The sequence below is a fragment of the Cuniculiplasma divulgatum genome, assembly GCA_031200235.1.
GTDB lineage: Archaea > Thermoplasmatota > Thermoplasmata > Thermoplasmatales > Thermoplasmataceae > UBA509.
In genome coordinates this window covers 1,376,632-1,607,317 of sequence record CP133595.1, presented here as the reverse complement: position 1 = coordinate 1,607,317, position 230,686 = coordinate 1,376,632, and the positions used below count along the sequence as shown (strand labels likewise).

Below are 230,686 nucleotides of genomic sequence, written 5' to 3'. Positions count from 1 at the left end.
TTGCCCATGGAATATATACCCAAGAACAATCGGTTTCTTCTGGAACCTGGGCTGTCATGCCTGATCTCTCCAATTCTCCATGGCAATGTGGAAGTATTTATCCGGAATTGATATGCACAGGAAATTGCTAATAACGGAGATATTTCACAGCATACAGGGAGAGGGGCTTCTCATGGGCATCCCCATGATATTCATAAGAACAAACAGGTGCAACCTGAGGTGCAAATGGTGTGATTCCACTTACACATTCGCTGGCGGAAAGGAGATACCACTTCAGGAACTGGTTGATACTGCATCTGCTGCTGGCGAGGAGTGGGTATGCCTCACTGGAGGAGAGCCACTTCTGCAGAGGGAATCACCTGAATTTGTAAGAACAATCACAGCAAAAGGAAAGAAAGTGCTCATAGAAACAAGCGGATCTCTTCCTGTTGATGAATATACAAAAATGGAAAATGTTGCCATAGACATGGATGTGAAGACTCCATCATCGGGAGAGGAAAAAAGCCTCAGGCTGGATAATCTTGGACTTCTGAGAAAATCAGATTACGTAAAGTTCGTAATATCAGATGAAAATGATTATGCATTTGCAACAGATTTTCTTTCGCAACACAGTTTGAGATGTGAGGCTGTTTTCCAGCCGGCATGGGGGACGGATATCAAATGGCTGGCGGAATCTGTGCTGAAGCAGGGCATCAATGTCAGGGTACTTCCACAGCTTCACAAGCTCATATGGGGAGAAAGAAGAGGTGTATGAATGTCGTATGATACAATATATGCTGGCAGATTCTACTTCCAGGATGAGTTCAGGGAACTTGAGGTTGCCGTCACTGACGGAGTTATATCCCACATAGGAAAAGCCATCACGGGAGCACCGGTCACAAAGCTGGAAGGGGCAGTGATTCCAGCAGGAACTGACATACATGTGCATTTCAGAGACCCAGGCGAAACAGACAAGGAGGATTTCAGCACCGGCAGCCTTTCAGCTATCTATGGTGGGACCACCACAGTTTATGATATGCCCAATAACCTTGTTCCTGTTTCTGACTATTCTGTCTTCCAGGACAAACTCTCCTCAGTATCGTCCAGATCATACTGCGATTTTGGTCTGTATTCACTTTACAACGGCAAGAACGCCGATCTTATAAGCCCCAAAAGCAGTGGCATAAAGATATTCCTTGGTGGAAGCACAAACTCCACTGCAGTGGATCAGATTTCTGAAAGTGACCTTAAGCTCCTGGATTCAATGAATGTGCCTGTGGTGTTCCACGGGGAGGATTCGGCCTGTCTGAGAGCCAATTTCATCCCTGAGGAACATTCACTGATGGATCATGACAGGGCCAGACCTGAGCAGTGTGAGTTGACATCTGCGGAGGTAATTTCCAGACTGCCGCTGAAGAAGAAGATAATGGCGCACATAAGCACTCCTGAAAGCCTTCCAAAGCTGAACGGAAGAGCCACGGCAGAAGTCACTCCCCATCACATTCTTCTCAACAATGAGATGGAACTGGGAAGCTGGGGCAAGGTTAATCCACCGCTGAGATCAAGAGATACGCAGCGTAAGCTTATGGATAGCTATTTCAGGGGAAGTTTTGACATTCTTTCCTCGGATCACGCCCCTCACACAGAGCATGAGAAGGAGGAATTCTTCCAGGCTTCTGCAGGCATCATAGGGGTTGAGACCAGAATTCCACTCATGCTTGCCCTTGTTGCGAACAAGACGATCCCGTTCAACCTGGTTTACAGAACTGCAATTGCCAATCCTGCTGCCGCGATGGGCATCAGGAAGGGCATGATTCAGCTGGGTTATTTTGCGGACTTCATGGCAGTGAAATTCAGCGAAGCCAGGAGGATAAACCAGGATCGCCTCCACTCCAAGACCCCGATTTCACCCTTCAACGGTTTCCAGGCAGTATTCCCGCACAGCGTTGTGATGCGCGGCGAAGTAATCCTTGAGGGAAATGAATTTATGGGGGAGAGAAATGGAAAGTTTGTGGCAAACCTAAAATGATTCCAGCGAGGAGAGAATCTCTGCGGATCCCGCTCCATGCCCTGATCTGGCTATATAATCCGCCCTCTTCTTCAGTTCCTCTTCCGCATTGGCCGGGACAGCTTTCCTGACGCCTTCAATGAACATTGGAATATCGTTCAGGTTATCTCCAATCACAAGAACTTCCTCTGGCCTGAGGGCATACCTTTCCATAAGGTAATGCAGTGCGAACCCTTTATTCTGCCCAACATTGAGGATGTGCCATGAAAATCCGCTGTTTGTAATCTCCACATTATACTGTGCAGACAGCTGCATTATTTCACGTTCAACAGGTCCCACCGGCTCAAAACCCATGGAGCATAGGCGCCACTGGTTGGTCATTATGCCCTTCACGAGCCCTTTTTTCTCAAGGTCCCTGAAGAATGCCATGGGCCTGTCCATGTTGAAGAACTGGGTGATGTTATCCTCAATCATTGCCCCTCCATTCTCAGCGAATAATGGTGCTTTTATTCCAAGGTAGGTTCTGAATGTGTACATGACAGGGATAACGTTACCGCTGACAAGACTCACGATAACACCGCTGTCCTGAACCTTCCTCATCTGTTCAGATGCGGATGAAGACAGTACACGCCTGCTGTCCGTTATGGTTCCATCGATATCGCTAAGGACAAGCTTTATCATATAATTCTGTATCAATCATCCATTAATAATGGTGCACAGAAAACCTGAGATCAACCTTCATGCCATTGCGATGAAAAGGATAGACAACATGCGCGGGCTGGCGCTGGCAACCGTGGGGACAGACACCGACCTTTCCAGGGAATACATAACAATAATGGAAAGAATTTCGTTCAGGTTTGATATAACACTGCCTGCAACTATCAAACGTTCATACTGCAAGGCGTGCAAGAAACCCTACACGTCCCATGATACAGTGCGGCTGAAGAGAGGACTGCTTGAAATTAGATGCAGTAGCTGCGGAAATGTTAGGCGAATTCCCTATAGAATCAGTCGCTGAGGGTTTCTATCTGGAAAAGCACCTTGAATCCCTCAAGGGTCGCCTGAATCTTGTCAGCGAACCATATTGAGTCCTCGGTCGTTGCGTTATCTCCCCACTCATAAATCATGTCCTGTTCGCCTATGACTGGCTTGAAACCAAGAGACCTCAACCTATTTATAACTTCACTGGGTTTTGCACCTTCGCTGGAAAATGTAACTTTCAGATAGGTTTTCATCGGTTTCGCGCCTTAATTATACATAAATATAAATTCTTTTGCTGTGGGATACCTAGAATGCTGAATATTAATCATAAAGGTGCCAGATACATTCCTCTCCGAATGTATTCCATTAGATTTCGCTGTTGAAACATTAACGAAGGAAAACAAAAATGTGTGTGATATACTCTGTCACACTTAACCGGTATACATATTCCGTCTCAACTCCCTTACTCCTGTTCCTGGGCAATGGTAACTGATATAGAGTAATCCGGGGTTTCGCTGGGTTCAATATGTGTATTTATGCCGACGAAATAAAACACCACTGCTATCCCGGCCATCAGGAAGACGTCAAACGGGAACTGGATTATGTCCAGGTTCATGCTGCCAAAATATGATATGATGGGTACAGATACCAGTGTCAGGATAAACCATATTGAATTTTTCAGGTCCACCATTGCTACTGACTTTTTCCACAGCAGGTATCCGAAGATTGCAAGACCTGCCAGAGCCACTACAGTCATGTACAGGGTCGTTGGGTACCCTGACCAGTAAATTAGCAGTATGGCAGCAATATATGCAATTGGCGAAATTATGCCTGCCATGGGAAGTGTGAAATAGCCCTCCCTTGATGCTGTCCCGATCTTGCGAAGCACTATGAGTGCCACAGGACCGGAAGCATACGCAATTATGCTCAGATCAGAGTTAAGTGATACCAGGCTCTGCCATGACGGGGCGGGGATCAGAAATATTGCCATCAAAACAAGGTCAAAGACCAGCGCGATTGCGGGAACAGAATATTTGTTCAGTTTTGAAAGAAACTTTGGAAAATAGCCCATATCGCCAAGTGCATAGACAACCCTTGAAGTTGTGGTCTCATATATGGCTGCAGTTCCCAGTGGAGATACCACACCGTCACCAAGGAGTATTATTGCAAGCCAGCCGATGCCAAGTGAAGTTGCAAGCACTACCATGGGACCTGAGGAAAATCCCGATGTGGCCAAGGCAGACCAGTCCCCCACACGGATTCCAGTCCATGTCATGGATCCGATGAATGCCACCTGTACAAGTATGTAAATGGCAGCTGATATGGCCAGACCCAGTATTATTGCAATGGGTACGGTCCTTCCGGGATTTTTGGCCTCTCCCGACAGCTCTATGGCCTGCCTGAAACCAAGAAAAGAGAAAACTATGCCAGCATTTGGTATGGCCACAAATATTGATTCAGTGCCTTCGGCGAAGAATCCCCCCGCTGTGAAGTTTTTAATGGAGAAGAATGTCAAAGCAAGTACGATTGCTGTCATGGCAGGAATGAATATCTTGGCCAGCGCAATGTAGCTGTTGGCGCTGGAGATGGCCTTCACACCAAAGCGGTTTATCACAAAGAAAACCACCAGAAATCCGAAGGCGAGACCAATTCCTAGCATTGTCAGGTTCCCTGACCTTGAAATTAGGCCGCCCACCATGAAATTCATATAGGTTACGGCAGCAACGGCCTCAAGCGGGGGAGTGGAAACGTAACCCAGGAAAAGAGCCCACCCGTTGATGGCCGAAACCGACTTGCCGTGACTCATTTCCGGATAACGGGCTGCAGCACCCCCCAGTGGTATCTTTCCTCCAAGTTCAGCATAAACAAGCGCCAGTGACAGGATCATCATTGATCCTATTATCCACGAGAAAATGGAGGCAGGACCTGCTATGGAAGAGGCATAAAACTCTCCGAAAAGCCATCCTGAGCCAACCATTCCGGTTACCGATGCAAGTGTCAGATGAAATATTCCAAGCTTCCTGCGCAAAGCCATAAGTCATCCCATCGATTCATTCATTTAAAATATTCGTTTGGATTTGGACATTTTTTATGAATAGGTTTAAATCTGGACATTACTACTCTGTTTTGGCTATCTGTATGCGAAATAATAACAGTGTGGCATCAAGGGTGAGAGAGTACCTGGATCATAACCCTGACCTTTGGAAAGCAGTGGACATGGGCATCATAAACTACAGCGCCATGGCAAGAGCCATCTCCTCTGACGCAGATATTCAGGGGGAAGATGCTATTGTGGCAGCTCTCAAGCGAATTCCCAGGTCTGGTTACTCCGGTCGCAGGTTCAGGGAACTTATCAAGTCTTCCACCATTGAGACCAGATCAGGCATCACTGTGCTCATTCTTCGCCCGTCAACTGAAAATCTGAGAATGCTCATAAATGTAACAAGGAACATTGTGGAAAGTTACTCTGAATACAGGATTATCCAGGCATCCCAGGGGTGCGGCCTGGTCATAGGTGATGACCTCTTCAGCAAGATAGGTCAGTTGATCCCGAAAAGGGAAATAATAGATGTGGAACAGGGTCTTGGAGAACTTATAATAATAAGTCCTCCAGTCATTAAGGAGATGAAAGGATATGTTTCATACGCCTCTTCCATGCTTTCCAACAGGGGCATCAACATAGTCCAGATCGTTTCGTTCTATACGGATATAACATTCATCCTGAGGCCGGATGATGTTCTTAATGCACTGAGGATATTCATGATTGAGAAGAGCCTCGGTTAATAACCTCAGTCCTTCTCGCCCGGAAGTTCATCCACTTCCTCCCTCTTCAATTTTGAAGGCCACCAGTTATATTTCTTCAGGTAAAGCATGATTGCAGGAACAAAGAATGGCCAGCTGACAAACGTATCTATCAGTACCCCCAGTGCCAGACCTATTCCTATTTCCTGGATTATGCCAATTCCGCTGAATGCCAGAGATCCAAATGTCGCAAACAGGAGAACACCCAGCGTGATTATAACACCACCATTCTCTTCCAGGCTCACCCTGACGCCTTCCTCATCACTCTTCCCCTTGTATGCTTCCTCGCGAACCCTTGTCACCATGAAAATATCGTAATCCAGGCCAACCGCAAGGAGGGTTATTACGGTGAACATGGGCAGGAAGATCAATATTGGAAGCCCTGCATAGTAGTGCACTGCCAGATACGTGATTGCCAGCGAGATTATCACAGATGCAAGCACCATGAGGATCAGCCTTAACGGAGTAAATAGGCTGCTCAGCTGAATGAGAAGGACTGCAAAAATTGCAATGGCGAGGATTGGCACCATCTTGATGAAACTTGATAGAGTGTATGAATAGGCGTTGTTCAGGCCTTCAGTTATGCCTCCCACATAAACCCTGTAATCAGATCCTGTGCCGGAAATCAATGAAGGTATGTCATTCACAAATTTTGTGGAGGGATTCAGCCAGGCAAGTTCACTGAGCTGGTAATCTATTATGACATAGCGTGAGTCGCTGCCAATGTAGCTCTTCATCTCGGAAAGATATTGAGAACTGTAAGAAGATCGTATGCCGGAAAGATTTGCAGGAACGTAATCACCATACGGGTAGGTTGGACCAAAGACCTCCGAAACATGGCCACTTGCTAACAATTTCTGTTCAATGGCAGTTACTGAATTTATCTCGGTAGTATTGAAGGCGGTACCATTGTAAACTGGAGACTGGAACTGCAGGATTACGTATCCCCTGTCAAATAAATCTCCGTTGAAGCTGGAGTTTACTACCTTTATTGCCTGGATTCCGCTGCTTGAAGGTACAAGATCAAAAACATCAAAATTTGACGGGGTCTCAAAATAGACATAGCTGGCAAGGAGTGATGCCACCACAAAAATTATAACAATTTTTCCCTTGTTCGCTATTACGGTACCGGCTATCTTCTTCATTGTCTTCTCAGCTGGAAGGTGCTTCCCAGCTGAAATTTTCGAAGGCCAGAACATCTTTCTTTTTCCACGGTTGAGGATTGCAAGAAGAAGTGTGTTGGCAGCCAGAATTGTTACAACGACGCCCACTGCATTTGTAATGCCAGCATCACTGAATATTGGCACATGAGAAAGATACAGGACTATGTAGGAAATAGCAACGGTAATACCAGATGTGAATACCGCGTGTCCCGACCACTTTGCTGAAACTACAGAAGGGTGCTCATTTCCCGCCCTTATTTCCCTGCGGTACCTGGACATTATGTATACGACATAGTCGCTAGCCAATCCCAGCAGGAGTATAAGCAGAAGCGTGGGCGTAATGAATGACACTGAACCATGGAGGATGTACTTGTACAGAAGACCATTAAGGGCCATGGATACCTCTGCTGATACCCCGAATATCATCAGGGGAAGAAAAGCGGCAACAGGTGAAAGGAAGAATACGCCCACGATAATCACTGAAAGAACTATACCTATAAACAGAGCCCTTTCCATTCCGCTTATGGATTCAGACCCCAACTGAGAACTCAGTGCTGACGAACCAGCAAGATATGCACCAACGCCATCCACGCCATTGAAGGCGTTTGTGTAGATGCTTGTGACCTTGTTTGTCTGGGCTAGAGAAAGATTTGAGCTGACAAGTATAATTGTTATCACCGTGGAATTATCATATCCAACGAACTGGTGCAGTACATAGCTCTGTGGTACTGCAGGATAGCTCGAAAAGTTATAATCCAGCATTAGTTGAGATATTGTTAGATTTATGTTGTTTGTGCTGTTGACAGACGATACGAATGCGTGAATACTTTCAGGGTTTATGGCAATTAGTGGACTTCCTCTGAAATAGTTTATTATTCCATTTGAAACAACTCTGTCACTTTCTGACTGAAGAGCTATGGAATCTGCCGGTTGGGACAGATTAAAGGCATCTCCTGCCAGCTCGATCGGAGTTACGTTAAGGTCGTTCTGAAGGGCAGATACGATAGTGCTGTTGGAAGATATGCCTTGCGCAAGTATTGGTACTGTGAAATTGTAAGCGAATCTTGAATACAGCTGTCCGTCTGTATTAACAGGATATCCTGTTACATTGAATGTTACGGCAATGGGCACTTTTGCCTGATAGAATAGAGAGGCAAAACTTCCGATAGAGCCACCTTGTAAGATCATTCCCTTCAGAGTGGCGTTTAAACTCTGGTTCAAAGAGGCGCCAATAATTGAGGAATTAATATCATTCAAAACTTTTGAACTTTGTGCGAATGATTCATTGAAAAATGCCGCAAACGTGTTGAAATATGGAATTCCGATCTGCTTGAAAATAAGATTGGACGCTCCAATTTCACCTATGAAATAGATTGTCGCATTATAGGCGGTAGATGAACTTTTAGATTTTGATAAGTTATCAAAGTAATATGCAGGGATTCCAATTATTATTGAAAGTGAAGCGTTTAGTGACTGATTGATTGAATTAGAGCTCTGTGCAAGATGATCCAGAAGTGGATATGCTAATGCCAGAAAACCTGATGCTGCCGCTGCAACACCGTGCAGAGTTTCATTCTCTGTTCCTACTATTGATTGAAAACTAACATTGATTCCCTGGCTTATAAGATATTGTTTTACGCTATTCTGGGCACTGATCATATCGCCCATTTGTGGTGTTGAATTTATTGAGGTGTTGGTGGTAACCATAACCATAGACTGGGTTCCATTGCCGCTTCCACTGGTAGAATTATTCTGGAAATACTGTGACTCAAGGTTTGCAGACTTAGTTGCCATTGCGTTGGGCGGAACTATACTGCTGGTAAGATCATACGATGTTTCATGAAAAAGGAGTGAAGCAAATGGCGCAAGAACCAATATAAGAATAATCCAGAAAATTATGATTTTTCCACTGTTTCTCTCTGAGAAGCGCCCCACGGCTTCAAACCGTTTTTCAAACATGCAGACAGGTAATTGAAAATTAGTTAATTAAGGATTATTAGCTGACGTCAGGAAATAAACTGGATAATTTGCCCCGCTGCTGCCCTGTGAATAGATTGCGGGAATAATATTTAACTGGGTCTCTGTTATATCACAGTCAAAAATGAAAATCACTTATAATGACGAAAGCCATGCTACTGACATGATAGAAACTGGGGGTACTCTCGATGTGGACCTCTATTCATATTTTTACGGGCTCGTGAGGCAGATTCCCCGTGGTATGGTTTCAACATATGGCGACCTTGCTAGGGCACTTGGAGACATTGCTGCTTCAAGGGCATGCGGATATATGCTCTCGATTAACCCAGATCCAGAGGGCACACCTTGCTACAAGGTCGTACGGTCTGACGGCACGGTTGGTAAGTACACTCACATACTTGGAGAAATTGAAAAGATCAGGCGACTGGAAAGGGATGGTGTAACAGTTGAGGGCGATTCGGTGAATAACTTTGAACAGATCAGATTCAAAGATTTTGAGACAGATTTTCCCCTCAATGCTCTTAGAAATGAGCAGGAGAGAGTTAGGAGCATGGTTGATCTGACTGACGATTTTGATGCCTCCAGGGTTGCTGCTGTGGATGTTTCCTATGATGACGAATACGGTTATGGGGCAATGGCCATTGATGATGGTGGGAATATTGAGATAAGGGAGAGCGTGCAGGAAGTACGATTCCCATATATTCCCGGATATCTAGCCTTCAGGGAGTTTAAATTCATAAAGGATCTTGCTGGGAACTTTGACGGCGTTCTTCTGATAGATGGAAATGGACTGCTTCACCCAAGAAAAATAGGGCTTGCCAGCTATGCCGGGGTTATGCTGAATATACCAACAATTGGAGTGGCAAAATCACTTCTACTGGGAACAGTAAGCGACAACTGGGTCCATATGGGTGAGGAAAAGGTTGCATATGTGATAAACAAAAATACCATTGTAAGCCCAGGCCATAAGGTGTCACTTGGCAGTTCCGTGGATCTTGTTAAAAAACTTAGTCATGGCAAGTATCCAGATATCCTGAAAGTAGCTCATAACAATACAGTGAGACTGAGACACGAAAAGCAGAAGTTAATGAGCTGAATCGATACCAACCAGTTCATTCTTTCCAATCTGTTGCAAGCAATTTTTTATGAATGATCCAATGATTCTAAAGCAAAAATCAGGTGGCTCGAGTATATTACCTGGGTTGGTTAACTATTTCTAGCTCTCTCAGAGGGGCTCGTTGCTGGTTCCCCTCGCGCCCACAGGCATTGATTCACCGAACAGCAACCATTGGCTGGTTGACATTCCCGTGCCAGGGGAAGGAGGCTATTCACTATCCCTTTCTGGTATGGCTCCACAGCCTGATCGCAGCAGAGGGCTTGAGATGTGCATCCCTTCCCTTTACAGAGAGCTTGTCACCGAAGTCAATATTTCATTGCAAAAATTCCATCTTAACCGTCTTAATTTTGGAAAGAGCACCTTTCCATTTCACCTGTGGAGAGTATAGACTGCATTGCTGTATTTTTGTCTATCCGCCCTCGCTTTCAAGCCCTTGCAAATGTCAGGAAATCTTCCGGCTCACGACAGATAAATTGGCTTTCTGAACATCGGGACACATTCCGCCCATACATTGAGAACTAAATTGTGTAAGATGTAAACATCTTAAAGTATAAAATTGACGGATGAGGCGAATGTATATATATTGAGGAAGCGTAATTTTAACTGGTTACGGATGCGAGAAATAAGGAGGACAAGAATCGCGATAGCCGTTCTTATTCTAGCATTTTTGATACTGCCAGGTTAGTCATTATATTTACCCTTGAATATGATACTTCAATTAAGACCGTAATTATGAACTCCCCATCATCTTCTGCCGCATTTGACCCGTCAAATGAGATAATATATGTTTCTTCTTTGTACAAAGATGAGGTTTATGCATATAATTCCAGCACTCTTAAGATTCAATCCACAATCTCAACTAATGGGATGGTTGGGTACCAGTTTGGTACAGGCGAGTTGTATGATCCCGTAAACAGTCTGCTCTATGTCGCCTGTCTTGGCGTGAACGTAAGTGGAATCACCGTGATCAACACCAGAAACAATTCAATTGCTGGGGTTATCGATTTCGGTGAAAATAATTTCACGGAAAGCATGGTACTTGCAAATGCAGGTAGATTGTTTGTTTCCGAAGGTAACCACATAACGGAGATTAATGGTACTCACATAGTGGCTAATTATTCTATCGGAACAATGTACAATGTGCCATCCAGTATGCATTCAATGGTGCATCAAATACAAGTTATCTGGACTACGATTTTCATAATGAATTGATATCTGCCAATGATCTGCAGCACCTAAATGGATCTGATGTAAGATACGGTCAAAGGTTTGGTTATCCTACATATTTGAAATTTGATCAAAGAGGTAAAGAATTATTGTTGGCTACTTCCAGTGAACTATACGCAATCAATCCGTATAACATTACCGAGATACTATTCAAAATAAATCTTGGAAACACTGCGGATGGTGTCTCTGCCACAATGTATTCAAATTCTACGGGAATTCTCTATGTCGCAACATATGGCTCACAGGCAATATTTCTCTATAACGGGACAACGGGCAGATATATAGGTTCCATGAGGCAGACAGACAACTACAAAACGGTTACAGCAATAATTCAGCTGAATAATCAAAGAATGATGGCAAGCGTTGGAAACCGGCTGATTCTTGAAAATATACAACCTTCTAACCTAACACCAAACTTTGCAGCACTGGAAGCTGCTCTTGCTGTGTTTGCAGGTGTGGTAGGACCAGCTTCAGTTATTGTCTTTTTATGGTTAAGGCGGAGTGCATGATCGCTGCCCTGAGCCACTGTGTGACATCCAAACGATCAAGTGAAGTAAAGATTAGCTCCACAATTTGAAATGAAATTATTACGTATCAAGGGAGAAAGCAAACTGCTGAATTAATCAAGACCTCTCCATTATACAAATTGGATAAAGATTCTTTTCCCACAATCCAACAGTCTTTAGTATGTTTCATATATTACAGATTAATCCCACATTGCTTTGCGGAGGTTGTCGAGCTAGGTTAAAGGCGATGGATTCAGGGTCCATTCCCGTAGGGGTCCGCCGGTTCAAATCCGGCCCTCCGCATATCTTCTTATGGTGAATGCTACCTGGGAAAAGTTCTTGGTGAATTGAGTTAACTCTACAACATACTAATTCTAAAAAATAAAAAGCTCAAATTCCTAGGGCTGTAAAAAAGTAATAATATGGTTTATATAGAATGTAATTTTTAAAGCCTTTCGGAAAACCTCTTTAGTTTGAATTGTAATGTGCAATCATGACGAATGAAGATAATCTGAGATCGGTTATTGGAAATTGTAGAAGAGTATCGGACGATGGCTCACTGGTTATTTATGACCTGACCTCTGGTGTCGACTTCTCAAATCCAAAACTCATTGCCAAAGCACTGTCTGAAGTGTTCTTTGAGAAAGATGCAAAGAGCTGGTTCAAGGTGAATGATGATAACATTGACTTTGCGCCAACATACAAAGTCCGCGTAGTGCTGGCAGAGGAACACAACAAGAAACTTGAAGCTACTGTTGATGACCTTCTTAAGGATCTGCAGAAAGATGATCTATCAGGAACATACTCGAAACAGATAAAGGACGATTCCATAGAAGCTTCGCATCTCCAGTCTGCCATGGCAGCAGGCGCAATAAGATCTGCAATTTTCCGTCATTCTGAGGAAAAAGTGTATTCTGATTCAATCAGGGACGACCTGTTCATAGATCTTCTGGAAAAACTTGAGATCAGATCTCTGAATGACAAAGACCTCATGGACTGGAAGAAACTCCCACTGTGAGTGTAGTAAACCACAATTGGGATGGTATTTCCTTCGAACTTTAAGGACCATGTGGGGTAAATGATTCACTATTTGTTTGCTTCGGGCCCTTCCGCTCAAAGGATGGATGCAAACACATACCTTTGAGCTCCTATGTGGAATTTAAAGCGTACTCGTTCGGGTTTAAGTCACAAACTGCTTTTAAATGGTATCTTCATAGTATCATGCTAAGTTCCGAATACCCATTTCTAGCGCAGAAATCTTTTTGCATTAAATTTTCCTGTTGCTGTTCCATGAAGCACGCAACTTCAGATGACCTGAAAAGCGTTGATCAGCTGCTGGAGAAAGTCAGGAAAATTCAGGGAATTGTTGAAAAACAACCAGGTCATTTTTACCATAAGGGAAAGAACGTCCTTCACTTTCATGAAGAGCATGGCTCTCTTTTCGCAGATATTGGTGATGAGAGAATGAAGGTGTCTGAATTTTTATACAGAGAAATTGTGAAAAAAGTCGAGATTTATATCTCTGAAATAAAGCTAGCCAGAGATTCTGAAAAGATACATCGATCTTAAGCCTACTGGGCACACAGGTTTTTCATACCTGTGGCTCCTTAGCATCGTCCCATGAAGATCTCGGATAAGAGCCAAGTATCCTGATACTGCTGCACTGACCTGAGAGCTCTCCTAAAGCAGCTTTCATTGAAACATCTTCAGAATGCCCGAGTACATCCAGAACGAATCTGTATGTGCCGGGATTATACTTTTCGGGCCTTGACATCACCATGCTGAGGTTAATGTTTCTTGTTGAGAATGGGAGCAGTGCATTCACCAGTGAACCTGCGATATTCTCTTTCAGTACGAATGTGATTGTTGTCTTGTCATTTCCTGTTGAAGCGTTATCTCCCCGCGAAAGCATTAAGAACCGCGTAAGATTGAGGGAATAATCACAGATATCCGATGCTTTTACCGTCAGGCCATAAAGCTCCGCTATCCGGGAAGAACCTATGATGGCTGAATCGGCTTCGTCCTTGACTTTCCGTGCCATTTCTGACGTGGAACTGGCTTCATATATCCTTGCATGCGGGTATAGTTTTGTTATTGTGTTACGGCACTGAGCTATGGCCTGTGGATGCGAGTATATTCTCTCAATTTTTTCTGAATTGGAAAGGAGCATATGCCTGACGGAAACCATGATCTCTCCTGTAATGCTGATCTTTGATCCAACTATGAGATCAATGACGGAAGATACCGGGCCTTCAACAGAATTCTCCACTGGAAGAACACAAGAATCAGTTCTACCGTTCTCAGCCATCTCCAGAACTTCCGCGAAACTTGAACCTGGTACCTTGATTGCTCCGGGTGCGAGACATTCTGATGCTATTTCGCTCCAGGTCCCTCTGGGCCCGAGATACGCAACCTTGGTGTGGGATGAAATTTTTTCCTGTATATTTCCACTCTCCAACTGCTGAACCTGCAGCACTGCATGTCATGGCGTTATGAAATTTAACCCATGGGTGCAGTAGCTATGGTACCATTCAGTAAAATTAATGCGCGAAACTGTGTTGTGCATATCATGATTAGAATTGAGGAAATGAATGAATTACGGCGTCGCAAGGATTTCAACTGGGTAACCGAAATTCTCATGAAACACGACGAGGATAAAACGGCTTTAATGCTCATGGACCAGGACGAGAACATTCAGAATATCACTTATGGAGAACTTACCCGGAAGTCCATGCAGTACGCAAACCTGCTGTGGGATGAGGGAATCCATACCGGTGATTCCATACTAATAATGACAAAAATGATTCCGGACCTTTGGTACATCGCCATAGCTTCCGCACTTGTGGGTGTGGTATACTCACCTGCGCCTCTTCTTCTCACTTCCGGGGATATAAAGTACAGGGTTGAACAGATCAACGCCAGGGCTGTTTTTACTGACTCTGATTCTAGAAAATCCATTGAGAATGCGACAAGAGGTTACTTCATCAAGATATTTGATGTGACCAGCGAAGAGTTCCAGAACAGGGTTGATGTGAAACCTTCAGAATATTCGCCAATTCATCGTGATCCTGAAACGCCTCATGCCATTTTCTTCACTTCCGGTACTGAGGGCAAGCCGAAAGCAATTGTACATAATGGATACTATCCGCTTGGGCACCTTTCAACAGCCATGTGGCTTGGAATAGGACCTAAGGATATTCACTGGAACATTAGCAGCCCAGGATGGGCAAAATGGGCATGGTCCAATCTTTATGCACCTCTGGTGGCTGGTTCCACCTCTTTCGCCTATGAACAGGGAAGGTTCAGTGCCGAGAGGTCACTGGCTGTGCTTGAAAACTATCCCATTACAAGCCTCTGCACGGCCCCTACAGTTTGGAGAATGTTTCTGGTACAGAAGCTTGATAACTTCAGGCCGCTTGCCCTTAAGAAATGTTCATCAGCAGGTGAACCGCTGAATCCGGAGATTATATCGAGATGGGAGAAGATCACAGGGGTAACGATCAGGGATGGCTATGGGCAGTCCGAGAGTACCGCAATGATCGGAAACATTGATCCAAACAAGATAAAGCCGGGATCTGCGGGCAAGCCTCTTCTCCAGTATGATCTGAGAATTGTGGATGAGGACGGGAATGAACTTGGACCTGGCGAAGAGGGGAATATCGCTGTTAGAATTGATAACAGGGTTCCGGGACTCTTTGACAGATACGGCAACGACTCTGCACTGAATGCCGACAGATTCAAGCATGGATTCTACTACACCGGCGACCTTGGCAAAATGGACACTGACGGATACATATGGTTTGTTTCAAGGGCGGATGATGTCATCAAGGCATCCGATTACCGCATCGGGCCGTTCGAGGTGGAATCAGCACTCCTGAGCCACCCGGCTGTTGCTGAATCCGCTGTTGTCCCGACACCTGATGAAATAAGAGGAAACCTCGTGAAGGCCTTTGTGATTCTCAGGCCTGGATTCAAGCCCAGTTCCGATCTTGCAAGGGAACTGAGCCTTCACGTGAAGTCAGTAACCGCACCGTACATGAGGCCAAAGAAGATCGAGTTTGTATCTGAACTGCCAAAGACCATAAGCGGGAAAATTATCAGAAAACAGCTCCGGAATCTTGAAATGGAAAAGTACGCGGCCAAGAAGAATATTGATCAGGGAACTCTGGGTGGAAGAGAGTACAGGATTCCATGATTATTTCAATGTCATGATCCATTGCCCAAACCATTCCCGAATCTTATGCCGGAATTTTGGTGCGTGGTTCATCAATAATTTCTGACAATCAATTCAGGGATCTTTCCACGCCCATCGGGCTTTGAATTTATGTTTCTCCTGGCCAAGATTTTTTCTACTCTGTATGAGGAGTAAAGTTCCTCAATTTCATCATTGGCCGCATTGCTCAGCATAAACTTAACACCCTTCCTGTCAAGTCCTTCAACAACCTTTGCAAGATCCTTCTGATCTTTCCAGGTGAAACCCAGACTGCTGTAGCTTGTGAATCTGGCCGTTGCAGACACCGGCATATATGGAGGATCAAGATATGCAAAATCGCCCACTCCAGCATCCGAGAGGGTGGTTCTGAAATCCCCCTGCCTGATGGAAGATCGAGAAAGGCATTGGGAAGCCCGGGATATTTCCAGATCGGAAGGTAGGGAGGGATTTGTGTACCTGCCGAAGGGCACGTTGTAACGCCCTGATGAATTCAGCCTGTAGAGGCCGTTGAATCCGTGGCGGTTAAGATATATGAGCAAGGCAGATTTCATCAATGGATTCTCAGTTGCTGAGTTGTAAATCTCCCTTGCTTTGTAATAGTCATTCCTGTTATTTCCAAGCCCCATTTCATGGAGATAGGTGACCAACTCATCCTTCTGATCCCTTATGATCTGGTACAGCATAATCAGGTCGGGATTGATGTCTGAAATAACTGCCCTCACGGCTCCCCTGAGTTCACACAGTTTGAAAAACAGTGCGCCGCCCCCCAGGAACGGCTCATGATATGTATGGAAATCAGGAGGTATCCTTTCAATGAGCTCCCCAATGATTTGCCGTTTCCCTCCCGCCCATTTCAGTATCGGTATGGCCATAAGTTCGAAAACTTGATCTCATTCCCCTATTATAATATCACAGAAGCATGATGATCCCCTTGCTGTGCTAGGTTAGTTGCAGAGATTGGGCACGACCATGACAACAACTGCTGCCTGCTCCTCATAATGGGAAAGCGGTACCGTCCGGATCAGTGAATGTGACGAGGGTGCCATCACTGCTGTCGCCGTACTTCATTATTCTTATTGGTATTCCGTGCTGCCTGGCAGTTATTATGGCCATTGGATGAATTATTCTTGCCCCGGAATTGCAGATTTCCAGTGCCTTATCATATGATATGTGAGAAAAATGCTGTCCTCCTGCTTTCAGCAGCTTTGGATCATGGCTGTATATACCCGGCACATCCTTGAGAAGGAGGACTTCTCCCGTTTTCAGGACAGCCCCCAGTGCAATTGCGCTGTAATCGCTTGAATTTCTCCCTAGAATCCTTATCCTGCCGTCATCATCTATGCCGAAGAAGCCTGTGGTTATTGGTACATATCCTGACTCAAGAAGTTTTTCAATAACTGGAAAAGCTTTAGTATGGCTCCTCCGGATATCAATGAGAGCGTTACCGGAATTATCGTGAACCGTAATGCCAAGCCGATCTGGGGTCACGCTGCGGCATTTGATTCCAACACTCACCAGGAACAATGATACAACTGCTGCGGCCAGTTTCTCGCCCATTGCCAGGTAAGAATCGTAGTCTGCGTTCCTGGCAAATTCTGTGAACCTGCCGTAGCCATAATATTCCGGACCCAGCTCTCGGAGGATCTCCAGTGCCCATGTTTTCTGAGAAGTACTGGGTATAGCGTTCTGAATCAGATTTGAATGGTAAGTGAGAACCTCCCTGAGAATAGCTTCTCTTCCCTCAGCATCAAACCCATAACCGGAAACAAGCCTGTCGGTTATGCCTCTGAAAGCGCTCAGAACAAACACTGCCCCTCTTTTCTCCCGAGCAAGCTTTGCGATGTCAAACATTGCCTGATGTGATGTGAGAAAAGATCCTCCTATCTTTATTACGGTGAGGCTTCCCCCATTCATGTTACCAACCCCGATTCATGAAGAACCTCTGCATTAAGCACAGCAGAACCTGCTGCTCCCCTTAACAGGTTGTTCACCAGTGCAACGAAGGATACCCGTGAACCCGAAACACGCAGTCTCCCCACGGTCACTGCCATGCCTCTTGCTCTTTCAGGCGATCCAGCCATGACGTCCAGCAGAGGCTGTGGGCGATCCTCACCATTCATGAGTATGACGCTTTTCTCCGGCAAAGTTGGAAGCCTTGCCTTCAGGTTTCCATTTCCAAAATTTCTGAACCTTTCACGCAGCATGTTGATATCGGGATCCTCAGACAGGACTGCAGTGATGGATTCAAGATGTCCTTCTCTCACTGGAACACGAATGCACGTGGGGTGTATTTTCATCTTTGATCCTGTTCTGTCCGAAGAGGTGAAATTCCCGAATATTTTCCTTGTCTCATTGACCATTTTTTCTTCTTCGGATTTTATGAAGGGAAGGATATTAGAAAGCATATCCATTGAGGGAACACCGGGATATCCGGCACCGCTTACAGCCTGCATTGTGGTGACGTAAACCTCTTCAATCCCCATATCTGCAATTGGCGCCAGTCCCAGTACCATTCCAATGGTGCTGCAGTTGCCATTTGCAACAATCAAGCCATGTGACGAATTCAACGATTCAAGATGGTGGGGATTCACCTCGGGAATCACCAGAGGGACGTCGCTTTCCAGCCTGTTTGCAGAAGCGTTTGTCAGAATTGTTGATCCTTTGCGAGCCAGATGCTTCTCAATTTTCCCGGCATTTGCGTCGCTCACCGCACTGAAAATAATGTCATTTCTGTCACCCAGTACTGTGTCTGGGTTTGATTCCTTCACTGTCAGTCCTTCGTAACGCTGCGCAAGATCCTCGTCAAAACTCAGAAAATCACTGTAAGAACGTCCGGATGATCTATCTGAGGCATATACCGACGCAACCTCCATGAATGGGTGGTCTGAAAGGAGCTGCGCAAACTTCTGCCCCACAAGTCCAGTTGCACCGATCACTCCTACTTTCAACTTATCCACAGATGAACACCGTCCCACTCCGGAGCAGAAATATATTACTATGAATCATTTTCACGTACTGTTGCGCATAAGAAACCACATTTAATTTTGTAGTTGTGAATCTGCCTATTTTTAGGGCTTCTACAGATGAAGTTCCGGACCATGATACTCTTGGCATTGCAGCAAATATATTGTATGGTTATTTTCATATTTCCTAATATAGAATTACTTCGAGTAATTTCAGTCGGAGATGCCGTACCTTCCATGTTCATTCTTCGGCCCGAGATAATGTCATACAAAGATCATATTTGTGCTGCTGCGCTACTCATGCAAAAATATTATTCCATGACCATGATGATCGTATTGGATGAAGCATTATAAACTCCAGGGAAGGACAGTGACACTGTCAAACGATCTCAAAGCCAGCTATGCAGAAGCAATAGCTGAGCTTGCAAACGATCCAGTCATATCGCGGAACATAGGGGGCCACGGTTTTCATTATCCCTACACCGTAGAAGATGCAATAAATTTCTTTACCATGAACAGGGAAGACGGCAAGAAATTCTTCGCAATTGACTTCATAATTTTTTTTGACGGGACCCCGGCAGGAATAATCGGCTTGAAGGACATAGACTATGTGGACAGAAAATGCCATGTTGGATACTGGATTGGAAGGAAATTCTGGTCAAGAGGTATTGCCAGCGAGTCCCTGGGGCTTGTTACCCGTTTTGCTGCGGATGAAATTTCAATGCATAGGCTTTATACCGGTGTCCTGGATTTTAACGCAGCTTCCATGAAGGTGCTGCTGAAGAACGGCTATTATATTGAAGGTGTAGAAAGGGATACCTATTTTATGGAAGGCAGGTACTTTTCCATGATACGATTTGCCCGGATCATTTAATGAAATTCCCCCGAAATGCAAAATTATCACGTGAAACTTTGCCCTTCATTCTTCATTGAGTCGGACTGAGGGTTTTCACTTTTGCCATATATTTTTTTCACTCCGATCGGCCAATAATTATTAGCATGTAACAGTTTTCCATAGAATGAGAATAAAATTCATTGTGGTCGCAATTGTGGCAATCATAGCTTTATCTTATTTGTCAACCGATTTCAACACTCTGAATCCTGTAAACGGGCTGTGGTCGGCAGCTGGAAATGCCAATTACACGTCCGGAAATTATCATATTCCCGATCTCCAGTATCATGTAAATGTCACCATAGATTCATCCGGAGTTGCCCATATACAGGCCAGAAATCTGCACGATCTCTTCATGGCACAGGGATACTACGAAGCCAGTAACAGGCTGTTCCAGATGGAACTTGAGGCGCTTCTAGCTTCAGGCAACCTGAGCTCATATGTGGGAACTTCCGCACTGAATTCCGACATTGCAATGCACATGATAGGTATACCCCAAAATGCAGCCCTGCTGAATTCATATGTCAGGACTGATTATCCACAGTATTATGGATACATCCAGGACTACTCCCAGGGTGTGAATGCATACATAAACGCGTCCGCTGGCAATCTTCCGCTCGGTTTCAAGCTTATTGGAAAGAAGCCTTTCCAGTGGACGCCCCTTGATTCCTTTGCCTGGCAGGAATACATGACGTGGGACCTTACAACAGGAGGCACAAGCCAGCTTCAGACTGATCTGCTCTATTCTGCCCTTGGCTATGCAAACCTGAGCCAGATATGGCCCTATTACCCATATTATACGACAAACATTACCATGGTTCCCGGCAATGGGACAGTCAACGGCTTTAATCTCTCTGACATGGGAATATCGTCAGAATACCTCTGGTCCCTCAACTGGTACAGCCAGTTTGCCACTGGATTGAATACTTCCCTATTCGGCTCCCTGAAAAGCCTCATGGAGAATGCACTTTCCAACATTTCTGATCCATATGGATTTTCAACGAGGAACACATTAAGGCCTGAGGTAGGCAGCAATTCCTGGATAGTAACTTCAAATTATTCTTCACTGCATTCGCCCATTCTTGCAAACGACCCGCATCTTACCCTGCTTGCTCCGTCCCTCTGGATTCCTGTGCAGCTGGAAGCACCGGGAATTAATGCAACTGGATGGGGTCTTGCCGGGCTACCAGGAATTCTCATAGGCCATACAGCCACAACATCGTGGGGATTGACAACTCCGGAAGGTGCAACAGCCAATGATTATCTGGAAATGCTCAATGGGAACAATTACACCTACAATGGAAAGGAGTTTGCCATGTCGGAATACAATTATTCATTGCTAGGATCAAAATACTCCATATTTTACACAAATAATGGCCCCATTATTGCCAGATCCGGAGACCTAGGCATTAGCATGAACTGGACGGCATCGATTCCATCCCCTGACCTTGTTGCCGAAATCAAGCTGGACATGAGCACTAACTACAGCCAGATGATCAATGCTTTACGCCTGTGGGAATCACCTCCACAGAATTTCGTACTTGCTGGAGCACATAATACGGGATACATCACCGCCGGATTGTACCCCACAATAAATGAAACACTGCCAAATGGGCAGAAAGTGCCTGTCATTGGTTCAAGATCTCTGTTGAACGGTAGCAACCCGGCTTACCGCATAACTGGGCAGGTACCCTTCAAATATCTGCCACAGATCGAGAATCCTGCAAGGGGATTTGCCTTCGCCCCCAATCAACCAACTGTTGGTGTGAATTATCCGTATCCCTTCATAGGAGGGTACTGGACATCAGGGGGGAGGGCACAGACCATCTATCATTATCTTAAGTCACATAGAAATACCACTGTTCATGACATGATGAATCTTCAGAGTAACGTTTCGGACTACTGGGCATCGCAGTTCGTGCCTGTAATACTGAAGTCGCTCTCTTCCATGAGCATGAATACATCTCAGGCTGCGGCCTACAGCATACTTTCGCAGTGGAATTATACCTCATATGTGAATTCCACGGGTGAAACAGTATACTGGTATTACCTCAGCGAACTCTACAACATCACATTTGACCAGGTGTATGCTGAGCACGGACTTTCCTCGCTTACAAAGCCATTCGACACATCGGCGCTTTATCTAGCCATCAACGATCCATCGTCGGCCACCTGGTTCAATGGTAGTTTCAATCACACATCGCGGACGGCCTTCACCAGAGAAGTGTCCTTCCTGCTGCGGAAACTTGGGCCAGTCAGCACATGGACATGGGGACGAGTCCATATCCTTGAGATTGCCAGCTTGACTGGACTCTCAGCACTTGGACTTGGACCCTACCCGATGTATGGTGATTCCCATACCGTCAGCGCAGCATATGTGTCAAGGCAGCTTCAGGTACCGGAGCCATACGTGACAGTGGGACCTTCCTTGAGAGAGGTGTCCGATCCTGCAAAGTCCATATTCTACGGAGTATTTCCCGGTGGACCAAGCGAAAATCCGGTCAGCTACTACTTCTCCAATCAGCTGACTGCATGGTTTGATCACCAGTATTACAATATGTCTACCCAGACAACGGAGGTGAGGTTTGTATATGACTAAGATGGGAGCTGGTATTTCAATAATTGCATCTGCAGCTGTTTCCTACGCGACTCTGTTCTTTCTCCCAATTGCGTATCTTGGCGTGGTTGCCGCAATTCCTCTGATGTACCTGAAGGGATGGAGAACATTTGCAGCTGGCCTGATCATAGGGATTGCCTCTGCATTTTCTTTGTACCTTATCTATCCGCTGCAGAAAGTTGCTGAGCTGTCGGCCATAATAGGAGGCATAGTATCCCTTTCCCCCGTTCTGGTTCTTGTCGTTTTCCCCCTGGTTTATGGCCTCATTCTGGCATTTAGCGCACTCCTGTGGTCTGAGATACGTGAAAATATTGTGCATAGAAAAGCGAAAAGCGGTATGGGGAGCCGAAATTAAGCCGGTTCTGCCATACTTTCAAGCCATCTTGCGGAAAGGGCTTTAGCAGCTTTTTTCTCAGTTTCAAGCATCCCTTCAAGATGTTCCGCGGATATTCCTTCTGATACGGAGTATTTTCCGTTGGTTTCTGCAATGATTCCTTTCCTCTTCATGCTTTCAATTATATGAGGAGGGGGCAGGGGTCTCCTGAGTTCACCGGAACTGTACCTCTGGATGTTGAACAGTATGGTCTTCATGTATCGTGAAAGCTCAAAATGCTCATAATCAGGATCTCGTGGAAGCGATCTGAAAGAATCACCTATTATTTTTTCTATTTCCTTATTGTCATTTACCATTCCCGTTTCTGGAGATGCGGCAAAAAGATATGCAAGACTGCCTGATCCCTTATGAGATGGTTCAAAATAGCAGTAAACATCGGTTCTGTCGGAAAATGGCTGCAAATTTTCCATGACATGATCTGAAGGAGGGATATCCTCTCCCTCCAGATTCCCCATCAAATAATCCGGCATGAAGTCGTCCGGAAGCATAACACTGTTCTTGAGATCAAATAATGCGTCCTCCAGTTTCACGGGACTGCTTACTGTGCCTGTGCGTCCCACCAGATAATTGTAGATATGCAGATTTATGAAGTCGCGTATCTTCCTGCCAGGTCGCGGCAACGATGATACTGCTTGATATGAAAATGGTTCAGATCCAAGCCACCTTACAACTGAGATTTTATTGGCACCGCGATCTTGAGTTGCAATTTCCACTTGAGGAACTGACTCAAGTATACGGGTAACCTCTTTAACCGGCAATCTGCAATTCATGGAAATGCTTTCAAGAGACCACGGAGCAAGAATCCAGGTAGTAAGTTCACTGGAGGGGGCCCTAACAGGAACCTCCTCCATTATATTTCTTATGTTGAATGTGTCTTGAAGATATTTTTTGATCCTGCTATTGGTGTCTGCAACCATACCATCCTTAATGCTTTTTTACACATAAATGCTGGTGCACAGAGTTGATTACAATACATTGAGTTGCTTGACCAACGAACGCAAATGAAGACGAAAAAGAAAGCGTGACCAGCTAACTATATATACAGAAGTTGTTTATGAACATCAAAGGAGACCATGAAAAACATGAGCGGAGATAGGTTTAATTATTATCTTAAGGTTATAATGAATTCCAGAATCGAGGATCTGCCTGAGATTTCAGAGCAATTTGAAAATGATATAACCATATCTTCCGCAGAGGCCCAGGAGCTGGAGAGAGTAATAGACAAGCATCTTAACCTGTTCAACAGATTTGGAGCAAAGGTTGTTAACGCTGCCACTGGCGCCGAGGAAACTCCGCCGAGATCTGATATTGACAACTTCGGGAACACGTCAGTACAGCTGGATTCCCAGGAGGCATATGGGCTTGAATGGAAAGTTTATGCCCCGAATCCCGGATTTGCGAATTCGCCAGTGAAGAAATGGTACTACAACAGGAAGGTTGCATCAATTCTGAATGAACTTCTAACCGATGTTGTACCTGGCAGACTAAAGGATTATTTCGACTATCCGCCGTGGCTGCTAGGTACGGTGCATGCGCCAAGTACCATATTCATGCCCATCAATGAAATAATCAATCTGGCAATCGGAAGAGGAGTGATACCTGACTGGGACTATCTGGTGGCCAGGGGCCTTCCCAAGGCACTTGTAGATGTTCTCAGAACCGAGAATATAGGATATAATCTGTAGTCTCACCGTTCTGTTGCTGAATCAATTCTTATTCTTTTTATTCCTTGATCACATTACTAACTTATGAAAATGAGTGGGATAATAACCCCAATGGTCACGCCATTCAGGCAGAACGGGGAAATAGATTATGAAGCCACAGCAAAGCTCCTTGACTACCTTAAGGAAATCGGGATATACGGTGTGTTCCCAAACGGGAGCACGGGGCTCTTTCCTTTCCTATCCGCCGATGAGAGGATGAAATTCCTGGAGTTTGTGGTTGAACACAGCCATGGAATGAAGGTACTTGCAGGGATCGGATCATCTTCCACTCAGGAATCGGTTAAACTTGGCAAGCATGCAAAGGATGCCGGAGCAGATGCGCTGGTACTGATGCCCACATATTATATCACTGCCGGACAGGAAGAGATTCTGAAGCATTTCAGGGAAGTTATCGGTACTGTCAGGAAGGAGACATTCATCTATAGTATACCCCAGCTAAGCGGCGCAAAGATTGAACCGGAAACGGTTAAAACGCTTAAGCAAGAGTTTTCAGAAATAATAGGGCTGAAGGAGAGCTCTGCAGATATGCGCTACTTCTCCGACATAATGCAATTCTCTGGACCCGATTTCGCTATTTTCCAGGGTCAGGATGATCTCCTCATTCCATCCTTATCCATAGGGGCCGATGGTGGGGTTTGTGGACTTACCAATTTCAGCAAGCCGGTTGTTACTGCATATAAGGAATTCACCTCCGGTAAGCTTGATGCAGCCAGAAAAACCCAGATGCAGAAAATTAACCCCTTTATCAGATCGCTGCTTACATCCAGATTTCCGTCGGCATACTATTACGCATTTTACAGGAAGTTTGGTCTTAATGGCGGTTACAGATCTCCAATGGTGGAACCGTCAGAATCAGCCAAGAACCTAGTGGACAGGGCAATGGAGACGCTGGATTAAGTTTCCTTCCTTAATGGACTGCGTTTCCATCATTCTATCTTTTATTTTATAATTTAAGAGAGTTTTCAATGCAATCCCACTGCTTCAGTTCCCACTCTGAACCGTCAGGCAGCTGAAAATGCACCCAGCATGATCCGTCGTTTCCATACTGGATTGGCGATGTGGTATTCAAGCCGGCATCCCTGATTCTGGAAACGCCTGCTGCGATATTGTCTACGACCAATCCCGGCACTGCGCCTAATGGCCCAGAACCAGAAACCTGCTCGTCTCCGGATATTTTCATTATTTCAAGTTCCTCTCCACCTGAAAATCTGAAGATCTGGTAATCCTTACCAGCTTCTACTGGATCCATTTTCAGAAGCTCCTGAAAAATTTTCACAACCAATTCATAATTCCTGGATCTGTAACCAACCCAACCTATTCCTTTGAATTCCATGACAACATATCTAAATGGGGTTAAACCAATTTGCCCTTTACATACTTTGTAAAGTTTGCAAAAACACCTGAATTCCTGTCCTTTGCGCAATATCGTTCATGCGGCGTCCAGTGTAACCGGGACTATGTTTCGCCAGTAACCCGTTCATGATCCGGCATCTGGTCACGCACACGGTATTTTTCCAAACAATTGCCCGTGCCGCTTACCATATCCTGGCGATAATCGCAGAAGAGCCATCTACCTGAGAAAGTTAATATAGGCTCTACGGCTTACGTTTTGCCTTAGTGAAGGAGGTTCCAAAATGGATAAAAACAGCTATGTGAAATTTGAAACTCCCGAGTCCGTGGAAAAAAAACTACTGGATCTTGTTGAGAATTCATTCAGAAGCGGGAAAATAAAGAAAGGTACGAACGAGGTTATTAAGTCTATTGAAAGAGGAGAAAGCAAGGTAGTCGTAATAGCAGAAGACGTATCTCCACCTGAAGTAGTATACTATCTTCCAATGCTCTGTGAAGAGAGGAAGGTACCCTACGGATTCGTGAAAAAGAAGAGCGATCTTGGTGCCAAAGTTGGCATAGCCTCAGCAGCATCCATATCTGTTGTTGATGTGGGCAGCAAAGGAGAAGAAAACCTCAAGCAGGTTATCTCCGAACTTGCTGAAATCAAGAAATAAGGTGATCTGCAATGGCAGATGAAGGAACACCGGCAGAAGTCGTAGAACTCATGGGGAGAACTGGTATGAGCGGAGAAGCCACAACAGTGAAAGTCAGGGTTCTTGCCGGAAGAGATCAGGGCAGGATAATTGCAAGGAATGTTATGGGCCCGGTACGCGTTGGTGACATTCTCATGCTGAGGGAAACTGCCAGGGAAGCGAGAAAACTTTCAATTAGGTGATTATGGTGGCATCAAAAACCTGCAGCTTTTGTGGAGCACAGATCGAACCAGGAACCGGTTTCCTGTATGTAAGGAAGGACGGAAACGTCCTCAACTTCTGCAGCAGGAAATGCCAGGTGAACATGATAGACCTTAAAAGAGTACCAAGGAAAACCAAATGGACCAAGGAATACCACACAATAAAGGAAATGAAGAAGCAAAGCTCTAAGAGCTGAGGGTGGTATAGTTGGAAAGAACACTAATTCTGATAAAGCCCGATGGCGTGAAAAGAAGACTGTCGGGCGAGATAATTTCACGTTTTGAGAAAAAGGGACTCAAGATAGTTGCCCTCAAGATGCTGGTACTGTCAAAGGAAAGGGCAGAGAAGCATTATGATGTTCACAAGGGAAAACCATTCTTCAAAGACCTGGTATCATACATAACATCCGGCCCAATTGTGGCTGCCGTGCTTGAAGGACCTGGAGCAATATCTATCGCGAGACTTATGTCAGGAACCACAGATGGTTCAAAAGCACAGCCGGGCACAATCAGGGGGGACTATTCAACGGGCATTGAGAAGAACATAATACATGCCTCGGATTCTCCAGAGTCTTTCCAGCACGAATTTCCCATATTCTTCCAGGATGTAGAAATCAGCCAGTATCAGTGTGGAGATGAAAGCAACCTCTACTGAGGTGGTTATGGATAACAGACAATACCGTCAGCCGATTGTTTGCGTTCTTGGCCATGTGGATCATGGCAAGACCTCAATTTTAGATGCCATAAGAGGAACCTCAGTCGCAAAAAAGGAAGCAGGGGGCATTACCCAGAGAATCGGCGCCACAAACATAGATGTTGCAGAGATAGAGGAAAAGGCCAGAGGTCTTCTGGGACGTGGCAAACTCAAAATCCCCGGGTTGTTGTTCATAGATACGCCGGGCCACGTAGCGTTTGCCAATATGCGTGCCCGTGGCGGTGCTCTGTCGGATATTGCCATACTTGTGGTTGACATAAATGAAGGATTCAAGCCTCAGACCATAGAATCAATCAATATACTTAAGAAGTTCAAGACCCCGTTCGTTGTGGCGGCCAACAAGATAGACCTTGTTCCGCTTTACACTCCAGTGAAGAATGTCACATTCCAGCAGGCCATGAAGGCGCAGAGACAGGAATATGTTGACGAACTTGAGAAGCGTCTCTATGATCTTGTGAACAGGTTCTACGAATTTGGCATAACCAGTGACAGGTATGATCGCATTTCAGATTTTTCAAGGACAGTTGCCATTGTGCCAATGAGCGCAAAGGCAGGCATAGGAATATCAGAAATACTCATGGTCATAGCGGGGCTTGCGCAGAGGTACCTTGAAGAAAACATAAAGTTCCAGCAGACAAAGGGAAGAGGCACAATAATAGAGCTCATGAGGGAGGAATCCATTGGAACCATACTTGACACCGTCCTCTACCAGGGCATTCTCCATAAGGGCGATACTGTGGCCCTGAACACAAGGACAGGACCCGCGGTGACAAAGATAAAGGCCATGCTGGTTAATTCCAAGGGCAAATCAAAAAAACTAGTGGAGAAGAATACTGTTGAATCAGCCTCTGGTGTCCGACTTTTAATGGCGGACAGGCTTGACGTTGTGTCAGGATCGCCAGTCATAGCCGTTGACGGTGATCCCGGTGATGCGTTCGGGGAAATTCTGGAGGAATCTCAGGTCAATATCACACTGTCAGAACACGGTGTTACAGTGAAGGCGGATGCTCTTGGGTCCCTGGAGGCAATCGCTTATGAGCTCAAGGAAAAGGGCATTTCCATAAGGTCAGCACAGGTGGGTGACATCAACAAGAGAGATATCACAGACGCTGCAACGCTCAATGACCCCATGGACCGTATAATTATAGGGTTCAATGTCCAGTTCCTTTCTGAGGCCCAGGACGCGGCAGCAAGCTCCGATGTGGGCGTGAAGGTAGGGGACGTCATCTATTCTTTGATACAGGATACTGAAGACTGGCTGTCCAGGAGAAGGATGCAGCTGGATGAAGGTAGAAAGCAGAGAATGCCCATGCCTGCCAAGATCTCGATTCTCCCCCAGTACATATTCAGAGCTGCCAAGCCTGTCATAGTGGGCGTGAAGGTACAGTCGGGAAGGATCAAGGTGGGAGATTCACTGATCAAGGCGGATGGCAGATTCGCTGGAACTGTCCGCAGCATCAGGGAAGGGGAGAACTCAAAGCAGTTCGCTGATGCCCCTGCTGAGGTTGCGGTATCCATAGATGGAGTAACGCTCAACCGGCAGATATTCCCGGAAGAGCCACTATATGTTGACATTCCGGAGGGCGTAGTTAAGGAACTGAGGAATGATCCGCTGGACAAGGATACCATGAATACCCTTGACGAGATAATACAGATAAAGAGGAAGGAGAATATCTTCTGGGGTACCAGGACCTAGATCATCAGGTTCACGAGATATGTGGCCGCTATGGCAAACAGCGGCAATACAGCATAAATTTTCCTGATTCTGACGAATGAAAGGAAAATGAATATGAGGGCAAGGGCTGACATCAATATTATTGACCACCGGCCAACAGACAGATCCACTGTCCCGAAGAGCATTGAAATGCCCAGAATGAGGCTCCCCTTGTATATTGTGGTTCCAGTGGTGATTCCAAGCGTCGCCTCTCTATCCTTCCTGACGATGATCAGCCCAAACATTATGATCTCCGGCAGGCTTCCAGCCACACCGGTGATAATGAAACCTGAGTAGAATGAGGCAATTCCTGCAATACGTGATACGGCAACTGTATAATCCACCAGGGCTTCGGCTGCGAGCCCCAGAAGTACCAGTGCAGCAACCATTGCCGTATAATCCACGCCAATTTCAGTTTTTTGCGGCAGGTCTCCAGGTGGTCTCCTGTTGACCAGAGCATATATTGCATAAATGGCAATCATTGGTATACCCAGATACCATGGGTCCCTGATCCACTGAACCGACATGGCCAGGGCAACAAGGCTAACTGCAAGGAGCACGTAGCCATCTTTCCTGAATCCGGAGAAATTCTTCCTGGCCACCAGGGCAAGAATAGGAAGGAATATGATCAGCGTTATGACATTGGAACCCTGTATTGTCCCGAAACTCAACGATCCGTAACCCCGTATGGAAGAGGAAAAGACCACAGCAAACTCATCTATAACCGCCCCGAATGATATTATGTATGTTCCCACGGATTTGCTGGAAATTCCGTATTTGATCCCGACATGAAGCGCCTCTTCCAGAAAAACATCACCGGAGATGTAGAGGGCAATTATGCCCAGGATTATGCCAGTGATGTAGAGCCACAGGGGAAAAGAATCATAGACCAGAGAAAAAAATGCGAAAAAAATTGAAAGAATTATGGAAACTGCAAAAAAACGCCGGTTCAAACTATCACAGAATCACAAGCTGCTGGGGTTTCTCCACCGTAAGTTCTTCAGTGACTGACACGCCTCTCCGTAACCTCTTGCAATCCATGGTATCCGGTTTAAGCTGATCCACGATATAATCAAAAGCAGTTTCGGCTCCCTTTGGATCGCCACATGTATATATATCCAGTGTTACAAGACCATGTTCAGGCCACGTGTGAAAGGAAAGGTGCGACTCAGCCAGGAGCACCACGCCACTTGCCCCCTGTGGCTGAAACTGGTAATAATCCGAGGATATCTTTGTAAGACTTCCTGCTCTTACTGCATTTTCGATAACTGGATATAAGCTATCGACCTTTGATATTACATCTGGATCCACACCGTACAAGTCCGCTAAAATCTGAAAGCCTACTGCCACTACCATCTTCCTCCATATTTTTCACCTACTGGTTGACGATCCCTCGTATTAAAGTGTTATATTTAAATATTTATCCGATCCTGAATTTTTAATAAAATTCCACATTGAAGATATAATAGGACAATTCAAATGCCCGTTATAAATATTGCTACTAAAATTTATCTACTATTATATTTGTAATATCACAAATATTTTATCCTGACGTTTACATCCCTGTACCTGTTCTGCAGGTCCTTTATGTCGGAAATTAAGTAATGGAAGCGCCTGTTTGACACAAGTACAGTGGAACTTACCCCTCTGATACCTGCCTCAAACGCTGAATGTATGGATGCGTATTCCAGGTCAGGTATTATGCCGGATTTCCTGCAGATCACGTATGCCTCCTCCCCTATGCTGCCCAACAGTGTTTTGCCGTTTTCATGCAATTCACCGGTGATGGAATTAAGATCAAGATTTTTACTTAAATTTTCAGCATCCGGAAGCACGATAACTGAAACTGTGCCAATTTTGACATTTATTATGCCGTTAATTGATGTGACTGCAACAATATCGCCGTCTTCTGCATCGTTTCTCGACCTGCCGGTAGCACCTTTGCCCGGTGACGCAGAAGCATAAAGGTATCCATCCCTCATTTCAAGTCTCACCTCGTCTCCGGATGCGATTCTGCCGGAGGCAATGGCTTCCCACGTCACCACATCGTCAAGACGCGCAATGCTCTGTGAGACAAAGTCCCTCATGCTGGAAAGGCCCGTATCAAGGAAATTGAAGCCTTCCTTGGTTATGTTGCCGCCGGAATCTATAAGGCCTTTCCCGGCCATAATCTTCATGTGGTACTGCACACCCTGCACGGTTATTCCAATGTTCTTGGCTATGGCGGAAGGCTTTTTTTCACCATCAAATATGTGAAGCAATATCATGATCTGCGTCAGGGTTCCCTGATCCGGAAGCATTTATGGATATGGAAACATCAACATATTAGATTGATCTTCCATCAGTAAGCGGTGCATGCATGATAGCCAATGATCTTATTATTGCCGATATAGGGTATGGAGAATACAAGGAAGTGCTGGAACTCCAGAGGTCGCTGAACAGAGCAAGGAACCAGGATGCCATACCGGATGTTCTGATTGCCGTTAGCCATCCGCACGTATACACCATGGGCATTCACAGAAACCCTGATGAGATACTTGACCCGAATCTGGAGGTATTCCAGGTGGAGAGGGGCGGATCAGCAACGTATCATGGACCAGGGCAGATTGTCATTTACTTCATAATTAATCTCAGGGATCGCCAGATGAACATAAGAGACCTGATAATCACCATCGAAGGGGCCATATCCCATACACTGAAACACTATGGCATCTCTTCGGAAGGCAGGCTCCATGGGGAGACTGGAGTCTGGGTAGGGAACAGGAAAATTTGTTCTGTTGGCCTCGCCATAAACGGGTTTTCAACCCTGCATGGAATTGCACTGAACGTTAACACTGACATGGCAAGATTTGATGTAATAATGCCATGCGGGATGACATCAGAAATTATGACCAGCCTCCAGCGTGAAACTGGCAGCATTCAGGATGAAAAGGAGGTGAAAATGATCCTCCTGAAGAGCCTCTCAGAATCCCTCAAAGTTCAGGAACCACTGACCTTGAATAAAATTGAAGAGTTAAGAGAAATATTAATGGGCAATGGTCTGTGACTGCTCCCTTAAGAACTGTGGAAGGTAATAATAGGAGCCGGTTCCCTTGCCACTGCTCCCACTGAGCTTCCAGCCAACGAAAGGCTGAGATCCAACCATTGCACCCGTGCTTGCGCCCCTGGCCCTGTTGGCATATATTACTCCCACATCCACGTTGTTGAAATAATACTGGATTTCCTCATAGTCTTCCGTGAATATGCCTCCTGTCAACCCATAGTCTGATTTGTTTATTTCATCAACTGCATCCTTGAGGTCCTTCACCTTGATGATGCCAAGTACGGGCAGGAAGAGCTCATTTTTTGCAAGATATGAGTCGCGCATCACATCCTTGAGTATTGTGGCTTCCACGTAGTAACCGGGCCTATCAAGGGCCTTGCCTCCCACAATTACGTCCCCATATTCCTTGAGCTTTGGCTCAATGGCCTTGAATTTTTCATAGGCTTCGCGGTTCACAACTGGAGTCACAAAGGCTTCCTTTTTCCTGGGGTCTTCCGGAAGCACATTTCTGGCTCTTTCCTTCAGTTTCTCTACAAACTTGTCGTACACAGCCTCATGGACATATGCAAGTGATGTAGCACTGCATTTCTGCCCTGAAAATCCAAAAGCCCCACGGAATATTCCTTCAACCGCCTTATCAAGATCAGCCCTGGATGTAACTATGACCGCATCTTTCCCACCCATTTCAGTGATTACAGGCTTGGGTCTCTTTTCCTGGGCGCGGTGGTATATATCCATGCCTACTTCCCGTGATCCTGTGAAAACTATGCCCGAAACGAGATCGCTTTCAACCACATATTTCCCCACAACTCTTCCGGATCCGGTGATGACAGCCAGTGCTTCCTTGGGAACACCGGATTCATGGAGTATTTTCACGGTAAGGTAAGTGGATATTGGAATATCGCTTGAAGACTTCAGCAGCACTGCGTTTCCAACTGTAAGAGGACCGGCCGTCATGCCAACCGTTATGGCATAGAAGTTGAAGGGCGGAATTACGGCAAACACGCCATATGGTTTCATGACGCTGAAACTTTCCTCGTTGTCGTATCCCTTTCCGCTCAGCTTGTGAAATCCCTGGTTCTCTATCATGTTAATGGCGTAATATCTCAGGAAATCAATACCTTCATCCACGTCAGCCATGGCCTCTGTTCTGTTCTTCCCGTTTTCGTACGCAAGAAGAGCTGATATGAGGTACTTCTGCCTGGAAATCTCATCCGCAGCCTTGAGCATAATCCTGGCTCTCTCAACATAGCCTAGCTCGTACCATTTTTTCCATGAGGAATGAAGCATTTCCAGAGCCCTGTTTATGTTTTCTGGCGATGCCATCTGAAAAGTCGCAATCTCTTTTCCATCTATTGGGCTTATGTCTTTTATCTTCTCTTTTTCAATTATTTCCTTGCCTATGATATTGGGGTACTCCTTGTGAAGATATTTTTCAGCTTCCTTGAGTGCCTCTTCATAGAGTCTGTGGAATTCAGCCTCTTTGCCTGCCTTCTGCATCCTTACATAGGTTATCTCATTCTGGAACATGATACAGAATACTTTCTACGTACTTTAAAAATTCTTAACACCTGCCACCCATAGGCATTACCAAAACGGAGAGAAGGTTAGTTGGAATTTTCACCGGTGAGCTAGAGGCTCTGCCCGAAAAGGGGACCCGAACTTCATGGATAGATAACCAGTGAGAAGAATTTTAAGAAACTGTATGGGATGCGGTGTCATGGTGGTGGAGGATGACCGGAAGCGCATTGTTGTTGAACAGTTTGGAAAAAAGGCCAGGGAGTATGTGGAAAGCCGTGGTCATGCGCAGGGGTTGGATCTCCAGAGAATAATTGAATGGATACATCCCGAGAAGGACTGGAAGGCACTTGACATTGCAACTGGAGGGGGCCATGTGGCCAGAACTCTTCATCCTCATGTTGGTCTTGTAATTGCCACCGATCTGACATGGAATATGCTCACGGCTGCTAGAGAGGCCAATGTGAAAGCTGGAGCAGACGATGTAATTTATCTGATGGCTGATGCCGAAAATTTACCCTTCCTTGATGAAACCTTTGACATTGTAACGTGCCGCATCGCTCCCCATCATTTCACTGATAAGGGTGCCTTTGTCAGGGAAGTCTCCCGGGTCCTGAAAAACAAGGGCATCTTCATCATGATAGATAACGTGGTTCCAGGCGATACAGAGCTTGGAATGCTAATGAACACCTTCGAGAAGATGAGGGATAGAAGCCACGTTGAATGTGCCTCAGTGGAAGAATGGAAATCCATGCTGGCAGGGAGCAATCTTGAGATCTTGAAAGAAGAAGTTGAAAAAAAGATGTACTCATTCAAGGAGTGGGTTGCAAGAACGGCAGAAAGCAAAGAGCAGATTGCGCAAACTGAGAATTTTATAAAAGGCATGACTGAACGTGCACTTGACTATTTCCAGGTGAGAACTGACCATAACGAAATTATCAGCCTGAAGGTGGATCAGTGGATGGTGATGGCCAGAAGAAAATGAATCCAGCCAGTAATAAAAATCAGAATGAGTTCAGTCCACGGTCAACGTTGATGCACTGGCCGTCTATTCCAAGGGACATTTCACTGGCCAAAAATGCTGAAACCATTGCAACCTCGATTGGCTCCAATTCCTTTCGTTCTGAGAGCTTTGTGAAATTGAAGGGAAAAACTTTGTAGTAGGTGTCCTCCTTCCCAACTGAACCTGGCATTACGGCATTGACCCTGATATTGTACTGGCGCAGAGTCTCGGCGGATTTCCTCACAAGCTCTTCAATAGCGGACTTGGAAACGTTGTAAGCCAGATCGTTACCTTGGAATATGTATCTTGAAGCCCCCACCAGGACAATCGAGCCACCGGCAGGCTTCATCGGCTGTGAAAACGTTCTGATCACTGACAGGTGCGATGACAGGTTAATGTGCAGTATCCTTTCGAAATCATTTACCTCCGGAAATTCTCCCTTCAGTTTTTCCCAGACACCAACATTGGAAACAACAAAATCTATTCCGCCATAGTCTGCAATTATCCTGTCCCGGACCGCCACCAGTTGCTTCTCGTCAGTTGCATCTGCTTTGTATGCCTTTATTGTGGAGGATGGCACCAGTCCGTAGGTATTTCCGCTTCTTGAAACCATTGCCACCTTGGCACCAAAGTTTATGAACATTCTTACGGTTGATATGCCCTGGCCCGGTCCCACGCCAATTATCACAGCAACCTTGCCTGCCATGGAATCCCTGATTAAATCTACCATGAATGGCTATTCATAAATCATATTTAATACACATTCTCGTGTACTTTATTTTAAATGGCGATTAAATTGAAAATAATGGAAGAAACAAGTTCCATTTGCAGCTTTACGGCAGTCAGACAGATACCTTTCCGGGTACCTTTGGAAACGGGTGAACATCCTCAATTCTCTCAAATCCGCAGATATACCTTACCAGCCTTTCTATGCCAATTCCAAAGCCTGTTGACAGCTCCAGCCCCTCCCTGGCAAATTCCAGGAACCACTTGAATTGCTCATAGGTCTGCCCTTTCCTGCGAATCCTTTCCATTATTCTGTCCAGATCAAATTCTCTCTCTCCTCCTGAAAGCGCCTCGCAGTATCCTTCCGGATAGATGAGGTCCATGTCATTCAGAATACCAGGGAAAACATCGCTTTCCCGATCATAGAATTCCCTTTCCTTAAGCGGTATGTCCACTATCCAGAACGGCTCTTTTGCATCCTTTGAAAGGATCGTTTCGAATTCAGATCCGTATTTTTCTGCGGCTTCCTCAAATTTATATCTTTTGAAGGGCGCACGGGGAACACTGAGGCTTCTCCCAAGATCATGCAGGTCCTGAGCATGTTTCTCAATGACTTTCTCCAGGGTGTGAATGAAAAGCTCTTCGCCAAGTTTAATGAGGTCTTCCCTTGTGGCTCCCTTCACCTCCAGATCCAGCTGGGTAAACTCAAGAAGATGCCTACCGGTCCTGGCCTTTTCAGGCATTTCCAGCCGGATGTTGGGTGAGAATGCGAAAATCTTTGGAAACTTCTGCACAATTATCTGCTTGTGGAATATCATGCTCTTGGTGAGAGCATATCTCGTTCCTTCATATTCGAATGACGGATCATACACGGGATGGTTGAGCGGATCAGTTACGGTGGAGAAGATCACAGGAGGAATCTCTATAAATCCTCTATCTCTGAGAAATTCACCCATTGCTGCCCTGACGGTTGTGTTGACCTTCAGTGCTGCTTCCAGTTTTTTATCGCTGAGATGCTCCATAAGTTCTGAAACTATTTCCGTTTCCATATAATGTTAATTTAATCTCATATAAGAACACTTGTCCACATACTTGGACATTACGTTATCTCACGTCGTATTAAATTAAATTACATGGACATAATGTCTACTTTTAAATACTACCATGAAATTAACTGGCATGGACGCAAAGGATCAGAGGATCTTTCAGTACCTGGTGGATCACGGAAGAGACAAGATATCGGATATCTCAAAAGAACTTGACATACCTCGTGTCACCGTCTACGAGAGAATCCAGGGGATGGTGAAAGAGGGAGTAATAAAAAAATTCACTATAGTTCCGGACTACAAGGCCATCGGCCTGCCAGTTGTTTCATTCATATTTGTGTCATTCAGCCCTGCCGCCGGAGTAACGCAGAGACAGCTGGCTGAGAAAATTTCCAGGTTCAGGGAAGTTGAAGAGGTCTACATAATAGCCGGAGCCTGGGACATGATGGTGAAGATAAGATCATCCACAGTGGAAGATGTTGGAAACTTTGTGCTGGATAAGCTGAGGGCTACCGAAGGCGTAGAGAAGACGGAGACCGTTTCAGTTTTTTCAGTAGTAAAGTAATTCTGAGGCCTCCTCCGGTATATGTATGTCCTTCTTCGTAACCAGAGGGGGCAGGCACGTTGATATGATCAATGTTGCAAATACAGCCACGGAAAACAAACCTCTCGTGATTATTCCTGAACTCAGGGCCACTGTTGCAATGACAATGCCCACAGCCCCACGACCTCCCAGGATACCGACGCCTGTCTTTGCACTTATGTGCTCAAACACGGTTCTACCGTAAATGTAGTCAAGAGGTACGGAAATGGCAATTCCAACTGCCACAAGAGCGAACATCAGATAGACTGAATCCCGGGGAGGAAAAATACTGTTCAGGCCTGCAATGGCAAAGAAGATGGGAATGAAGAAGCTGTCGTTTATCCTTGATAGAGTCCTTGTAAGAATTCCCTGAAGTTCTCGACCCACGACAACTTCACTTATGATTATTCCTGCAAAAAATGCCCCAAGAACATAAGTTATGCCTATAATCTCGAAAATACTGGCTATTATGAGCCCGGAAAGGATTATAGATCCAAATATGATCTTCTCACCACGCTCAGTGGCATGGAGCCTGGTAAACAATTCAACAACCAGTTTTGAGTGTTTCCTCACTTCCATGTCCAGCGTGAAGAAAAGAATCATGAAGATCACTATTCCGGGGACTTCATAATAGACTGCCTTGGGATTTAAAAATATTGACGCCACTGCAAAGGCAATTATATCAGTGATTACAACACTTGCAAGTATGATGTGCCCTGCCCTTACCCGGAGCATGTCATAATCCCTCAATATAACAGACACTATGGAGATTGATGGGACTCCAACTGCAACTGATAGGACGATGGCACTGATATAGCCCAGGTGAAAAACCATCGTTGAAACTATTACCATTGCCACGACTGGAATGATGAAGCTGGTTGCTGTGAAAACCATTGCTGGTTTGTAGTTCTTTATAAGCGAATCTGTGGTTGCCTCTATACCGATAAGAAGAACAATGAAGAACAGCGCGACCTCAGATATGCCGCTAAATACCTGATTTGGACTCACTATTCCAAGGACTGCCGGACCCAGGATTAGACCTGTTAGGAGTTCACCCACTACCGAAGGAATTCCCACTCTATTCAGCAGCTCACCGGCCACAAGTGCCACGAATAGCAGGACAAAAATTGAGGATATAAGAGTCATCAGCCTTCTCTTGAACTCCTATCTGCTTATATAAATTTCCGGAAGGCTATTCACAATACTACCAGAAGAAATATGGCTATTGCAGTAACAATAACTGCTGCGCCGATGATGTAGTAAAGCCGGGTGCTGTACCTTCTCTTTGGAATACCGAACTCATCGTATTCATACCCACTGCTGTAGTTCCTATTATCTGAAGGTTTCTCTGATGTATACGTATCAGCATCTGGCTGGGGATTTCCATAATTCCTGTTTCCAGTTGACCTTGATCTTCTTCCGCCTATCCAGAAGAACGGGATGAAGAAGAAAAATGGTATAAAGTCAGTGTCGCCTGCGTACTTTGGAAGAAAGTATGGAATAAGGAAATCCAGCGTTATGAATATGGCTATGTACACTGCCAAAATTATCCACCTAAGGTTCCTTCTTGCCATACAATAACTGTCGGTTAATTCAAAAGTCACTAATAATCATGACGCCGGATCGCCATTATCTCTAAAAAAGTGCTCAAATCAAGGGTTCTAATAATAGCCCCATATTTTTGGCTGAGCTACTTACCTTCATCCTTATAGTATGATAGCTGCCAACATGGATCATAAAGCTACAGGAACGGGCGACACATATATCTCATAAATTATCTCCGGCAATTATGAAAGACGTTAGCCAATATGGGCAGTTTCTTCCTTATTTCTATTTCTTTATTGCCCCTGACTTTCTTGTATGGTGCAGCAAACCCGAATTTAAACTCTTCTTGGATTTATTCATTCAAGCCAAATTCTCTCTACCTTCCATATCTCTTCCACGTTTATTATGAGGCAGAGTCCATTTTCTGCTCTGACCCGCAAAGCAACGTCGTTATAGGCCTCCATGCGAGCCTCAAATGGCTCAGTCACTTCGTAGATTTCGCCTGAGCCTGTTTTGCAGGGGTAAGCCCTAGTTCTTACGCCCTGACTGTTATCTGGTTGCATAGGGTATATCCTGATCATATCGCCTCTTTGCACCCGCCTCATCAGATCAAGAAAAATACCCTCATTCATTGCGTTAGTCTTCAAGTGTCCTAAATCATTTAAATTTTCTAGTTCAAGAATGCGAAATATCATCCTAACTTAAACTAGTATAGCGTTTCCATAGTAATGTTATTATTAATACTCTATCTTAATATGTTACTATTGTGTTTAAGAAATCAAAAGGTGCACTGAAACTATCTAGCGATGAGGGGGGCGATGCTGAAGAGAATTTCAGCATCAATGATCGATGAAGCAAGGACTGTTGAGAGGTCAGAGGCCCTCTTCCTGTATGCATAATGCGAGAAGTGAGATAATATAGCCGAATCACTTTCCATCAACAAGCAGAAGGTATGCCAGATAATGAACAGAGCTCTTGCACTGGGCATCGATTCTCTCATGCATGATACCAGGAGACTAGGAAAATCCAGAAGCCTCAGTGATCTCACAACGTCATACCTTATAGGGATTGCATGCATAAAACCTTCCGATCTAAGCCAAAGATCTAAAATGTGGACGAACAGATCACTCACGGAATATATAAGGGAAAATGCACTTGAAGAGTATGATCTTGTATAACATTTTAGCCAGTTCTGATTCCATGAACTGGCCAGGGATACGTGTTTTTGATCTTGAGTATAACTCCTCGTGGCTCAGCATGCGTCTCCCTTCCTTCATTCCGTACCCGGATGGGATGTTGCGCCATCACTGAAAGTTATGGGATAAAACCGTATTTCCTCCTAAAGACGAAATCAATATTCCGTGCTAAGGGAATAAAATCATGGAAGAAGATGCTTTACAGTTTCACGGATGACACTTAGAAATGGCTGGATGAATATCACATGCGATCAATACTAGAATCTGTGAACCCGATGATGAAGAAGGTGCCCGTAAATGTAAGGAAGAAGCAGCCTTTTAGAAAGAATACAGAAGAAATACTGGAGATCGACACGCACAACCTGGGGCATACGGGCTCGAGGATGGTAAAAGATTACAGGGAACTGTACCTTAAATAATAGTATCCATCGGCATGAAATATTACGATGTCGCAAAATTCATATATCATTAGCTTATATTTTTCGCATGGAAAACCAGATAGCAGTATTGAAGTCCTCGAGAACTAGTAGATATTTAAGAATTGCACCTATACTTTTTTTTCTATACGTTGTAAATTTTCTTGATCGAGTGAACCTTTCATACGGTATCGATGCCGGAATGTTTAAAGATATAGGAGCACCTGCAAGCAGTGCGTCTTTAATTGCAGGCATTGCATCTGCTCTCTTCTTTGTAGCATATGCAATCCCGCAAGTATTTACAACTTTGCAGATTAACAACGTTGGTATCCGAAAGATATTTGCTGGAGCTTTCACGGCCTGGGGCATAATTACTATATTAACTGGCTTTGTACAAAATGTCCCAGAGATGTATGCACTCAGGTTCATACTCGGACTTGCTGAGGCTCCTTTCTATTCGGGTGTTATGTTCTTTATGGGTATCTGGTTTGCAAAAAGCGAGAGGGGCCTTGCTAATGGATATTTCAATGCTGCTATCCCTGTTGCTGGCATATTTGGCGGTCTAATTGCCGGTGGAATATTCACAGCATACGGGAATGATCCCGGCTGGAGATATCTTTTCATTTTCGAGGGTATTCTCGCATTGGTATCAGTTGTAATCCTGTGGTTTACGATTAATGATTTTCCGGAAGATGCTAAATGGCTTAAGGATGACCAGAAAAAAGCTCTTGAATCTGAATTGGCTAAGGAAGAAGCAGATAAGCCCATTAAGTCATCATGGAAGGAGGCATTGATTGAAAGGGATGTTCTTCTCCTAGTGCTTGTTTACTTCCTTGGTGTAACTGGGCTTTATGGATACACGATCTGGTTACCATCAATAATAAGTTCTTTTGCGCACGTGAGCGCTGCCACATCCAGTTTTCTTTCAGATATACCTTATGTTGTCGCTGCTATTGCGTTAATATTTATATTAAGATATTCAGATAAAAAAGGTAATAGAAAACGTCTTACAGCTGCAGTATTCTTTGTTGCTGCCGGTGGGCTTGCACTAAGCGCATTTCTCATATCAAACGTAGTTGTTTCCTTTATCTTTTTCACAATCTCTGCGATTGGCATTTTCAGCTTCCTTCCAGTGTTCTGGAACATTCCACAGGAATCCTTGAAAAGAGAAAGTTCTGCCGCCTCCATAGGTCTTATCAACGGAATTGGAAATCTGGGAGGTGTGGTTGGGCCTATTCTCGTTGGCGGACTTGAAAGCTATACACATTCATTTGTCAGTGGTGTATATGCTATGGCATTTTTTGTGCTTGTAGCTGGTATAGCTGTACTGATAGTGAGAAATTCTCGCTAGGGAGCAATAAAAGTATTTACCATTTTATTTTCTAATATATTTATTTTACTCAAAATAATACAAATAGCGCTTTTAAATCACAAAGAATAGACGTTCATATACCTTGTATAGTCTGTCTTTCCAGTTCCAATTCCACGAAGTGGCTAGAGATTTTTCGCTTGGATCCTGATTGCAATTCTGCGTGAATAACCAAGCTAGCATTTTTAAAAACAAAAGTCTATATTAAGAGAGCAGTTGATAGATTCATAATGAGGTACATGCATCTCGGCAAAACAGATCTAAAAGTTTCCTAGGTCTGCCTTGGAGGAATGTCATTTGGGTCTTCAGGATGGATGGTTAATTCTGAGGACGCGAAGACCATACTTAAGAAAGCCTCTGACTTGGGGATAAATTATATCGATACTGCAAATATTTACTCCGCGGGTGAATCCGAGAAGATAATCGGTGAGTTCATAAAAGATGAGCGTGAGGAATTTATCATTTCAACGAAAGTAGGTGGGAAAATAAGTGAAAAACACCATGGGTTTGCAAGAAGAGAAGTAGAATTTGAGCTGAATTTATCCTTGAAGAGATTAAGGACAGATTACATTGATATATATTTGTCACACACCTGGTTTGACGGGTTGGATACTGTGGATATCCTGAAAACTTTCAGCAGATACGTGGAAATTAATAAGATTGGTTACTTCGGTCTGAGCAATATAAAAGGATATCAACTCGCTGAAATAGACCGTTTTGCGGAAGACAAGGATTTGGCAAGGCCGCAAATCGTGCAAAACCATTATAACGCAATCTATAGGGAAGATGAACGTGAAGTGATTCCTTACTGTATTAATAAAGGGATATCTTTCTCCGCTTTCAGTCCACTGGCAGCGGGTTTTCTCTCTGGAAAATATGAGCGCGGGATCGCGCCAAAATCGATTCGATCAAAGGAATACTCCGTAATGCTCGACAGATACTTTAAGGAAAACGATTTTGATGTCCTAGATGATATAAGAGCTATAGCAAAGGAACAGTCTGCCACAGAATATGCCATCTCGCTTGCGTATGTATTACAAAAAAAGTTTATTCCTGTTGTTGGGGTTTCCAAGAAAAAACATTTGGATGATGTTGCTACGGCCCTAGAGATATCACTAACAGATGACCAAGTAAAGAGAATTGAAAAGCATTACTTGCCTCACAGATTAGAAATGGGTACAGCGGGTTATTGAATCCATATTTTCAGACACTTTCTGGATTAGACTTTTTATTGGGTATTTAAGAAAATACTTATTTTGCCACATTTTAGGCAAAAGTTAACTAACCTTTATGTTAATATATATTCATGGATTTCGTAGATTATTATAGTGGACCTGAAAAGGCCCCAAATAGGGCCTTCATGAAAGCTATGGGTCTTTCGGACACTGATCTGGAAAAACCCCTTGTCGGTGTAGGCGTTGCTTGGAGTGAGACAGGACCCTGCAACATACATGCAATGGGACTTGGATACCGCGCAAAAGAAGGCGTAAACTCATCAGGTTCCACACCACGGATGTTTGTAACTCCGCTTGTGATAGATGGGATTGCAATGGGAAACGAGGGCATGAAATTTTCGCTTCCAAGCCGTGAAGTAGTGGCAAATACAGTAGAACTGACCATACGGGGTCATGGGTACCATGGTTTCGTTGGGATATCTGGTTGCGATAAGACAACTCCCGGTATGATCATGGCTGCTGCAAGGATGAATATTCCATCAATAGTAATGTATGGCGGCTCAACTCTCCCTGGAATATACAACAATGAGAAGATAGCCATAGGAGAGGTGTTCGAAGCGGTGGGCAAATACGAAGCGGGCAATATGTCAAAGGAAGAACTGAGTTATATGGAAAGTGTTGCTATCCCAACTGCTGGCGCATGTGGTGGCTTGTATACTGCCAACACCATGGCGTTTCTGACAGAAGCACTGGGTATTGCTTTACCTGGAAGTGCAGCGCCTCCTGCTATAGAAGGTGGCAAGGCAAAGTTTGCGTTTGAAACAGGAAAGCAGATTTCATCCCTGCTTGAACTTGGCATTAAGGCAAGAGACATCCTTCAGTATGATGCTTTTGAAAACGCCATCACAGTGCTAATGGCCTCAGGTGGTTCGACTAACGGCGTGCTTCATCTTTTAGCAATAGCGCATGAAGCGAATATAAAGCTGTCAGTGGATGATTTTGAACGAATTGGTAACAGAACACCAGAAATTGTTAACATGAAGCCAGGTGGAAAATATACAATGGCAGAGCTTTATGATGTTGGTGGAGTTCCACTTGTGATCAAAAAACTGCTGAAGGCGGGGCTCCTTCATGAAGGTTCTCTGACAGTCACAGGGAAGACACTCGGAGAAAATATGCAAACTTTTCAGGTGCATACCATCGCGCAGGATGTGGTAATGGAAATAGATAAGCCATTGAGTTCTACGGGCGGACTCAAAATATTACGGGGCAATCTTGCACCAGATGGCTCAGTATTTAAGGTCTCTGCAACAAAAGTTCGTGTACATGAGGGTCCGGCTAAGGTCTATAACTCAGAAGAAGAAGCATTCTCTGCAGTTAAAAATGATGAAATTCGGAAAGGAGATGTTATAATCATTAGATATGAAGGCCCAAGGGGAGGTCCGGGGATGCGAGAAATGCTTGCGGTAACGTCAGCAGTTGTCGGAAGAGGAATGGATAAAGATGTTGCCCTAGTTACCGATGGCAGATTTTCTGGAGCAACAAGAGGCATAATGATCGGACACGTTTCTCCTGAAGCGCAGGCTGGTGGACCTATAGCTATAGTAAAAGATGGTGATCTAATTGCTATAGATGGAAACATTGGAAAACTTGAAATTAAGCTGTCCGATGAAGAAATTGCACGCAGACTTGCACAGTGGAAACCAAAGAAAGAAAAATACACATCTGGATACCTCCATCAGTACTCAAAGTTGGTTGGAAGCGCATCATACGGGGCTATAATGGAATAACCCGATTCTTAACCGATAGGTATTTTAAGAGTGTTTCTCAATCATTTCCGGACAATTGCAAATCAAAGATTTGTTCTCTGAAATACAGGTGACCAGGCAGGTGAAAAGACCCTAGAATAAAACTTAGCTAGAAGCAGTGGTGACAGATATAAATCCGGGAAAAACTCTGTTATGGAAATTCGAATATATTTTTGTGTTCTGCTTATGAAAGACAGGAAACTGACTGCCGTATTTATAGACTTTGAGAGTTTTTTCTTCTTCCTCGTCGTGCTTTATGAGATGACACCTCAGGATGCCAGTAAAGTTGTTGTGGCCATTCTTGCATCCCAGCTTGAGAAGGATAGTATACTGAATTTTGTGTAAGTCCCATATTAATGGAAACATGTCTTGAGATTTCATGAAAAAGAAGGGGACTGCACTGTATCTAGATCGGTGGACTTTTCCATAAGTATTGAACAACTCACCGTTTAACTAATGTTCACTGAATATTGTATCTCACAATCATGATTTTATATGAATAAATAAAGTAAGAAAAATGGTTATGGTGTGCAAACATACTGAATTTCTGTAAATGTGGACCGGAGGGGATTTGAACCCCTGGCCTCTTCCATGCCAAGGAAGCGATCTACCTCTGATCTACCGGCCCGGATGTCTGTTGAAAAGACAGACCAGCCCTGATTGAGAAAATGCCTATAAATATTATCCTAAAGGTTTCCATGAAATGCAGGAGATTGAGTGATCATTTACGAATGGTCCACAGGGTTGTACGGCCCCCGGACCCTCTCAATGGAATTTTCTAGCATCTCTATCTCTTCTGGAGTCATTTTCCAGCTCATGGCACCTGCGTTTTCCTTAACATGATCTGGATTAGATGCACGCGGAATCGGAAATACAAAATCATATTTGCTCATGAACCAGTTCAATACTATCTGGGTTGCTGTCTTATTCCCATGCTGATTTTCAATTGCCCTCATTATATCCTGATTTATTGCAGAAGTGCCAGTCAGTTTTCCATGCCCAAGAGGGAAATATGCCAGTATTGCAATACCGTTCTCCCTGCAGTATGGAAGAATATCCTTCTCTATGTTCCTGTGTGCCAGACTGAAATTCATCTGGGTGGAACTCAGAGGGTATTTTTTAAGCCATGATACGACTTCTTCAGTCTGTGCAAGAGTGAAGTTGCTAATCCCGATGTACCTTATCTTCCCCTGATCCACAAGGTGCTCCATTGCCCTGAGTCCTTCCTTTATCCTGTTCTTGTTTGAAGACGGAAAATGCATCTGATAAAGATCAATGTAATCCGTTCCAAGATTTCTCAGGCTTCTCTCGCATGATTTAATTAACGAGTCGTATGAAAAATGAAGCGGCATCACCTTTGTAGCAAGAAATATCTCTTCACGTGGCATCCCCTTTATGGCCTCCGCCACAAGTGGTTCACTCTGATATAGTTCTGCAGAATCAATGAGATTTATTCCCGATGCGATTGCAGACTTTATTGCCTCAACACGTCTCTGTCTGCCGGCTTTTATTCGCAGAATCTTGGCTGGTGCTATCCATCTGAAGTCATAGTATGTACCGACTCCCATTGGGCTGATCTGGGCATCTGTCTTTGCAAATCTTATTCTTTCCATCTGGTGATCATGCATTTGCGCATATTAACGTTATAATCCGCACGGTTGCCATGTTACCAGTGAAACAATGGCGAAACACACAACACTGATAATTTTTATACAGACGAAACACTTAGTTCTCTAGCTTGGTAATGGATTCTAAGAGAGATTCCCCAGAGGAAGCGGCAAAATGGGATGGGCCGGGCGAAGTGCTCGATTCGTACGATCTGCAGGGAGGCAGAGCAAGGATCAACATTTTCAGATCACCGGAGAACTCCGAGATTCTCTGCAACGTAGAAGAACCGAAGCTCACGGGAAAAGAGATGAGCGAGGTTTGGCGGCTTGAGGAGATGATCTGGACATTCATACCAGACATGGCCGGAGCTTCTCAGGATCTTTCGCTGAATATGAGCGCCCTCATTGAATCATTCATCCACGAGAGAATGCCGTGGATAAAGGGAGAATTAAGGGAGAGGTACATGTATTACCTGAACAGGGATTTCAACGGCTACGGGATCATAGATCCCCTTGTCAGGGATGGAAAAATAGAGGATATATCCTGTGACGGCCCCGGAATTCCTGTATTCATATTCCATAGTGTTTTTGGCTCCATATCAACAAATATCACCTTCAGGGATTCAGTGCAGCTTTCCTCCTTTATAGTCAGGCTTTCCCAGATGTGTGGAAAGTCAATCTCCATCAATTCGCCCCTTCTGGATGGAATAACCCGTGACGGTCACAGGGTTGAGGCCATATATTCCGGCGAAATTTCGGGAAGAGGGCCGGCCTTTACCATACGCCTGTTCAGGGAAAGCCCGTTCACTCCCGCTGAACTCATACACCTGGGAACTGCTAGCCCTGAAATGATGGCATATCTCTGGATGATGGTGGAGAACCTGAATTCTGCACTTATTGTGGGGGCGCCGGGATCAGGCAAGACTTCCGCACTGAATTCTATTCTCATGTTCGCACCTGTAAATACAAAGATTTTCAGCATCGAGGACACCAGGGAACTCAACCTGTCACACCAGAACTGGGTCGCCGCCGAAACCAGGGAGATTGAGCGAGAAAGCCTCACGGGGGTATCATCCTTCGGCCTGTTTGACCTTGTCAAGGTAGCTATGCGGCAGAGGCCAACTTACATAGTTGTTGGTGAGGTCCGAGGAAGGGAAATGTACGCACTTTTCCAGGCCATGGCTACTGGGCACACCACGTATTCCACTGTTCATGCAGATTCAATGGAATCACTGATGAACAGGCTGGAGAATGAACCCATGAACGTGCCGAAACTCATGATTTCATACCTCAACATAGTGATATTCATCAATTTTGTAAGGAAAGGTGAGAAGAAAGTAAGGAGGATAACCGAGATAGACGAAATTGCAGGAATTGATTCAAGGACTGGGGACATAACCTACAACCGTGTATTCACCCACGATCCGGCAGGTGATACTTTCTGGTTCTCTGGAAACAGCATGCTTTTGAAAAAAATTGCTGAACAGAGATCCATTCCAGTAGAAGAAGTCTCGAGAATATTGCAGACCAGAGCAAGTATCCTCAAGGAGTCAGCAGATTCTAAAATGAAACATTCCGATCTTGCTGAAACAATACAAAGATCATATATGGGAGGCAGCTGATGTTTCCAGGCGCACTGCGTGCAGGGAATAAGAATGACAGCGAATTCCGTGTTCCAGCCATGAGGCGCTATGCCGTCAGGTTTTTCGGGAAGTTCCTTTCCAACCACATTAACCAGGAATCCATGGAAAGAAACCTGAGAAGAGCCAAAATGGGAATGAGTGGAGTTGAATTTTATTCTGAGGCCACTCTTTATTCAATAATATTTGGAGTGATTCTGGTGGCAATGGACGCGATTTTTCTTCATCTATTTCCGGATCTCAGTATAATTATTGCCTCGGTGAGCTTTCTGGCCATTGTTGTATTTGTTGCGCTCTTCCTTGAACTGCCCGTAAATGTGTTAAGAGTAAGAAGAAGAAAGATAGATTCCATCCTGACAGTTACCATCGGCTATTTTGCCACGATGGCATCAGCAGACATACCTGTTGACATAATATTCAGAGATCTGGGCGAGAGCAGACAGTACGGCGAGGTCAGCAGGGAGGCAAGAAGCATCTGGCTCAGGACGTCGGTCTTCGGGCAGGATATAATGAGTTCCATAAGGGAAGCTGCCAAGAATTCACCGAGCCAGAGGTTTGCAGATTTTCTTCAGGGAATAATCACAAGCGTCAATTCCGGTGGTGATCTCAAGTCCTACTTCACGTCAAAGGCGCAGCAGTTCCAGGAGGAGTTAAGGTCAAGAATAAGGCAGAATTCCGATTCCATGGGGATACTTGCGGAGAGTTTTGTAACTGTAGGGGTTGCATTTCCCCTCATACTCATGATTATAGTGGGTGTCGTGGCTTTTCTTTCTCCAGTTCCTCCTGCCGGTTACATAGTGATTCTCATATTCACCGTGGCAGTGATCATACCGGCACTGCTGGGCATATTCGCATACTTCTTTGGAAGCACGGAGGGTGAGATAGAACTATGAGAAGAGAAACTGCCATATCAGTGGTGTCAATATCAGTTGCGTTCCTGATAGCTGCATTGGTCACTGTGATCTCCCTACGCATGGGAAGAAATGACAGCATCCTGATCTTCTCCATACCATTTGCAGCATCGATTGTGCTCATCCCTGCAGGAGTTCTGAGGAAAATGAGGCTCTCGCAGATAGATAGCGCCAGGAAGAACCTGCCTGAATTCCTCAGGGACCTGTCTGACTACACCATGTACGGGGTTCCCCTTTCGGACGCAGTTGTCAGGGTTTCAGCAAACGATTATGGATCCCTCAGTCCCGAGATTAAGGATCTGGCAAGAAAGGTGAAAGGAGGAGAACCTGTGGAAGAAGCCATGGAGAACTTCGGCCAGTCAATAGGAATCATGGACCTGCAGAGGATTGGTGTGATACTGCGTAAGGCCGGCGAATCCGGAAGCAACACTGCGGACGTCATAAGCCTCATTTCAAATTTCACATCCCAGCTTCAGCTTCTGAGGGAGGAGCGCGTTGCTGAGATGAGGAACTATAACCTGATCCTCATGGTCTCCTTCGCTGTGTTCTTCATAGTCATTCTTATCATTGATCTTCAGTTTTTCCATGCCATAAAGCTCAGCAGCACCGGAGCATTTGCTTTTCATTCTACCGGGGCAACGGTTCTGGAAAGAATATTTGATATAGGCATTTATGTGGAAGCCGCCGGCATCGGAGCAATCATCGGAATGGTGAAGAACAGGAACCCGTCATCCGGATTTCTTGAAATGGGATCAATGCTGCTCATTTCATCACTTGTGCTTGCAGTAGCCGGAGTGATCTGAAATGGATCATGAAGTGCTGGAAAAATACGACATTGAAGGGGGAGTTGCTGAGGTCCGTATAGCCAGAGATAATGATGGAAAGGTGAGCTACAGGATCATTGAAAGAACTCCCAGTGATGATATAATGAAGGAGGTCGACAGGATCCGATCAGCGTACCTGGACAATCCCGGTACAGAGACTGTTGAACAGTATATTGAGGCACATAACCATGGAAACCGGCCCCTGCGCGCACTGCTTTACTATGTGAGCAGATATGCCATAGGTTTACAGATAGTTGAACCGCTGATGCATGACCCGAGAATTGAGGATATTTCATGCGATGGTCCTGGCATTCCGGTATATGTTTTCATCAGGGAGTACGGTTACATCCCCACCAGCATAGTGTTCAGCAACGAGGAGGAGCTGAACTCCTATGTGAGAAGACTCTCCCAGTTCGGGGGCAAGCAGATTTCCGCATCTTCGCCAATAATGGAGGCTACACTGCCCGACGGATCAAGACTTCAGGCTTCCATTGGAAGGTATATCACATCCAGGGGCCCAACATTTTCCATAAGGAGATTCAGGGAAACACCCATGAGCCCTGTTGATCTCATGGATACCGGCACTGCTGACAACGCCGTAATGGCATACCTGTGGACAATCATCGAAAGTGGTGCAAACATAATGATAGTGGGAGGCACAGCAAGCGGCAAAACCACTTTCCTCAACGCGGTTCTCTCCTTCATACCTCCGGACAGAAAGATAGTGACCATTGAGGATACCAGGGAGATCAACCTTGCGCATCAGAACTGGATAGCTGCCGTGACCCGTGTTACTCCCGGAACAGATGAAAACCAGAGCGGGAAATCCAGTGAGATAAGCATGTTCGACCTGCTTGAATCATCTCTCAGGCACAGGCCCAATTATATAATTCTGGGTGAGGTGAGGGGACATGAAACCTTCACGGTTTTCCAGGCAATGTCTGCAGGGCGCTTCGGAATGGGAACATTCCATGCTGATGATGTTTCCACATTCATCCACAGGCTGGAATCAAAACCAATAAGCATTCCACGAAACCTCACCGCGTCACTGGATACCATCATAGTTCTGAAGACCGGAATTGAAAATGGCAGGCTCAAGAGATACGTGGGGGAGGTCGCAGAGATTGTCGGGATAGATTCCGGAAGCGGCGATATAGTGACCAACTCAATATTCAGGTTCGAGAAGGGCAGATACACATACTCGGGTTACAGCTACGTGTTCAGGCGTATTTCCGCCAGGGAAGGCACTGAAGAGAAGTCTCTTATGCAGAATATGATGCTTAGAAAGGCTGTTCTGCAGAAGATGTCGGAGATGGGCATTTCAGGATTCCATCAGGTTTTCGAGTTCTTCTCCCTGTATTCCAGGGATCCGACAAGGGCACTGAAGATACTCGGGCTTTAGGAGCCATTCTGAGGTGGCTTGAGAAGCTTTTTTGCCACAATGGGAATATAAACTGTCTGTATTATTATGGAGAAGAGCACCACAAACGACACAACCACCGCTATTATTGTACCATAGTGAAGGAGGAGTGGGTTGCCTGTTGTAACCCCAATTGTATAGGGGACAGTTGACATTACCACTGATACCACTCCCCTTGGGCCCACAAGGGAGTAGAAACCCATGGTTCTTCTGTCCACAGCGGATCGGCTGCGCTTCTTTGGAAAGAATGAGAGGGACCCGAACACAGCGAGGGGCCGTGCCACAAATATAACCAGAAGTGACATGGCAATTCCGATCAGGGCATACTGTTCTATCTCCAGCCGTGTGAGCATGCTCCCGAGGCTCAGGAATATCACTGCCTGTGCCAGGAATGACAGGTTTTCCTGGAAACTCTCTTCCCTGCTCCAGAATATGCTCTTGTCAGAAAAGTTGCCCACTATTGCTCCGGTTGCGATAATTGCAGGGAAGGGCGTGATTCCCACAGCCTCCATTATTGTGAATTCCAGGATCACTATGCCCAGCAGGAGTCCAACTATGAGGTTTTCAAAATTCAGGAACCGATTCAGGATGATGACTGTGAAACCTACGAATATGCCTATAAGCGACGGTATTGCGATCTGTATGATGAAATATACCACGGAACCAAAGGCAAAGCCAAGTCTTGTCACTATGCCGGAGAAGGAAGATATGTAGGTTGAGTTTGGAGCAATGAGAAGTATTGCGACAGAAACCAGGATTATACCGATGGGATCATTGAAAAGGCTCTCGCCGACAAGAGTCCCGGAGACATCGTCCTTGATGTTTATTCTCTTGAACAGTGGAATCAGCGTTGCAGGATCTGTAGGAGATATTATTGCTCCGAACAGGAAACCTATTGAAAACGGTGCCCTGAAGATAAGGGAGAAGATTGACCCGGCCACCAGAGCGGTGATGATGACCCCAATGGTATCCAGCGATGCTATCTTGAAAAAGTGCCTCCGTATGACCCTGAAATTCATGTGATGGCTTTCGTAATACAGGATGATCATTATGCCGAGAAGACCAATTCCTATCTCCCCGAACTGGGTGAGGAAGTTTGAGGCAAAGGTGTGGTTTATGATCTCAAGAACAGGCCCGAATATTATCCCAAGAATTATGAGTATTGGTATATCAGCAATTGCTGCTTTCCTTGATATTGGTATGGCGAAGGCTGCAAGTATAAGGATAAGACTTATCTGATAATACTGTGCCTCGAACGCCGATATCATTGGTGCCTCTCAGCTCAGCAACGATGCTGGCATCCTCCTCTTGTGCTGGCTCCTGCCGTACATATCCATTATCTTCCTGTCATTTTCTCCGGACGGAGGTTCCTTCCTGTCAAATAGGCGAATTATGGCTTCATCCATTTCGTCATAACTCATTCCCATCTCATCCTCGTCAGTCTGGTTCTCCCATAGTCCAGCACTTGGTTTTTTCATTATTATGCTTTCTGGTACACACAGGAATTTTGCCATCTCCCTGACCTGGAATTTCAGCAGGTGCATGATTGGTTCGACATCACAGGCACCGTCTCCGTATTTTGTGTAGTACCCCGTTATGTACTCGGTCCTGTTTGTTGTTCCTATGACCAGGCCGTCATTGATGTTTGCAAGGTAATAGAGTATGACCATGCGAATCCGGGACTTGATATTCCCTGCAGCCCTGGTGTCTGTGACACTCAGACTTTTAAAGAATGATTCTGCAATTCCGGATATTGGTTTCATCTCCACAGGGACACCTGTTGCCCTTGATAGCTCCATGACATCATTGTAATCAGCACTCTGCTTTCCTGTTTCCGGGAGATGAACTGCCACAATCCTCTCTGCAGGTATGGCTCTTGAAAGGAGTGCGAGCACAAGCGCACTGTCCACGCCCCCGCTCACGCCAATGATAGCCTTATGGCCTGAAAGCTGATCCCGGAGAAAACCAGTGATTAACGCTGACTGTTCCTGAGGCTTAAAACTGTACATTCTGATCTTTATCAGCGGTGCATAAATAAATATTTACAGTGTCTGGCGAAATCGAAGAGTTCGCCTTCATTTCCCGGGTTTCAATTTTCTGGCAGCCATGAGATTGGAGAATACCATGGTGGAAGTAACCGCACCCACACCTCCTGGAACGGGCGTTATGGCTCTTACAATTGGCGAAAGCTTTTCGAAATCCGCATCTCCGGAGATCTGCCCGCCCTTGGAGTTTATTCCAACGTCTATGACTGATGTGCTTTCCGTGACGTATTCTGGAGTCAGAAATCCGGGATGTCCTGCAGCCACAACTATAACGTTGCACGATCGTGTGATTTCATGGATTTTCAGGGATCGGCTGTGCAGGATGAATGGAGTGTAATTTGATGATAGCATGAGCATTGAAAGCGGTTTTCCCACGGTTATTGTCCTGTTTATTATGGCTACGGATGAACCCTGCGGAACCTGCATGGCCCTCATGAATTCCATCACAGCAAGTGGAGTTGCCGGTGCCAGGCACGGTGCTCCGGACATAAGCCTGCCAAGGCTTGCATATGTGGCTCCGTCAACATCCTTCCAGAAGGGTATCCTGTTGGCCAGTTCCACGTAACTGAGATGTTCCGGAACCTCATTTTCAAGTATGATTCCATCCACCTCAGGATCAGCCGCAAGGGAATCCATGAGATCTGCAGCTTCCTTTGCCGATGTCTCCGGAGGAAGAGAGTGCGCATCAACCTCTATTCCCAGATCATGCCCCTTCCTTATCTTTGCCCTGAAATATGAAGCAGATGCAGCATCTTTTCCAATTCGTATCACCGACAGTTTAGGAGGATTGCCCTGATTTCCTATCTCATTCCTGATCCTTTCGGCTATGCTGTCTGAGATGGTTCTGCCCTCGTATACAATTGCAGCCACATTATCACTCCCATGAAATTACAGTCTTGATCTCGTCAGCCGGTTTCTTCAAGAATATTCCCGTGTCATCGGGGCTGACTCTTGCAGTTATCATGGTTTCCATGGCTTTGCCATAGTGTGCCTTCCACTGGTATATGTCCTGAAGAGCCCTCTCATAGTGAATCCTCGCCCCGTCCACTGAACCTACGATATTGAGGTTCTTTTCAACGATGCTTCCAAGAATTTCTCCATCCACCGGTGCTGGTCCTGCTTTCCCATTGGTGCCAAACAGCACCACGATGCCATTGTTGTTCATCTTTCTCAGAAAACGAAAAACTGTTCCGGGATCACCACTTGTGTCAATTAGCAGATCAATGCCATTCTCCTCCCTGATACCTGTTCGGGCGTAATCGTAGAAACTCATTCCTGTGTCTTCAACAAGCTTTGCTTTTGTATTGTCAAGCGAATGCCTGTTTGTTATGCCTGTGCTGAAACCATAGTCCATTGACTTAAGCGCGAAGAGGAAACCCTCACTGCCTGTCCCTATTACAACTGCCCTCTTTCCATCGTATGCTCCTGATGAATCTGTGAATATGGATCTGCGGGATATGATGTCAAGTACTTCGAAAACCTTCTCAACGTTCTTTACCGGTTCAGTCAGGACTGCAAGATCATCCTTCCTGTTGCCTGGAACCCTGACGAGATATTCCGGAAAATCCCCGAACTCATCGCGCATGAAACCGTGAAGCCCCGTGACGCCAGCCTCATGTTTCTGGCCATCAGAGCAGTTGTCGGATCTTCCAACAAGGCAGTTCAGACATTTCCCTGGCCTTCTTACCATTGGTACAACGATGTCGCCGGCCTTTATATTGTACTGATTTGGTTCTGCGGATATCACCATGCTCAGGCTTTCATGACCAAGTATGAGCCTGTTTTCGCCATGCGGGTTATATGCGAATGGCAGTGCCCCGTTCACAATGCCCCTGTCTGTGCCACATATCCCTGTCAATATGGGCTTGAGAATTACTGGAAAGTCGCTGTAATCCACATCCCGGGATTCTATCTGCACTCCGCCCTGCGGAGCGTCGGTAACGATGGATCTGATTATCATGATAAAGTTATCCCTGAAATGTATTTAAACAAGACCGGGAGCCATTCCAGTGATGATGTTCATGAAGCAGTTGATTCCACCTGCTGACATCCTCTCCTCTCTGAAGAACGGAGGAGCTTTCTTGCTTAAAAGATTGTGAATCAAAAGTTTTACCTGTAGAGGACAAACCCCCATAATAGAGACGGATCCTTACTGCAAGAAGTGCCAGAATCTGGATTTCAGAGCTGGTGACCCATCCTGACCTTCTTGGTGGTAAGATAGAATTCATCATAGGGCGTCGGCTCGCTCTTTATGGGGATCCTCTCAGATATTGTTATTCCGTTGTGTGTCAGGAAATCCATCTTGGCAGGATTGTTGGTCATGAGTTTTATTGTGTTGATATGGAAATATTTCAGTACGTCCACTGCAAAAGAGTAATCTCTCTTGTCCACCGGGAGCCCAAGCATAAGATTAGCCTCCACAGTGTCATAACCCTCATCCTGAAGGCTATAGGCCTTGATTTTGTTCAGGAGACCGATGCCGCGCCCTTCCTGTCTGAGATATATGAGCATGCCAGCCTCAACTCTTCCAAGGTAGACAAGGGAACGGATAAGCTGATCCCTGCAGTCACACCTTTTGGAACCCAGAACATCGCCAGTGAGGCATTCCGAATGTATTCTCACCGGTATGTCCTGGCGGTTCATCACGTCACCTCTCACCAGGACCGCGTGATCCTTCCTGTCATCTGAGCTGAATGTGTAGATGTCAAACATACCTGCCATGGTTGGCAGTTTAGCCTTTGCATTTAGTTCTATCATCGAATTCACTCTTAAGAGCCCCATAACTTATAAAAATATTGATAAAAATTTTGAGAATATTTTGTCTGCCTCAGCCTCAGGGTTCCCCAAGGTATTCCCGGTCTTAAGAAACATCTCTTACAGCTATTTTTACGGCTCCAACGGTTTTTTCTCCGATCCTGAAGAGATATATGTCCCTGCCGCCACTAAGCCCGGCCGATAATGAGTCTCTTGCCTCATAATAACTTCCATCCTGTACGCCATATCTCAGAAAAACCCTGCCTGCATCCACTGCACGTAAATCTGACCCTATGTCCTGAGAGTTTGAAGTGAAGAGAACCTCGTATATCTCTCCCGGAAACCTGTCAATTATTCTTGAAGCGCATGCCAGATATCTCCTCTTATCGGATGCCACCGGGCTTATTCCGGTCTCTGCAATAACCTTTCGCACCAGTTTTGCTCTTATGACGGCAGGATCAAATGAGTACAGATAATCATCCTCGCATGACCCGGACACTGGGGGATTGTCCTCGGGAGTTCCGCTGATCCTTATACCCCGGGGAAGAACCACGGCAGAAACCTGGGAGTTTGAAATCTCCCCCGTATACAGGGTCAGGCGGTTCAGAGATCCTTCCACAGAAATGTATTCCTTTTCACCCGGTATTGTAATGTTGTTCCATTTCATCTGTGGAGGAAGATCAAAAATAAAATTTGCTGTCCTCCCTCTAACCGCTGAAATGACGGCATCTGGAGGTGGAGTGAGATCGCCCAGCCTGCGCTCTGACGCACCTGATGGTCTGGCCGGATCGCTGAAAACCACAGTATCATCAGTGATTTTACCAGCTTCAAGTGCCCTGATACCGTCTCCATGAATGAATCTTAAATTTCTGCCACTGTAGACATCACCATTCAGCAGGGACATCATATAGCGGTCAGCGTCAGACTCAATGCCCACTGTGGACAGGTTGGACCGCGACATTATGGCAGTCTGTATGCCGCTGCCCGACCCTATGTCCATGAGGTTCATGCCGGATATTCTGCCTGCCCTGTAATTGCAGACCACCTCCGGAGTTGAGAAACTTGACAGGTACTGGTCCAGCCACACCTTTTCATAGAGCGAAAATTTGTGAGAAACCTTGATCCTTGCCTTTGCAATCTCAAAGATGATTTCAAGATCGCCCTGCGGTATCTTCAGTATCCTTCCAATGGATGTCCTGTCTCTCCCTTCCCTGATGAGATCCATAACAATGGATATCCTCTGATTCATTTTTTCCCTGAATGCAGCGTCGTGCCTGACATGGTCAAGGAAAACTGTCATCCTGCTTCTCATTGTTTCTTACCATGATTTACAGCGCGTATATTTAGCAGACTGTTGGCAGAAGCATAATATTTCATCTCGGGAATGCTCCTGGAATTTGCAACGTGCCTGCCCAATAAATAATGAAAAAAGCATTAATATTATTGTAAGCTAACGACACTCATGCAGTTGATACGGACCGGTAAGGTCAAGGAAGTGTATGATGAGGGAGAAACCCTGCTCTTCAGATTCACGGATAAGATATCCGTTTTTGACAAGATGATTCCAAGCCTGATTCCCCATAAGGGAGAATCACTGTGCAGGACCTCTGCTTACTGGTTCAAGATGGCAAAGGAATCTGCAAGAGTTGAGACGCACTTCATTGATACTCCGGCACCGAACGAGATGAGAGTCAAGAAATTCTTTGTTCCCGAAGGTAAAGGAAGCCCGTACGAAATTGAGTATGTCATTCCTCTTGAATTCATAATGCGCTATTATGTGGCCGGTTCCCTGTTCGATCGCCTTAATGAGGGCACGCTGAAACCTGACGATGTGGGCCTTAACCACATGCCAAAATACGGCGAGGAGCTGGATGACCCATTCTTTGAGGTTACCACAAAATATGAGAAATTTGATCGCGTCCTGACAAGGGGTGAGGCCATAGAAATTGGAGGCATGACCGGAACAGAGATCAACAACATCAGGGAGACCATCCTTAAGATAGACAGGCGCCTCAACAAACAGGTTCTCAGCAGGGGTCTCATACACGCCGACGGAAAGAAGGAGTTTGCCTTCGGCCCTGGAAGGCAGCCGGTCATAATCGACACCTTTGGAACTGCAGATGAGGACAGATTCTGGGACCTCGAAAAGTACAATTCCGGAGAGGTCATTGAATTGAGCAAGGAATCCGTGAGACAGTACTACAGAAGCATAGGTTATCATAAACAGCTTTACGACGCCAGAAAGAAGGGTGAAAAGGAGCCGGAAATCCCTCCGCTGCCACCGGAAATGATCCAGAAAACCTCGCAGCTTTATGTGGACATGTTCCAGCGGATTACAGGTCAGACCTGGTAATCACTGGATCCCAAGATCAACCTGCGTCTCTATGTAATGCCACATCTGGTGTTCCAGTTCATAGGACCATAATGCTTCCGGAACCTCCAGATAGGCCATCATTGGATTTGTAAAGAATGGTTCTGTAACTTCATTTTTGAGGTCCTTCAGCCAGTCTGCAACCCCAATCCTGATCTTGAAGTTTGATGGAGTACCGTCAATCATTATTGTGTATGCCCTGTTGGCTGCCAAAATGGTCCTGAAAATTCCGCCCTTTTTCGCCTGGACTATGTAGCCCTGTGGATGCTTTGATGACTGTGTCCTGAAGCCTTCTTCTCTAAAGAAATTTTCAATCAGATCCTGTAACTGGTCAAGGTTGACCCTTTTTCCTAAATAGTCTCTCTGTGCAAATTTCATATGTTCCGTAAGTCTGGAATATTATTAAACGCTTATTGCAATATTCCATTTATGACGAGATCCCCCTATGAAACCATAATACCTGCAATAATCAAATCAGACGGAAAGAACTGCGTTTTATCAATTGATCTCGAAACACTCATACTGAAGAAGGAGCAGTTCCTCACCTATGAGAAAATCATAGCTGTCTCCCTGTCCTATATGGATGGTGACATGAAAACCCAGCTCTATGTGGCAGAAGATGACAGCGCTGATTCTGAATTTGAGATACTGTCAAAACTGGATACTTTCATAAGGGACTTCTCTCCATCAGTGATAATAGGATACAACCAGACAGGCTATGATATTCCGCTGCTCAGGATGAAGATGGCAAAGCTTCCATATGGAAAGCAACTCTGGAACCTCAAGCATTTCCTGTCCGTTTCATACACACTGGACATGATGCAGGTAATTGCGGAATTCCTTGGAAAATACGATGGTGATTACCGCTTCAGAAAACTGTCCGAGGTGGTAAGCCATGAGGCGTTTGCTGATCTTCCTCTTGACAGGAAAAAACACCTGGTGGTCAGGAAAGACATGAACATAGGGGAAGCCATACACGAAATGTGGAAATCAAAGTCTTCTGAATTTCTTGAATACTGCAGGGGCGACACCCGTGACGTCCTTTCGATTTTCAATTATATTTTCCGGGTTGACTGACTGGAATGAAAAACCTGCACTACAGCGCCCAGATAGGTGATATCGTCTCAACCCTGAAGGGTATGGGATTTCTCGCTCATAAATGTCAAAAAAAAGAAATTATTGTGATCAGAAGCTTCCGAATCTGGCAATGACGTCAGAGAGGTTATCCATGTAGTCCTTGAAAATCCTGAGCACATCACGGCTCGTTATGACGCCAATGAGCTTGCCGTTTTCAATAACGGGTAGCCTCCTGACACCTTTCTTGCTCATGAGCACTGTGACCTGATCCGTAGGCGTCTTTGGATCAACAGACATGAGTGGCGTATTCATGATATCCTTCAGCAGAACCTCCTTGGGATTCAGATCCTTTGAGACTATTTTGTTCACGAAGTCCCATTCCGTGACCATTCCAATGGGTTTGCCATCACGTTCGATAATTGCGAATCCCACATGATCATTGCTCATTATCTTTGCCGCCTGACTGGCTGTTGTTTCTTCTTTCATCATGGACGTGTATTCCTTCATTATGTCTCTGGCGTAAAGAACCATGCTTGAGTATAACATGAGTATATTTAAGCAAAGCCCACCTGCTTTCCGAAGGCTTAAATTTCAAAAAGACATTGGAAAAAACCTGTTATTGCAAATGTTGAACAATCGCTGATTCTCCGTATTTCATTAGGACATGTTACTGAAGATGTTTTCTATTGGTTTCAGCATGTCCTGAAGGCTGCCGGCTAGTTGCTGTCTCATGCAGGAAAATATTTAATATGACATTAAACTACAGCAATTACAGGTTTTTAGGACGTGAATTCATGGAACAGACGTTACATACCGGAACAACCACTGTTGCAATTACAGTGAAGGATGCGGTTGTCATGGCCACTGAAAGGAGAGTGACCATGGATCACTTCATCATGCACAAGAATGGAAAGAAGCTTCACCAGATTGATACTCATGCAGCAATGACAATTGCAGGGCTTGTGGGAGACGCCCAGGTACTTGTAAGATACATGTCTGCCGAGCTTGAGATATACAGGCTTCAGAGACGTGTGAACATGCCCATCGAGGCAGCAGCCACCCTCCTGTCTAACATACTTAACCAGAGTAAATTCTACCCTTATATGGTGCAGATACTCATTGGAGGTTATGACAGGGCGCCACACATATTCTCTGTTGACGCAGCTGGTGGATCAGTTGAAGACATCTATGCCAGCACAGGATCAGGATCCCCCATGGTCTATGGAGTCCTGGAAAACGGCTTCAGGAAGGATATGTCTGTGGATGAAGGCGTGGAGCTTGTCATACGTGCAATATCGGCGGCAAAGCAGAGAGATTCAGCTTCAGGCGGAATGATAGATGTGGCCGTTATTGACAAGAACGGTTTCCGTCAGATTCCTGAAGAAGAAGTGGCAGACAGAATAAAAAAATTCAAGTTACTGCTTTAAATTTCCATTAAACATTTATCAAGTTAAATTGGGGCGTACCCAGAAATGTCTTTTAGAGATTATCTATCGGAAGCAAGAAGTATATTCGACAAGCTCTATCCCGACAACCAGATCACGGAGGTGGACTATGAGGGACCAACCATTGTAGTCTACACCAAGAACCTTGATCTGTTCTCACACAGGGATGATCTGGCAAAGCAGATCGCACAGGAACTCAGAAGGAGGATTGCCATAAGGCCGGACCCAAGTATTTTACTGCCTGAGGAGGAGGCAACACTGATCATACATGAGATAATTCCTGATGAGGCCGGATTCAGGGACGTCTATTTTGAATCCGACACCGGAGAGGCAGTAATAGAAGTGGAAGAACCATCCATTATAACTGCCAGGGATGCCGAATATGTATCCACCATAAAGGAGAAAACCAAATGGTCTCCCAGGTTCGTCAGGGCCCCACCCATGCATTCCAGAACGGTCAAGGAAATGAGGGAGTTCATGAGGGAAGTCAAGCAGGAACGCAAGGTTTTCCTGCACAATCTCGGGGAAAAACTGAACATCCCGCCCATGCCCGGAGAAACCTGGATTCGCATAACGGCAGTGGGCGGGCACAGGGAAGTTGGGCGCAGTGCCACCCTTGTTTCGACCAACAACTCACGCATCCTTGTTGACTGCGGCATGATGAACGTCAGCGGAGATGAGGATTCCCCATGGGCCAGCGCACCATACCTGTATATTCCAGAAATGCAGCCATTCAGTGCAATAGATGCTGTTGTGCTGACCCATGCTCACCTTGACCATTCCGGACTCCTGCCTATTCTGTATAAATACGGCTATGAAGGACCGGTTTACATGACACCACCCACCAGGGACCTTGCAGCACTGCTCCAGAATGATTACATAAAGGTTGCTCATGCTGAGGGCCATAAGGGGCCATACGAATCAAAGCATATCAGAGAAGCCCTCAAAAGATCAATAGTCCTCAGGTACAATGAAACAACGGACATAACAAGGGATGTTAGGCTGACATTCTACAACGCCGGGCACATTCTTGGATCGGCATCCGTTCATCTCCACATTGGAGAGGGCCTCTACAACGTGGTGCTCAGCGGTGATGTGAAATTCGAGAAGACATGGCTCTTCAACCCTGCAAACAACAAATTCCCACGGGCAGAGACGTTCATGACTGAATCAACATACGCCGGAAGGAATGACTATCACCACCCGCGTGCGGAGGCCTCAAACAATCTTGTTGATATAATCAACAGAACTTTCGAAAGATCCGGATCAGTTCTCATACCTGTTTTTGCAGTGGGAAGAAGCCAGGAGGTCATGCTTGTTCTGGAAGAGGCCGTCAGAACAGGGAAACTGCGCGATGTGCCTGTTTACCTTGATGGCATGATAATGGAGGCAACAGCCATTCATGCAGCTTATCCTGAGTATCTGAACAAGAATCTCAGGGAAGCCATAATGGTCAAGAGAGAGAACCCGTTCCTCAGCCCCATATTCAGGAGAGTTGAATCAAAGAAGCAGCGTGAAGATATATGCGATTCAACTGAGAACCAGATCGTACTTGCAACGTCAGGAATGATGAACGGCGGCCCTGTGATGGAGTACTTCAAAAGCTGGGCCCCTTCGCCAAAGAATTCCCTTGTGTTTGTGGGTTACCAGGCGGATGGAACACTGGGACGCCGCATCCAGCGCGGATCTCCGGATGTAACCCTGTCGGAGAACGGCAGACAGGCGAAATATGAGATCAAGATGGCAGTCGAGAATGCTGAAGGATTTTCAGGACATTCTGACAAGAGACAGCTACTTGCGTATATAGCCACAATGCAGCCTAAGCCCCACAGGATACTTGTCAACCATGGGGATGGCGAAAACGCAGTTGAATTTGCGCGGCTCATACGCTCCAGGTTCGGGATCGAGGCAGTCTCTCTGAAGAATCTTGAGACATTGAGGCTGTATTGAACCCTCATCTTTTCCGGCAATTATAGAACTGGCTCAGATTACGTGCCATGGCAGATCACCATTATCCTGACCGGTATGCCTGGATGTCCGGCATTGCTTTTCTTTTATTTTCGTCCCTTTGTATTCTAATTTGCCTGAGAATTTATCTTTTTTAAATTTTATAAACTGATGGCTTTAATAATTTGCTGGGGTTTTGGACAACAATGATTTCAATGGCAGATGACAATGACGTAGCGGAATTTGGAATAGGGAGAAGCATTTCCGTCATGGAGCAGTGCTTCATTGAGCGTTGTCACGGAACACTGGAAAGCCCGCCCAGACTGCACGCTGGATTGACCGATGGACAGATTGTATTCACCGTTGGAGGCAGCATTATGCAGCATGTTGCAGGCTTCAGGGTCTACACAACATTTCCCCATGACCAGCAGATGACTGCTGTATACGATTCTGCTTCTGGACATCTCGATGGAGTTGTTGAAGGATCTCTTCTTGGCGCTTACAGAACAGCCTCTATTGGAGCGCTATCAATTAAATACATGTCCAACAGCAATGCAGAATCCCTTGGAATAATTGGATCAGGTGTGCAGGCTTTTCATCAGGTTATGGCTGCCCTCAATGTCAGAAACTTCTCAGCTATATATTCTCATTCAAGAAATCAAAATCACCTGCATACCTTCGCAGATAAATTAAGAAGTTACGCCCATGTGCCAGTATATGAAATGGAAAGCGCAGAAGAAGTTGCAGCAATATCTGATGTAATAATCACAGCCACAAGGAGCGGTTCTCCCCTATTCTCTCCTGAGAAAATCAGAAAAGGCACCCACTTAGTTGCAGTTGGACGGAAGTCTGTAGGAAACAGTGAAATAGATCCTGCTGTGGCAGAACTCTGTACAGTACTTGCCACAGACTCTCCTGCACAGCTTGAGGATTACGATCCGCCGCACATAATGGCTGGGAAAAAGATTACGGATCTCAGTGAAATAATATGCGGGAAACGCCCTGGCCGCATTTCCCCAGAAGACGTAACAATGTTCCTTTCTGTTGGGCTATCTGGCACTGAAGTTATGCTGGCAAAGGCAATACTGGACAGAAAAGTGAAGTTATGATGGGGATCCTAGAGCGGGAAACTTCCATCAGGGGAGACTTTCTTCCAGTCGTCCAGAAATCTTGCCAGCCCCTCGTCTGTCTTAGGATGGGATGGCAGCTTCTTCAGGACGTCGAATGGGAGAGTTATTACATCAGCCCCAATGATTGCCGATCTGAGGAAATGTATGGGGTTTCTGACTGAGGCCACAAGGATCTTGGTGGAAATGCCGTAGTTCACAAATATGGTCTTGATTTCATCAATGATCTGCATTCCATCCTCACCTATGTCGTCAAGCCTTCCCACGAAAGGTGACACATATTCTGCACCGCTCTTTGCGGCCAGCAGAGCCTGGATTGGATTGAATATCAGCGTGCAGTTCACCGGTATCCTCTTTTCCTTGAGGCTCTTTATGGCCTTCAGGCCGTCAAGGGTCATGGGAATCTTTATGACGGCATTTGCACCCAGCTGGGAGATCTTCAGTGCCTGTTTCATCATGTTGTCATAATCTGTTGCAACAACCTCCACGCTCACCGGGCCAGGAGTTATATTGAGTATTTCCTTGATTATATCCTGGAAGCTCTTTCCCTTGCCCGCCTCCCTTGCAGCGAGACTGGGATTTGTTGTTACGCCATCAACCAGCCCAAGATCTACACCCTGTTTAATCTCTTCAACATTTGAAGTATCAAGAAATATTTTCATATCTAGGTTCCTCCCTGAAGCAAGCTTCAGCAAACTTTACCATATCATTAACTCCCATATGAAAATAATCGAAGAGTTCCCATGATTTTCCGGACTTTCCGAATGTGTCCTTCATTCCCATCCTCCACACCGGTACAGGATACTCTTCCGAGGCAATCTCGGCAACCCTGCTTCCAAGGCCATTGTAGATGGAGTGTTCTTCTACAGTGACAATCTTGCCGGTGTCCCGTGCTGCGTCAATCACTGCTTTCCTGTCCATCGGCTTGATAGAGGACATGTTTACAACCCTTGCATCTATGCCCTTGGATTTCAGCGCATCGGCTGCCTGAAGGGCAAATGAGACCATTACGCCTATTCCCATAATGGTGATGTCGTCCCCATCCTTCAGGACAGTTGACTTTCCAGGCCTGAACTCATAGGACGGATCATTCAGTACCGGAAACTTCTCCCTTGTCAACCGGACATAGTAAGGTCCCCTTCCCTGATTTGCAAGATAGTCAATGACGCTCCTTGTTTCCACGGAATCTACCGGAACAGCCACCTTCATGTTCGGAAGGCCACTCATTATGCCCAGGTCCTCCACTATCTGATGTGTTGCCCCATCTTCACCCACCGTTATTCCAGCATGGGTCACAACAAAATTAACGTCAAGATTGTTGTAGCAAACAGACTGTCTCAACTGTTCATAGGTTCTTGTCAGGAAAACCGCAAATGTGGATGCAAAAACTTTTTTCCCTGAAAGTGCCAGACCAGCGGCAGTTTCCACCATGGACTGCTCGGCTATGCCCATGTTGAAGAACCTGTCAGGAAACTCCTTGCCGAATACAGCAGTTTTTGTTGAACTGGAAAGATCAGCATCCAGAACAACAATGTTGCCGTGTGTGCGACCCAGATTCCGGAGCTCTTCGCCATAAGTTTCCCGAAGGCTTTCAGCTTTCATTTCACTCGCCTCCAATCTCTTCCAGCGCCTGCCTGTATTCCTCATCGTTTGCAGGAGGGGAGCCATGATATTTCGGGTTGTTTTCCATGTAGCTTACGCCCTTGCCCTTTACTGTATGCGCAAGAATTAATACGGGCCTGTCTGTAGCTTTCTTAGCCTTTTCAACCGCAGATATGATCTGGTTGAAATCATGGCCGTCTATCTCCAGCACTTCCCACCCGAAGCTTTCCACCATCCTGCCGATATCGCCAAGCGGCATTATATCACTGGTATAACCATCAAGCTGGACGCCATTCCGATCCAGGATGGCAATAAGATTGTTGAGACGGTATTTTGATCCAGCCATTAATGATTCCCACACGCTGCCCTCCTCTATCTCGCCATCCCCGAGAATGACATACGTACGGTAATCCCTGTGATCAAGTTTTGCGGCAAGTGCGATCCCCACGCCGATTCCCAGTCCCTGCCCAAGGGAGCCTGTAGAGGCCTCCACTCCTGGTACGCCCCTGTGGACATGTCCTTCGAGCTTAGAATTCAGCTTCCTGAAGCCGCCCAGAAGAGATTCAGGAAAGTAACCCCTAAGAGCCAGAGTTGCATAGAGGCCGGGCGATGCGTGCCCCTTGCTCATGATGAGCCTGTCCCTGTCGGGGTCATCCGGCTCAAGCGGATCAATGTTCATCTCCTTGAAATAGAGTACGGCAAGAATATCAGCAATACTTAGAGATCCTCCAGGATGCCCGCTCTTTGCCTCGTAAACCATCTCTATGATTTTTCGTCTAATGTTTCTGGCAATGATTTTCAGATCCATCACATTATATTGTTCCATGAATTTTTCACCGCAATCCCGGCTTCGGTAGTGTCATACTGCCATCTGCCGGCAAGTAACCATGCCGTATTTTCACCAATATTAAAAATGTTCTTTAACCCATGCTGCAACAAGGATGCTAATCCGGATTTCCACGGGCAGTACAAGCTTGCAGCGTTTCTGCTGACTCATGACACCATGTCGATGTCGCTTCCGGAGTCCTTCTTTTCAGTGCCCTGGATCTCAGCGGCGCTGACTCCAGTTGCCACTATTAAGACTTCCACTCTGTTGTCATAAGCCTGATCAACGGTGGCGCCCCAGATGATTCTGGTGCTCCGGCTCACCTTCTTCCTGATGAATTCTGCAGCATTGCTGGCCTCCTCAAGTTGCATGTCCCGGCCTCCGGTCACGTTTATGATCACGCCACTTGCGCTGGAAAGATCAAACTGGAGAAATGGCGAATTCATTGCCTTCTGAACTGCCTCATCAACCCTGGGCCCTGGTTCGCCTTCTGACATACCCATCCCAATCATGGCAAGGCCAGAATCCTTCATGACCGTCTTGAGATCGTTGAAATCCAGGTTTATGAGGCCGGGTTTCGTCACAAGATCTGATATTCCTGTTATGGCTCTCACTATTATTTCATCAGCAACCCTGAATGCCTTTTCAAGTGGAAGATCAGGAACAAGTTCCTTCAGCTTATCGTTGGGTATGATTATTACAGTATCCGAAGATTTGAGGAGCTTCCTGAGTCCCCACATTGCGTTCTCCATCCTGATTTTCCCCTCTGACGTGAATGGGAGAGTGACCACCGATATTGTGAGAGCGCCACTGTCCTTCGCCCTCCCTGCTATGTAATGGGCAGATCCTGTGCCTGTTCCTCCACCCAGGCCTGCAGTAATAAATGCGATGTCCGTTCCGGTGACATATTTCATTATGTCCTGGTCAGATTCCCTTGCCGCCTGTTCACCTATGCGGGGATCTGCACCGGAACCCAGGCCCCTGGTCAGGTTCTTCCCCATGAGTATCTTGTGATTTGCCCTGGTCTTCAGCAGATGTGGCGCATCTGTGTTGCATGCTATGAGAGTGGCACCTTTAATACCTTCCCTCATCAGCCTGTTAATGGTATTGGAACCGCCGCCTCCGGCTCCAAATATCTTGATTTTTACCCTCAGTTTTTCAAGGTACTCCTGAAGTTCAGCGTCTGATGTTGTAAAATCCTCATCGTTGTCTTCCAAACCATAACCACCTGAAGGCATCATTTATGCCAAATAAATACTATTAATCCTATTAAGATTTGCAAAGCCCCCCTGATTGGAAATAAAGAATATCGGGGATATACTTGCTCTTTTCAGCCGAACCATTCGGGTAGTAGGGTTATCTGGTGAGCCAGTGATTTCCGCTCTTCCAGAAAGTAAATATGCCGTAAATGTTTGTTACAAACAGCACCAGGAGCCCCAGTGCGCCGAATGCAATTGTTTTGAGCTTTTCCCCTTTCATGCGGGTTATTACTGCACCCAGAAATATCATTGAACCTGAAATGTTAGCAAAAGTTATTGTGAGCTTGGTGTAGATGAGATATCCGACATCTGACGGCCTTATGAGCAGTATGTCGTCAACTATATTCATGAAATGGAGTGCACCCGGATTGGCCTGGAAAAAGGCAAAGAACCTGAAAATCCCAAATCCCAGAACAATTACTGGAAGCAGATAAGTGTATATGAGTTCGAATGTGTAGAATTTCCCGGCCCTTGTGGCGGTTCCATCCATGAGTTCGCGACCAAAACGTATCCATCCTGATCTTGCCCATCTTACATTCTGCTTAAGGAACTTTCTGGCATCTTTCTGCGGATAGCTTTCCACTCTCGTGCTGTAATCCTTGACAGCCCGATATCCTTTATTGATTATATATCCGGTGATGAGCCAGTCTTCTCCAAGTACGCTTGGTCTGCCAAATAACTTGAATTCCAGGAACTCATCGGATTTAATGAAAGGCCTGACAAGTTCAGTTCTTAACATCACACACGCACCATCCAGATTCATCACATTACCGTGTGCAGACATGGCTCTGAACACCACCTCCCTTGATCTTTCTATGAATTCAGATGCATATGCCACTGCTGATCCGGTCTTCTTTATGCCTATGTTGGCGCCAACACCGCCAACTGTGCTGTCGAAATAGCTCTGCATGCTGGCCACCGCATTGGGTGGAAGAATAGTGTCGCTGTCCACAAGAAGGACAAATTCTGTATGAACAAAATCAAATGCCCTGGAAATTGCTTTTTTCTGGCCTACCCTAATTTCCTGAAGGATGAATTTCCCTCCAGCCTTTTCCACAATTGAACGGTAAGGTTCATCACTTGAGTCCCCAACCACAACAAACTTACATCCCTGCATTGCCACTGACTCTATTGATTCCCTGAAAACATCCACATCCTCGTTGTACACAGGCATTGCGATGGTAACCTTGCTCAGATCCACATTCTCCGGATGTGTTACGCCAGAATACTTCAATGAACTGTACGAGTTCAGAACGTAATATATGACAGAAATGCCCGTTAGGGCGGAAATTACAATGAGGATAAGACTATATAACACGACAATCGATTGATGGGCAATATTAAACCTTATAGGTACAGTCCTGCATCATTTAGGGAGAAAACACACAAAAAAATAACAGCAACATTGATATTTATGACCATGAAGATACTTGTTACAGGCCACAGAGGATTCATTGGAAGCCAGGTATTCAGTACATTACAGGCTCAGGGTTATGATGTCAGCGGTATTGATATTGGTGACCAGTTTGTTGACAGGAAATATGATTATATAGTGCACATGGGAGCCAGGACTCTTATCAGGATGTCCAAAGAGAAACCATTTGAGTATTTTGATGACAACATGGTATTCTCACTCAGGATGCTTGAATACTGCAGGAAAAATGGGGCAACATTCATATTCCCCACATCAGGATCAGTCATGGAGGCCACAAATCCGTATTCTCTTTCAAAGAAGCAGACAGTTGAGTGGATAGAGCTTTATCACACCATGTATGGAACAAAGAGGCATGTAATGAAATTCTTTAACATCTATGGCCCAACCAGCAGGAAAGGTGCTGTATTTCTGTTCGCAAAGGCTGCACTGAAGGGCGAAGAGGCGGTTATCTACGGTGATGGCAACAATGTAAGGGATTTCATCCATGTCAGAGATGTTGTCAGGGCAATCAAAATGATAATAGACGGTGAAGTGCAGGAGGGGTATCATGAGATTGGAAGTGGCATTGGAACTTCCGTGAACAGTCTCCTGAAGCTTGTGGAAGATGTGACCGGAAGAAAAATAAAGACCCACCATGAAGACTACGTGCTTCCGGAGGCGTCCGAGCTTGTTGCAGCCAATCCCCTCATAAAGGACCCGACGCCCCTCAGGAAGGGCATCGAAGAGGTAGTTGAGGCCCTCAGGAAGGAGTTTACGGCGAAAAACGCGCCCTGAGGGGCTTTTTATCAATTTTGCCGGTGCTTGTCTTCTGGAATGAATCAACCGGAATGAACTCATCTGGAATCCAGAATTTTGCTATCCTCCCTGATTCCACATATTTCATCATGTGGTCTACAATCTTCTGTGGTTCCACTTTTTTCAGCCCCGATACGAATGCCACCGGCCTTTCACCCCATTTCTTGTCTGGCTTGGCCACAACTGCAGCCTCAGCTATGCCCGGATAGGTGCTGATCACATCTTCAAGTATTATAGTGGGAATGAATTCCCCTCCTGACTTGACCGCATCCTTTTCCCTGTCAACAATGGAGAGATATCCAAGATCGTCCACAACCGCCAGATCACCTGTATGCATCCAGTCATCTTTCCACAGCTTTCTGGTATTATCCTCGTCCTTAACATACTCCCTCGTGAGCCAGGGAGAACGGACTATTATCTCGCCTATGGACTTCGAATCATGCTTTACTTCTTTCCCATCTGAGTCCACAACTCTGATTTCCACAAGCGGTATGGGTATGCCTGTCTTGGTGCGGTATTCTATCTTCTTTTTTTCGTCCATGGAATCGAGTTTCTGGTTGTAAGTTGCAAGGGTGAGAACAGGCGCTGTTTCAGACATGCCATATCCTGAAATCACCTTGATCCCGAATGAATCTGCCATCTGTGCAAGCCCGGACGAGAGGGCCCCTCCCCCAACAACCACTCTCAGATCAAGATTCTTCAGTTTCTGGCTGTTCTTGCTGGACATGAGCATGTATAGGATGGATGGCACCATGAGGCTCACCTTGACACCTTCCTTCTCCATTATCTCAGGCATCCTGTCAAAGTCGTACCTGCCTGCAAGCACATACTTCTGTCCCTTCATTATTGCCATGTATGGAACGCCCCATGAGTGAACGTGAAACATTGGAACAATTGGCATTATTGGGCTTGTACTCTTGAGGTTTATGGGTTCGTCAGAGAGCCCTGAGATCATTGCCATTGTATGAAGCACGATCTGCCTGTGCGTGAAAAGAACACCCTTTGGCAGACCGGTTGTGCCCGATGTGTAGAATGTTGTGGCCACATCGTCCTCGCTGACCTCAGGCAGTGCAACGCCTTCAACTCCGCTGAGGAGATCCTGGTATACAAGTGCTTCGGGAAGCATCATTGCAGGCTTTGGACCGTCAGATGAAACTATCCATTTATTTACAAAGTCAAAGAGCTGAACGCTCTTTTCTATGAGCGGTATGAACTCATCCCTTATTATGACAAACCGGTCCTCAGCATGCTGCATGGTATAGAAAATCAGTTCAGGAGGGTACCTTATGTTGACCGTATGAAGGACACCGCCTGCCATTGGAACTGCGTAATATGCTTCCAGATACCTGATGGTGTCCCAGTCCAGCACTGCAACCCTGTCACCCTTCTTCAGGCCAAGCTTTACCAGCCCGCGGGCAATCTTCTCAACCCGTTCCATGAATTCCCTGTAGGTTACCCTTTCCTCTCCCTTGTAGGAAATTATCTGTTCAGGGTTGTTCCTGACTGCGGCCGCAAATATCTTTCCTATTGTAAGTTCATACTTTTCCTGATACATTCAATCCAATTGGTAGCTTTCTGCTATTTTTAAGGTTTTTTATCAGGTAATATTTTAGACAGATGACAATTTATCAGGTATAACAATCATATTGTCTGTATAAGCCCAATTTCCCTGATATTCAATGACTGTAGATGCACAGACTTGACCAGATAAATATGGACAGCCCCGCTGGCAACGCCCGCAGCCATATTCACTCCGGTAAAATTCCATGAAGAGAGACTGCTGGTGAAGGCATAACTGGCAAGTGAATTGTTGAACTGCACGTACAGAGCATGGTTCCATGCTTCATAGAAAGTACTGTTTATACTGTAAGACATGGAATGCAGCGTTATGTTTGACACTGCGACAATCTGCCCGGAATAAACTGAAAGGCTATTGTTGGAAAGTGAAATCTGCGGCCCATTGGAGATCATGAAGGAGAGAGTTGCCGGACTGGTGCCGGAAAATGTTTCGTTGTGCCCGGATATGCCGAAAATATCCATTCCAAGGGTCGATGGTGTCACAGTAATTGGCAGCGGTCCAAGGAACGAGGCTGGTTGTGATGATCCATAGGATTCCAGGAGTGCTCCATCTTCTATTATATAATTTATCGCAGTTATGTACTGCATCTGGCTTCCGGATTGAACCTCCCCTGCTGTTGTGATATTTTGCTGCACATATACAGTCCTGGAAGCCGATGAATTCGTGACCGTATATGAGAAATTCACTGAAAGCTGAGAATAGTATGATGCCCCGGATGAATATATGGACAAGGAAGTGTCTGTTGCAGGCTCAAATGGAGGAGCTCCGCCTATTCCCATTGGAATTGTCTCTGTTATGGTTGATCCGTTTCCTGACTGCGGAGAGTGCATCTGGGAAACCAGGTCAGAAAACGCGGTTCTTTCACTGATCTGGAAACTGCTTTCATTGGATGCTGTTGTGGTTGGGATATACCATGCAAGAAATCCAGTAAATGCAACTATAACAACTGCTATGAGAAGGATCGTCCCTATGATCTCAGCAACTGCATTATCCTGACCATCAGGCTTTATTCTGGCAAATCTGGGAACTTTCAACACCATGTGATTGTACTTGTGCCTTAATTAATTATCTGCAGAGTCAATCTGTACGGAAAAGTTTCATGCCAATACGTTTGGATTTATCAGCCACCAGATCACTCCTCTGGAAAGTTTTTAGGACATCATGCCAATAAACCCATGTGTCGATATCACCCATAGAATACAGATATGGCAGAGATGCCGTAAAATCCATATTTTCTGAGGAGTCAAAGCTTCGCCATATGCTGAAAGTTGAAAAATTCCTGGCCCAGGCAGAATCAGAGCATAACCTGATTCCCAGAGAAGCTTACATTGACATAGTGAATGTTGTGGATTCCAACGCTGTTAAAGTGCAGAGAGTCAGGGAAATAGAGGCTGAAATAAAGCATGATATTATGGCAATGGTGAAGGCACTCACCGAGAAATGCCATGAAGGTGCAAGCTATGTCCATTTTGGAGTCACTTCCAACGATATAATAGATACAGCAACAGCCCTGCAGATACAGGAGTTCTATGCTTACCTCCAGGATGATCTTTCAAGGATTCAGAATGCTATGTCCTCACTTGTAAGGAAGCACAAGGATTCAGTAATGCTTGGAAGAACCCACGGGCAACACGCCAGTCCAATCACATTCGGACTGAAGATGGCTGTTTATCTCTCAGAGATGAACCGGCACGTTATAAGAGTGAAAGAAACAAGAAAGAGGATACTTGCCGGTAAGATAATGGGACCAGTTGGAACAGGCGCAGCCCTTGGAGACGCAGCACTTGAAATTCAGGACCGGGTTATGGAGTTGCTTGGGCTTGCTCCGGAAAGCGCATCATCTCAGGTTGTCAATAGAGACAGGTACATCGAGTTCTTGTCTGTCATCAATGGCATAGTGACTTCGCTTGAGAAGGTTGCCACAGAGATCAGGAACCTGCAGAGACCAGAGATTGGTGAGGTTTCTGAATTTTTTGATATGGAAAAGCAGGTTGGATCGAGCTCAATGCCCAGCAAGGTCAACCCAATCAATTCCGAGAACGTTTGCAGTATCTCGCGTCTTGTCCGGAGTTTCATAATACCTGAATACGAGGGGGCTGTCACCTGGCATGAACGTGACCTTACAAACAGTGCTGCAGAAAGGTTCATAATTCCATACGTATGCATCCTTTCGGACCATGCAATGGTTAAGATGGCCGAGATTCTTGAAACTCTGCTTGTCTTTCCTGAGAGGATGCTGCAGAATCTCATGGATGATGATTTTGTCCTTTCCGAAAGGCTGGTTTCGGAAATGACCAGGGCAGGGGTTCCACGCCAGGAGGCGCATGAACTGGTGAGGGAGGCTGCCATGAGGGCACACGCAACACATTCGTCGCTATTGAAGACACTCAAGGATGGGGGCTACCTTAAAAGGCTTCCCCGGGGTGTTGAGAAGGGACTTGCCGACCCCAGAACATTCACTGGAAGTGCCTCCAGGATATGCGAAAGGGTACTCGAGGAAACCCTCATTATCAGTGCTGGAAAGGATGGTGGAAACACATGAACTCTCTTCATACTGAAAGGCTGCTGAAGGACGATATTATCTCCGACCTCACCACCGAGGAAAAGTCAATATCAGGGCTCCAGAAATCTCTTGAGGAAAAGGGGAGATCTCTACATCGCCTGGTCCTTACGGGGTATCTCAAGGCAATGGTGGATTCCGGTTTCCTGCGTGAGAAGGAGATAAAACCTTCAAGGATTTATTCAATCAACCAGAACGGAAGCCGCGATATCTATGATCTTGTTGGCCTGGCAGTAACAAGAACAGGGAGTGAAGATTCGGGGGGTGACGCACTCCTCGTGCTTAACTACCTGTTCAACAGACCCATATTTGCCAGGGAGCTGGAGCGTTGCAACGTGGATCCAGCAAGGGATTACAGGAAGGTAATGTCTCCAAAAAAAATGGAAATGATCGAGAAACTGGGCGACCAGGGAATAAAGATACCGCAGTCCAACACAATGATGGAGCCAGAGACCAGGGACCTGTCCAGATTAATGAGAATACTCAGGGAGATCATCTATATCTCAATGGATCTGAAACGTTTCTCGCCTGCTGATCAGGACAGGATTCAGACCACCCTTGACTGAACAAGCTCAGTGTCGTCTATGATAAGGTATCCATGGGAACCTTCCCATATCTTGTGGGACCGGCTGATGCTTATGCTGCATCCATATGCAGAATGCACAAAGCTTTCATATTCCCCACCTTCCCCGGCTATGTTAATCCCATAGCGCTTGTTCCTGCTCTCCAGATCCCTGAGGAAATCATCATCTATGGATCTTCCTATATCTTTTTCAGTGAAGCCCTCTGCTGACACGGAAACAATAATTGCGCCTATTCCCCTCAGTATAAGCTCCCTGATTATGTCTGACTGATCTTTGTGCCAGAGCGGCGTGAATGATACCATTCCTATTTCAGTGCATAATTTTTCCAGACGTGTCTTCTGGTACTCCGAGGCAATGGCCCCAGAGATCAGTTCATCATAACCTTGCTTCCTGAGATCGGTTAGAGTGGAAGCTAACCTGTCTTCGGAAACACTCATCCATGGAGTTCCACGCATTCCGGCCACAAGTTCAGCTTTTGATGCGTTCGGGTAATGATACATCAATGAGAATTCCTCTGGTATTACAGTTAAGGCTAAGCCTATCTCATGTCCCTGATCCCGTGCAGTCTCGGCAGCAAGAAAAGAGTCCTTTCCTCCGGAAAGAAGCCATACTGATTTCAACACGGGTGAATCGTAAAATGGTATTTATGCTATTGCGACACACTCCCTCTCCAGGTGGTCAATTCACCACTGGCTCCATTTATCATACAGATGAACTGAGATTCCCGGGAATAAGACACAATTTTGCGTTGTGACATTATCCGGGGATCACAGGGATCGTTCCGTATCATGAATCAGCAAATGATTGGAAATGGCATTTCTTAAGGTGCATAATCAGGGGGTTGCACAAAGTCCTTTGTCCTGCTCAAAATTTAGAAGTCTTTATATGTCTTGGTGCAATGATTTGAACACCATGTGTGCCCTGAAAGGGCGTATGAATTGCATTATCAAAAGTGATGCAATGTGCATGGTATGTATTGAGAGGTAGAAGTTATATGTCAGTAAATGTCGGAGAAAAGGCACCGGAATTCAAACTGCTTGATGCGTCGCTGAAGGAAAAGAAGCTGTCAGATTACAAAGGGCAGAACGTGGTGCTTGCGTTCTTCCCTGGAGCATTCACTTCTGTCTGCACCCAGGAAATGTGCACCTTCCGTGATTCCATGGCAAGCTTCAACAACCTCAAGGCAAAGGTCATAGGAGTCAGCACAGACACCCCATTTGCCCAATCGGAATTTGCAAAGGCCAATAAACTGAACTTTGAGCTTCTCAGTGACATCACAACGGAAGTTAGCAAGAAGTACGGCGTACTTTACGACAGTTTCCTTAACATACCGGGATTTCACGCGTCAAAGAGGGCGGTATTTCTCATAGGCAAGGATGGAGTCGTGAAATATAAATGGGTAACTGAAAATGCCGGCAACCTTCCGGACTTCGAAGCAATAAAGAAGGAAGTTGAAAAGCTGAACTGATTACTGAAGATTCATTATATTTTTTGCCATTTTCAGCTTCTGGTTTATTACAATTTTAGTATCATTCCCTATGAGCATGTGGCCGTATGAGGAATCTGCAGACGCCATGGCCATCAACCTGTCTGTGAGTCGATTCCACGTCCATGTCCAGAACAGATGAAAACAAGCTGGTTTCCAGATTGCAGGCAATTCCAAAATATCTGGAGATCTGATATATGGGGCAGTTGAATTCCTGCAGATCAAATGAGTCGTGGCCCATATCCCTGAGGACAGGAAAATAACTCTCGTCTTCCCTCATCCTTACCAGTTCCTGGATTTTCTGGTCTTTACCAAGATGACTCAGCCTCTTCTCATAATCAATTCTTATCTGTTCATACCTGTCCCTGAGAAACTGCTCCATAAGGTCTGAATGCCCGGTTTCTTTCAGGTAGCTGACCAGATTCTGCAGCATCCAGGCGTTTGAATTTGCCAGATTCTCTTTGGAATCCTCCGTAACAGCGAATAGATAGTACGGCCTTCCCACGCGTCCTTTCTTCTGGATTCTTCTCACAAGCCCCCTGGATTCAAGGTGTTTTATGTGATTCAGCACTCCCATTTTTGAGATTCCAAGGTCGTGGGATAGATCCTGGAGGCTTCTCTGCCCTTTTTCCTTCAGAACAAGGATCAACCTCGTTTCGGTGGGATATTCCTGCATAATCTGCCAGTGCATTCAGGCAATTAAATTTTATCATATTTAATTTATAAACTTTACAAATTGTTTTCTTTATTATTGCCTCCAGACTGATCCGACGTTCACAATGAATGATGGCAGTCAATTTCGAAACCTATCCATGGCAAGGTTTGCAAGCATCATCGCACCTGTGCCTGCGGATATCGATGTAATTTTCAGGCTCGCCGACAACAGATCGTTCCTGGCGGCTTTCGGTTCTGCAATGATCCTGTCGCTTGTTGCCGAACTCTTAATACAGCCGTACCTGTCCAGGGCCATTGACCGGTTTAACCGAAAAAAAATACAGACGATCAATCAGGCGGTATTCTCCATCTCCACTCTGGCAGCCGGATTTGAGATTTTCCTGATGGGGCACTATGAAGTAATACTTCTAGTGATGCTCCTCATCATTGAAATTTATTATACAGTTTCATACCAGGTCTATGCTTCAATGGCGCAGTCCATGATAAGGAGCAGGGATGCCGGAAATTACAATGGGCTTTCAGAGGTACTGGGGCAGACGCCCGTCATCATGGGAGCGTTACTTTCCACAATACTCTGGAACGTTGTGCCATTTCCATACATTCTTCTGGCCAGCGGTGCAGCCGGGGTGCTGTTATTGCTTCCGCTTGCATATGTCCGTAATGTGTGCTTACAGTTTCCTGCCCGAAGTTCACCCAGTGCCGGTATTTCAACAAGCCGGAAAATGAGATGGAGCGCGGCCCTGTTCATATTCCTTTTTAACATGCCCTATGTTGCTGTAGTCTCAGGCAATTATCTTAAACCAATCTTCATAGCTCAACTACTCAATGGTACGCCAGGGACTCTTGCTGAATCCGAAATAATTTATGCTCTGTCCGCAGTTACAGCAGGCATTTTGGCTCCTTTGTCAATTAAGAAAATGGGAGAATTCAGGTCCGCCATGATGTTTTCGCTGATCTATGTAGCAGGAAGCCTCCTTATGCCCATGTTTCCAATTATTGCAATATTCTTCCTCTTTCAGGCCAGCCATGGCACAGGAAATGCTGGCAATAGGATATCAAGAAATACACTTGTAATGAGGAATGTTCCTGCGGAGGAGATCGGGCGCTTCAATGGAAATGTGTACATTCTGACGGTCGCAGCCAGAATATCTTTACTGGTTCTCTACATATTGACCATTGAACTGATTGGCGTCCGGATGCTCATGATAATTACGGGATCAATAGTTCTGATTGCAGTCCTTGCAGGAACGGCACTTCGGAGATCTGTCACCATTCAGATGGAAAACCTGCGGTTGCCAGAAAAGGAATCGTCAGTCCAGTAAACCGGCAAGGCGCATGTCAAGGTCACGCTGGGGCTTCCTGGAAAGAAGTAACTGAATGAACATTTCCGGATCTTCCCGGAACTGCAACACCTTCAGTATTCCTTCCGTCACTGTCCTGGACTGCCTGTTCAGATCACTGAATTCCCTAATGATAAGTTCGGATTCAGGCGTCCCGGAATTAACCGGTCCCCTGAGATTCACATAGGCTATGGCTCCCTGGATGCTGGCAGGATCTGTGCCCGTTGAAGCTGAAAAAAGCCTGCAGTATGACCATATCTGCTGCCAGTATTCGCTCTTTATATCCCTACTCGTCTTGTAATCCAGGATAAGGTGGGAACTCCCGTCCTGAGCAGAAAAAATCGCATCGATAGTTCCCTTCATGATCATGTCAGGCGGTATATGATCCATGACAAGAAACTCCCTGAGCGGAATTGAAAATCTTGTCTCTGTTTTCCACGGCTTTCTGGCATATTTACCCGGCATACTGGCGATGATCTGATCAATTGCTCCTATCATTCCGGATAATGCATCCGGAATTTCGCTGGCATTGACCCTGCCAGTTGTGTATTGTTCAGCAAGGCGATGAAATTCGATGCCGGTGGCAGCACTCTGCCTCTGCTCCCTTATTCCCAGAATGTTTTCATGCAGGAAGTCCCACGGCGATGCTGCCAGCTTTACCAGTGAGGGTGAAAGTTCAGTAAGATTTGAAAAATACTGTGAGATTCTCCTCCTGATCCAGTCCCTGTCTTCTCTTATTATTTTAGCTGCGTCCTCTGTCCTTCCATTGACGAACATGGAATATGCCGCATCATATTTTCTAACAAGACTAAAATCTGATTGCGTATGATTCTCCACAATCTGGCATATTTTATCATCCAGGTAAAATTCCTTCCATGTTCTGCGATCTGTAACAACAATGAGCCTCTCCCTTGCCCGCGTCATTGCGACGTAGTCAATCCTGTAGGGTTCGTCACGAAGGTCAGATTCCACATCTATCCCGGTAATGCTTGATACAATGGCATATGACAGCAGATCCAGGAACTTCAACCTCCCGTTTGTGTGTGAAGGAATGTAAATTACATTATGGAACTCCTGTCCTTTGGCCTTGTGCACAGTCAGTATATTGATTTGAGATTTCTTCAGGTCTTCCTCCTGATCGAGAACAGACATGTCCAGGAAATCCAGATAATCCTCCGGCTGGAATTCGGTGACGTTGTTCAGATAGTCAGCGGAAGCAGAATAAATGGAAGAGGCAGCAGAGAAGTACTCCTGTCCCAGTGAAACCGATATGGGGATTATGACCTGATCCAGTGCTGTACGCACAACCTCTATGCCAGTATTCATTCCACGCAGGTCTGAGATGCGGGACGGAATGATGGCTTCGTCCTGACTGTTATGAAGTTTCTCTGAGATTTCCACAGCCTCGTGAAATGAAAGTCCTGAAAATGGTGTGAAAAGGGCCCTCTTAAGATAATCTCTGCCGGGCAGGAGAATACCCCTTAAGAAGGACATTACCTCATTCAATTGGTCCGATGGCCGACCCTTGGTTAGTGTTGAGGAGAACTGCAGTCCAGTGCTGGAAAGAAGTTTGTGGATCCTTGCAAGCTGTGTGTTTGTCCTGACAATAATTGCGTAATCTCCTGTAATTCCTCTGTTAAGCATATCGGTAAGTGCATTAACTGCAGCGCTTTCTGGCTCATCGGCAGTAATTACCGTAACCTTCTCGCCGTCTCCCTTCTCTGGATTATGGAAACCCTGAAGTTCGCTGGAAATTGAGCCATCTGAAATCCTTGATTCCAGTAGCCTTGATGAATAGTTCAGAATATTGTTGGTGCTTCTCCTGTTGATTTTCTTCGTCACTTTGCTGTAGCCCTGCCGGGAAATGAATTCGTTGAACTGGGACAAACTTCCCCCCTGGAATCCGAATATGGACTGCTTCCTGTCCCCCACAAAGAATCTCCTTGTTGCGATTCTCTCTGCAAGCGAAACCTGTTCCCTGCTTAAGTCCTGAAACTCGTCCACAAGAACATAATCCTTCACCGGAGCATCTATCTGGATCAGGTAATTGTGCAGGATGTCATTGTAATCAACCATTCTGTGTCCTTTCTTGTAATCTTCATAGAATGCGTAAATTTCGGTGAAATCATGCAGAAGGCGTTCATAGCCATCCACCCCGATCTGATCATCTTCCTGGTCCACCAGCTTGTCCCTTATAATTTCAAGAACCTTCTCCGAGTTTATGTCCTGTGGATAAATCCCGAAGCTCTTGATGTACCTGATCATGTTTTCGAACCGTGGCACAATATCTGATTTCACATAATCATCTGAATAGTTGAATGTCTTCAGCTCCCTGAGTTTCCTGAAAATTAAGAAACGGAGAAGTGAATTTGAAACAAGATCGTCAGGAGTGCTCTCCTCATCCATTCTGAATGCCAGGCTGTGCATGGTGCCTATATCCATTGAATAGATGGATTGTAGAAGTGAGGTATCACCAGCAGCCATCTGCATTATCCTATCAAACATCTCTCTGGCTGCCCTGTTTGTGAATGTAAGGCAGGCGATCCTCTGGCCCGGCACACCGTTCTTCAGCAGGCCAATAACAGTGTCTGCAATTTCCCATGTCTTTCCTGTTCCGGGGTTTGCAACGACCAGTACATCAGTGTCCGGTGGAAGAAGCATTGAAATACATAATGCCGGACCTTAAATAATTAACCTGCGGCATATGGCAATGCTGCTAAGAATCCTGTGGCTTTTCCGCTTCCACTGATTGCCTCCCAGATCCGTCAGTAATCTATGCCCTTTCTGGCAGGAACGCCTGCAGCATAGGGATGTTTTACTTCCCTCATATCTGTTATGAGGTCCGCTCTTTCAATTATCTGATCAGGCATTTTCCTTCCAGTCAGGACTATTTCAGTGTGGATTGGTCTGTTATCTATAAAGTCAAGGACCTCCTGCAGAGGTAGCAGATTATAATAAACTGCAACATTGATCTCGTCCATTATTACAACATCCCAGTTTCCGCCATAGACCTGATCCTTCATTGTTCTGAAAGCTTTCATGGTTTTTTCCACATATTCCTCGGGAGGGTTGCCCCGTGGCCTGATGACTACATTCCTGATCCTCTTCCTGTCCTCAGCAGGAATATCTTCCTCCCATGCTATGAAATACGGCATTCCCACATATTCCACCACAAGGTTGTCATCAATTTTGGTTGCCAGTCTGTTCTCGCCATATGTGCCAAGCTTCATGAACTGGATTACGTAAACTCTCAAGCCCCATCCAAGTGCCCTGAAGGCAAGTCCAAATGCAGCAGTTGTTTTCCCCTTTCCATTTCCTGTATATACCTCCACGAGCCCTTTATTCAGCTTGACTGCCACTTTCTTCACCTTTCGACTTGATGCAGCAAGCACATATTAATCATGTTCAGATTATGGTCAATGCTTTCACTGGTGGTCATAGATGCTGAACTGGAAACCGTACCGGATATTATGAAGGATGACTATTCAATTAGAATCCAGGCCAAGAAGAGAGGAAAACTTGCTTCCAAAATGCTTCTGGATAGCAATTTCATGCATTCAGCTATTGAACGTTATTTTCCTGGTGAATCAAACCGAAGAGGCAGGCCAGACATAATCTTTCACCTGCTGATGACCTCGCTCGAATCAATACTGAACAAGAAGTCAGGGCTCAGGGTCATAATACACACCAGGAACAACCAGATTATAGAAATTAACCCTTCCATCAGGCTTCCCAAATCATATAACAGATTTGTGGGCCTTATGGAAGATCTGTTTGACAAACGGGCAATCGGACCTCAGTCTGAAACTCTTATGAAGGTTACAGACGGGAACTGGAAAGATGCCCTCAATATGACAGAAGGAAATCAGATCCTGCTTTCTCCGAGAGGAATTCCTGGGAAAATTGCTGACGTTTTTCATGGCGCCGGAGACCAGTCTGTAATTATTGGAGGTTTTTCTCAGGGGGACTTCATTTCTGACGTCTATTCCCTTGGATCAGGGATTTCCATATATCCTGGTGAGCTCAGCATCTGGTCTGTGGCCATGGAATGCATATGCCAGTACGAGAGAAACTATGGTTTCGTCTGAACAATAAAGCTTACCACTTTATTGCTTCAAAGTTTTTTTAAAGGAGCAGAACAACAAAAAAATAAATTAATACGGTAAAGATAAAGGAAGACTCAAAGGTTAGGATCAAAATGGCACGAATGCATACCAGAAAAAGAGGAAAATCAAAGTCCAGAAAGATATACAGCAACCAGAAACCCAACTGGATTCAGTTTTCGAACGATGAAATAACGAAAATGATAGTAGACATGAAAAAGTCAGGCACTTCTCCCTCGATGATAGGAATAAGGCTAAGAGACGAATATGGTATTCCTGGGGCAAAGGCCGTCCTTGGCAGGAAGCTTGGCCAGGTGCTCGGTGAGGCAGGTCTAACTGATCCTGTTCCCGAAGACCTGATGAATCTCATAAGGAGATATCAGAATGTCTCAAAGCATATGGAGCTCAATTCCAAGGATTTCAGTAACAAGAGAGGCCAGATGCTCATAATGTCCAAGATACTCAGGATGGTAAAGTACTACAAGAGAGAGGGCAAACTGGCACCGGAATGGAACCTGGCAAAGGTACTATGAATAAATGCTTAAGGATATAGTGGATGAAAAATTCTACAGCATCCTTCAGGAGGGTGCTGGCAGGATACTCAAAAACGATTATGTACGACTTCTTGCCCATTACGATGGGGATGGAGGCAGTGCTGCCATAATTCTTGCTAAAGCACTGCGCCGAAAGAACATAAAATTCCATATTGGGTTTATAAAAAGCCTTGATGGGACCAAATTCAGGGAAAGGTTTGAGGAAGCTAAGGATATCTTTACTGTGATCACCGATGCCGGTTCTGATCAGGCAGGATCAATTAGTGAATATGAGAACGTGGTTATTCTTGACCACCATTTCTTCCGGGAAAGCCAGTTTAAGGGCCTCAATATCAACGCACGAAATTATGGCGTAGATGGGACCAGAGAGGCGTGTGGTGCCACAATGGCTTTCCTGATGGCACTTGCCATTGAAGAGGCAAATGCTGATCTCCTGCCTTTCATGGTATCAGGAGCCATAGCGGACAAACAGGATATCGGCGGTTTTCGCGGGCTGAACAGAACAATAATGGAACATTACGGCAAAGGCCTGAAACCTGAACACACATTGAATCTTGAAGGGCAGACCCTGCAGGAGGGTATTACTTATTCCACAGATCCATTCTTCTTTGATCTTTCAGGAAAGCCTGAAAATGTGAAATCCGAACTGCAGAAACTTTCCATAGACGGCAGCAGGAATATATTTGATCTTACTGACGATGAGAAAAGATTACTGGCAGAGTACCTGTCGTGGAAACTGCTTTCCCAGAACGCCGGCCCGGAAGCAATTAAGTATGTTGAAAGCGACATCCTGAAATTTCCCGGCAGCGATTTCAGCTCCAAGGAAATCAGTTCAATTGTGGACGGTAACGCCAAGGTTGGAATGAATTCTGTCCCGGTTGTGTATTTTCTTGGTGACGATAGCTTCCGCAACGATATGATAGATAACTGGAAGATTTTCAAGACAAAACTCATAGAGTACGCCTACAGGGCATACAAGGAAATATTCGAAGATACAAACGTTCGATACTTCTATGCTCCTGAGTCTGAGATGGCCGGGGCCATAAGTGGGATTCTCATGCTTTACATGCTGAAGCAGGACAAACCCCTCATAGGATTCAACGTTGGGACGGGCGATACCAAGGTTTCATCAAGAGGATCAAGAAGACAGGTGGAACGGGGGCTTAATCTTTCACTTGTGATGAAGGAGAGTGCTGAAGCAGTTGGTGGGTCCGGAGGTGGGCATGACATTGCTGCTGGTGCCGTGATCCCCAGAGGGAAAGAAAAGCAGTTTGTGGAAGTAGCCAACAGGATAGTTGGAGATCAGCTCAATCATCTCTTCAAAGATCAAAATTAGAACGACGAATTCCGGTCAATAACAATAGGTTTTTTATTCAGGTTAAACTGAAGCAACAGGAAGAATTCAATGGGTGAAGAAAGAAATGAAGGTAACCTGTATTTGCCAGGGGAAGAGAAGTTTGGTCTCTTCTCGTCTGCCTTTTACGGGATCGTAAACACGGTACCGACCCTCCGTAGATTCTACAATTTCGTGGAGTCACAGGTTGCATCAATGAAATTTGATTCCATACTGGATATAGGGTCCGGACAGGGGACCGTTCTCCTTAGAATCATGAAGGATAACATGACCGCCAAAGGAATGGGCATAGACCCATCACCAGGAATGGTGAGGATATCAATGAAGAAGTGTATGCGCATGGGCATGTGCGATCGTGTTTCATTTCTCCCTGGCAGCAGCCGTAATATACCTGGAAACCGGAATTTTGACATTATCTACACCAGCATTTCCTTCCATCACTGGAAACACAGGGCCGAAAGCGTTGAACAAATTCTGCAACGTGTAAACAAGGGCGGGAAGTTTCTGATCTTTGAGATTACGGATGATGGCAGTTTCAACAGAAGATTTGTCAGGTCGCACCTCATGGAGAGAAGTGATTTTACTGAGATTGGAAAGACCTTGAACATGAAGCCTGAATTGGTAGAATCCGGAGGCTACATAATGGCAGCTTTCAGCAGAGACTAGTCATTACTTTTCAGTGGCCTTGCCAGAACCATGCCACGCCCTCATGCCTCCCTTAAGGTGGCCAACGTTCGAAATTCCATTCCTGAGAAGAGCAGCCGCTGCAGCACGGCTCCTGTGCCCGGTGGCACAGACCAGGAGATAGGAAGAATCCCTGTCCAAACTGGCCAGATTTTGCTTCAGGGTGCCAAGAGGTTTCAATTCAGACCCCTGAATATGCCCCCTGCTAAATTCAGGTGGTGTTCTCACATCGATAACTCTGTGATTTCCCTCTCTCATCATTTTTTCAAATTCTTCGGGATCGTATTCTTTCAAGCCGTCTGGTGTTCTGAAATAATCCATTATACCCATAATGATCCCATACTGGTAGAATATATATCCATATTGCCGGTCTCAGCCGGACATTCGAAAGTTACCGAAAGTCATGTGCTCTGAAAGATGGACAGCTGCCAGAAGCTTCAACTTCAAAAATCGCCCGCCTTATCATCTGCAACTTCCATATTAATGGCATCCATGCATTCTGAATGCAAAAGATTTAAATGAATGAGGAATTATGAAGTGAATGGCTCGAATAGGAGTCCTTACATCAGATTTCAAGTTCTACCACGATGTAATTGAGTTGCTTAAGATCTGGCAGCTTCCTTTTGTAAGCCTGAATGCGCATGATGAAGTACCGTCAGATGTTGGCGTGCTGTTAAGTTCATCCAGGGATGAATTTTCCATGCCAAACCAGTTCAAGGGGGATAGCCCGCTTCAGGCCCTTAGAGCCTCCCTTGCTAAACTTCTAATGAAGGAAAGATTTGACAATCTTGTAATAGGCATCGATCCTGGCCCGTATCCGGGCCTTGCGGTATTTGCTGATGGAGTCATGATGGAGGCCTATGAATGCCCAGTTCGTGAAAATTTGTCTGATGAAGTCCGGTCCATTGTAAGCACATACTGTTTTAGTCAACTTCAGATTAAAGTTGGAAATGGGGATGCTCCGAATCGTGATTACATCATAGACCGCCTGAAAAGCCTGAACCTCAGAATTACAATAGTTGACGAGAAGAATACCAGTTTTCCACATAAGGTTCATGATAATGCGCTTTCTGCTGCCAGAATTGCAAATGTGGACATCAGGTACGAGCTATCTCACCAGTGGACCAATGTTAGCAGAAAAAATATGTTTGAAAAGGAGTTCAAAACCCTGAGAAACCAGATCAGAACCTCACTTTAAGATTATTGATGAAAACATATCTGTGAACTCACTTTTTCCATTTTGGCCTGTTCGGTACCGATGATCTCCTTCCTGCTGTCATTGCCAGAAATATCATGAATGCAATAACAATGGCGGCCACGTAATAGATCCAGTTATAGTTTGGTGGTTTTCCATAGTAGAAATGTGTTGTGTAAACGGCAGCAGAGCCATCCACGCTTATTGCTTTGTTGTTCACAGACACTGTCAACGTATGTTCTCCATTTGTCAGGTACGGATTCACGTAGGTGAAATTAACTGTCACTGAAGCTCCGGCCGGAACGAATGTGGCCACTGTACTTCCCACGAACTGGTTGTCTACGGAGAAATCAACGGTCAGATTATGTATGCCGGATAAGCCCGTATTTCTCACCACTGCATAGAAGTGAATGGGTTCAATGACGTGAACGTTGAAACTCTGCTGGCTGGTGACATATTTGGACCCAAAGTTTGCTCCGGATATTATGTTGATATACAGTATCTGTGTCACACTAGGGGCTTTGAGTGAAACCCTGAAATCCGGATTTGATGCCTGGAAATTGTGATAGGAGAAACTTGGACTTGCACCAGTAAGATTCTCGCCGGAGAGATACACAGTAACTGTATAATTGGAAAAACCGTTTGTGTCGTTGACATAGACGGTGAAATTCTGGTTTGTTGTCACATATGTTGGAATGGTCACTGATGGCGTCATTGGCGGGACATATGATGCATGCGACACTCCCACCACTGAAAATGCAAGAAGCGCCATCAACACAATGGCAAAGAGTGAGAAATATTTCTTCATTTCTTGCGCCCCCTGTATCCAGCCACGAATACTCCCGCAACTACGGCCACTGCGATAACAACGAGACCTATGATGAGACTCTCATATGGATCGCCAGTGTAATTCCCTATGACTCCGGGTCCAACAGGATATGGGGAAACCGACGATAGAGGCGGAGTAGCTGCTGAGACTGTTATATTTTCATAGTGATCTGCTCCTCTGGTTGATAGCGTGAAACTGAAACTTTTGATTACGTTTGATGTTGAAGACGGTGTAAGCACTATGTATATGACCTTGGACTGACCAAACGGCACCGTTATGTTTGCGTAGACCGTGCTTGACAGATTTCTTGATATGTAAGTGCCGTTATAGACAAAGGCTGAAGACCAACCATAGTCAGCTGGAGAGCTACTGACCGATGAGTTTGTGCTGATACTCAGGTTAACCGCAATTGGGGAATTCCCGGTATTTTTGATGGTTATTGGAAGGTACAACTCAGTTCCGTTTGTCATTGATGATATATTCTGTACAACAGTGTAGTTAGATACCTTCGCTATGTTTACAGGAACCGTCACAGTAGTATTCCCTCCGGAATATTTGAGAAGTACAGGTATACTTTCTTTACCGTATGGTATGTTTCCCGTAAGCGTTGCATTCATGCTTAGATTCGCAGATTGGCCGGGCTTGAGATCCACACCACTCTTGTTGAATTTGACTATCCACGAGGAACTTCCTGAACTAAGCGTGATATTTTCAAGCGAGTTTCCCTGATTTGTCAGCGTTACATTTCCATTCATTGTTCCTCCAGGGCTTATGGTCTGGGTTGGTGAAGTAAGCTTCAGGTTGAAGGCGTGGTACACTACTAACTGAAGGCTTATCTGCAATGATCCGGGAGAGTTGACGTATATTGTCTCAGACTGAGAATAACTTACACTGATTACTGTCCCGTTGGAGGCATTGGTAGTGCTGGAAAGCGTGGAGGAAAATGTATAATTGCCACGGGGAAGGATAAGGCTACCAACACTTGAATTGAATGCATACACATCTGTGCCGATTGAAGCCGTGACCAGGTGGTTTATTATGGATGTACCAAGGTTCACGGTAACATATTCCCTGAAAGCCGGCACCAGAGTTTCATTCTGGTAAACTACATCAGCAAATCCAGGCACAGTAACTGATCCGAAGTAGCCGGATCCTGTAGCATTGTCAAGTATGTAAGCAGTATAGTTTCCACTGGGAACACTCATGCTGTAGTAACCCTGGTAGTTGGAGTTAACCTCAGCGACGGTACTCCCTGTGGAGTTCAATATCATCACAGTAGCATATGGGGCAGAAGACCCATCATACGTAAGGTACCCACGAAGTGTGGAATAAACCTCAGACTGACTTACCTTAAGATTCAATATCATATTTCCTGTAAGATCAAAAGATGACGTTCCATTTATTAGATATGACCCTGTATCATTTGATGCCCGCTGTATATAGCTTACAGAATAAGTCCCTACCGGAAGAGATACGTTTCCTGCCGGGAACGACATATTTAGATTATCTGCGCTGATGTAGTAAGTCCCTGATGTCGCTCCCAGGGAGTTTGCTAGAGAAACTGTATAATAATTGGTAAAAGCAGGTTCAATCCGGGCGTTCCCGTTCACCTTTAGCGTCGATAAATAAACGCCCCTCGTTGAGTTAAATGCGTATAAAGTGTAGGTGGCATCCAGTAAATGTTGTACATTGTCTGCAGGGACTCCGCTTGCATTGAAGAGGAAGACTTCCGTGGAATTCTGCACTGCAATGTCTGAATATGCTGAGGAATTAATTGATACAGCAGACGGCATGCCTGTAACCACACTCATGAATGCTGGCGCGGAAACTATCTCATAATTCTTCTGGGAAATATTCAGTACATATACGGAAGGCTGCAGCTTGACATTCATGAATCCCGTGGATGAAGTGTAGTTGAAAACGCCGTTATTCCCAACGAACGACGCGGTTATGTCGGACGGCAGGTAATTATTACCCGTAACCTGGACGCTGAATCCTATGGTCCTCGGCGTAAGCGGAAGGTTGACGGTTCCCGAAGAAGCTTTAGCGCTGAAATTGTCAAAGAATGCCCCGGAATAGTTCAGATTTGTCATTCCGGATGCATATGAAGGGTAGAAGAGTTGAGCATAGCCTTTCAAGTTAATGGGCTGGAATGATATTGGCACATTATCGTACTGCAGCACTGCCAGTCCGCTGAATGCTGATGATGATGTTGAATATCCTGTAGCAGTGTTGGAATTTATAAAAGGAAGAGCCGTCACTGACAGATTGTACTGCAACGACAGATTCACGTACGTGCTCCGTCCAGTGTTAAGCTGATCCATTCCTGACAATGTATTTCCGGTGTATGTGCCAAGGCCGGATACTGTGTAGTAGCCCTGTGGTACCAGCATGGTAAATGTGTGATTGGTGAGGAATTGGTCCTCCAGGAGAACTGAGCTTGAAAGAATCTCATAGTATCCAGAATATGCAGATACGCCATGTATATGTGATGTTATGGTAAGATTCCCTGATGGGACCAACGAAACTGTAATCGTTGTGTTTGAAGTAATCTGAAGTGTACGCAGGTATGACAGGTTTCCGGATACCGCATAAAGGGTGTATGTGCCATACGGTACAATGGATCTGAAAGTTTCCTTTCCTGAGTTTGACATTATTAAAGGACTTGCAAGCTGGCCATCATGGTATAAAACCACAGACGTATCTCCTGTTGAATCAGCAACGTTCACTGACACCAGTGCCGCAGGTTCAGGGGTTAGATTAACAGATGTATTTTCATTCCAGTTGTTGAACGTTACCTTCACGGGATACGAGCCTGTGGAATTACCATATACCCTTACATCGTAAGTTCCCGGAGTGACGAACAGCTTTGCCACGCCGGTTGAGTTGGATGCCTCTGAAGACCAGACCATACCATTGTTTGTGGTAGCCGTCACTGACATTCCGGTAACAGGCTTTCCAGCAACCGTTGTGTTGACAAAGGCCACGTCAAATGGTACCTGAATGTTATATACAACATTGCTTCCCAGCGTAACATTAACCATTTCCACGTTTGCAAAATAATTTCCACCAGTGTAGAGACTTGCTTCATACGATAGTGGAGGCACATCTTTCAGGGACCAACTTCCATCCTTCATAGTAAGATTGTAGGTCAGGTTGTATGTGGAGTTACGAAGAATTACATTACCAGTGTTTATGGGAGTTGATGTTATGGCGTTGCTGCCACCACTTGTGACATTTGTTACCTGCTGGTAAGAATAATGGGCAGATCCCGAAACGGTGCTTGATGAGACGTTGAAGTTTTCTGTGAAATAGTAATCCGGAAGACCCGTTGTAGAATTGTAGCCTGTGGTGGTTCTTTCCGCCTGGCTGTTGGATACGGTTATTGTCCGATCTCCCACGCTGTTAGAGCCTATGAGATATTGCTGGTTCAAGGTGCCAGTGGAATAAATAAGTGTATCGTTGCCTGGAACGGCCATTAATGAATAATCGCCCTTGCTGTTTGTCAGAACTGTTTGATGGGGTATGCCATACTGATCGAAAATTGTCACCCTTACGTCCGGAACGGGAGCACCATCAGGAGTGGTTACCTTGCCCTGTACTATGGCACCAGGGAAATATTCAACTATTGGATCACTGTATGAGAGCATCTGCGATGCTGATGAGAACATGATTACAGTGCCATTATTTTCCTTCTGTAGCTTGTATGCCTCCTGAAGGGGTATTTCCTTGAAATCATTGGGATGTGCCTGATAGTTCTTGTATGGGTTGTAAAGGCTGTTCTCGTATACTATCTCGAAGTTGCTCATATTCCACGCCGGCATAACAGTATCGGTAGACTGCCCGTAATCAACACCAGGAATTCCATTTGTCTGGCTAACGGCGGACGGCGGATATCCTATTGTGAATCTGTAAATGGAAGTGTTGTAAAACTGCGGCGTGTATTGGATGTTATAGGAAATCGGGACTGCTGTTGAGGACAGCTGATTCAGCGGGAAAGTCCCGTTTGTTGTGGTCGCGTATACATTGTAGTATTCTGTGGGAATAACCTCACCGCCAGTAGATGTGTAAGACGGGGTGTATGTGAGGTAAGCTGGCGCGTAAAATATTCCGGGATTTGTTGCCGAGCTTGGGAACAGATTATGATCGATCTGAATGTACCCAATTTTGTAGCCTGTTTCCTGTTCTACACTCTGATACAGGTTAACAAGGGTGGTTGTTGGAAAATTGTACGACAGGTTGCCCTTCATAAAGGCGTAATAAACATTGGCAGAAGTTATGGAGCTTATGTACTGTCCATAAACTGCAGGGCTGGAGAGAACGGTCTGAGTGAACGCTCCGGGATTCCTGGATGCATTGAGGATAATCCTGTACTCATTTACTCCAAGTGTTGAAATCAGGGTGTTAGTGATGTTGCTGCTGAAATGGTCACCGTTCTGCTGGAAGTTAGCCTGTAGATCAATGGCTATGAAAAGGGCAATATCCTGGCTCTGGTTCTGTGCCATTAGCAATTCGCCAGCTTGAGGTATTCCCTGCTGGAAGTCATCTGCTACGGTGGGATGCTGTCCCTGATAAAGTTCCTGGAAACCATAATCCCACCAACTTACGTAGGCAGGTTTTTCCGTTAATGGAAGATTGGTGTCCTGGCTTGATAGCCATGCCAGAGAGAGAGCAAGTGGTTGAGTTGCATTGTCTATTGGCACCCCAAGTGCGCCAGCAAAGGAGACAGTTGTGTTATTGGTTCCCTTCAAGAAGGCTGGAATTGCGCTGCCCAGCTGTGTGTTGACCTGTGCAGCCGAGTTGGCAGGAACTGACGCAGAAACCATAGAAAGGCCTGAGGGGACAAGAAGCACCAGTGCAATGATAACTACGAATGCGGCCTGCACCCATTTTATATTTCCCTTGATTGATTTCCGCACAGACCCGTATCCTACATTCTTTCTGTTCTTGAGGTCGTCTACCCTGGCCATCTTTGCAAAGTACATTATGATGGCTCCACCCAGAATGGCGTAAGCAGGGGCCGCAGTTATGTTGAAACGCGCGGCAGCAAAGCTCATGTAAATTGAAACAAGTGAAAATACCATTATGAAGAGCACTTCTTCTTTACGCTCCTTCAGATAGAGGTAAACCACATAAATCATACCTGCAATTCCAAAGATGAACTGGGCAACCCCAAATCCCGAGATATACGAGCCCAATGCCGGTGCCTGGGCCTCTGCTATGGTAGAGTAGACTCTTGTCTTGATGAAATACCCGTCACCGCTTATGAGTGTGTGGAACAGAGAAGGAGCAAAAAAGTCCATTCCTACTATCCCCACTGCTGCAACTACTATCAATATGGGAATAATGAGTATCCACGGTCTTCTCCCAATTATGTTTATAACTGCTGAGAAAAGTATTATGAGTATCCCGATCAGCAATTCAGCATTGTACCATCCTGGGCCTTCTCCGATAGCCTGATAATAATAGGCTCCCATTGCAAAACCAAGTATGATAAAAAGAGCAAAATAGAATGTTATGTACCCGGTTGGTCTCTTAAGAATAAGGTTGGCTATGAGCTGGATTACTATGTATATCAGTATGATGGCCTCAATATAGGCATAACCCTGCCACGCAAGCATGAGTCCCCCAAGTGAAGCGCCTGCCAGCAAGGCGTATGTGGTCGATTTTCTGTTTTCATGGTAAAAATTCATGAGCCGGGATGGAAGTGTTCTGAAATCTTTCAGATTTTCCAGTATTCTTCCCTTTCCAGAATATTTTATGGCCATGGCAAAGAAGTATATGGTGAAGAACGCAAAGATGAGCTCCGGAGTATGCATCCTGCCGCCAGAGAGTATTCCAGCTGAAAGGTTGCTTGGCATGAGTGTGTACAGGAACGCGGATATGTAACCCGCCCTCTTACCGAAAAGTTCTTTGGTAACAAGGTACACGGGGATTATGAGAAGTGCACCGAATACGGCATCGAATTCCTCAAAAGCGTAGAAAGCAGCCATTTTCGCCCCAAATATGGGGGAGAGCACCTCAGCTACGAAGACCAACATCACGTGGAAGAATGGATTCCTTGGGTTGGTTGAACCGAATGGAAAGTTCAGCGCAGGGTCATGAACCAGCCAGTGTCCGGTGGAAAGAAAATGGAGTATTAAGTAGAAGTTATAGTAGGGATCGCTTCCTCCTGATGTTGGAAGGGTACTGATCCCGCCGCCATTGACAAATGTTAGTCCCCAGGCAAAGTAGTTGGCAAAGAAGAGATAGAATACAAACAGTATTCCAACAACCAAAAAGTCGGTGTGCTTTGCCACCCTTGCCCTTAAAGTGATATTCTGATCCAGCTGAGTTTCCATTGGAGTCGTACCTGAAGAGCACTAATGGAAACAATATATAAAAAACTGATCGGAAGATCGTTCCCTGATTTTCTTAAGGACAGAATAACAATTTTCTATATCCCTTACATGGGTATTCAGATACATTTGAAAAATGAGGGTCGTAAAACTGCCCGGGCGAAAACCATTGCAAGAATATCCAGGGCAATTGTCAGGGGTGGGTCGTCCGGAGTAACGCAGTCCGAACTTGAAAGGAAACTTTCCATCTCCAGAAGTTACTGCTCCGAACTTATAAAATCTCTGGAAACCCAGTTAACCATAATAAGGATTAAAAATGCAAACACGTGGAGGATATATGACAGGAAATTTTACCCGGGTCCAGTACCAGGTCTTGTCAGAGTCGGTTTCTTAAGATCATCTGAATATGTCCCAGTTCTCTCCCACATAATAAGAGAGGCCAGAGTAAGGGAAATGGAAATCATTCCAATTGAGTACGATTCAGCAATAAGAGCGCTCGAGGACCTTAATTACGGTACGCTAGAGCTATCACTTGTTCCAACTCTTCCCTCTGTGGATTTTTCTCTTATCAACGGGAATACGCTCATCCTCATGGGCGTTTCCTCGGGGGGATCAGGCATAATCAAATCGGATCATAACTGCAAAGATTGCATCCTCACCTCAGAATCTTCTACAATGATATCTCTTGTGATGGAATTCATGAAAGATTACCCACAAACACAGGGTTTTTTAGATCCACGAATGGGAATTGAAGATTTTGTCAATGGAAAATGCTGTAGTATTGCCATCTGGGAGCCTTTCCTGAGTGAGCTTGTTTCTGCTGGAGAGTACAAGTTGACCCATACCTACCATGAGGTTCTGGATGGTTTCCCGTGCTGTGCCCTTTCGTCAAATATGGAGTTCGCTAAAAGGGAAGGCGCAATGCTTCGTCATATCCTCACAGAATACATGTCAGCTCCATTATCCCTGAGGAACACTGATGACTGGTTAAGGTCAGTTGGATACATTGCCAGAGCCACCGGGTGCAGTAGTGGACTCATTGAAGAATCCCTTGCAAGCTATAACTTCAGGAGTACAACCATCGATCCCGATGAAGTCCGAAAGCTTGGGATAAGGATATCTTCTTCCCAAGCGGATAAGGTATTTTACAAATTTTCTGGATACTCTGAAACTACCCAGTGAAGGCAGTGGTATCTATTTCAAAGACGGATACTGGATTTGCCAGGTCAAATTTCAGCAGGCTTGCCGGATCTATTTCGCCAATTACCCCTGCTTTTTTTCCATTAATTACTATTGTTCCGGATCTTCCCTTAATGAATTCTTCTGTATTTACTGGAAGTATGGTTTCAATAGTCTGGCCAAACCTTTGTAGAAGAGCCTCGAGGGGCTGCTTTATGTCTGAGAATCCTGATCGCGAAGAAATCATTGCAAAGCAGAGTGAAGTTTTCTGTACTCCATTAACGATCACATCACCAATCTCAAACACTTTCTGGGGCAATGACCGTCTCTTGTTTATTCTGAAAAATTCCAGAATATTCAGGCGCAGCCTGTCCCTGACTACGCTGAAGTCCAGACTTTTGGGGTTTTGCACAGCAATGCCATCTTCCCTGTGCACCCCCTCATAGAAGGCTGATGATGTCACCACGAACGTCATCACCTCCTGGTAACCTAATCCAATTGAAATTTCGCGTATCCTATCTCGCAACACCGTATCGGGGCGGCTGCTTCCAATCACGTCCAGAACAGGAACAACCGGAACTATGCTGTCATAGCCTACGGCCTTTGCAATGTCTTCAATGATGTCCATTTCCCCCATCACATCAATCCTGTTTCCTGGAACAGTTACATCCAAGCCTGAATTATGGCCAGAGGGGTCGCATTTAATGTAACCCATTTTCAGAAGGGCATCAGATATTTCTTCCTCTCGAATGCTTTCCACACCAAGTATCTTTGCTGCCTTTGGCACATTTATCTCAATTGATCGCCCATCCATTCCGGCAATGGAGCGAAAATCCATCCCTCCATACTGTTTCGTAATCACTATTGAAAACCCAGAGTTCTGAAAGAAATACTGAAGAAGCAGTGACGCCTGAGCAACTGACCTTGTATCAGTGCCCGTGATGTCCACAAAGAAATGCCCCGTGTCCTCACTGACTCTTGAAACATTTCCGTTGATAACTGGTGGCATTGAAAGTACCCTGTCCCTTGAGTCCATGATAACTGGAACATGCCTGGTGTCCGGGAGGAGCTTTGAATATTCAATTCCCTTTGGATGCTGGCTGAGTATCTCCATTGCCGACATTTCTGCGGAACCGTCATAAGGAGTGAACCTGAGCTTCTCTGAATCCATGGATACGTACCGAAGAGGAGCAACTACCTTCCTCATATCATGGATTCCTATTGACACCTTGGTTCGGTTCTTGCCAATACTCTGGTGAACCCGCTCCTGAAAGTCTATAAGGTCCCTGAAGCGATTTCTAATGGCCGTTCCTACAGCCTCAAAGGATGTTACAAATGGCCTCATTTGAACGGCTTCGTCGGATACTGAAAAGACGATTTTGCCATTTCTGTATTTTATTGGTCCTGTCTTCTTTCCGTCATAATAGCAGGATATAGCAGACTCAAGCGTTGTGAAGGAAAAAAGGTCCGGCCTGTCTGGATTGAATTCAACTTTAATTTCGTTACCATCTCTTTCCGGAGTATATCCAATTATTCCAGAGAAATCCCATATTCTCCCGATGAAGTCGTTTCCAAAAGTTTCGGTTATGAACTTCTCTTCAGCCCGTATTACTACCATTGGCTTTCATGATGCTCTGGAAAGTTATTTAATGTTCTCTTCCTTGGAAATTTCCTTGATCTCCTTGCTTATTCTGCTGAGAGTATAGTCCCTGAGAATCACCCGTATAAGATCGTCCAGAGAAATTGCCGACCCCTGGTTTAAGTCTGATTCAAGATCCTGCATTACCTTCTTTGGCAGCACTAGGTCTATCTTTGCCGTTGGTCCCTTTCTGTAATTTCTCTCTATAAATTCATCGATTGCCCTTCTCACTATATCAGATACCGTTTCATACTGGAAATTTTCAACCAATTCTTCAAGCTGGTTCATGGTATCCTTAGACACCCTTACTGTAATTCTGTACGGTACCGACAATGATCTCACCATAGATGTATGATTCAATCAAGCATTGCATGCAATATTGATCATACAATCGTCTGACAATTTAAATATATCATATAAAGTTATCTATGACAGGATATTGCATGGATTCTTTGCTCAATTCTCAGATCCGCACCATTTTGTGTTTTTTATGAGGGCGAAGATCCGTCCAGTTCCAGAATTTTTGCAGGTAACGACGGCCCCCACTTCATCTGGATGAGGGATTTGTGGCCGCATATGTTATATAGAATTCTGAAGATAACTGTTTATGGCAATTTCCATTGGAAAGAAATGTTTCATAGCATCCTCAGCGACACTGATTGGTGACGTTATGATAGGGGACAACGTGGCCATAATGGACAATGCTGTTCTCAGAGGTGACCAGAACAGAATCATTATTGGCGACAACTCAAATATACAGGATAACGTGACAGTGCATACTGATGATGATTATCCCACAACAATCGGCAGACATGTGTCCGTTGGACATAACGCAATTGTTCATGGATCCATAGTGGAGGACTACGTAATAGTGGGAATGGGTGCCATCACACTCAATGGTTCACGCATAGGAAGTGGGAGCGTGATAGCTGCCGGTTCGGTTGTGACTCAGAATTTCTCTGTTCCTGAAAAGTCTCTGGTGGCAGGCATACCTGGTGCTGTCAAGAGGAGCAATGATTCCTCGCTCCTGGAATACGCGAAGCTCAATGCTCTTGCCTATTTCAATCTGAGGGAGGGGTATCTCCAGGGAAAGTATGAAATAATACGCGGATCAGAAATTGAGAAACATTAGATTGACCATATAACCAACACTTTCACCTACATAGATACTGATTCCATAAGATATCGTATTTTGTGCAAAAAACGCCTATTAGAACTCAGAGCCTCAGCACTGTTGAGGTGTCTAATGAATAGAGCACTATATAGGGGAGCTAAAAAGCTCCAGAAAGTATTCAGCCTTAAGGCCAATAGGGCTGAGACGGGAATCGGTACCCTCATCGTATTTATTGCGATGGTACTGGTTGCAGCAGTGGCAGCTACTGTGTTGATACATACTGCCGGAAACTTGCAGCAGACTGCTCAGAGCACTGGGCAGCAGACAACCGCGCAGGTATCCAGCGGTCTGGCAATTCAACAGATAATAGGGTTTGACAGCAATACGGCAAATCCAGAATCTGGAACTCTGAACTACACACTGATATACCTGTCAGTTAACACTGGTGGCTCAGCAGTTGACCTCGGGAATTCAACCGTAAGCCTGTATTACGAGGGACATGCAGCATCACTGACATACCACGATAACTTCACGTCGGCCACACAGACTGGAAGCTCAAACCTGGTAAGCCTAGCATCAAAGGCAACCTGGGGAGGAGTGCTGAACGGAAATGAGTTTGGAGTTGCAGTCATACACAACCCGAGTGGATCACTAACGCAGGCACATCCCGTTCTGACATACGGTTCTGAAGTCGTACTGGTAATAAACAACACAGCAGTCTTCGGTAGCAATGGAATAGCACAGGGAGAGACAGTTACTGGGCAGGTGACCCCGCAGGTAGGATCCCCAGCAGTCATTGACTTTACAACACCTGTGGCTTTCACAAGTGCGGTGGTGCAGCTTCAGTAAGGCTGCTCCATTCTTATTTCAGTGATCACAATGGGTCTCTTTGACAACTTTAAGGGCTTGGGAAAGAAGAAGAAAGGGACCACAGTCAACGTAGCAAGCCAACCCCAAACCGTTCAGAACACAGCACAACCGACACAGGGACAGTCCATCGATGCGAAATTCATTGACGGCGTAAACCTCAGAATCGGCAACGTGGAGAATGAACTCAGCAAACTGGGAGTCTCCATGGATGGCGTAAAGAGGAACATATCCGAGATGAACACGGAGCTGGAAACACTGAAGGAGAATGTTAAAATGGTAGTATCATTGTATGAAATGGTGTCCAAGAAATTCAACCCCTTCATGGATACAACCCCGGAAGAAATCAAGGAGATCACGGACACTTTGAGAGAAAGGATCAAGGATCTAGAGGGCCTGGTTACCAGTGCAATCAGTGATCTAAGAGAACTTTACGGAGTGCCCGATCTGGACAGCGTCATTTCGGATATAGACAGAAAGGAGGATGACAATGATCAATGATGCGCTGAAGAGTTTCCTGCAGAGCAAGATCGATTCTGCAGACAAAGCCATACCAAAATTCGTCCTTGAGGAGCTTAAGCAAAAAGTGCTGAACTCGCCAACAAAATTCTCAAAATCGGACATAGAAGCCCTCTTTAACAATTTGGAACAAAGGTACAGTGAAAGCAAGGAGAACTCTCTCCTGGGAAAGGTGGACAGCCTTTTCAAGGAGATATCGAACGTGGAGAAACTTCTCTCCGGTGATAACAACAAGAAGAAGGTGACAGAGCCACAGAACCCTGAACAGGATGTGAGTGCCACCTCAGCGAGATACCCGTGGAAGGCACATCGTAAAGCCAAGCTGGAAACAGTGGGCGACGATGTGATTTCTCTCATGGTAGCGCTGAGATGGCTGGAATTCCTGCTTGACAACTACGGTCCTGAGAATACCATGGACGTCCTGGACTATTACGAGAGCATCGGGTGGATTTCAGCATCTGTCAAGGAACAGATGATAAAGTTCACCAAGATGACTGGAATAATAACACCAGTCCAGGAATACAAGGTGAAGCCAACAATACAGGACCACATTGTCACCATGCTCTTCATCGAGAAACTCAATGGAGGAGAGATAACAAGAGACCTGATCGAAGCTCTGGAAAGAGACTTCAGGATGTTGAAGAAGGGAGTGGACGAACTATATGGGATTTAGTTACGTTGTAGCTGTGGCAGTTCTGCTAAGCTCTTCCCTCATTTTTTTTGGTGTAATTTATTCTGATTACGTTCATGCCGACACTGAGCTTAACAGTGCTCAGCAAGGTTTCAATACACACAGTTACGACCTTGAAAATTCAAGAGTCAATGTGACTGGTTACTATGTCAGGCCATCCGGTACTTCGTATAATGTAACGGTGAATCTGACAAATACTGGCTCAGTAGGGTTGAATATGGGATTATCAAATCTACTTATAAACGGAACTGTGGCCAATTTCACATATTCAGGGCAGTACCTGTTTCCACTGGCCAGCGGAAACATAACCTTCCGCCAGAGTGCCGGGGAATACAGTGTGGAGATCGTGTTCAACACAGGTTATGAAAAATATCTGGAGGTAAAAGTTTAATGGCATCAATGGGAACATCGGAGATGATATTCTTCATAGCAACGCTGATACTCAGCGTGGCTGTGGTGGGGGTACTTGGCGGCCAGACCTCACATCTTGCCCTCAGCATGCAGGATTCGGCCAAGGGCACTTCCAGCACCATACAGACGGACTTTGAAATAATCAACAATCCGAGCCAGATCCCTTACCATGACGGATATGTTTTCTACGTCAAGAATACGGGTGAGGCGGGTTTCTTCTTTACCAACGGATCTGTGTCGGTGCTGATAAATGGCACCATGCTTACAGGTAATACAGTGACCTTCACAACACCTGGTGGTAATGGAGAGTTAATGCCTGCCCAGGTGGGCGAAATAGTGGTGAATACCACAATATCAGCCGGCTACAACCAGCTTACCGTAATATTGAACAACGGTGTTACAAAGAATTTCGAATTTCAGATTCAGGTTTGATCATGTATCTCAACTTTACGCTTCCGGGGGATGAACTGGACAGGAGGATGGGTGGAGGCCTTTACGTGGGCCAGATAATTACCATAGAGGGTGGCAGCGGGGAAGGCAAGACACTTCTGTGTCTCAGACTGGCCTACGGCATGCTGAAGCACAACGCCTCCATAGCTTACATATCCTCCCAGTTCCCCATAAGGGAGTTCATCTCGGAAGCTGAATCTCTTGGATACCCCATGTTCAATGAGATACTGGCTGACCAGATATCCTTCATAACATCGGTCTTCCTCTTACGCAGGGGACGGAGGGCTAAGCTGGAAGAACTACTCAGCCTCGATGAACTCAAGGCAAAGCAGGTTCTCATAATCGATTCTCTGCAATCAGGGATGTTCAAGGATTTCAATATAATTGAGTACTTCACACACCTCAGGAAGTTTTCCGAGGGCCGCATAGTCATAGTGACAATAAATCCGTCCGATATTGATCCGGCAAGCCTGGTAAAGATAAGGGAACTGTCCACAACCGTGATCAGCCTGCACTCAAGAGACCTGGCCGGCGAGAGGAAACATGTGATTGACCTTATGAAATTCCCCATGGCCCTTAAATCCTTTCAACAGGCTATACCATTCAGGATAGAACCAGGGAGGGGATTGATAGTTGAAATATCCAGTGTATCGTGAGGTGAATAAATGGTAGAATATGTGACATCAGACAATCTTCAGACTGCCGTGGAAAGGAATCCGCATCTTGCTGAATACCTGAACAATTACAGGATAAGTGCCCAGAGGACTCCAACATTTGTTCCTGTACCGGACAATTCCCTGAGAGATGTGACGGCGCTGGACATAATATACCCTGTGGGAGACCCTATTTTCATTCATGTTTACATGGATAACGGGGCAAGGATATACAAGCCAATAGAGCCGGATTTAACCATTGAAGAGCAGCAGTTCATGGACGATGTCCTGATGATCATACTGAACTTCGCTGCAAATTATCCTCCACCTGAATCCGAGGAGATTCTGGAAAAAAACCTTGAGGACATATACAACAGGATTACCAGCGTGGGAAGTGCCAACAAAGTTAAGGGGATGAGTGCCACAGTCAGGCCTGAGCTTAAGGAAAAGCTCCTTTATAACATAAAGAAGGATGTGGTTGGCCTTGGTCCCCTGGAGCCTCTCATCAGAGATACACACATTGAAGATATCAGTGGAATCGGGGCCAATGACATATTCATAGTGCACAAAATATTCGGATCCATCAAGGCAAGGATAACATTCGGCGACAATGACCGCCTGGCCATATACAGCAAGAGGCTCAGCGAAAGGGTAGGAAGACCCGTTTCCGACAAGGTGCCCATAGTTGATGCAACTCTCCCGGACGGTTCCAGGCTCTCCATAGTTTACAGCAGTGATGTATCTGCCAGAGGGCCGAGCTTCACAATAAGAAAGTTTGCAGATATCCCAATCAGTATTGTACAGCTTGTGAAATACAACACCATGTCTGCAGAGGAAGCAGCTTACCTGTGGTTGGCACTGGAATATGGGCAAAGCGTCTTCGTATGCGGGGAGACTGCCAGCGGCAAAACCACAGTCGTGAATGCCATGATACCTTTCATAAGGCCTGATTCCAAGATATTCAGTGCAGAGGATACTCCTGAAATAAGGGCACCACAGGATGCCTGGCAGCAGCTTGTCACCAGGGAGAGGGGCGCTGAGGACAGCCGTGTTACCCTCTTCGATCTTCTGAAAACCGCACTCAGGTCCAGGCCAAATTACATAATTGTAGGTGAAATAAGAGGTGCTGAAGGATCCATGGCCTTCCAGGCCATGCAGACGGGACATCCAGTCATATCCACGTTCCATGCTGCGTCAGTGAGAAAGATGATACAGAGGTTCACGGGAACTCCAATCAACATACCGGTAACCTTCATGGATAACCTGAATATTGCCCTGATACAGCAGGCAGTCTACGTAAATGGAAAATTCCTGAGAAGAACAACCAGCATAAACGAAATCGAAGGTTATTATGAGGAGCTGGGTGGCGTATCCACCAAGCAGGTGTTCCAGTGGGACGCAACAACGGACCAGCACGTATTCAGAGGGCTCAACAACAGCTACATACTTGAGAAGAGAATTGCTGCAACCGCCGGAATGGCTGACCCCAAAGTGATCTATGACGAGCTTTTCAAAAGGGCAAAAATTATAGAATACATGCTTAGGAACAACATAACATCGTACTACAAGGTGTTTGATCTCATCAAGACATTCTACCTCAAGGGACCCAATGCGATTCCAATGTACGGGTGATGGAAATGGTTACGTTTAAAAATTCTAAGCTTCTTGCAGGGATCGAGTTCAAGAAGAGCGATACTGCAGTTATCGTTGCTGGAACGCTGGTTACTGCTGCAGGATTCATGCTTTACAACATATTTGTCAGCATATACTTCATGATATTTGCAGCTGTTGGAGCCAGCCTTATGTTCTTCACCATACTGCGCCCAATAATTCAAAGGGATTCCGCCAAGGCAGATATAAATTCAAACATACCGTACTTCATGACGGCGTTCGCCACTCTTGCAGTGAGTTCGGCCAACCGTATAGACCTGCTTGAGATTATTTCCAGGAAGGAAAAGCTTGGAAGGATACGGTTTGAAATCGCAAGGCTTGTGAATCTTGTCAAGAACTGGAAAAGAGGGCTGTCCGAAGCTGCCATGCTTGTTTCCACCAAGGTACCCAGTGAGGTATTTGAAGATTTCCTGGCAAGATTTGGCCATGCCATAAACAGCGGTCAGGACTTTGAAGATTTCGTCAAGAATGAATCGGAGACAGTGATGAATAACTTTGAAACCACATACATATCGTCACTTTACACCTTCGACCTTTACAAGGATATGTACATCTCACTCCTTCTGGCATTTGCATTCATGATCACTTTTATCATGATTATGCCTGTGCTCATCAAAATCAACATACTCTCTGTGCTTTCCCTGAGCCTCATTACAATAATACTTGGTGAATCCATGCTGGTTTATGGAATAAAGATGGTTCTGCCAAACGACCCAATCTGGCATGACACCGGGATAAAAACTCCCCTTCAGTTGAAGATCAGGAGAGTCTTCATCTACGCTTCAGTATCTTCTGTGGCATTAGCAGCAGTACTTCTGGGAACAAGGTTATTTTTCGCCATGCCCTTCTACATTGCTGTTGCAATAATAATAACGCCGTTCTTCTTCCCGGGATACATAGGTTCAAAGGCTGAGAAAATAGTCCTGAAGAAGGATGAAATGTTCGGGAGTTTCATCAGATCACTTTCAGGATCAGCATCTGCTCGCGGAAACATGGTTATAGATGCCTTGAAGTCCATTGTGCTTCACGACTTCGGGACGCTGACGCAGGATATACGAAACCTCTACAGGAGGCTCGCATACAGGATTGACAGCCTCAGGGCATGGAAATATTTCAGTGCGGATACAGGGTCGCATCTCATAGAGGTTTTTTCAGAAAGCTTTGTTGAGTCAATTGATCTTGGTGCAGATGCTGCCAAAGCTGGTGCAGTGGTTGCCGACAATTTCGACAGGGTCATAAGGCTGAGAAAGAGGAGGCATGCCTCAGTGAGCAGTTACATAGGTGTATTATATGGCATCACGGGCGGCCTGGCTTTCTCTCTTGCAATATCTTTCGGTGTACTGGAAATAATCAACAAGGTGTTCGCCACGTTCAATGTCTCTTCGCTTAATTCATTTGGAATCTTTGTTTCACAGCCTGCCTCATCAATTTTAATGATCGAGGTTTTCCTTGTTGTTATACTCATGCTGCATTCATTCATAGCTGGAACAGCACTTAAATTTGCAGATGGTGGCCGGGTGATTCACGGTCTCCACCACTTTGTCATAATGACCTGGATAATCTCACTTGTGATGTATGGGACCCTTTACCTGACTTCCATCATGCTTGGGGGAGCCATTTGAGCTGGTTTTAAAGGCATGCAGTTGTGGCCTCACCTCCAGGCTTTCGCAGCAACTGCCAGCTTCAGATGTTTATTGTGGAATCTCCATCAGCCTGAATTTTCACGGGCCAGAAGGTACCATGTCATTCATGCTGGGCCATCTGACCTTGTGGATGCAGTCACGCATAAAGCAATAATTTAACCTACCTTTTAGCCATGGCTTCCTGCAGGCTCCCTATATCCCTGAGAAGACGATAATTTGTCGCACGTCTTCTTTCCCTGTCTTGAGAATGGAGACTCCTCACTGGCAAATGCTAAATCCACCGTTTTCAGCTGTGAAAAACTGCAAATGACAACAATAATAATATAGAATTATGAATGTAGTGTGAAAATGGCAGATGGAGTTTCACAGAGAAAGATGGTGAAACTGCTTGAGCAGGCTTTCCTGGATGCCGGTACTGCGAACACCTCTCCGGCGGAGTTGCTGAAGATTGTGACACCCTACCTTACTGCAGAAGGAAGCTCAGGCATTGAGATCACCAGCAGCCTTCTGGAATCAATCCAGCATTATCTGGAAGAAACCTGCAAGTCAGCCACTGCTGATTCAATAATTCTCATCCTTAACATTCAGAAGATCGCAGAAAATAAAGAGTTGCTTCTACCCCTGTTGGAAAAATGCTCATCCATTTTAGATGGCGGCTCGCCCAGCGACACCGAGCGCATAATCAATGCATTTTCACCACAGTCCATTCCTGAAAGTGAACTGCCAATTCTTGAGAAGATTGCAGAAACCGACATTCGGAATCAAGTGCTGCTGGCCCATGCTTACAGCAGATCTGGCATATTGCGTAATGGTTTTCTTGAGTCAATTGATTGGAAACTGGTTGACCCCACTGAGGCAAAATCCATAGTTTTTGAGTATGCAGGGTCCACGAATGATCCAAAAGCACTGGAGGCACTGAAAATTATCTCTGATCATTTGGGGAAAGAAACCTGGCTTCGCATACTGGGATTGAAGTTGATTGGAACTGGGGAAGGCGATAGAACAAGTTTCCTGGAGGGGTTTGATTTCAGCGATCTCAAGGACATAGATGACATAATTGTGGTAACGGATTCCCTGTTACTTTTGGGCAACTGGAAGACTGCGCTTGATGTTATAAACAATGCTCTGAATTTCCGGAAATCCAATGATCAGCTTCTTCGACAGAAGGTGAAGATTCTTCTTTCATCAGGAGAGAAAGTGGAAGCCTATGAAATAATCAAGGATATCCTGAAACGCAATGATGACAGCCCGGAACTGGCGCGAACTGCACTTGAAATTGCTTATTCCCAGGGACTCATGGATGAATTCCTGGAACTGTCAAAAACACATTCCGCAATATTTTCTGATCCATTCTTTCTTTCAAGGAAAATTGATGCTGAAATACAGAAATCAATGTTTGGTGAGGCTCTTAAGGATATAACTGAAGGCCTGATCACGAACCCGGGTAACCTGGATCTTCTGAACATGAAATTCAGGACTCTGATAAAACTTAACAACACAAATGACGCATATGGCACAGCCCTTGAGATTTTGAAGATTAATCCCAACTCTGATGAACATGCAACCTACATTGTGGATTTGCTTTTCAAGCGTGGAGAATACGATCAGGTTCTTTCTTTCATGGAAAGGTACCAGCATGTCAGGCAGTCCAGAATGGAGTTTTACATTTCTTCTCTTTTTTATATGGATCGGCAGCATGAAGCCATCAAAGCCCTGTCATCCATCCCAGAGTATGCTGGAAATCCACTGGTCCTGGATTCAGTCTTTTTCAACGTCAGGGTTGAGGAGATTCTCAAGGAACTTGAAAGCTTCATCATACTCCATCGTGAGGAATCTGCTGCTCTCAAGATTATCACCGATCGCCTGAGGGGAGTCCCCTCTGATTACAGCAGCATAGATGGGCAGTTCCTTGAGAGGTATCCTTCCACTGCCCTGGCATTTATAAAATCCTGGTTTTACGTCTCTTCGGGTCGTAAAATGCCGGATGACCTTCTAAATGCTCTTTCCAAACAGGTTTTCAGGTCTGCAAAGGCTACGGTTGACCTGATCCAGCAGGCCATGGAGGGGAAAATAGGTGAAGAGATCATGGACTCCACGAAATATCTCTTTCCCATATCAGAAACTTACATCAGGAACGGGAAACTGGATCGGGCTGAAAGGGAACTGGTCAGGGCTGCTTCAAACCAGAAGGATCCTTTCTATCTTTACCTGATGGCAGTGATTGATTTCCAGAGGGGAGATTATACATCTTCCAGGAAGAACGCAGACGCATCTCTTGACAAGCTTCTGAACTGTGATTTTCTAATCCTGGCGGTGGAACTTGACATGGTCTACGGTGAAACAAAAAAAATACGTGAACATGCAGAGAAGCTTGTATCACTGGGTTCTCTGGAAATGATGGATCTGGGAGGATTCCATTCGTTCATAAACAGAAACAAATTCTGGGAAATGGCTTCGGATTTCCTCTCATATATAGGGTCAGGAACCTCCCATAACCCCTGGATTTTCAGGATAAGGCGGGATGTTTTGAGGCACAGCGGAAATCTCCAGAATGCCATTGAGCAATCACAGATGCTGTTCCGCACCAGGCAGTTCAATAGCCAGGATATTGACCTGCACATGGCCATGCTAAAGGATGCAGGAAAACCTGACGAGGTTTTACAGTTCCTGGGCGATCTTGAAACGGAGAACAGGACTCCAGAGATAGAGATACTTCTGGCAGGTGTCCTGAACAGCATGGGAAAATACGATCAGGCTCTGAACCACTGCGACGCGGCAATTCAGATGGGTGTTGACCCCCTGACCATCCCCGGTTATCTGAATGCACTCATTGAGGCAGGACAGTATGAAAAAGCACAGGATATCCTGTCTAAAAACGAGAACGATCTGCTTCAGTTGAAGCTTTACCAGAAGACCTCACAGATACCACAGGCCCTGGCACTTCTGAAAAGAATTACGTTCAAAAGGCAGGAGGACCAGGAAATCCTGAAAGCTGCAGTTGAGACACTATGGTACAACAGGGACGTTCGAGACCTCATTGTGAGGATATATTCCAATGAGGGTTTTGTGTGGCTGGGCAAGCTCATTGCCAGGAAGACCTTTGACAGCGGCGATACGAAACTTGCACTGGAGGTTGCAAGAAACCTGAACAGGAATGAGCCAGGGGACCTTGATACTGTAAGAATGTATTCTGACATTCTGGTCAGAACCGGCAGAAGGACGGACGCAATTGAGCTGATTCTCCGGAGCCTGCGTTTCTGTAAAGAATTCGCAAATTGCCTTGACATAGTGAATGTTCTGCTCCGCCTGTACTACGAAGACCGCGACTATGAGGCAATAAGAAAATTCTATGAGACAAACCCAAAATATGTTGATGATAAGAGTCTTCAGTACGTTATCAGGAGTTATATAGAGACCGACGACTTTGACATGGCAGAAAAGATCATGAGCCGCTATGAGGGGACTCTTCTGAAAAAGGATATCCACGGAGAACTTATGGAGGACCTCCGTTCAAGGAAAGAATTTGTGGAAACTCTGCTATACGTCAGCAGGCTACTGAAGGTGGAGTACAAGGCCAAGAAAAAATTCGACAAGAAGGAGGCATTTTACAAAGCAGATATACCCATTGAGAAGATTGAGGATGTTTTCGCCTTCCTTGACAGCAGAGAGTACTATTTTGACATAAATGAGGAAAAATATGAGGTTCTTTCCCGTGATGTAATTCAGAAGGCGGTCAAGAACTATCCGCTGGATAACATCAATGACATGACAATTGCTGTGATATTCAACAATCTCGACAGAAGAGATCCCATAATAGCCAGGAATCTGTACATCTACATTCACGACCAGATGGACATCGCAAGGCATGCACAGACAAAGAATGATGTTCTTCTCAGGCTCCTCAAGAGGGCAATAAAGGATAACGTGAGGCAGGAACCGCTTAACGTTGCATTTTATCTTCAGATTGGCATATCTGAGGCACTGGATGTCATTACGCTAATGGAATACATTTCCAGGATGAATGAGGAAAGAGGAATCTGATTGAACTACTACGGCTTTGGAAACATGAAAAGAGAAACCCAGGATATTCTGCTTGCCCTTCTTGTTTTAGGATTTGCGTTCTCTATTGCCAGCTTCGCTGACAGCGGTTATCATGTGCCGGCACTGGTTGCCGCTAGAACCATAATTGTAAGCTTTATAGCTGTGGGAATCGCCTTTCTGGGGCATGAGCTTTCACACAGGCAGGTGGCTAGGAATTACGGGGGATGGGCAGAATTCAGGCTCTGGCCCATCGGAATCCTTATGGCGCTCATAACATCGTTTTTCGGTGTAATCCTTGCTGCCCCGGGAGCTGTCAACATTGCAGGTGTTTACGGAAATGAGAAAATAGGAAAGACTGCCCTTGCCGGCCCCGGATTTAACATGCTGGCAGGCTTTGTGTTTCTACTTCTTTCCCTGGTGGGCATCCTGATCAGGGGACTTGGCGGCATAATACTGGAGATCAGTTACCTTAACTTCTATCTGGGGGCATTCAACATGATTCCAATAGGCCCTCTGGATGGGGCAAAGGTAATGAGATGGGATTTCAGGACATTTGCTGTAGTGTTTGCAGTGCTTATCTTCATGACTGTCCTGGTTGGTTTCGTAATCCTTTAAGCATCTTCCCTGGGCTTCAGGAAGAAGATGCTGTTCTCCCCGACTTCTATCCTGTATGGAATTGAGAACTCTCCTGGTTTTCCTTCCATCTCAAGCACCACAGTTCTTGCTCTTGACATCCTGATCCAGGCACCATGTGACGGTTTCAGGATGATACCAATATACAGTGGATTCTGGGATGCGATAAAGTTATTTTCAAGCTTTTCCCTGACTTTGCCATTGTTGTCGGCAAATATGGCATAGACATTATCCATGATTCTGTATGCCAAAGACGAAATTATCTTATCGTTCCTTCATGAAATGATGCTGAGTGGTTCCAGACATTAATGAGCGTTGAAATTCCAGGTACGTCCGTATTGAGTCAGGGATCATGGGTGCCTGGAATTGATAAGTTCCGGCAATAACCATCAGCCGAGAACATTATTAATATTACAAGGCAATCTGGAAGAGAGAAACTGATTAAGATGAGATACAAAGAGACTTGCACTTCCTGCGGGGTTGGACTGGTAGAGACCGGCTATTCAATATTTGAGTGTCCGTCATGCGGAGAAGAGCTGATCGGAAGATGCAAGGAATGCAGAGAGCATTCCACTGCCTATGTTTGCGATCACTGCGGATTCACAGGGCCGTGATATCATGGGAGATGTTGCTGTAGTTCTGAAGATCCTTCCCGAATCAGCAGACGTGTCCATGGAAGATCTTCTGGGTAAAATAAGAGAAAAGATCAAGCCACTCTGTGAGATTAACAAATCTTACCTGGAGGAAATTGGATTCGGCCTCAAGGCTATAAAATTTGAGGTCATTGTGCCCGATGAAGAGGGGAAGATTGATCGCGTAGAAGAAGCCATTTCTGCCATAAATGGCGTAGCCCAGGTTGACTCCGAGGATGTCACACTGGTCTGAAGATGATCCCGGGAATCTTCCATAACGTTTTTTTTGATATATTTCTCTCTGCGATTATTCTGATTTTTGCAGGATTAACTTTCATAGCATCCCACAGGGAACCCATGAAAACCACATTTGGAAGCTATGAGGATAGAGCCCTGGTTATTGTTCCCTGCAAGGGACGGGATTATACTTTGGATGAAAACCTCAGGGGCATAATGGCAAATCTGAACGCGAAGTGGGAGGCAGTTGCGGTTGTTGATTCAGAAGATGACGCAGCAGTGGGGTCTATTCGCGGTTCAGGCATGGATATGATCATTTCTGATGATTCATGCAGAAAGTGCAGTGGCAAGGTCAGGGCAATAGCATCTGCCATAAATCATTTCCCCGATTTTCCCGTCTACGTCATCGCTGATTCAGACATCCTGCCAGACGAAGACTGGTTGAAATTGCTTCTTGCCCCATTATCCCAGAACAGCGTGGGAATATCCACAACTTTTCCCTACTTCCGGCCGGCGGGAGGATTCTGGTCATTCGTGAAGCTTGTCTGGGGTTTTGTGGGCCAGGGGATGATGGAATCGCGCATTACACGATTCGGATGGGGCGGCTCTCTGGCTTTCAGATCAGAACTGCTGAAAGTCAAAGGACTTGATTTTTTCAGGTCATATGTATCTGATGATGTTGCACTGACAAAACTCTGCAAGAAAGCTGGACTTGAAATAGCATATGTGCCGGAGGCTGCGCCCGTAATTAACTCACCAGATGATTTTTCCACATTCATTGAATGGGCAAACCGCCAGACTGCTCTTTCCGTTTATTCCACACCAAGCGTGTTTCGTTATGGTATTGTCTTTTATGCTGCCACCATCCTTGTATTCATATCCGCCCTGATTCTGGCATTCTCTGTCAGTCCCTTCTTTGCACTGCTGCTGGCACCTTCCGTGATTACATCCATGAGAAACGCAAAAAGATCAAGGGAGCGAAAAACACAGGTGTTTCTTCTCAGTTTCATAATTCCATTCATCTACTTCTACAATCTCATAAAGGCCCGCAGTACGGAGACAATACAGTGGAGAGGCAGTAGTTATCATCTGGAAGAGGAACCATGACCATGATCAGCTGATCTTTCAGGCGGGTTTTTGCGGATTTGCCGCCTCGCAGATGTTAAATATCCTTGCATGATAAACAGAAGATAAAATGAAAAGATCTGATGAAAGACCTCCCCTCTTTGGAACAAATGGCATAAGAGGCGAACCAAATGCTGATCTTACTCCTGACTTTGCGATGCAGATAGGAAAATCCATTGGAACATATTTCAAGGACGGTACCATCGCCATGGGAAGAGATACAAGGGATACCGGCCCCATGATTTTCAATGCCGTTTCATCCGGCATCATGAGTGCAGGAAAGGAAATTCTGGATCTTGGTATACTCCCCACTCCAGCAATACAGTACTACTGCAAGATCAACAGGATTCCTGGGGTAGTTATAACGGCGTCCCACAATCCGCCCAGATTCAATGGAATAAAGTGCATTGCCGCAGATGGAACGGAACTCCCCAGAAATCAGGAAGAGATCATCGAGGGTATTTATTACGACAGAACATTCATTCAGGCTACCTGGAATAATTGCGGAAGAGTTCGAATCATTACGGATGCCGTTGAGCGTTACCTGGCAGGGGTAATGCAGCAGGTTAATGCTGAAGCCATCAGAACACAGGAATTCAGAGTTGCATTTGATGCAGGGAATGGTGCAGCCTATTCATCCACTCCGGAACTCCTCAGGAGACTGGGCTGCTCTGTGGTCACTCTCAACGCAAATCCGGATGGTAAATTCACTTCTCGCAACTCTGAACCAAAACCAGAGAACCTGAAGGATCTGATCAATGTTGTAAGCGGCGGTAAATTTGACCTGGGCATAGCCCATGACGGCGATGCGGACAGGGCTGTATTCATAGACAGCACAGGGCACTTTGTGGATGGCGACATAACGCTTTCACTCATAGTGAAGAGCACCATAAAGCCGGGTGACAGGGTGGTTACGCCAATCAGCAGTTCTGATGCAATGGATGAAATTTGCGCTGCTGGAGGAGCGGAACTTATCAGGACCAGGGTGGGTGCACCTCTGGTTTCCCGGACAATGATTGAGAAGAAGGCAAAAATAGGGGGAGAAGAGAACGGAGGCATCATATACGGCCCGCATCAGTACTGCAGGGACGGGGCAATGACTGCAGCCCTTGTGCTGAACCTCATGGCAGCCAGAAAGTCGGGACTGAAGGAACTGATATCGGAAATACCGGAATATCATATCCATAAACTCTCCGCTGACAGGAAGGTTGAATGGGAAATTATAAAGAGGGGAATTCTGGGATACGCCTCAGGCATGAAGACAGACACATCTGACGGCATCAAAGTCTTCCTGAAGGACGGATGGGTTCTGGTGAGGCCATCCGGCACTGAACCCATAATCAGGATATACGGAGAATCCAGAACATTTGCCAGGGCTCGGGACATTGCTCAGGAATACCAGGCCCTCATTGATGGCATTCAGGAAGGGGCAAGTGCCCTGTAGCTGTCAAGGAATCTCTTCACGGCCGTGACATTCCCGGCAATGGCAAACCATATGAGCAGGATGGCAACAGGCGTGATTCTGAATATCCACAGATGCACGGAGAATGGGATGATAAATTCAACAAGAATGAATACCATTATGAGAACAAGTCGGTCTGCCCTTCCAAGAAGCCCTGAATAGTTCCTTTTGAGGCCAAGAGCCTGCGATTGCACACCCATGTAGCTGGTGAGCATGACGCTAACAAGTGCCAGAATCCCGATGGCATACTGCGCATACATTCCAAAGATGAAACCGAGAATCATGAAGACGTCTGCAAACCTGTCGAAAACGTGATCAATGAGATCTCCTCTGGGTGAGGATATATTTTTTACCCTTGCAAGCTTTCCATCGATTGCATCAAATAAGGATGAGAAAACAACACAGAGGAAGGCTGCAAGGAGCAGTAACCTGTAGGAAGCTCCAAGATATATGAAGATTCCAGCAAATGCAGCAAGAGTGAGGGAGAGCAGGGAAACCCTGTCTGGTTTCCATTTAATGAAGAGATTTGTGATGGGAATGAGGAATCTGTCTGCTCGGGATCTCTGGGAATCGAGTACCATGCATGGTTAACTCCTGTGCTGTCTTAATTCTTGCTGAAATTCCACCACAGAATTCTGAACCATTGTTGCCGTTAATTCGGGATTGCCTTCTACTACTGATATCCGCTTTATTCTGCTTCTGGGCAGCATTTCAAGAGATTCTGAATAATAGAGATCACATCGCAGGGCATCCAGGTTTTCCATTATTTTGTTACTGTGGTAACCCCTTGATGTCAGTTCGGCAAGCACCTGTTCCTCATCCCTGTCCAGAATGACCACAAGATCACAGTTCAGGAGATGCGAGTAATGCCCCTCAATGATGTCACCTGCACCGCAGAGCCTGCTGGTAACTGCCCGAAGGCATTCTATATCTGCCTCGCCATTGGAAACACATTCCATGGACCCAGGGAAATCCAGTACATTGTGCACCGTAAATCCTCTTGTACGCAGGATGGTTGTAACCGTTGATTTCCCGCTGCCTGGAGAACCGGTGATGCAGATCATCTCCTGAGACCTCCCACAGTCTGCACAGAAAAATCAAATGGCCGGGAGATGTGTCTTCTTGCAATCACTGGAACATCATAATGTCCTTCGGACAGTCTGCGATCAACAACAGTGTAATGAGGAATTTTCTGGCGTTCCCCGCACGTGGGACAGCGGTAATCTCCATTTCCATGATTTTCCATTGATTTGTGGCAGGTAGGGCAAGCGGGACTGCTCTTACCGTACAGTCTTGCCCTGCTCATCAGGTCCAGTTTTTCAACATTGATGGTACCCGAGCTGTAAGAGCCGTAAACTGTGATCATGTCTCCAGGGATCAGCTGCCTGAAAACCTGCCTGAATTCCTTTGTAGGCTCAAAAGCTGCAATTTTCACGGTGGATTCTTTCCACTGGATATTGCAGAAATAATGCGATCCTCTGATTGAATATGGAGAAGATATGACCCTGCCGGCGATCCTGTAAGTATGGTAATCCTGAAGTTTCACTGGATTATCAATTATATGATCATCCGTTCCCTGATTGCTTTCATACACAAGTATCCTGTCATGGCCCACATTCCATGAAGTTACCATTTCTATTCCCTGACCAAGAAGGGCCTCCGGATCGCGTCCCCTTATTCCAAGAATAACCGGCGTCTTCTCACTTGGGAATATGGCTGCATGCCTGTTATTTCTGTCCACGTTGTTGAATGTTCCGGGAATGGTGTCAGCTTCAGAGGCCATGGATATCTTCATGTCCTGTGGCAGGTATTCCGCATGAGGATACCGGTAAGCCAGCAGTTCATATGTTTTTCTGGTACCCTTCCAGGAAAGTGCAGCTGCCGATCCTATGATGCCTCTGCCCTGCTTTATCTTCACATAAAGAGCTCCATTTTTTCTCAGGAATTTCTCGGCATCGCCCACATTGAGAAAATCCTGAACTGCCTGCCAGTAGAATTCCTCCGGCAGTTCCTGCCGGGAGACAACAATGCCGGGATTGGTATTTTCATCGCCCAGTTCAGCAAATTCCCTGACCACGGGTTCAACCATATCAATCAGATCCGGCTCCGTTATTGCCTCGTTGCCATGCTGGAATGCCCGTACTGGGCGATTGCCAAACACTCCTATCTTACGTGTCTGTCCTTCACCGTGGCCAAGATTCACCCTCAACGCACCATTGCCCCGTGTCTTGAAAGGAATTGTAGGGTTGAGTCTCACAAGTGCAGGCATCCCTATAATGTCAAGGCCGGAACGTTCAATGATCTCTGTCATAAGAAATGTGGTGCACATGCCCTGGCTGGAATCCGTGTCATCTATGGCAAGATACATTCAGACACCGTATCTTCTTTTCCTCTTCTGGTAGGAAATTATAGCCTTCAGAAAATCACCCTTCTTCAGGTCCGGCCAGTTCACGTCAGAAAAATATAACTCAGAGTATGCAGACTGCCAGAGGAGGAAATTGGAAATCCTCTCCTCTCCACTGGTCCTGAAAATCAGGTCTGGATCCGGCAGTTCCCTGTCGTACAGATATTCACGGAACCTGGCCTCTGTAACGTCATCTATGCTGAATTTTCCAGCCTGGATCTCATTATACATCCTCTTGATGGCACTGATGATTTCCTCCCTTCCACCGTATCCTATTGCCAGATTGAATTTGAAATCGTCAAACCCGTTGGTTGTCCTCTCAACCAGCGCTATTGTGTCCGTAAGAAATGCGGGAAGGCGGGATTTCTCACCTATGATTCTTACCCTGATCCTGTTCTTGTAAATCCTCTGATCATCGAGGAGATCAAGAAGAGCGTCATTTATAAGATGAAACAGGAAATCCACCTCCTTCCTATCCCGCTGAAAATTTTCTGTTGAAAAACCGTAGACGGTTACAATCTTCACGCCAACCTCCATGCACCACTCAAGGACTTCCTCCAGTTTCTGCTTTCCCTTCACATGGCCTTCATTCTCGGAAAGCCCGAGGCTCCTTGCGTACCTTCTGTTGCCATCGGTAATTATGCCTATATGGTTGGGAACGGTTCCGCCCTTAACTTCATCTAGGAGAACTTTCTCGTAAACCTCAGAGGTCAGGTTCCCAATATGGTCAGCAATTCCCATGGATAAATGGTATAGTTAATTTCACTACATAATTTTAGTTATGGACACGGTATCCCGGAATTCCCTGCTGTTTCCTGAACCCCATTGGGCACCCCATCTATGCTTTACGAAGCCAGAGGGCAAACATGCTTTCCCTGGATGAGTAGCCATGCACAACCCTCTTCTGCAGAAGATCCATGTTTCTTGACCTCAGTTCCTCCATACGCTCCTCAAGCTTTTCAATATTAAGTATCTCATAATAATGAAGAATTCCGCCTTGCTTTAGATGTTCAAGAGCAACATCAAGGTACCTGAATGAATCATGGGGAAGATTCATTATTATCCTGTGAAATCCGTTCAGCTCAGATAGCGCTACCTCAACATCTGCGTTGTGCGGAATCACTCTTCCTGCTAGCCGGTTGAGCTGTATGCTCTGCTGCATGTAAAATACTGCATCAGGATTGCTGTCGATAGCATGGATGGTACAATTATGCCATCTGGCAATGCTCAGTGAAAATGGACCTATGCCGGCAAACATGTCCAGTATTTCCTCGTCGTCCCTTACGTCCTTTGAAACCAGCATTCTCTCTGTTGCCAACCTTGGTGAAAAATACACTTTCCTGACGTCCATCGTCATTGCCACACCGTTTTCACGGTAAAGCGCAACCGGATTGTCTGTTCCGGCCAGAAGTTCAAGATCCCTGATCCTGTATTCCCCCTGAATACCGGTGTCCAGGTACACAGTGCTTATGTTTCTGTTTGCTTTTATGAGGCTCTGTGCCAGAGATAGTGCTTTCTCACGATTCCTTATTTTTGTTATGGCAATGTGCCCAATGACGTCAAATGCACCATGGGTATCCATGGGCTGGTATTTCCTCTTAGAGGGCCTGCCCTGGACTTTGACTATAGGGTATTCCATTTCCGGTACTGCACCAGAAATCAGGGGTATCAGGACGTATTCAGCATCATTCTGTATGGAGAAGCTGTTATCCACCACGCCGAGCTTCCGAACCCTCTCAATTGCGCTCTGCGCCATCTCCCTTGGAACCTTCAGATGGTCAATCATGCCCTTCTCCTTGAGATTATTGACTGGGCATGGGCAATTGTGTCCGAGGCAAGTTTATCTGAGAAGCCGACAATTTTTGAGAGGGACTCCACGGAGGCGCCTGCGACCTGTTCAAGAGATTTGAACCCTGCATTGTACAACCTGCGACCACGAACTCTGCCGATGTTGGGAATCGAGATGATCTCCCAGATTTCTTCCCTGATCCCTTCAGTAATCCTTACATTCAGGATCTCAAAATAACGCCTCTTTTCCGGCAGATAGAGGGAAGCAAGCCTTGCGAGGCTATATGAAATCCACTGTGCGCTGCTGACCTTTGCCTGCACGTCGCCTGGGCCGATATTATATTTCTCCTCAATCCTTTCCATGGAAGATTCACTGATCCAGTCAAGAAGTACCATTGCTGTTTTGATCCTTCCCGCGTAATCTTCCGGGAACTGTGATACGTCGATTTCATTCTTCCTGATAAAGTACTCAATCTCCTCAAGATCATCAGACCGGGCAATGAGAGGCATCACCTCCGGAGTAAGGCAGATGTTCACCATGGACCTGACATCGTCAATTTCGCCGGAATCAAGATACTTTTTCAGGATCACTGCGGACATCGGATCAATATACAGGTCGCTGGCAGCCTTGCCAAGTTTGGTTGCCGCATATCTCCCCTCCTTCTCCGTTATGAATCCGTTGTTACCAAGGAATGACAGTGTCCTGCTGAATTGCTTGGAGAACTTTTCAATTTCCTGCTGCAGGCCAAGCAAAGTTGTTCTATAGAAGCGAATGATGCCATCTAGGCTGCTACACAGTCCTGTGCTGATGAGCGCCATCACGTTGAACCGTATTAGGGATTCTTTGTCCAGAGAAGATTCCAGAGGCTCAGGTTCGCTATTCAGGTAATCAATGGCGTGATCGTATGCATTCTCTGTGGAAGCGTAAATAAGGCCATAGCCTACAGTGTCATACCTTGGCCGTCCTGCCCTGCCCAGCATCTGGTGCACCTCGGTCGAAGAGATATATCCCACCATCCCGTCGGAAAATCGTGTGATATCCCGGATAATTACTGTTCTCGCCGGAAGGTTGACTCCTGCAGCAAGGGTTGGTGTTGCAACCAGAACCTTCACCTTACCTTCCTTGAAGAAGCCTTCTATTGAACTTCTCTGGCTGTTGGAAAGGCCTGCATGATGAAAACATACACCCAGCGGCAGCATTCTGGTAAGCAGATCCTCATAGCGGTCGCTCTCTGCAGGAATGTAAGAGATTTCTGGCTCTCCCACAATTTTCCTGTCGATGGAAAGCGATATCTTCTTTGCAAGGTCCTCAGATCTTTTCCGAGAGTTTACGAATATGAGAAGCTGCCCTCCCTGCGAAATGAAGTACTCGCATATTTTTACAATCTCGTCTTTCCCATGGAATTCAACGGTTTCACCGTCAAGATATTCTATGCTTCTCCCCTTAATTATGCCACCCCTGAGCGGAACCGGCCTGAAATCACTGACTACGCTGGTGGAGTCAAGCCACTGTGCAACCTGCTCTATGTTGGTTATTGTGGCTGATAATCCAAGGATTCTTGCATCCGGATTGATAAATCTCATTGCGGAAAGAAATGTCTCTAGCCTCGGCCCACGGCTTTCGTCACCCACCAGGTGCAGCTCATCTGCAACAACCAGTGATATTTCAAGAAGTGCAGACGGATCGTGGTGAAAGAGGGAATCTGCTTTCTCTGATGTGCATACAATCACATCATATTTCCTTATGAAATCAGGTGATTCGTCATAGTCCCCAACCGAAATCCCCACCCTGACGCCAAGATCCCTCAGTTTCTTAAGATCGTCAAATTTCTCTGAAGCCAGAGCCCTAAGAGGTACTATATAAAGAGACCTGTGCCTCTTCTGGAATTCCCTGTATATTGCCACGTATGCAATCAGGCTCTTTCCCGAAGCAGTTGGCACAGAAACTATTACACTGTTTCCCTCCAGGAATTTCTGAATTGCTTCTTCCTGATGATCATAGAGCTTCAGATCTTTTCCTTCGAACATATCAAGAAACTTCTGCGGCATGCCAAGATCTGAAAGTCTCATTTTCTAGTCTATGGCGACCTGTGGAAAAATGTTTACCTGATCCCGCCACCAGTGCATGGATGCAGGGAAAGCTGCTGAGCTGAATGTTGCGGGATTCAGGGATATATCTATGTGCAGAAGTTTCAGTTGGATTATGAGACTTTTCAAAGCAAACTTTTCAACAATATGTCAGATATTAGTCAATAAAACTTAATACAATGGATATTATATCAAATTCCATAAAAATAAGTGAGCATTATGATGTTTTTAAATCAGAAATATATATTAAATGCCAAAAACGTCACTTCCTCATTTGTCCATGATGAAATTGATCTCATTCAAGGAGAGAAAAATCCTTTTGACTGGCAACGGGAGAACCATAAGACGGAATTGTGCAGAAATGGACCCACCGCTTATCCTTAAACTTAGAAAACTCACCAGAGGCCAGAGAATTGCTGTCTTCCCTTTCGGACAAAGATATGGCGATATATTCAGTGCCTACGGAGAAATTTGTGACACTGCGTCTGAAATGATGCCGGTCGAGTTTCAGGAACCTTTTCGAGCAATCTTCGAAGATTTTGACGATGAATACCTGTACATCATTTACGATAGATTCGGGTGTCTTCGTATGCCGGTAAGATTCATTCATTCTGTTGAAGCTTTGAATCCTGGTTCGCCTGAGGAATGATCTGCCTGCAGGATTCCTCCATAGCGGGTATGACTTCTGACAAGCTTTCCATTCTGAAGGAGGGGGATTCTCACCTTTGCTCCGCGTTAGCCTTTGTCCCATAGTATTGAAGATTTTGCCAAAAACTATTGCCATTTTCTGTCGTCTTTCCAGTCCTAAAGGGTGCATCTCTGCTGTCATCATTGATTCACTGACGTGAGTGCCTGCCCGCATACAGCGGGGCCATATCCTCAGCTAATTTCTCTGATCAGAACAAAGAAGGGGTGTTCTCCTCTTAAAGTGGAAGCTCCCCGGATCCTTTGGCGCATTGGGATTTTCATGCATAACTTTCTGATTACTTTTACAGACGGGGATCAGTGCCTGAATATCAATGCCTCTGCCTTACATGAAAGTTCTACAATTCACCCACAGCGCTGACGCCGTAACCTTCCTGCCTGACATATTGTAACCGGATTTTCATAACATTCCTTGGGAATTCGTTTCCTGTCCAGCGCTTTATAAATACTTCGAAATTCCTTAACAGAGATCAGCCACTTGCTAACCGCCTGAACCCTGACAGCACATTGAGCAAGACGGGACCGCAGCAAACCCCTTGTTTATGAAAATAAAAGACTCCAATAAATCAAGTTCATATCTTTCTTCACAATGTGTGATTTAGATGGATAGGCCCAGAGTAATAATCAATGTCGCACAGAGCCTTAACGGAATGATTGCCGGTCCTGGCGGCAGGAGAGTTGCCATCTCATCAGCACATGACCGGGAAAGGGTACTCGAAATAAGATCAAGGGTGGATGCAGTGATTGTGGGAGCAAACACTGTCGTGAATGATAACCCTCGCCTGAATCTGGAAGGTTATGCATCCAATCATAACTCCGGCCCCATTAGGGTGGTACTGGATGGATCGCTCAAGATACCTGATAACTCACACATCCTTGATGGGACGTCCAAAACCGTGGTGTTTACCTGGAATCCTCATAGAGAACTGAAGGGAGCAGACCTCATAAGAATGAGCAGGGACCATCTTACTGTCAATGAAATCCTTGGTAAGTTATGGTCGATGGGCATAAGAAATGTTCTTGTGGAAGGCGGGAAGCAGGTGATCCATGAGTTTATTGATGCTGGTGCAGTTGACGAATTCCATATCTTTGTGGGGAATATCCTCATAGAAGGAGGAGGGATGATTCTTTTTGACCCCCCAGAGGATATTTCCGGAGTTGCCAGTGATATCCGGATCATGCAGGGTGGATTACTTATAAGCCTTGATCCGCATTCCTTAATGATAGCATGGAAAAAGAAAGCAAAGGCTATTTAAGGCTCAGCTGGGCCAGGGAAAGAATGGACGTAATGTCCGCCATCAGGAAGAGATTCACTGAAGAAAAACCACTAAAGGGAGTGAAAATTGCAATGGCTCTTCACGTGGAGGCCAAGACCGGCGTTTTTGCACTCCTGCTTAAGGAAGGTGGGGCCACCATAAGGATGGCTTCGTGCAATCCACTCAGTTCCGATGACAGTGTTGTAGAGTCCCTGAAGGATGACTTTGGAATGGAAGTTTATGCCAGAAAGGGGGAAAGCGAGAAGGAATATTATGAATACCTTAACAGGGCACTTGACATTAAACCACAGATCATAATCGATGACGGCGGCGATCTCACAAAGATTGTTCATACCGAACGTAAGGATCTTCAGGAGCACATAATCGGAGGAAATGAGGAAACCACAACAGGCGTGGTAAGGCTATTTGCCATGCAGAAGCAGAGTGCGCTTAAATTTCCCATGTTTGACGTGAACGATGCCCAGATGAAACATCTCTTTGATAACAGGTACGGGACAGGACAGAGCACGCTTGATGGCATAATGAATGCCACAAATGTGCTCATAGCCGGTAAACGCCTTGTTGTGGCGGGCTATGGGTGGTGCGGAAGAGGCATAGCGATGAGAATGAAAGGCATGGGGGCCCTTGTTACCGTTACTGAAATTGATCCTGTTAAGGCCGTTGAGGCTGCAATGGATGGATTTGATGTCAGGACAATGAATTCCGCAATCAGGGACGCAGACATGGTTGTGACGGCTACCGGCATGAAAAATGTTGTTTCGTATGATGATCTCCTCGTTGCGAAGAAGAACATTATACTGGCAAATTCAGGGCATTTCAACAATGAGCTTCCTGTTAATCTGCTGGAATCTAAATCACTTTCCAGAAAACCCGTAAGGGAGAATGTGGTGAAGTACAGGTTGGAAAACGGGAATGAAGTCAATGTCATAGCTGACGGCAGACTTGTGAATCTGGCCGCGGGGCAGGGGCATCCCGTTGAGATCATGGATATGAGTTTCGCACTTCAGGCCCTTACTGCTGAGTATCTTGCAAAACATCATGGAGAGCTTGAGAACCGTGTATATCCAGTACCAAAAGAGATAGACAGCGATGTTGCCCGGATAAAACTTGATTCACTTGGTCTCAAGGTGGATAAACTGACGCCTGAACAGCTTGACTACGCAAATGAGTGGATGGAAGGAACTTAAGGTGTTACCATGAAGAATATCATGCTTATTGTGCTTGATGGCCTGGGAGACAGACCAAACCAGATACTTTCGGGTAAAACCGCCCTTCAGGCTGCTTTCCGCCCAAACCTGAATCGCCTTATGCGGGAAGGGCAGGGCGGACTGATGACACCCATTGCTCCCGGGATCAGGGCTGGATCGGATACGTCACACCTGTCACTTCTTGGTTATGACCCGGAGAAATTCTATTCCGGACGTGGCCCCTTTGAGGCTATGGGTCTTGGCCTGGAAGTCAGGCCAGGGGATGTTGCCTTCAGGGCAAATTTTGGAACTTCTGACAGCAAAGGCATTGTGACAGACCGCAGAGCGGGGCGTTCAGCTGAAGGGACATCCCTTCTGGCAAAGTCACTGAACATGGAGATCGACGGTGTCAGATTCTTCGTGAAGGAGGGAGTTGAGCACAGGGCAGCTCTTGTGATGAGAGGCCAGGGGCTTTCTGACAAAATAACAGATTCTGACCCACACGAAACGGGCAAACCGGTTAACAGAGTTGTGCCAGTTTTTCCTGAAGGGGAATTTACAGCAGACGTACTGAACAGATATCTGGACACAGCAAGGAAAATCCTCAGGGATCACGAAGCCAATGAAAAACGGATAAAAAGTGGAAAGCCGGTTGCAAATGAACTCCTTCTGAGAGGCCCTGGAAAGGCCCCTGATCTCAGGGATTTCAGGGAAATGCATGGAATGAAGGGTGCAGTGGTAGCAGGTATCCCCATGATAACGGGAATTGGAGGTCTCCTGGGTATGCACACTCTCAAACCACAAGGTTCAACTGGGACCCTTGACAGCGACTTCACCTTAAAGCTTCTGGCTGCGGCCGACCTCACTAAGAAGTATGATTACGTCCTGGTAAACGTAAAGGCAACCGATGTGGCAGGTCACGACGGCGATGCCATTGCAAAGAGGGATGCCATTGAACGGATTGACCGGGCAATTGGAGAAATGATGGAGAATGTTGACCAGGATCTGGTAATAGCCGTAACTGGGGACCACGCCACGCCGTGCTCGCTCAAGGATCATTCCGGAGACCCTGTGCCTGTCCTCTTCAGGTCCAGGGGAGCTCTCACGGACAGATCACAGTTCTTTGATGAGCTCTCGGCTTCAGCCGGCATGTGGCGCATAAGAAGTATTGATGTCATGAACATACTGAAAGAGCTGGCAGACCGGTCTGAAAAGTATGGTGCCTGATCAGGTTTTTTGTTGCAGACCTGCTAAACTGCGACTTCCCCTTTTTTTATCGCAATCTTTAAGTATTATCTAGAATATGTCATGTCTGACATTTGAATGACACCTTCTAAATTAAGTCTGGACAACTTCAGGGAATCCCTGAAGGTAAGAAGTCTGCAGAAAGCTTATTCAAAAAAGGACCAGAAGGAGATACTCATATATTCACAGTCACGGGGAATGCTGTACACCTTCATGTTTTCAATAATGCTCTGGTGGATACCCATAGCCGGACCAGCAATTGCCGGATACATAGGCGGCAGGAAATCCGGAAGCACATCCAAAGCCCTGGTTTCCTCACTTGTTTCAACATCCCTGCTTGTGATGATCACACTTCTTCTGGCACCATTCCAGGCGGGTTTTCTGGGAGGAGCAAGTTCATATTTCAGCAAAGGGGTTCTGACGCTTTCACAATCAAACCTGATTGCCTACTCCGGTTTACTCACTGACCTCTACACTGGTTACGGCCTTGTTAAGACCTTCTCGCTTATTGTGCCGGGATCACTTGTTCTCCTGAATGTGTTCAGCTATACAGGCGGCTTTATTAGCAGGTTGAAAACTCAGGAAGAGAATCTTTCCATGAGTTTCGTGAGGAAAGATGTGGAAGACAGGGCACGAAGCGTAAAGACAGTCCCCCGTGTCCCCGGATATGGGAAGATCATAAAGGCCGTATCTGACGGTTCTGAAGATGACAAAGACGGAGTCGGAGGATGGAGCTATCTATAGTTCCATAACATAATTTATTTATAATCTCAAAATAACAGTACAGATGATAGATATCAAGCTTCTCAGGGATAACCCTGACATCTTTTATAAATCTGCAAAGGCCAGAGGTTCGGATACCGCCACCATTGACAGATTCTTTGAACTTGACGGAGAATGGAGAGAGAACCTGCGATCAGTGAATGATCTCAAACACCAGAAGAACATCCTGACGGCAAAGATTTCGGATGCCATTAAGGCAGGCAACGGAGCGGATGAACTGAAGGACCAGGTCAGGCAACTGAATCTGGAGATTGAGAAGCTTGAAAGCAGGCAGAAGATAATCGAAACAGACAGAGATGTGGTGGCAAAGCTTATCCCTAATTTACTCAGCGAAAGCGCACCTGTCTGCAAGGGTGATGAAAACAATGTTGTTGTGAGGAACTGGGGACTTGCCCGCGTTATGGATGAGGATGTGGAGTATTACAAATCATCAACGGCAAATATGGGGCAGTACTCTGTAATTGACAGACGGCCGGAGAGCCATGTGGACCTCATGCAGAGGCTCAACCTTGCTGACCTTGAAAGAGCCGGAAAAACCGCAGGAGCAAGGTTCTTCTATATGAAGAACAGACTTGTCAAGCTTGAACTTGCTCTGATGAATTACGCGGTGGATTACCTGTCTGAACGTGGATTCACTGTTGTGGAACCACCATATATGCTGAATTACCGTTCAATGGACGGCGCCACCGACATGGAGACCTTCAAGGATACCCTTTACAAGATAGAAGGTGAAGATCTTTATCTGATCTCAACATCTGAGCATCCAATAGCTTCAATGCTAATGGATGAGACTTTGGATGAAAGGGAGCTGCCGGTAAGGATAGCAGGAATATCGCCATGCTTCAGGAGGGAGGCTGGGGCACATGGGAAAGATACCAAGGGAATATTCAGGGTTCACCAGTTCACAAAAATTGAACAGTTCGTGTTCTGCCACCCTGATCAGTCCTGGGAGTTCTTGGAGGAGATTCTTGGTAACGCTGAGAGCCTGTTCAAAAACCTGCGCATCCCATATCGCGTGGTAAATGTCTGTTCCGGTGAGCTCGGAAACCTTGCTGCAAAGAAATACGATATCGAGGCCTGGTTCCCGTCGCAGGGAAAGTTCAGGGAGGTGGTATCGGCATCAAACGACACTGACTATCAGGCACGCTCCCTGGGAATAAAATTCAGAACTAAGGATGGGAACAAGTTTGTACATACTCTTAACAGCACGGCAATTGCAACCACAAGGGTGATGGTTGCCATAATGGAGAATTTCCAGCGGGACGATGGAAGCGGTTTCGAGATACCGGAGGTACTGGTTCCCTATACCGGATTTGATTTCGTCAGCAGCTGATTGCTATTACCTTCCGCGTTCGGCATATGCGAGTTTAGCCGAAATCGGAGAATATTTTTTCCATCTGTCCAGGATCGGGAGCCACTCCTCTGATACCTGATCCATTGCATTGAGATACTGGAGAATCCCGTTTACAGCCAGATCAGCGTCTCTTACCGCACTGATAAGATCTCTGTTGGAGTTTGTGGAATCTCCTCCTGAGAAAAGACCAGGGATCGAGGTCATGTTGTTCTCATCAACAATTGGCTGTCCGTGGGGCGTGAGTCTGAGCATCTTTACAAATTCATCCCCCATGAATGAATAGTCTGTTTCCTGGCCGGTGGCTTCAATCACCAGATCAACGTCCATTTCCAGCACCTTATCCTTAATTGGAACTGGCTTGGCACGGCCTCCCTTCTCAACAACCATTTCATTCTGCCAGTATCTGAGTTTCGTAACCCTGTTGCCTTCCTTTACATATTCGAATGGAGTTACTTCCCACACGTATTTTACGTTCTCTTCTTCGGCTTCCTCAAGTTCCTCATCGGCATTCATTGTGGGATATCCGGGGCGATCTATCTCTCTCCTTCTGTACATTATGACAACATTCTTGGCTCCCAGCCTGAGAGATGTTCGTGAGGAATCGTTTGCTGTAAAACCTCCTCCAATGATAGCCACATTCTTACCAACATCTACGTGTTCCCCGAAGCTTGCTTTCCTCAGGAACTCCGTAGCATGCATAACATTCACTGCATCGCTTCCCGGAGTACCGGTCATATGTGGCGTCTGGTTTCCAACTGCCATGTAAACGGCATCGTAGTCGTTCATTATCTGTGAAAACTGGATATCTTTCCCGATCTCCGTACCCAGATGAACATCAACCCCCTGTGAAGTTATGAAACCTATTTCCTTGTCCAAAGTTTCCTGAGGAAGTCTGTAACGTGGAATGCCGGTTTTCATGAAACCACCCAGAGCGGGAAGTTTTTCAAAGAGTGTAACCCTGACACCCTGAATTGTCAGGTAAAAGGCTGCAGTGAGCCCGGATGGGCCACCACCGATGACCGCAACCCTCTTGCCGACAAATTTCTTGCGCGGGAGATCAAGTATCTTCCCATAATCAGGAAACTGATCTGCTGCGTATCGCTTAAGATGCCGAATTGCTATGGGTCCGCCGGTATCGTAGAGTACGCAGATATCCTCGCACAAATGGGTACAGACTCTACCTATTATTGCGGGAAATGGAAGATTTTCAAATACGATCCTGACAGTCTGGGCAGGATCACCCACAGCAGTGCTTTTTATATAACCGCCAATATCCAGGCTTGCTGGACAGGCTTGTGTGCAAATGTTACACCCTATGCAGCGGCTGGCTTCCGCCGTAGCCTCTTCTGTCGAGTATTCCCTGACAGGCTCCAGAGTGAAACTCTTGACCCTTGCAGCGGGGTCCTCATGGGATATTTTAACTCGCTCAAAATTAAGCATCTGCTGACCCTATACCTGCATCAACAGATCAATTATAAACATTTTTTCAGGATAGGAGCTAATCATGTGACATTATATCACATGAGTCTGGGTATCACTAACATGGCAAAGAACAGGTTGAAAAGAACTATTATTGCCATTATGAGGTAGAGCCTGTTTTCCTCTGCTACGAACGTTACAATGGATAGCACAACCACTGATATTGGAGTGAAGATCAGTACCCATAGGCCTACCGTAATGAAGTAGAAGCCGTCAAGATGGGCTAGACCAGCTCCAATTCCGGAAAACGAGAGTGAGATGATCTTGGAGTTTATTGTCATGTTATGGAAATCAGAGACCTGAGATATATTGTAGCCTGAAGCCTCCCCCTTGACAAATATCAGAATGATTCCCACTATGATGAAACTTACACTGAGCAGCACGCCGGATCTAAGGGTATAGCTCGCTATTTTGTCGATGTTTACGTCACGAGGCAATCTTCTCACCCCTCTGGTTTTTCACATAAAGACCACCGATCATGGCCACTGCGGCAATCAGTGATATGGCGACCTCAAGAGCAGAACTTATTATGAGAATCCTGTCAGTGATCAGCCCCTTCAAGAGCATCTCAACACCCAGAAATGAGAGAATTCCAAAGAATATCCACCTTATGTCCTTATTCGTTATTCTCACAAGGATCTTTGCTCCTATGAAGGAACCAAGCAGAACGCCTATGGCGGCTGCAGCGGCCAGGAAAAGTTGTATGTATCCCTCGTACCAGTAAATGGAACTCCCGGTTGCGGCGGTTATTCCTATCATAAAATTGCTGGTTGTTGTTGTAACTTTCATTGGCAGATTCATTGCCCAGTCCATTCCAAGAACCTTCAGTGCCCCTGAACCAATTCCCAGAAGCCCTGAAATCACCCCTGCGAAAAACATGATCAGTTCTGCCAGCCACCATCTGACTCCAACGTAATTCACCTGCTTCTTCAACCTGGCATCATGATAGGAACCGGCCAGCTGGAATAGTTTTGATGACCAGTCCGCTTTTCTGTCCTGTGGAACCTCATACTTTCCCCTCTGCACTGTTGGTATCAGTGACATCAACAAGACGAGTCCGAAAATGACATATATAATCCACTGCAATTTGTGATCATATACTTCCACGGCAGTGAGAGAACCAACAATTGCACCTGTCGTAGTAGCGATTTCAAGGCCCACTCCAACCTTAATGTTGGTGATTTTCTGCTTTGTGTATGCGCTTGCTGATCCTGCCGATGTGGCGATGGTTGAGATTAAACTTGCACCGGTTGCGTAAATAATTGGCACTCCGTAGAAAAGCGTGAGAAGAGGCACAAGAACGGTTGCCCCGCCGAGACCGGTCAGGGAGCCGAGTACACCTGCAAATACGCCGCCAACAACAATTGACAGGAATTTGGCGGCAATGAACAGAAGCGATGACATTACGGGGTTCATCGTGCAATCATATAAATTATTGCTTACGGAGGATTATCTTCAGAATAAATCATGATGTTTTCTTCAGATATTCTCTTATTCCTAGGAGAGTCCGCAGGAATGAATCTTCGGAAAGCTTCCCAGTATTAACATTCCTGGGCGAAGGGTGAAATGCCATGAATATCCTTATGTTCCCGACATCCAGTGAGCCCTCGTTTCGGAAGGAGGAACTAGACACACTTAAACCCTCTGAATGAAATACTCTTGCAATGCTTTCAAACGCGAATCTGCCAAGGACAAGAATCGCCTTTAGATTAGGCATGCAAGTGATTTCCTCCTTGAGGTATGGTAAGCAGTTTTCCAATTCCGACGGTGTTGGTTTGTTGTCCGGTGGCACACATTTTACAGCTGCTGTAACATATGCATCGATGTATCTCAAGCCGTCATCTCTTGACTCGGAGGTAGACTGATTGCAAAAACCCGATTTGAACAGCGCAGATACGAGAAACTGTGCACTCTTGTCCCCTGTGAACACCCGGCCCGTCCTGTTACCGCCAGAGGCTGCTGGAGCCAGCCCTACAATCAGCAGGCGTCCTGCCATGTCTCCATATCCTGGAACAGGTTTCCGCCAGAATTCCTGTCCAGGATAACGCTTAACTGAAATTGGCACATTTTGCCTGTATAGCACCAGCCTTGGGCATTTATCGCAAGAGATTATCCTGTCTCCCAAGTCACTGCATAAAGATTCAGTGCCCTGCTCTTGGCCCATTGGCATGTTCTGATCAATGTGAATATCGATTTAAGAGTTGTGAACTCAAATCATTGGGATGTTCAATTTTATCCTATGATTCATTCAAGAGAAGGAATCGCTTATGCAAATTGACGAATGTCATTAGTGATATGCGTCAAAATAATTATAATTAGGAATGCCCGGTGAAATCTGGTATTGATTTAGTTTCTGGGAAAACTTTTCAGTATCTAGAATGATTGAAAATATGAGCTATGCCAAGCTGAGATTATGAGAATAAGCCCCTTGCATTGTATTGTAATAAGCAACTAACCTGTAAGGAGAGGTATGCGGAAATGAATATACTGAATACAGTGGCACTATTACAACGTCTGCTGGATGCCCTCTCTGGAGTGTTGTATTATACTCTGGTTTCCAGAGGCAGGTATTTACATTTACTATCTCCCCGGGAATTATAAATCTGAAAAGTACCGGTGTCTGACTGATGCTGGTCCCGTAAAATGTGATGTTAACAACGGCTTCTTCCACAAAACCAGTACTATTGTAGTTTAAGAATTTGACAGAATTTATTTCAAAATGGCCTGGATTCTGGGAAACACCTTCGTGATATCCTACAGCAACAGCCATGGCCATCAGTACAACAAGAAATGTTATAAGAAGCCTTAGATTTCTGTGGTTTCCAATATTTCTGGGAACTGGTGGTTTGTAATTATCCTGATCCTTGGCGTGATCGTGTCGGTAATGAATTAGGTCAATCGCTGGCAGGATTGAGATGAGAAGCCAGTAGGCCAGGTACTGTATAAACAACCTGTAGTTGAAAAAGAAAATAAGAATAGGAAAGGCAAATAATGCGTATCTCATTTTATCAAAGAACAGGACATAGGTTCCAAGCAGAGCTAGAAAAGTAACAATCAGAGCAATGGTGAAATCAATTCTGGGAATATCGATGAATCCAAGGAAAGAGATTTGAGAAATCCCAAATCCAACACCAAGCAAGGGTGAGAACTCATCCTGCAACAGATTATGCATAAAGAAATGAAAGTTTGTTAGCATGAAATATCCATTTATTGCAAGGAACACGCCAGTGGCAGTGATTAACCAAATTATGGTTTTTCTAAGCCCGTTTGTGCGAAATATGTAATACAGGAGAAATGGCAGCATAAGCGCAGGGAACTGCTTCACGGAAAGCGATGCACCATAGAATGCTCCAGATATTTTTGTGTGAGATATGAAAAAATATGAGATCATAAGGAGAGAAGCCCAAACAATGTTAAGATCTCCAAATTCTACCTGTGGAGCATACATCACAAATGATAGGAATGGCATGAGAATGAATATGGAGAGAATCCACTCCTTCATTGACCATGCCTTATACCATACTAGGAATATAGGAATTATGAAGAATGGAAGCATAACCAGGGCAGGCTTGAGATTGAATATTACGGCAGGAAGCATTGTAATAAATGACAGTGCCGGATAGGAATAGGTGCTAACATATCCTCCATTAGTAAGAGGAGTATCGTAATAGTAGGGAAAATGATAGAATGGAAAGGCTGCGAGAGTTAAGGATGAATTGTATGGGTCTAAGCCTTTCAGAAAAATATGACCCGCATATAAATCCAGAACTGTTTCATCTGTAGGTAGCCTTGGACCTGCCAGATAGAAGATGTATGTAAGAAGCATAATGCTTGCAGCAAAGCATATAAAGAAAAAGGTTGATGTTTTTCTGATATCATTCCTTCTTTCGGATAGTACAAAAACGGTAATGCCAGCAATTACAGGCACTCCAAAAATGAGATAAAATATTGGGTTTGGAATGTATGGGGATGCAATAGACATAGATTTCGGCCCAACAAAGCTTATGGAGATCAATAATATAACTGCAGAAACTGCCATCAGTATGTATGCTCTTGTCACTCGAAGTGGAGTGGAATCTAACGTTGCGGCTATTATAAAATAAAATGTTAGAAGAATCTCTGTCCATTCCAGTATCCATGCAAATATATTGAGATAACCTGCAGTATCCCAAGCCGTTGACGCACCCGTCAGCATCAGACCAGCCATGACAAGGTACGCAACTCTTATTGTATCCTGTGTTCCAAGCTTCATATTTTCATTTTCCTTATGAGGTTAGGTGATATCTACTTGGTAAAGGCTGATACGAGGAGTTGAGACGCAACGCAACATCTTACCTCGTGAATACGACGAATGTGCCTGACGGCGCAATCTCTTTGCTGCCGCCGAATATTTATTCCGCTGATATTTTCTGCATACCCTGATTAGCGCGTTCTTTTCATTGGCTGAAAGTAGTGATCCATTCGCCGGAATTCTTTTGTCAACATGACAGCGTACGAACCCGTTGCAATGTGGAACGTTAAACTCACTATTTGTATTAGTCACTGGTTGCGAAGCTATAGTGGACTAAATAATAACCTTTCGCCCATATTTGCTCACCTATCGCGAAAAACTTGCTATCATATAATTACTTCATAATGCCGTTAGGAAAATGAGGGAAGCAGTAAAACTCCCATGCTTCAGCATTTATATATACAAACTTTGCCAAATGAAATAATGTGATATAAAGTGGAATTCTTACTGCGCTCCCCTGAAACAGTAAAGCATTCTCCTGAAGAGTAAGACGTTTAAGATGGACTGATTGCAATAGCACATTGGTTCCATTGGAGTGTTCTCTGTGAGTGGAAATCCCGGCCTCAAATCCTCTGCTGAAATCAGGCTGTGGAGCGATGCCCGAGATGGATAAGGAATGGTCTCGCTGCCGTGACACCGAAATGCCGACCAGCCATTCATTGCGGTTCTATGGCCAAGCTACATTTAACAGGGAATAGTAGTTGACATGATCTGCACTGTGGCTAACCCCGTCAAAATATTTCGGAATTTTCGCTAAAAAAATTTAGCCATTGCACTATTATTAATGTCTCATTTCCGTAAATGGCAGCGTTACTGGGCTTTCTACGGGGGCTTAATAAACATATTTATATTTTATCATGATGCGTTATGCGGTTGATATGCCGATTGAAATATCAAAATTAAGATTTGGCGATGAGCTTATCAAGCGTGGCTTTGCCAAAATGACTAAGGGTGGCGTCATTATGGACGTTACAACCGCTGAACAGGCTAAGATCGCTGAAGAAGCTGGTGCCGTTGCGGTAATGGCTCTGGAGCGTGTTCCGGCTGATATCCGCGCTGCTGGCGGAGTGGCCAGAATGGCTGATCCGGAGAAAGTAAAGGAGATACTTCACGCAGTCTCCATCCCTGTAATGGCTAAGGTCAGGATTGGGCACCTATCGGAGGGGTATATCCTGGAGGCACTGGGTGTTGATATGCTGGATGAGAGTGAGGTTTTAACTCCAGCTGATCCGTTTTTCCATCTCAATAAGAGAGAATACAAGGTGCCCGTAGTGTGCGGCGCAAGGATGCTACCTGAAGCTGTAAGGAGGATATTTGAGGGCGCAGCCATGATAAGAACCAAGGGAGAAGCCGGTACAGGTAACATTATTGAAGCAGTGAGGCACATCAGGATGGTATCCGATGGCATAAGGTCACTCAGGGAGTTGGGCCAGGATGACCTTGTTAAGGCTGCCCACCACATCTCTCTATCATATGTAAAATTGAGAGGCAACGTCTCAGAAGATCTCTTTGGAAACGAAGATTATCTTGGTGGATTCGACGCATACTATGGCATGTCCCTCGAAAGGATAGAGGCAGAAATTCTAAAAATCCTGAAGGAGATACGGACCATGAAACGACTTCCTGTGGTTAACTTTGCTGCAGGTGGTGTTGCAACACCTGCGGACGGCGCGCTTATGATGAAACTTGGATCAGACGGTGTTTTTGTGGGAAGCGGTATTTTTAAGTCCAAGGACCCGGAAAAGATGGCCAGAGCAGTGGTGGAAGCGGTGGAAAATTACGAAGACTACAAGCTTATAGGTGATGTTTCCTCGGGACTCAGCAGCATGTCGGGCCTTGACATAGAGAAGATGCCGGAAGAAAATAAAATTCAGGGAAGAGGCTGGTAATCCATTTCCCCCTTTCTAAATACCATAGAGATACTTCTCTTTCTAGGGATCTTATTCGCCCTTTCAAGACTATTAAATATATTTGATCTTAAGGGCAGTGTTGCCGCACTTGTGGTTGGATTGGCTGTTTCTTTCCTTGGATCCATAAGGTGGCTTATATTACTCCTTATTTTTGCTGTTTTCTCACATCTTGCAACCAAAGCATATTTCGATCTGAAACAGAAGAATAAACTTCAGGAAGGAGAAAAGGGAGAAAGGAAGATGTCGAATGTGTTTTATGCTGGAATTACTGGTCTTGTAATAGCCTTCCTGAATGTTACCACCATAATAGGCCGATACCCATATTTTCATTATTTCGAACTATTTGCAATTTCTCTGTCTGTTATAAGTGCCGACACATTTGCATCAGAGATAGGCATAATAGACAGGAAAGTTTACATGATAACAAATCTGAAGAGGACAGCCCCTGGAATAAATGGGGGTGTCTCAGTTATCGGCCAGCTGGCGGCGTTGCTTGGAGCTTCCATAGTGGGCATTTCATATGGGCTTCTTTCCGTTGGCGGATTTAATACATTGCACGTTGTTATGGTCATTTTCCTTGGCTTTATCGGGTGCCAGATTGACAGCTATCTGGGTGCAATCTTCGAGAACAAGGGTAAGCTCTCAAAGGGAGAAGTGAACTTTATAGCCTCTTTTTCTGGCGTAATACTGGGTGCGTTATTCCTTTATCTGCTGTAAAGTCACATTATTGAGCAGGATTTGCATTGATTCCTTGTGTACTCGACGAATAAGTAGCACCCTTACAATGAATTCATAATGTTACGAAAAAGTGAAGAATAAGAATATTGCAGAATTTAGTGCGTAACCATAAGAAAAAGGGAAATTGCTCATATAGAGACTAAAATTATGGCTAATAATCCTTAGTCACTACTATTGACCCGACTACACCATACTGCCCTGATGCAGCTGTGAAGCTGGCAATAACAGGTTCGCCTGTCTTCATGAGAGATAGAGCAGTGGAGTTCAAAGTGGCTGTAAAGGATACTGTGGCAGTGCCTCCCTTCAGTGAAGTGTTCACATATGTGTTGTTGAAAAGGACGTAAGTCGAGTCCTGATAGGCGACCGTTGTAGCATTAGCGGTTGCGTTGCTGGGACTTTCACCCTGTTTAATGAGGGCAGCGTATGTGGAATTATATGTCGAATTGAACTGGGTGATGTTTAGCAGTACTGGAGGAATAATGGTTGCGTTAACCGCTCCTGTTGCAACTGGAGCCTTCACTGTAATATTGAAGCTGAGTGACGTCACTGGGCTGGAGAGATTTACATAGTATGTGGCATTGGAAGCAATGAAGTCACCCTTTACATTTGATGAAACTGATGTCACAGTCAATGCTGATATTTTGGAAGGCAAAATGTGCGAAGTGCCGAAAGCACCGCCTATAACTATTATGACCAGAACAAGAAAACCTATCCAACCCTTGACATTTCCATTCATTGGTTAACGCCCTCCTTCCTTGAAAGATCAGTTACTTCGTTTCCCGTGCGAATATTCCGAAGGTAAGAGAGATGTTCCATATCTAACGCCTCAATCAGATTACGCATTGCCATCCGCCTTCTTAGCACCATAAGTGTGCCTCTTGATTTGTTTATGATCCCTTTAGAATCCTCAAGGAAGGTGTCTCTGTTTATGATCAAATCACAATTTGAACCTTCCTTCGCATCAACCCGTGCCAGTTCCTGAAATCTTGAACTTGTGACGGACCCGCCCAGTACAAATGAGTATTCCTTGTAAAATCCAAGCCTGCTTCCTTCTGCGGCAATAATCCTATCGCACAATAATGCAATTTCATATCCGAAGTCGAATGCATCCCCATTAATCAGTGCAAATGTTGGTTTCTCAACAGATGCAAGAGTTGAGGCGAGAGCCCTGGCCTGTTCAAGGTATGAACGCTGATTCCCAGTATCCAGAAGACCTTTGCAGAATACGAAATTTTGCCCAGTTATGGCAATTGATTTCACTTCATCATCAATTGCGGCTTTTCCGATGGCCATCATCAATTCACCCATGACCGAAGAAGAGATCTTCCCGGACGAATCCGTTCTCAGCACTATTACTCCAACTGTATCTTCCCGCCAGAACGAAACGTAATCGAATCCTTTTACTGTAATATTACTCATAATAGAACGCTGCCCTGTAAATTCTCATTATTGTGCCGGCTATTATCAGGATGAATGCCAGTCCGATGCCAAATTCACCGTTGTTTATTGCACCAATTGGATTCAGGCTGAATATTAGATACGTGATCACTATGGCTGCAATCGCTAGTAGTGCTGAAAGAACTACGGCCGTATTCTTATTCATTCTGTAGGCACTTCTCTCCTGCTTCTGCTTTGTAGAATCATATTTATTGGATAATCTGGCAGATTTTGCTGTCCCAACAGCTCCAAACACCATTACTCCTCCCGTGAAGAAAGTCGCAACTAGGTTAAGAAGGCTTGTATGTGCAAGTGTTGCAGTGAAATTCTGTCCAAATACATATGCCCCAAACATCATTACGAAAAGGAACAACAGGAAAGATGTGAGTATTTTTGTTCCAGTGATCTTGAATTTACCCTTTTTATATTGCCGCGATAGAAAGGTCATCCCCCCGACAACCACAACAAATGGAGGCAAGAGGACGGCAAATACCTCGTAATTGGGTATTTGCACACCCGGGGACAGTGCACCCCAAGCTGACAGGATTGCCATGTATATTATGCCAAGTATGCCAAATGATGTTACCAGAGGCCTCGAAAGTGGATGCAGATCATCCGTAGTATCAATGAAAGGCAGGAGAAGGAAATATAGAAGGGGTATCACTCCTATGACTGCGGTTGCGGCCAGCGCTGATAGATTACCTGCTGCAGCAAATATGTCAAAATCTACTGCTTTGTAAACAAACAAAAGGAACCATGGTGGATACGCTGGTACGTATGCTGCATTCGGAGAACTTGGAGATACCTGTGGAAAAGGCGAAAACAAGGCGGGGAAAGTAGAAGCTGGTCCTGGGCTTACTGGAGCCAGAAGCGAAAGTATTGATGGTATGAGTATGATAAAACCGAAAGCAAACATGGCAAGTTGCGTCATGAATGAAAAGTTGTATGGGTACCATTCCTTGTGTTTTTCTTCATTCTTGTCAACTGCGGGTGCCTTGTGATTTGTCTCTCTGTGCGAAGGCATTATTCCATTTGCCTCTGCGAGCCAGAAGTGAGCACCGAAGACTATGCCTATCAATGCCACCAGTATGATATGCCAGGCAAGCATGTGACTGAAGAGGCTTGTACTTGTGCCATTCCCAAAGAATATTGACTCCAGGTAATTACCTAGAAAAGGTGTTGCTTTTGCAATTCCTCTCCCGACATCTGTGGCATCAGATGAAAGAACATCACCTGTCATTGAATAGCCGAAGAATCCGACACCTATAGTTAGGGCAAGTAGCAGAACGCCAAGAACCCACTGCAATTGTCTTGGCTTCTTATAGGAACCGAAAAAGTAATTCCTGAAAAGGTGAACATATATGAGGAATATCATTGCGTAAGCCCCATACAGGTGAGTTGTCAGAATCAATGAACCATAAGGCACAGTTGTAATAATGGCTTCAGTGCTGTTGTAAGCATCACTTGGTACATAATACAAGAGAAGCAGCAGGCCCGTAATCACCTGATACACAAAGGCCATGGTTATCAATGCACCTGTCCAGTACCATATTCCTCCTCTCTTTCTCATGTAATCCGGCACTTTCTTCAGCGGCAGGTCATTGATGTGCATCGGGTCTTCGCCAAGCACTTCGCCTTTCTGCGGCAATTTGAATAGCTTAGGTTTCTCATCAAACAATTTTTTGCACCACCAATTTTTTCTATGATACAACAGATATCTTATTTACGGGCGTTGTGGTAGTTCCACTTGGGAACGCAGTTCCACCAGACAGATCATTAGGCTTTCCATAGATAGTGGGTCCAACCATACTTTTTACCTTGTAAGTATCAGAGACTGATTCATACTCCAGAATAGTGTTGGGAAGAGGATGCACGGTAGGACCTGTTACAACTGCAAACCCATTATATGGGTCGTATGTGCTCCCATGGCAGTTGCAGTGAACATATCCCGTTAGCATACCATTCTGTGCATTTTGCTGAGCAGTAATCAGTGTAGGATGACCGGGGATTGGAGTTCCAGGGGTATAGTAATGTATAATTGGTGGAATGCAGCCCAGATGCTGGCATATGGCGCTGGAGCTGATCACAGATCCATATGGTCCAACTCCCGCAGCTGACGTAAAAACACGGCCAGTTGCAGGTACCTTGACGGGCTTTGAAACAACTCTAACATCGTTGTTGTGCTGATCGCCAAGTCTTATGAGAAAATTTGGGTCATTTTGAAGTGGGTAATAATATACGTATGCTTTTGTGCTGTTGACCTTTATATCTGAGGTATGAATGGGCAACCCGGTATCGGAATCAACTAGCGTTAGGGTAGGAAATGCGGTAAGACCGGTTGTTGGTGGAATTATGTTTGAAACAAGCCCCTTCACGACACCAGCGACTGCAGCCCCTGCAGATACGACAATCATTGCCTTGAGGAAGTTCCGCTTACCATTATCTACTCTTTCCTCGTCCATTAGTGGTTGATACAATCAACATATAAGTTTTTTTCATTGATAAGTGTGTACGAAGGTTAAAGAATAGATAAAACCTAATAATAGATATCGGGTAATCCAGATATCCAGATACCTTATATACAAGAATACTATGTCTATACATGGCAACTAAAGAAAGAGAAGAAACTGAAGACAAGAAAGATATTTCCATAAAAGGCGTCAGCAAGGATATCTACAGGAGAGTTCTTAACCTGGCCAGGGACACAGGAAAAACTCTGGGTGAGGTCACGAACGATGCCTATAAGACTTTTCTAGCAACCGCCTCAGGAGCACGCCAGATCTCCAAAAATTTTGTGGAAGGTGCCACACAGAGCATGCCCAAGTATATAGAGAACATAAAAAATCTGTCTGTAGACAAGAATGATCTTGCAGAAATAGGACACAAGGTGGCGTTCAGCAATATAGATACATTGGAACTTGCAGGCGTAGATAATGAAACATTTGACAGGTATGTTGATTCCATAACCAATGTTAAAACTCTTAAAATAGATAAGCACCTGAGCAAGGCCAAGGTTCTGGTGAAATGCAGTTTTGTTGACAATATAACCGTAACACAGTAACCAATTTTAATGGCCCCCTATAAAGGCAAATTGCTCAAGAGGGCCACAAGATTTAAAATAAGCACGTGATTTTGGGATTGGGGCTCGTAGTCTAGTGGTTATGATACCGCCCTTACAAGGCGGTGGTCACCGGTTCAAATCCGGTCGGGCCCATTCCAGTCGCATCTAATTTTGGCGGGCAACTCCTTGAATAAACAGAAGCTGTGCAGGAACGGTTAAGAGTTAGCAAATGTAAAATTCATGAACATCACACGTTTTTTGTGGAATTAGTTTTAGAAAGACTCAAGGGGTTCCAGCTTATCTGTTTATTAGGGGAGCCTTATGAGGTGTCCAGTAGACCTCTCAAAGCGATTATTCGTTCTCCGAGTATCTGGCCTTATGTTTATTCTCTCCCCACACAATGGAACTCGATAGGATATATCTTACAACATATGCCGCCGCTATGCCAAGTAGATTCGCGTCAAGATATTCGAAGCCTTTCAGGTATAGTGAAAAATAGAAAATGAAGTTCACCGCTCCAGGCAGGATTGAAAAAATATTATGAAGTGCAATTCTTTTTACAAATCCGAACCTCTTCTTTCTGTTCTTGAAGGTCCACAGGTCATTAAGGAAAAAGTTCGTGGTTATTGAAATTTCAATTGCCACGAGATCTGCAAGTATTGGATGGAAACCATGCAGAAGATAAAGCACAAGTTCGTTCACCAGTATCCCGGTAGTTCCAACAATGGCATACTTTAAGAGATTTCCACGCAATGCAACGAAAGCGAAGAAATCTATGATATCGCGAAACTTGAGTTTGGATCTCCCGGTTTTTCTAGAGATGAATGCTATGGGATATTCACTGCATACGAATCCTGCAGTGATAAGGCGTTCCAGAATGTCAACCTGCCCCGTATATCCAGGCTTTATTTTTTCCTCTTCAGACAGGAATTTATACGCTCTTTTTGAGTAAACGCGAAATCCAGATGTTGCATCTTTAACTGCGGGATGAAACGATAGGTTCACAAGTTTATTTGCAACAGTAGAAATTACTTTCCTGGAAAAACGATCGCCATTATTGCCATTCTCTATATACCTCGAACCCACAACAACATCTGCTCTTGACCTTATGGCATATTCAACCATATGGACTATTGTTGATGGATCATGAGAAAAGTCGGCGTCCATCACCACAAGGAAATCATTCTCTGCATGCCTCATTCCCTCTATTTCCGCTGAAACCAGACCTCGCTGGTTCTTTCTTATGACAAACTTGACCTCTGGAAATCGGGAAACGAGATCGCATGTCCCATCTTGGGAATCGTCATCTACTACATAGACATTATCAAGATCTAGATTCTTTAATGTTGGAAGAAGTGTTACAAGATTGTGATATTCATTATATGTAGGTATTACTACGCCGATGTTGAAGTGTCCATAGCCCGGATCCAAAGTTATCAAGAAACTCCTCCTTCGACCATTATTGATTGTTCTCCTTATGTTCGGTATGCTTGCAGTTTGATTTCAGCGTGATTTACTGAAATCTGTATTTCATATTTAATGCTACCTCTAAATCGACAAATGGCGAAATTAAATGCCCATGTGCTGTTTTACTAGTTTAGGATTAAATAATCATCGAAGTACAGTGTTATAAACCAACATCGCTAGAATAAGAAGGGATAATTTCATGGCTAAAATGCCACATTTGCTGCACATGCAAATTTTCATAAATCAGATAGTTGCAATGCCACCCATTGTCCTGCAAGAGGCTGAAAGCATATTCGCATGGAATGAGTTGCATAACTTCTTTCATTAACGCATCAATTCTTTCACCCCTTACATCTGGAATTGAATCCTTGGTCTTTAGTAAAGAAACTTCAGCATTGCTGGATCGCCGTAACATAACTATGTTTTCCAGGCATGGCACTCAAATTTCTGGGTCTATTCAAGCTTTTTACAAGGCCTGATAGACTGCGCAAATGCAAATTTCGCTTCATGAACCGCAGTGAAGGCAAACATTTAGTAATGAATGGCGTTGCGAATGAGATGCGATTGAGTTTACACCTTCCGATTATCCTATCCGTAGTTGTGATGGTGTTAGTTGTTTCTTCATCCTTTTCTTTTCTTCATGAATCCGCTGGCACTGTTATTCCACGGAATAGTGGAGGCTTCATGCCCAGCACTACTCAGGATAAGAATGGTTTCAGTGAGCAGACTTCCAAGCATCTGGAGAATTTCACAGCAATTAATCCGTATCTTTACACAGACGAGCCAGCACCCATGGGTATTGCAGATTACGGTATAGGGCCTAATGGAATTCCCTACGAAACCAATAGAACCTCATACACTGGAACTGTAAATATTTCCGGCATATCCACCTTTAACTCAAGCTGGCCAGGAGATTCCATGGGTTTCCAGCTTAATCTGAACCTAGTTTTCATCAACTCCGGAAATCGTTATGTATTCTGGGTTCAGGATGTTGCGTTATTAAACACAACCTCCCGTGAGATACAGTTTCTGGACAACATATGGAATTCCTCTCAACCGCAATCCGGGATGCTGAACTCCTCAGTTACTGGAAACGGAACTGTGGGTGATTCCAGTGGAATAGGCTTCTACTACTATGTGCCCGGAAATGATCCTGGTAATCTGGTCGAACTCAGCTACCCAACTACAGTTACTCTGAGGATGAACACCAGCCTTGACGCCAGTGGGTCTCCTCAGGTTAACTTCAGTTACAACGATGGTTATGGATGGGTTACATACGACGAAGTCGTCTTTACATTTGCAAATAATGTCAGGAATGTTCCCGAATTTCAGGTCAGTGGATTTTACTATAAGCCGGACAATCTCCCCATGGACGCTGAATTCATAATGGGCGGCCCGGGAGGTGGGAGCGACACACAAGACATGGCTTCAAGTGTTTCCATGATGCTGGACTATTGGAATGGTTACAATTATCAGGCAGTGTCTAATGCGTATAATTTTGGAAGCAATACAGCTGAAGGAATATCCAATGTATCCATAGCCTCATCACCGGCAAGTGAATCTGGAACTCCGGGTATATCTGCTGAAAGCGGATCTGGAGCCCTTGACATGGACTATAACACTTCAACCACTGGTTTTCTCAATCTATCATCTCCAAATTTGCCTTCAGGGCAGCTATATATCAATACAACAGTAGTTCCGTATGAAAACCAAGGAGCCAACGTAACACTTTATTCAGGCACATATGATGTTCACCTTGTGTCAGGGTCACAGAAAATGAGCTTCGGGACTGTCACCATATTACCTGATTCTGTAACAAGGATCACCACGGTCTCCAGTTACTGGGTTAATTTCACAGAGTCTGGACTTCCGTCTGGTTCTTACTGGGCCATAAATATGTCCGGCATTCTCAAATCTTCAACCGGGAATACAATTTCACTGCTTCTCCACAATGGCACTTATTTCTATAATGTTTCGACCATTCCCGGTTACTCGGCCATATCGAATTCCGGTAAACTGAGCATATCAGGCGCCCCCGTTAGCGTAAAGGTGAAGTTTACCCAGATAAAGTATGAACTGAATGTGTTTCAAAGCGGATTGCCTGCCGATACACTATGGTATTTAAATATCTCATCAACCGAATATAATTTCTCAGAAAGCGATTCATTGATCATTCAACTTCCAAATGGAACTTATCATTACAACTACAGCACGCCAGATTCCATTTATTCAGGCGGTTCCGGATCGTTCAGGGTTTACGGCTCTAATATTACAATAACAGTCGGTTTCATGAAGAATGGGGAGCTTGTTGTGATCTCAGGAATCAATTCCACCCTGTTCCTGAATGGAGAAAAGATCCTGGATGACAAAAGTAACTTTTCCATATACCTCAAGCCCGGGACATATTATCTTGTGGATTCTGCTCCCGGATACTATGCGTATTCTGATTTCTTTTCCATAAGCTACGGCAGCGCTCTGACATTGAATATCACCCTGAAGGCCATGGTAGACTATGGTTATCTGAATGGCACTGTTAATTCAAATAACGCCATAATCAGAGCCAACGGAATGCCTGTAGCAGTTTCAAGTGGAAAGTTCAACGAAACGCTTCCTGCGGGCAGATATGTAGTTTCAATATATGGGGATAATCTGACTCCGGAGATATATTCACTTGCTATTTACGGCGGAAAGGAAACATACATGAATATTACTACTCAATCGTCTGTTACCTTTGATATACAAGGGCATATAATGCCAGGAAATGCTGAGATATTATTCAATGGATTACCTGCCACAACGAACTCATCGGGCTATTATGTGATATATCTTCCCGCAGGGCAGTATAAAGCTTCAGTTACTGCATCAGAATACATGCCGGAATCTTACAATCTCTCCGTAAGCGGGAATATTTCCCGCAATTTTGCTCTTGACCTGATTCCTGCACGTTATGCACTTTCAACATACGGCATCGTCACAATAGAATCTGCCAATATATCGCTGATTATGGTAAATAATACAGCTGGCTCTGTATCAGTCAGCTATTCTTCTGACACAAGTGAAGGAACAATGCTCATATATGTATCTCTGAACAACCTTACTGGCAGCAGTGTATCGCAGGCTCTGTCAAGCAGAGTTTATGTCAATGGAGACGCGATTTCGAACTACAGAATTGCAATCAGTGGCAATTATACTGCAATACTGTCGGTTAATATCCATAATGGTGATCCGCTTATTATCTGGCTCCTGAACTCAAGTCTTCAGGCACCGCTACCTCATTTAAACAATAAATCCAAGTTAATATCCCCAAAGGATGCAGGAGCATACCTGGCACTGGGTGCACTTGTAGCTGTGCTGTTGGGGGCAGTGGCTCTGACAAGAAGAAGATATCTTTAAAACTCTATCTTTATCTGCCAGTCATTTTTGTTCTGGATAAGCGACCCATTGAGTCCCTTATCTTCAATCTGGCTAAGCCGGGTTGTTGCTTCGCTTTCTGATCTACAGTGAAAGAAGATGGCGTCATATCCCAGTTCGGGCATATCACTCTGCGAACCAAGAATGTCCTGCAGCTTATCCAGAACCTCGACCAACCGCTCCTGCGTAGTCCTGAGCTGCCCGGTTTTTATTCTCTCCGTACCTCTTTCCATAAGGCTGCTGTAAATTACCTGATTTACCTTCCCGGAAATCTGCCTGTGAGAGGGCGTCCTGAACCCAGTGGCCATGAAGTAAGCTCCGACGGCTATCACCACCCCTCCCAGATAATCCAGCACGAAGAAGAAGAAATAGAAACCGAGGATGGCTATAAGTATTCCCATTATCGTCCTAGTGTTGTTCAATAGGTTTGAAATGCAATTCTGACTAAAATCTTTACCGATTCCTGTGGACTACTAATTGCAAATTGCCCATAAATACAGTATTAGACTGGTTTCATTCAATTCTGGAAGGATGCGTTGCTAACCGGGTGTATTATATAGGGTCAGCAATATGTGCGGCTCTCTGAAAAACATTATTAAATGCTTCAAACTATGACTTTATGCAGAATGAAAGACCAACTTGGGACCAGTATTTCATGAGGATGGCTTTCCTTGCTGCTTCCAGATCAAACTGCACAAGGAGGAAAGTGGGGGCCGTTATTGTAAAGGACAAAAATGTCCTGGCCACTGGATATAACGGTCCTCCATCGGGGACTGTTCATTGTGACGTGGTTGGCTGCATTAGAGATGAACTTGATGTTCCTTCTGGGGAGAGGCATGAACTCTGCCGGGGTCTTCATGCCGAACAGAATGCCATAATCCAGGCAGCGGTTCATGGAGTCAGCATCAAGGATGCAGTTATCTATGTGACAACTCACCCATGTGTTGTTTGCTCCAAGATGCTCATGAACGCACAGATCAGGGAAATCATTTACGCACAGGGTTATCCGGACGAACTTTCGGAACTCATGCTTCTTGAAAGTGATATTAAAAAGAGGCACTTTGAACTTCCGGAAGGAGAGGTCAAGGCCATGCTCGGCGAGTTCTATGCAACTACCCCCGGTAGCGATTAAAGAAAGATTCAGGCATCAGGGCTTCTTTCTCTTTTTCATGAATCCAGAAATGGCATTTTGCATCGCCTGTGCACAGTAAAATGCTTCAGGAATTTTTCAGCCCTGTGATAATTCTTATATTATAGTTGTGTATGGGGCTTTCGTGATTCACATTGCCATTGCAACTGAGCTTGCTAATTTCGTAATAGGGCTCATACAGGCCTTGGGATACCCCGGCATCTTTGTTTTGATGCTCCTTGAGGGTCTTCTTCTTCCCATCCCATCTGAAGTTGTTATGGCATTCGGCGGTTATCTAGCCTTTTCAGGTGGCCTTCTTGGAGCCGCGGGCTTGCCAGCATTTATTATCCTGCTCGTTGTTGGTAGTCTCGGAAATCTTACTGGAGCTTATCTTGCTTATATGCTTGGGGATTATGGTGGAATTCCTTTAATACTGAGATATGGCAAATATGTAATGCTTGACGAATCTTCCATAAGGAGAACACACGAATGGTTTCTCAGGTATGGCCCACTCTCTGTCTTTTTCACGCGGCTTGTCCCCATATTCCGTACGTTCATATCCATACCTGCCGGAATTGCCAGAATGAACAGAGCATCATTCCTGCTGTTGACACTTGCGGGTGCCCTCATCTGGGACAGCTTCCTGATATATTTTGGATATATTCTGGGTCCGCACTGGGGTAGCATTCTTTCATACTTCGATGAGTACCAGTATGTGGCAATTGCAATCCTTATAGGAATAATACTGTGGTGGTTTTTATCAAAACTAAGCAAGAAGCGACAGCAGAGAACCGTTTCTTGAAGCCAGGTGTATGATACCTGCACTTCACAAATCATTATATCAAAATTTCACTGTGATTTTGCGCTGACAGGTTCTTGCGATGTTCCACCTACCTGTTTTTCTCTGTAATGACACATGATCGGATCAGTATGATCCGAATTCTGGCATCCTCAACTAGATCCTGGAAATTTTTGGGATGGTTTCGTGCCAGTGAGAATAAATCACAGGCAATGACAAATTTCTGACACTCCGTCACGGACTAGCCTGATGAATATGCTGTTTCATGGAAGCGATATTGTTTTTACAACGCCAATAAGAACTGAATTTTTTGCAATGTACGGATTCAACCCATAAGTTTCAACTGGTAACAGCTAAAATAGTACTGAACAGTAAAAAAGAGAGATGTCGCTTATGGAAGCGGTATCCTTGCAACGAGAACTGCAAGAATTGTTCCATAAACGACGGTAACGATGTACAGGGCTACCATTGCGTAATTTACATAGGCCTTGCCCCTTTCACCAATATTCAAATCCTTGATTATCCCGCCCAGGCCATTCACTGCATGGTAACTTATGACCCATACAAATACTATGAAGAACGTAAGCCACCAGACATTGTGCATATTTTCTATAACTGAGGTAAAGAACTGTATGGGATGTCCGAAGTCTATGTGCGCAACATAGAGGTGTACGCCAAGGAAGAATATGAGGAAGAGACCTGACGCAGCCTGAAACATTCTCCCAATGGAACCTGTGGAACTCCTTATTTCTCTCCCGCTGTTCATCTCAACTTCTGCCATATCAGCTCGCCCCCAGGAACATGTAGGCATAATACAGGAAAATGCCCAGAAGCACCATTGATATAACCTCGAATACGTAGAACATTGCCTTGTTATTTTCCAGTCCTATACCAAGCTCATTCAATGCAAGTCTTGTCCCGTTGGCACCATGATAGAATATGACCAGAGCAAGAAGAACATCCAGCACAAGGAACGAATCAAATGGGCCGTAGGTGACAGACGTTACCAGACTGTTGTACGTCGCCTTTCCCACGAGAAGATGCGAAAGTACGAACAGGTGAAGATAAAGGTAGAATACAATCACCAGTCCACTGAATCTGTGCATAGCGAACGCAAAGTATCCTATTCCCTTTCTGTAGAATTTCATCCAGCCCATGGGGCCTTCCCGCAGATTTTTCACGTTTTCCTCAACCATTTCAATGCCTCCTGAATAAACTTTGGAACTCATACTTGACCATGCTTCCCCTCAGCTTCTGTATTGCAAATGAAGGGTCCACTCCCTTGGGGCATGCTTCTGTACATTCACCAGCAAAATGGCACCTTGATGTCCCCTCAGGCCCACTGGCTACTTCGAGCCTGTATTTCGCCCCCTGATCCCTGCTGTCTGCGATGTATCTCCAGATTGCAGTCAGCGGTGCAGGACCAAGATAATCTGGATCGGAACCTTCAATTGGACATGCCGCCATGCAGATACCGCATTTGATGCACATGGAGTAATCAATGAATTCGTCAAATTGTGCCGGCGTCTGCAGTATTTCAGATTCGTATTTTCCATTCTCGTCGTCCCGTATAATGTAAGGTTTCACTTCCTTGTATTTGTCGAAAAAGCCTTCCATGTCCACAGCCAGGTCTCTGATGACCTTATAGTGCTTCATTGGCGCAACCTTGACCTTATCAGATTTCAGGCTTTCAATGGTCGTGGAGCAGGCCATATGGGGCTTGCCGTCTATTTCCATTCCGCAGCTTCCACAGATCTCCATCCTGCACGAATACCTGAATGAGAGGCTAGGGTCCATGTTCTCCTTGATGTAGAGGAGTGCTTCCAGAACAGTGGAAACTTTATCCTTTGGGACATTGAACGACTGCAGCTTCTGGTTGCCTTTCTCATCCGTTCTTGTGACTTCTACTACCAGTTCTTCCATATTATGCACCTCAGTATGACCTCACAGTTGGCTGCCACTTGGTTACAACAACAGGCCTGTATGTTAATGCTGGTCCATCCTTGGAGTATGTGGCTATGGTATGCTTCATGAAGTTGGCGTCATCGCGATCCGGGAAATCCCGCCTGTAATGTGCTCCCCTGCTCTCGGTTCTCTGAAGGGCGCCGGCGGTTATGATTTCTGCAAGATCAAGCATGAATCCCACCTCAAATGCCCATTCCAGCTCCAGGTTGAATGTGGATGCCTTATCCTGAATGGTGATCTTCTCATATCTTTCCTTCAGGGCCGCTATGTTCTTCAAGCTGTTTCTCAGCGGGTCCGCTGTTCTGAATACTCCAACATTCTTATCCATGTTGATTCTCAGATCTTCCCTGATCTTAGCTATGTTTTCTCCTCCATCTCTCTTGAGCATATCTTCCCAGATCCTCTTTTCCTCGTCATTGACCTGCGCCACGTCGAGATCCGATACCGAATGTGAAACGGCCCACTCAGCTGCAGCTATTCCTGCAACGTTGCCTAGTGCAAGGCATTCGTTCGTGGAGTTTGATCCCAACCTGTTTGCACCGTGAATGCTTACACAGGCGTTCTCCCCTGCAACGAACACCCCAGGTACTGATGTGGTGGTTTTTACGTTGGAATCTATGCCGCCCATTGTATAATGGGTTGCGGGGTGCACCGGGACAAGTTCGGTGTGGGCGTCAATGCCATTGAACTTCTTTGCTATTTCAGTAATCATTGGAAGCCTTTCATCCAGCTTATCCGCGATGTGCCGCATGTCCAGGTAAACGTATTCCATGTCGCCGTATTCGCCCTTAACGCCACGGCCTGCCTCGATTTCCCACATAATCGCCCTTGATACCACATCCCTGGATGCCGTCTCAAATTTATGTGGGGCGTAGGTTCCCATGAATCTTTCTTTTTTGCTGTTAAGAAGATATCCACCCTCAGCTCTTGCTGCCTCTGTTATGAGGATTCCGGATGGTACAAGGCCTGTTGGATGAAACTGTATGAATTCCATATCTTTCAAAGGTATTCCTGCTCTGTAGGCTATACCATCCCCATCTCCGGTCACTGAATGGGCATATGTGGCAAACTGGTAAAGCCTGCCGGCTCCACCCATTGCAAAAATAAGTGCCTTTCCCTGGAATACGACAAAATTTCCAGTCCTGAGATCTATTGTGGTTACGGAATTCAGCTGACCCCCATTGAGAATCAGTTTGGTCGCAAAATACTCGTTGTAGAAATGAATATTATACTTCATAGCCCTGCTGAACAGAGTCTGCATTACATGGAAACCCGTTTTGTCTGCGGCGAAGGTTGCCCGGGGAAAACTCAGAGCACCAAAATCTCTCTGTGATATTGTCCCATCCGGGTTTCGGCTCCAGGGGCATCCCCAGTGATCTGTGGTATAAATCTGCTCAGGCACGAGTCTTACAAATTCTTCAATGGCATCCTGATCGCCAAGATAATCACTGCCCTTTATGGTGTCAAAGGAATGAAGGTCGAAGGAATCCTTTGGATTCAGGACGGCACTTGTACCACCTTCAGCCGAAACAGAATGAGACCTTAAGGGATAAAGTTTTGATACCAGCCCTACTGATAATTTCGGATTATATTCTGCTGCAGCTATGGCAGCACGAAGACCAGCCATTCCTCCACCAAGAATTAAAACGTCTTCCTTTATTTTTTCCAATTGAAATCGTATTAGGATGATTTCTATTAATATAGTTTTTTTTATAGATTCTACGGTGTGCCGCAGTCATAAATAGCGCAGTTTCAAATTTTTTTCACATGTCATGATGCTGGGACTTTCACGCAATGATAGATGCATTAGGTAGCGTCATTCCCACCGGAAATTCTTTCCTGTGAAAAGTCAGTTAACTTTTTGCGTGTTCATCCCTCAGCCTTTGTATAATTTATGCCGTAGTTTTTGGACCTAGCAAAACCTCCGTATCTCTCTTGAAATCCCGGACATGGTCTCATCCGAGAATAACATTTATCCACCCGAATTTTGCTCAATCCAATTCCATAGCCGGTATTCGCTTGCAATATTTTGCGCAGGAGACTTGGAAGAATTTGCCACGAAACGCAATGCAGGAGAAGACCTGTGAAGTACCTTCTTGAATCAGAAATCAGAAAGGATTGGGTGTAAATTAGACGAAGGTTAACTGTTCTAGACCTCGTAGAACTCAAGGCCTAATGAAGCTGGTCTTTAACCGTGGTAGAGTAATTTATTTCACAGGTTAATGGATAACACCATACATCATGCCCTTCATTTTCTACGTGATTCTAGCTTATACTTGCAATAAGCGTAGAGTGCGTCATAGACGGGAAATTGCTTATCCATGTTTTCATGATCATTCTTCGATATCAACCTAAAACCCTGTGCGATGGATTTCAGACCCGGCGATTCTGGTACTGCCATAGCTTCGTGAGCATCAGCTGCCCTGACGATCTTTGCAAGTTCCTTAAGAGCAGGATCAGACAGTTTGTATTTTCTCATAACAGCGTCAAATGTCACTCTCTCCTCGCCATCCTCATGGTAGTGATTGAGTTCCGCCCCCTCCACATCAAATGGAATTGCTGAAAGTTCTCTGGAATCTTTCATAACTTCACCCGCCGGCACAAAGATGAACTCAGGATTGTCGTCTATAAATCTGGAAATCAGCCATGGGCAGGCTATTCTATCTATTGCGGCCTTCTCCCTTGTTATCCACTTCATGTTATCAAATACGTACCATTTGCTTGATTATAAGACGTTTGGAACGTATACACATTCCGCCTTTCTCTTTTTTCCATTTGTACTGAAATCTTGTTTTCTCTGAAAATGTCAGAATCAGGACAGCATCATTGATTGGAAAACAGCATACCGGCCCGTAAGAATTAGCCCCCAAGAGAAACAGAAGCTGAGAATTTTCTGAACCGCATCTGGTACACCACTCGTGAACTGCACGTGGGATTAGGCATGCAGGAAGTAATCTTCTCCGGCATTAATGCTCTTGCAAGGTAAAATTGACTGTCTACATAATATTTTTATACTAAATTGTAATCTGTTGTTGTCAACTAATGGTTGACAACAGGAGGATAAAATATGGCAATAAGAAGAAAGAGGGATGAAGACGACTGGAGAACCCCCTGGGACGAAGAATTTGATGACATGTTCCGGGACTTTGGCTTCGACTTTGACAGATTCAATGACAGGCTGATGAGGATATGGGACAGGTTCCTCAAGGATCCGGATGTTAAAACCTACGGACCATACGTGTATGGTTTCTCCTACAAAATTGGCCCAGACGGTAAGCCGGTATTCGAGGAATTCGGCAATGTGCCCAGAAACATGATACCTGGGGCTTCAGAGGCTGTTGAAAAGGATGTCAGGGAACCAATGACTGATTTCAACGAGGACAAGAACAAGGTATACCTCACCTATGAGCTTCCAGGCATATCCAAGGAGGACATCGAGCTGAATGTCTCTGAAAGGAATGTCACCATAAATGTGCGCAACGGACCAAGGAAGTACTACAAGAGCATGGACTTTGAGTACGATATCAAGCCGGAAACTGCAAAGGCAAAGTTCACCAACGGAATACTTGATCTGACAATTGACAAAGTTGACGGTGACAAGACCAGCGGAAAGAAGATCCAGATAGAGTGATGGGAAATGATTGACGATGACCTTGAGGCTTTCATAAGTGCAATAGAGAACTCAACCCGCAGAGAAATACTGAGGAGCCTCATCATCGATCAGTCTTATGCCCTGCAGATCAGCAGGATCATAGGTGTTTCACAGCAGGCCATCAATAAACAGCTGGATCTGCTGGAGAAGGCAAACCTGATTTCATCTGCAGGGTATGCGCCCAGCAATCTCGGCGCCAGGAGAAAAATTTACAGGCCCACGGGATTCTCCACCCTTGTGGCGGATTATTCCCGCAATTTTATAACGGTCAAAAGATATGAAATCCCACTTGAGCCCAACAGTATGGAAGAACGGGAGAATATTCACATAGAAAAACCATCAGAACTTCTGAAGAAGATAGGTGATGTGGACCACCAGATTGACGAACTCATGAGAGACAGAAATAAGCTCATTGCAATAAAGGACCATCTCATGGGAAAGATAAACTCATACATATCAACAATGGTGCCCGATCCCACCTCCAGGCTGGTTCTCATATATTATGTGGACAGTATGGATCCGGAATATGTTAGCCGGAAACTGAATTTGCCACTCAACCTTGTTATGCAGATTGTGGAAACATATTTCAGATAGGCACACTCACTCTAACTTAGTGCAGAAAAGGCCCATAAATTCCGATTCTTTCTCGGTCAGATCTGCCGGGAAAATCAGGGAGGAAGGGCTTGTTTTCCAGCTTATTTTTGATAACTTTTCAAAGGTGCCGTATGAAAGGTTTTCTCCAGCCTGACTCACCCTGGAAGCGACCACAAACGTGGAATCATTCTTAACAACGCCGATACCGTGCCTTTCTTCAAGTTGTTTCAGGTAGCTGAAAGCCTCTTCAGGGTACATTGTGCGGTTATCCTTGAGATCAAGAAGAATTATGGTGTGAAAGCCCATCTGCCTGTTTCTCCCCAGCTTATCCAGCACGCTCCTTGGACTGAATCTTTCCGTCAGAAATGGAAGTGAAACAGGGGGCCCCATCCTGTAGGGGAGAAGACCCACCTTTCCTGGCAGTGCTGTCAGGATTGAGGCATTTTCAACCACGTTCACCGCAACGCCAGCTGAAATGGCATCGAGGCGCAGCTGGTTATGTGTTGTGGCCGAGAGAGGATCACCAGTTACAATGATACAGACATCATGATCTCTGGCTTCCATCAAAAGTTCAGCCGGATTCTCCATATCTTCCCGGCCCAGTGGAAAAATATGTTTGCTGGTGATTGATGATATCTCGCTGACTACTTCCGCCGGAGAGACTGACGTGTATGTCTCAAAATATATCCTCTCACATTTTGACAGGATTCTCATTTCCCCAAGGGTTACACTGTCAACACCCCGCAGGCCAATCCCGAGAATATGTATCATATCAGCTGCTGTTTATCTCTTCCTCTATCCTGATGAGTTCATTCAATTTAGCCAGTCTTTCTCCACCGATTGTACCTGTCTTTATGAATATGGACCCGAATGCCACCGAGAGATGCGCTGCAAAATCGTCTGTGGTTTCACCGCTTCTGTGGGAAACAGTGTTCCGAATTCCTGCCGCGGTTGCAAGGCGTACAGTCTCAGCAGTTCGTGAGAGCGAACCGATCTGGTTTACCTTTATGAGAATCCCATTGGTGGACTTCTTCTCTATCCCCATCTTGAGCCGCTCTGGATTTGTTGTATACAGATCATCGCCTACTACCAGGTTCTTCTGGGAGATCTTTTTGGTTATCTCGGCAAAGCCATCAAAATCTGTATCCACCATTGGGTCTTCTATGAAGTAGAAATCGTGGTCCCTGGAGAATGATACCGCATAGTCTATCTGCTGATCCCTTGTTTTTGGCCCGTCTTTGTATATGTATTTACCACCCTCATAGAATGAGTTGGCCGCAAAGTCCACTCCTTTGAGTATCCGCACATGGTACCTTGAAGATGTCTCCGAAACAGCCTGATGCATTATTTCCAGAGCTTCCTCATCGCTTATGTTCGCAGTCCATGCCTTCTCATCGCCAAGGCCAACACTTGTGCCCTTCAGCTTTTCAGACAGGATCTCCCCAATTCTTCTGTGGGTCATTGCGTTTATGTACGCTGACTGAATAAAAGTGTCTGCCTGAGCCGAAACTAGGAATTCCTGTATTGTTGTGCCCTCTTTGGAGTGTTTTCCGCCACCGATTACATTTCCCATGGGTCTCGGGAGAGATCGTGCGAAAGCTCCTCCAACATAGCTGTACAGAGGTATTCCCAGATAGGAGGCTACAGCCCGGGCGTTAGCCACGGAAAGCGCTGTGGAAAGGTTTCCACCCACATTCTCCATGTATTCCGATCCATCTGTTTCCATTATGGTTCTGTCAAAGCCCGTCTGATCCATTGCGTTATATCCGATGAGTTTGGACCTCAGCTTCTCCTCGAAAAATTTTATGGCGCCATCCGGACCTGATTTGGGAAAAGCCTTCATCTCAGTGTCCCCGGTGCTGGCACCGGAAGGAGCAGAGCATCTTCCCATCACATCTTCAATGAATAAATCCACCTCTACCGTGAAGTTACCCCTGGAATCGATTATCTTCCTGACCCTTATGTCATCTATTGGCAGTTCGTTCATCATGAGTTGATCAGTGCTTCCGGCATCTTAAATTATTTCATTGCTCAATCCTGTGCAGGTTGGTTTTATATCTTGAGGCAAAGCTGTTGTAGTTTGCCTTGTACTTTGTCCAAAGGTCCATGTAATCCTGGCTCACACTGCCTATTACCTTTGCTGGAACACCAACCGCAATGGCCTTCTCCGGAACCTCAAAGTTATTTTTCACAACTGCGCCCTCGCCTATTGCTGCCCATGTTCCTATGTGGGCAAAGTCAGATACCACAGCGCCCATGCCTATAACAACCCAGTCGGATATTTTTGGCGTATGTATAACGGACAGGTGCCCCACTGTAACATGATTCCCTATAACAGTTGTTTCTCCCGGCCTTGCGTGTACAACAACATTATCCTCAATTGCACTGTAATCTCCAACAACTATCTTCCCGTAGTCTCCCCTCAAGACCGCACCAGGACCTACCCATACCTCTTTTCCAATGGTCACATCACCAATCACTGTTGCATCCGGGAAAACAAAAGCGCTTGCGTCAACCCTGGGCTCTCTGCCTTCAAATGTATATAACGCCATTGTACCTGATCTCCTGGCGGATTAATCTTTTTGTGGAATGATCAGGTCCTCAGCCTCTGATTGGAATATATCAAAAATATCAGATGCAGTATAATTGAATTCCCGCAGTGGTTTCTGTACAGCCAGTCCGGAAACTATTGAGCCCACTGCGCAGCTGTGGGCCATGTCCAATCCCCTGTAAATGCCAAGGTAGAAGCCAGCCCTGTAGGCGTCTCCTGCACCGATTGTGTCAAACACAACTTCGGATTTCCTTGACTTTATTTCCGTCCTGCCGTTGGATCCATACAGCGTTGACCCACTTGCGCCTCTGGTGACAATGGTCTCCGGCGTCATACCAATTACCTGCTCCTCAGGTAAGCCCAGAATTTTTGACGCAACAGAAAGCTCGTGTTCATTTAAAATCCAAAGACTGCTGGCTGAAGCCATCCGGATTATGTCATCCCGTGAATATCTGTAGGATATTTCCTGGCCTGGATCAAAAACCTTCTTTCCCTTTATATTTTCTGCAACGTTAATATAATCGTCCTGCGGACCGGTACCAAGGTGAATCCACCTGTACTCTGAATCTTCTTTGAGAACAGCTTTGGAGAACGGCTCATCCATGGGACCCTGGTAAATATAATAGACCTGATCTTTGCCGTCCGTGGCAGAATAACAAATTGGGCCGTAATCCCCGGATATGTAAATGTGTTCAGTATCTATATCCCTTGAATCCAGGAACTCCAGGAACTTACCATGTGAGTTCCGGGATACGGCAGAATAAAGATGGAAGGGTACTCCCAGAGAAGATGCAACGACTGAGAAATTTCCGGCGGTACCACCGTAGTTTTCCTCATGACGCTGGATATTAACCGATCCCCTGCATGGCAGCGATGGAACGCGCATAACAACATCTATGTTGAGATGACCGAAAAAGGCCAGAAAATTTTCTTCCATGCTCTGGAATTACCCTTACATTAATAAGATTCGCAGGAGGAGATTGGAAGACCACGCCCGATTGCGTAAAAATGCTTGGTTCTTTCCATAGACGCAGCTCAAAGTGATAATTGAACCCGTATCATTTTTTTGAACATATGAGGCACAAGATTTTCCGGAGTTTCGTCGGGAAATGGCTCATTCACAGGTTCCAGTAGTCCTCCAGTGCTTTGCATGAATGCCATCAGATCACTCTCATTGTCATAAACAACCGTAATCCCACTGGTGTCCGGTCCGATTCCTGCAGATACTATGGCATTTGATATCTGCGGTTCACCAGCAACCAGCATCATGAAAAGAGATTCTTTGAGTCTGATGCGTGACTGCGACTGAAGTCTTTCTGCCCTGTGGAATGATATGAGAATTTGCTCCCTGGAGACCACTCTATTTGAATCAAGAATACAAAAAAATCCAGTATGATTTCTCTTCACAAATGTTTCAGGTGACGGGATTTGTCTTCCCGCCAGTTTAAATGATTTTAGCTCAGGCTGCATTGGCTCCGGTGTTTCCCTGCTTCGGGCCGAATAGCTTTGGATTCAGGAAGTCCGCAACTCTGGACAGGAACCTCTGCTTCTCGGGGCTTGCAATCAGGGCATTTTCCCAGACCTCGCTGATGTTAGCCACGGGAACTACCTCAATGCGATCCTTGTGAAGGCTGTCCAGTACGATGTCGCCGAAGTTGGCAGCTGGTACAACAACCCTTTTCATCCCAGCTTCAATGGCTGCTTCAACCTTTGCCGTAACACCACCAACTGGAAGAACTGCCCCCCTGACGCTAAGGGATCCGGTCATGGCTACGGTCTGATCAACGGGTATGTTCTCTATGGCCGATATTACTGCAGTTGCAATTGAAACACTGGCTGAATCTCCTTCAACACCTTCGTACGTCCCGATGAACTGGATGTGTATATCCATGTCTGAAATGTCCTTGCCGCTGAGCTTCTTGAAGACAGCTGATACGTTCTGTACGGCTTCCTTGGCTATTTCTCCCAGTTTGCCAGTAGCGACAACCACGCCATTGCCCTTGTGCTGGGCAGGCGTTACTTCTGCCACGATTGGCATGACAATTCCTGTATAGTCAGCCATTCCGGAATTTGCACCGACAACAGCCAGTCCGTTAACCATTCCAACCGCTGACCCTTCGCTGTGGAAAGTCTGGTATGACTTTCTTATCTGGATTGATCTGTCTGCGACCTGCTGTTCCAGAGGCTTGCTCAGTGCCTTTGCCCTTACAACCTGGTCAGCCGTAACAACATCGGCCTTCTCGCTTATGGCAATGTCACCGGCGACTCTGATGAGTCCACCCAGTTCCCTGAGCCTCAGGGTGAGCTTGCCCTTCCTGCCGGACCGCCGCTGTGCTTCCTTTATTATTTCTGTAACTGCACCAATGTCAAAGTGAGGTATCTTCTTATCCTTGAGGACTTCCTGAGCGATGAATTGAACAAGTTTATGCCTGTTCTCTTCAGTATCTTCCATAGTGTCGTTCACATAGACTTCATAACCGTAACCTCTGATCCTTGATCTCAATGCTGGGTGAATTCCCTGCACTGCGTCAAGGTTTCCCGCTGCAACCAGAACAAAGTCACATGGCACAGGTTCAGTCTGAACCATTGCTCCGGCACTCCTCTCACTCTGTCCGGATATCGAAAACTTCTTCTCCTGCATGGCGGTAAGGAGAGCCTGCTGGCTCTCCATCCTGAGCAGGTTCATTTCGTCAATGAATAGGACCCCCTTATTGGCCTTATGAATGTTTCCGGCCTCCACCCTTTCATGTGCCGGAGTTTCCAGACCGCCGGACTGGAAAGGATCGTGCCTGACATCACCCAGTAGCGCACCGGAATGGGCTCCCGTGGAATCAATGAACGGTGGTTTATCATTCGGCGTGTGCGATACCAGTAGCTTTGGTACCATTGCCTTCTCCATCCTCATGGCCGGGTTAAGCGCCATGAACATATAGATGAAGAAAGCTATTATTACTGTGAAAAAGAGAATATTGAGGCTAAGGCCGAAATCCTTGTTGCTTGCATAAAGTATTCCGGCAGCTATAATTCCAAAGAATATTATGGCAAAAACCACAAACAGTACTCCTCTGGATCTGTCCTTCTTCTCCCTTTCAGCCTTTAGCTGATATTGCCTTACAATTTCCTTGCCTTTCCCGGCCGGAAGAGTTTTGATCTTCGGTCTGTTTGAATCCTCTGGATTTGGAAAAACTAGTATATCCTCCAATTCATCCTTGGGAAGGAAGTCAACCATGGACTGAGCCAGCATGGATTTGCCCGTTCCAGGCTCGCCGATGAGAAGAACATGTCTCTTCTGTATGGCCGCCTTCTTGACAACCTCCCTTGCTTCCTCCTGTCCGATGACTTGGTCAAACAGCATTCTGGGTACCTGCACGTCCTTCGTGGACGTAATACTCAGCTTCTTGACCCATTCATCAACAGATTCAACCGTAGTATCCACCTCTCACTCCATTTAATTTAGATAATTAAGTCTTTCTTATGAAAATTTTGAAAAAATAACGAAGCCGACGGAAGTTGGTTTAATGATAATTAATAGAATCAGCCTATTTCCACTGCAAATACTTTCTTGTGGTTAAACATGGTTTTCAGTGCCTTTACGTCCTCAATGAAGTCCGTGTTGATCTTGTAATACTTGAAGCCGTTTTTCGACTGCTCGAATGATACGAGACCCAGCCCAACCAGAGATTCCTCCCCGGTATATCTTACTCCCAGCCCTTCAAGGCATCCCTTCACATTGGAAGGATCAGATTTCACGGCTCTCGATATCTCGGAGAGATAGGATCTGTAGGGATGTATGGACAGGAGATAGAAGAGAACCTTCCTCCTTAATTCGCTTCTGTTTAGCGATCTGATTATATTTCCGTCGGCGACTAATTCCATACCATTATATAATTTAGGACATATATAAACATTTTTGTCTGACCAAGGATCGATCAGTTAACATGCAGGTATTCAAACACTGTTACCTACATAGACAATTGATCTGTCAGACAATAATTCCTGGATCAACAGGAGTGTGGATGTATTACAGGACTGGTACCAGATATCTGAAAATAGCTATTGAAGCAATTATGCTTGATGGAATGGTGATGATTATTGTGTACTTAGCCCTCCTCAGTGAATCAAATACAGAATCTATTAGCCTCTGGTAAGTATTTTCATCTCCCATCCTGACCTTTACATTAACTGTCTTCATGCCAACTTCAACATCAGTGACAGATTCCATGGCCTTTTCAACTGTGCGCGCTATGAGCCCAACAATATCGTCAATATTTCCATCTTTCCCAAGGGGGTTGACGTCCAGATTGCTGGCATTGACATAGTGGTTGTCAGTTGTGTATATTTCAAGAGATGCAATCCTGTCAGCTGCTCTCTTTCTGGCTGCCTCAATAACTTCCCTGGTCACGTTGTTTGAATCCGTAAGCACGGTTGCCTGGTATTTTCCCTGTATTTCAGTGACAAGCGCCTGAACTCCCATTGAACCCAATTCAGGAAGAGGCTCATAAATCCGGTAATATCCAATCCTTGATGGATACTTTGATTCCAGCCTCTTTAGTTCGCGTTCAAATGCCTTCTCCATGCCGTCACAGGCATCGAGCTCAAGAGCTTTTTCCGTAAAGAAATTCTGTGCGTCTATTGCAGCAAATTCCTTGAGAGTGCTCCTCTCCACATGGTGTATTATCTTGAGGCCCTCCTTGAGTTTAACATCGTCAAATGGTTCCCGTTCAGGAATTATTGCCCCAAGGCCAAAGTCTCCAAACCTCTGCATTCCTATGACATACTTGCCAACATTGATCTTCTTGAAGCGCGACATGAGCCTGACATAATCCATGTCCTGAAGTGATGTTCTTACGGCGGATGCAATCTCGTCTATGTCATCATCGCCTGAACAGTTGTTGCTGTTTGTGGTTGTGGTATGGAAAACCATCAGGTCTGTTCCAAGATCGGAAAGCCTTGTCTGAAGTCTTTTTGGAAGATCACTTGAACCGAGGGTTCCAAAGGGCCCGGGATGCACATATGGAAAGACCAGTGTTGTCATGCGGGATCCGTCGGCCACTCTCCTGATATCCATCACCTTGACTGGGACACGCCTCACGTGTCTATACAGCCTTCCAAAGAAATTGTTACCAACCTCCTGGCTGACTTCTTCGTTGTTGTAATTCAGAAACATCTTTATGATCTTGGCTGGGCTTTCACCATACTCCCTGGCAAACCCACGAGTTGAACTCTTGACAAAGATCACACCGCATGCTATGTATATGACCGAAGACACGACGAATGGTATTATTGTGAGCCATTCCTGGAAGATAATTGAAAGGGCTACCATTGCTGCAAATGTATAATTGAGTGTGGGTGGGATAAACTTGAGCGGCCTGTCAGAATAATATGTATAGAATATCAAAACCCTCAGCAGAGTGGCTGAAGATATGGATACCATAAGCATGATCTCAGGATTGGTGAATATCCTGGAAAAATACACAGCCCAGAAGAAAATTGAGGCGATAAGGAGCGACAGAAAATCAAGAAACAGGATCCTTCTAGCCGGGAAATAAACCTGGGCAATCTTCACAAAAAGCATGTCGATGCCTATTACCAGAAGGTATGATCCAAGGACTCCGATAATGACCAGATAGACATTCCTGAGAAGGAAATAATCAAACGCCAGTATAACCACTGTTAACCAAATGATTGTGTACCATCTGGGAGACCTTTTCACAAATTTTGAAAGATCAGAAAAGCCACGGTTTTCTGAATCAGTTTTAATCAACCTTAGAGTATCCGCATCACATAATTATAGATTTTGATAGATTCCGGTAAAACCGTGTTATTGTTCCACTTTAACCATCTTAAATTTGCCATATCCATATAACACTCTGACATATTGTGGAAAGTCGATTTTTTCGCCACCAGTATCGATGTAGAGAACTTTAAGGTTTTCAAGTTTCCTCGGGGATGCTATAACAGTTATGTTGCGTGGATCGATCTTTTTCAGTACCCTGGGCGAAATTTCTCTGTTTCCTCTGCCAAGCAAAAAGCCCTGCCCTCCAATGGGAGAAATGATCATCCTTGTACTGCTGCTGGCTATCTCGTACAGTCTCGCCTCATTCATGCTGGTTTCCATGATTCTGCCATTTCTGAACAGATCGAACCCAAGAATGCTCCCCTTCTGACCGAAAAGTGCCAGAACGCTCTTGCATGTTGTACCCGGACCTATGAGGTAATCAACATCATTTTCAATGTGATCATGAATGTATTCCGCGGCGTCCTGAACATAATCATCTGTATATTCCGCCTTTGATTCCATAAGTATCCTGCTGCTGTTTGGCACCAGAAGTTCTCCGTAAAACCTTGTCTCTATCCTGCCTGTGGAATAGACTCTTTCATCAAGATCTATGACCTCTGATGGTACAAAATCTTCCACCATTCCGGATGCGACATCATTAAAGACCCTGACAGCAGAGTCCAGGCTGATGGCAAAAACAGAACTGTACATCTTTGAACCTGCCGGGACACCAATTACTGGAAATGTAGGATGCGCATCCACAATGTCCCTTGCAGTCCCGTCTCCACCAAAAAAGACAAGGATGCCAGGAGATCTCTTGGAGAGTATTTCAATAAATTTCTTTGTGTCCATTGAAGTTGAAGGTTCAGCCGGATCATAGATAGTCCTGTAGTTATCAAGGCCTGTAATAGTGAATGCCTTTTCACCCATATCTCCTGAGGGTATGAAAAAAGTGATGTTTTCAGGGTTGATTCTTCTCAGGAATTCCACAGCAAGGGCGAGAGACACTGATTCCCTGCATTCACTCATCTTCATGTAATCCGATCCCTTCATCCCGTGCATGGCACCACATCCTGCTATGGGATTGATGAAGAAACCTGCAATCATGATCATGTCACCCTTATGAATGCCACCGCCGCGGAATATGTGCTGTTGTATGCCACAATCTCCCATGCGTCGACAAGATGGGGCATCATAAAAGTAAGGTTCAGAGTGGTGCTGCTGAGATGGGCATTCAGGGAGAAGGGTTTAATTGGCACCACTGATCCATTCACGGATTCTACAAGTGTACCAGAGGTAAGTGGCACGTAATAAGTGTAGTTCACAGCAGGAGACACAAGGGAAACCACCGAGAGATTGGAATTAGCCGGTGGCGTCAGTGAGATTGAGAACTGCTGGCTTTTATTCACTGACATGTAAAGGGGTGCCTGGTTGTTGAACATGAAAGCCCTGGTGAGATTCACGCTGATAACAATCACTGAAAAAGTCTTGACTACGCTGCCTGAATATACAGAAATCGTGAACTGATTGAACCCTGGGTGCACTGAACCGCTGGTGTTCAGATCGAGGCTGTAACCGTAATCCTGCCCGGGCGATATTGATTTACTCTTTCCGGAAAGCGTGAAGGCAACGGATGGGGAGATCTCGAATGCTGGAACCATTGTTGAGGAACCAGTGTTGTTTATCTCCATGTTTACAGCCACTGAGCTGTTCCCCTGATATGTGACGAAGTTTAGTTGAGAAGCCGAGATTGTGAAGCTGTTAAGGGAAGTCTGAAATGGAAATGGCGCTATGCCCACTACGATCACAACAAGGGCAACTGCGGCAAGAACCTTGGCATTTGATCTCAGCCTGAAGTGGTTGTTAAGGGGCTGCGGTCCACGTAATCCCACAAGAAGAGCAAATACAGCGAGAACTATCCAGGGTGGATATATGACTCCAAGGCCAAGTATGGCGAGAACCGAAAGATATGAAAGGTAAACGCTTCTTTTCCCGAATACGGCTGAGGATATAAGCCCGCCATCCAGGAAGCCCAGCGGAAGAGCATTGAAGGCCGTGGTTATTAACCCAGCCCAGCCAGCAAGGGCAAGTGGATCCAGAATCCCATTGGATGGCACCATGCCCATGGATATGATCTGGAGCAGAATTGGCGAGCCAATCCTTTCCACAGGGGAATTTACCACTGCTGCAGAGGGTGGGTAATAGAATGTAAGGACCGACCCCAGCACATAAAAAATAGTTGAAATAACAAGACCGAACAATAAGGAATATGATCCTATTTCAATCATTGCCTTCCTGCTGGTGTACGGCTTGCTGGGTGCATTTATAATACCCATGGTGCCAATTCCCAGAGGATCTGGCACGAAAATCGGAAAGGTGTATGACATCCCGTTTTTCTTGAGTGCCACGTACTTGCCCGCCTCTCTGGCTCCAAGCACAACCGAAAGCGGCAGAAGGAAGAATATTATGCCTGAAAAAATGTTTCCCGCCAGTCCTGATTCCGGAAAATATGAGGCCTGATAAACAATCCCAAAATAGGCTGTGCTCACCAACGAGGCTGCAAGCAATAAAAGCTTGAGGAATTTATTACCGCTCTGCCTTGGCCTGTCTATGATTATTATTTCATCCGACGAACTGCCGTTGGTGAATGCAATATACCCCAGTGCTTCCAGGTCCCTGACCAGCCTGTCAAAGTATTCCTCCGGATAATCGTCCAGGTTCTGTGTCTTTATAACCACTGAATCCTCAAGCTCATTTATTGAGGAGATGTCGTAATATCTGGCAACCACGTTCCTTATGGCATTAATGGATTCGTTTTTCATCTATTCCTTCAGCTGTGCTTCTCATCTAAAATCCGGCTTATTAATTTTTCATCTGGGAACCAAGAAATTCCAGTTATGGTTATATGCCTGCCGGATCCTGCAATTTTTCCGGAAAGATGCTTAACGATTTCCACAGCAAGGAGCCTTGCACCCTCGTTTCCGTCTGATATTATGCGCACTTCTAGGGCATTCGCATTTCCATATGGCACCACAGCTGTTCTTATCTTCCTTGAAAATATTGCAGCCACCAGAGCCTTGAGCACATCCGGGTCGGATACCTGATGCAAAAGTAACACAATATCCCCGGCGGACGAGACGGAAGATCCTTCTGAGATTATCCTGTCCACCTCTTCCTTTATGTGCCTGTCCCTTTCCTTCTTGAGAGAAAGGTTCTCCCGGAATAGCCTCTCAACAGACGTGGACAGATCTTCCGGCTTTACAGACAGCATTGTTTCCAGATAAAGCTCGGATTCATACATTTCCTGCACAAATTCCAAGGCTGCGTCCCCAGCAGCGAATATTATCCTCTGGATGCCCTCCTGCAGGGTCTCCACCCTGAGTATTTTCAGGAAGCCGATCTCCCCTGTTGATCGAAGGTGGGTACCTCCACAGCCTTCTGCATCCACTCCCTGAATCTCAACCACACGGATTTCGCGGCCTTCGGGAACGCCTCCCTCAAACAGTCTGAATCCGTATTTTGAAAGCGCGGTATTCCATTCAATGTTCCTGACGGTTATGGGCCGGTTTTCAGTTATATGAAGCAGGCATCTTCTTTCTACTTCTTTTATTTCTTCAGGTGTCAGGCGTTTGAAATGTGTGATGTCAAGCCTTGATCTTTCGGTACCCTTCTGGACACCGCTCTGCCATACATGGTTTCCGAGAACCTCTCTCAATACGCCCAGTAGAAGGTGAGTGGCGGAATGGTGGACCATCAGCCTTCTCCTCCGCACGTAGTCGATATGGCCGATTATCCTTGATTTCTCAGGGATTGCTGAAGAAATGGTATGAACGACTGCCTGCCTGTGCCTGTGAACTGCAGTGACATCAACATTATGGCCTTTATATGTGAAGTATCCAAGATCAAAGGGCTGGCCTCCGCCTTCGGGATAGAAGGCAGTCTGATTTGTAATTATGTCATTTCCCCTTGAGTAAAGAACCACGGCATTGAACTCCTGCATTGTTGGATCGTCATAATACAGGGGCCTCGTGTATATATCCGGGAAACTGTCCGCCGGTGCCATTTCGGCCTTTGCGGTTTCGTGCCTCTTGACCACGAGAGAGTTGAAATCTTCGGGAATCTCAACTGACACACCCCGTTCCTTTGCCACAATTGATACGGCCTCTTCAGGAACTATGCCATATGAATCGTAGAGCGTGACGAGATCGTCCGCTGTAAGGGCCCTCTTCCTGTCAAACATGCGAAGCACCGTTGGCTGCGACTTTCTCTCGTTTTCAGTGAACTTTGCCTCCTCTATTCTGAGAGCTTCGGATGCAAATGCACTGGAATATCCTGGAAAGATCTCTGCAAGTGATTTCCAGTGCATGTCAATCAGATTTACCAGATTAAGGTCCGCCTGCAGATCCTTGATGGCCCGCATTGATCTCCTTATGAGCAGCCTGGCAAGGTATCCAACCTTAACGTTGGAAGGTATAACGAAATCCGAGAACAGAACCATGAGAGTTTTTGAATGATCAGCAAGGGTGAAGACGGACTTTGTGTATTCAAAAATACGATCCAGTTCCTCCCGTGTGACTGTTTTCTTTGAGGATTTCAAGATCTCCATAGATCTCTCGATCATCCTGGATCTGTTGAATGGTTCTTCCTGAACAGCGGCAGCAGAAAGTATGGAAAGCACAGTATTGTCCATTTTTCCGTCCCTGCTCCTGTTAACTATTTCCTGGACAACTTCTGGCATCACTGCCTGGTAGACTGTGGGAGTGGCCTGTGAAAGCCAGGTCAACCTCTCCAGGCCGTACCCCGTATCCACAATCTTCATCTCCATTCTGGAGTAGTGCTTGCCATCGATCTCGAATTCCCCGCTTTCGTCTTCACGAAGATCCATGAATACGAGAGTGGCAACCTCAAGACCCCTGACAAACACTTCGAAAGCATTGCCTCCATTTCCGCCACCTGACCAGGGTTTCTCCTTGAAAGTTATGAGCATACCGTCCACCCCCAGCCTTGAATTGAGAAAATCATAGCAATATTTCACAGTCTCCTCTTTCCAGTAAACATAACTGTCCGGGTAATTGAAAGCATCGTGGCAAAGCATCTCAAAGCACGTCAGATGCCTGCCGGTCTCCCCAACAAGATCGGTATCAGTCATTCTTATTGACGGCTGCGACATTGTGAGGGGGTTACCCGGAGGCTTCACCCTTCCAGATGTTACATGTGGTTGGAAATCGTAGATGGAGGCATTAACGAGAAGAACGTCGTCCCGCCATCTTGGAACCACCGGGTACGGGTCAACAATATGATGTGTTCCCTTGAAGAAAGACAGGAATGCCTCTCTCATTTCCTTGAGAGAATAAGGTTTCAGGACCGGACTGTTGCCTATGAATGAATAGGAATCGCATGGTGGATCTCCGCATGTCTTTCGTTCTGGATCGGAACTCCAGTAAAATGAGCCACACTTGATGCATTTCCGTTTTGTGAAACCAACACTTTCGAAGAATTGAAGATCAAGCTCTCCAGTCTTTTTTTCAACGCCGTTATCACTCATTTCAGTGGGAAAGAATACAACAAGATATTAACTTGGCTTTTCAGCTATCAAAATCATCCTGTGCTTGTTTATCTTTTTTCTGTCTGAACTGATTCCAGCACCCTTCAGATCGTCTCCGGTGGCAGTTTCGAGGACCTGCTTCACCTGTTTGAAAGCTTCCCCGCTGGTCGACGCTGGCGCCATCCATGCTTCCACGCTGTATTCCTCCTGAGTTTCCCTGGTCTCAATGATCCTGAATCCTGCCGCTGAAACAAAATGTATCCAGTTTGAAATTTTTTCGGCACCGACATGGGAGGGACCCCTTATCCTTTCAATTCTGTTGAGTAGGTCTGAATTATCTGCCTCAGGCACCACCATATCCACAAGCCCCAGTTTGCCGCCGGGTTTCAGGACACGCATCACTTCCCACAGGAAGGCTCCTTTATCAGAGAAATGGTGGGCTGCCCTCCTGCATGTTACTACATCATATAACCCTGATTCAAGCCCGGTGCTTTCCACCATTCTTTCCATAAACTCAATTCCGGTATATCCGGCCTCTGTTGCATTCTTGACTACCTCAGAAAGCATCTCTTCAGTTGCATCAACGGCAGTGACCTTGCCACACTTTCTGGCAAGTTCCATGGCTGTGAAGCCTGTTCCTGGAGCCATGTCCAGGCAATTCATATCCGGCCTCGGTTGAAGCATATTCATCAGGACAACCAGGTCGGATCCCTGGCTGTGGGATTTGCTCTTTGAATATTCCCGGGCATTTACTGAAAAGAATTCCCTGAAATCGGACATCTTATTCGATGGTCAACTACCAACTGCTAAAGCATGTTGGCTTGTAACTCTTATCAGGCTACAATAGGCTGGCTGACAGCAGCCCTGTTCCTGATGTTGAGGGAGGCGATGAAATCCGCTTCTCCCTCAAACCCACAGGAAATACATTTGAACCTGGATTGTTCCAGCCTGTTCTTCCTGCTTATGGCATGGCAATGGGGACATTCCCTGCTGGTGTTGTGTGGGTCCACAACAATGACAGGGATTCCTGCTTCCCTTGCCCTGTATTCAATGAACGACCGGAGCTGGTTGAAAGCCCACGAATTATGGATGTACCTGTTGCCTTTCCTAACGGTTGTCCTCATTCTTATGCCACTGAGGTTTTCAATGGCAATCGCAGAAGAGGTGCCTTTGGCTTTCTGAACGATCTCTTTAGATATTATGTGGTTGGTGGTTCTGGCGAACCTGCCCTCCTTTCCGGAGAGTTTCTTCAGATGGCGTTTTGCGGATTTGGTCTCCACAGATTGCAGCCTGGAACGGAGATCAGCATTGTGTTCCCTGACCTCATTGATCTCATCACCGGAATAGTACTTCCCGGTAGAATCCACCGCAATATTGACGATGCCCATGTCAACTCCCATGATGTCCTTCGGTTTGATGATGGGTTCTTCAGGAACTTCAACGGCAACCATGAGGTAGAACATTTTGTTTTTCCTTATGAGATCACACTGACCCCTGATCCTTTCAAAAGGTATTTCACCATATTTTCCAATGGTTATGGGTACTCTTACCCTTCCACTGGTAGTACTGATGCTCACCTCATCAACACCCTTGAAGCTCAGTATCCTCTGATCATATACAATGGAACCAAAATCCCTGAACTCATGGAAAGACGTCTTATCAGCCTTATAGGTTTCAACAACCTTTGCTATGACCCTGATGGCAAGCTGTGCAGCAAGACCGAACCTCTCCCTGATGTCCCTGTACGTGATTTTCTGGAGAATAACCTTGTTATACAGTTTCCCTTCAAACGCTATCCTGGAAACAAAGTTGCAGGCACTGTTGAATTTGATGAAGGTATCAACCAATGCTCCCTGCTGTTTATCATCGGGAAGCAGTTTTATCTGAAGGGTCTTAAGCACAATATTGATATATACACTCAATATATAAGAGTGTCGCAATTCCTCCCACATCTGAAGAGGTGGGCTTCCTTGCGACTGGAGATCGTGAATACCATTTCCAAGCCGGATTGCCGGGATAATTCTGGCAATGGCTGGTCACAGCCTCTTGAGCCTTAACATGTAATTTGATTTTGAAAATGGCGACAGATCCACCGTTTCCAGCACCCTGAAACCCTCAATCCTTGAAGTTGCCTCCTGCAGTATGTCCCTCTCATGCCCTTTGCTTGAAATTGCCCTTATCTTCAGGACAAGCAGGGCATCTTTGGCATCTGTAAATGCTGCTGCATTGCTGTTGAATATCTGGACCTGGTTGCGCTGGGCAATGTCCTGGTATATCATGTCCACCCGATCAATGAAAAACCTGAAACGATCGACCTGCCCGGCATCCTCGATTATTGGGTATATATTGTCCCTCTGCTGTGAAAGATCGAGAAGCTGAACAAAAGGATCGTAGGCTTTCTCAATGGCATACACTCTTCCGCTGCTGCATATGTCCGAGATGTGGCTGACCGTTGTTCCTGACGCTGCACCGAGATACAGCACATTGGAATTCTGCCTCAGAGGAACAGTTGTGATACGCTTCACTATGGCTGCCGCCAGCTTACTCCTTTTTGGGTTCCACTCACGAAGATACCCCACTTCAATCTTTCTGATCTTTTCTCCATAAACAGGCCTATTGCTTCGTGAAACTGTGTATAGCGAATTCTTCTGCTTAACAACCCCAATGGGCAGAGTGTTCAATATGCATCATATCTCTGCTGAATCCATCCCATTCGGCACGCTCTGGTTTAATCGCCAACAGTTGCATTGTTGTATCTCCGAAGGAACCGGATGTCAGCCCATGTGCATGGGTTTCATCTATGTCATATTTTCCATCCCTGACAGGTGTTATTTTGCCAGTTTGAAAGAGGCAGTGCCATTAATGAATCATGTTTTTATTCCCGGTTCCAATAAGGAAAGCATGGACTGCGAAATGTGCGGAAAGAATGTGCCCCACCTGACAAAGGTGAGAATAGATGGTGCAATCCTGAATGTGTGCGATGCTTGCGCTAAATTTGGCACCCCTGCAGAAAGTATCAGGACCAGCTTCAGCAAACCTGCTGCAGAAGAACCAATCGCAACCATAAAGATCAACCAGAAACGGATTATTGTCCCTCCAGCAAAGCCAACATCCCGGAGACGAACCCGGGACAACATCGACAGCCTCACCGTTGTCCAGGATTATGGCGAACTCATAAAGGAGGCCAGGGAGAAGCTGAACATGACACAGGATGAGCTTGCAGCAAAGATCCTTGAGCGGAAAAATGTGCTTTCAAGCATGGAACGCGGAGACCTTCTTCCTGAAATCAAGGTCGCCAGGAAACTTGAAAAGGTTCTTGGAATAACGCTGGTGGAAAAGGAAGAGTAAATGCGAAATTCCCTGCTTTTGCTTATATGGTGTGGTTTCCATTCCATATTTAACAACTTTCTGACGGACCCCATACAGAAAAAGCTTAAATAACAAGTTTTTTTCTATGCTAACAGGTAGCTGATTTGAAAATAGAAGTTGGGCAAAGGTTTGATTTTGAAGTGGACCGGGAGGATGTGGAAAACACGGAAAGTGGTTCCATAATAGCCACGTGGTACCACATGGGAAACCCGATCTACGTGGAATTGTCAGTGAACAAGACCATGATCCACGAGATAAGGAGCATATTCAGGAACAACAGAAACAAGACCGCCCTCATTTCAATCGCCAGAATATCCAAGTCAAAATATGTTGTTAGCCCCACAGTTGTTCTGCTTAACAAGCAACTGAAAGACGTGAAGCAGGTAAAATGAGGTCAGTATTTGTAGAAGCCCTCACCTGATTTTTTACCGAAAAGGCCAGCTTCCACCATCTTTTGCAGAAGCACGGATGGCCTGTATTTCTGGTCCCCGAAATCATGCTGCAGTACGTTGCATACGTCCAGGGTAACGTCCAGTCCAACCATGTCCAGCAGTTCAAGTGGCCCCATGGGCATACCTGCACCCAGTTTCATGGCAGTGTCGATATCCCGCGCAGAAGCTACGCCCTCCTGCATCAGGAAAACGGCCTCATTCAGCATGGGGACCAGCATCCTGTTCACCACGAATCCGGGATTCTCCTTAACCGAAATTGGAACCATCTGTTTCCTGTGGTTGTGCAATCCCCCAATGAATTCCATTGTTCTCTTCTCTGTCTCATATGAAGTTTTCAGCCCTTTTACCACCTCCACAAGTGGAAGAGTGAATGGAGGATTGAAGAAGTGTGTAATTATGACCCTTGAAGGATTTCCCGTGCCTGAAGCTATTGCAGTTATGCTAAGGGAAGATGTGTTGGATGCAAGGATTGTATTCTCGCCCACCACTGATGAAAGTGATCTAAAAATGTCTCTTTTCACGTCAAGATTTTCGAATGCAGCCTCTATGACAAAGTCGACATTAGACATCTCGGAATAGTCAACAGTTGTGTGGATTCTTGACAGAACCTTCTCTGCTTCTGTTTCTGTAAATTCTGGCCTCATTTTCTGTTTCAGCACATCTTCCTGATCATGCGTGAGTTCTATTCCAAGCAGCCTGATCCTGTCCGCCTCTTTCTTATACCTGCCTTCCTGATATCTGACCTGTGATGATACAATGTCCCTGATCTTCTTCATACCCCGCTGTATAAGCTCGTCGTTCTGGTCCTTCATGACAACATCATACCCGTTGAAGGCCATAACCTCGGCAATTGATGCCCCCATGTTACCGGCACCCACAACTCCTATGCGGCTGATACTTCCATCTGATTTCATGCCAGGATATTCGATGCACGAATATGGAATTTTCACAGGTCAAAGGTCTGGCGTCAGTGAAGTTTTGCACCGGGTTCAACGTCCTTATCTGGGAAGACGAGGACAGTATTGCCTTTGCTGTCGGGGAGCCCCAGAACCAGTACCTCAGAAATGAAGTTGGCTATCTGTTTCGGTGGGAAATTAACAACTGCTATCACAGTCTTTCCTACCAGTGATTCTGGAACATAGTGCATGGTAATCTGGGCACTGGACTTCTTCAACCCCAGGCTGCCAAAATCTATTGTGAGCCTGATTGCTGGCTTCTTTGCCTCAGGAAAAGGTTCAGCGGAAATTATTCTTCCAGCCCTTATATCGACCTTTTCGAAATCAGAATAAGTAATCATCTCCGACATTTCGTCACCACACGAATATTGGATTCAACCTATAATATGGTTGCATCGCCACGAAGCAGCATTTGATTTCACATTACTTCAGCCAGCAGACTATTCAATCATGGTTTTATTCTATTACACATAAGAAATGTTTAAATATCGCTTTTTAAATGTATTAATTGGTCATTGATGTCCAAGAAAAAATTTCTAAGAGATGACCTGGAAATAGCCAGCTATGAAGAGATGGATCAAGTAGCTTTTGGTGACGATGGGAGGAAAAGAAAGGAATCAGGGGACAATTCTCGTTCTATCCCTAGGAAATAGAGTAACCTCACGTATGTTGGGGAGGTTCAGTATGATCATGCTGAGCCTTTCCAGTCCCAGTCCCCAGCCTGCGTGTGGTGGCATGCCATATTTGAAAGCCTTTATATAGAATTCAAAGGCAGAAGGATCCAGGCCTTTCTGCCTGAACCTCTTTTCTAGTAAATCAGGATCATGGACTCTCTGTGCTCCTGAAGTTATCTCCTTCTCTCCGAACTGCAGATCATAAGAGTTGGTGACCTCATCATCCCCCGGCTTTGGCATGGTATAGAAAGGCCTGACAGATGACGGCCATTCTGTGATAAAATAGAAATCCGGGAATTTCTTTCCTATTTCCCTGAGCTGCTCTGGAGTGAAGTCCTCGCCGAATGTGACTGACTGTCCCTCTTTCTCCAGAATTGAAATGCAGTCCCTGTATGTGATCCTGGGAAACGGTACATCCGGAACCTTCAGATGTATGCCATGGAGTTCAAGGGACTCAATATTTTTATCCACAACTTCCTGAATTCCGGATCTTACTGCATTTTCAAGCATCCTCATGGCATCGTTATGATCCGAGAAAGCCATCTCGATATCCACAGAAGTGAACTCGTTCAGATGCCTTACTGTGTTATGCTCCTCTGCCCGAAAAGCCGGCCCAACCTCAAAAACCCGATCTATCCCGCCTGAGATCAGTATCTCCTTGTAAAGCTGCGGACTCTGGTTCAGGTAGGCATTCTTTTCAAAATACTGTACCCTGAAAAGATCGGCGCCACCTTCCGTGGCGGCTGCCACGATTTTAGGTGTATGTACCTCGATGAAATCCTTTGACATAAGGAATTTTCTGATGCCCCAGAGAAGGGAGCTCTCGACCCTGAAAATCAGGTGCTTGTCTGGTTTCCTCAGATCCAGAAATCTGTTGTTCAGCCTTGTATCAAAGTCAGCTTCCACCGGGTCAGTAATTCCAAGAGGAAGAGGAGTTCCCGCCTGATTCAGAATCTTCACTGATTTTGCAACAACTTCTATGCCGGACTTGGCAACGCCTTCCTTTGTGACTGTACCTCGCACAGATATAACGGATTCCCGGTTGACTCCAGTAATGATGTCAATGTCTGGAATATTCTCCGGCTTAAGAGTTACCTGAACGGTTCCTGTGCTGTCACGCAGTATTAAGAATGAAATCTTCTTGAGCTTCCTGACTTCCTGAATCCAGCCATTGAGCTCAACTTCTGAGTTATCCATTGAGTGCCTGAGATCCCGAATGTAAATTCTTTCCATCCGATGCTTATCTTATGGATGCATAAAATTCTTTACGGAATTTCATGAACACTTCTTGACTTGCCGATCCATTCCATACATGAACGGAAGATAGGAATTGGGCTCACGGCAGGTTCTGTACAGTACCTGAAATTTTCCATCAGAAAACTCCCGGAATTCCGAATATCATCTTCTGGAAATATAATTATAGAGATTCACTCTACTAACTGTATATGCGGAAGATGCTCACAACTCTGGCCATAGTGCTGGTGGCAGTTTCAATGCTGCTGGTCTTGTCTTCCCACTCCACGGCATCCACTGGAAAATCTGTGGTAATACTTAATCTGCACGAGGCAATTGATGCAGGCTCGGACCAGTTTCTTGCCGGTTCTCTTTCAGCATTAACATCCTCAACCACAGCTGCCGTTATCATTGACATGAATACACCCGGCGGAATACTGGAAAACATGCTGGACATGGTCAGCGCAATAAATGCCACCGAATCACGGGGCATACCTGTTTTTACATATATTCCTGCGGATTCCAATGGAGCATCCGCCGGATCATATATAGCCATGGCATCCACCGGAATCTACATGGGCCCCGGTTCCTACATCGGGCCATCCACTCCAATCGTTGTCGGTGGCACTTCACTGGAACAGAATCACACAGAGAGTGCGATGGCCAGCCTCATGGCTTCAATGGCACAGGCACATGGCAGGAACGTTTCCGCTGTCCTGAACATGGTATATGAAGACGTTGCATACACCGCATCTGAGGCGATGTCATATGGTGTGATCACCGGGCTTTCCAACAATCTCACAGATCTCATGGGAACACTTAACCTCACCCTGTACCACCCCTATACTTTGAATCCTTCTTTCTATGACAATTTTCTCAGTTTCCTGAGCAATACAACGGTGGACGGCATCATGATCCTCATTGGTGCCATAGCAATCCTGGCTGATCTGTATCATGGGACTGTGGCCCTGAGTGTCATAGGCATAATATTTATAGGTCTCGGTCTGGTTGGGGCAGAACTGGTGAGTGCGTCTTTGATAGGTATCATAATATTGCTGATGGGGGCTGTGCTCATATTCCTGGAGGCAAAAACAGGGCACGGCATAGCTCTGGTATCAGGCGTTGCCGTATCTCTTGTCGGAACATTCATGCTTGCTTCGCCATATCTTTCCAGCAACCCGGGCTATTCGCCGTCACCAATTGGAACAGATTTCTACCTTGCCGCTGTGCTGGTTGCAATTCTGGCAGTGATAGTTGGGCTGTTGATCAGGAGGATAGCAATTTCACTCAAGGCTTCAAAATACACTGGAGCTGAAGCACTTATAGGAAAGACCGCACTGGTAAAGAAGCAGTTGAACCCGCAGGGATGGGTATCCTATGAGGGCATACAGTGGGAAGCTAGAAGTGTGGACGGCACCAGTATCGAGGAGGGACAGAAGGTCATAATAGTTGCAAGGGACGGCCTGACCCTTCTAGTGAAAAAGCAGTAGACATTTCCCCTGCAGATAATGCCAGTGTGAAAATGTGATCACTCATTGGAGAGCTTTAACTGCCACGTGGAGTGCTATTGCACCAAGCATCATTGTTCTGTATTTTTTAATGGTAAGGCCTGCATTCTCTATTTTCTGCCTGACCACCTCTGGAGAATAGAATTTCTTGACGGACTCCGCAAGATAGCTGTATGATGTTGATCTTGTCACAAGGTTTCCAAAGATCGGGACAATATGATAGAAATAGATACCGAAGAGCAGCGAGAACCCCGGAGTCTTTGGATTGTAAATATCAAGATTTGCAAAAATGCCACCAGGCTTTAGCACTCTTCTCACTTCCGTAAGATACCTGTCAAGGTTCTCAAGGTTCCTGGTGAGGTATGCAGATACAACTGCATCCACGGAACCGTCATCAAGAGGAATGTTCTCAGCACTTGCCGTTATGAACCTTGTTTCGGGAAGGTAAGATGGCCTGAACATGCTCTGGGTTATGTCCAGCGATATGGTTGAGCATGAGGGGCAGGCCTGCAGGATTCCATGTGTCAGCTTGCCTGTTCCAGCTCCGCAGTCCAGAACTGTCTGGCCCGTTTTCAGTTCAAGCTCCGATACAAGGGTTCGCCTCCACCTCTGATCCATCCCCATTGATATGAAGCTGTCAAGGAGATCGTATCTGTCCTGTATGCTTTCAAAAACGTGGACAACAAGCTCCTCTTTCTTCCCACTCTGATCCAAGTCATTCCACCAGCTTGGCAAACTGGGCGTGGGGAACACCATCGATGTAGATCACGTTTTCAGGATCGATAAACTCGTTGTGAATGGCAAGATTGACTACTTTCTTGCCAACAAGGTTGGCAATTGTGCACATGGCCATTGACGATAGAAATGTTTCCTCCGACACCCTTGTCTCTCCGTAGAATTGCGGTATGACCTTCAGGTGAAGCTTCCCCTCCCTGAGATCCCTGTCAATCAGGTCTGAATCTGCAGCAGCCAGAAGCACTTCACCCTGTGCACTGATCATCTTCATGTTGATTTCCATCTTCACCTTATCACATCTAATTTCCTGTAGGATGGCTCGTAAATCTGCCCGGCGCTCTTAAGCCTGGCGATCGCCTCCACTGCTCTTTCTGCGGTAAGTCCTCTGGATGCTGATATGGCAATAACATCGTCGATGTCCGCCTGATTCTTCTCCTTCTTTATTTCCCGTATTATGTCGAATACAGTCTCCAGATCTGACCGCTGCTTTGAGCTTGTTCCCGTATACAAGATATCTATGTCAAGTTCACCATTGTTCATTGAAACGTCCTTGAGATAGTAGTCCACTATCTTCTTGGCCAGCAGGGCGTCTGCTGTGGTTACAATGGGGGAAAGCCTGGCCTTGGCAGCTGCCTCTGCCAGCCTGATGGTGGATTCCAGCTGCCGGGCTGTTATTGGTATGGAATCCGGATTACCTCCCCTTGTCTTGACGTATTCTTCCTTTAGAACCTGGATAGCATCGTCTGAAAGCCGTGGGAATATCCTGGTCCTTGCATATGAAACATATTTCCTGATGAGTTCCTTCTCCACGGCCGGCTTGAAACCCTGTTCTTCAGGTATCTCGAAGTCAGAGATCTCATTGAGTTCAAGGCTCCGGTAAATTTCACCGACCCTGTGGGCTTTCAGTACGTGGTCAGCAAGCCTTTCGTCATTATTCCTGTCTGGCCTGTCGATGATCTTGAATATAACGTCAAACCTTGAGAGAAGGGGCGGTGGAAAGTCAATCTGGTCCACTATTGGCCTGTTCTGATCATATCTCCCGAATTTGGGATTTGCTGCACCCAGAATAGAACATCTAGACTTAAGGGTGGCCATTATGCCTGCCTTGCTTATGGTTATGGTCTGCTGCTCCATGGCTTCGTGCATTGCCGCAGTATCCTTGTCATCCATCTTGTCAAGCTCATCGATTGCTGCAAAGCCGTTGTCTGCAAGCACCAGTGCTCCGGCTTCCAGAGTCCATCTGCCTTCTCCGAAGTCATCTCTTACTGCTGCTGCCGTAAGTCCAGCCGCACTGGACCCCCTGCCAAAGGCAAAAACACCACGTGGAGAAATCTCTGTCATGTACTTCAAAAGCTGGGACTTGGCTGTTCCAGGGTCGCCCACCATAAGTATGTGGATATCACCCCTCATGGTAGTTCCGTCCCTCATGACCTTACGGACTCCTCCAAACATCTGGAGAACAAGTGTTGTTTTCACCATTTCCATGCCATATATTGTGGGTGCAATGGATGTGGCCAGAACATCAATTATATTGGGCGTACGTGACAGTTCAACTATCTTCTCCTCATCTTCAGTTGAAATGTTGATCTCCTCAAGCTCCTTCGACTTCTTATAGTGAAGAGCGTAGAAGAAGATGTCATATTCAGTGAGCATTATGTTTCCGGCTCTCTTCTGCTCTGCACGGAGGATTCCGTCGATTGTCACTCTGTCGCCAGGAAACAGCCTTCCCGTGATGTCATCTTCCATTATGACTGCTATTCTCTGGGGCTGGGTTCCGCCCTCAAGCGTCTCAGGATTTTCCTGGAGCTCCACCTTTTGTGTATCAACAAACTCAGAAAGATCCGATTTCAACTTGAATTTTGCCTTGGAATGATCCAGGCCGCTCTCCAGCTTTCCCTGACACTCCTGCGGTTCATCCAGCTTCCCCCGTTCCTGATGAACGAGATTTATCTCGCCACATACGCTGCATTCAAATGCAGCTATCTGGAGCCGTGGGAGAACTTCGGTATTTTTCCTTATTATTCCAGTTATGCTGAGCAGCTTGCCTATATCCGGACTCCTCAACTGCCTGATTTCCTTGCGGAATGCAGGATCCTCGCTAATGTCGGTGATCCTGAGATTTATTCTTGTGACATTTCCCCGATCATGGCGCATCATTTCCTTCAGGACGTCTTCTCCCAGTGAAATGAAAAGCTCCGGATCCTCAGCCAGTCCCTGGTCAAAGCCATTGCTTCGGCCATACTCTGAAATGTCCCTGAATGATACGTATAAGGATTTTTCCTCCGGATACATTGCACTCAGCTTGTTTATCCTGTCAAGATACCCGAATTCCGAAAATATCCTCATCCACCCGGCCTTAATCTTTTCCGGGTCATCCATAAGGGAAGTAATCATTTACATGGTGAGTCTCAAACTTACTAAAATACATTTGTAATCGCTAACGCATTCGGGTTCCATGCACGGAAAAATTCATAATATGCCTGTTTCAAAACCCCCATATGCTGGCTTTTGCCTCGGAGAAAATATCATAATCATGTCTTGAAAAAATTATATACCGTCCAAAACATCACCATTGCCGTGCCGTCGTAGCTCAGCCTGGTAGAGCGCGTGCTTGGTAAGCACGAGGTCGCGGGATCGAATCCCGTCGGCGGCTCTTATGCAGTATTAAGATTTGCAGGGCCACACGGCAATTAAAAATGCTGTCTGTTATTCTGGCGTTATATTCGGATTCTAGTTATGGGCGGAACTGGATTTATAGGGCGTTTCCTTGTCAAATACCTGCTGAATGATGGTCATGAGGTCTTTGCTGCCTCAAATGGAAAAACTAAGGTATCATTTGCAGGTGAGGCAAAATATTTACATTTTGACAGATTCAATCCACTATCCGTTAAAGAATCAATTGGAAATTTGGATCACTTTGATGCAGTTTATGATCAGCTGGCTTTCAGGATTAAGGACGTAAAGGAACTCACTGATATCATGGCGGGAAAAACTGATTCGTATATATTCACCTCAAGCGCAGCTGTATATTCAGACAAATCGGGATTATTATCTGAAGATCAATTTGACCCTTTTAGTTATGAATTTGATGATAAAGAGAGCGAAAAATCCTACTCAGATGGAAAGAGAAATGTTGAGGCCTATGTATACCAGAACGCTGATTTTGCGGTTTCATCTGCGAGATTCCCCAGCATTTTGGGCAACTGTGACAGTACCCTTAGATTTCAGGATCATCTCAGAAGGATAGAACAGGGCAGACCTTTCTGGGCACCCGAAAAAGCCGGCAGAAGAAACTTTACCTGGGTGGATGACGCAGGCCGGTTTTTGGCATGGCTGGAAACACATGATAAGAAATGGCCATACAATGGCGCATCAGCAGAATGTTTCGACATACGAACCTTTCTTAACTTAATAGGAAAAGTCATGGGAAAAACTGTTTCTTTCCAGTCACAATCAGAGCAAGACAAATCCGGATACTATAAGGATGTGGACTTTATTCTGTCAACTCAAAAGGCCAACCATGAGGGGTTTAAATTCACTGGCACAGAGGAGTGGTTGAGTAAAGAGGTGGCAAATTACCGTATACAACCTGATATTGAATGCAGTTCACAGGAATACGCAGATTCGCTTTTCCCATAAACATATGCTGAACCAATGACACCAAAATAAAAGGCAGGTTCCCAGATGCCACGTTCAATGCAGGATTTTCTTCCAGGTTCTAACAAATTTGGACTGAAGCCATTCATATGGTAAATTGTATTTATGAATCTGGATGGCTTTCCACCAGGGATACCTGTGAAGAGCAATGAATTATTCCGTTCTGGGAAGCGGTTAAAGCTTCGAAAAGGATGCATTGCTCTGAGCTGCAATTAGGGAAGGATTGTCTGATATTTTTTTCTGAAACTCTTTCTGGACCTGACCGGCAGGAATTCTCTCCACAACTTCTTTCAGGTATGACAGGTCAGGGAATGAGATTGCATTCCAGAGGCAGGCAACTCCACAGTTGTTGCATCCAACCATACAGTTCTCTGGAAACATGACTACCGACTTGCTCCTTTCCAGATCATAACCGAATACGTTCCTTTTTTCGCCGCAGGTCACCACACAGAGACCGCAACCCGTACACTTGCTCTCGTCCACTGTCGGATGCCAGTCTATATTCTTCCTTTCCATTCCGTGCCATATTGCAAATGGGGTTGCTGCATTACTGTTTGTCATTTATAACATCCTCCTCCAGATGAACAGAGTGCTCCGGGAATTTCTCAAGCCTCGCAGCAAGATCTTCCTTAACCCTGGGGAAAATCTTGTACTTGATCACTACGTTTCTGACAAATTTTTTTGGATCCTCTGGAAATGCTATGGCATCCCTGTCACAGAGCTTTCCGCAGGTTGTGCATCCAATCACACATTTTCCGGGATTTACGACTACGGGCTTTGACGCATGAAGGTCCCACCGATATACATCATTTCCACAGGTAAGCAGACACATTCCACATCCGTCACACTTCTGGGCATCAACAATTGGATACCATTCAACAAGGCGCCTTTCAACTCCGTGCCAGGTTCCGTCGCCACTCATGCATTATTTATGCTGTATATCTATATATTAACATATACTAATACATGAAGCGGAAGTTTTAATTGTGAAGACTTAGAGGTTTTCTGAATCGGGAGTGATAATGACCAATTATTTCGTGTCAGGATTTCCTTCCGCAACAAGCCGGTTGAAGAGCGGCACAGAAACAGGGGCAAGATCCGGCCCGTTCTTCAGTCCCCTCAAAATCTTCACTGGCCTGTACATACTCTTGAATTCCTCCCTGACCGCTGTTCTCAGTGGCCCAAATAGATCATTGCCGGCGTTGGCTATGCCACCACCTATGATGAGAACTTCCGGGTCCAGTATGTTGATTATGTTTACAATGCCCACTGCCAGGTAATATATGGTCTCCTCTACTATGAGCTGGGAAAACATATCGCCTTTTCGCTTGAACTCAAAGACCTTCTTCGCATCTATCTCTGAAGGCTTAACCTTTGAAAAGAGTTCAGATTCCTTCACGGCCGTGATGTTTTCCGAAACACGTCTTGCTATTCCCCTGCCACCTGCAATTGCCTCCAGGCAACCTCTCCGTCCGCACCCGCAGACTGGGCCGTTGGACATGACCACCATATGGCCAACCTCCAGCGCCATTCCATGTGCACCACGGTAAAGCTGCCCGTTCAGGAATGCCCCGCCGCCGATGCCAGTGCTCAGCGTCATGTAAACGAAGTTATCGATGCCTCTGCCATTGCCGAACATCCTTTCCGCTATTGTTGCTCCTGTAGCATCATTTTCAAGATCAACAGGCACTCCAAATTCAGTCTCAAGTGCTTCGCTAATTGGGAAATTTCTGAGGCCCAGAATATTTGGGGACGATAATACCATTCCCTTCTCCCTGTCCACCAGTCCTGCAAACACAACTCCTATGTTATCCGGCTGTTTTACACCAACCTCATCCAGCAGCTTCCAGCCCATGTTTATGAGATCTTCCTTGAGCCTGCCTCCACCCAGGTGCCTTACAGTCGGTTTCCTCAGCGACTTGATGATCCTGCCATTTTCATCGCCGATCACGGCTGAAATTTTTGTCCCACCCACATCATAACCAAGAATAGTTCTGGGCATCCATACTTGATTTTCTTTCTAAATATAAAGAATGACATACGGGGAGAAAATTCAGTGAAGTATGACAGGCAGCAAAATAATCAGTGTCTGTGGAATTGTTTATATCGTACCTGATGGTATACAAATATCTATAGTGAGCTATACTAAACATTAATGTTTAAATATTATACAATGATGGTAGATTACATGCTATCAACACAGAAAAGTGATCTGATCCCAGAAAAATGGTACAATGTTGTTCCCGATCTTCCGGAACAGCTTCCGCCACCCCTTGACAATGAGAAGAACAAATCCTCCATAGAACTTCTGAACAGCATCCTACCAAAGGAAGTGCTGAAACAGGAGTTCACATTCCAGAGATTCCTGAAGATTCCAGATGAGGTAAGGGAGATATATGAGCAGACAGGACGCCCTACTCCGCTTGTAAGGGCAAGAGGATTGGAAAAATATCTGGATTACTCCGGCAAGATACTCTACAAATATGAAGGGGCCACCATAACTGGATCGCACAAGATAAACACCGCTGTGCCCCAGGCCATCTATGCGGCAAATGAGGGTGTCGAGAAAGTTGTAACCGAGACCGGTGCTGGACAGTGGGGCACGGCCACAAGCGTTGCTGCTTCATTTGCAGGAATCAAGGCCAAGGTCTTCATGGTTAGAATAAGTTACCAGCAGAAGCCCCTGAGAAAGAAGATCATGCAGCTTTATGGTGGAGAAGTTTCTCCAAGCCCTTCTGACGAAACGGAATTCGGCAGAAGCATGCTTAAGCAGAATCCGGATCATCCGGGTTCACTGGGAATAGGAATAGGCGAGGCAGTTGAATATGCTCTGGACCACAATCTCAGATACCTTGTCGGAAGTGTGTTCAACTCCGTGCTGACGCACCAGAGCATCATAGGTCTGGAAACGGAAAAACAACTTGAGATCATGGGAACTGAACCTGATGTCCTTATAGGCTGCGTTGGTGGCGGCAGTAACTTCGGCGGATTCTCATTTCCCCTCATGAAGAAATTCAAGGATGTGGAGGTGATAGCATCAACGGCAGCTGAGGTCCCTAAATTCACAAAGGGAGAATATAAATATGATTATGTGGACACCGCAAGGATCCTGCCATCTGTGAAGATGTTTTCTCTAGGGGCAGACTTCATGCCGGAGAAAATATATGCAGGCGGGCTCAGGTACCACGGCGCTGCCCCGTCCCTCTCAATGCTTGTCAATACTGGAAGAATAAAGACAGTCGATGAAAGTCAGGAAAGCGTCATAGAAGCTCTCAAGATTTTCTCAAGAACTCAGGGAATCGTTGCAGCACCGGAATCAGGGCATGCCATTGCCACGGCCATTGATTACGTGAGAAGCCATAAGGACGAGAGAAAGACAGTCGTTGTGAATGTGAGCGGACATGGACTGCTTGACATGTCCATTTTCAGGGATGACCAATGAACAGCCCTTCAACCATACTTTATTTCACATCTTCGTTCCCGGATCACGGAACACTGTGTGGCTTTCTAGAGAATGTTGACCCTGCAGTTGTAAAATATGTTGAGGTGGGATTCCCTTCATCTGATCCAAGATACGACGGACCGGAAATAAAAGAAACACATGAAATTGCTGAGAAGAATTTTCAAAGCGACCATCTGGAACAGTATGCGGATATACTTGGAAAAAAAAATGTCCGAACGTATCTTCTCACGTATTACAGAGATCTTGCAAGACAGTCATCAGATTTTATTCCACATCTCAGTGATTCCGGTTTTTCCGGTGTAATTGTTCCCGACCTGCTGGTGGACTATAGTGCAATTGCATCAGATGTCATAACCCGGATACAGGGAAGCCTTGATTTCATACCGTTCTTCAATCCAGCCACACCTGATGGAGTCATAGAACGGATCAGTAGAATGACAGAATCATGGATTTATTACGGCCTTCAGCCGGCCACAGGCATACGTATTCCATATGATCTTGAGGAGGTTTCCAGAAGGATAATTGAGCTTTTGCCTGGCAGGGAAGTGAATTTCGGCTTTGGTATCCGGTCAATGGACCAGATAGGCAGAATCATGGATCTTGGTTCAAAGGGAGTGGCCTTAGGCACACTTCTTGTCCCCATGGTCAGGGAAAACCGGCTTGATGATTTTGTGGAGCTTCAGGAGCAGATCAGGGAGGTTCAGGATCATGTTAAGGGGTGAACGGAAGATGAGCAATGACCGAATGGCATCGGCGTATGCCAGATTGAAAATCCTTCTTGAGAATTCTTCAGACGAGGAAAAGGCAAATTTCCTGCGTGAGGCGATTCCAGAGCTCATTGACGGTTATGAGATTTCAGGCTACTCCCGTGCTGTAAGGGAAAGATCCTTTCTTCCACGTATATCCGGTGCCATTGATATCGTTGGAACCGGAGGAGATGGGAAAAACACCATAAACGTGAGCACTGCAGCTTCGGTTGTTGTTTCTGCAATGGGACACACGGTTGTCAAACACGGCAACTTTGGATCTTCAAACCATAAAGGGAGTGCTGACTTCATGAAGTACCTTGGCTATAATTTCAACTTTAATGAAGATGGGTTAAGGGACAGAATAAGTGCACTGAACTTCGCGTTCCTGCTTGCTCCTCTTCACAACGACAGTTTTGCGAAATTTGCTGCAGCCAGGAAAATTGTTGCCCGCAAGACGGTTTTTAACTATCTGGGGCCCATCACCAACCCTGCAGATCCTGAAACTGTGGTGCTTGGGGCGGCGGACACCAATATCCAGAAAATTTACGCCGAATTCATTCAGGCAGAAGGAAAGACAGGGTATTCACTCCACGCAGATGACGGCATGGATGAGGTTTCACCCTTTTCCGGAACCGTGCTACTGCACGTGAATTCTAATGGAATCAGGAAAATCACCATTGAACCTGAAAAATTGTTGAGTACCAGTCCCGATGAAAAACATATTGAATCACCTGATCCTGAAAAATCATTTGCCATGACTGTTCAGGGGCTTTCCGGGAAATCGAGGGCCACAGCCGAATTCATTGCCCTGAATGCAGCACCAGCTCTTGTTGCGGCAAGAGGTTATTACAGCCTTGACGACGCGTACAGCAAAGCTCTTGAATGCATTCTCTCAGGTGCTGCATACGCTCACCTCAGGAGGATTGTTGAATTTGCATGACAGTGCCCCTTTCGTGAAAATATGCGGAATAACCAACATTGATGACGGTATTGCTGCTTTAAGGGCCGGAGCTGCCATACTTGGGGTGGTGATTTCTGATCTCTCTCCAAGAAAAGGGACTATGGATCTAGTCCCAAGGTTGAAAGATGCAGGAGCTGTGGTTGCCACAGTGCATACTGACATGGAAAGCGTTCTGATGAATAATGGCCAGCAGGACTATGTTCAGCTTCACTTCGACCATACGTGCGATGACATCTCAAGAGTCAGAGAAAAGACTGGAAAGAAGATCATATCAGTAATGAGGACAAGGGATGTGATCTCTGCGGTAAATATTGGCAGAGATCGCATCAGTTGCGGTGCCGATCTTGTCCTCATAGATACAGGCGTTCCAGTTGCGGAAATTATAAAGGGAAAGGACTTGCCAGAATTCCACGAAAGAATTGGTCTGGCTGGGAAAATTTCACCTGAGAATGTAAGCTCCATAATGGAAGTGCATCCTGGATTTCTGGATGTGAGCAGTTCCATCGAATCTTATCCTGGAAAGAAGGATATCGAACTTATAAACAAATTCATGGAGGTGGTGAGCCGTGAAAGGCAGCGTATATACACAGATTCCTGATCTGCTTTCAGGAAATGCGGATTTTGCATATATGTGCAGGTTCAATGATAAAAACCGTTTGCACGGGGAAGAAGTGCTGATAACAACGGCATCTGCACCTGAATCCGGAAGGGGGAAACCCGGCAGCACGTTCATGAAGATGCTGGAGGAACTTCATAATAGCACCATCCTGAATGCGCCTCATTTTGCTCCCGTTATATTTTCATACGACATGGTGGAGGAAGTCTTTGGAATAAGCCTGAGGAAATCTTCCGGTTGGCCTTATTTCTCATATATAGTTCCAGATTCCGTACATACAGGAAAGGTTGAGAGACCTTCCGGTGTTCCGGTTATCGGGGGTGCAAGGCCAAGGATTGATGACAGAGAGAGGCGAATACTCAGAGAAACCATAGGTGATGTGCGAAATCGGATAAGGGAGGGGGAACTTCTACAGGCAGTAATTTCCCAGCAGTTCCGCATCCCTGATTCCGTGGACAGCTTCGGGCTTCTGAAGCATCTTCTTGTCAATGACAGATCCCGATACGTGTATTATTATAAATTCGGTGATCTGGAGGTTGTGGGAAGCTCCCCGGAGAATGTTTACAGGCAGGATGGGAAACACGCGCTCATAAACCCAATAGCCGGAACCAGGCAGAGGACCCCTGGCGAAGTGAATTCAAACGGAAGTATACTGGAGTTGCTGGCTGACACAAAGGAGCTCTGTGAGCACAGGATGCTTGTGGACCTTGCTAGGAACGATCTTTCCAGAATCAGCGATCCCGGAACCATAAAGGTTACAGGCGACATGGTTCCTGAGGAATTTTCTTCGGTAATACATCTTGTGAGCACGGTGGAATCAAGACTCAGAAATACAGTCTCTCCACTTGATGTCCTTCTAAGTATATTCCCTGCCGGAACCGTAAGCGGTGCACCAAAAAGGAGGGCCATAGAGATCATAGACAGCCATGAGGAGGTTCCCCGGGGAGGATATGCAGGATCTGTTGGCCTCATGGGGTTGGACAGTGCCGATATGGCTCTTGGCATAAGGACGATGTTCAGGACGCATGATATGACCTACACGCAGGCAGGTGCAGGAATCGTTAAGGATTCTGTCCCTGAAAGGGAAGTTGAGGAGATCATTGCAAAGGCGGGTACAGTAATTTCAGGAGTGAAATCATGAAGGTGATGGTTATCGACAACCATGATTCTTTTGTCTACAACATTGTGGATATGATCAGGAGATTGGGGGCAGAAGTTGAACTTTTTGAAAATGACGGCCTTCCGGATCCGGCATACGCTGCTAAATTCCAGTTCCTGGTGATTTCTCCCGGTCCTGGAAACCCGCTCAATCCCGGCGATCGCGGAAGCACACTTGATTTCATATCCAGAACGAAATTCAAAAAGATCCTCGGTATATGCTTTGGACACCAATTGCTCGGATTTCATCTGGGATCAGGAATTTACAGGACAGACAGACTTTACCATGGCGAGGTTGACACCATTTCTAACCTGGGAGGTGGAATCCTGAAGGCAATAAACGGCGACTTTCACGCGGTGAGATACCACTCACTTGCCATAACTCCCTCAAGCGCAATAACCGTGGATGCAGTATCCGAAACAGATGGTACAATAATGGCATTCCATTCAAAGGATGATAGAATTTATGGGGTGCAGTTCCACCCTGAAAGCCATTATTCTGAGTTTGGAGACATGATAATCAGGGAGTTCCTTTCCGCATGAACACTGTTGAAAAAATCTACATGGACAACCCGGGAAGACCCCGCTTTCCATATTCCAGAACAAGAGACACTATTAGCCTGATTGGAGAGCTCCATCGAATAAAGGCCCATGGAAAACCTGGCATTATAAAGGAGTTCAAAAGGCGCTCCCCGTCGGGTTTCCTGAATGACAGGTACCCCTCTGTACATGACTATTTCAGGAGTAAAATTGATGCCAGAACGGCAGGCATGAGCATTCTCACTGAACCTGATTACTTTAATGGTTCCTATGAGGATCTGAGCATATGCCAGGAATTCAATCTGCCCATTCTTGACAAGGATTTTATTTCCACCCCCGTAATGGTGGAGAATGCATACAATGCTGGAAGTGATGCCATTCTCCTCATAATGGACTTTCTGCCTCCACATGCGGTGGAAGAGCTCGCCTGTACGGCACGGAACTACGGGATGGAAGTTCTGATTGAATTCCACGATCTGCGGTTTCTATCTGAAATAGAGCCCATGGATGGAGTCGTATATGGATACAACAGGCGCGACCTCAGGAGCCTGAGAATGGACCCCCAGGATAGAGTTGTGAACGATTACCTACGGGAACATCATGTTGACATTATCCTTGAAAGCGGCCTTGATTCTTCATTACTTAACAGTGCTGAACTATCTGCATTTGCTGGTTTCCTCATAGGAACATCGGTCCTGACGGATAATATTTGACGAATCACCATGCCTCTGCCATGATGCCGGCAGGATAATTGCACGGTTATATAGTTCAAGTTAATTCTCAATAATGGCAGGGACGAAAATTGTCGCCACAATAGGCCCTTCCAGCTTCAAGACAGATGTGCTGGAAAAAATGTACCGTTATGGACTTTCTTGCATCAGGATCAATACTGCCCATATTGAGGCGGGATACATTGCAAAGGTAAAGGAAACGCTGGAATCACTGAACAGGAAGACAGGGATGCACGTCGGGGTCATGGTTGACCTCAAGGGACCGGAACTCAGAACCGGCAAATTTCCAGACGGGCACAAGATTGTGAAGGCCGGCCAGAAACTGAACCTCACCCTCAATGGTTCTGAAGGTGACATAACCCTGAGTCACCCGGAAATAGCAAAGGGGCTTGAGCCCAAAGAAACACTGCTGTTAAGTGACGGTAGAGTCAGGATGAGAGTACTCTCTAAGAATTCTTCCAGCATTCAGCTTGAATCCCTGGATGACGGGGACCTCAGAGACAGGAGCAGAGTCAATATACCGGGCAAGTTTCTTCCTCTCGGTACGCTGACAGAACGGGACAGGCAGTTCCTGCAGGAGGGCATAAGTGCAGGCGTTGAATTTTTCGCACAGTCCTTCGTCCAGAGGAAGGAAGATGTGATGACGCTGCAGAAGGAGGTCTCGGAAAGGGGTGGAGACCAGTTAATCGTATCGAAGATTGAAACCAAGAGCGGATATGTGAACATAAAGGAAATATCCCGTGTATCAGACTTTGTGATGGTTGCCAGGGGAGACCTTGGTGTTGAGCTTCCACTGAAGGAGGTTGCAATGGCCCAGAAGCACATCATAGAAGAATCCCACAAACACGGCGTTCCTGCCATAGTTGCCACACAGATGCTGGAATCCATGGTAAAATCCAGCAGCCCCACCAGAGCTGAGGTTTCAGATGTAACCAACGCGATTCTGGACAACACGGATGCTGTAATGCTATCGGAGGAAAGCGCCGTTGGAGACTATCCGGATCTGGCAGTGAGATACCTCAATGAAATAGCAGAATTTGTTGAATCCAGGAATTCCAACTACGCTGAACCACGTGAATTTTTAGGAAACCATGTTGCCTATTCCATTGCCCGTGCATCCAAGATCGTGGCATCCGAGATTGAGGCCAGCGCCATAGTGACATTCTCCAAGACAGGAAACACTCCAAAGATGATATCTGCCGTGAGACCGGGAGTTCCAATTATTTCAGCAGTTCCTGCGCGGGGCCTTGCAAATAAGCTGAGCCTCTATTCCGGAGTTGTTCCCCTGCTTATTGAGAGCTCAAGCAATGACCTGTCCAACTTTGAGAATATCATGTCTGCTGTTGAGAAAAAGACAGGCCTCAAGAAGGGAGAGCGCGTGGTCGTTACCTCCGGCGCACCGTATTTCCTTTTTGGCGGCACAAACGATGTGAGAGTGGCCACCATTGGCAAATTCATGGGAAGAGGGTATCCCTCGGGGAAGAACTTCAAGGGAACCGTGACGTGGAAACTTGACGGTCCCGGAGATATATACGTTACAGAGAACATGAAGGGCGCCAGGATTTCGGATCTTGCGGAATTCGCCGGAATAATATTCCTTGAAAGCATCGGGCATGCCAGTGAGGAGGAACTCTCTGAAACAGGCATACCTTTCATACACAACACAAAGCTTCTGAAGAGTCTTGAAGACGGGACAAATGTTTATGTGGACGGTTCAACAGGTGTTATCACATCCTGAAGGACGCCTCACTTCGATATTTATAAATACATTTTTCTACTCTCCGCCACATTACCAACATTTGGTGAGAATTGATGAATGACGGGGATTTTATCAGAATCAACTTCGAGATGTACGTTGGGGAAGACAAGAAATTGGTATCAACGAACAGCGAACAGCTAGCTAAAGACAATGGCATATATGATGAGAATACAAAGTACAAGGAAACAGTGCTCATTGTGGGATCAGACGTACTCTTCAAGGAGGTTAACGAATCCCTGAAACAGGCTGAAACCGGAAAGGAGTATGAGGTTTCTATAAAGGCAGAGGATGCCTATGGCCTGAGGGACCCCAAGAACATAAAGGTCCATACGGTGAGGGAATTCCAGAGGCAGAAGATTGACCCGGTACCCGGACAGGAAGTATCCATAGGGGGGAGACGAGGTAAGGTAATATCCGTCACACCGGGAAGAGTTCTTGTTGATTATAATCATCAGTGGGCAGGAAAGCCAGTCCTTTACAAATACACTGTACTGGGCGTTGTGGATCAGGTGCCCGACAAGATCCGTGCGCTCATAGATTATAACTACAATGTGGATTCAGGCGAGTTCAGTGTTGAGGAGAACGGAGATGTTATTTCCATTTCAGTGCCTGAAAAGACCAAATTTGACGTTGCCTGGCTTGAGGCCAAATTCAGGCTTGTTTCAGATATTAGAAAATATATTCCTGGAAAGGACATAGAGATAAGGGAGAGTTACAAGAGAGAAGAGACACCCAAGCCTGAGGAAAAGCCGGCTGAACCTACTGAGGCTGCTTCTGAAGAAAAAAACCAGGAAGAGGCCAAGGTTGAACAGAAGAACACAGAGTAAGTCTGAGCTCAAGGAAAAAAAAGAGAATTTTATCCATAACTTTTCCACAGCACTCCAGCAGATGTCAGAAATGGTCTGCGTTGTGCTTGTGGAACCTGAAATTCAGGGCAATATTGGTGCAGTGGCCAGACTTCTCAGAAATGCTGGTTTACATGATCTGCGTATAGTGAACGGCCCTGAAATAGATGATGAAGCCCTTGCAAGATCAATGGGCGGCAAGGACATCCTCTTATCCGCAAGCAGATTCACTTCATTCAGGGAATCGGTTGCGGACTGCACTGTTGTTGCTGCCACGTCCAGTGAACAGACGCTCAGCGACAGGAAGTTCAGGAGGCTCCCTGTGACTCCATGGGATTTCTGGAACATACATTCTCCGGGAAAAGAAAAGATAGCACTTGTATTTGGCAGGGAAGCAGACGGATTGCGAAACACCGAGATCGAGATATGCAATGCCTTCATTCATATCCCGGGCAATCCGGAATACCCTGTGTACAATCTATCACATGCAGTATCCATAATACTGTATGAAATGCTGAAGCATCTGCCGGAATCTGACCCCAACATACCTGATCCTGCCACTGGAGAAGAGATGGAACTTATCAACAGCAAGATACAGGAAATAATGAGAAAATACGGATATCCAGATTACAAGATGCAGAACAGCCTGATAATGATAAGGAGGATACTGGCCAGATCCGCCATAACTGAATCCGAATTCTATAAACTGATGGGAATTCTGAGATTCGTACTGGCACCATGGAGCGAAAATAATGAAGTCGACTCTTAGTACCATTGATGGTAGCTTGAGAAAACTTTTATTATGGATTCACAATGCGGAGAGAGTATCGGTAGAATACCATGTCAATTAAATCTAATAACAAAGAAAGTACTGTCCTGAAGGAAACTGTGGACGAACTCCTGAAGGTTTCACGGGAAAACAGTTCAGTGTTCTGGAGAGACGTAGCCAAGAGAATCAACTCCCGGAGAAGATCATATGCCAGCGTAAACGTGGGAAAGATTGATAAACTGGCCAATGACGGCGACATAATAGTAGTCCCCGGATCGCTTCTAGGATCGGGTTATTTCGAAAGGAAGGTCACCATTGCAGCACTCAAGGCGTCAAGGGGTGCAATCCAGAAGCTAAGTGATTCAGGCGCAGAATTCAAGAGTCTTGTTGATGTTGCCCACGAGAATCCGAAAGGAACAGGCATCAAGATAGTGGGGTGATAATGCTGAAGATTATAGACGGAACTAACCTTATTTATGGCAGGCTTTCCGCCCATGTGGCTAAGGAACTGCTCAGGGGAGAGGAAGTGGTCATTGTAAATGCCAAAAATGTTGCTGTGACCGGATCAGAAGAATTTGTACTGAAAAAATTCCGGGAAAGACTGGATATTGGAAGCGTGAGGAAGGGTCCTTACTATCCAAGGACATCCAATCAGATCCTGAGGAGATCCATCGGAGATATGCTTCCCAAGAAGAAGACTACTGGAAAGGATGCACTTTCGAGATGCTTTGTATTCAGCAGTGTTCCGAAAGAATATGCCGGCAAGGACATGGAAACCGTGGAGGAAGTGAAGAATTCCAAGGTCAGTGGCTTCGTTACCCTTGGCAAGGTAGCAGAAAGACTTGGAGGCAAGTATTAAAATGAAAGGACAAAACGTAGTAGTAACCTCGGGCAAGAGGAAAACTGCCATAGCCAGGGCCGTTACCAGGAAAGGAAACGGACAGGTGACAATAAACGGGTATCCTGTGGAATTCCACCCGGTTCAGATTCTCAGGCAGAAAATTGAGGAACCCCTCCTCATAATAGGGGAGAGAGCCAATGAAGTGAACATAGACGTAAAGGTTGCCGGAGGAGGAATGACTGGCCAGGCCGATGCTTCAAGAACTGCCATTGCGAAGGGCATAGTGAAGTTCCTTAAGGATGACAAGATCGAGGAGATGTTCAGGCAGTACGATAGAACCCTACTTGTGAATGACATAAGGAGAAAGATGCCAAAGAAACCCTCAGGAAAGGGTGCCCGAGCAAAGAGGCAGAAGTCCTACAGGTGATGATGCAATGATTATACCTGTAAGATGTTTCAGCTGCGGAAGGGTGATAGCATCAGATTATGTCAAGTTCAGTGAGAAGATGACAGAGATCAGGGCTTCTGGGAGGGAACCTACCCCTGACGAGATTGCGTCCACAATGGATGATCTCCACCTTCACAGATACTGCTGCAGAAGGATGATTCTGTCTCACACTGACCTGATAGATGAAATCCTTCCATTCTCGTGAGGGGCCGTGGGGTAGCTTGGTATCCTACCAGCTTGGGGTGTTGGTAACTTGAGTTCAAATCTCAACGGCCCCACCATATTTCACCAATGATCCTTTATTTTTGTTTTTTTAGATTCCGCGAATCGCCAAGCGTTCCAGATGGTTCATTATTCACGTTAGGAAAGTATTGCGGTTCAGATATGCTGGTCTGCCCTGCCAGAATCGAATTGTAGAATATCATTTCTAACATAGATCCTTTCGTGCAATAGAAACACGAATGCAAGTAATATTACAGGTAAAGCCGTATTGGGATCCGTGCCGTACCCTCCAAGAACTCCGAAGTCCTGACCAACAAACCACACAAACAGAGAAAATGCGATTGTCAGCAAGGCGGAAATCTTTGGTCTTACAACCCATAGAACTGCTGTGACCGCCATGACTACCACAAATACCAAATTCCACACAATATGATGGTAATAAAAGCTGAGAGAAATGGCACGCAGCCATTCTGACAGAATCAGGGGTTGTTGATTGATCACAAGTCAACTACCAACTGCTAAAGCATGCTGGCTTGTAACTCTTATGAGGCTACAATAGGCTGGCTGACAGCAGCCCTGTTCCTGATGTTGAGGGAGGCGATGAAATCCGCTTCTCCCTCAAACCCACAGGAAATACATCTGAACCTGGATTGTTCCAGCCTGTTCTTCCTGCTTATGGCATGGCAATGGGGACATTCCCTGCTGGTGTTGTGTGGGTCCACAACAATGACAGGGATTCCTGCTTCCCTTGCCCTGTATTCAATGAACGACCGGAGCTGGTTGAAAGCCCACGAATTATGGATGTACCTGTTGCCTTTCCTAACGGTTGTCCTCATTCTTATGCCACTGAGGTTTTCAATGGCAATGGCAGAAGAGGTGCCTTTGGCTTTCTGAACGATCTCTTCAGATATTATGTGGTTGGTGGTTCTGGCGAACCTGCCCTCCTTTCCGGAGAGTTTCTTCAGATGGCGTTTTGCGGATTTGGTCCCTACAGACTGGAGACGGGAACGGAGATCAGCATTGTGTTCCCTGACCTCATTGATCTCATCACCGGAATAGTACTTCCCGGTAGAATCCACCGCAATATTCACGATGCCCATGTCAACTCCCATGGTGTCATTCGGTTTGATGATGGGTTCTTCAGGAACTTCAACGGCAACCATGAGGTAGAACATTTTGTTCTTCCTGATGAGATCACACTGACCCCTGATCCTTTCAAAAGGTATATCACCATATTTTCCAATGGTTATGGGTACTCTTACCCTTCCACTGGTGGTACTGATGCTCACCTCATCAACACCCTTGAAGCTCAGTATCCTCTGATCATATACAATGGAACCAAAATCCCTGAACTCATGGAAAGATGTCCTATCAGCCTTATAGGTTTCAACAACCTTTGCTATGACCCTGATGGCAAGCTGTGCAGCAAGACCGAACCTCTCCCTGATGTCCCTGTACGTGATTTTCTGGAGAATAACCTTGTTATACAGCTTCCCTTCAAACGCTATCCTGGAAACAAAGTTGCAGGCACTGTTGAATTTGATGAAGGTATCAACCAATGCTCCCTGCTGTTCATCATGGGGAAGCAGCTTTATCTGAAGGGTCTTGAGCACAATATTGATATATACACTCAATATATAAGAGTGTCGCAATTCCTCCCACATCTGAAGAGGTGGGCTTCCTTGCGACTGGAGATCGTGAAGATGGAATGTTGAAGAGATTCTCGGCTCTCCAGAATCCATATTGCGGAATGGCCTGAAGGGCAGTCGAAATTGCAAAGAGACCTGCCATGAAGGCAGCGATATCCCTTTTGAGAGCCCCTGTGTCAGAATATGATATCATGAGGATGGATATTATTGCATATATGAATGCAGACCCCGGAAATCCAGTCAGGTAGGAGGCGCCTTTAATGAATATTCCCCCGAAGGCCTCTCCCAGAATCCAGAGATACAGCGACCACAAGAGGGATATCCAGAGAAATATCCTGAGATGCTTGCCCTGTCTGTAGATTAGAATCCCCATCCCTATGAATATCTGGGCCACTCCAGAGAGGGCATCAAGAAAGACCGGATGGGACAGCCATAATTCAATTGCAGGCCTGAGTAACTGCCCGATGAGTGACGGTGACTGGGAAACTACCGGATTTATGACGAATGAAACAAAGCCGAATGACATCTCTGGCTGTATCTGCAGGACACCATCTATGATCCAGAGAAATCCAAAAGAGACCCTTATATAACCATAGATTCCTTTTTCCTGAACATCAGACACATCCCTTATCCTTCCTGCAGCAATTATAAGAACAATGGCAATTATGAGTCCCAGGAAGGAATAAATATAAAGCTTCACAACAAATGATTCAGGCATGACGAAGAACCTGAAATCCTGAAGGAAGATGATTGCCAGAATCAGGGCAGCAGCAACAGCGAATATCCCCTCAATGAGGTATGCGGCAATTCTTTTCATGAAGACTCGCCTTCAGTGGGTTTGGCCTTATTAGATTCATGGCGAACAGGGCATACAATGTCAACCCACAATAGGCCTTATAAGAAGCCATACCAGAGAGGCTAGGAGGATGAGTATTGCAATTTTAATGAGTGGGTTGCCGTAATTGACCGTATAGCCTATGCCGAACCTCTTTGGAACAATTACCGAAGGATCATCACGGTTATAATATATCATGCCAGCCTTCCAGAATGAATCATCATCCCTGTTCATCACGCGCCTGGGTCCAGCTGATTCCACATTCAGCTGACCGGGAAAACGGTGCCTCATCCTTGACACTATTGCAACCACAAGGACAAGTCCCACTACAGATGGAATAACAGAAAATTCTGTAAAGATGCCTGGAACAATCTCCCACTGGGCCATTCCCGATAGCATGATATCTACTTCAACCATTGTAAGAAGAACGGATAGGGCAAAAATTACGCCAAGCCTGTAATGGCGCTGGACTGCCAGGGATCTGTCCAGATCAGGGTACTCTGGCACAACCTTTACGCGGCAGAGTGCAAAGACAAGTATGGAATATATCCCCAGGAAAATAAGCTGAGAATATACAGGTGTCAGAACCAGCTGAACTGTCTTGTGGGCAAATGCAACCGGGTCTGCGCCAGAAAATTTCACGGGCAGAATTGCATGCATGTATGGATATTCCCTCATTGCGATGACAGCAGTGGAAACTATGACAGTCAGCGGCATAACAAAATACAGAAGTATTCGTACCGTAGCAGGTCTCTCGGGCGTGATAACGGCCGGCATCTTCTGTATATACCCTTCAGTCCATTTTTCACTGATCTTAACATTTCTCAGGTGTCTCCGTGCATCGAGATATACAAACCACATTGTGAGAATTTCCACAAGTATGAAAAGTGGCGAAAATCCGGCCGATCCAGTGATAATGCATACCAGAAGGCTCGATATCAGAACGATGCTTGAGGATGCAGCAACGTGAATTCTGAATCGCTTCCTTATGTAAAGGTAGGAACGATCTGCGATCCTTTCCGGCGGAATTCTTACACCAAACTGCACAGATCTTGGAGTCAGTGATGGCATGATGAAATTTATATAAGCAAGTAGAAATATGATTACAGTTGAATCTGCAACATTAATGAGGTACTGTATCACGGTCTATACCCCATGGATTGAATCAGCTGTTTCCCAGTGCTTCCCTGACAATGTCCAGTATCCTCACACTGGTGACTCCACGTGCCTTTGCCTCTTCTATGAGGCTTTTTTCCAGGTCCTCCCAGCGTTTGAGGAATCTGGAATCATCTCCACTGGCCCATTTATTTACAAATGTTCTCTTTTTCTTGTCCCGTATGAGAAACCCCTCCTGCACAAGGAGATCGTATGCTTTGTTGACAGTGTGGTAATTTATCCCAAGTGACTTTGCCAGTTCACGGGATGAGAGAAGAACATCACCTGGCTTGAGTTTGCCTGTCTTGATGCCTGATATGACTGACAGCTTGATCTGGGCGTAGAGCGGAGTCTCCAATGAATCATCTATTTCAATTATGAATGCCATACCTTTCCCTCAGTTTCCTTGATATTATATAATTTTCTGGCATATAACAGTTATCGACCGGCATCGGTTTCCGGATCAGCCTTATTGATTCATATTCTTTGGCCTGAGCACCGCCCCTAGAGCTGTGCCAACTATTCCAATCAGTATCATTGCCAGCCCTGCTACGTATAACGTGCCCATGAATGAGACCAGGCCGTAGTCTCTGATTACCGTATAGTTTATGTTTGAAGATGAGTTGCCAAAATAAACAACATAATAGTGGCCCGCAGACACGACATATGAGTGGGTTGCAACACCGCTCACCGTAAGGTTGAGCACTTCATGGATATTATACAGCCCTATATTGGATGCATTGACCATGGAAAGCTGCGATGCATCTATAAGGTAGGTGCTGAGGCCCTGTGTGGATATCTCTGACTGCCCAGTGATGTTCAGTTCCAGAGATACATATTCTCCGGCAGAAAATGAATTCAGTTTGTCATAAGTCCTGATATGCGGTTTCTCAAGTTCAGGCATTGAGGCCGCCATAAGGAGCCCTGCCACCAGTATTGCGAGACCTATGATGAGAAGTATCTTCCTCAAGTCTTGGGATGATGGGCTATTCACATAAATATCATGCTGTTGGATTGAACTGGCCATAAGATGCATATAAGTTCAAACAGCTGTCCATGGTAAATTGCTACATATATTGACTGTGGAAAATCTTAAAGATGCTTTCCAAGTCAGATGGATAATGATTTATTAGGTTGAAAACATGTCAAATGGGATATAAAATGGCAAGATTGGTACTGCACGAAAGAAACCACCCATATGTGGTGAAGGTTGGAGATCAGGAACTGCATCTGTGCGCATGTGGACTTTCCAAGAATAAGCCATACTGCGATGGCACTCACAAGAAGACTCTTGACGAAAAGGGTGACACATATCTCTACGATGAACAGGGAAACAGGGTAAAGGTAACCTCATTTTATAAGATGGATTAATCCATCAATTTTTTTCAAGAACGAGCCTGGCCTCCCTGACATGATTCGTGGCATTCATCTGGGAGTTGTAGGTGTGTATTATCTTTCCATTAACAATCACAAATGAGATTCTTGGCGGTATAATAAAACCCTTGGCCCCGTACATTGACCGGATCTTCTGGTCCGGATCAGATACAAGCTTGAAGGGCAGTTGTCTGTGTTCCTTGAACTTTTTGTGAGATTCCACAGAATCTGAGCTGACACCTATGATTGTGCAGTCGAGCTTGCGGAACTCGTCCCATTCATCTCTGAAGGCACATGCTTCAGCTGTGCAACCTGGAGTTTCATCTTTGGGATAGAAGTAGAGAACAACTTTCCCTTTTGAATAGTCCGAAAACCTGATACGGTTGCCTTCATCATCTATTGCTTCAAAATCTGGCGCATCCTCGCCTATGGAAAGTGGCATGATAAATTATGCTTCTACACTATTTAAATTGATGTGTGCGTTATTGTTTATTCTTCTCCTTTTTCTCCTCAAGTTCGGACCATTTTTTTTCCAGAGCCTGCTTCAGGTTGGTGACCTTCTGATTCCTGTCCTCCCCCTTCCTGAGCTCTTCTGGTACTCTGAGCCCGTCGTCCACATCATATTTGAAATTAATAATTGTGGACTGGCTTGTCTTGTATTTGTTGGATAGTTCCGTAATCCTCCCGTCAATTGATGAGAGCATATCTTTCATGACTCCATACTCAAGTGAATCCTGCAATGCCCTGCGTATAACCTGCAACGCGGATTCGCCCTGCTGCCTCAGAAGGTTTATGGCGGAGATATCTTCCTTTTCAAGCTTAATAATTGTTTCACTGAGGTCCGCTTCCTCCTCAGTTTCATTGTCATTTTTTTTCCTGGCTGCCATGTTCTCATCCTTTCATAGAAGAAGGATGGTGCCCATCTCCAGCCACAATAAATAATTTGTCAGGGAAATTGTGCAGCAAAAAAATCACTGCGCTGATCTGCTGGCTGCATCCCTGTATCCCAGAGCATTTGCAAACTGGATATCCTCGGCTGGTATTTTTATGAGGGTGCCAGGCGCAAGTGCCTCTAGCCTGTGGCCTATGAGTGTTGAACCTCCGCCAACCGGTATGAGCGCAGTAATTCTGTCAAGCTCTTCCCTGAGATTCTCCCTGAGCTTGTCAAGGATCTTTGAGGCAAGAGTGTTCATAAGAGGCTCTGATACCTTTGGCCCTCCAACTTCTCTCTGCTTGAATACTACTGTCTGGGAAATGGCTTCCCTGGCTATATCGGTTGGCACGATGAACCCTGTCTCCTTGGCAATTGCTTTGCTTATGCCTGAGACAAGATCGCCGACTCCTGCCTGTATACTGAAAGACATTTCCACAACGGGTTCCATGTTCTTCAGGTTAACAGTGAGGACATCAGTAGTCCTTGAGCCGATATCCACCACAACCCCGTATCCGTACTGGGTTTTAATCAGGCCCTGGTCAAGTAGATAAAGTGCCGCCCCTACTCCCTGTGGTCTCATAACCAGTTTTGAAAGCTTGAATTTTCTGGTCTCTCCGGATACTGACTTTATATCAAATTCCTTGCCTTCCAGAAATTCCTTCGCGGCATTGAGTTCATGTTCAAATGTACCCAGGGGGGTTCCGCTTCCGAGTACTATTTCTGCCTGGTTTCCGTCTGTTCCGGCTCCGCTCATCCAGAGGGCTCCGGCAAGAAGCGGCAACGAGTCCGGGTCAGAAAGTCTCCCATCTCCCTGGGGCTCCCTGACGTTTGCGCCCGTGGCATTGTCTCCAAAGAAGAATGGCTCACCATCGTTTATGGTAAGGATCGTTGTTGATCCCCCTATTCCCCAGTTCTTAGCCTCAGTTCCAGCCCATCTTGACGGGAACTTCTCTCTTTTGCCGTCCACTCCGATGACTTTCGTGTCACCATATCCTAGGTCGATACCAACTGTTATCAATCTTCCCTCACCTTTCATTCACAGACTCAGCATAACAGGATTAATCCATAGCAACAAGGAGCATATTCATGCCCGCATACTACCATGGCAACCATGTTTCTGCCTGTCCTAAGCTTACAACAATTGTCATGCCCGCATTTAAATGTTTGCCTTGATCTCATGGCATTTCGTTACTGGAGAATGAGAATTTAATGCGTGGGCATTAAAATATAGATTAATAGTCTATATTTACTTTCAGCATAAAGCACTGAATTCCGTTAAATAGTCCGATTCCATTGCAGAATATGGATGCAGTCATAGCTAAAATTATTGAGCATTCGGATGAAATCAGAAGGTCCCATATTCCCTCAGATGTCTCCGAGGAGATGAAAAAAAGAATTGCGGATTCCATAATCACCTCATTTGGTGCAAGGGATGCACCTCCTGTCAGGATAGAGAAGAAAGTGTTCCTTCCACTCTCCGGCAATCTTTCATCACGAGTTTATTTTGGAGCCGGAAGGGCCACTCCGGATATTGCAGCCTTCATAAACGGATCCATGACCAGGTACCTGGACTACAACGACACTTACCTCTCCAAGGAGGCGTTGCATCCCTCTGACAACATACCCCCTCTGCTTGCAATTGCTGATGCCATGGATTATGATGGCAAGGCAGTTCTTGAAGCTGCCTCCCTGGCTTATGATGTTGTAGGGTCTCTTGCTGATGCAGTTTCAATAAGGGACAGGGGCTGGGATCACGTAACGTACATTTCAATATCGGCAGCTTCTGGCCTCGCCAACCTGATGGATATGGACGTGAAGAAATTCGAGAATGCCATCAGCCTTTCACTCAACAACAGCATAAGCATGAGGCAGACAAGGGCCGGGGAGCTCAGCATGTGGAAGGGCTGTACCGCGTCCGATGCTTCCAGGAATGCTGTTTTTGCTGCTCTTCTGGCTTCTGAGGGTTTCACGGGACCATCGCCAGTCTTCACTGGCGAGATGGGGTTCTTCAAGCAGGTATCCGGAGAATTCTCGCTGGAGCTTGGATTCGGCAAGGTCCTTCGCACAATGATAAAGAATTTTCCGGTGGAATACCATGCAATGAGCGCTGCAGAGGTTGCCCTGAATATCAGGAGTAAAGTAAAAGGTGAGATAAAGAGAATTGATGTTGAAACATTCCAGGTTGCCTACAGCATTATCATAAAGGATCCAGAGAAGCTGAGGCCAAGAACAAGGGAGACTGCTGATCACAGCATGCCCTATATCGTTGCTTACACCCTGCTTCACGGCGCACCAAATCCAGAATCATACAGCGACGATCTTCTTCACGATTCCCGTATTCTGGGTTTAATCGACAGATCCTCGTACAGGGTGACAGAAAGATTCAACAGGATGTACCCTGATTATCTGCCTGTTAAGATCACTGTTGAGGCAGAGAACGGAACATTCACTGAAGAGATGGATGCCCCCAAGGGGCATTTCAGGAAGCCTTACACCTGGGATGACCTGAAAGCAAAGGGCGAGAGAGTGATGGGGCCCGAGAACTCAGCCATACTGATGGATTTCATGAAAAGTTTCCAGAAGCACCAGGTAAGGGAATTAATGGAGGTGATTTCCGATGTCAGTTTTAAGAGATAATATAAACTCAGGGCCCTCAGAACTCAGGAAGATACTGAAGAACGGCTTCTGTGTTGCACCGGGCGTCTTCAACGGTGTGTCCGCAATTCTTGCCGAGAGGTCGGGATTCAATGCTCTCTACCTCTCGGGATCTGGCGTGGCAGGAAACATGGGACTTCCTGACCTTTCTGTAACAACATTAACTGAAGTGGCAGAGGAAGTTAGAAGGATCACTGCGGTCACCAGGCTTCCTCTCATTGTGGACATTGATACAGGTTTTGGTGAAACAATTAATGTTATCCGCACAGTCAGGGAAATGGAGCACGCAGGGGCAAGCGCCATTCATATTGAGGACCAGGTTCTTCCCAAGAGATGCGGCCACCTGAACGGCAAGAGGATAGTCCCCGAAGACGATATGGTGCTGAAGATAAAGGCTGCAGTTTCCGCAAGGAAGAACATGGATTTTGTCATCATTGCAAGAACAGATGCGCGATCGGTAAATGGCCTGGATGATGCAATTGAAAGGTCCAGAGAATACCTCAGGGCAGGGGCAGATATGATCTTCACTGAGGCCCTGGAATCCAGATCAGAATTTGAAAGGTTTGCCTCCGAAGTAAAAGCCCCACTGCTGGCCAATATGACTGAATTTGGCAAGAGCCCGCTTCTTTCTGTTGAGGAGATAAAGGAGATCGGCTACCGGGCTGTGATTTTTCCCCTGACAGCATTCAGGGCCATGCTGAAAACCGTTGAATATGTCTACTCAGACCTGAAGAAGTCCGGCACCCAGAGGGATTTCATGGAACGCCTCATGACCAGGTCAGAATACTATGACGTCATAGGATACGATGAGTACGAGAAGGAAGACAGGGAACTTGCAGACAGTAACTGACGCCCTTGATCCAAAACCGGGAATCAGATAACCTTCATCTCTATTCTTTTTCCGGATCGGTCATAGGCTGTAAAATTCTCAAGGTTATAGGGATAGCCAACTATTATGTGGACAGCACCTGTGTTGGAGAACATTGACAGGTCTGCATCGCTTGGGATGGTGAATCCAGAAGGGTGCGAGTGTACGCTCCCCACAAGTGAGAAGTCAATGGGCTTGCTGTAAAGCTGGAATATTGTGTGATGATCGCCCTGCACTGTCCCTGGGAGTATGGCAATTTCATAAATCACGTTGTTTTCAGCACGGAGGAATGCCCCGAATTCCCTGGGATATGAATCCTTTGAGGCCTCCATTATCATCTGAAGCGTTCTTTTTCTAATAGACCACATTCTTGATCAGCTTTTCCCTTATACGGTCGTAGAAAGATTCACGGAATGTCACGAATCTGGCCTTGTTTTCCGATACCCTTATGGATATCTCATCCCGCTCATCCACATTGTACTGCGTCTGCCCGTCCAGTATGACCACGCAGCTCTGGTCCTTGCCGCCAAATCTCACAAATATTTCCTTGTCAGATGGGAATACCACCGGTCTTATTCTTGAGCGGAACGGCGCGATGTAGGATATGACCGCCGCATCAAGTGTGGGATAGATTATGGGTCCCCCCGCACTGTATGAATACGACGTTGAGCCAATGGGTGTGGCAATTATGAGGCCATCAGCCGTGGTTGTGTCAAAGAAATTGTCGCCTATGTAAAGCTTGAATTTCCGTATCTTGGCGATCTTGCTTGTATGAATTACCGCCTCATTGGTGCATTCCATGGTCTCCACGCCATTGATCAGGACCTTCAGCTTCATTGTGCTTTCTATGCGGTAATCATTCCTCATTATGCGGTACATTGACCTTTCAACGTCGCCAATCTCCACTTCGGAGAGAAAGCCCAGTCCTCCCATGTTGATTCCCAGAACAGGCGTGTTTGCCCTCTGTATGGCCCTGAGAACCGTGCCGTCTCCACCAACAGCAATGACCATGTCGACTTTCATCCTGTCTATGTCCGTTCCCTTCAGGTCAAGGAATCTGGCAGTTTCCCTGTCATAATACAGGTCCCAGTCTTCGGGCAGTATCTCCACTATCCTCTGCACAATGCTGGCACATCTTGAACAGCCCTTCCTTACAGAGAAACCTATCTTCAAACTATCCCCTCCAGAAGCTGCCTGTTTGCTGCAGCGATCACGTGGGATCTTTCTGCAACGTCAAGTCCAAGATTCAGATCGCTGCCGTCCTGATCCACAACAATACCTCCAGCTTCCCTGACAATGAGGGCCCCCGCAGCAATATCTATATTTCTTATGAAAACACCTTCTCCCACGTATGCCATGAGGTCGGCAGATCCCTTGGCAACAAGGCACATTTCAAGGGAAGCGCATCCAAGCCTGCGGTGTTTTCCCCTGAGGCTCATGATCCTGCGGTTTATAGGATCCTGCCATTTCCCTGCTTTGGAAATCCAGCATCCAACCGGTTCCTTTGAAACTGATATCTTCTTTCCATTGAAGTATGAACCCTTTCCCCTGACAGCATGATATACGTCACCGCCATAAAGATCCTTCACATAGCCAGCGCTTAATGATGAGAAGTCCCTTCCCATTACGGCCATGGATACGGAATAGAAAGGTATGCCGTGGAGCGCATTGAATGTGCCGTCCAGAGGATCAATGACCAGATTCGTATCATAGCCCCTGTTTATTATGCCGGCTTCCTCGCTCACTATATTTACAGGTATGTCCATTTCGTTAACTCCCTGGATTATTATGTCCTCGCAGATCTTGTCGAGATAATGTGTAGCTGTACCATCAGCCCCCATTCCCACCAGGTTTGATGGGGAATTGTTTGAGGAATTGCGATTGAATCCTTCCATTACATCCTTTCCAATGGCGTCAAGCGACTTGAAAAAATCTGTCATAATTATGTCATATGGGAAGGTAATGAAATAATATTATGGTCAGTCTGGGGTTACAAGGCTGTCCAGGAGTGTGTTGAGCCTCTGCGGCAGTCTCTTCATGGCGTACTGGAGAACGTCAATTGCCTTGTAGGAACCATCTGTTTCAAACTGGAAAATGAAATTTGTGTCATCCTCTATGATCTTCACTCCCTGCCTGTCCAGCAGCTGTGAAATCCATGGGCACCTGTCATCGTCGGTGAAGCTGATCTGCTTTGAATCTTCTGAAAGCACACTTTTTGGGCATTTTTCCTTGTAGAATTCCCAGTTTTCGAAGTCGGCTTTGGTTATCCTGAGTTCCCTGTGATATTTATATGAAACACCAGATGTCGCCTGCCATTTTGTGTGATCCCGACCCCTTCCCATTATCGCCTCTGCTGTCACAAGTATTGCCTGCTTTGGTCCCAGTTTCACTATTGGTATGTTTCTGTCTGCTGGAACGAGTTCCGGATTTCCCACTGGCTGGAGATCTCCAGATGTGACCATTGCCGGGCCGATCTTGTTGATTGAATATGTCATTGTGCACAGGGGACATCCCTGACCTCCGCAGCTGCATTCATTCCTGAAGTTCATCTTTGGGTCGGTGACAAGTGGAATCAGTCCAAGACGATGAGCGACAATCTCATCAAAAAGAGGCAGGGAGCTATCATAGACATTTCCCTCTCCATCCCTTATCTGGCCATGATGGAATGTGACCTTTTCAATGGCAAGTTTCGGGATATCGTTGATCAGAGTCCTCCTTATGGAGTTGGCTATTCCTGAATCAATTCCATCTATTGAAAATTTAATGTAATTATCCTGCAATTCAAGGATCCTAAGGGTCATGCGCTTAAACTCTCCTTCCCCTCTTTCCGCCTTTTTTCTTTGTGCCGTCATGGGGAACGGGTGTTACTTCCTCGATACGGAGAATCTTGAAACCAGCTCTGGAAAGAGCCCTGATGGCAGACTGTGCTCCAGGACCTGGGATCTTTGATCTGCTTCCGCCTGGTGCCCTGACCTTTATTATGAGATCAGAAATTTCCTTTTCCTTCAGTTTCTCTGCTATCAGATCGGCAGCCTTCATTGCCGCATATGGGCTTGATTCGTCCCTGTCGTTCTTTACAACCATCCCGCCTGTGGCCTTTGCAAGTGTCTCGGCACCTGTTGTGTCGGTCACCAGTATGATGGTGTTATTCTGCGAAGCATAAATATGAGCTATACCTGTTTTATTCATTGTTTCTCTTCCCCTGACTCTGTCTCATCCTGGCTGTCATTTTCCTGACCGGTTTCACCCTGCTGTGCACCGGGGCCATTCATTATAATCTGCCTGAGTGGATGAAGCTCATCATTTAGCGGTGAACTCTCTGTGTAGCCAATCTGACCCTCCATGTGGCCTTCCACAATAACGCCGGGAACTGTTACGCGCCTTCCGTCCATGGTGATATGCCCATGGGTGATAAGCTGCCTGGCCTGCTTGGGTGTCCTGGCATAGTTCTTGCGGTACACGATTGTCTGCAGCCTTCTTGCAAGTATGTCCTCGATTGTAAGTGAAAGTACATCATCAAGTGTTGCGTTCTCTGATATGATACTGTAGCGATTGAGTCTCTTAATGAGCAACTGGAACTGCTTTACCGCGTTGTCGTCATTGGTTCTCATTCTCGCCTGAAGTTCCCTTGCCTGGCTCCTGAATGACTTCAGAAGCTCCATGTTCTTCCACAGTTCCCTCTTGTTCTTAAGTCCGAACTTATTGAGAAGCTCTCTTTCAGAATCAATACGCTCTTTCTCCCAGGGGTGCCTGGGCGTTGAATATGTTTTCTTTGGAAATTTTGGATCTCCCATTTAAATCTCTCCTTTACTCCTTCTTCCTCTGGACTCCAACGGTAAGGCCTTTTCTTCCATTTGATCTTGTCCTCTGTCCTCTAACTTTCTTGCCCCTTTCGTGCCTTACACCGCGATACATCTTCACCTTCTTCATCAGGTTGATGTCGTCCTGTATAATCTGGTCCAGATCGTTGGATACCAAGTTAATGTCATCACCTGTGACAAGCTCCCTTCTGTGATTAAGCGCCCATGATGGAATGCCCTCATAGTCCCTTGATTCCACGAAATCCCGGATCCTGTCAATATCTTCCTCTTTCAGTTCACCGATCTTCTTGTCGGCCGGAACCCCAAGTTTCCCAACAATTATCTGCGACAGCCTGTCACCTACACCTTTAAGATCTGCAAGAGCAAGCCTGACCGTTCTCTCACCGTCAAGATCCTTACTTCCGATACGGACAATGTACTGGAAATCCTCATTCTTCTCCTTGGGGACCTCTTTTTTAGGGACCTCTTTCTTTGCCTCTTTTTTCGTCTCTTTCGTATCCTTCTTCTCTTTCGTTTCTTTCTTCTCTGATTTCTGATCCTGAGCCATTAAACCATCCTTCAATTGACCGTGTCATTCCACATTGCTTAGTACAATAAGATACTTTCAGTGTGGAATGGCTCCCTTATCCTGTATGGTTATAAATATGTTATCGGAACGAAGACTTCGGGACAGAAGTCGTCACTCCTGGTCTTTTTCAATTATGAGATAGGCCTTCTTTCCCAGGAATTCCTTGGGGCAATCCACCTTTGCTCCTGATCCGAATTTTGTCACAACTTTTTCCATATAGGCTTGAATGTTTCTTACAGTAATCTCATTGGCCTCAACAACCTGAACCTTCTTCACAAATGTATATATATTCGGTATATATCATACTTTCGTGATCACCCAGGATCAGTACGAGGCATTCAGGGATAACATCAACACACTGATAGAAGAGTACAGGCAGAAATTCTCAGTGCCGGTGATCTCAGATACAAAGAAATATGAGGAAATATACAGGAAAAGACTTCTTGGAATGTCAGTGGAACTCAGATCCATGATCGATCATGCATCCTCCATTGCCATAAATGAATATGGCAGGCCATCTTTACTGAACGCTAAGGAGAAAGCATTCATACTCCTGACAAAGGAGATAATGAAGCTAAGCAACAGGAGAATGGCATATGGGCTGCCGCTGTTTGGAATTGACAGAATCATCTCATACAAGACCGTTGAAAGGCTCTATTCAGATCCCCTTGTTATCATGATACTGAACAACCTCTTCATTGAAACACTGAGGAAAAAGGAGATCGGGAAATGTGATGCTGCTGGCGATGGAACAGGCTATTCCCTCACTGTAACCAAGCATTACCGATCAATGAGGGAGAAACATGGAGAATCCGTAAAGAAAGGGCAGTTCGTCTATTCATTCGCCCTGATGGACCTCAGTACAAGGATGTACATTGGGTATGCCGTCTCCCTCAGATCGGAGAGGGACGCATACATGAAAGCCCTGGACATGATCGCCAATCTGAGGATAGATCTGGAAAGCATCAGGCTGGACAGATACTATTCTGGACAGAGCATACTTGATGACTTCTCTGAAAACACAAGGATATTCATCATACCGAAGAAGAATTCCAGAATAAGGGGGCCATGGGCATGGAGGCATATGATCCTTAGGTTCATGAACGATCCCATAGCATACCTGAGGGAATACTTCAAAAGAAGCAACTCCGAGGCAGGATTCTCCTCAGACAAGAGATCGACAGGGCACATGATATTCCAGAGAAGAAAAGATCGTATAGAGACCTCAGGATTCTGCAAGGGACTTCTGCACAACCTGATGCTTGTGAATGGGTAGGGCTACTTATGTCCCAGAGTCCGGAACGAAGAAGCACCATAATTCAATTGCAGATAAAAAGCGGCTGCTTCACCTGTAAAGTGTGAAAAGTCTGTGATCATCGTGCCCATCCAGTACACCCAGCCTTACAAGACTGTCAATCCACCCATATGAATAATTTAGTGCAGCAAATGCGTTGATCGGATCATTCTTCTCCAAGAAGTGTTTCGCGTCTGAGAAATAACTCCGAATCATGGTCATTGCGCTGTCAGCGAAGTCCTTCAGCATTGAATTGTCCGGAACGGCTATTGTGATTTTTGCCAGTGCAGCATCCTCAATTTCAATGTAGCGCCGCACCCTCTGCCTCAGATCGGTTTCAACGTCATTGTGGTCCATTTAATGGCAGATTATGCTTCCTATTGATTTTTTCGTCATGTCATGATTCAGGATCAGGCGATCAACTGTTCCTTTCTGCAATGTCTACGGAAAGGGCTATTCAGGATTTGTTTAAATATGGAGTCAAATTTCTGCCCTGTATGATTGAGACAGAGAAACTGACAAAACGATATTCTGACGGCAACTATGCTCTCAGGGAACTTGATATCTCTGCCTCAGAGAAGGTCACGGCCATCATAGGCAGGAACGGCGCCGGAAAGACTACCCTTATACGAATACTTTCAACACAGTTGCTTCCCACCTCCGGGACTGCCAGGGTTAACGGAATGGATGTGATCACGGAAGCAGGTTCTATCCGGAAGAGCATTGTGAGCATTCCGCAGGAGGCCGCACCTATCGGGATTCTCACAGCATTTGAACAGGTGAAACTCTATCTTGTCGGCAGGGGAATGTCCTTCAAGGAAGCTGCTCAGTCGGCTTCCATGGCACTGGATGAGCTGGATCTGCGGGAGGCGAAGCACTATCCCACGGACACACTTTCAGGAGGGATGAAACGGAAGATGTTTGTGGCCATGGCCCTTGCCGCAAACGCCGAAGTGGTGTTCCTTGATGAGCCTACAACCGGGCTTGATCCCATATCCAGACTTGAGGTATGGTCAGCCATTCGTCGTATCGGTTCCACGGTCATACTGACCACACATTATATGGAGGAGGCTGAGCAGCTTTCCAATGAAGTGATACTTGTTGACCATGGACGTTCTCTGGAACAGGGTACCCCAGCGGATTTGCTGTCCCGATTCAGGGGCAAGATAAGAGTGGAGATCAACGGCCAGTGCCAGGACTGCATACACATAGGCTCCCTGTCCATAAAGTACGTGAAAAGGGAGATGGCAGACAGATACATAGATATGGGATTCGCAATCAGGCCCATCACTCTGGAGGATATTTTCATAAGCAGGGGTGTTAGCATTGAATCTTAAATTCACGTTTCTGCTGGCGTGGTACTACGGATTGAGAACCGTGGGAAGGGGGCCTTCGTATATCATCGCTTCCCTCAGTTCACCTCTGACCCTCCTTTTCATTGTTTTTATAATCTCCCGCGGAACACTGGTCAAATACGCCATTGTGGGTGGCTTCATAGGACTTGTGGCATCAGTAGCACTTTCCAGTGCAGGTGATGCGGCTTTCATGAGGCTTCAACTCAGGATGCAGGATCTGTATGTGGCCAGCCGTGTGAATCCTTCAGACTATATGCTTGGCCTAACCCTGAGCTACCTCATGTTTTCCCTGCCGGGAATTGTTCTCTATTCCATCCTGGGATACTTCGAGAATGTCTTCACGCTTACTGATGTGCTGGCACTTGCCGGGATACTTGCACTGCTTGTTGTTTCCACATCGTCCATATCATTCATTGTGTCAAGCAGCATAAAACATGTCAGGAATGTGTGGGGTATAGCAGGCATAATGTCCGTTGTGATGACGGTTCTTCCTCCCACGTTCTATCCATATACATTCATACCGAAAATAGCCATTTACGCCTTATCCGTCTCTCCCGTAACGCCAGCCGCAGTCCTGACTCAGGGTGCCTTCGGCCTTTCGCCGCTCATGGCAATGGAAATACCTGTGATGCTTGCGGAAACAGTGGCATATTTCTCTCTGGCAAGATACCTGACCAGATGGAGGGAAAAGTGATCCCCTGGACTCACCTGAACTTGCTGTAGTCCGCCAGAAGATCTAGAAGTCTCTTCTGCATATCATCGTCTATGAGACCATCGGTCCTAATTTTAACAATATAGTCCCTGGCCTCTCTGGTGCCTTTTTTTGAAGCAATGGAATAAAGACTGCCCTTAACTGCGCCTCTCACGCTGTCGGGAAGTTCTTCCACAATCTTTCCAAGCATGAAGTTGAATTCCTCGGTTTTCCGCATGTCAAGCCTTCGTGACTTTTTCGGTCCAGTATCCTTTGGCATATTGGACCTTTTTTGCATACCATTTCTAGAATTATAGTTCGGTTTATGATAGTTCCTTCTCATTATACTTAATATAGTAGTCAGACAGATTATTTATGGATTTTGGCGATGTTTCACGGATCTATTGCAACAGACCCCTTGAAACCACCATATCCAGTGACATATGCCAGAGATGTGGTCCGTAAGACTTTACTTTCCTCTGTTCAATGAAATCCAGGATATAACCCAGCCGCCTGGCAAGAACGATAATCTCGTGCCAGTATGCTGAAAGTTCATGGGTGGGCACCAGCAGGTGAAAGTTGAGAATCGTTCCAGGTCCGGATCGCATCAAAGCCGCAGAAATGAATTCCAGTGAGCTGAAGTGCCCCATTACTATGTAATCAAACCGCATTGCAGGTGAAACGTCCCTGCAGTCTCCCAGAATCGGTATCACCCTGTCCTGAAGCCTGTTGATCGCCACATTACTCTTCAGGAAGCCATATGATTCTGGATTTATCTCAACTGAATAGATCTTTGAAAGGTGCGTATATTTTGCCAGAGGAAGAGAAAAATAGCCGATTCCGGCAAACATGTCCAGAACAGTGGCCCCGTCAAGTGTCATTTTTCCATGCTGTATCCTCTCATTGACATTTCCGGGAGAGAACATTACCCTGGATGGATCCATTGAGTATCGGATTCCATTTTCCAGATGAATAACAGTTCCCGGTACCCCGTACACAATTTCCATTTCCGGATGCCTGATGTTTCCCTGTATCCTGCCACGGTCAATATATATGGATTTCACGCCCAGAACCTGTGCAATGGACTGGAGCACACTGCGGGATGGTTTTCTGGACTCCTTGATGATCAGCGCATCCCCCAGTCGTATCCATCTGTCCGGTATCACAGACATCTTTGATTTGACACCGGAAATTTTTTTTATGGTTTCTACCGGCGGTTTCTGGATGGCTCTGGACTCGAAATCCATTTCCACTGCCATATACCCCTGGAATTCTGCGTGTTGCTTCAGCGGAATCATGACCAGATCACCGTCCTGCCTTATTTTCAAATCCTTGCGAATAATATCCATGGAGAGAAGTTTCCTTATGATTCCCTCAGATTGATATTTATTAACAACAATGCCGGGATTTTTCATTGATTAACACCCTGAGTGACAGTTTTAACTTGAAAGACAATACGGTAGCCATGACTCATATTAAAATAGGCACAAGGCCAAGCCGTCTTGCTGTCAGGCAGGCGGAGATGGTGGCTGAAAGGCTGACTGTCGCAGGCATTGATGCCAGCATACACAGATTTAACTCATCGGGTGATGTGGAAAATACCACCCCGCTTTACAGGGCACCCGGAACCGGTATATTTGTGGAGGAGATAAACAGGCGGGTCATTTCTGGTGAAGTTGATGTGGCAGTTCACAGTGCAAAGGATCTTCCATCTGACCTTCCGGATGGGCTCCAGGTCATATCCGTACTTCCCAGGGAAAACTTCAATGACGTTCTAATAGCCGGGAAACCTCTGGAGGAACTCCCGGCCGGGTCCCACATAGGGACATCAAGTTTGAGGCGCATCAAGGAGCTTTCAATGGTGAGACCCGACCTTGTTGCAGAAAACATAAGAGGAAACATAGACACACGTATCCAGAAGTACAAGGATGGCAATTACGACGGAATAATCCTCGCAGAGGCTGGAATTACCAGACTCGGCATTGAGACTGAATACCACCGGCTTGGGACAGAAACATTCATGCCTGCTGCCAACCAGGGAATAATCGCAGTGGTGGGAATGCGTGGAAGCAGTGCTTTTTCCGCTGTTGAAAGGCTGAAGAATCAGGAAACACAGTTTGCAATGGAAATGGAGAGAGAAGCTATGCGCAGGCTGAACCTGGGATGCTCCATGCCGGCAGGCATGATATGCACCAGATCCGGAACAGTGTGGACACTCACCATCAGGCTTTATTCTCTGAACACCAGAGAATACCGGGATTTTGCTTCCACGGTGAGAAGCAGGCAGGATGTGGATGAATTCACCTCTGGTATCAGATCGCGGATTCCTCCTGAATTCGGTTACAGCCGGGACGGAGTGGCATGACCGGAAAGACACTGATTGTCACAAGACCTGAAGGCAAGGCCGCAGGAAATATAAATTGCCCCGGAATGGAAATAGTAAACGTACCGGTCACACGGCTCGAAGAACTGCCATTTAACACAGATACATTCCGGTCATTCAATCCTGAAATCGTCATAGTGACCAGTGCACGTGGCGCTGACACCATCAGATCCAACATTGGTTTCTTCGGCACCGATCGTACATATATTTCCATCGGAAAGATCACCGGTGACGCCCTGCGGTCCATAGGCCTGGATTCCCTGATTCCTGATGACCAGACTTCCAGCGGGATCGTGGAACTGATCAGGCGCAATGACTGGAAGTCTCGCAGAATCGCGCTCCTGTCAAGTCAGCAGTCAAACATGGTTGTGCGGGATTTCCTGCTGAAGGAGGGCTATGATTTCAAACTGTTCACAATTTACCGCAGTGTGCCTCTTGACCTTTCCAACCTCTTAAAATATATTCTGGGCGGATGCCTCGGAATAATCATAACGTCATCGCAGGAGGCGGAAATAATACTGAAGGATCGGTCTGTGGTTTCCGCTATCATGAATACTGGAACGAGGATATTCGCCATTGGAAAAACAACTGCAGACACAATATATAAATCAGGATATACACCAGCCGATCCAGTTGGGAAGTCCGTACTTAAGGATCTCGTGTGCAAGATAAGAGAAAAATACCTTGAAAAATAGCGGGGAATGGATTTGAACCATTGATCTACGGGTTATGAGCCCGTCGGGATCTCCTAACTACCCTACCCCGCTTCCACAGGTTATCCGATGACCGGATATAATATTTGCCGGTATACAGCTACCCGAATGTCTCTTCGATACGTTTGAGCCTCAGATTCTTTGCGTTCTTTTCCAGGTATGTGTAAACTGTTCTCTGCCTGCTGCCATTGATAAGCATGTTTATGGCTTCGCGAGCGTATTCCACCGACACATAGTCGCCAATAACAGATACGGTGTCACCATAGACCGATATGCTGGTGTTTGTCAGTTCTTCCATGACTTTCCGGGTCTTTCCGCCGGTTCCTATGATCCTGCCCTTGATTTCAGAAATCCTGTGAGAACCTGGTTTGGCAAATTCGCGCAGAGAGATGACAATAAGCTGGGAATTCTCCTCGAACAGAAATGATGCCTTCTGTGGGCTGAAACCCCTGGCAATGGCCTGAATCACGCTGATGGAAAGTGCTGCCTTGAGTGGATCTCCCTTCTGGATGACGGTCACGTCCCCTTCCCTTGAATCTATTTCCAGGGCTATTTCTGCCTTCTCCTCCAGTTCTCTCTTGGTGTCACCGTTCTTTCCTATAAGAACTGCAAGCCTGTCCCTGGGGACCCTTATTTCCCAAACATTTCCGTCAGTAACTTCATCCATGCTGCAGACCTCATTTCCTTATGAATCATCATAAATAAACCTATTCGCCGGCATCAGCACCCTTCACGAATCCAAGCAGTTCCTGGAATGGGGCTTCAACGCCCTTCTTGGTGAAGAATACTGATATGTTCCTCAAATCCCTTTCCAGGAAATAGTCTGCGGCGGGATGTTCCCTGGACACAGACTGCCCGACGTCAACAATGTATGCATGTTTTCTGTGATAAAGTATGTTATATTCGCTGAGATCAGCGTGTACCAGCTTTGCCTTCTGGTACATGGTGCGCATGAAACCCCGGACCTCACCGTATGCACTATCAAAATCGCAGTCCGCATCCCTGAGCCTGGGTGCAGGAGTGGACTTTGACCCGATATATGACATCAGGAGCAGATTCTTATGGAAATCGTAAGGACGGGGGCAGAGAATCCCGTTCTTTCTCAATTCGTGAAGGTTGGTGTATTCCTTCTTGGCCCAGATGTATACAATGTTTGACCTGTTTATCCTTTCCCTTGCAAAGCGGTAATCGCCCTCGATATATTTCCAGATTGTGGAAAACCGAAGCGTGGAAAGCTTGTAAATTTTCAGAACCAGCGGCTTCTTGTCCTTTATGACCTTGAAGACAACAGATTCCTTACCGGCTGAAATAGGAAAATCCACATAATCTATGTGCTGGCTGCTCATGAATTCGTAAAGCGCCTTAATTGTCCTCCTGTCAAAAACAAGATCGGCAGTCTTGCGGTCCATGTCCAGATGATGAAGAAATTCACCTGATTTCAGGAGCTGATCAAGGGCCGATTCTTCAGGCATAATGGCCTACTTGAAAATATTTATCACGTCTGGAAGCAACCTGTTCCTGCTTAGATAATTTGCCTGAGTCTGTGTATATCTGTATACGACATCTGCCTTTTCGTTCTGGAACGGCCAGGGTTTCACAATAACGAGATCGCCTTCCCTTATCCACATCCTCTTTTTCATCTTTCCAGGAATTCTGGAACTTCTGGTGAAACCGTCTTCGCACATTACATTGAGCCTTGAAGCGCCAGACAGTTTTTCGACTATGCCGAACATCTCTCCCCTCTTCTTGTTGGGAAGAATTGTTCGTGTAGTCAGATCTGACTCGTCAAGGTTCTGTTGATTTTGATTTGGATCCATATGGGATTGAGTATATGTTATACACTCATATAAACATGCTACAGCCCTGAATTTATCACCGGCTGACAGGATCCGGATTGCTGAATACCAGAGTAAACTGGCCGTATATTATGCCTCGCCTTCGCCAGCGGACATTGCAACTTGCTGGGAGATATGAGAAAGTTTCACTGGCCTTCATCCCATGTTCTGTTAGAGTGGGCTTTTCCACCCACATATGTTAAATTACCTGACAGGCATGGTGACACCATGGATGAACCGGTTACGCTGGAGCACAGCCAGCTTCTCACGCTGCTCTTCACGGCCACGCAGGAGAGCCCTCTGAACCTTGGCCCACTGAAGGAAGTCACATCAATATTTTCAGGGCATGCTGACAGGGAGGAGGAAACCATGGTTCCCGTGCTGGGATTCTTCAGGGCCTTCACCGCCCACGAGAACCTACCGGACATTGATTTCCTCAAGGCAAAAGCAGATGAGTTCAGGACCGAGGAACCAGTTATGTTAAGGGAGCACCGTAAAATCAAGGATATCCTTGGCGAAATGGAAAGGGAAGAGGGGACTGTACAGCTGGTGCTTGAAAACCTGTCCACATTCATGGAGAGGCATTCCAGTATGGAAGAGTACTATCTTTATCCGCTGGCTTTTCACGCATGTTCCCTGATTGACGGCCTCTGACCTGCGTAATTATCAAAAACCATGCTGAATAAATCCATTAACTGTTCCGGCAAAAGAAAACCATACCATTCCCGTGCCGGAAAATCATGGCGAGGGGTTCCGGACACCCCCATGAGTGCAGGTGTGAAATTCTGTTTCGCTACTGCTTTATGTTCAGGCTCTTGATGTTGAATGATCTTGCCACAGCATCCCTGAAGAGCTTTATGTTGCGGCCTTCCTTCCCGATGGCCTTGCCGACCTCTCCCTGCTCCACAGAAACAAGGATATCGGTCTGGCCCTCCTTCCAGTCAACGATAACCTCCCTGACTTTGAACCGGTAAAAAATGTTCTTAACGAAGGTTACCAGATCCCTGGAAGATTCAGCCACCAGAATATGCTTGTTGATGTGCTCCCTGAGTTCCGTGATTATGTTGGGGTTCCTCTTGAATAATTCGGATAGTTTACGCTCTCCCACGATGAAGAGAACCATGTCCTCGTTTTCCATGCATTCCCGCAGCTCAACATGGCCAACTTTCTCAAAGAGGGCAATATATCTCATTATATTGTTGTCGATTGTGACTTCTTTCATTTCAACACTGTTCCAGATTCAACAGACCTTGAATTATAAGGGAAAATAAAAGTTTATTATAAAAAGTTCCCTTCATTGTGACTTTCCTGATGGGCGGTAGACTAGATTCACTGCACCGGTTCCAAGCGTTATGGGCTGTCCAACTATGATATTCTCTGCCACTCCCGTAAGCGGATCGACTTCTCCAAGAAGGCCAGCGCGCAGAAGATGCTTTGTTGTTATTTCAAATGCCGCTCTGGCCAGCACGCTGCTCTTCCTTCCCGATATACCCTGCCTTCCAACCGCTCTCACTGAACCTCCAAAGGTCATCATGTCTGCAACCAGCATCAGATGCCTCTTGTCGACTTCGAGACCCTGCTCGCTCAGCGTCCTCAGTGCCTCATTGAATATGGCGTTTCTGGCTGCTTCCACGCCAAGAACTGTGCTTATCTCTATGATATCGTTTGTGTAGGTCCTGTTGGCATCAACCTCGTCAACCTCAAGAACCTCCCTGAGGTTTGATCCCTGTGTATAGAGAATCCATTTCTTTGTGGGTGGATCGATCCTTGCTATTGCCCTCTTGATTCCCTGTATACCCTTTATGGTTGTCGTCTTGAGTATTTCTTGGACCTGGTAGAGCCGCTTGTAGGATTCCTGCTGGGGCTTGAGTATGATTTCACTGTCATCCTGATTCATGATGGTTATGCCCTTCATCTTTGCCAGGGCATCGATGAGATCCTGAGTGTTCACAAGCCGTTCCTTCATCCTGGAAGGTTCCGGTTTTATTGCGAGTGTCATCTGCTGGATATCTGTGATTATTGAAGCAACGTCAAGAATTGTGGTGTTTTCAAGCTCCTTGACAACCTTCATTACGACTTCCTCATTTTCCTCGAATTCCGGCTTGAGGTAAACTGTCATGCTGGGTGTGCTTGGAATTCTCCTTGCATCCACTATCTCTATGAGCCTTGGAAGCCCCAGAGTAACGTTCATTTCCCTGACACCCGCAAAGTGGAAAGTTCTCATGGTCATCTGTGTGCCCGGTTCCCCGATACTCTGTGCAGCTATGATTCCTACTGCTTCATGTGGATCGATGGATTTCTTCTTGAGGTCATCGCCAATCCTGTCCACGAGCTCTTCAAATTTCTCAGGCGAAAGATCTTTCCTGTATTTCACCAGTTTCTCAGCAATTGATACTGGAATGCCTATCTTCTTTTTGGACGCCACCTCAAGGATATCCCTGACATCCTGGGGCAGGGTGTCCCGGTATGCCGGCTTCTCTTCAATCTTTATGGTTGGAAGCTCAACAATGTCAAAATCTGCAAACTCCTGTATCTTCTTACCCTTCTTCCTGAACTGCGACAGTGGCATGGGATCAATTAACTGGCATGAATCCACAAGAAAGACTGTCCTCATCTCATTCTTGTTCTTCAGTATTATCTCATCGGATGGCTTATATTCCTGGATTCCCGTGAGTCTCAGGCGGTATGTGAAGAATTTCTTGTCTGTTGTAATATAGGCATCAGTGATGTCTGCGGATATGTCGGCATCCACGGCATATTTGCACGGAGCTTTCTTCTTGAGCAATTCCATGTTCTTCTTTGTGTCCTTGAAAAGGATGACCGTCATTGTTCAGCCTCCTGTTCCAGGTCGAATGCATTGTAGTCTACATCCACTGTTTCTCCACGATCGCTTCTTGTTGGGTCTACTCCATCCTCTCCATACTTGAACTGAATGACAGCCCCTATGGTATCCTGGACCCTGAGATCATTGTCCACCTTGAGGTCCTCGAATGCGTTTATGAGCCTTCTCTGCATGTATCCGCTCCTTGATGTTCTCACGGCAATATCCACGAGACCTTCCCTTCCTCCAATACTGTGCATGAAGTACTCCAGCGGGTTCAGACCCTCCTTGTATGAGGACTGGACAAACCCTCTGGCAAGAGCGCCGATATCGTTCACCTTGAAGTGCGGAAGCGTTCTCCCGTAATATCCCCTGTTGAGCCTTCCTCCTCTGACGGACTGCTGGCCCACCATTCCTGCCACCTCAGAAATATTCAGCATTTTTGCTCTTGCTCCAGATCTTGCCATTATGACTGATGGGTTGTTGAGACCAAGGTATGCACTTGCTATCTTTCCTGATTCATCCCTGACCATACCTGTTGTGGATAGAATTTCAATCTCAAGCGTGTCCTCCACTGACCTTCCTGGTGCAGGCTGGAGCTGGCCCTGCCTGTATGTTTCTATGAGCTTGGTTGCCCTGTCGATTGCCTGGGCGGATATCTCGGCGATTCTTGATATTGCACTTTCGGGTATGTCATAATCAGATATGCCCGTGGAAAAACCCCTGACACTGATGAAACCAACTGCAAGCCGTGTCATCCTGTCGATGAACCTTGCGGTTTCCGCAGGCCCGTATTTCCTGAAGATCTTGTCTATGATTTCTCCCGAGAATGACCCTATTGCCGCCTCATCTATTGTTCCATGGAGCATCTTGCCGTCGACGATATACACCTGCTTGTCCGCAGGATCATTTTCGTATTCGCATTTCTCCTTGGCACCTGTGCAGAGCTTACTTGTGAACTGCAGGTTAAGCCCCTTTGGCAGAATGAGTGAGAAGATATCCCTGCCTGCATAGAACTTCTTGCCTTCCTTTATGACAGGTTCCGGCATTGATTCTATGTCAAGATAACTCAGTATGTGCACTGTCTCATCCTCAGGAATAAGTGGATTGTTGTGTGTCAGGAGGAAAAGGGATGTGATGTGGTCATGTATTCCGCCAATAATTGGTCCACCGAATCTGGGTGACATGATCTGCTCCTGAACCTTCATTATGATTCTTGCTTCAGCCCTGGCTTCTTCCTTCTGGATTATGTGGAGATTCATCTCATCCCCATCGAAATCCGCGTTGTATGGGGTGCATACGGCAAGATTGAACCTGAATGTCTGCCCGTCAAGTATCCTCACAGTGTGCCCCATCATGGACATTCTGTGCAGGGATGGCTGCCTGTTGAACAGGACAATATCGCCCTCAGTGAGCTGCCTTTCAACAACCCATCCGGGCTCAATTCTCTTGCTGTTTTCTTCGGCATTCTGAGCTGTGAGCTTGATCCTCCTTCCATCAGGCCTTATGATGTAGTTCACGCCTGCGAGGTACTTCCCGAACTCATCCCTAGGTTCCGGGCCCCTCTTAACGAATTCCCTTATGCTCTCAACGTTGAACACGTTCACAGTTACGGGAACCGTGAGTTCCCTTGCGGCTTTCTCCGGAACGCCTACCTCATTTATGGACAGGAATGGCTCCGGTGAAATAACCGTTCTTGCAGAGAAATTGACCCTCTTTCCTGACAGGTTGGAACGGAATCTGCCCTCCTTCCCCTTGAGTCTCTGAACAAGAGTCTTGAGGGCCCTTCCAGATCTGTGCCTGGCAGGGGGAATCCCAGCTGTCTGGTTATCAAAATATGTTGTGACGTGGAACTGGAGAAGGTCCCAGAGATCCTCAATTATGAGTTGCGGTGAACCGTTGTCCCTGCTTTCCCTGAGTCTCTGGCTGATCCTTATTATATCCACAAGCTTGTGTGTGAGATCATCCTCGCTTCTCTCCCCTGTCTCAAGAGTTATGGAGGGCCTTACATTTATTGGTGGTACTGGAAGCACGGTCAGAACCATCCATTCTGGGCGGGCCACTTCGGAGTTCAGGCCAAAGAAGACCAGATGGTCATCAGGAATTCTCTCCATTCTCTCCCTAATTTCCTTGGGAGTGACCTTTATTCCCTCTTCCCTGAATGTTGTGGGCTTGTCCAGGATTATCTTTGTCTGCTGTGTTCCACAATGTGGGCAAACCATCCTCTGGGATGCTTCGTCTGTAACCTTCTTTGACAACAGCCCAATGATTTCAGGGTCCGATGTTGAAAGGGAAAGCTGATCGAACTTTTCCCTGTAGCTCCTTATCTCATCATCTGTGAGCTTTATCTTGCCACAGGCTTTGCAGGTTGCATCCAGCAGTGTCTTAAGCTCCTTTATGAAACCTATGTGAACCACAGGCATGGCGAGTTCAATATGCCCGAAATGACCCGGACATTCGTCAACCTTACCGCCGCAGGTTGCGCACTTCAATCCCGGTTCGATAACACCCATGTGGAGATCCATGAGTCCGCGCTCTATTGGATATCCGTCATCGTCGTAGGTATCAGCCGTAATCACCTTCACCTGCGACATTTTCCTGATCTCCTCAGGCGAGAGGAGTGCAAACTGGATCTTGTAAATTCTCTTTGATATTCCACCGGTCATTTCAAATCACCCAATATTAATCTCATCATTACACCCATTGAGCTCAGTTCGTCCCTCATCAGCTTGAAGGCATAACTTGTTTCAACCGGGTGTATATTTCCTGTATTTCCACAGACTGGACAGCGCGGTATTCCCTTCTTTCTGTCAAGTATTGCAATGTGGCCGCATTTGGGATTTCCACACACATAGAGAATGGTTCCATCGCTCTGGTCCAGAAGCCTGTCTTTTATGACCATTGCTGCACCATGTGCTATCAATGTATCTCTCTCCATTTCACCGAACCTAAGACCTCCCTGTCTGGAACGTCCTTCTGTGGGCTGCCTGGTGAGTATCTGCACAGGTCCCCTTGACCTGGCGTGGAACTTCCCTGCCACCATGTGATGCAGCTTCTGGTAGTAGATCACCCCGGTGAAGATTTCAGCGTCAAACTTGCGTCCTGTTATTCCATCGTACATGACCTCGCTGGACGACTGCCTGAAGCCGTATTTTATGAGACCGTCTCTCAGGCTCCTTTCGGGCTCTCCGCTGAATATGGTACCATCGATGATCTCTCCCTTCATTGAGGCAATCTTCCCTCCAATCATCTCAAGGATATGCCCCACTGTCATTCTTGAAGGGATGGCATGTGGATTGATTATGAGGTCGGGAATTATGCCGTCTTCTGTAAATGGCATGTCCTCCTGCGGAACCACTGCACCGATGACACCTTTCTGCCCGTGCCTGGATGCGAACTTGTCACCAAGTTCAGGTATCCTTTCACTCCTGACCCTGATCTTCACGACCCTGCTGTTGCTTTCTGAAACCGTAAGAATGACATTGTCCACGAAGCCTTTCTCATTGGGCCTCATGGTTATGGATGATTCCCTGCGTCTCTGTGGTCCGAGCTTGTCTCCACCCTCTTCCAGGAATCTTGGCGGGGATGTCTTGCCTACAAGCACCTCTGAACCCTCAACATAGGATTCAGGATATATTATTCCATTCTCATCCAGGTTCCGGTAAAACTCCTCAGCTCTGGCGCCAAGGACATCATGGGTCGGAATTTCGAACTTGTCCTCCTGGCCTCCCGGATAACGGCGCTCCTCTGCGCTGTACGTCCTGAAGAATGTGCTCCTGCCCAGTCCTCTTTCCACGGCAGCCTTGTTGAATACAAGTGCGTCCTGAATGTTGTATCCCTGATACGACATGATTGCTACCACAAAATTCTGTCCAGCAGGCCTCTTGTCGTATTTTATGAAATCCATTATCTTTGTCTTCACAAGGGGAATCTGAGGATAGTGCAGCACATGGCCCCTCGTGTCCGTCCTTATTCTGAAGTTCGTTGAGGCAAGCCCGATGGACTGCTTGGTCATGGCTGCAGCCATTGTGATCCTTGGAGATGAATTGTGCTCCGGATAAGGAGTAACGGAAGCAGTGACACCAAGAATCAGCGATGGGTCAACCTCCAGGTGAGTGTGGTCCTCGGTGAGGATTTTATGAGATTCAAAAGTGTTTCCGCACTGATCACATCTCAATATTACAGGTGAATCAGGTTCTGAACCTTCACCTGGGTTAACCCATGTGAGCTTGCTCCTGTAAAGGTATGCATTGCAGCGGGGGCATCTTTCTGGGAAATCATATGCATAGACTGCTATGTACAGATTCTCCTCCTCTTCTGCATCCACGAACTCAAGGGCTCCGCGCCTGATAAGATCCTCCACGGCAAATTCGCCATCGTTCAGCTTGTTGAGCATATCAGTGTTGATCACGGTGTTACCGTTCTTCAAAACAAGAAGAGGGCGCCTTATTCTTCCACGATCACAGTTAATGATGACTTCTCTTGTTGATCCATCGTATCTGACGTTAACCTCATTGGAGAGTTTACCTCTTCTTCTCTCCTCCCTGATCTTCTGGGTGAGTTCCTCAGGATTCATGTGATATCCAATAAGGTCACCGTTCAGGTAGACCCTTCCGGCATCTGGATTCTCGCCTTCCACATCCTGGACTTCCATGCCCCTGAGCGTTTCCATGACTATTGTGGGGTCAATACCCTCGGTCACGTTGATTATGAGCGCAGCATTCTTCACCAGACCACAGTTCTGCCCCTCTGGCGTCTCGTTTGGACATATCCTCCCCCACTGTGTGGGGTGAAGGTCCCTGGCTTCGAAGTGAGGTTGTGACCTTGTGAGAGGTGATATTATCCTTCTCATGTGACTTATTGTGCTGACATTCGAAACCCTGTCCAGCAGCTGTGATACCCCGGTTCTTCCGCCAATCCAGTTTCCTGTGGCCATTGCGTGAAGTATCTTCTGCGTCATGAGGTCCTGCCTTACAGCAGGTTTCAGGCGAATTCCCTTCTTCCTGTTGTAGGTTCTCTCAAGCTGGTACTTCAGATCCTTCATAACAGCCTGGAATGCATTCCTGAAAAGTTCATCCAGAAGATCTCCAGCCAGCTTAACCCTCTTATTTGCAAGATGGTCTTTGTCGTCTTCCTTTCTTATGCCCAGATGAAGTTCCAGAAGAGACCTTGCCATTCTGCCAAGGTATATGGCTTTCTTCATCCTGTCTTCAGGAGAATCCCCCAGATGAGGGAGAAGAGACCTGTCAAGCATCTGGGATACTTTCTTTTCCCTGAATTCCTTTGCCTGGCCAGCTGCAAACCTCTTTTCCAGGTATGCTATGGCATCCTCGTTGTTGTTCACTCCATTGGGTGGGAAAATCTTGGGGTTTCTTGCCTCCTCAAGATTTGCATATATTATTGGCTCCATTGCCTGTGCCGAGGCTATTGCGCTGTGAACGTCAACATCTTTCTCCATGCCCAGTGCTTTCATCAGAATCACAAGGGGTATGGCGCCAGCAACGCTGGGAATGGAAACACTAATAATGCCGTCGTTGCCTCTTTCCATTGAGGTCAGTGCCCTGAAGCCTGATTTCTGCGAGAATACCTTTGCCACTTCGACTTTTGCCTCGTACTTGTCCTCGTATTCCACCAGTATTTTGTTTGGTGCCAGATCTTCAAGGGAAACTATAACCCTCTCTGATCCTCCGATAATAAAGTAACCGCCGGAGTCATCCGGATCTTCACCAACATACTGAAGCTTTTCACGCCTTGTGGCCTCAACTGGACCGTTGTTTTTCTCAATGTACTGGTCCAGATTGTTTCCTGTAAGGGTACACACCCTTGACCTCACCATAACTGGAATATCGCCGATCTTGATGTTCTCCGGCTCCCTCTCAACACCGTCCTCAACGACTCTTACCCTGAGGGTTATCGGTGCCATGTAATTGAGGTCCCTGAGTCTTGCCTCTGTGGGCGTAATCTGGTTTGACGCACCCGAGGCTTCCTTTATTTCAGGCTTATCAGCCCAGATGGTGGGTTCACCAACATATCTTCCCTTTTCCCGAAGTCTCCCGAAGTATACCTTAATTTCACGACCACCGGTCTTGCTCTGGTCAAGAACCATAACTCCGGGTTCGTCGTCGTCAGAGACCTTTGTCTCATCAACTATCTGCTGCATTATGCTATCCGGGTTTCCCACTGTAGCAATAAAATTGTTGTATGATTCGATCAGATGGCTTACGACACTTTCATTCTTGAAAAAATATTCAACCAATTCCTTCATTTAAAAACCTCGCTGGTAATGACCCTATAATAAGTAGAGTATCCCATGGTGGGACTTCTTCTGACGATTCTGATAATCGTACCGGTGTCGAGCGGTCCATGAATCTCTTCCAGTGCCTTTATTGCGGGATCACTCCTGCTTATTTTTGGTAATAGGTCCTTAGCTATTTCTAACTCCTTTAAAACCTTATCTTCTTCACTCTTTGGAACCACATGGTGTTCCGGTACCAGATCGTGCTGCAGCACATTGAATTTTCCCATTCCTTTTCACCCCATTTACGGGCCCGGGGGGGTTCGAACCCCCGACCACCTGGTTAAAAGCCAGATGCTCTACCTAGCTGAGCTACGGGCCCTTGACATCGATGCCTTCGTGAATATGGATTTTGCTTATAAATATTGGCAAAAATATGAGTGAAATATTCCTGGAAAAATTATGGTTGCCTCAGTCCCTTGATCGAGCAAGGAAGAATGAAGCAAGTGCGGGTATGAGTAGCCACGCCAGTCCTACCAGTACAACTGATACTGTTGTGATCCCAACGCTTGATGCCAGGTAACCTGTACTTATGCCAAGTGTGGAACCGTACACGCCTGACCTCAAATCTATGACCAGTGAGGGGAATGTGCTTGGCGAAATGGTATCGAGAGCAAGCGCTGCAATAACACCGCTTTTTACTGCAGAATCAACATGCAGCGCAAACAGCACCAGAGCCATGAGGTCGCTCCAGAAAAGAACCATGACGAAGAAGAGACCGATGCCAGTGCCAAGAATTCCACCCTGTGACTTCAGGAACTGGGAAACCAGGTAAATCAGTCCGGAGAAGGCAATGGCCTCCACCAGATACCCTCCAAGAATGCTGAAGAAGTAAGAAGAAGAGAGAAGAGAACCTGTATATTTGTAAATTATGATGTCCGAAAGAGCCTCGGCCACAACAAGAGCCACCAGGAAACTCACTGCACCTCCAATAAATCTTGAAGCAAAGATTCGACCCTTTGTGACAGGCCTTGTAATAATGGACTCAAGGACACCTGAAGCTTTGTCCTTGCCGTAATAGAAATATGCGGAGAAAATGCCCAAAATGGGTATCAGGAATTCATATGGAACCTGCAGAATTGCCTCCAGCAGAGCACCCGAGGATGTTGAGCTGAACAAAATGGCTGATGATAACATCACTAAGGGCTGTACACTACCAGATGGTGGGAATAGCTCAACTATTACATTAAAGCCATTGGCTGTGGCATTCAGAGGGAGTGTGAATACCTTATTGTGAAAACCGCCAATCTGCCCATAAAGCGTCATTTCCTTAGAAGGGAGCGGAAGTGATATACTGGACTGGTTCTGCACGTAATAATAGAGGTTTGCTTCCGGCATTGCAGAACCGTTTGCGGAAGCATAGTAAATCTCAATATTGCTGAGGGTCTTACTGGAAGGGTTCGCCACTTTCGCAACGAAATACACAGACTGGTTGCTGGTGCTCTGCCATACCGCTGAATTATAATAATTAATTCCCCCTTCCGACGATGCATTCTTTTCTATTATTGGATTCTGAAATTCTGCAGTTACATTGATACCGGAGATATAGAGTGGAAAGTACTCATACTGGGTATAGTTTACTAGAGAAAAATGAACCGTAGTATTGAAATATCCATAACTGTTGGTTGTTCCAGAAAGGTTATCCATTTTCGTGCTATATGTTGCAGTTGTTCTGTTGAATGTCGTGTTCACCAAACTTGAGTCTATACTGAGGCCCGCCACCGGCTGGCCATATCCATTTGCCACAAAGTCAGTCACGTTGTATCCATATGGTGTCTTGAAAACAGCAGGATATACATATGCCTCTGAACCCGGTGCCACGGAACTCCCTGAACTGAAGGAGACTGCGGCATATGCAATCCCGACGGTGGCCAGTACAATCAGCACGATCATCACTATGGTGAATTTTCCCGTCAGGGTTCTTCTAAGGTCGTATATGAAGTCCCTCATTTCCCACTCCCCACAAGTTCAAGGAAATAGTCCTCAAGCCCTTCGCTCTCTGTGGATATGGAAATTACCCTGTAACCGGCCTTGAAGAGAGCCTCAGAGACCTTGTACACCTCATCTGATGGGATATTGAGGCTGTGCAGTGTGATCTCATTGCCGCTGTTTTCAGGTTTCCCGAACTGCTGAAGCAAAGACACAGCATTGTCGTCGGCCTTCTGAAGCACTATTTTCACTGATAATTCACCAAGGTTGCTGAGTTCAGATCTCTCAACAACTTTCACTATCTCTCCCCGTTTGATTATTGCAATCCTGTCTGCAACGTTTTCCAGTTCTGAAAGTATGTGTGAAGAAAGGAAGACTGCCTTGCCTTCCTTCTTGAGCGACAGCATAAAGTCCCTCATGTTCTTCACTCCTTCCGGGTCGAGGCCGTTCAGAGTCTCGTCAAAGAGGAAATTGTCGGGGTCGCCCATCATGGCAGCAGCTATGGAGAAACGCTTCTTCATTCCCTGTGAATAATCCTTCAGCGGCCTCTTGCGGGCGTCCCATATGTTGAACTTCCTTAGTAGTGTTTCTGCCTTTGCCTCGGCCTCCTTTGGCGGTATCCCATAGAAGCCTGCATAATATTTCAGAAGCTGGACTGATTTACCGGTAGGTTCGAAGTTTGGGAGCTCGGGAACCCATCCAATGTGTTTGGATGCAGCAACTTTTTCCCTGACGATATCCTTTCCGTTGACCAGAACCTTTCCGCCAGTGGGAAAGATGATACCGCAGACGATTCTTATTGTTGTGGTCTTTCCGGCTCCATTCAGACCGGCAAATCCCATTATTTCACCATCATTTATCTCCAGACTGAGATTCCTGACAACAGGGGGCTGGTTCCGCGAATACTGTTTTGTAAGATCGGTGATCTGAATCATTCACTGCTCCATGTTTATACTATATAAATAATTTGACATAAAAAAGTGTGTTGCATAATTCCCCTGTATAATAAAATACAGGGGAGTGATTGGTTTGTATGACACCAAAGCCAATCACGGCTAAAGGCAATAGAAGCAAAAGAAGATATTGGATCGGTTCGGACAGAAGGTATGACAGGTACAACAGATCTCTTGTGAATAGAATTGAGGATCTAATGGACCCATCATTTCTCATGAACTGGAGGAATCTCCTTGCAGATAACAACAGAGGAAAGAGAGGCCATCCCTACAGGACACCAAATGCATTCATAACATTCCTTGCAAAACTCAGGGCAATGTACAGCATTCCCTTCAGGTCACTGGAGGGAATTGCCAGGATATTTGCAAGGATCACCGGAATAACAGCTGTCTCCTACACAAGCATATTCCGAAGAATAAGAAAGATTGTGCCTTCAATTCCCAATTCTCAGGGAAAGCCTGTGGACTGTGCAATAGATTCCACAGGCTTCAAGATCACCATCAGGGGTGATTATCTTGGATCAAAATGGAAGAAAGCAAGGAGAGGATGGTCAAAGCTTCATGCTGTCATATCCATAAATGAAGTTTCAGTGATGTCATTTGCCATCACAGATGAACATGTGCATGATGCAAAGGCTGGAAAGGAACTGCTGAAATCTGTAAAAGAAAGGATCAGAAGGATATTTGCAGACAAGGGTTATGATTCAAAGTCAATATACAATACATTCGGGGAGAATACAATAATACCCCCAAGGAAGAATGCATCCACAAGGAGCAGGGGATCATCTGCCAGGGCGAAAATAGTCAGACAGATCCGGAGGACATCGGAAAAGGAATGGAAGGAATCCGTTGGTTATGGAAAAAGATGGCATGTGGAGATATATTTCTCAGGCCTCAAGAGGACAATGGGTGAGGTAATCAAGGCCAACAGGCCTGATTACATAGTTCAGGAGATTGCACTGAAGGTGCAGTATTACAACGTTCTAAGAGAGATGACACATGCCTATTGAATTGTGCAACACACTTGACATAAAATATAACATGTTTCTAATATCCTGCTAATAATATCATCCAGCCATGACAGGAAAACTCATAATACCTATGATAACACCCTTCAGGAATAACCATCTTGACAGGGACGCCCTTGACGCATTTATGGTATATGCAGCAGAAAACGGTTTCAGCGGACTTTTTGCGGGAAGTTCCACAGGCGGGATGGCCTCCCTTTCCTTCGAGCAGCACCAGGAATTTCTCCAGTGGGCGCTTGAATTAAACCATGGGCTTGACATGTTTGCCGGCATAACGAGAAGCAGTCTGGTAGAGACCATTGAGATGGGAAGGATAGCGGCTGACCTTGGATATGGCAAACTTGTCGCCATCAATCCATACTACCACAAATACAGTCAGGATTCAATAGTAAGATTCTACGATTCCATACTGGACGCTTTTGATCTTGATGTTTATGCTTACAACAATCCATCCCTGAGCGGAACAGAAATACTGCCTCAGACAGTTTCTAGAATCAGGAAGGAACATGACAACCTTAAGGGCATCAAGGACAGTGGGAATAACCTTGATAAATTTTCTGAATTCCTGAAGATCCCAGGGCTTACCGTATATCAGGGCAAGGATTCACTCCTCCTTGATTCACTGAAAATGGGAGCTTCAGGTGGAGTGTGCTCATCAGCTAATTTCTGCCTGAACACGCTGAAAATTGTGCAGGGATCGTCTGATGCCAGCAGCATACAGGAAAAAACTGTACGCCTAATGGGAATTCTGGCCAGATACGAGACACCGGGAATCCAGAACTATCTCTTCAGGAAACTGATAATGAAAGAGAAGTCTCCAAAGCATTACGTGAATATGCCCTTCGGAGACATAACTGAGCCCCCATCAGATGAACAGGTCCTGGATCTTGTCCTGCTGAAGTGATGAACAATTCATTTATCTGAGAAAGACATGAACCGTCAATGAAAGTAAACATTGACGGCGAGTTGAAGCACCTGTTTGCAGTTTGGTACGAAAATGATGTGGTCAAGCTTATCGATCAGAGAAAGTTGCCTGAAAAAATAGAGGTTTTCGAGGCAAAGAACAGCGATGATATTGCCTACGCAATAAAGGACATGGTGGTCAGAGGTGCACCTGCAATTGGTGTCACTGCCGCTTTCGGGCTTGCCATGGCCAAGAAAAACAAGGAAGACATGGAGGAAGCCGTAAAGAAGATAGGAGCGACAAGACCAACTGCATTTGATCTCTTCAAGGCCATAAATTACATGAAGGCTAACAATTTTGATCTGGGTGCAGCCAGAAGATATTCCACGGAGATCAGCGGCAGAAGCAAGAAAATTGGCGAATTCGGCAACGAGCTTATAGGTAACGGCAGCAGGATCCTTACGCACTGCAATGCCGGTGCACTGGCCGTGGTTGACTGGGGAACGGCCCTGGCCCCCATGAGGATCGCACACAACCAAGGGAAGAACATTTTTGTTTTTGTTGATGAAACCCGGCCAAGACTGCAGGGCGCGAAACTTACTGCATGGGAGCTTGGTCAGGAGGGAATCGACCATGCAATTATCGCAGATAATGCAGCAGGCTTCTACATGAGGAGGAAGGAGGTAGATCTTGTTATTGTTGGAGCAGACAGGATATCTGCCAACGGAGATTTCGCAAATAAAATAGGCACATATGAGAAGGCTGTACTTGCACACGAGAATAAGATACCGTTCTATGTTGCAGCCCCTGGAAGTACCTTTGATTTCTCAATATCCAACGGTGACGGCATTCCCATTGAGGAAAGGGGAGAGGGGGAGGTTCTCATCGTGAACGGCAAGAATCTTGGTCCTGCCGCCAGCCATGCTAGGAACCCTGCCTTTGACGTCACCCCCAACAAATATGTGACAGCGTTCATAACAGAGTATGGAATATTCAGGCCCGAGGATTTGGGACGGATGAAAAGCCTAATGGAAAAGGACCTGTTCATGAAGGATGTGCCATCCAGCACGGCATGAACAAGCTGATGAAGGGAGTGTCTCATTGACGGAAGATGCAAAGGTTACGCCCTGGGAGGTTTCAGGCAATCTTGGTGACACTGATTACTCAAAGATAGCGGACAGGTTCGGCGCCAGGATAATTGACACTGCCATGAAGGAAAGAATCGCCAACTATACTGGAGATCTCCATCCGTTCCTGCGTTACGACGTATTCTTTGCGCACAGAGACCTGGATATGATCCTTGATGCGTATTCCAGAGGAGATGGTTTTTACCTGTACACTGGAAGAGGTCCATCCGGGAAGATGCATCTTGGCCATCTGCTTCCCTTCATGTTTACCAAGTGGCTGCAGGAGAAGTTTAACGTTGATCTCATAATACAGATCACAGATGACGAGAAGTTCCTGTTCCGGGATCTGAATTCCGGTGACCTAGCCAAATATACCAACGATAACATACTTGACATTCTTAGCCTTGGCTTCAGTCCGGAGAAAACCCACATAATGGTGGATACCCTGAATTCAGGCCTCCTTTATAACAACGCAATCAAGGTGGCCCGCCACATAAATGTCTCGCTGGCTAAATCAGTATTTGGATTTGATGACAGCGACAATGTGGGGAAATACTTCTTCACCAGCATTCAGGCTGTGCCGTCTTTCATCCTTTCTGAGATACTGGGGCGCACCATAAGATGCCTCATACCCTATGCAATCGACCAGGATCCTCACTTTAAGGTGGCCAGAGACGTCATGCCAAAGATAGGTTATGAGAAGCCATCATCAATAATATCAAAGTTCATTCCTTCCCTGAAAGGAAGCGGAAAAATGTCGTCTTCCGATACCACAACTGGCATTTATCTTGATGACGACAGGAAAACCGTAAGGAAGAAACTCATGAAATATGCGTTTTCAGGTGGAAGAGATACCGCTGAGGAGCAGAGAAAATATGGCGCAAATCCTGACATAGACTTCTCATTCAACGTTTTCAGGCTCCTGGAGAATGATCCATCTGTTGTATCCAGGATTTATGAAGAATACAGAACAGGGCAGCTGCTGAGCGGAGAAATGAAAGCCATGACTGCTGACAGGATAAGCAACCTTCTGGAAGAGCTATCGGTTAACAGGGAGAAGGTGAAGGACAGTATTGGGGACTACATGTTCAGCCCTGACAGATTCCGTTGAACGGTACATACGATCTGTGGAAACTGCGCCTCAATACATGATTATGATTACAAATGAAGTCCTGCATTAAGGGTACCTTATGCATTTATTGACCAGTGGATTGAACCCTGTCCATGAATCTGCACCATGGCACACATTCCCTGAATTGCCCATAAACATACAAAACAAATAATATATACCCCCAATGACCGTGAAATTGCGGAATGTGGAGATCATTACGGCGACTTCGACGCTCAGGGGACTGGCCTATTCTTCAATCTGGGTCTACAGTTCCATCTATCTCCACGTTTCTCTTCATCTTTCCCTTGTCTATGTTGGGGCAATTTTTGCCATAGGTGGAGCCATCTCAGGATTGGTTCAGATTTATGGCGGGATAGTCTCTGACAGAATTGGGTACAAGGTAACCGTTATACTTTCACTGGGAATTGTTTCTCTTATTTACCTTCTCGCCACAGCAGCTCCGGAACTCCTCCTGTCATCTCTGGAGTTCCCCGGAATTCTGATTGCACTCATGTTCGGGAATTCCCTGCAGGCACCAGCAGCAAATGCAATTGTATCTCTATCCAGTGATTTCAAGCTCAAAGGCTTTTCCATGCTCAGGGTTGGCAGCAATATAGGATGGGGGTTGGGCCCGGCAATTGGTGGCTTTGTACTTTCATATTACTCATTCTCTTCACTTTTCACAATTGGCCTGGCAATGAGCCTGATCTCCCTGATCCTTTCCTTTCTGATCTCCGAGCCCGCTAAAACCCTGGCCGCAATTAGAAAATTGGGCACTGAGAACCGGTTTGTCATTCTTCTATCAATAATTGCTCTGCTGCTTTTCATCGTGCAGTCCCAGGAGACAGTTACGCTTTCCAATTATGCAAGGATTATACGGGGGCTTCCATACTATGAACTTGGAATAGTTTACCTCACAAACGGCATTTTTGTGGTTGTCTCGCAGCCATTTATATTCCGCATTTCAAGGAAGATCGGGAATTTTATATCCTATGGCCTGGGCACGCTGATCTATTCTGCAGGATTTTTCAGTTACGCCTTTGACCACGGAATTGTATCCTTTGTCGCTTCCACTGTTATCCTGACCATTGGAGAAGATTTTGCCTTTCCTACCGGCGTCACGATGATATCCAATGTCTCCAAGCCGGAGAACATCGGAAAGAACATGGGCTTATACAACGCGTTCCTCTCGGCTGGGCGGGCAGTGGGTCCGCTTCTCGGCGGCACTGTATACTCCCTCACCACAGACCCTGTGTTCCTCTGGTTCTACACTACACTTTCCGGCTTTGCAAGCCTGGCGATTTTCCTGGGTATTTTTACAAGAAACCGGGCTGCTCTAGATCAGCGATGACCATAGATTCTAAAAGCACTGAAAGCCATTCTTGCCAAAATGATTTTATAGATCCGTGATATGTAGTGTTCGTGACGGCCAGAGCGGCAGGGTCACACCCGGTCTCATTCCGAACCCGATGGTAAAGCCTGCCACGTTTCGCACGTGTACTATCTTCCGCGAGGGGATGGGAAATGCGATTCGCTGTCATATACTGATTTCATTAGTACGAAAATATTCTCGCAATATCAGGCTTTTTTTCTGTTCCTTTAAATACTAAGGACGGTCATTTTGGGATATATTAATGTTTGAATAAAAAAATTTGCCATTATGCCATGACCCACTGCTCTCCTCAGACCTTTTTCTAGAACAAATTATGCTCTAAAATTTGGGTGCTCTCTGTGTATAAGCCTCACCAATTCTTCAATCTGCTGGCAGAGGTCATCTTTATCATTGAAATCCCTCAGCATTATTTCTTTGCTATCCAGGAGCAAATTCAGCATTGTCGAATGTACGTTTCCTACCTTATTGAAGTAGTTAACATCGCTTTCCTGCCTCACCATGCGGCTGTCTTTCATTCTCAAAATCTGGCATAGTTCAAGGTATTCCCCTCCGCGAGTCTCTTCTTTGAGCCTTATAACATTGTAGAATGCGCATATTTCAACTAAGAAATTGAAAAGACCAGTTAGACCAGTAATGGGGGCCTTTTCCACGTGTATTCTCGTTTGAAGAGGA

230 protein-coding genes, 7 tRNA genes, 1 rRNA gene and 1 pseudogene (1 of these 239 cut by a window edge) are annotated in these 230,686 nt (G+C 45.8%); 115 read left to right on the top strand and 124 right to left on the bottom strand.

All coding sequences use genetic code 11. The annotated features are described in order from the left end of the window. Positions 1–124 precede the first annotated feature (124 nt). On the top strand, positions 125–754 hold the full coding sequence (locus RE469_08450; GenBank protein WMT44224.1) for a radical SAM protein: 630 nt from the start codon (positions 125–127) through the stop codon (positions 752–754). After that, entirely contained in the window at positions 755–2,008 is a 1,254-nt protein-coding gene (locus tag RE469_08445) for a dihydroorotase (protein WMT44223.1), read from the top strand. On the opposite strand, the gene RE469_08440 is transcribed toward RE469_08445, so the two are convergent. Then, positions 2,000–2,668 carry a phosphoglycolate phosphatase gene (locus RE469_08440; GenBank protein WMT44222.1) on the bottom strand — a complete coding sequence of 223 codons (669 nt, stop codon included), beginning with the start codon at positions 2,666–2,668 and terminating at the stop codon, positions 2,000–2,002. The two genes, RE469_08445 and RE469_08440, sit on opposite strands and share 9 nt — an antisense overlap. A 28-nt stretch (positions 2,669–2,696) precedes the next feature. On the opposite strand from RE469_08440, the gene RE469_08435 reads away from it, so the two are divergent. Next, on the top strand, positions 2,697–3,005 hold the full coding sequence (locus RE469_08435; GenBank protein WMT44221.1) for a ribonuclease P: 309 nt from the start codon (positions 2,697–2,699) through the stop codon (positions 3,003–3,005). Here RE469_08435 and RE469_08430 read toward each other — a convergent pair. Together RE469_08430 and RE469_08425 are read right to left on the bottom strand one after the other, a co-directional pair. Continuing rightward, a complete protein-coding gene (locus tag RE469_08430; protein ID WMT44220.1) occupies positions 2,995–3,222 on the bottom strand; it encodes a hypothetical protein in 228 nt (75 codons plus the stop codon). The genes RE469_08435 and RE469_08430 overlap by 11 nt on opposite strands. 209 nt (positions 3,223–3,431) lie before the next feature. Further along, positions 3,432–5,003 (bottom strand): APC family permease, encoded by a 1,572-nt coding sequence (locus tag RE469_08425; protein WMT44219.1) that lies wholly within the window; start codon positions 5,001–5,003, stop codon positions 3,432–3,434. 104 nt (positions 5,004–5,107) lie between these two features. On the opposite strand from RE469_08425, the gene RE469_08420 reads away from it, so the two are divergent. Next, on the top strand, positions 5,108–5,752 hold the full coding sequence (locus tag RE469_08420) for an ACT domain-containing protein (GenBank protein WMT44218.1): 645 nt from the start codon (positions 5,108–5,110) through the stop codon (positions 5,750–5,752). A gap of 5 nt (positions 5,753–5,757) precedes the next feature. Here RE469_08420 and RE469_08415 read toward each other — a convergent pair whose 3' ends face one another. Beyond that, positions 5,758–8,892: an MMPL family transporter gene (locus tag RE469_08415; GenBank protein ID WMT44217.1), complete on the bottom strand. Its 3,135-nt coding sequence runs from the start codon at positions 8,890–8,892 to the stop codon at positions 5,758–5,760. Positions 8,893–9,034: 142 nt separating this feature from the next. Between RE469_08415 and RE469_08410 the strand changes: the two genes are divergently transcribed. The 6 genes from RE469_08410 (at position 9,035) to RE469_08385 (ending at position 13,329) form a co-directional block, all read left to right on the top strand. Continuing rightward, positions 9,035–10,006 carry an endonuclease V gene (locus RE469_08410; GenBank protein ID WMT44216.1) on the top strand — a complete coding sequence of 324 codons (972 nt, stop codon included), beginning with the start codon at positions 9,035–9,037 and terminating at the stop codon, positions 10,004–10,006. Between the two features lie 753 nt (positions 10,007–10,759). Then, positions 10,760–11,239, top strand: a complete 480-nt coding sequence (locus tag RE469_08405) for a hypothetical protein (protein ID WMT44215.1) — start codon at positions 10,760–10,762, stop codon at positions 11,237–11,239. Further along, positions 11,236–11,763 carry a hypothetical protein gene (locus RE469_08400; GenBank protein ID WMT44214.1) on the top strand — a complete coding sequence of 176 codons (528 nt, stop codon included), beginning with the start codon at positions 11,236–11,238 and terminating at the stop codon, positions 11,761–11,763. Before RE469_08405 ends, RE469_08400 begins: the two co-directional genes overlap by 4 nt. 215 nt (positions 11,764–11,978) lie before the next feature. Then, a tRNA-Leu gene (locus RE469_08395) sits at positions 11,979–12,063 on the top strand. A gap of 190 nt (positions 12,064–12,253) precedes the next feature. Next, positions 12,254–12,778 (top strand): hypothetical protein, encoded by a 525-nt coding sequence (locus RE469_08390; protein WMT44213.1) that lies wholly within the window; start codon positions 12,254–12,256, stop codon positions 12,776–12,778. Between the two features lie 272 nt (positions 12,779–13,050). Beyond that, positions 13,051–13,329 carry a hypothetical protein gene (locus RE469_08385; protein ID WMT44212.1) on the top strand — a complete coding sequence of 93 codons (279 nt, stop codon included), beginning with the start codon at positions 13,051–13,053 and terminating at the stop codon, positions 13,327–13,329. Positions 13,330–13,351: 22 nt separating this feature from the next. On the opposite strand, the gene pheA is transcribed toward RE469_08385, so the two are convergent. After that, the gene (gene pheA / locus RE469_08380) at positions 13,352–14,236 is read right to left on the bottom strand and encodes a prephenate dehydratase (protein WMT44211.1); all 885 of its coding nucleotides are present in this window, start codon (positions 14,234–14,236) and stop codon (positions 13,352–13,354) included. 93 nt (positions 14,237–14,329) lie between these two features. Between pheA and RE469_08375 the strand changes: the two genes are divergently transcribed. Continuing rightward, positions 14,330–15,955 carry an AMP-binding protein gene (locus tag RE469_08375; GenBank protein ID WMT44210.1) on the top strand — a complete coding sequence of 542 codons (1,626 nt, stop codon included), beginning with the start codon at positions 14,330–14,332 and terminating at the stop codon, positions 15,953–15,955. Positions 15,956–16,026: 71 nt separating this feature from the next. Here RE469_08375 and RE469_08370 read toward each other — a convergent pair whose 3' ends face one another. The 3 genes from RE469_08370 to asd all read right to left on the bottom strand — a co-directional run bounded on the left by RE469_08370 (position 16,027) and on the right by asd (position 18,930). Then, a complete protein-coding gene (locus RE469_08370; GenBank protein ID WMT44209.1) occupies positions 16,027–16,845 on the bottom strand; it encodes a DNA adenine methylase in 819 nt (272 codons plus the stop codon). Positions 16,846–16,966: 121 nt separating this feature from the next. Next, the gene (locus tag RE469_08365; protein WMT44208.1) at positions 16,967–17,887 is read right to left on the bottom strand and encodes an aspartate kinase; all 921 of its coding nucleotides are present in this window, start codon (positions 17,885–17,887) and stop codon (positions 16,967–16,969) included. After that, the gene (gene asd, locus RE469_08360; GenBank protein WMT44207.1) at positions 17,884–18,930 is read right to left on the bottom strand and encodes an aspartate-semialdehyde dehydrogenase; all 1,047 of its coding nucleotides are present in this window, start codon (positions 18,928–18,930) and stop codon (positions 17,884–17,886) included. Before asd ends, RE469_08365 begins: the two co-directional genes overlap by 4 nt. A gap of 346 nt (positions 18,931–19,276) precedes the next feature. Between asd and RE469_08355 the strand changes: the two genes are divergently transcribed. The 3 genes from RE469_08355 (at position 19,277) to RE469_08345 (ending at position 22,800) form a co-directional block, all read left to right on the top strand. Continuing rightward, on the top strand, positions 19,277–19,810 hold the full coding sequence (locus RE469_08355) for a GNAT family N-acetyltransferase (protein WMT44206.1): 534 nt from the start codon (positions 19,277–19,279) through the stop codon (positions 19,808–19,810). 145 nt (positions 19,811–19,955) lie between these two features. Beyond that, positions 19,956–22,427: a penicillin acylase family protein gene (locus tag RE469_08350; protein WMT44205.1), complete on the top strand. Its 2,472-nt coding sequence runs from the start codon at positions 19,956–19,958 to the stop codon at positions 22,425–22,427. Further along, complete coding sequence (locus tag RE469_08345; GenBank protein WMT44204.1) at positions 22,420–22,800, top strand: hypothetical protein; 381 nt, start codon at positions 22,420–22,422, stop codon at positions 22,798–22,800. The genes RE469_08350 and RE469_08345 overlap by 8 nt, the downstream gene beginning before the upstream one ends. On the opposite strand, the gene RE469_08340 is transcribed toward RE469_08345, so the two are convergent. Continuing rightward, positions 22,797–23,756 (bottom strand): hypothetical protein, encoded by a 960-nt coding sequence (locus RE469_08340; GenBank protein WMT44203.1) that lies wholly within the window; start codon positions 23,754–23,756, stop codon positions 22,797–22,799. The genes RE469_08345 and RE469_08340 overlap by 4 nt on opposite strands. Before the next feature lie 165 nt (positions 23,757–23,921). Here RE469_08340 and RE469_08335 point away from each other — a divergent pair, with 165 nt between their 5' ends. Next, positions 23,922–24,524: a hypothetical protein gene (locus tag RE469_08335; GenBank protein ID WMT44202.1), complete on the top strand. Its 603-nt coding sequence runs from the start codon at positions 23,922–23,924 to the stop codon at positions 24,522–24,524. Between the two features lie 69 nt (positions 24,525–24,593). Continuing rightward, complete coding sequence (locus tag RE469_08330) at positions 24,594–25,460, top strand: dihydrodipicolinate synthase family protein (protein WMT44201.1); 867 nt, start codon at positions 24,594–24,596, stop codon at positions 25,458–25,460. A gap of 46 nt (positions 25,461–25,506) precedes the next feature. Here RE469_08330 and RE469_08325 read toward each other — a convergent pair whose 3' ends face one another. After that, positions 25,507–25,986 (bottom strand): hypothetical protein, encoded by a 480-nt coding sequence (locus RE469_08325; GenBank protein WMT44200.1) that lies wholly within the window; start codon positions 25,984–25,986, stop codon positions 25,507–25,509. A gap of 211 nt (positions 25,987–26,197) precedes the next feature. On the opposite strand from RE469_08325, the gene rpl7ae reads away from it, so the two are divergent. Genes rpl7ae through infB form a run of 5 tightly spaced genes read left to right on the top strand, consistent with a single transcriptional unit; the run spans position 26,198 to position 29,219 of the window. Beyond that, the gene (gene rpl7ae, locus RE469_08320; GenBank protein ID WMT44199.1) at positions 26,198–26,569 is read left to right on the top strand and encodes a 50S ribosomal protein L7Ae; all 372 of its coding nucleotides are present in this window, start codon (positions 26,198–26,200) and stop codon (positions 26,567–26,569) included. 11 nt (positions 26,570–26,580) lie between these two features. Then, positions 26,581–26,790, top strand: coding sequence for a 30S ribosomal protein S28e (locus RE469_08315; protein WMT44198.1), 210 nt, complete (start codon positions 26,581–26,583; stop codon positions 26,788–26,790). 2 nt (positions 26,791–26,792) lie between these two features. Continuing rightward, entirely contained in the window at positions 26,793–27,005 is a 213-nt protein-coding gene (locus RE469_08310; GenBank protein ID WMT44197.1) for a 50S ribosomal protein L24e, read from the top strand. An 11-nt stretch (positions 27,006–27,016) separates the two neighbouring features. Then, complete coding sequence (ndk, locus tag RE469_08305) at positions 27,017–27,463, top strand: nucleoside-diphosphate kinase (protein ID WMT44196.1); 447 nt, start codon at positions 27,017–27,019, stop codon at positions 27,461–27,463. A 7-nt stretch (positions 27,464–27,470) separates the two neighbouring features. Continuing rightward, positions 27,471–29,219 carry a translation initiation factor IF-2 gene (gene infB / locus RE469_08300; protein WMT44195.1) on the top strand — a complete coding sequence of 583 codons (1,749 nt, stop codon included), beginning with the start codon at positions 27,471–27,473 and terminating at the stop codon, positions 29,217–29,219. Here the strand turns inward: infB and RE469_08295 are convergent. The 3 genes from RE469_08295 to RE469_08285 form a co-directional block, all read right to left on the bottom strand. Next, on the bottom strand, positions 29,216–30,190 hold the full coding sequence (locus tag RE469_08295) for a hypothetical protein (protein WMT44194.1): 975 nt from the start codon (positions 30,188–30,190) through the stop codon (positions 29,216–29,218). The two genes, infB and RE469_08295, sit on opposite strands and share 4 nt — an antisense overlap. A 4-nt stretch (positions 30,191–30,194) precedes the next feature. Then, positions 30,195–30,593 (bottom strand): adenosylmethionine decarboxylase, encoded by a 399-nt coding sequence (gene speD, locus RE469_08290; protein ID WMT44193.1) that lies wholly within the window; start codon positions 30,591–30,593, stop codon positions 30,195–30,197. Between the two features lie 176 nt (positions 30,594–30,769). Next, a complete protein-coding gene (locus RE469_08285) occupies positions 30,770–31,537 on the bottom strand; it encodes a transcriptional regulator (GenBank protein ID WMT44192.1) in 768 nt (255 codons plus the stop codon). Between the two features lie 59 nt (positions 31,538–31,596). Between RE469_08285 and lipB the strand changes: the two genes are divergently transcribed. Then, positions 31,597–32,283 (top strand): lipoyl(octanoyl) transferase LipB, encoded by a 687-nt coding sequence (gene lipB / locus RE469_08280; protein WMT44191.1) that lies wholly within the window; start codon positions 31,597–31,599, stop codon positions 32,281–32,283. Here lipB and RE469_08275 read toward each other — a convergent pair. After that, positions 32,263–33,810 carry an aldehyde dehydrogenase family protein gene (locus RE469_08275; GenBank protein ID WMT44190.1) on the bottom strand — a complete coding sequence of 516 codons (1,548 nt, stop codon included), beginning with the start codon at positions 33,808–33,810 and terminating at the stop codon, positions 32,263–32,265. The genes lipB and RE469_08275 overlap by 21 nt on opposite strands. A 190-nt stretch (positions 33,811–34,000) precedes the next feature. Between RE469_08275 and RE469_08270 the strand changes: the two genes are divergently transcribed. Continuing rightward, positions 34,001–34,783 carry a class I SAM-dependent methyltransferase gene (locus RE469_08270; protein ID WMT44189.1) on the top strand — a complete coding sequence of 261 codons (783 nt, stop codon included), beginning with the start codon at positions 34,001–34,003 and terminating at the stop codon, positions 34,781–34,783. 19 nt (positions 34,784–34,802) lie between these two features. On the opposite strand, the gene RE469_08265 is transcribed toward RE469_08270, so the two are convergent. Together RE469_08265 and RE469_08260 are read right to left on the bottom strand one after the other, a co-directional pair. Then, the gene (locus RE469_08265) at positions 34,803–35,531 is read right to left on the bottom strand and encodes an SDR family oxidoreductase (protein ID WMT44188.1); all 729 of its coding nucleotides are present in this window, start codon (positions 35,529–35,531) and stop codon (positions 34,803–34,805) included. Positions 35,532–35,643: 112 nt separating this feature from the next. Continuing rightward, positions 35,644–36,576: an asparagine synthetase A gene (locus RE469_08260; GenBank protein WMT44187.1), complete on the bottom strand. Its 933-nt coding sequence runs from the start codon at positions 36,574–36,576 to the stop codon at positions 35,644–35,646. Between the two features lie 130 nt (positions 36,577–36,706). Here RE469_08260 and RE469_08255 point away from each other — a divergent pair, with 130 nt between their 5' ends. After that, positions 36,707–37,138, top strand: a complete 432-nt coding sequence (locus RE469_08255) for an Lrp/AsnC family transcriptional regulator (protein ID WMT44186.1) — start codon at positions 36,707–36,709, stop codon at positions 37,136–37,138. Here RE469_08255 and RE469_08250 read toward each other — a convergent pair. From RE469_08250 to RE469_08240, 3 genes are all read right to left on the bottom strand, one after another. Continuing rightward, entirely contained in the window at positions 37,124–38,302 is a 1,179-nt protein-coding gene (locus RE469_08250; GenBank protein ID WMT44185.1) for a cation:proton antiporter, read from the bottom strand. The genes RE469_08255 and RE469_08250 overlap by 15 nt on opposite strands. A 50-nt stretch (positions 38,303–38,352) precedes the next feature. Next, on the bottom strand, positions 38,353–38,700 hold the full coding sequence (locus RE469_08245; protein WMT44184.1) for a hypothetical protein: 348 nt from the start codon (positions 38,698–38,700) through the stop codon (positions 38,353–38,355). Between the two features lie 357 nt (positions 38,701–39,057). Beyond that, a complete protein-coding gene (locus RE469_08240) occupies positions 39,058–39,333 on the bottom strand; it encodes a hypothetical protein (protein ID WMT44183.1) in 276 nt (91 codons plus the stop codon). A gap of 330 nt (positions 39,334–39,663) precedes the next feature. Between RE469_08240 and RE469_08235 the strand changes: the two genes are divergently transcribed. From RE469_08235 to RE469_08210, 6 genes and pseudogenes are all read left to right on the top strand, one after another. After that, complete coding sequence (locus tag RE469_08235) at positions 39,664–39,879, top strand: hypothetical protein (GenBank protein ID WMT44182.1); 216 nt, start codon at positions 39,664–39,666, stop codon at positions 39,877–39,879. 263 nt (positions 39,880–40,142) lie between these two features. Beyond that, positions 40,143–40,316, top strand: a complete 174-nt coding sequence (locus tag RE469_08230) for a hypothetical protein (GenBank protein WMT44181.1) — start codon at positions 40,143–40,145, stop codon at positions 40,314–40,316. A gap of 67 nt (positions 40,317–40,383) precedes the next feature. Continuing rightward, positions 40,384–41,664 (top strand): MFS transporter, encoded by a 1,281-nt coding sequence (locus tag RE469_08225; protein ID WMT44180.1) that lies wholly within the window; start codon positions 40,384–40,386, stop codon positions 41,662–41,664. A gap of 305 nt (positions 41,665–41,969) precedes the next feature. After that, a pseudogene (locus RE469_08220) lies at positions 41,970–42,875 on the top strand (aldo/keto reductase). Between the two features lie 113 nt (positions 42,876–42,988). Continuing rightward, on the top strand, positions 42,989–44,647 hold the full coding sequence (gene ilvD, locus RE469_08215; protein WMT44179.1) for a dihydroxy-acid dehydratase: 1,659 nt from the start codon (positions 42,989–42,991) through the stop codon (positions 44,645–44,647). Positions 44,648–44,851: 204 nt separating this feature from the next. Further along, on the top strand, positions 44,852–45,010 hold the full coding sequence (locus RE469_08210; GenBank protein WMT44178.1) for a hypothetical protein: 159 nt from the start codon (positions 44,852–44,854) through the stop codon (positions 45,008–45,010). Between the two features lie 211 nt (positions 45,011–45,221). Here the strand turns inward: RE469_08210 and RE469_08205 are convergent. Together RE469_08205 and RE469_08200 are read right to left on the bottom strand one after the other, a co-directional pair. Next, positions 45,222–45,293, bottom strand: a tRNA-Ala gene (locus tag RE469_08205). Between the two features lie 97 nt (positions 45,294–45,390). Beyond that, positions 45,391–46,278, bottom strand: coding sequence for an aldo/keto reductase (locus RE469_08200; protein WMT44177.1), 888 nt, complete (start codon positions 46,276–46,278; stop codon positions 45,391–45,393). A gap of 131 nt (positions 46,279–46,409) precedes the next feature. Between RE469_08200 and RE469_08195 the strand changes: the two genes are divergently transcribed. The 4 genes from RE469_08195 to RE469_08180 are packed head-to-tail and all read left to right on the top strand — an operon-like array spanning position 46,410 to position 51,049. Next, complete coding sequence (locus RE469_08195) at positions 46,410–47,894, top strand: type II/IV secretion system ATPase subunit (protein ID WMT45654.1); 1,485 nt, start codon at positions 46,410–46,412, stop codon at positions 47,892–47,894. Continuing rightward, positions 47,894–48,805: a type II secretion system F family protein gene (locus RE469_08190; GenBank protein ID WMT44176.1), complete on the top strand. Its 912-nt coding sequence runs from the start codon at positions 47,894–47,896 to the stop codon at positions 48,803–48,805. The genes RE469_08195 and RE469_08190 overlap by 1 nt, the downstream gene beginning before the upstream one ends. Further along, complete coding sequence (locus RE469_08185; GenBank protein WMT44175.1) at positions 48,802–49,626, top strand: type II secretion system F family protein; 825 nt, start codon at positions 48,802–48,804, stop codon at positions 49,624–49,626. The genes RE469_08190 and RE469_08185 overlap by 4 nt, the downstream gene beginning before the upstream one ends. A gap of 1 nt (position 49,627) precedes the next feature. Next, the gene (locus RE469_08180; protein ID WMT44174.1) at positions 49,628–51,049 is read left to right on the top strand and encodes a type II/IV secretion system ATPase subunit; all 1,422 of its coding nucleotides are present in this window, start codon (positions 49,628–49,630) and stop codon (positions 51,047–51,049) included. Here RE469_08180 and RE469_08175 read toward each other — a convergent pair. The 6 genes from RE469_08175 to RE469_08150 all read right to left on the bottom strand — a co-directional run bounded on the left by RE469_08175 (position 51,046) and on the right by RE469_08150 (position 57,178). Further along, positions 51,046–52,335 carry a sodium:proton antiporter gene (locus tag RE469_08175; protein WMT44173.1) on the bottom strand — a complete coding sequence of 430 codons (1,290 nt, stop codon included), beginning with the start codon at positions 52,333–52,335 and terminating at the stop codon, positions 51,046–51,048. The genes RE469_08180 and RE469_08175 overlap by 4 nt on opposite strands. Before the next feature lie 9 nt (positions 52,336–52,344). Beyond that, complete coding sequence (locus RE469_08170; GenBank protein WMT44172.1) at positions 52,345–53,076, bottom strand: NAD+ synthase; 732 nt, start codon at positions 53,074–53,076, stop codon at positions 52,345–52,347. A 66-nt stretch (positions 53,077–53,142) separates the two neighbouring features. Continuing rightward, the gene (locus tag RE469_08165; GenBank protein WMT44171.1) at positions 53,143–53,982 is read right to left on the bottom strand and encodes a bifunctional 5,10-methylenetetrahydrofolate dehydrogenase/5,10-methenyltetrahydrofolate cyclohydrolase; all 840 of its coding nucleotides are present in this window, start codon (positions 53,980–53,982) and stop codon (positions 53,143–53,145) included. A gap of 4 nt (positions 53,983–53,986) precedes the next feature. After that, positions 53,987–55,072 carry a glucose 1-dehydrogenase gene (locus tag RE469_08160; protein WMT44170.1) on the bottom strand — a complete coding sequence of 362 codons (1,086 nt, stop codon included), beginning with the start codon at positions 55,070–55,072 and terminating at the stop codon, positions 53,987–53,989. 218 nt (positions 55,073–55,290) lie between these two features. Then, the gene (gene ribA / locus RE469_08155) at positions 55,291–55,869 is read right to left on the bottom strand and encodes a GTP cyclohydrolase II (GenBank protein ID WMT44169.1); all 579 of its coding nucleotides are present in this window, start codon (positions 55,867–55,869) and stop codon (positions 55,291–55,293) included. Between the two features lie 103 nt (positions 55,870–55,972). Continuing rightward, the gene (locus RE469_08150) at positions 55,973–57,178 is read right to left on the bottom strand and encodes a hypothetical protein (protein ID WMT44168.1); all 1,206 of its coding nucleotides are present in this window, start codon (positions 57,176–57,178) and stop codon (positions 55,973–55,975) included. A 150-nt stretch (positions 57,179–57,328) separates the two neighbouring features. Between RE469_08150 and RE469_08145 the strand changes: the two genes are divergently transcribed. After that, positions 57,329–58,219, top strand: coding sequence for a phosphoribosylaminoimidazolesuccinocarboxamide synthase (locus RE469_08145; protein ID WMT44167.1), 891 nt, complete (start codon positions 57,329–57,331; stop codon positions 58,217–58,219). On the opposite strand, the gene RE469_08140 is transcribed toward RE469_08145, so the two are convergent. Continuing rightward, positions 58,220–58,615 carry a hypothetical protein gene (locus tag RE469_08140; protein WMT44166.1) on the bottom strand — a complete coding sequence of 132 codons (396 nt, stop codon included), beginning with the start codon at positions 58,613–58,615 and terminating at the stop codon, positions 58,220–58,222. A gap of 51 nt (positions 58,616–58,666) precedes the next feature. On the opposite strand from RE469_08140, the gene RE469_08135 reads away from it, so the two are divergent. Further along, positions 58,667–59,314, top strand: a complete 648-nt coding sequence (locus RE469_08135) for a 3'-5' exonuclease (GenBank protein ID WMT44165.1) — start codon at positions 58,667–58,669, stop codon at positions 59,312–59,314. Between the two features lie 108 nt (positions 59,315–59,422). Here RE469_08135 and RE469_08130 read toward each other — a convergent pair whose 3' ends face one another. Continuing rightward, positions 59,423–59,845, bottom strand: coding sequence for a CBS domain-containing protein (locus RE469_08130; protein ID WMT44164.1), 423 nt, complete (start codon positions 59,843–59,845; stop codon positions 59,423–59,425). A 263-nt stretch (positions 59,846–60,108) separates the two neighbouring features. On the opposite strand from RE469_08130, the gene psmB reads away from it, so the two are divergent. The 3 genes from psmB to RE469_08115 all read left to right on the top strand — a co-directional run bounded on the left by psmB (position 60,109) and on the right by RE469_08115 (position 63,815). Then, positions 60,109–60,741 (top strand): archaeal proteasome endopeptidase complex subunit beta, encoded by a 633-nt coding sequence (psmB, locus tag RE469_08125; GenBank protein ID WMT44163.1) that lies wholly within the window; start codon positions 60,109–60,111, stop codon positions 60,739–60,741. 45 nt (positions 60,742–60,786) lie between these two features. Beyond that, the gene (locus RE469_08120) at positions 60,787–62,709 is read left to right on the top strand and encodes a beta-CASP ribonuclease aCPSF1 (GenBank protein ID WMT44162.1); all 1,923 of its coding nucleotides are present in this window, start codon (positions 60,787–60,789) and stop codon (positions 62,707–62,709) included. 203 nt (positions 62,710–62,912) lie between these two features. Then, positions 62,913–63,815 (top strand): ornithine cyclodeaminase family protein, encoded by a 903-nt coding sequence (locus tag RE469_08115; protein ID WMT44161.1) that lies wholly within the window; start codon positions 62,913–62,915, stop codon positions 63,813–63,815. 8 nt (positions 63,816–63,823) lie between these two features. Here the strand turns inward: RE469_08115 and fsa are convergent, their stop codons facing one another. The 5 genes from fsa to RE469_08090 form a co-directional block, all read right to left on the bottom strand. Next, entirely contained in the window at positions 63,824–64,495 is a 672-nt protein-coding gene (fsa, locus tag RE469_08110; GenBank protein WMT44160.1) for a fructose-6-phosphate aldolase, read from the bottom strand. Beyond that, positions 64,479–65,435 carry a transketolase family protein gene (locus tag RE469_08105; protein WMT44159.1) on the bottom strand — a complete coding sequence of 319 codons (957 nt, stop codon included), beginning with the start codon at positions 65,433–65,435 and terminating at the stop codon, positions 64,479–64,481. Before RE469_08105 ends, fsa begins: the two co-directional genes overlap by 17 nt. A gap of 1 nt (position 65,436) precedes the next feature. Continuing rightward, entirely contained in the window at positions 65,437–66,261 is an 825-nt protein-coding gene (locus RE469_08100; GenBank protein ID WMT44158.1) for a transketolase, read from the bottom strand. A gap of 167 nt (positions 66,262–66,428) precedes the next feature. Then, positions 66,429–67,478 carry a cell division protein FtsZ gene (gene ftsZ, locus RE469_08095; protein WMT44157.1) on the bottom strand — a complete coding sequence of 350 codons (1,050 nt, stop codon included), beginning with the start codon at positions 67,476–67,478 and terminating at the stop codon, positions 66,429–66,431. Between the two features lie 139 nt (positions 67,479–67,617). Then, positions 67,618–68,838 carry a glycosyltransferase gene (locus tag RE469_08090; GenBank protein ID WMT44156.1) on the bottom strand — a complete coding sequence of 407 codons (1,221 nt, stop codon included), beginning with the start codon at positions 68,836–68,838 and terminating at the stop codon, positions 67,618–67,620. A gap of 102 nt (positions 68,839–68,940) precedes the next feature. Here RE469_08090 and RE469_08085 point away from each other — a divergent pair, with 102 nt between their 5' ends. Next, on the top strand, positions 68,941–69,729 hold the full coding sequence (locus RE469_08085; GenBank protein WMT44155.1) for an SDR family oxidoreductase: 789 nt from the start codon (positions 68,941–68,943) through the stop codon (positions 69,727–69,729). Here RE469_08085 and RE469_08080 read toward each other — a convergent pair. Next, entirely contained in the window at positions 69,707–71,305 is a 1,599-nt protein-coding gene (locus tag RE469_08080) for a fatty acid--CoA ligase (GenBank protein ID WMT44154.1), read from the bottom strand. The two genes, RE469_08085 and RE469_08080, sit on opposite strands and share 23 nt — an antisense overlap. Before the next feature lie 86 nt (positions 71,306–71,391). Beyond that, entirely contained in the window at positions 71,392–72,363 is a 972-nt protein-coding gene (locus RE469_08075) for a hypothetical protein (protein WMT44153.1), read from the bottom strand. Between the two features lie 143 nt (positions 72,364–72,506). Here RE469_08075 and purB point away from each other — a divergent pair, with 143 nt between their 5' ends. Together purB and RE469_08065 are read left to right on the top strand one after the other, a co-directional pair. Continuing rightward, a complete protein-coding gene (purB, locus tag RE469_08070) occupies positions 72,507–73,871 on the top strand; it encodes an adenylosuccinate lyase (GenBank protein WMT44152.1) in 1,365 nt (454 codons plus the stop codon). After that, a complete protein-coding gene (locus tag RE469_08065; protein WMT44151.1) occupies positions 73,868–74,455 on the top strand; it encodes a hypothetical protein in 588 nt (195 codons plus the stop codon). The genes purB and RE469_08065 overlap by 4 nt, the downstream gene beginning before the upstream one ends. On the opposite strand, the gene RE469_08060 is transcribed toward RE469_08065, so the two are convergent. Continuing rightward, on the bottom strand, positions 74,437–75,093 hold the full coding sequence (locus RE469_08060; protein WMT44150.1) for a diphthine--ammonia ligase: 657 nt from the start codon (positions 75,091–75,093) through the stop codon (positions 74,437–74,439). The two genes, RE469_08065 and RE469_08060, sit on opposite strands and share 19 nt — an antisense overlap. A 374-nt stretch (positions 75,094–75,467) precedes the next feature. On the opposite strand from RE469_08060, the gene RE469_08055 reads away from it, so the two are divergent. Next, entirely contained in the window at positions 75,468–75,941 is a 474-nt protein-coding gene (locus RE469_08055) for a redoxin domain-containing protein (GenBank protein ID WMT44149.1), read from the top strand. Between the two features lie 61 nt (positions 75,942–76,002). Here the strand turns inward: RE469_08055 and RE469_08050 are convergent, their stop codons facing one another. Further along, positions 76,003–76,635, bottom strand: a complete 633-nt coding sequence (locus RE469_08050) for a transcriptional regulator (GenBank protein ID WMT44148.1) — start codon at positions 76,633–76,635, stop codon at positions 76,003–76,005. Positions 76,636–76,771: 136 nt separating this feature from the next. Here RE469_08050 and RE469_08045 point away from each other — a divergent pair, with 136 nt between their 5' ends. After that, the gene (locus RE469_08045) at positions 76,772–77,956 is read left to right on the top strand and encodes an MFS transporter (protein ID WMT44147.1); all 1,185 of its coding nucleotides are present in this window, start codon (positions 76,772–76,774) and stop codon (positions 77,954–77,956) included. Here RE469_08045 and RE469_08040 read toward each other — a convergent pair. Together RE469_08040 and RE469_08035 are read right to left on the bottom strand one after the other, a co-directional pair. Next, a complete protein-coding gene (locus RE469_08040; GenBank protein WMT44146.1) occupies positions 77,945–80,635 on the bottom strand; it encodes an ATP-dependent DNA helicase in 2,691 nt (896 codons plus the stop codon). The two genes, RE469_08045 and RE469_08040, sit on opposite strands and share 12 nt — an antisense overlap. Before the next feature lie 104 nt (positions 80,636–80,739). Further along, on the bottom strand, positions 80,740–81,333 hold the full coding sequence (locus RE469_08035; GenBank protein ID WMT44145.1) for a cob(I)yrinic acid a,c-diamide adenosyltransferase: 594 nt from the start codon (positions 81,331–81,333) through the stop codon (positions 80,740–80,742). Between the two features lie 42 nt (positions 81,334–81,375). Here RE469_08035 and RE469_08030 point away from each other — a divergent pair, with 42 nt between their 5' ends. The 4 genes from RE469_08030 to RE469_08015 all read left to right on the top strand — a co-directional run bounded on the left by RE469_08030 (position 81,376) and on the right by RE469_08015 (position 84,651). Next, positions 81,376–82,062 (top strand): 16S rRNA methyltransferase, encoded by a 687-nt coding sequence (locus RE469_08030; protein WMT44144.1) that lies wholly within the window; start codon positions 81,376–81,378, stop codon positions 82,060–82,062. A 110-nt stretch (positions 82,063–82,172) separates the two neighbouring features. After that, entirely contained in the window at positions 82,173–82,610 is a 438-nt protein-coding gene (locus tag RE469_08025; protein WMT44143.1) for a 30S ribosomal protein S15, read from the top strand. 4 nt (positions 82,611–82,614) lie between these two features. After that, on the top strand, positions 82,615–83,967 hold the full coding sequence (locus RE469_08020; GenBank protein WMT44142.1) for a DHH family phosphoesterase: 1,353 nt from the start codon (positions 82,615–82,617) through the stop codon (positions 83,965–83,967). Positions 83,968–84,036: 69 nt separating this feature from the next. Beyond that, positions 84,037–84,651 carry a class I SAM-dependent methyltransferase gene (locus RE469_08015; GenBank protein ID WMT44141.1) on the top strand — a complete coding sequence of 205 codons (615 nt, stop codon included), beginning with the start codon at positions 84,037–84,039 and terminating at the stop codon, positions 84,649–84,651. A 3-nt stretch (positions 84,652–84,654) separates the two neighbouring features. Here the strand turns inward: RE469_08015 and RE469_08010 are convergent, their stop codons facing one another. Continuing rightward, positions 84,655–84,999, bottom strand: coding sequence for a rhodanese-like domain-containing protein (locus tag RE469_08010; GenBank protein WMT44140.1), 345 nt, complete (start codon positions 84,997–84,999; stop codon positions 84,655–84,657). Between the two features lie 211 nt (positions 85,000–85,210). Here RE469_08010 and RE469_08005 point away from each other — a divergent pair, with 211 nt between their 5' ends. After that, a complete protein-coding gene (locus RE469_08005) occupies positions 85,211–85,867 on the top strand; it encodes a hypothetical protein (protein ID WMT44139.1) in 657 nt (218 codons plus the stop codon). 28 nt (positions 85,868–85,895) lie between these two features. Here the strand turns inward: RE469_08005 and RE469_08000 are convergent, their stop codons facing one another. Both RE469_08000 and RE469_07995 read right to left on the bottom strand, forming a co-directional pair. Then, entirely contained in the window at positions 85,896–86,672 is a 777-nt protein-coding gene (locus RE469_08000) for a CARDB domain-containing protein (GenBank protein WMT44138.1), read from the bottom strand. Then, a complete protein-coding gene (locus RE469_07995) occupies positions 86,669–93,034 on the bottom strand; it encodes a glycosyltransferase family 39 protein (protein WMT44137.1) in 6,366 nt (2,121 codons plus the stop codon). The genes RE469_08000 and RE469_07995 overlap by 4 nt, the downstream gene beginning before the upstream one ends. Positions 93,035–93,058: 24 nt before the next feature. Here RE469_07995 and RE469_07990 point away from each other — a divergent pair, with 24 nt between their 5' ends. Continuing rightward, positions 93,059–94,213: a hypothetical protein gene (locus RE469_07990; GenBank protein ID WMT44136.1), complete on the top strand. Its 1,155-nt coding sequence runs from the start codon at positions 93,059–93,061 to the stop codon at positions 94,211–94,213. Here the strand turns inward: RE469_07990 and pheT are convergent. Both pheT and RE469_07980 read right to left on the bottom strand, forming a co-directional pair. Next, positions 94,203–95,828: a phenylalanine--tRNA ligase subunit beta gene (gene pheT / locus RE469_07985; protein WMT44135.1), complete on the bottom strand. Its 1,626-nt coding sequence runs from the start codon at positions 95,826–95,828 to the stop codon at positions 94,203–94,205. The genes RE469_07990 and pheT overlap by 11 nt on opposite strands. 24 nt (positions 95,829–95,852) lie before the next feature. After that, positions 95,853–96,182, bottom strand: a complete 330-nt coding sequence (locus RE469_07980; GenBank protein ID WMT44134.1) for a ribbon-helix-helix domain-containing protein — start codon at positions 96,180–96,182, stop codon at positions 95,853–95,855. A gap of 274 nt (positions 96,183–96,456) precedes the next feature. Here RE469_07980 and RE469_07975 point away from each other — a divergent pair, with 274 nt between their 5' ends. From RE469_07975 to RE469_07925, 11 genes are all read left to right on the top strand, one after another. Then, entirely contained in the window at positions 96,457–96,981 is a 525-nt protein-coding gene (locus RE469_07975) for a gamma carbonic anhydrase family protein (GenBank protein ID WMT44133.1), read from the top strand. A 114-nt stretch (positions 96,982–97,095) separates the two neighbouring features. Next, positions 97,096–97,812 carry a flagellin gene (locus RE469_07970; protein WMT44132.1) on the top strand — a complete coding sequence of 239 codons (717 nt, stop codon included), beginning with the start codon at positions 97,096–97,098 and terminating at the stop codon, positions 97,810–97,812. A gap of 30 nt (positions 97,813–97,842) precedes the next feature. Further along, positions 97,843–98,331: a flagella accessory protein C gene (locus tag RE469_07965; protein ID WMT45653.1), complete on the top strand. Its 489-nt coding sequence runs from the start codon at positions 97,843–97,845 to the stop codon at positions 98,329–98,331. After that, positions 98,321–99,022, top strand: coding sequence for a FlaD/FlaE family flagellar protein (locus RE469_07960; GenBank protein WMT44131.1), 702 nt, complete (start codon positions 98,321–98,323; stop codon positions 99,020–99,022). The genes RE469_07965 and RE469_07960 overlap by 11 nt, the downstream gene beginning before the upstream one ends. Next, complete coding sequence (locus RE469_07955; protein WMT44130.1) at positions 99,012–99,431, top strand: flagellar protein F; 420 nt, start codon at positions 99,012–99,014, stop codon at positions 99,429–99,431. The genes RE469_07960 and RE469_07955 overlap by 11 nt, the downstream gene beginning before the upstream one ends. Next, positions 99,431–99,883: a flagellar protein G gene (locus RE469_07950; protein WMT44129.1), complete on the top strand. Its 453-nt coding sequence runs from the start codon at positions 99,431–99,433 to the stop codon at positions 99,881–99,883. The genes RE469_07955 and RE469_07950 overlap by 1 nt, the downstream gene beginning before the upstream one ends. A 2-nt stretch (positions 99,884–99,885) precedes the next feature. Further along, positions 99,886–100,557 (top strand): ATPase domain-containing protein, encoded by a 672-nt coding sequence (locus RE469_07945; protein ID WMT44128.1) that lies wholly within the window; start codon positions 99,886–99,888, stop codon positions 100,555–100,557. Between the two features lie 9 nt (positions 100,558–100,566). Then, the gene (locus RE469_07940) at positions 100,567–102,186 is read left to right on the top strand and encodes a type II/IV secretion system ATPase subunit (GenBank protein WMT44127.1); all 1,620 of its coding nucleotides are present in this window, start codon (positions 100,567–100,569) and stop codon (positions 102,184–102,186) included. A 5-nt stretch (positions 102,187–102,191) separates the two neighbouring features. Then, positions 102,192–103,847: a type II secretion system F family protein gene (locus tag RE469_07935; protein ID WMT44126.1), complete on the top strand. Its 1,656-nt coding sequence runs from the start codon at positions 102,192–102,194 to the stop codon at positions 103,845–103,847. A gap of 369 nt (positions 103,848–104,216) precedes the next feature. Then, a complete protein-coding gene (locus RE469_07930; GenBank protein WMT44125.1) occupies positions 104,217–107,909 on the top strand; it encodes a hypothetical protein in 3,693 nt (1,230 codons plus the stop codon). After that, positions 107,910–108,524 (top strand): metalloprotease, encoded by a 615-nt coding sequence (locus RE469_07925; protein WMT44124.1) that lies wholly within the window; start codon positions 107,910–107,912, stop codon positions 108,522–108,524. Here the strand turns inward: RE469_07925 and RE469_07920 are convergent. After that, positions 108,521–108,778 (bottom strand): hypothetical protein, encoded by a 258-nt coding sequence (locus RE469_07920; protein ID WMT44123.1) that lies wholly within the window; start codon positions 108,776–108,778, stop codon positions 108,521–108,523. The genes RE469_07925 and RE469_07920 overlap by 4 nt on opposite strands. A 210-nt stretch (positions 108,779–108,988) precedes the next feature. Here RE469_07920 and RE469_07915 point away from each other — a divergent pair, with 210 nt between their 5' ends. From RE469_07915 to glmM, 4 genes are all read left to right on the top strand, one after another. Beyond that, the gene (locus tag RE469_07915; protein ID WMT44122.1) at positions 108,989–109,156 is read left to right on the top strand and encodes a zinc finger domain-containing protein; all 168 of its coding nucleotides are present in this window, start codon (positions 108,989–108,991) and stop codon (positions 109,154–109,156) included. A 4-nt stretch (positions 109,157–109,160) separates the two neighbouring features. Further along, positions 109,161–109,427: an elongation factor 1-beta gene (locus RE469_07910; GenBank protein WMT44121.1), complete on the top strand. Its 267-nt coding sequence runs from the start codon at positions 109,161–109,163 to the stop codon at positions 109,425–109,427. A 104-nt stretch (positions 109,428–109,531) separates the two neighbouring features. After that, the gene (locus RE469_07905; GenBank protein ID WMT44120.1) at positions 109,532–110,518 is read left to right on the top strand and encodes a glycosyltransferase; all 987 of its coding nucleotides are present in this window, start codon (positions 109,532–109,534) and stop codon (positions 110,516–110,518) included. Between the two features lie 88 nt (positions 110,519–110,606). After that, complete coding sequence (glmM, locus tag RE469_07900) at positions 110,607–111,980, top strand: phosphoglucosamine mutase (protein WMT44119.1); 1,374 nt, start codon at positions 110,607–110,609, stop codon at positions 111,978–111,980. Here glmM and RE469_07895 read toward each other — a convergent pair. From RE469_07895 to RE469_07870, 6 genes are all read right to left on the bottom strand, one after another. Next, entirely contained in the window at positions 111,956–112,579 is a 624-nt protein-coding gene (locus tag RE469_07895; GenBank protein WMT44118.1) for a CDP-alcohol phosphatidyltransferase family protein, read from the bottom strand. The genes glmM and RE469_07895 overlap by 25 nt on opposite strands. A 6-nt stretch (positions 112,580–112,585) precedes the next feature. Continuing rightward, positions 112,586–113,062 carry an AAA family ATPase gene (locus tag RE469_07890; protein WMT44117.1) on the bottom strand — a complete coding sequence of 159 codons (477 nt, stop codon included), beginning with the start codon at positions 113,060–113,062 and terminating at the stop codon, positions 112,586–112,588. Continuing rightward, positions 113,059–114,366: a tRNA(Ile)(2)-agmatinylcytidine synthase gene (locus RE469_07885; protein WMT44116.1), complete on the bottom strand. Its 1,308-nt coding sequence runs from the start codon at positions 114,364–114,366 to the stop codon at positions 113,059–113,061. Before RE469_07885 ends, RE469_07890 begins: the two co-directional genes overlap by 4 nt. Continuing rightward, a complete protein-coding gene (uppS, locus tag RE469_07880; protein WMT44115.1) occupies positions 114,367–115,143 on the bottom strand; it encodes a polyprenyl diphosphate synthase in 777 nt (258 codons plus the stop codon). 97 nt (positions 115,144–115,240) lie between these two features. Further along, the gene (locus RE469_07875; protein WMT44114.1) at positions 115,241–116,188 is read right to left on the bottom strand and encodes a class I SAM-dependent methyltransferase family protein; all 948 of its coding nucleotides are present in this window, start codon (positions 116,186–116,188) and stop codon (positions 115,241–115,243) included. Continuing rightward, positions 116,185–118,260: a DEAD/DEAH box helicase gene (locus RE469_07870; protein ID WMT44113.1), complete on the bottom strand. Its 2,076-nt coding sequence runs from the start codon at positions 118,258–118,260 to the stop codon at positions 116,185–116,187. The genes RE469_07875 and RE469_07870 overlap by 4 nt, the downstream gene beginning before the upstream one ends. 298 nt (positions 118,261–118,558) lie before the next feature. Here RE469_07870 and RE469_07865 point away from each other — a divergent pair, with 298 nt between their 5' ends. The 6 genes from RE469_07865 to serS all read left to right on the top strand — a co-directional run bounded on the left by RE469_07865 (position 118,559) and on the right by serS (position 124,808). Then, complete coding sequence (locus tag RE469_07865; protein WMT44112.1) at positions 118,559–118,927, top strand: hypothetical protein; 369 nt, start codon at positions 118,559–118,561, stop codon at positions 118,925–118,927. Positions 118,928–119,585: 658 nt separating this feature from the next. Then, positions 119,586–120,239, top strand: a complete 654-nt coding sequence (locus RE469_07860) for a dihydrofolate reductase family protein (protein ID WMT44111.1) — start codon at positions 119,586–119,588, stop codon at positions 120,237–120,239. Further along, on the top strand, positions 120,212–121,447 hold the full coding sequence (locus RE469_07855) for an adenosylhomocysteinase (protein ID WMT44110.1): 1,236 nt from the start codon (positions 120,212–120,214) through the stop codon (positions 121,445–121,447). The genes RE469_07860 and RE469_07855 overlap by 28 nt, the downstream gene beginning before the upstream one ends. A gap of 9 nt (positions 121,448–121,456) precedes the next feature. After that, positions 121,457–122,674: a 2,3-bisphosphoglycerate-independent phosphoglycerate mutase gene (locus RE469_07850; protein ID WMT44109.1), complete on the top strand. Its 1,218-nt coding sequence runs from the start codon at positions 121,457–121,459 to the stop codon at positions 122,672–122,674. Positions 122,675–122,770: 96 nt separating this feature from the next. Further along, positions 122,771–123,436: a hypothetical protein gene (locus tag RE469_07845; protein WMT44108.1), complete on the top strand. Its 666-nt coding sequence runs from the start codon at positions 122,771–122,773 to the stop codon at positions 123,434–123,436. Between the two features lie 43 nt (positions 123,437–123,479). After that, positions 123,480–124,808 carry a serine--tRNA ligase gene (gene serS / locus RE469_07840; protein WMT44107.1) on the top strand — a complete coding sequence of 443 codons (1,329 nt, stop codon included), beginning with the start codon at positions 123,480–123,482 and terminating at the stop codon, positions 124,806–124,808. Between the two features lie 6 nt (positions 124,809–124,814). Here the strand turns inward: serS and RE469_07835 are convergent, their stop codons facing one another. The 5 genes from RE469_07835 to RE469_07815 all read right to left on the bottom strand — a co-directional run bounded on the left by RE469_07835 (position 124,815) and on the right by RE469_07815 (position 130,560). Beyond that, positions 124,815–126,269 (bottom strand): FAD-dependent oxidoreductase, encoded by a 1,455-nt coding sequence (locus tag RE469_07835; protein ID WMT44106.1) that lies wholly within the window; start codon positions 126,267–126,269, stop codon positions 124,815–124,817. A gap of 77 nt (positions 126,270–126,346) precedes the next feature. Continuing rightward, positions 126,347–126,745, bottom strand: a complete 399-nt coding sequence (locus RE469_07830) for a DUF1634 domain-containing protein (GenBank protein WMT44105.1) — start codon at positions 126,743–126,745, stop codon at positions 126,347–126,349. Beyond that, on the bottom strand, positions 126,735–127,712 hold the full coding sequence (locus RE469_07825; GenBank protein WMT44104.1) for a sulfite exporter TauE/SafE family protein: 978 nt from the start codon (positions 127,710–127,712) through the stop codon (positions 126,735–126,737). The genes RE469_07830 and RE469_07825 overlap by 11 nt, the downstream gene beginning before the upstream one ends. A 61-nt stretch (positions 127,713–127,773) precedes the next feature. Next, positions 127,774–128,478 carry a uracil-DNA glycosylase gene (locus RE469_07820; protein WMT44103.1) on the bottom strand — a complete coding sequence of 235 codons (705 nt, stop codon included), beginning with the start codon at positions 128,476–128,478 and terminating at the stop codon, positions 127,774–127,776. Between the two features lie 225 nt (positions 128,479–128,703). Further along, a complete protein-coding gene (locus tag RE469_07815) occupies positions 128,704–130,560 on the bottom strand; it encodes a hypothetical protein (protein WMT44102.1) in 1,857 nt (618 codons plus the stop codon). 917 nt (positions 130,561–131,477) lie between these two features. Between RE469_07815 and pdxS the strand changes: the two genes are divergently transcribed. Continuing rightward, positions 131,478–132,488 carry a pyridoxal 5'-phosphate synthase lyase subunit PdxS gene (gene pdxS / locus RE469_07810; protein ID WMT44101.1) on the top strand — a complete coding sequence of 337 codons (1,011 nt, stop codon included), beginning with the start codon at positions 131,478–131,480 and terminating at the stop codon, positions 132,486–132,488. A gap of 3 nt (positions 132,489–132,491) precedes the next feature. Beyond that, positions 132,492–133,226, top strand: coding sequence for a DUF92 domain-containing protein (locus tag RE469_07805; GenBank protein WMT45652.1), 735 nt, complete (start codon positions 132,492–132,494; stop codon positions 133,224–133,226). Between the two features lie 172 nt (positions 133,227–133,398). Here RE469_07805 and RE469_07800 read toward each other — a convergent pair whose 3' ends face one another. From RE469_07800 to RE469_07785, 4 genes are read right to left on the bottom strand one after another with little or no spacing between them, the layout of a single operon-like run. Next, positions 133,399–133,983: a hypothetical protein gene (locus RE469_07800; GenBank protein ID WMT44100.1), complete on the bottom strand. Its 585-nt coding sequence runs from the start codon at positions 133,981–133,983 to the stop codon at positions 133,399–133,401. Beyond that, a complete protein-coding gene (locus tag RE469_07795; GenBank protein WMT44099.1) occupies positions 133,980–134,666 on the bottom strand; it encodes an enoyl-CoA hydratase/isomerase family protein in 687 nt (228 codons plus the stop codon). The genes RE469_07800 and RE469_07795 overlap by 4 nt, the downstream gene beginning before the upstream one ends. Continuing rightward, positions 134,659–136,362 carry a cytochrome bc complex cytochrome b subunit gene (locus tag RE469_07790; protein WMT44098.1) on the bottom strand — a complete coding sequence of 568 codons (1,704 nt, stop codon included), beginning with the start codon at positions 136,360–136,362 and terminating at the stop codon, positions 134,659–134,661. Before RE469_07790 ends, RE469_07795 begins: the two co-directional genes overlap by 8 nt. Positions 136,363–136,384: 22 nt before the next feature. After that, positions 136,385–137,146 (bottom strand): Rieske 2Fe-2S domain-containing protein, encoded by a 762-nt coding sequence (locus RE469_07785; protein ID WMT44097.1) that lies wholly within the window; start codon positions 137,144–137,146, stop codon positions 136,385–136,387. A 140-nt stretch (positions 137,147–137,286) separates the two neighbouring features. On the opposite strand from RE469_07785, the gene RE469_07780 reads away from it, so the two are divergent. Both RE469_07780 and RE469_07775 read left to right on the top strand, forming a co-directional pair. Next, positions 137,287–137,745, top strand: coding sequence for a hypothetical protein (locus RE469_07780; protein WMT44096.1), 459 nt, complete (start codon positions 137,287–137,289; stop codon positions 137,743–137,745). A gap of 80 nt (positions 137,746–137,825) precedes the next feature. Continuing rightward, positions 137,826–137,898: transfer RNA gene (locus RE469_07775), tRNA-Val, on the top strand. Positions 137,899–138,096: 198 nt separating this feature from the next. On the opposite strand, the gene RE469_07770 is transcribed toward RE469_07775, so the two are convergent. After that, positions 138,097–139,185 (bottom strand): glycosyltransferase, encoded by a 1,089-nt coding sequence (locus tag RE469_07770; GenBank protein WMT44095.1) that lies wholly within the window; start codon positions 139,183–139,185, stop codon positions 138,097–138,099. 711 nt (positions 139,186–139,896) lie between these two features. Here RE469_07770 and RE469_07765 point away from each other — a divergent pair. Continuing rightward, positions 139,897–142,605, top strand: a complete 2,709-nt coding sequence (locus RE469_07765; GenBank protein ID WMT44094.1) for a thermopsin family protease — start codon at positions 139,897–139,899, stop codon at positions 142,603–142,605. Here the strand turns inward: RE469_07765 and RE469_07760 are convergent. Then, entirely contained in the window at positions 142,602–143,045 is a 444-nt protein-coding gene (locus RE469_07760) for a hypothetical protein (protein ID WMT44093.1), read from the bottom strand. The genes RE469_07765 and RE469_07760 overlap by 4 nt on opposite strands. A gap of 197 nt (positions 143,046–143,242) precedes the next feature. On the opposite strand from RE469_07760, the gene RE469_07755 reads away from it, so the two are divergent. Further along, complete coding sequence (locus RE469_07755; protein ID WMT44092.1) at positions 143,243–143,755, top strand: cytidine/deoxycytidylate deaminase family protein; 513 nt, start codon at positions 143,243–143,245, stop codon at positions 143,753–143,755. Between the two features lie 142 nt (positions 143,756–143,897). Beyond that, a complete protein-coding gene (locus RE469_07750) occupies positions 143,898–144,554 on the top strand; it encodes a DedA family protein (protein ID WMT44091.1) in 657 nt (218 codons plus the stop codon). Between the two features lie 388 nt (positions 144,555–144,942). Here RE469_07750 and RE469_07745 read toward each other — a convergent pair whose 3' ends face one another. From RE469_07745 to RE469_07725, 5 genes are all read right to left on the bottom strand, one after another. After that, positions 144,943–145,332: a succinate dehydrogenase gene (locus RE469_07745; GenBank protein WMT44090.1), complete on the bottom strand. Its 390-nt coding sequence runs from the start codon at positions 145,330–145,332 to the stop codon at positions 144,943–144,945. A 1-nt stretch (position 145,333) separates the two neighbouring features. Next, on the bottom strand, positions 145,334–145,747 hold the full coding sequence (locus RE469_07740; GenBank protein ID WMT44089.1) for a succinate dehydrogenase: 414 nt from the start codon (positions 145,745–145,747) through the stop codon (positions 145,334–145,336). Between the two features lies 1 nt (position 145,748). After that, entirely contained in the window at positions 145,749–146,474 is a 726-nt protein-coding gene (locus RE469_07735) for a succinate dehydrogenase iron-sulfur subunit (GenBank protein ID WMT44088.1), read from the bottom strand. Positions 146,475–146,484: 10 nt separating this feature from the next. Continuing rightward, positions 146,485–148,185: a succinate dehydrogenase/fumarate reductase flavoprotein subunit gene (locus RE469_07730; protein ID WMT44087.1), complete on the bottom strand. Its 1,701-nt coding sequence runs from the start codon at positions 148,183–148,185 to the stop codon at positions 146,485–146,487. 579 nt (positions 148,186–148,764) lie between these two features. Next, positions 148,765–149,214, bottom strand: coding sequence for a chromate resistance protein (locus tag RE469_07725; GenBank protein ID WMT44086.1), 450 nt, complete (start codon positions 149,212–149,214; stop codon positions 148,765–148,767). Positions 149,215–149,583: 369 nt separating this feature from the next. Between RE469_07725 and hsp20 the strand changes: the two genes are divergently transcribed. Both hsp20 and RE469_07715 read left to right on the top strand, forming a co-directional pair. Continuing rightward, entirely contained in the window at positions 149,584–150,147 is a 564-nt protein-coding gene (hsp20, locus tag RE469_07720; protein ID WMT44085.1) for an archaeal heat shock protein Hsp20, read from the top strand. A gap of 6 nt (positions 150,148–150,153) precedes the next feature. Beyond that, positions 150,154–150,762 carry an ArsR family transcriptional regulator gene (locus tag RE469_07715; GenBank protein WMT44084.1) on the top strand — a complete coding sequence of 203 codons (609 nt, stop codon included), beginning with the start codon at positions 150,154–150,156 and terminating at the stop codon, positions 150,760–150,762. Between the two features lie 6 nt (positions 150,763–150,768). Here RE469_07715 and dph5 read toward each other — a convergent pair whose 3' ends face one another. From dph5 to RE469_07645, 14 genes are all read right to left on the bottom strand, one after another. After that, on the bottom strand, positions 150,769–151,533 hold the full coding sequence (gene dph5, locus RE469_07710) for a diphthine synthase (protein ID WMT44083.1): 765 nt from the start codon (positions 151,531–151,533) through the stop codon (positions 150,769–150,771). Position 151,534: 1 nt separating this feature from the next. Then, complete coding sequence (locus RE469_07705) at positions 151,535–152,752, bottom strand: enolase C-terminal domain-like protein (protein ID WMT44082.1); 1,218 nt, start codon at positions 152,750–152,752, stop codon at positions 151,535–151,537. 34 nt (positions 152,753–152,786) lie between these two features. Beyond that, positions 152,787–153,314, bottom strand: coding sequence for a gamma carbonic anhydrase family protein (locus tag RE469_07700; GenBank protein ID WMT44081.1), 528 nt, complete (start codon positions 153,312–153,314; stop codon positions 152,787–152,789). A 21-nt stretch (positions 153,315–153,335) separates the two neighbouring features. Next, the gene (locus RE469_07695) at positions 153,336–154,250 is read right to left on the bottom strand and encodes a carbohydrate kinase family protein (protein WMT44080.1); all 915 of its coding nucleotides are present in this window, start codon (positions 154,248–154,250) and stop codon (positions 153,336–153,338) included. 98 nt (positions 154,251–154,348) lie between these two features. Then, positions 154,349–154,672: a hypothetical protein gene (locus RE469_07690; GenBank protein WMT44079.1), complete on the bottom strand. Its 324-nt coding sequence runs from the start codon at positions 154,670–154,672 to the stop codon at positions 154,349–154,351. A gap of 100 nt (positions 154,673–154,772) precedes the next feature. Beyond that, positions 154,773–156,749 carry an ATP-dependent protease LonB gene (gene lonB, locus RE469_07685; GenBank protein ID WMT44078.1) on the bottom strand — a complete coding sequence of 659 codons (1,977 nt, stop codon included), beginning with the start codon at positions 156,747–156,749 and terminating at the stop codon, positions 154,773–154,775. A gap of 98 nt (positions 156,750–156,847) precedes the next feature. Beyond that, a complete protein-coding gene (locus tag RE469_07680; GenBank protein ID WMT44077.1) occupies positions 156,848–157,189 on the bottom strand; it encodes an archaellum operon transcriptional activator EarA family protein in 342 nt (113 codons plus the stop codon). 145 nt (positions 157,190–157,334) lie between these two features. Further along, positions 157,335–159,077, bottom strand: coding sequence for a DUF2070 family protein (locus tag RE469_07675; protein WMT44076.1), 1,743 nt, complete (start codon positions 159,075–159,077; stop codon positions 157,335–157,337). Between the two features lie 57 nt (positions 159,078–159,134). Beyond that, on the bottom strand, positions 159,135–160,205 hold the full coding sequence (locus RE469_07670) for an ATP-NAD kinase family protein (protein ID WMT44075.1): 1,071 nt from the start codon (positions 160,203–160,205) through the stop codon (positions 159,135–159,137). Continuing rightward, positions 160,202–161,914 carry a site-2 protease family protein gene (locus RE469_07665; protein ID WMT44074.1) on the bottom strand — a complete coding sequence of 571 codons (1,713 nt, stop codon included), beginning with the start codon at positions 161,912–161,914 and terminating at the stop codon, positions 160,202–160,204. The genes RE469_07670 and RE469_07665 overlap by 4 nt, the downstream gene beginning before the upstream one ends. An 8-nt stretch (positions 161,915–161,922) precedes the next feature. Continuing rightward, positions 161,923–164,637 carry an alanine--tRNA ligase gene (alaS, locus tag RE469_07660; protein WMT44073.1) on the bottom strand — a complete coding sequence of 905 codons (2,715 nt, stop codon included), beginning with the start codon at positions 164,635–164,637 and terminating at the stop codon, positions 161,923–161,925. Positions 164,638–164,664: 27 nt separating this feature from the next. After that, positions 164,665–165,417, bottom strand: a complete 753-nt coding sequence (locus RE469_07655; GenBank protein WMT44072.1) for a methyltransferase domain-containing protein — start codon at positions 165,415–165,417, stop codon at positions 164,665–164,667. A 53-nt stretch (positions 165,418–165,470) separates the two neighbouring features. Further along, a complete protein-coding gene (locus RE469_07650; GenBank protein ID WMT44071.1) occupies positions 165,471–166,538 on the bottom strand; it encodes a transposase in 1,068 nt (355 codons plus the stop codon). Positions 166,539–166,673: 135 nt separating this feature from the next. Beyond that, complete coding sequence (locus RE469_07645) at positions 166,674–167,318, bottom strand: fibrillarin-like rRNA/tRNA 2'-O-methyltransferase (GenBank protein WMT44070.1); 645 nt, start codon at positions 167,316–167,318, stop codon at positions 166,674–166,676. 181 nt (positions 167,319–167,499) lie between these two features. Between RE469_07645 and RE469_07640 the strand changes: the two genes are divergently transcribed. After that, positions 167,500–167,985 (top strand): multiprotein bridging factor aMBF1, encoded by a 486-nt coding sequence (locus tag RE469_07640; protein WMT44069.1) that lies wholly within the window; start codon positions 167,500–167,502, stop codon positions 167,983–167,985. 125 nt (positions 167,986–168,110) lie between these two features. Further along, entirely contained in the window at positions 168,111–168,398 is a 288-nt protein-coding gene (locus tag RE469_07635; protein ID WMT44068.1) for a hypothetical protein, read from the top strand. A 2-nt stretch (positions 168,399–168,400) separates the two neighbouring features. Here RE469_07635 and RE469_07630 read toward each other — a convergent pair whose 3' ends face one another. The 3 genes from RE469_07630 to aspS all read right to left on the bottom strand — a co-directional run bounded on the left by RE469_07630 (position 168,401) and on the right by aspS (position 171,321). Then, on the bottom strand, positions 168,401–169,372 hold the full coding sequence (locus RE469_07630; GenBank protein ID WMT44067.1) for a 3-hydroxyacyl-CoA dehydrogenase family protein: 972 nt from the start codon (positions 169,370–169,372) through the stop codon (positions 168,401–168,403). Between the two features lie 53 nt (positions 169,373–169,425). Then, on the bottom strand, positions 169,426–169,764 hold the full coding sequence (locus tag RE469_07625; protein ID WMT44066.1) for a tRNA-binding protein: 339 nt from the start codon (positions 169,762–169,764) through the stop codon (positions 169,426–169,428). 267 nt (positions 169,765–170,031) lie between these two features. Then, entirely contained in the window at positions 170,032–171,321 is a 1,290-nt protein-coding gene (gene aspS, locus RE469_07620) for an aspartate--tRNA(Asn) ligase (protein WMT44065.1), read from the bottom strand. Positions 171,322–171,533: 212 nt separating this feature from the next. Between aspS and RE469_07615 the strand changes: the two genes are divergently transcribed. Next, positions 171,534–172,811 (top strand): nodulation protein NfeD, encoded by a 1,278-nt coding sequence (locus RE469_07615; protein WMT44064.1) that lies wholly within the window; start codon positions 171,534–171,536, stop codon positions 172,809–172,811. Between the two features lie 42 nt (positions 172,812–172,853). Here the strand turns inward: RE469_07615 and RE469_07610 are convergent, their stop codons facing one another. Genes RE469_07610 through RE469_07600 form a run of 3 tightly spaced genes read right to left on the bottom strand, consistent with a single transcriptional unit; the run spans position 172,854 to position 175,958 of the window. Further along, positions 172,854–173,543 carry a class I SAM-dependent methyltransferase gene (locus RE469_07610; GenBank protein ID WMT44063.1) on the bottom strand — a complete coding sequence of 230 codons (690 nt, stop codon included), beginning with the start codon at positions 173,541–173,543 and terminating at the stop codon, positions 172,854–172,856. A gap of 1 nt (position 173,544) precedes the next feature. Beyond that, a complete protein-coding gene (locus RE469_07605) occupies positions 173,545–173,847 on the bottom strand; it encodes a DUF424 family protein (GenBank protein WMT45651.1) in 303 nt (100 codons plus the stop codon). 2 nt (positions 173,848–173,849) lie between these two features. Then, entirely contained in the window at positions 173,850–175,958 is a 2,109-nt protein-coding gene (locus RE469_07600) for a minichromosome maintenance protein MCM (GenBank protein WMT44062.1), read from the bottom strand. A gap of 185 nt (positions 175,959–176,143) precedes the next feature. Between RE469_07600 and RE469_07595 the strand changes: the two genes are divergently transcribed. Beyond that, positions 176,144–176,217: transfer RNA gene (locus RE469_07595), tRNA-Thr, on the top strand. Between the two features lie 83 nt (positions 176,218–176,300). Continuing rightward, complete coding sequence (locus RE469_07590; GenBank protein WMT44061.1) at positions 176,301–177,203, top strand: NAD-dependent epimerase/dehydratase family protein; 903 nt, start codon at positions 176,301–176,303, stop codon at positions 177,201–177,203. A 192-nt stretch (positions 177,204–177,395) separates the two neighbouring features. Here RE469_07590 and RE469_07585 read toward each other — a convergent pair whose 3' ends face one another. From RE469_07585 to RE469_07575, 3 genes are all read right to left on the bottom strand, one after another. After that, a complete protein-coding gene (locus tag RE469_07585; GenBank protein ID WMT44060.1) occupies positions 177,396–177,782 on the bottom strand; it encodes a ferredoxin family protein in 387 nt (128 codons plus the stop codon). Continuing rightward, the gene (locus tag RE469_07580) at positions 177,769–178,143 is read right to left on the bottom strand and encodes a ferredoxin family protein (GenBank protein ID WMT44059.1); all 375 of its coding nucleotides are present in this window, start codon (positions 178,141–178,143) and stop codon (positions 177,769–177,771) included. The genes RE469_07585 and RE469_07580 overlap by 14 nt, the downstream gene beginning before the upstream one ends. A gap of 108 nt (positions 178,144–178,251) precedes the next feature. Next, positions 178,252–179,223, bottom strand: a complete 972-nt coding sequence (locus RE469_07575; GenBank protein WMT44058.1) for an ROK family protein — start codon at positions 179,221–179,223, stop codon at positions 178,252–178,254. Positions 179,224–179,409: 186 nt separating this feature from the next. Here RE469_07575 and RE469_07570 point away from each other — a divergent pair, with 186 nt between their 5' ends. From RE469_07570 to RE469_07500, 15 genes are all read left to right on the top strand, one after another. Next, positions 179,410–180,663, top strand: coding sequence for a TrpB-like pyridoxal phosphate-dependent enzyme (locus RE469_07570; protein ID WMT44057.1), 1,254 nt, complete (start codon positions 179,410–179,412; stop codon positions 180,661–180,663). After that, positions 180,660–181,406, top strand: a complete 747-nt coding sequence (locus RE469_07565) for a tryptophan synthase subunit alpha (protein WMT44056.1) — start codon at positions 180,660–180,662, stop codon at positions 181,404–181,406. The genes RE469_07570 and RE469_07565 overlap by 4 nt, the downstream gene beginning before the upstream one ends. Before the next feature lie 7 nt (positions 181,407–181,413). Further along, complete coding sequence (gene trpD, locus RE469_07560; GenBank protein WMT44055.1) at positions 181,414–182,373, top strand: anthranilate phosphoribosyltransferase; 960 nt, start codon at positions 181,414–181,416, stop codon at positions 182,371–182,373. Next, entirely contained in the window at positions 182,366–182,992 is a 627-nt protein-coding gene (locus tag RE469_07555) for a hypothetical protein (protein WMT44054.1), read from the top strand. The genes trpD and RE469_07555 overlap by 8 nt, the downstream gene beginning before the upstream one ends. Then, positions 182,961–184,151, top strand: coding sequence for an anthranilate synthase component I family protein (locus tag RE469_07550; protein ID WMT44053.1), 1,191 nt, complete (start codon positions 182,961–182,963; stop codon positions 184,149–184,151). Before RE469_07555 ends, RE469_07550 begins: the two co-directional genes overlap by 32 nt. Next, positions 184,148–184,711, top strand: coding sequence for an aminodeoxychorismate/anthranilate synthase component II (locus RE469_07545; protein WMT44052.1), 564 nt, complete (start codon positions 184,148–184,150; stop codon positions 184,709–184,711). Before RE469_07550 ends, RE469_07545 begins: the two co-directional genes overlap by 4 nt. After that, complete coding sequence (locus RE469_07540) at positions 184,708–185,421, top strand: indole-3-glycerol-phosphate synthase TrpC (protein WMT44051.1); 714 nt, start codon at positions 184,708–184,710, stop codon at positions 185,419–185,421. Before RE469_07545 ends, RE469_07540 begins: the two co-directional genes overlap by 4 nt. Before the next feature lie 73 nt (positions 185,422–185,494). After that, positions 185,495–187,177: a pyruvate kinase gene (pyk, locus tag RE469_07535; protein ID WMT44050.1), complete on the top strand. Its 1,683-nt coding sequence runs from the start codon at positions 185,495–185,497 to the stop codon at positions 187,175–187,177. A 74-nt stretch (positions 187,178–187,251) separates the two neighbouring features. Next, a complete protein-coding gene (locus tag RE469_07530) occupies positions 187,252–188,025 on the top strand; it encodes a peptidylprolyl isomerase (protein WMT44049.1) in 774 nt (257 codons plus the stop codon). Continuing rightward, a complete protein-coding gene (locus RE469_07525; protein ID WMT44048.1) occupies positions 188,003–188,812 on the top strand; it encodes an RNA methyltransferase in 810 nt (269 codons plus the stop codon). Before RE469_07530 ends, RE469_07525 begins: the two co-directional genes overlap by 23 nt. Before the next feature lie 71 nt (positions 188,813–188,883). Further along, positions 188,884–189,252 carry a 50S ribosomal protein L18e gene (locus tag RE469_07520; protein ID WMT44047.1) on the top strand — a complete coding sequence of 123 codons (369 nt, stop codon included), beginning with the start codon at positions 188,884–188,886 and terminating at the stop codon, positions 189,250–189,252. 2 nt (positions 189,253–189,254) lie between these two features. Further along, entirely contained in the window at positions 189,255–189,671 is a 417-nt protein-coding gene (locus RE469_07515) for a 50S ribosomal protein L13 (GenBank protein WMT44046.1), read from the top strand. A 1-nt stretch (position 189,672) separates the two neighbouring features. Further along, on the top strand, positions 189,673–190,080 hold the full coding sequence (locus RE469_07510; protein WMT44045.1) for a 30S ribosomal protein S9: 408 nt from the start codon (positions 189,673–189,675) through the stop codon (positions 190,078–190,080). A 7-nt stretch (positions 190,081–190,087) separates the two neighbouring features. Continuing rightward, positions 190,088–190,306, top strand: a complete 219-nt coding sequence (locus RE469_07505) for a DNA-directed RNA polymerase subunit N (GenBank protein ID WMT44044.1) — start codon at positions 190,088–190,090, stop codon at positions 190,304–190,306. Then, positions 190,307–190,382 (top strand) — tRNA-Pro (locus RE469_07500). A 97-nt stretch (positions 190,383–190,479) separates the two neighbouring features. Here RE469_07500 and RE469_07495 read toward each other — a convergent pair. The 6 genes from RE469_07495 to RE469_07470 form a co-directional block, all read right to left on the bottom strand. Then, positions 190,480–190,740, bottom strand: a complete 261-nt coding sequence (locus RE469_07495; GenBank protein ID WMT44043.1) for a hypothetical protein — start codon at positions 190,738–190,740, stop codon at positions 190,480–190,482. A gap of 125 nt (positions 190,741–190,865) precedes the next feature. Next, positions 190,866–191,936 (bottom strand): transposase, encoded by a 1,071-nt coding sequence (locus RE469_07490; GenBank protein WMT44042.1) that lies wholly within the window; start codon positions 191,934–191,936, stop codon positions 190,866–190,868. After that, entirely contained in the window at positions 191,899–192,789 is an 891-nt protein-coding gene (locus tag RE469_07485) for a hypothetical protein (GenBank protein ID WMT44041.1), read from the bottom strand. The genes RE469_07490 and RE469_07485 overlap by 38 nt, the downstream gene beginning before the upstream one ends. Before the next feature lie 60 nt (positions 192,790–192,849). After that, entirely contained in the window at positions 192,850–193,950 is a 1,101-nt protein-coding gene (locus tag RE469_07480) for a DUF5808 domain-containing protein (protein ID WMT44040.1), read from the bottom strand. A 22-nt stretch (positions 193,951–193,972) separates the two neighbouring features. Beyond that, on the bottom strand, positions 193,973–194,350 hold the full coding sequence (locus tag RE469_07475; protein WMT44039.1) for a GntR family transcriptional regulator: 378 nt from the start codon (positions 194,348–194,350) through the stop codon (positions 193,973–193,975). 81 nt (positions 194,351–194,431) lie between these two features. Continuing rightward, positions 194,432–194,932: a hypothetical protein gene (locus RE469_07470; GenBank protein WMT44038.1), complete on the bottom strand. Its 501-nt coding sequence runs from the start codon at positions 194,930–194,932 to the stop codon at positions 194,432–194,434. 191 nt (positions 194,933–195,123) lie between these two features. On the opposite strand from RE469_07470, the gene RE469_07465 reads away from it, so the two are divergent. After that, positions 195,124–195,333, top strand: a complete 210-nt coding sequence (locus RE469_07465; protein ID WMT44037.1) for a CDGSH iron-sulfur domain-containing protein — start codon at positions 195,124–195,126, stop codon at positions 195,331–195,333. A 4-nt stretch (positions 195,334–195,337) separates the two neighbouring features. Here RE469_07465 and RE469_07460 read toward each other — a convergent pair whose 3' ends face one another. The 3 genes from RE469_07460 to RE469_07450 all read right to left on the bottom strand — a co-directional run bounded on the left by RE469_07460 (position 195,338) and on the right by RE469_07450 (position 197,288). Then, positions 195,338–195,778, bottom strand: coding sequence for a peroxiredoxin (locus RE469_07460; GenBank protein ID WMT44036.1), 441 nt, complete (start codon positions 195,776–195,778; stop codon positions 195,338–195,340). Between the two features lie 40 nt (positions 195,779–195,818). Beyond that, the gene (locus tag RE469_07455; GenBank protein WMT44035.1) at positions 195,819–196,223 is read right to left on the bottom strand and encodes a hypothetical protein; all 405 of its coding nucleotides are present in this window, start codon (positions 196,221–196,223) and stop codon (positions 195,819–195,821) included. Between the two features lie 84 nt (positions 196,224–196,307). After that, positions 196,308–197,288 (bottom strand): ParM/StbA family protein, encoded by a 981-nt coding sequence (locus RE469_07450; protein ID WMT44034.1) that lies wholly within the window; start codon positions 197,286–197,288, stop codon positions 196,308–196,310. A 284-nt stretch (positions 197,289–197,572) separates the two neighbouring features. Here RE469_07450 and RE469_07445 point away from each other — a divergent pair, with 284 nt between their 5' ends. Beyond that, entirely contained in the window at positions 197,573–198,907 is a 1,335-nt protein-coding gene (locus RE469_07445) for an MmgE/PrpD family protein (GenBank protein ID WMT44033.1), read from the top strand. Further along, complete coding sequence (gene prpB / locus RE469_07440) at positions 198,888–199,775, top strand: methylisocitrate lyase (protein ID WMT44032.1); 888 nt, start codon at positions 198,888–198,890, stop codon at positions 199,773–199,775. Before RE469_07445 ends, prpB begins: the two co-directional genes overlap by 20 nt. A gap of 23 nt (positions 199,776–199,798) precedes the next feature. Here prpB and RE469_07435 read toward each other — a convergent pair whose 3' ends face one another. The 8 genes from RE469_07435 to RE469_07400 form a co-directional block, all read right to left on the bottom strand. Further along, entirely contained in the window at positions 199,799–200,161 is a 363-nt protein-coding gene (locus RE469_07435; GenBank protein ID WMT44031.1) for a Mov34/MPN/PAD-1 family protein, read from the bottom strand. After that, complete coding sequence (locus RE469_07430; protein ID WMT44030.1) at positions 200,148–200,966, bottom strand: NAD(+) kinase; 819 nt, start codon at positions 200,964–200,966, stop codon at positions 200,148–200,150. Before RE469_07430 ends, RE469_07435 begins: the two co-directional genes overlap by 14 nt. Beyond that, positions 200,963–201,733, bottom strand: coding sequence for an inositol monophosphatase family protein (locus tag RE469_07425; protein WMT44029.1), 771 nt, complete (start codon positions 201,731–201,733; stop codon positions 200,963–200,965). Before RE469_07425 ends, RE469_07430 begins: the two co-directional genes overlap by 4 nt. 39 nt (positions 201,734–201,772) lie before the next feature. Next, positions 201,773–202,594, bottom strand: a complete 822-nt coding sequence (locus tag RE469_07420; GenBank protein ID WMT44028.1) for a DNA-directed RNA polymerase subunit D — start codon at positions 202,592–202,594, stop codon at positions 201,773–201,775. A gap of 4 nt (positions 202,595–202,598) precedes the next feature. Next, complete coding sequence (locus RE469_07415; GenBank protein ID WMT44027.1) at positions 202,599–202,982, bottom strand: 30S ribosomal protein S11; 384 nt, start codon at positions 202,980–202,982, stop codon at positions 202,599–202,601. Continuing rightward, the gene (locus RE469_07410) at positions 202,979–203,587 is read right to left on the bottom strand and encodes a 30S ribosomal protein S4 (protein WMT44026.1); all 609 of its coding nucleotides are present in this window, start codon (positions 203,585–203,587) and stop codon (positions 202,979–202,981) included. The genes RE469_07415 and RE469_07410 overlap by 4 nt, the downstream gene beginning before the upstream one ends. A gap of 13 nt (positions 203,588–203,600) precedes the next feature. Continuing rightward, on the bottom strand, positions 203,601–204,161 hold the full coding sequence (locus RE469_07405) for a 30S ribosomal protein S13 (protein ID WMT44025.1): 561 nt from the start codon (positions 204,159–204,161) through the stop codon (positions 203,601–203,603). 132 nt (positions 204,162–204,293) lie between these two features. Beyond that, entirely contained in the window at positions 204,294–204,458 is a 165-nt protein-coding gene (locus tag RE469_07400; GenBank protein WMT44024.1) for a DUF2080 family transposase-associated protein, read from the bottom strand. Between the two features lie 10 nt (positions 204,459–204,468). On the opposite strand from RE469_07400, the gene RE469_07395 reads away from it, so the two are divergent. Next, positions 204,469–205,458 (top strand): ISNCY family transposase, encoded by a 990-nt coding sequence (locus RE469_07395; protein WMT45650.1) that lies wholly within the window; start codon positions 204,469–204,471, stop codon positions 205,456–205,458. Positions 205,459–205,527: 69 nt separating this feature from the next. Here the strand turns inward: RE469_07395 and RE469_07390 are convergent, their stop codons facing one another. Further along, positions 205,528–205,833, bottom strand: coding sequence for a DUF357 domain-containing protein (locus RE469_07390; GenBank protein WMT44023.1), 306 nt, complete (start codon positions 205,831–205,833; stop codon positions 205,528–205,530). Positions 205,834–205,973: 140 nt separating this feature from the next. On the opposite strand from RE469_07390, the gene RE469_07385 reads away from it, so the two are divergent. Continuing rightward, positions 205,974–206,813, top strand: a complete 840-nt coding sequence (locus RE469_07385) for an ABC transporter ATP-binding protein (GenBank protein WMT44022.1) — start codon at positions 205,974–205,976, stop codon at positions 206,811–206,813. Continuing rightward, entirely contained in the window at positions 206,803–207,525 is a 723-nt protein-coding gene (locus tag RE469_07380) for an ABC transporter permease (GenBank protein ID WMT44021.1), read from the top strand. Before RE469_07385 ends, RE469_07380 begins: the two co-directional genes overlap by 11 nt. Positions 207,526–207,535: 10 nt before the next feature. Here RE469_07380 and RE469_07375 read toward each other — a convergent pair whose 3' ends face one another. Next, positions 207,536–207,802, bottom strand: a complete 267-nt coding sequence (locus tag RE469_07375) for a hypothetical protein (GenBank protein WMT44020.1) — start codon at positions 207,800–207,802, stop codon at positions 207,536–207,538. A 121-nt stretch (positions 207,803–207,923) separates the two neighbouring features. After that, positions 207,924–208,937: a class I SAM-dependent methyltransferase family protein gene (locus RE469_07370; GenBank protein WMT44019.1), complete on the bottom strand. Its 1,014-nt coding sequence runs from the start codon at positions 208,935–208,937 to the stop codon at positions 207,924–207,926. A 50-nt stretch (positions 208,938–208,987) separates the two neighbouring features. On the opposite strand from RE469_07370, the gene hemC reads away from it, so the two are divergent. After that, the gene (gene hemC / locus RE469_07365) at positions 208,988–209,887 is read left to right on the top strand and encodes a hydroxymethylbilane synthase (GenBank protein ID WMT44018.1); all 900 of its coding nucleotides are present in this window, start codon (positions 208,988–208,990) and stop codon (positions 209,885–209,887) included. Beyond that, complete coding sequence (locus RE469_07360; GenBank protein WMT44017.1) at positions 209,884–210,600, top strand: uroporphyrinogen-III synthase; 717 nt, start codon at positions 209,884–209,886, stop codon at positions 210,598–210,600. The genes hemC and RE469_07360 overlap by 4 nt, the downstream gene beginning before the upstream one ends. On the opposite strand, the gene RE469_07355 is transcribed toward RE469_07360, so the two are convergent. From RE469_07355 to eif1A, 4 genes are all read right to left on the bottom strand, one after another. Then, a tRNA-Met gene (locus RE469_07355) sits at positions 210,598–210,672 on the bottom strand. The genes RE469_07360 and RE469_07355 overlap by 3 nt on opposite strands. 46 nt (positions 210,673–210,718) lie before the next feature. Further along, positions 210,719–211,285 (bottom strand): KH domain-containing protein, encoded by a 567-nt coding sequence (locus RE469_07350; GenBank protein ID WMT44016.1) that lies wholly within the window; start codon positions 211,283–211,285, stop codon positions 210,719–210,721. 40 nt (positions 211,286–211,325) lie between these two features. Further along, positions 211,326–212,090: a serine protein kinase RIO gene (locus RE469_07345; GenBank protein WMT44015.1), complete on the bottom strand. Its 765-nt coding sequence runs from the start codon at positions 212,088–212,090 to the stop codon at positions 211,326–211,328. Positions 212,091–212,096: 6 nt separating this feature from the next. Continuing rightward, entirely contained in the window at positions 212,097–212,435 is a 339-nt protein-coding gene (gene eif1A, locus RE469_07340; protein WMT44014.1) for a translation initiation factor eIF-1A, read from the bottom strand. 246 nt (positions 212,436–212,681) lie between these two features. Here eif1A and RE469_07335 point away from each other — a divergent pair, with 246 nt between their 5' ends. Continuing rightward, positions 212,682–213,107: a hemerythrin domain-containing protein gene (locus RE469_07335; GenBank protein ID WMT44013.1), complete on the top strand. Its 426-nt coding sequence runs from the start codon at positions 212,682–212,684 to the stop codon at positions 213,105–213,107. 139 nt (positions 213,108–213,246) lie between these two features. On the opposite strand, the gene RE469_07330 is transcribed toward RE469_07335, so the two are convergent. The 8 genes from RE469_07330 to RE469_07295 all read right to left on the bottom strand — a co-directional run bounded on the left by RE469_07330 (position 213,247) and on the right by RE469_07295 (position 224,433). Further along, on the bottom strand, positions 213,247–213,675 hold the full coding sequence (locus RE469_07330; GenBank protein WMT44012.1) for a NusA-like transcription termination signal-binding factor: 429 nt from the start codon (positions 213,673–213,675) through the stop codon (positions 213,247–213,249). A gap of 72 nt (positions 213,676–213,747) precedes the next feature. Beyond that, positions 213,748–215,280 (bottom strand): DNA-directed RNA polymerase subunit A'', encoded by a 1,533-nt coding sequence (gene rpoA2, locus RE469_07325; protein WMT44011.1) that lies wholly within the window; start codon positions 215,278–215,280, stop codon positions 213,748–213,750. Then, positions 215,277–217,940 carry a DNA-directed RNA polymerase subunit A' gene (rpoA1, locus tag RE469_07320; GenBank protein WMT44010.1) on the bottom strand — a complete coding sequence of 888 codons (2,664 nt, stop codon included), beginning with the start codon at positions 217,938–217,940 and terminating at the stop codon, positions 215,277–215,279. The genes rpoA2 and rpoA1 overlap by 4 nt, the downstream gene beginning before the upstream one ends. After that, complete coding sequence (locus RE469_07315; protein WMT44009.1) at positions 217,937–221,539, bottom strand: DNA-directed RNA polymerase subunit B; 3,603 nt, start codon at positions 221,537–221,539, stop codon at positions 217,937–217,939. The genes rpoA1 and RE469_07315 overlap by 4 nt, the downstream gene beginning before the upstream one ends. Continuing rightward, positions 221,536–221,799, bottom strand: a complete 264-nt coding sequence (locus RE469_07310) for a DNA-directed RNA polymerase subunit H (protein ID WMT44008.1) — start codon at positions 221,797–221,799, stop codon at positions 221,536–221,538. Before RE469_07310 ends, RE469_07315 begins: the two co-directional genes overlap by 4 nt. Before the next feature lie 18 nt (positions 221,800–221,817). Then, positions 221,818–221,891, bottom strand: a tRNA-Lys gene (locus RE469_07305). Positions 221,892–221,980: 89 nt separating this feature from the next. After that, positions 221,981–223,519 carry an ABC transporter permease subunit gene (locus tag RE469_07300; GenBank protein ID WMT44007.1) on the bottom strand — a complete coding sequence of 513 codons (1,539 nt, stop codon included), beginning with the start codon at positions 223,517–223,519 and terminating at the stop codon, positions 221,981–221,983. Continuing rightward, entirely contained in the window at positions 223,516–224,433 is a 918-nt protein-coding gene (locus tag RE469_07295) for an ABC transporter ATP-binding protein (protein WMT44006.1), read from the bottom strand. Before RE469_07295 ends, RE469_07300 begins: the two co-directional genes overlap by 4 nt. Positions 224,434–224,531: 98 nt before the next feature. Here RE469_07295 and RE469_07290 point away from each other — a divergent pair, with 98 nt between their 5' ends. The 6 genes from RE469_07290 (at position 224,532) to rrf (ending at position 230,164) form a co-directional block, all read left to right on the top strand. Continuing rightward, positions 224,532–225,461: an IS5 family transposase gene (locus RE469_07290; GenBank protein ID WMT44005.1), complete on the top strand. Its 930-nt coding sequence runs from the start codon at positions 224,532–224,534 to the stop codon at positions 225,459–225,461. Positions 225,462–225,528: 67 nt separating this feature from the next. Then, positions 225,529–226,383 (top strand): dihydrodipicolinate synthase family protein, encoded by an 855-nt coding sequence (locus tag RE469_07285; GenBank protein ID WMT44004.1) that lies wholly within the window; start codon positions 225,529–225,531, stop codon positions 226,381–226,383. Positions 226,384–226,421: 38 nt separating this feature from the next. Next, positions 226,422–227,459, top strand: coding sequence for an S-methyl-5-thioribose-1-phosphate isomerase (gene mtnA / locus RE469_07280; GenBank protein WMT44003.1), 1,038 nt, complete (start codon positions 226,422–226,424; stop codon positions 227,457–227,459). Between the two features lie 25 nt (positions 227,460–227,484). Next, positions 227,485–228,621: a tryptophan--tRNA ligase gene (gene trpS / locus RE469_07275; GenBank protein ID WMT44002.1), complete on the top strand. Its 1,137-nt coding sequence runs from the start codon at positions 227,485–227,487 to the stop codon at positions 228,619–228,621. Between the two features lie 205 nt (positions 228,622–228,826). Next, entirely contained in the window at positions 228,827–229,972 is a 1,146-nt protein-coding gene (locus tag RE469_07270; GenBank protein WMT44001.1) for an MFS transporter, read from the top strand. Between the two features lie 70 nt (positions 229,973–230,042). After that, a 5S ribosomal RNA gene (gene rrf, locus RE469_07265) occupies positions 230,043–230,164 on the top strand. A gap of 161 nt (positions 230,165–230,325) precedes the next feature. On the opposite strand, the gene RE469_07260 is transcribed toward rrf, so the two are convergent. Then, positions 230,326–230,686, bottom strand: the 3' portion of a protein-coding gene (locus tag RE469_07260; protein ID WMT44000.1) for a hypothetical protein. 200 nt of this gene lie beyond the right edge of the window; 361 of the gene's 561 nt are visible here — the last part of the coding sequence; its start codon lies beyond the right edge, outside the window; its stop codon occupies positions 230,326–230,328.

What these genes read in the sequence shown, in the direction of transcription:
- RE469_07310 (WMT44008.1), bottom strand. Translation starts at nt 221,799, where the DNA reads ATGGGAAAATTCAATGTGCTGCAGCACGATCTGGTACCGGAACACCAT.
- RE469_07415 (WMT44027.1), bottom strand. Translation starts at nt 202,982, where the DNA reads ATGAATAAAACAGGTATAGCTCATATTTATGCTTCGCAGAATAACACC.
- RE469_08195 (WMT45654.1), top strand. Translation starts at nt 46,410, where the DNA reads ATGGATTCTAAGAGAGATTCCCCAGAGGAAGCGGCAAAATGGGATGGG.
- RE469_08355 (WMT44206.1), top strand. Translation starts at nt 19,277, where the DNA reads ATGAAGCATTATAAACTCCAGGGAAGGACAGTGACACTGTCAAACGAT.
- RE469_08240 (WMT44183.1), bottom strand. Translation starts at nt 39,333, where the DNA reads ATGAATGAGGGTATTTTTCTTGATCTGATGAGGCGGGTGCAAAGAGGC.
- RE469_08185 (WMT44175.1), top strand. Translation starts at nt 48,802, where the DNA reads ATGAGAAGAGAAACTGCCATATCAGTGGTGTCAATATCAGTTGCGTTC.
- RE469_08170 (WMT44172.1), bottom strand. Translation starts at nt 53,076, where the DNA reads ATGTACAGTTTTAAGCCTCAGGAACAGTCAGCGTTAATCACTGGTTTT.
- RE469_07855 (WMT44110.1), top strand. Translation starts at nt 120,212, where the DNA reads ATGGAAAAAGAAAGCAAAGGCTATTTAAGGCTCAGCTGGGCCAGGGAA.
- RE469_07850 (WMT44109.1), top strand. Translation starts at nt 121,457, where the DNA reads ATGAAGAATATCATGCTTATTGTGCTTGATGGCCTGGGAGACAGACCA.
- RE469_07580 (WMT44059.1), bottom strand. Translation starts at nt 178,143, where the DNA reads ATGAGTGGCGACGGAACCTGGCACGGAGTTGAAAGGCGCCTTGTTGAA.
- RE469_08310 (WMT44197.1), top strand. Translation starts at nt 26,793, where the DNA reads ATGGTGGCATCAAAAACCTGCAGCTTTTGTGGAGCACAGATCGAACCA.
- RE469_08045 (WMT44147.1), top strand. Translation starts at nt 76,772, where the DNA reads ATGGCAAGGTTTGCAAGCATCATCGCACCTGTGCCTGCGGATATCGAT.
- RE469_08175 (WMT44173.1), bottom strand. Translation starts at nt 52,335, where the DNA reads ATGATATCGGCGTTCGAGGCACAGTATTATCAGATAAGTCTTATCCTT.
- RE469_08105 (WMT44159.1), bottom strand. Translation starts at nt 65,435, where the DNA reads ATGAAAGCTGAAAGCCTTCGGGAAACTTATGGCGAAGAGCTCCGGAAT.
- RE469_07785 (WMT44097.1), bottom strand. Translation starts at nt 137,146, where the DNA reads ATGGACGAGGAAAGAGTAGATAATGGTAAGCGGAACTTCCTCAAGGCA.
- RE469_07700 (WMT44081.1), bottom strand. Translation starts at nt 153,314, where the DNA reads ATGGCGTTATATACATTTGAAGGCAGAGAGCCCAGGGTTGACGCAAGC.
- RE469_07630 (WMT44067.1), bottom strand. Translation starts at nt 169,372, where the DNA reads ATGAAATCAGATGGAAGTATCAGCCGCATAGGAGTTGTGGGTGCCGGT.
- RE469_07890 (WMT44117.1), bottom strand. Translation starts at nt 113,062, where the DNA reads ATGATCTGCATCACCGGTTCTCCAGGCAGCGGGAAATCAACGGTTACA.
- RE469_07285 (WMT44004.1), top strand. Translation starts at nt 225,529, where the DNA reads ATGACAGGAAAACTCATAATACCTATGATAACACCCTTCAGGAATAAC.
- RE469_07330 (WMT44012.1), bottom strand. Translation starts at nt 213,675, where the DNA reads ATGAAAGAAGTCACAATCGACAACAATATAATGAGATATATTGCCCTC.
- RE469_07705 (WMT44082.1), bottom strand. Translation starts at nt 152,752, where the DNA reads ATGATGAACGAACTGCCAATAGATGACATAAGGGTCAGGAAGATAATC.
- RE469_08330 (WMT44201.1), top strand. Translation starts at nt 24,594, where the DNA reads ATGAGTGGGATAATAACCCCAATGGTCACGCCATTCAGGCAGAACGGG.
- RE469_08020 (WMT44142.1), top strand. Translation starts at nt 82,615, where the DNA reads ATGCTTAAGGATATAGTGGATGAAAAATTCTACAGCATCCTTCAGGAG.
- alaS (WMT44073.1), bottom strand. Translation starts at nt 164,637, where the DNA reads ATGAGTGATAACGGCGTTGAAAAAAAGACTGGAGAGCTTGATCTTCAA.
- rpl7ae (WMT44199.1), top strand. Translation starts at nt 26,198, where the DNA reads ATGGATAAAAACAGCTATGTGAAATTTGAAACTCCCGAGTCCGTGGAA.
- pheT (WMT44135.1), bottom strand. Translation starts at nt 95,828, where the DNA reads ATGGTAGTAATACGGGCTGAAGAGAAGTTCATAACCGAAACTTTTGGA.
- RE469_08080 (WMT44154.1), bottom strand. Translation starts at nt 71,305, where the DNA reads ATGTATCAGGAAAAGTATGAACTTACAATAGGAAAGATATTTGCGGCC.
- RE469_08040 (WMT44146.1), bottom strand. Translation starts at nt 80,635, where the DNA reads ATGCTTCTTCCACCGGACACTGATGTACTGGTCGTTGCAAACCCCGGA.
- RE469_08430 (WMT44220.1), bottom strand. Translation starts at nt 3,222, where the DNA reads ATGAAAACCTATCTGAAAGTTACATTTTCCAGCGAAGGTGCAAAACCC.
- hsp20 (WMT44085.1), top strand. Translation starts at nt 149,584, where the DNA reads ATGGCAATAAGAAGAAAGAGGGATGAAGACGACTGGAGAACCCCCTGG.
- infB (WMT44195.1), top strand. Translation starts at nt 27,471, where the DNA reads ATGGATAACAGACAATACCGTCAGCCGATTGTTTGCGTTCTTGGCCAT.
- RE469_07655 (WMT44072.1), bottom strand. Translation starts at nt 165,417, where the DNA reads ATGTCCGATTTCAGGGAATTCTTTTCAGTAAATGCCCGGGAATATTCA.
- fsa (WMT44160.1), bottom strand. Translation starts at nt 64,495, where the DNA reads ATGAAAATATTTCTTGATACTTCAAATGTTGAAGAGATTAAACAGGGT.
- RE469_08085 (WMT44155.1), top strand. Translation starts at nt 68,941, where the DNA reads ATGAAGATACTTGTTACAGGCCACAGAGGATTCATTGGAAGCCAGGTA.
- RE469_07845 (WMT44108.1), top strand. Translation starts at nt 122,771, where the DNA reads ATGACACCTTCTAAATTAAGTCTGGACAACTTCAGGGAATCCCTGAAG.
- RE469_07455 (WMT44035.1), bottom strand. Translation starts at nt 196,223, where the DNA reads ATGGCAGCCAGGAAAAAAAATGACAATGAAACTGAGGAGGAAGCGGAC.
- RE469_08250 (WMT44185.1), bottom strand. Translation starts at nt 38,302, where the DNA reads ATGACTCTTATATCCTCAATTTTTGTCCTGCTATTCGTGGCACTTGTG.
- RE469_07940 (WMT44127.1), top strand. Translation starts at nt 100,567, where the DNA reads ATGGTAGAATATGTGACATCAGACAATCTTCAGACTGCCGTGGAAAGG.
- RE469_07795 (WMT44099.1), bottom strand. Translation starts at nt 134,666, where the DNA reads ATGAGTAATATTACAGTAAAAGGATTCGATTACGTTTCGTTCTGGCGG.
- RE469_07815 (WMT44102.1), bottom strand. Translation starts at nt 130,560, where the DNA reads ATGAAGCTTGGAACACAGGATACAATAAGAGTTGCGTACCTTGTCATG.
- RE469_07725 (WMT44086.1), bottom strand. Translation starts at nt 149,214, where the DNA reads ATGAAGTGGATAACAAGGGAGAAGGCCGCAATAGATAGAATAGCCTGC.
- RE469_08225 (WMT44180.1), top strand. Translation starts at nt 40,384, where the DNA reads ATGGAAAACCAGATAGCAGTATTGAAGTCCTCGAGAACTAGTAGATAT.
- ilvD (WMT44179.1), top strand. Translation starts at nt 42,989, where the DNA reads ATGGATTTCGTAGATTATTATAGTGGACCTGAAAAGGCCCCAAATAGG.
- RE469_08275 (WMT44190.1), bottom strand. Translation starts at nt 33,810, where the DNA reads ATGTTCCAGAATGAGATAACCTATGTAAGGATGCAGAAGGCAGGCAAA.
- RE469_08120 (WMT44162.1), top strand. Translation starts at nt 60,787, where the DNA reads ATGTCTTTTAGAGATTATCTATCGGAAGCAAGAAGTATATTCGACAAG.
- RE469_07460 (WMT44036.1), bottom strand. Translation starts at nt 195,778, where the DNA reads ATGCCACTTTCCATAGGCGAGGATGCGCCAGATTTTGAAGCAATAGAT.
- RE469_08340 (WMT44203.1), bottom strand. Translation starts at nt 23,756, where the DNA reads ATGGTTGCAGACACCAATAGCAGGATCAAAAAATATCTTCAAGACACA.
- RE469_08270 (WMT44189.1), top strand. Translation starts at nt 34,001, where the DNA reads ATGGTGGTGGAGGATGACCGGAAGCGCATTGTTGTTGAACAGTTTGGA.
- ribA (WMT44169.1), bottom strand. Translation starts at nt 55,869, where the DNA reads ATGATAGAACTAAATGCAAAGGCTAAACTGCCAACCATGGCAGGTATG.
- RE469_07515 (WMT44046.1), top strand. Translation starts at nt 189,255, where the DNA reads ATGCTGAAGATTATAGACGGAACTAACCTTATTTATGGCAGGCTTTCC.
- psmB (WMT44163.1), top strand. Translation starts at nt 60,109, where the DNA reads ATGGAACAGACGTTACATACCGGAACAACCACTGTTGCAATTACAGTG.
- RE469_07505 (WMT44044.1), top strand. Translation starts at nt 190,088, where the DNA reads ATGATTATACCTGTAAGATGTTTCAGCTGCGGAAGGGTGATAGCATCA.
- hemC (WMT44018.1), top strand. Translation starts at nt 208,988, where the DNA reads ATGACTCATATTAAAATAGGCACAAGGCCAAGCCGTCTTGCTGTCAGG.
- RE469_08055 (WMT44149.1), top strand. Translation starts at nt 75,468, where the DNA reads ATGTCAGTAAATGTCGGAGAAAAGGCACCGGAATTCAAACTGCTTGAT.
- RE469_07860 (WMT44111.1), top strand. Translation starts at nt 119,586, where the DNA reads ATGGATAGGCCCAGAGTAATAATCAATGTCGCACAGAGCCTTAACGGA.
- RE469_08445 (WMT44223.1), top strand. Translation starts at nt 755, where the DNA reads ATGTCGTATGATACAATATATGCTGGCAGATTCTACTTCCAGGATGAG.
- RE469_07545 (WMT44052.1), top strand. Translation starts at nt 184,148, where the DNA reads ATGAAGGTGATGGTTATCGACAACCATGATTCTTTTGTCTACAACATT.
- RE469_07575 (WMT44058.1), bottom strand. Translation starts at nt 179,223, where the DNA reads ATGCCCAGAACTATTCTTGGTTATGATGTGGGTGGGACAAAAATTTCA.
- RE469_08030 (WMT44144.1), top strand. Translation starts at nt 81,376, where the DNA reads ATGTTCAGATTATGGTCAATGCTTTCACTGGTGGTCATAGATGCTGAA.
- RE469_07405 (WMT44025.1), bottom strand. Translation starts at nt 204,161, where the DNA reads ATGGCTCAGGATCAGAAATCAGAGAAGAAAGAAACGAAAGAGAAGAAG.
- RE469_07740 (WMT44089.1), bottom strand. Translation starts at nt 145,747, where the DNA reads ATGGTTGAGGAAAACGTGAAAAATCTGCGGGAAGGCCCCATGGGCTGG.
- RE469_07680 (WMT44077.1), bottom strand. Translation starts at nt 157,189, where the DNA reads ATGGAATTAGTCGCCGACGGAAATATAATCAGATCGCTAAACAGAAGC.
- RE469_07300 (WMT44007.1), bottom strand. Translation starts at nt 223,519, where the DNA reads ATGAGGGACTTCATATACGACCTTAGAAGAACCCTGACGGGAAAATTC.
- RE469_08285 (WMT44192.1), bottom strand. Translation starts at nt 31,537, where the DNA reads ATGCTTCCGGATCAGGGAACCCTGACGCAGATCATGATATTGCTTCAC.
- RE469_07570 (WMT44057.1), top strand. Translation starts at nt 179,410, where the DNA reads ATGCTATCAACACAGAAAAGTGATCTGATCCCAGAAAAATGGTACAAT.
- rpoA1 (WMT44010.1), bottom strand. Translation starts at nt 217,940, where the DNA reads ATGACCGGTGGAATATCAAAGAGAATTTACAAGATCCAGTTTGCACTC.
- RE469_07975 (WMT44133.1), top strand. Translation starts at nt 96,457, where the DNA reads ATGGCAATTTCCATTGGAAAGAAATGTTTCATAGCATCCTCAGCGACA.
- RE469_07875 (WMT44114.1), bottom strand. Translation starts at nt 116,188, where the DNA reads ATGATTGACCATCTGAAGGTTCCAAGGGAGATGGCGCAGAGCGCAATT.
- mtnA (WMT44003.1), top strand. Translation starts at nt 226,422, where the DNA reads ATGAAAGTAAACATTGACGGCGAGTTGAAGCACCTGTTTGCAGTTTGG.
- RE469_07605 (WMT45651.1), bottom strand. Translation starts at nt 173,847, where the DNA reads ATGGAAATCAACATGAAGATGATCAGTGCACAGGGTGAAGTGCTTCTG.
- RE469_08440 (WMT44222.1), bottom strand. Translation starts at nt 2,668, where the DNA reads ATGATAAAGCTTGTCCTTAGCGATATCGATGGAACCATAACGGACAGC.
- RE469_07425 (WMT44029.1), bottom strand. Translation starts at nt 201,733, where the DNA reads ATGACAGATTTTTTCAAGTCGCTTGACGCCATTGGAAAGGATGTAATG.
- RE469_07965 (WMT45653.1), top strand. Translation starts at nt 97,843, where the DNA reads ATGGGTCTCTTTGACAACTTTAAGGGCTTGGGAAAGAAGAAGAAAGGG.
- RE469_07715 (WMT44084.1), top strand. Translation starts at nt 150,154, where the DNA reads ATGATTGACGATGACCTTGAGGCTTTCATAAGTGCAATAGAGAACTCA.
- RE469_08385 (WMT44212.1), top strand. Translation starts at nt 13,051, where the DNA reads ATGAAGCACGCAACTTCAGATGACCTGAAAAGCGTTGATCAGCTGCTG.
- rpoA2 (WMT44011.1), bottom strand. Translation starts at nt 215,280, where the DNA reads ATGACGGTCATCCTTTTCAAGGACACAAAGAAGAACATGGAATTGCTC.
- RE469_07955 (WMT44130.1), top strand. Translation starts at nt 99,012, where the DNA reads ATGGGATTTAGTTACGTTGTAGCTGTGGCAGTTCTGCTAAGCTCTTCC.
- RE469_08050 (WMT44148.1), bottom strand. Translation starts at nt 76,635, where the DNA reads ATGCAGGAATATCCCACCGAAACGAGGTTGATCCTTGTTCTGAAGGAA.
- RE469_08425 (WMT44219.1), bottom strand. Translation starts at nt 5,003, where the DNA reads ATGGCTTTGCGCAGGAAGCTTGGAATATTTCATCTGACACTTGCATCG.
- RE469_08200 (WMT44177.1), bottom strand. Translation starts at nt 46,278, where the DNA reads ATGGAAAGAATAAGATTTGCAAAGACAGATGCCCAGATCAGCCCAATG.
- RE469_08000 (WMT44138.1), bottom strand. Translation starts at nt 86,672, where the DNA reads ATGAAGAAATATTTCTCACTCTTTGCCATTGTGTTGATGGCGCTTCTT.
- RE469_07590 (WMT44061.1), top strand. Translation starts at nt 176,301, where the DNA reads ATGGGCGGAACTGGATTTATAGGGCGTTTCCTTGTCAAATACCTGCTG.
- RE469_07885 (WMT44116.1), bottom strand. Translation starts at nt 114,366, where the DNA reads ATGTATCTTGCCATAGATGACACGGATTCCAGCCAGGGCATGTGCACC.
- RE469_07915 (WMT44122.1), top strand. Translation starts at nt 108,989, where the DNA reads ATGAGATACAAAGAGACTTGCACTTCCTGCGGGGTTGGACTGGTAGAG.
- RE469_07930 (WMT44125.1), top strand. Translation starts at nt 104,217, where the DNA reads ATGGCAGATGGAGTTTCACAGAGAAAGATGGTGAAACTGCTTGAGCAG.
- RE469_08160 (WMT44170.1), bottom strand. Translation starts at nt 55,072, where the DNA reads ATGATAATCAGATCCATCGTTACCGACGCTCCGCAGGGCGGAGTGCAG.
- RE469_08370 (WMT44209.1), bottom strand. Translation starts at nt 16,845, where the DNA reads ATGGCCATACCGATACTGAAATGGGCGGGAGGGAAACGGCAAATCATT.
- RE469_08210 (WMT44178.1), top strand. Translation starts at nt 44,852, where the DNA reads ATGAAAGACAGGAAACTGACTGCCGTATTTATAGACTTTGAGAGTTTT.
- eif1A (WMT44014.1), bottom strand. Translation starts at nt 212,435, where the DNA reads ATGGATCCAAATCAAAATCAACAGAACCTTGACGAGTCAGATCTGACT.
- RE469_08115 (WMT44161.1), top strand. Translation starts at nt 62,913, where the DNA reads ATGATTTCAATGGCAGATGACAATGACGTAGCGGAATTTGGAATAGGG.
- RE469_07520 (WMT44047.1), top strand. Translation starts at nt 188,884, where the DNA reads ATGTCAATTAAATCTAATAACAAAGAAAGTACTGTCCTGAAGGAAACT.
- RE469_08135 (WMT44165.1), top strand. Translation starts at nt 58,667, where the DNA reads ATGACGAGATCCCCCTATGAAACCATAATACCTGCAATAATCAAATCA.
- RE469_07670 (WMT44075.1), bottom strand. Translation starts at nt 160,205, where the DNA reads ATGATCATGATTGCAGGTTTCTTCATCAATCCCATAGCAGGATGTGGT.
- aspS (WMT44065.1), bottom strand. Translation starts at nt 171,321, where the DNA reads ATGGAAAGAATTTACATTCGGGATCTCAGGCACTCAATGGATAACTCA.
- serS (WMT44107.1), top strand. Translation starts at nt 123,480, where the DNA reads ATGATAGATATCAAGCTTCTCAGGGATAACCCTGACATCTTTTATAAA.
- trpD (WMT44055.1), top strand. Translation starts at nt 181,414, where the DNA reads ATGAGCAATGACCGAATGGCATCGGCGTATGCCAGATTGAAAATCCTT.
- RE469_08180 (WMT44174.1), top strand. Translation starts at nt 49,628, where the DNA reads ATGGATCATGAAGTGCTGGAAAAATACGACATTGAAGGGGGAGTTGCT.
- RE469_07825 (WMT44104.1), bottom strand. Translation starts at nt 127,712, where the DNA reads ATGTCATCGCTTCTGTTCATTGCCGCCAAATTCCTGTCAATTGTTGTT.
- RE469_07315 (WMT44009.1), bottom strand. Translation starts at nt 221,539, where the DNA reads ATGAAGGAATTGGTTGAATATTTTTTCAAGAATGAAAGTGTCGTAAGC.
- RE469_08140 (WMT44166.1), bottom strand. Translation starts at nt 58,615, where the DNA reads ATGAAATTTGCACAGAGAGACTATTTAGGAAAAAGGGTCAACCTTGAC.
- RE469_07375 (WMT44020.1), bottom strand. Translation starts at nt 207,802, where the DNA reads ATGCCAAAGGATACTGGACCGAAAAAGTCACGAAGGCTTGACATGCGG.
- RE469_08435 (WMT44221.1), top strand. Translation starts at nt 2,697, where the DNA reads ATGGTGCACAGAAAACCTGAGATCAACCTTCATGCCATTGCGATGAAA.
- RE469_08025 (WMT44143.1), top strand. Translation starts at nt 82,173, where the DNA reads ATGGCACGAATGCATACCAGAAAAAGAGGAAAATCAAAGTCCAGAAAG.
- RE469_07585 (WMT44060.1), bottom strand. Translation starts at nt 177,782, where the DNA reads ATGACAAACAGTAATGCAGCAACCCCATTTGCAATATGGCACGGAATG.
- RE469_07360 (WMT44017.1), top strand. Translation starts at nt 209,884, where the DNA reads ATGACCGGAAAGACACTGATTGTCACAAGACCTGAAGGCAAGGCCGCA.
- RE469_07625 (WMT44066.1), bottom strand. Translation starts at nt 169,764, where the DNA reads ATGTCGGAGATGATTACTTATTCTGATTTCGAAAAGGTCGATATAAGG.
- RE469_07990 (WMT44136.1), top strand. Translation starts at nt 93,059, where the DNA reads ATGGAAACAATATATAAAAAACTGATCGGAAGATCGTTCCCTGATTTT.
- RE469_08315 (WMT44198.1), top strand. Translation starts at nt 26,581, where the DNA reads ATGGCAGATGAAGGAACACCGGCAGAAGTCGTAGAACTCATGGGGAGA.
- prpB (WMT44032.1), top strand. Translation starts at nt 198,888, where the DNA reads ATGTCAGTTTTAAGAGATAATATAAACTCAGGGCCCTCAGAACTCAGG.
- RE469_07475 (WMT44039.1), bottom strand. Translation starts at nt 194,350, where the DNA reads ATGGCATTCATAATTGAAATAGATGATTCATTGGAGACTCCGCTCTAC.
- uppS (WMT44115.1), bottom strand. Translation starts at nt 115,143, where the DNA reads ATGGGAATTGCTGACCATATTGGGAACCTGACCTCTGAGGTTTACGAG.
- RE469_07895 (WMT44118.1), bottom strand. Translation starts at nt 112,579, where the DNA reads ATGGTACTCGATTCCCAGAGATCCCGAGCAGACAGATTCCTCATTCCC.
- RE469_07800 (WMT44100.1), bottom strand. Translation starts at nt 133,983, where the DNA reads ATGAATGGAAATGTCAAGGGTTGGATAGGTTTTCTTGTTCTGGTCATA.
- RE469_08065 (WMT44151.1), top strand. Translation starts at nt 73,868, where the DNA reads ATGAACTCTCTTCATACTGAAAGGCTGCTGAAGGACGATATTATCTCC.
- RE469_08100 (WMT44158.1), bottom strand. Translation starts at nt 66,261, where the DNA reads ATGGAACAATATAATGTGATGGATCTGAAAATCATTGCCAGAAACATT.
- RE469_07435 (WMT44031.1), bottom strand. Translation starts at nt 200,161, where the DNA reads ATGTGGTCTATTAGAAAAAGAACGCTTCAGATGATAATGGAGGCCTCA.
- RE469_08260 (WMT44187.1), bottom strand. Translation starts at nt 36,576, where the DNA reads ATGGAAACGGAAATAGTTTCAGAACTTATGGAGCATCTCAGCGATAAA.
- RE469_07820 (WMT44103.1), bottom strand. Translation starts at nt 128,478, where the DNA reads ATGCCAATGGGCCAAGAGCAGGGCACTGAATCTTTATGCAGTGACTTG.
- RE469_07905 (WMT44120.1), top strand. Translation starts at nt 109,532, where the DNA reads ATGAAAACCACATTTGGAAGCTATGAGGATAGAGCCCTGGTTATTGTT.
- RE469_07870 (WMT44113.1), bottom strand. Translation starts at nt 118,260, where the DNA reads ATGAGACTTTCAGATCTTGGCATGCCGCAGAAGTTTCTTGATATGTTC.
- RE469_07745 (WMT44090.1), bottom strand. Translation starts at nt 145,332, where the DNA reads ATGGCAGAAGTTGAGATGAACAGCGGGAGAGAAATAAGGAGTTCCACA.
- RE469_07920 (WMT44123.1), bottom strand. Translation starts at nt 108,778, where the DNA reads ATGGATAATGTCTATGCCATATTTGCCGACAACAATGGCAAAGTCAGG.
- RE469_07970 (WMT44132.1), top strand. Translation starts at nt 97,096, where the DNA reads ATGAATAGAGCACTATATAGGGGAGCTAAAAAGCTCCAGAAAGTATTC.
- RE469_08415 (WMT44217.1), bottom strand. Translation starts at nt 8,892, where the DNA reads ATGTTTGAAAAACGGTTTGAAGCCGTGGGGCGCTTCTCAGAGAGAAAC.
- RE469_07295 (WMT44006.1), bottom strand. Translation starts at nt 224,433, where the DNA reads ATGATTCAGATCACCGATCTTACAAAACAGTATTCGCGGAACCAGCCC.
- RE469_07565 (WMT44056.1), top strand. Translation starts at nt 180,660, where the DNA reads ATGAACAGCCCTTCAACCATACTTTATTTCACATCTTCGTTCCCGGAT.
- RE469_08405 (WMT44215.1), top strand. Translation starts at nt 10,760, where the DNA reads ATGAACTCCCCATCATCTTCTGCCGCATTTGACCCGTCAAATGAGATA.
- RE469_07910 (WMT44121.1), top strand. Translation starts at nt 109,161, where the DNA reads ATGGGAGATGTTGCTGTAGTTCTGAAGATCCTTCCCGAATCAGCAGAC.
- RE469_08265 (WMT44188.1), bottom strand. Translation starts at nt 35,531, where the DNA reads ATGGTAGATTTAATCAGGGATTCCATGGCAGGCAAGGTTGCTGTGATA.
- RE469_07370 (WMT44019.1), bottom strand. Translation starts at nt 208,937, where the DNA reads ATGAAAAATCCCGGCATTGTTGTTAATAAATATCAATCTGAGGGAATC.
- RE469_07390 (WMT44023.1), bottom strand. Translation starts at nt 205,833, where the DNA reads ATGGACCACAATGACGTTGAAACCGATCTGAGGCAGAGGGTGCGGCGC.
- RE469_08365 (WMT44208.1), bottom strand. Translation starts at nt 17,887, where the DNA reads ATGAATGGGGGAAGCCTCACCGTAATAAAGATAGGAGGATCTTTTCTC.
- pdxS (WMT44101.1), top strand. Translation starts at nt 131,478, where the DNA reads ATGCCGATTGAAATATCAAAATTAAGATTTGGCGATGAGCTTATCAAG.
- RE469_07640 (WMT44069.1), top strand. Translation starts at nt 167,500, where the DNA reads ATGAATCATGTTTTTATTCCCGGTTCCAATAAGGAAAGCATGGACTGC.
- RE469_07945 (WMT44128.1), top strand. Translation starts at nt 99,886, where the DNA reads ATGTATCTCAACTTTACGCTTCCGGGGGATGAACTGGACAGGAGGATG.
- RE469_07350 (WMT44016.1), bottom strand. Translation starts at nt 211,285, where the DNA reads ATGGATGAAGTTACTGACGGAAATGTTTGGGAAATAAGGGTCCCCAGG.
- RE469_08190 (WMT44176.1), top strand. Translation starts at nt 47,894, where the DNA reads ATGTTTCCAGGCGCACTGCGTGCAGGGAATAAGAATGACAGCGAATTC.
- RE469_07950 (WMT44129.1), top strand. Translation starts at nt 99,431, where the DNA reads ATGGCATCAATGGGAACATCGGAGATGATATTCTTCATAGCAACGCTG.
- RE469_08375 (WMT44210.1), top strand. Translation starts at nt 14,330, where the DNA reads ATGATTAGAATTGAGGAAATGAATGAATTACGGCGTCGCAAGGATTTC.
- RE469_07600 (WMT44062.1), bottom strand. Translation starts at nt 175,958, where the DNA reads ATGATTACTTCCCTTATGGATGACCCGGAAAAGATTAAGGCCGGGTGG.
- RE469_07290 (WMT44005.1), top strand. Translation starts at nt 224,532, where the DNA reads ATGACACCAAAGCCAATCACGGCTAAAGGCAATAGAAGCAAAAGAAGA.
- RE469_08255 (WMT44186.1), top strand. Translation starts at nt 36,707, where the DNA reads ATGGACGCAAAGGATCAGAGGATCTTTCAGTACCTGGTGGATCACGGA.
- RE469_07615 (WMT44064.1), top strand. Translation starts at nt 171,534, where the DNA reads ATGCGGAAGATGCTCACAACTCTGGCCATAGTGCTGGTGGCAGTTTCA.
- RE469_08130 (WMT44164.1), bottom strand. Translation starts at nt 59,845, where the DNA reads ATGGTTCTTTACGCCAGAGACATAATGAAGGAATACACGTCCATGATG.
- dph5 (WMT44083.1), bottom strand. Translation starts at nt 151,533, where the DNA reads ATGATACATATTCTCGGGATTGGCCTGCGGGGTGTTGACAGTGTAACC.
- RE469_07735 (WMT44088.1), bottom strand. Translation starts at nt 146,474, where the DNA reads ATGGAAGAACTGGTAGTAGAAGTCACAAGAACGGATGAGAAAGGCAAC.
- RE469_08015 (WMT44141.1), top strand. Translation starts at nt 84,037, where the DNA reads ATGGGTGAAGAAAGAAATGAAGGTAACCTGTATTTGCCAGGGGAAGAG.
- RE469_07335 (WMT44013.1), top strand. Translation starts at nt 212,682, where the DNA reads ATGGATGAACCGGTTACGCTGGAGCACAGCCAGCTTCTCACGCTGCTC.
- RE469_07865 (WMT44112.1), top strand. Translation starts at nt 118,559, where the DNA reads ATGATGAAATTGATCTCATTCAAGGAGAGAAAAATCCTTTTGACTGGC.
- RE469_07665 (WMT44074.1), bottom strand. Translation starts at nt 161,914, where the DNA reads ATGAAAAACGAATCCATTAATGCCATAAGGAACGTGGTTGCCAGATAT.
- RE469_08390 (WMT44213.1), top strand. Translation starts at nt 12,254, where the DNA reads ATGACGAATGAAGATAATCTGAGATCGGTTATTGGAAATTGTAGAAGA.
- RE469_08230 (WMT44181.1), top strand. Translation starts at nt 40,143, where the DNA reads ATGCGATCAATACTAGAATCTGTGAACCCGATGATGAAGAAGGTGCCC.
- RE469_07445 (WMT44033.1), top strand. Translation starts at nt 197,573, where the DNA reads ATGGATGCAGTCATAGCTAAAATTATTGAGCATTCGGATGAAATCAGA.
- RE469_08350 (WMT44205.1), top strand. Translation starts at nt 19,956, where the DNA reads ATGAGAATAAAATTCATTGTGGTCGCAATTGTGGCAATCATAGCTTTA.
- lipB (WMT44191.1), top strand. Translation starts at nt 31,597, where the DNA reads ATGATAGCCAATGATCTTATTATTGCCGATATAGGGTATGGAGAATAC.
- RE469_07485 (WMT44041.1), bottom strand. Translation starts at nt 192,789, where the DNA reads ATGAAAAGAATTGCCGCATACCTCATTGAGGGGATATTCGCTGTTGCT.
- RE469_07530 (WMT44049.1), top strand. Translation starts at nt 187,252, where the DNA reads ATGAATGACGGGGATTTTATCAGAATCAACTTCGAGATGTACGTTGGG.
- RE469_07695 (WMT44080.1), bottom strand. Translation starts at nt 154,250, where the DNA reads ATGGAAGAAAATTTTCTGGCCTTTTTCGGTCATCTCAACATAGATGTT.
- speD (WMT44193.1), bottom strand. Translation starts at nt 30,593, where the DNA reads ATGGTAGTGGCAGTAGGCTTTCAGATTTTAGCGGACTTGTACGGTGTG.
- RE469_07465 (WMT44037.1), top strand. Translation starts at nt 195,124, where the DNA reads ATGGCAAGATTGGTACTGCACGAAAGAAACCACCCATATGTGGTGAAG.
- RE469_07755 (WMT44092.1), top strand. Translation starts at nt 143,243, where the DNA reads ATGCAGAATGAAAGACCAACTTGGGACCAGTATTTCATGAGGATGGCT.
- RE469_07960 (WMT44131.1), top strand. Translation starts at nt 98,321, where the DNA reads ATGATCAATGATGCGCTGAAGAGTTTCCTGCAGAGCAAGATCGATTCT.
- RE469_08005 (WMT44139.1), top strand. Translation starts at nt 85,211, where the DNA reads ATGGCTCGAATAGGAGTCCTTACATCAGATTTCAAGTTCTACCACGAT.
- RE469_08345 (WMT44204.1), top strand. Translation starts at nt 22,420, where the DNA reads ATGACTAAGATGGGAGCTGGTATTTCAATAATTGCATCTGCAGCTGTT.
- RE469_07995 (WMT44137.1), bottom strand. Translation starts at nt 93,034, where the DNA reads ATGGAAACTCAGCTGGATCAGAATATCACTTTAAGGGCAAGGGTGGCA.
- RE469_07780 (WMT44096.1), top strand. Translation starts at nt 137,287, where the DNA reads ATGGCAACTAAAGAAAGAGAAGAAACTGAAGACAAGAAAGATATTTCC.
- RE469_08410 (WMT44216.1), top strand. Translation starts at nt 9,035, where the DNA reads ATGAAAATCACTTATAATGACGAAAGCCATGCTACTGACATGATAGAA.
- pyk (WMT44050.1), top strand. Translation starts at nt 185,495, where the DNA reads ATGGCAGGGACGAAAATTGTCGCCACAATAGGCCCTTCCAGCTTCAAG.
- RE469_07935 (WMT44126.1), top strand. Translation starts at nt 102,192, where the DNA reads ATGGTTACGTTTAAAAATTCTAAGCTTCTTGCAGGGATCGAGTTCAAG.
- RE469_08145 (WMT44167.1), top strand. Translation starts at nt 57,329, where the DNA reads ATGCAGTTGATACGGACCGGTAAGGTCAAGGAAGTGTATGATGAGGGA.
- RE469_07420 (WMT44028.1), bottom strand. Translation starts at nt 202,594, where the DNA reads ATGACCCTTAGGATCCTTGAATTGCAGGATAATTACATTAAATTTTCA.
- RE469_08420 (WMT44218.1), top strand. Translation starts at nt 5,108, where the DNA reads ATGCGAAATAATAACAGTGTGGCATCAAGGGTGAGAGAGTACCTGGAT.
- RE469_07765 (WMT44094.1), top strand. Translation starts at nt 139,897, where the DNA reads ATGCCCAGCACTACTCAGGATAAGAATGGTTTCAGTGAGCAGACTTCC.
- glmM (WMT44119.1), top strand. Translation starts at nt 110,607, where the DNA reads ATGAAAAGATCTGATGAAAGACCTCCCCTCTTTGGAACAAATGGCATA.
- RE469_07540 (WMT44051.1), top strand. Translation starts at nt 184,708, where the DNA reads ATGAACACTGTTGAAAAAATCTACATGGACAACCCGGGAAGACCCCGC.
- RE469_07385 (WMT44022.1), top strand. Translation starts at nt 205,974, where the DNA reads ATGATTGAGACAGAGAAACTGACAAAACGATATTCTGACGGCAACTAT.
- RE469_08150 (WMT44168.1), bottom strand. Translation starts at nt 57,178, where the DNA reads ATGAGAAGCAGGATGACAGTTTTCCTTGACCATGTCAGGCACGACGCT.
- RE469_07345 (WMT44015.1), bottom strand. Translation starts at nt 212,090, where the DNA reads ATGCCTGAAGAATCGGCCCTTGATCAGCTCCTGAAATCAGGTGAATTT.
- RE469_08335 (WMT44202.1), top strand. Translation starts at nt 23,922, where the DNA reads ATGAGCGGAGATAGGTTTAATTATTATCTTAAGGTTATAATGAATTCC.
- RE469_08010 (WMT44140.1), bottom strand. Translation starts at nt 84,999, where the DNA reads ATGGGTATAATGGATTATTTCAGAACACCAGACGGCTTGAAAGAATAC.
- RE469_07410 (WMT44026.1), bottom strand. Translation starts at nt 203,587, where the DNA reads ATGGGAGATCCAAAATTTCCAAAGAAAACATATTCAACGCCCAGGCAC.
- RE469_07835 (WMT44106.1), bottom strand. Translation starts at nt 126,269, where the DNA reads ATGCTTAATTTTGAGCGAGTTAAAATATCCCATGAGGACCCCGCTGCA.
- RE469_07510 (WMT44045.1), top strand. Translation starts at nt 189,673, where the DNA reads ATGAAAGGACAAAACGTAGTAGTAACCTCGGGCAAGAGGAAAACTGCC.
- RE469_08235 (WMT44182.1), top strand. Translation starts at nt 39,664, where the DNA reads ATGAACAGAGCTCTTGCACTGGGCATCGATTCTCTCATGCATGATACC.